Below are 230,686 nucleotides of genomic sequence, written 5' to 3' on the forward strand. Positions count from 1 at the left end.
AGCGGATGCCGGTCGGGTTCCGAAACCCGGATGCCCCCTCGGTCCTCCGGTGCGGTGTGTTCAGCCGTGCGGGGCTCTCCCATCCGGGTGACCATGATGCGGGAATTCGTCTTGGTCGGTACGCGCGGCGAGACCTATCGTCGGCTTCGCAGGATGGACCGTAGAGCTGGAACAAATTCCATAGTTGGATGGAGAGCGGGGGATCTCGCGCTCCGTGCATCGACAGTGAACAGTGAACGAGGGAGGACAACAGTTCATGAACGGCGCAGAGGTAGCCCGGATCGTCCTGCGGGCGTCGGTGGGATCGACGATGCTCGTGCACGGTATCGCCCACGGCCGCAGCATCAAGGGCACCGCCAAGTGGTTCAAGTCCATCGGTTTCTCGCAGCCGCGGCTGCAGGCGCGGTCCAGTGCCGTGGTCGAGGTCGGTGCGGGCAGCGCCCTCGTGCTCGGTGCTGCCACCCCGTTGGCCGCGTCCGCAGTGGTGGGGACCATGGCCGTTGCCGCGCGCACCGTGCATATCAAGAACGGTTTCTTCATCACCAAGGAGGGCTACGAGTACGTGCTGAGCCTGAGTGCGGCCTCGGTGGCTCTGAGTGCGCTCGGCAGCGGTACAGCGAGTGTCGACCGGCTGCTGCTGGGGCGCCGTGAGCGGATGTCCGGCTTGCAGCGCGCGGCGTTGACCACGGGACTCGGTCTGGGTGCGGCCGCTGCGCAGTTGGCCGCCTTCTGGAGTCGGCCGCAGCCCGCGAGCACGAAGAAGGAGCCCGAGCAGCAGGCGCAGACACAGCAGACACAGCAGACACAGGAGTCGGCGCAGGGCTGAACCCACGCCGATACCGATGTTTCGCAGCGTGGAACCGTAGGGAGGTGAACGGAACTTTCGTCGCGCTGTCGAGGCGAAAGTTCCGTTCGCTCCGGTCGGCGCGGCCTTGTCTGCCCTTCTCGTGCTCCGATTCGTTCCCCCTCGACAAGGAGTGCTTCCACGAGGCCGTTGCTGCGCTCGCCTGCGGCGGCCGTGCCGTTTTTGCAGTTTCGCGCGAAACTGCATTTTTCTCCGCTTCAGTGGTTGCCGACAGGGTGGGTACTGTCGGCTTGTGCCGGTTCCGCGTTGATGGTTGCCCAGCGGTTTCCAGCATCACTCGGTGGGCTTACTGCTCCGGTAGGTGGCAGTCATCGTGGTAGGCGGCGGCACTTGCGGAATGCTCTTGTAGCTTTTCGTCGGCCTGTATGTACCCGCCCCCGTCCGGATCCTGGACATAGGCACGGTAGGACACCGGCTTTCCGCGGCAGGTGATGTCGTAGCGCGGCATCGCGTGCTTTGGCGAGTTCTGATACGCCCGGGCCAGCACACCTCGATACGTCACCACCGCCAGCCTCCGGTGCCCGGGTGCCTCGTGGTCGTCCGCGACACCGGCGCCGACTCGGACTTCGCACGTGCTCAGCAACCTGCTGGGTTCGGGAGTTTCGAACAGCCACACCTGCTGATCGTCAGGAGTGGCATTAGGCAGTCGCGTCAGAATGTTCGCATTGCACGATCCGCCGTGGTCCTCGGTCTCCTCCCAACGCACCGGGTCAGGATACGGAATTTCCGGCAGTTTCTCCGGCAACGGCAGCGACCCTTCCGAACACCCGAACCGCTTCCGCGCACCATTGGTCATATCCACCATCAACCGCGCCATCGCCAACCGCGCCTTCGGATTGACCTGCTGCGGCATCTGGATGTTCACCGAGGCTCGCAGTATGGACATCTCGGACCCGCGCGTGCACGGAACCCACATGTTGGCCCAGTTAAACGTCACAAACCCCGGCAGGGTGCCGAGTGGTACCAGCAGTGGATCCGGTGGCGAAAACGCGCCAGCAAGAGAACCGGTCGGCTGGTGATTGATCAACATCCCGATTTCCGAACCGAGTACACCACATTCAAGCGAAGGTTCACTGAGGTCGAGTTCGCTCGACGAGTCCTCACGCTCGGGTTTGCGCAGGTCCGCTGCGCGGACCAGGTCAACCATCAACTGCGGATCCACCATGCCGCCGCACGACAGGTACTGTGGCGGTGCGCGCACCCATTTTGGTACTTGTTCGCCTTCACCGCTAGAGCAGCTCGTTGCCGTCAGCGCGATGATCGTGCTCAACATCGCCAGTCGCACCCGGCCCAATTTGCGGAGCATCATTTGGTCTCACTCACCGGAACCGGGCGGTTCCCCGTCGCATCTGCATAAACGTTCGCACCGGTGTCGTAACCCTGTCCCACTTCAAAATGATCGACACCATCGCCATACGGATTGTTATCCGAAACCCACCTATTGTACTTACCGGGCAACGAACCGTCCGATTCGAAGATCCGGTTCGGGTGGTTACCGAGCTCTTCCTCGCCCGGGGCGATCGGTGGCGGTGGCGCCGAGTCCTTCCACATCTCGTGTTCCCACAGCGACTGGGCCAGCAGTGCACTGGCATCCTTGCGGCCGCTTGCCTGCAACTCGGAGGTCTCCTGAGCGACGATGTGTGAGCTGTCCTGCTGAAGGGCCCCCACCGCCGACTTCACGGTTTCCGCACCGGCAGCACCCACCAACGCGCCACCGACGCCGCCCAGTGCCGCGCCACCCCCGGCCACGGCCGCCGTCGTCAGCACGCCACCAGCATTGATCGCGGAATTGTACGCAGCGTCCTTACCATCATAGAATTCGTCAACCGCATATGTCCTGGCTTCGTCCAAGGCACCGAGCACCGTGGACGACTGCTGCGCGACATCCGCCATGTTCATCCGGCGATTCTCGAGCGACTGTGTCTCATCGGTTGCGATCTCGTTGAGCTTCAACTCGGTGTAGACCATGTTCGCGTTACGCATCTCGGCGTAGGCATCGGGATCATAGGCCGCCGACCCCATCACCTGATACAGCTCAGCCTGATTGAAACGCGCATGGTTGATCCCATTCTCGGAATGCGCCCACTGCGGATCGTCCACACTGAGGTTGTAGCTCTGGGCGCTGTCCTCGGAGGCGCCGTGTACATCGCCCATGTAGCCCGAGATCATATGCCCGATGCTGTCCCGCATCGGTGGCGGCACCGCGCCGCCCGACGGGTCCCGGTTGGACTGCTCGCTGGTCGCCAGTTCATGCACTGTCCCCGACATCACGCGTGCGGCTGCCTCACTGCGGTACTCGCCCTCCAGCGTGGCCGCCTCCAGGGCTTCGCCGAGCATGTTCTGCCCCAGCTTCTGGGCCTGTTCGGAGGCCTGCGGCGCATGGTCGGGATAACCGCCGCGCTCGTCGAAGTCCGCGGGCCAGTCTCGCTCCAACAGATACGGCAGCGTCTCCGGGTTCCGCTCAGGGTCGAAGAAATCGTCGGCGGCTTCCGGGTTGTTGTCCATCGCGACCATCAACCCCACCAGCGGGTCACCACCCTTGCCGTGTTCATCGACGTAATTCAGATCGTCGACGGTCCCCTCGAAGGGATCCGCACGGTCGGCCGCGATCAGCGCATCGCCCACCGGGTTCAGGAACTCGGCCGAATACTCCCCGCTGTGCAGCAGCGTTCCCACGGCCCGATACCCCTCGTCACCGGAAGCCTGCGCCGCCGCCATCAGCCGATCGGCATACTCACCGGCCCTGCTGTCGAGGCCACTGTCGTTGTGCACGTCTCTGCCCAGGTATTCGCGGCCTTCCGCGCTGGTGCCGGTAGCCAAGGTTTCCCCCAGCTCGCTCTGCAGGGACTTCAGCACATCGAGCTTGTTCGGCCCCTGGCCTTCACCGTGGAAGCCCCAGCCGAAACCCGTACTGCCGACCTGCTGCGAGAGCCGCAGCAGTTCTTCGGGCGGGACGTCCTCCAGGAACTCGCCGGCGAAAGCGGGATCATCGCCATGGTTGCGCAGCAACCGCGCCAGCCGCTTCGCCTCGTCGAAGCTCAGTTCATCCGGCGGCTGGGAAGCCAGCTTGGCAGCCCTCCCGGCAGCCTGCTCCTCCTCGCGCCGCTCTTCCGTCAGGACTTGCTTGAGGTTGGCGTAGGCGACATCGGCAGCCTCCGCCGCGCGAGCAGCCGCTTGATCCGCCTTCGCGGCCTTGCCGATGATTCCCTCTATCTCGGCGACATAACTTTGATACTGCGCTTCCGCGCCCGCCGGATACGAGATCTTGCCGTCGTTGCTGATCGACCACTCATCCTTGTCACGGTCGTTGATCTCGTTATCGACAGCCTGAAGCTGCTGTTGGCAGGTGTCGATGTCCTCAGCGGCAGTGATCAATCCCGGGCCTGCGGGCTGCAGGTCGTCGCGATACTTCTCCATCTCCTTACGAATGTGCTCAACGTGCTTGCACGCGGCCTGGGCTGCTTTGCCCTTCCAGATGCCATCCAGCTCCAGCGTGTTGCACACGCTGCACTGGAAGTCCGTGATCTGCTCGTCGAAGTCCCGGGCCAGCTTTTTCCACGCCTCGCCTGCACGCCGTAGCAGGGCAGGTTGCGCCGCCATGAGCATCGAGTAGTCCATGCCCTATACCCCGTTCCCGTTCAACAGGTCCATGGCCCACTGGTCGGTGCGCCGATACTCATCGACTGCGGCCGTAAGCCGGTCGTCCACATCGGTTGCCCAGCGCCCGTAACCTTCGATATTGCGTTCGCAGGTCGCCTGCGCCTCCTCCAGCTTGGGGGCGAACAACCAGCCAGGATGCGCCCGCACTGCTGCGGCAACCTCCTCGGTGGCTTCCTGTGAGAGCGTGACCATCTTGTCGCCCACGTCGCGGGCCGTGCTACCGATCTTCAGCAATTGCTCCAGGTCGGCCTTATAGCCGCCATTGCCGCCCCCATCACCATCAAGCACTCTCAGTCACTCCCGTTCCACCGGTGACCTGCTGGCTGAAGTGGGCGATGGTCTGGTCGGCGGGACTGTCTCCCAGCGGAGTTCGCCGCTTGACCATGCTCATGTCCTGCAAACGGGGCATCGAGGTGGTCGGCGTATTTCCGGGAGAGGGCGATGAGCTCGTCGCCGGCTTCGGGAGTGACCTGGTACTGGCCTTGGTTGGCCGAGGTGATGATGTCCTGTATCGCGTTGTTGGTGGCGGACGGACTGCTTGCCACCTGTTGCGGATCCGTCATGACGGCTTCGCTTCCCCCAGCTGCTCGCATACGCGCGCTTGCGCCCTCCAGCGGCCACACTGTACTGATCATGGTACGGAGGGTCAACGCACGACGTGAAACAGCTTCACAGCGGTGCGGTACATGCGGGAGGGTTGGTCAATTTCGCGAGAAATTGACCGACTCCGAGTCGGCGTCAGGGGCGACTGAGCATGATGTGAGCTGCGTTTTTGGTTCCTGCGACCGTGGCGGATGTGGTGTTTTTGCAGTTTCGCGCGAAACTGCATTTTTCTTCGTGCTCGGCCAGTACAGGGGCGCGCTTGACGTGTGATGGTCGTCGGGATCGTGTTCTGGTTTTCGAATCGGGTCTCGTCTCGGGCTGACGGAGGCCGGGGCCGCAGGCCGGTGCCCGGGGGAGGGGTGGTACCGGCCTGCGGATGAGGGCCTTGGCCCATCAGCCGGACGAACTCGGCGGAGTACCCATCGAGGCAGTGATCGCCGTCCTCCGCGCCGAAGGTGTTCTGGAAGTCGATCGGTCCGGTTCCACACGACCTCTCAACGAACATCCCTTGTTCGAAGAGCCGACAGCTCCGTTCCCGTTGTTTCCGCAGGGATGGCCCCGATATGGGCAAGAGCAGCTTCCCCGGGCTGAGTGGCTGCACCGGCATACCCTCAAACTCGCCGTTCCGCATGCCGATGATGGCCTCGCCGATGCCTATCTTCAGGCGTTCGAGAAAGTGCTCACACACCACCACGAGTTCAAGGAGAATCAAGCGGTATGAGTCTGCCCGAGATCGCCACCCTCACCGACCGGGACGCCGCTGATGGTGTGCAGCAGCAGGTGGTTGGCGCTGTCGTCGACCGCCAGGGAGGCGCCTTGCTGTTGCGGCGTTCTGCCGGGGATTTCCGTGGCGGTACCTGGGAGTTGCCTTCCGGGAAGGTCGAGCCCGGCGAAGACCTCACCACGGCGCTGCATCGCGAGGTCATCGAGGAAACCGGCCTGGCTCTCTCCGAGGTTACCGGCTATCTTGGCCCGTTCGACTATATCTCCGGTAGTGGTAAGCACACGCGTCAGCACACCTGGTCGGTCACGGTTGCCGGTGCCGAGGAGGTCCGGCTCGGCGAGCACGATGCGTATGTCTGGGCAGGCATCGACGATGGGCATCCGGTCAGCGTGGAAGTGAAAGCCGTGCTCGATCGGCACTTCCATTCCCAGCAGAGCTGGGATCTCCGGTTGGCCTTGGTGCTTCTGAAGTTTTCGGCAAAATTTCAGAACCCACGGCTGGTCGGGCATACTTGCCGCGACGTAGCGGATAGACGGGCGGGAGAGCGACGTGCGTGACGTGGACGGTCCGATGGTGGAGCACGAGGTGCACGTCGAGGCGGACCCGGCTCTGGTGTGGGAGCTGGTGACCGACATCGAACTACCCGCCCGGTTCAGCCCGGAGCTGCAGCGCGTGCGGTGGTTGGACGGTGCCGACCGGCCGAGCTTGGGTGCTCGTTTCGAGGGGCACAACCACAACCAGGTGCTGGGCGAGTGGTGCACCGTTTCGCATGTGGTCGAGCTGGACGTCCCGCGTGTGTTCGCCTGGGCCGTGGTGGATCCGGACGGCCGCTACGGTGAGAACGCGGCCGATCCGCAAGCGCCGATGGCCACCTGGCGGTTCGACCTTGTCCCCGAGGTCGGCGGTGCTCGGCTGCGGCACGCCGTGCGGCTCGGTCCGGCCCGGTCCGGGCTCCACTTGGCGATCGACCGGATGCCGGAGCAGGAGGAGGCGATCGTCCGGCACCGGCTCGCCGACCTGCGCACCGGTATCCAGGACACGCTGCACGGCATCAAAGCCCTCGCCGAGCAACCCCGGTAAACCTTGGTAGGCCCGCACAACACTGTTGCTGCTTGCATAGCAGCGCCCAAACGAACTGTGCTGAGGTCGGCTGTGCGGTCGGTGGTGCGGCAGTCTGCGACACCAAGGACCGGGGCGGGAGCATTGCAAGATTGTAGCGGCGAGCTGGTTGCAACTCGCCGCTACGAGCGTTTCAGGAGCGTTTTTTGCAGGGCGTCGGCAGACGTTGCTCACTCGTCGGCATCGTCGGCATCGGCTTCCTCCGGCTCGAAACTTTCCGGTTGATCGGTGCCTGGCTCCTGTACGATCCGGGTTGCGGGTTTGCCCATCGCCCGGTCGATGAGTTCCAACATCGTCGCAGAGCGTGCCGCGAAAAACGCGTCGAAGTCAGCAGCGCGAAGGGCGCTCGGGTCGATGTAGTGGCTCCGCAGCAGGTCATCCATTGCGTCCGAAGCGAGGCCGGCCGCCTGGCTCACTTTCTCCACGTATTCCTTTGGTGACCGGCTACCGATCATACGGTTCGTGTATGCCGAAAGTGCTGTCTTGTTGACAATGCTTTCTCTGCGGTCGGGGGCGACACCCTGGTCCTGGCACCACTTCTTCGGGAAGATGTGGTGAATGTCCACGTTGTGGTTGAAAAAGGATGCCAGGTCGAGGTGCTGCTTGTGCATCCAATCCTGGCAGCCTTCGCGCATGAGCAGGGCATAGGTACCCTTGTACGCCGCGCTGTTACGTGTCCGCATGGTGAGGAGTCGCTGCTCATGGAAGGTGGCATCAGCGACTGTCTGCGGTTCGCTCCCGGATTCTTCTTTCAGCCACTCGATGACACCTTCCAGGTCACGGGCGAACCTGGTTTCGACCGAGCCCCCGTACATCTCGCCGAGGACGCCCGACCAATACCATCTCTGCAGCTTCGCAGCGTTGGAGTAGATATCGGTTTCCCGGCCGACCATGGCACGAATCGCGGCAAGCGGAACGAGCTGAGTTCGATACGGCAGATCCTGGGCACGGAAGATCCGTTCACCGTTGAGGAACGAGGCCGCCCACAGCAAAGCCTGCTCCATCCTGGGGGCGATGTCGAGGTACTCGCGCAGGGTCAGCCGCAGGATGTCTCGACGCTTGCAGGATACGCCCGGTGCCGTCTCGGTGCTCTTTCCCGCATCGATGTGTTCTCGACGGCGCTCATAGGTCGCGACCAGCGTAACCGCCTGCAAGAAGTCCGTGTTCTCGAAAGCTTGGAGCACGTTGTGTGGTTTGAGGCTCTTGTTGATGCGTTTCCAGTCATCGGAGAGCCGGAAGTCGTCGCCGTGCTCGTCGTAGTACCATTGTTCCCCGGCGAAGGTCGCCGTCATAAGCTCGAAGACATTGAGCGGAACGCCCCCGGTGTTGACCTTCTCGAAGACGCTGCTGACTGCTTCCTTCGGGGTGTCGTTGGTCAGCTTGATCACCGGGACCATGTAGCCCTGGATCTTCGCCAGCACCTCATCCTGGAAGCGTTCCCAGATTTTCTGCCGCGCCCCATCCGTCTTGACGTACTCGAAGATCCACTTGGTGACCGAGCCGCCCTCCAGAGCACGCGAGAGCGGGAACATACCGGCCGCGCACTCCAGTTCCTGCGTGGAGTAGTCAGCGTCGACCCGACGGCCGAAGTCGGACCGAAGCACCTTGTCCTCGGGCACGGACACGATCGCGTCGTCACGGTCGGCCTCGTCGCCGAGGGATTTCTCGATGTCGATGTAGTACCAGCGCCGGAGACGCTGCTTGCGGGCATCGAAGGTATCGACCGGTGTATCCGCCTTCAGGGAGCGGAACAGCGAGGTCAACCGCTGCTGACCGTCGAGCAGTAACTGTTCCGGCTCCACGACGTCACCGTCTACACCGCTGAGTGGCTTCGGTTTGAACCGCACCGCATCGTTCCCAGTTTCCAGGGTCATCACTACACCAATCGGGTAACCCAGGCTCACAGTTGCGAGTAGTGATTTGATGTGGTCGTCATCCCACTTCCAGTCACGCTGGAAGTCCGGAAGCTGCACCTCTCCCTTACCGATTTCGTTGAGCAGCTCGCCCAAGGGCAGGTCGGGACTTTCGAAGGGCATATGCTCTCCTGTAATTGTCGGTTCTGGCCGTGTCCGGTGGTCTTCGATGGCCGCGCGCTGGTGCAGGTGTCCTCGACGACCTCGCTGCCAATCCTCCAGCCCGGTGCGTCAACTCGCGTTACTCCGCCCGTGATGGCTCCTACTACGACGGTGATCGGCAGTCATCGTGATCTTGTTACGGGGCACAGTACAAGACCCGGTGGCTGAGGCGAGCAATAACCCTGGACCCTGGGGAAGATGGCCTACAACCTCGGGGTGTGGCACCAGTTACGCGAAATCGGTAGTGACCTCCGTGGAATTTTCAGGATGAACCGGAGAAAAAAGTACCGTGAGTTTCTTGATCGCCTTGCTTTCGATCTGGCGGATTCGTTCGCGTGTGAGGCCGAATTCTTCACCGATGGTGTCAAGAGTTGCGGGATCACCGATGAATCCATGGCGCCGATGGAGGACATATTGTTCCCGGTCGGTGCACTGTGCCAATGCTCTCCGGATTTCGTCGGAATCGAGCGAGCGCAGGTCGGGCTCCGGCACGGAGCGATGGCGGTCGGCGAGGTCGGACAGGGTTTCTTCGCCGGAGGTGTCCAGCAACTCCTCCAGAGAGCACGTAGTGGGCAACTCGGTCAGCAATCCGCGGACTTCGTCCTCGGCCATCTCGTTGTGTGCGGCGATCGCTGCATGATCGACCTCCTCGCCGTTTTCCCGCAGAGCACGTATCGCACCGTGCACGCGGTTCAACTGCTCGACGAGATGAACCGGGTATCGGATGGTCCGAGTCTGATCGGCCAACGCTCTGGTGATTGCCTGCCGGATCCACCAGGTGGCGTAGGTGGAGAACTTGTTTCCCCTCGTGAAGTCGAACTTCATGACCGCACGGATGAGGCCGAGGTTACCTTCTTGGACGAGGTCGAGGAGGTCGAGACCACAGCCGATATAGCGCTTCGCGATGGAAAGGACAAGCCGTAGGTTCGATGTAACGAACTGTTCGAAATCTTTGTCTCCCTGCCTGGCCACCCACTCCAGGACTTCCTTGGAATGGGGCGACTCCTCCTCGGCTTCCAGTAGCTGCTGTGCGAAGGCACCGGCTTCGATCGACTTCGCCAGTTCGACCTCTTCCGAGGCCGATTGGATCAGTGGAAACCTTGCTACCTGCTCCAGGTATACCTCTACAAGATCCAAGAAGGGAGGAGGCTTGTTCTGTGCCTTGTCTTCCTCTGTTTCGAACGAGGAATTATCGGCCGCCCCCTTCGTTGCCTTCGTGGCAGCGGGTGTGGTTACGGGCTCGACCGGTTGAGGCGGTGGTGGTGCGGTTGTCGTCAACTGGAGATCGGCGAGGGAGATCGCTGACGTGTCCAGAGTCTCCGAACCACGCAACACGTACACAACAGAGTAGCCGGGATATCCCGTCGGAGGCGAGGCATCGGCATGATCCTGCGCGCTGTGTGTCGCGGGTGCTGCCTGATCGGCCAGCTGGTTCGGTAATGGTATTCCGGCATCCAGTAGTTCCCGAAGAAGCTGCCGGATCTCGTTACTTGACATCTTGTGCTGTCGGACCACGGAGGAAACCGCCGGAAAGGAAAGCGGCGCCTGTCTGGATGCTTCGATTAGCGCGGTGGCGGTGGTACTGTGTGACGCCGCTTCCTGCGGAGCACTGCTAGCGGGATGCATCAGTACTCCCTTCGGTCACTCCACTGTCGGATGGCACCAACTTCTGGAGCAGTTCCAGTGCGGCACTGCGGGACAGTTGCTCGTGGTATCGCTCGTTGCTGAAGCCGCGCAGACATCCGTAGCAGCTTGTTTCCGCACCGCATTCGCACCGAATCACCCTGGCCACCGCGGTCCGGACCACCGCGATGAGGTTCTGGGCGATGCGCAGCGTACTGCCCGCCCCGCCTGGTGTGGTGTCGAACAGCACGAGGGAGAGTTGCCCGTCGACGCCGCGGTGCACGGTGCCGTCGATGTCGTCGCGGCTGATCTCCAATTCCACGGAGGCACCCTCCAGCAGTGCGTACACCGCGGAGCGGAAGTTCTCCTCCGGATTTCCCAACACCGTCAGCGGATCGAAGCGAAGTTCGACGAAGTCGGTTTCGTAGCGGTGAGCCAGGGAACTCGCGATCAGTGGCCCGGTGCACGTGGTGTCCTTGAGCAGATGCGGGTGCTCGCGCGGAGACTTCTGCGTGGCAGAGATGCCCCAGCCGCACCACTGGCAGATCCGGAACCCTGCGCGGCCGGCACCCTCACTGATCACGACGAACTGGCCACGGGCTCCGACACGCCAGTCCAGTGTGCCTCCGCCGGGGAACCGAGTGGTGCCTTCGTCGACATCGGCATGGGAGTCGAGAATGTACGTCGCAGTGGACCCCGAGCGTGGGGGAGCCTGCGAGGAGCCCTGTTTTTTGGCCTCGGAAGCCACGAAACCGTACGTGGGCTCGACATAATGTCGCGCTGCCCGGGTTTGTGGTGCATGACAGGAAGGACACGTGGGGTCGAGCTGGTCGATGGATTCACGGTAGTGGCCGCATTCCTCGCACACGGCGTAGTAGCGGGTGACCAGATCACGACCGGGCAGCCGGTAGATGCCCCCGGATGTCCAGCGGTGACCACCCGCGATGATCTCAGCACCGGGTGCGTAGTCCTTGATCGCCAGACTCAGGTCCCGGGTCAGTTCGAGCGTTTGATCTCTGTCCTCGCGGGTTCGGTTGGTGCGCAGTTCCACGGTGTCCACGGGAAATCCGTACTTCGGAAGCACGTTGTGATTCGCCAGGAAGCCGATGAGAGGACGGTTGTAGAGCGTGCGCAGGACCTTCTTGCACTGTTCGGCCATCGGGTACTTTTGTTCGCGCTCGGCTGTCTTGCGGCGCTGTTCGAAGGCGTCGACATCCTGTTGCAGCTCGCTGCGGGCGGTCTCCAGTAGGTCCACGAGTACCTCGACCCATGCGTCGGTGGCGACGCCGATCTCCTCATGCATGTTCTTCGGTAGCACCGTTTCCAGACTGGCGCGCACCGCCGCCGGTACCGGCGTGAGGAAGTTCCGCACTCGCAGGGCAGGGATCACATGGTCGGGTGGTGCCGGGGCGGGAGCCAGGAAGAATTCACCTGCCGTGCGCCAGGTTTCCTGATGCTGGTCCCGCATCGCGCGGAAGAACGCGGCCAGGGCGATCGAATGGGCATGGCGCCGGTCGATGCGGACGTTTTCCAGCGGAATCACCGGTGCCCTGGTTTCGCCGGAGATCATCTTCTCGGGTTCGGCGAACCGGGAGAGGTCGTGCGAACGCCGTTGCGCATAGGTGACCACGAGAGCCGCCGAGTCGGTGCGTCGTCCGGCTCGGCCAGCTCGCTGCACGTAGTTCGCGGTGGTCGGCGGCATGTTGCGCAGCATGACGGCTTGCAGTTCACCGACGTCGACCCCGAGCTCGAACGTGGTCGAACACGACAACGCATTGGTCTTGCCTTGGACGAAATCGGTCTGAATCTCCGCGGCCTTCTTACTGGTCCACTGGGCGGTGTGCTCCTGCACACGCATCGGAACAGGAGAGGAAGCCAGGTACAGGTGGCGATAGTGGTCGCGTTCCTGCTCGGCACTGGTGCGTTGCCAGGGCTGCAGCGTTCCGTCGCAGCGCATCGTGGAGCAGACGCCTCGTACCGATACACCGGCAATGCGGCGGCACCGATCGCACTGGTAGAGCACTGTCGCCTCGTCGACCTGCCGGAATCGCAACTTGCGGTGGTCGATGCGGCGCACGGTTCCGAGTTGGGAAAACGAATCGGAACGGAACCACTTCTGCGGACCGTCCTGCGCGTTGGCGGGATCGAGGTCCTGCCACAGCTCGTCGAGCAGCGCATTGGGGTCACGATCACTGCCCAGCTCCCGAAGCACGCGGGTGAGGTAGTCGGCACGCCGATTGGTTCCCCTGGTGGGCACCCAGCTGAACACCCGCTTTTTCGAGTCCGAGCCCTGGCCGCGAACGTAGATCGGGCCGCGGCGCGGGGCGAATTCCTCGTTGCTCGGGTCGACTTCCTCGGGCATGTCGAGGGCACCTTGAGTGCGCAGAATGCGCAGAAGCTCTTCGAGCAGGCCCCAACTCTCCTCGGTACCGAGCCCGAGGGCGGTGAGGCGTTCCGGTGGTTGCCATGTCGGTTTCCGGTCCAGCTCCACGCGGATCAGACCCACACCTTCCAGCGATTGGCGATCGTCGTAGCTGATCGTCTCCTGCATGACCCACAGGGATACGGCGTTGCGGCGGGTGCTGCGCGAATCGTCCTCGTGGAAGGTCTGCGAGCGTTTCGTGGCACGCAGCGTGAAGTCGACGACGTCCTCGACGGTGGCCCGCTCGTTGTCCTCGACTTTCGCCCAGTGCTGCAGCGCCAGCATGATCAGCCGACGGTGTGACAACCGCTGGTGGGTGTCTTGCAGGTACGGCGCGAAATACGCCGCCATCTGGCGACTGTCGCTGAAAAACAGCAGTTTGCGTCCCTGACCGGCATGTTCGGCGGCTGGGCCGGTGGTGTCGGGCGGAAGTGCCTGATAGAAGGACGTGGCCAGTACCGAGGCGGCGGCTTCGCTCCCGCTCTCCAACAGCCGGATAGGCCGGGTTCCCCGCGCACCGCACGCAATACAGGACTTCAGCGATTCGCTGCTGGAGTTGATGAGCCGAACCGCACGCAGTTCGGTGCCGGGGCAGTCTTCGTGCGAACAGGTTGCGGATTCGTCGGTATGCACGGTACCGCAGCCGATGCACAGGTACCGGCGGGTTGCCTGTTCGGCTTTCCCACCATCGAGCAGGGCATCGTCCTCGTCCTCGATGGCCGTTCCGTCGATGTCACGGTCTTCGAGCAGCAACCACGCATGGGAGCGATCCACCCCGGAACGCCAGGGGGTGTGCCGAGGCACGGGCCCCGAGTTGTCCATGGCCCCGTGCAGGTACACGGTGCCGCATCGCCGGCACCCTGCCAGCTCGAAAACTCGGCGGAAACAGTGCTCACACTGCTCGCGGCGACTCAAACTCAGGTGCGGATCTGTTTCGGTCAGGCAGCTGAACGCGCCTTCGGTGGCCCGCGTGAACAGGTGAAACCGAGTGGACAGCACCGGCGATCCGGCCGGGTCGTGGACGAGACCGGCGAGGGTGACGAGGTTTGTGGTGGCTACCTCGGCCATGGTGCGGTCATCATCGGTGTGCTCGGTGAACAGTTCGGTGGCGATGTTCTCCAGCGGCTGGGGCCCTTTGCTCAGCGCAGTGTGCAGCTTCCTCAACCGCGCTTCGGTGCGTAGGGCATCGGCGGCCTGGCCGTGCCCGTGCCAGCCGTGTGCGCGTGCCATCCGGAGCAATTCGGTCTGCGGATCGGAGACCGTTGCCAGCTCGGCGTATGCCGAGGAGGGCAGCGGGCCCCAGGCCGGCCCAGCGGGATGGGTCAGCGTGCTCGCGGTGACGAGGTCTTGCCGGTCGGGGTTCGCTGATTCCCAGTGGAAGGGCAGACCGAACAGGTTGGTGGCGAAGTCGGTGACGGCCTCCGGGGCACTGTCGGCGCCGACGGTGGCGCTGGTCGCGATCGCCTGGAGGTCGTGATTGGCTCCGACCCGGTCTCGGAGCCTGCGCAGCAGCATGGCCAGTTCACTGCCTTTCGCGCCGTCGTAGACGTGGGCCTCGTCGACGACGATGAATTTCCACTGCTGGGCGTGGGTGGTGTCGAACAGATCCATGTCCTGCGGACGCAGCAGGAGATATTCCAGCATCGCGTAGTTGGTCAGCAGCAGATGCGGGGGATTGGCGCGCATTTCCTGTCGGCTGAGCAGTTCGTTGGGCAGCGGCTCGACGCCGGGATTGAGATTGCGGAAGTCTTCTTCGGCTTTGCGCCTGTCTTCGCGCGTGTCACCGGTGTAGCGGCCGAAGGTGACGTCGGGCATCGTGGCCAGTAGCCGACGGAACCGTGCGAGCTGGTCATTGGCCAAGGCGTTCATCGGATACAGCAGCAAGGCACGTACTCCGGGTCCCAGGGCGCCTGCGGCTCGTTGCTCGGCGAGGTGCGCCAGGATCGGCAGCAGGAACCCCTCGGTCTTTCCGGAACCCGTCCCGGTGGCCATCACGAAATTGCGGCCGGCTCGTGCCTTGCGCACCGCTTGCTCCTGGTGGCGGTGCAGCGGTCGGTCCGCGGGCAGTTCGGGCCCGGTGAACGGGAAAAACTCGGGGCTGAGTACCTCCTCGTCGACGAGCTCGGTGATGGTCGCACCGGGCTCGTAGGCGGGTGTGGACTCCAGAAGTGGCCCTTTGGTGAGAAGTGAGCTGTTGTCGACCGTCTCGTCGAGCGCGGTGGCCAGCGAGGTGTCACGCAACGGCAGCAGGGAACGCAGGTAGCGGCGGTAGGCCTCGTTGATCTGCGAGCTCGTGTCCAGCGGGTTGAATGTCGTCATGATGAGTCCTGCCTGGTCGATGTCTTGTGGTGAGTCGGTGTTCAGTGCTCTGGGGTGTATCGGCGGTTGGCGAGGAACTCGGCGAGCACGAGATCGTCGGCGGCGAGTTCGGCCACGTGGGTGGCGATCTCCACCCAGGCAGGTCGTAAGCGTTGTTCGACGCGCGCGGCCGTGCTGTCTCCCTGTGCCGCGATGCGTGCGACGAGTGCCGAGCCCAGGGACAGCGTCGCGATCTGTGCTTGCTGGTCGTCGCCGATTGCGCCGCGTCGATGCAGTACCTCGAACAGCGGCGTATAGCCCGACGTGGTGGCGAAGGATTGCAATGCCACGAGATAGTTCATCGGTTCCTCGGGCAGCTCGATGTCGCTGAGGCTCCGAGTGGCCGCAGCTGTTGCCGTAGCAGAGCGTGCTTCCGACAACAGCGGCGGTGAGTCGGTTTCTGCCGGAGGTCCGCGGCGCCCGGTTAGTACGTCGAGTGCAAGTGAGGCACACCGCTGTGACAGCTCGTTGAGCAGGTACTCTTCCTCGGGTTCCAGCTCGGCACGGTCCCACTGCGGATCATCGGAAAGATAGGGCAGCAGCGGACTGGTCAACAGCAATGCGGGCAGCGGCGCCTTCTCCCACATCGGTCGGATTTGAGACGGGTCGGTAACGTGGCGGAAGCAGTGCGCGGCGAGCCCGGACCGGATGAGTGTAGCTACGAGCTCCGACATCGTCAGTCTGGCTTCGGTTGCCGTCATCAGTGAGCTCGTGGGGGTTGCCCCCAGGCGGGCCGCGCACTCTTGCGCGGTCCTGCGTCCCAGTGCAGAACTGGGAGATACGTCGGCGCGTGCCGCGGTCACCCACAGCAACGGCAGGGCATCGATCTCTTCGGGAAGCGGGCTGTGCCCGGCGAGATAGGAAGCCATCTGCTGAGCGGCCGAACTGGGCAACGCCGGTACCTGGTTTTCGTCGCCGACACGGAACATCGCTCCGGACCGGGGAAGCTCAGCAGGACTCGGTCGGTCATTGGGTATCTCGGTGCCGGTAGGTAGCACCGTGACCAACAAGGGACCGCCATGGCGGAAAGGTGCTCGCAGGACGAGTTCGTCAGTACCTTCGGGCAGCTCCTGCGTTTGGGCAGTGACCCACGGAGCGAAGAGGGCGTGGACGCTGACACGCAGTGTTTTCGCTGGTATCCGGTTGATGAGCTGTAGCCGGTCACTGTCGCACCGCACCCCCGAAGCAGGCCGGGGAATGTACACATCCGCAACATGTGCTTCCTGTGTGGGTAGCTTCAGCTGAAGCCGCAGGGAGCCGTGGGTGCCTACAGTGTCGGTGAGGCTGGAGAGGTTGTAGCGGATCACATCGGTGGAGGACACGCGGCTTCCATCCAGATGCTGGGCCACGGTGCCCGTGTCGTCATGTGCGATCAGTCCTGGAATTTCCGCGTATTCTTCGCGCAGCGATTTCGGCAGGGACAGATCGAGCTGAGCACTGTCGTGCAGCTCGTGGAGCGGGAAACTCAACGGCTTGGTTTCCCACGCCCCGGGACGGCCCTGGATTCGTTTGCAGAGGGCGGTATGTGGGGGTTGCACCCACAGGTGCAGTACCGCACCGTGCTCGCCGGTCAGGTGTAATTCGCTCCAGTGCCCGATCGTGCTTGCAGACAGGTGAACGGAGTCCGGGACGGCGCGCATACCGGCCTGCGTTGTGATTGCTACGTTGGCCGAGTAGAGGGAACCGTCGTCCCGGAGCATGCGCAGCCGAGGTTTCGACTCCACCTCGATACCCTCTGCGACGGTGAACTTCTTGTTGATCTGCTGTTTGTCGGGAGCGGTAGCTCGGAGACGGAAACTTCCTACGGCTGGCTGCGGCAGCAAATCGGCCAAATCCACGGCTTCGCCGCTGTGCGCGAGGTAGCTCGATGTCTCCTGCCCAGTGCTATCCTCGGTGATTTCGACTTCCCAGGAGTCTGATCCCTCGCCCGGTAATCGGAGCCGGGGGGCTGTGGCGTACACCGGATCGCCGTCGGAATCATAGAGCGCCGGGACCGCGGAATCGGATTCGAATACTGGCTTACCGGAGGAAAGCTTCGTTGCCTCAACGCGTCGCCACGGTCCGAATCTCGTGCCGTCGGCATCGCTGTGCTGCATCGAGCGGACGGCACGTGTTCTGTCCAGAAGCACCTTGCCCAGCCACCACCGGGGCCAGCCCGGAGGCGCAACCGACTCTTCGAGGATGCGCTGTTCGCCCTCGAAAGCCTCTGGGGAAGGCTTGCCGCGATGGAGAAGCCATGCCTCGGATTCCTTGACCGATTCGTCGGACGGTATGAGGCGCCCATCGTCATCGAATATCAGCAGCGGGTTGGCCGGATCCACCGCCGGCAGTGTGCGGGTGTTTCCGAACAGGTCGCGGCATTCGACGGTTGCTGCTGGGTGCGGCATGATCCACCGATCACCTGACAGCGGGCACGCGACGCCGTCGGCATGCACACTCCACTTATGCGGGTGACCACCGGAGATCGTGACCGATACTGTGCCCGTGGCGATGCCGAGCCGCAGTTCGGGAACACCCACGTCGGGAACGGCGATTCCGGTGGCCGCGAGCAGCAGTCCCAGCCCGGGAACCTCGTACGCGGACAATCGCTCGCCGAGGCTGGAATCGTCGATCAGGTGGTACCAGGACTGCGCCCAGCCGCGAAGCCAGGGCTCGACGGCGACCCGCGGGTTCGTTGACGGTGCTGCCGTGTTGCTGTCGCCGGTCGCTTCGGTGAGAAGTTGAGCCAACTCGGCGATGTAGGCGCGACGGTCGGTCGCGGAGGCGGCAAGGCCCACCATGGTTACCAGGGTGCAGGCAGGCCACCGCCGGAACACGGTCAATGGATCGGTCTCGGGGGCTTGTTCGGCTCGAAGTCGTTCGTAGGCGCACAGCGCCTGGAAGAGCAGGCGCCTGCGGTGCTGCGAGTCGGCGGAACCGTCGCAGCGCAGCGAGGCAAGAGGGTCCTGTCTCCAGAATTGCTCACTGTCCTGGAGCAGTTTGAACGCATCGATGGACGTGTTCGTCGGGTGCTGTGGCACTGACGTGTCCGATGCGTCTGGAGAACCTTTCGGCATTGCCGACTCGGTCCGCGGCAGTGATGCCGTGTGGGATACAGATGTTCTTCGACCGGCAATGTCGGTATCCGCGGTCATGGCGCTCACCGCTCCTCCCTCTTGCTCGCAAAGGCGTTTTACCGTTCCGCCTTGTTTGTTTCGTGTGGTTACCGACTGCAATGAGCTGTTTGCCGGCAGTCGTCATTTTTCGCCGGGAGAGTGAGCGCCCGAACTCGACGACATCATCGTTGGTGGCAATTGCATGCACATCTGTCGATGCTCGATCGTTGTCGAACTGTTCCGATGGCGATGGGCTGCTCAACACAGCTCGAATCGCGTATTCCGAACCCGGCGGGTCAGCCCGGGTAGGCCAGGAACAGCAGAACCCACAGCACGCACACGAAGAGCCCCACACTGCCGGTGGCCACGCCGGTGATGGCCATGCCGCGACCGGGGAGGTTGCTGTATAAAGAGACCCCGCCGAGTGCGAGCGCCACGATCGTCAACGGCCAGGCGACCAAACCGACCAAGGGCACGAAACTGAACAGGACACCGAGAATACCGCACACCATCGAGGCAACGGCCATGCCTTTCGGTTCGGGATGACGCACCGGCATGACCGGTATGAACGATGGCTGCTGCGGAACATGAGACATGTCGGAAACCTCGTGTTGGTATTGCGGAATTGAGTGTTGCTGTTTCATACCAGCTGTTCGGGGCTACTGCCGCTCCGTGGGTCGAGAGAGGCCACGAGTTCGACGAGCCGGCGTATCTCGGTTTCTGTCGGGGACAGTTCGAAGGCGTGGTGGTGACACGCCCGGCTGAGCCCGTACCAGGCAGCTTGAAGATTCTCGGCGACCGAGCTGCTCATTCGCGCTCGCAACAGGATGAGGCGGGTGCGCATCGTAGCCGCGTCCGCCGGAGTGTTTTCCGCCCGGCACAGTGCCCGAGTGATGTCCTCGAGCGCTTGCCTCCCGAGAAAAGCCGCGGCGCGGGGAGCCCGATGCCGCGGGATGCTCGTCGTCCCCTCCAGTACTGCCCGCGCGCCGACCAGGAGTCGTGCGGGGAGCTCGTCATCAGTGGTACTCATCGGCGCCCCTGCAGCAGATCGTTCACTGTCTCGTCGAGATCCCTCACGGTGCCGATCGGGTTGCGAGTCAGCTCTTCGTGCGTGCCGCTGCTGCACACCTCCAGGGTCGGTGCGCGCCAAGGTTTTGCTTGGCACCATTTGGTGAGATCGGCGTCCGCACGGTCATACAGAGCCAGCGAGACCCGTGGCTTGACTCGCGTGGTCGCATTCCACGTATCCTCGGTGTCCACCTTTGCGGCACCGGTTGCGTACCGGCGATACAGGAAGACGTCTCGGGCTGCTGCCTCGACCGCCATGCGGCACAAGCCGGGCAGCACACGTGCTTTGACCTCCGGGGCGACCTCGGGGTCCTTGGCCAGTGCACGCGCATCACCGATGTAGTGGTGCGCCGGGTCTGAGCCGGGGGTAGTGGTCACGACCGAGCCTTTTCCACGCGTGACTTCCAGAATGCGGGCATGTGCCCCGGTGCGTCGCGCGGCTTCCGGCAGGCGGTCGTCGTGGGAGAACACGATGACCTGCCTGTCCCGGGCAATCCGGGAGAGCACCTGCACGAATCCGTCCACTTTGGTTGGGTCCATGGCTTGGACGGGATCGTCGAGGAGGACGAAGCGAAGCGGACTCTCGGGCATGGTGGCACGCGGCAGGAACAGCGCCAGCGCCAATGCGTGCAGCTCTCCCTGGCTCATCACGCCGAGCGCCCCTGTCTGTTCGCCGTCGACATCCGCGTGCAGGCTGACCTTCCGTCGAGGGCCGCTCCCTTCGAGGGTGATCGATCCCAGATCGACGTTGCTCTCCTGGCGCAGTTGCGCCCAGATCTCGCGGGCCCGCTCGGCGAGAGGTTCGAGTCGCTGGTTGCGCAGATCGTTGGAGTTGCCTTTGAGCCATGTGTGGGCCTTTTTGACGCGTGCGAGCGTGTCGGCCTGCTCGTGTGCCGTGCGCGCGTGGCCCAACCAGGTGGCGACTTGTTCGGCAAGAGGGGCCCACGCATCTTCCCGCTCGGCAAGCGCGGTGGCGGCTTCATCACGCAGTGCGGACACGGCTTCGGCGAGCTCGGCATAGGAGGCGGCCACGTGATCGGCCAGCGCCGAATTGTCGTCCGGAGGCTGCATCCATCGGGCATGTGCCGCTTGCGCGCGGGTCAGTGTCGACAGCTCGATGTCCCGGGGGGCGGTAGGAGTAGGGACCCGGGCGACGAGTTCGCGCAGATGTCGGGCTCGATGGTGTACCGCATCGCGGGCTTGCCGTGCTGCGGCCAGCCTGGCCTCGTCCTCGTTGAGTTGCGCGAGGACGCGCTTGCCCCACTCGTCGTCGAGGGTTCCTTCTCCACAGACCGGACACGGGGTTTCTCCGTGCTGATGCTGGAACTCCAGGGCCTGACGTAGCAGCACGGTGCGGTGATCCTCACCGAGCAAGGAATTTTCCAGCAGGATGAGCTCTTCGGCGAGGGTTGAACGGAGGGCGCCGACAGCGTCATCGACCTCCTGCTGAGGCGGAACCCACGCGTGTGCCAGTTCCTGGAGCCGGGTGAGAGCGCCGTCGGATCGCGTGCCTGTTCCGGTGACAAGCTCCTGGATCCGGTTGAGGTCCGGCTTGCGCTTGCGAAGTAGTTCCCGGACCTCTACCGCGCGCTCATCGGTGCACGCTTCGAGATGCGGGATGAGTGCTTCTCGAAGGCTCTTGGCGGTCTTTTCGGGCTCTCGGAGCCGTTTGACGGCAGCTCTGAGTCGCTGTGTCGCGTCGGAAAGCTGTTCCAGGCCGAGCAGGTTGGCCAGTGCGTCGTGCAGTTCGCTCGGTCCGGCCTCCAGCAGGCCACCGAGTTCGTCGTAGGACAGGATGGGCCGGTGCAGTTCGAGCGCGTTTCCCCAACCGAGAGAGCTCGTGCCCGCCTCGCGGGACTTCCCGTGTCGCTGTGTCCACGTTGAGCATTCGGTGAGCATGGCCGATTTCGGCCAATCAACACCGACCGTGGTAGCGCCCGCGCCTTCCTCTGCCAGCCGCACCCGGATAGCCGGGCTCGCACCGTCGTGGATGTTGCGCCAGTTCTGCTGCCAGACCACCGAGTTCTTTTTCTTCCAGCGGTAGCTGTAGCCGGTCAGTGCCAGTTCGAGCGCCTCGGCGAAGCTGGATTTGCCGGAGCCGTTGCGGCCGGCGACGATCGTGAGGCCGGGGCCGGGAGTCAGCTCCAGTGTGGCCGTCGGTCCGACCCCTCGGAAGCCGGTGACCTCGATGGCGGAGAGGAAAGCACCGGCAGGTTCGGGATCGGATTCGTCGGTGTTCTGCCTCGTCGGTGGCTGCGGTGGTTGTTGCGGTGGAGTGGGCTCCTCACCGAGCGCCTCGGTGAGGGCTTGCTCGCTTTCCAGCGCGGCGAGGATGATCATTTCCGTGTCCTCGCCGAGTGCGGTGTCCTTCTCCGCCAGGTTCAGGACGGTCGAGACCAATTGTCCGTTCGTGTCATGGGATTCTTCGCTCATCGGGTTTCCCGTCTTTCGGAGCTGGGGAACTCGCGCATCACCGCGCGAGCGTGGCGGGGAGAGGGATGTCCCTGGCCGGGAAGGGGCACAGGTGCGGCAGGGAACCTCGACCGGTCAGCGGGGCCGGACGGCAGGGTCCGCCCGGCCGCCGGGATCCGTCAGAACTGTCCGGAGAAGTACACGGTCTCGGAGGCGAAGACGTTGGGCTGCACCGAGACTTGCAGCTTTCCGGTTTCCTCGTCGATCTCGTAGACCGAGGTGAAGGTGGTCGAACCACCCGGCGGGAGCTGGACGTCCGGCAGCGAGTCCCCGGCCATGTGGTTCTGCTGGGCCACCTGGCCGTTGTGCTGCACGGTCAGCTTGGTCGACATGGCGTTGTACTCGTCGTCGCCCTTGTTGGTGATGGTCACGTCGAGGGCGACGTAGCGCTTGCCTTCCGGCGCCTGTGTGAACTGATTGGACGAGGTGTACTCCTCCGGGGCGGAAACCGTGATGACCTCGCCGCCGCTCCAGGTGTGGGTCTCACCGAAGTCGAGGCGAGTCACGCCCGAGGAGTCCTGCTGTGTGTTCTCCTCCGGTGCCGGGTTCTGCTGTTCCTGCTTATCCGCGGCTTGTGCATCGGCGTTGGCGGTTTCCGATCCTGCGGACGGAGTGGCGTTGTCCTGCGCATTCGCCGCCCCGAAGATGAAGGCGATCAGCACGAGGCCGCCGACGATCCACGGCCACTTCTTGCGCTTCTTGTACTGCGGCGGCTGGGCCGGCTGCGGCTGTTGAAACTGCTGCTGCCCCATGTACTGCGGCTGCTGCGGGGGCTGCTGCGGCGGGTGCGACATGACTCTTCCTTTGCTGTGCGGGATTCACGGAGCTGAGGGTTCACGGAGTGCTGTGTCGTCTCCGTGCGGTGTGTGCCGCTCTCGGCGGCAGTGATGAAGGGGGCGGCGACCGACTGCCGGCCTCGCTCGTCGGCGCTGCGAGTTCGTTGACGCCAAAAGGTAATCATGGCTGTGTGAACCTTGTCAACACAGGTTGCGAGTGTGCTACTGTTTTCGTCGTGACCGAGCACCAGGGAGCGTCGACAGGTTCCGGCGCCACGATCAACGCGGTGGACATCGCCCGGCTCGCAGGCGTGGGCCGCGCTGCGGTGAGCAACTGGCGCAAGCGCTACGAGGACTTCCCCGAACCTGTCGCGGGCACGGCGAGCAGTCCGCTGTTCGACGCCGAACAGGCTCGTGCGTGGCTCCGGGAGCAGGGCAAGCTCAAGGAGCTGCCGCTGCGCGACGAGCTGTGGCGCGCGTTGGAGGAGCTGCGATCGACGACCGATCCCGGCGAGGCTCTGATCACCTTCGCGGTGGGGCTGCGCCATTTCGCCGCTCGCGAGACCAAGCCGGCCGACGAGCTCGATGCCGAGGTGCTCGCCGACGACGTGTCCTTCGTCGAGTCCGTCGCCGAGCGGATCGCCGCGACCGGTGCGGAACAGGAGTGGCTGGAGCCGGCGGTACCTGAGGGGAGGTGGGCGCCGCTGCTGCGGCTGCTCGACCGGGTACTCGACGAGCCGGAGGAATTCGATGCGCTGGTGCTGTCGTGGGCGGATCGTCTCGGCCGCCACGGCGGCGCGGTGCCCTCGGAACTGGCCGAGCTGATGTACCGACTCGCGGAGGGCACTCGCGTGCTCGATCCCCATTGCGGTCTCGGTGAGCTGCTCCGGCCCGCAGCCGAGGCCACCCCGACCGGGAAGGATGAGCCCGCCGTGGCCGGTCAGCATCCGGACCGGCAGGTGGCCCGGATCGCGGCGGCGTCCCTGTGGTTCCGCTGCGGGATCGTGCCCCGGATCGAGGTGGGGGATGCGCTGCGCGCCGACGCGTTCACCGGCGAGACCTTCGACTCGGTGCTGTGTGCCCCGCCGTGGGGAGTCAAGGACTGGGGCTTCGAGGAGCTGCAGTTCGATCCGCGCTGGGAGTACGGACTCCCGCCACGCCGACTGCCGGAGCTGGCGTGGGTGCAGCACGCGCTGGCCCACCTCGATCGGAGCGGGACGGCCGTGCTGTTGCTGCCCGCCGGGGTCGGTTTCCAGACACGGGGACGGCGCATCCGCGCGGAGCTGATCCGGCGCGGTGCACTGCGCGCGGTGATCGCACTGCCGGCCGGGGCGTTCACGATGCTTTCGGCCTCGACACCGATCGTGCTGTGGGTGCTGCGCTCTCCCGAATCCACCACGGAGCATTCCGACGGGGTTCTCCTGGTCGACGGCTCCGAGTTGCGTTCCGGCCGGACTCCGGACTGGCAGGCCCTGTCGGATCTGGCGCTGTCCGCGTGGCGGGAGTTCGAGTCCACGGGGGAGTGCCCGGAGCGGCCCGGAAAGTGCGGGGTGGTGCCCGCCATCGACCTGCTCGACGACGAGGTGAACCTGACCCCGGCGCGGCACCTGCCCGTGACACCCGAGATCGACGTGGCTGGCATCCGCACCAGCCGGGGTCGGTTCCTCGACGTGCTCGGGCAGTTGCCGCAGCTCGTGCCGGAGGTAGCTCCGCGGAGCGACCCCCCCGCGCCGTCCACCACGATCAACGAGCTGTCCCGAATCGGGGCCCTGACGGTGCGGCAGCAACCCGGCCCCGCCGCCAAGGAGGAGACGGAAGGAGCACTTCCCGCCTTGACGGGACGGGACGTGACCCGGGGCAGCGCGCCGTCCGGGTTCTGGGACGACTCGGGGCCCCGCGAGCCGATCTGGCTGCAGCCGGGTGATGTGGTGGTGCCGATGCTGGGCGGGAACCTGACCAGCCGGGTGATCGGTGAGGAACGGGCCGTGCTCGGCACGCACCTGTGGCTGCTGCGTCCGAACCCGGAGCAACTCGACCCGTGGTTTCTGGCCGGGTTTCTGCGCAACTCCGCGAACACGGTGCTGACCACCGGTTCGATGGCCGCGCGCCTGGACGTGCGCAAGGTGGAGCTACCCCGTATCCCGCTGAGCGAGCAACACCCCTACGCGAACGCGTTCAAGCAGCTTTTTCTGCTCGAACGCGGCCTGCGGCAGGTCCAGCAACACGGGGGCGATCTGATCACCACGATGATCGATGGGATGGCGAGCAACGCGCTGCGGCCCCCGGAGGGGCCGGGGAACAGCGACAACACCACTGGCACCGTCGACGACACACACGAGTGACCGAACCGGCGGGTCCGGCACAGGAAGGAATGAGCGTGAGCGGTAAACATCAGGAACTGGCGGGCTTCATCTGGTCCGTCGCCGATCTCCTGCGCGGGGATTTCAAGCAGTCCGACTACGGCAAGGTGATCCTGCCGTTGACGGTGCTGCGCCGGCTGGACTGCGTGCTGGAGCCGACTCGGGTGGCGGTGCTGGAGCGCCGCAAGAAGGCGGTGGAGGAGCAGGGCATCAAGGACCCGGACCGCCTGCTGCGCAAGACCGCCGGGTACAGCTTCTACAACACCAGCAAGTTCACCTTCCAGCGCAATGTGGAGGGGCTGACCTCACTGCTGGCCGATCCGGATCAGGTCGGCAAGAACCTGCGGGCGTTCATCGGCGGTTTCTCGGCAGAGGCCGCCGAGATCCTGGACAAGTACGACTTCGACACCCAGATCGCCCGCATGGAAGCAGGTGGCATCCTCTACAAGGTGGTGGCCAAGTTCGCCGCGATCGACTTGCACCCGCAGACGGTGTCGAACCAGCAGATGGGCTACCTGTTCGAGGAGCTGATCCGGCGGTTCTCGGAAATGTCCAACGAGACGGCCGGTGAGCACTTCACCCCGCGCGAGGTCATCAAGCTGATGACGAACCTGCTGCTGGACCCGGACCAGGACAAGATCGTCCAGCCCGGCGCGACGCTGCGGGTGCTGGATCCGGCCTGCGGCACGGGCGGCATGCTCTCGGCGGCCGAGGACGTCATCAGGTCCTACAACGAGGATGCCACGGTCACGGCCTTCGGCCAGGAGCTCAATCCCGAGTCGTATGCGATCTGCAAGTCGGACCTGCTGATCAAGAATCAGGACGCAGGCAACATCGCGCACGGAAACTCCTTCAGCCACGACCGGCACTACGGCAAGCGGTTCGACTACCTGCTGGCCAACCCACCGTTCGGGGTGGAGTGGAAGAAGGTCCGCGACGACGTGGAGCGCGAACACGAGCTCGGTAACGCGGGTCGGTTCGGGGCCGGGCTGCCGCGGATCAACGATGGGTCGCTGCTGTTTCTGCAACACATGATCGCGCACATGAAAAAGCCCGAGGACGGTGGTTCGCGGATCGCGATCGTGTTCAACGGTTCCCCGCTGTTCACCGGTGCTGCCGAGTCGGGGGAGTCGAACATCCGCCGTTGGATCCTGGAGAACGACTGGCTGGAGGGCATCGTCGCCCTGCCGGATCAGCTGTTCTACAACACCGGCATCTCCACCTACTTCTGGATCCTGTCCAATCGCAAGGCGGCCAAGGATCGGGGCAAGGTGACCCTGCTCGACGCGCGCGAGTACTGGGCCAAGATGCGCAAGAGCCTCGGCGACAAGCGCAAGCACATTCCCGAAGAGCACATCGGCGAGCTCACCCGGCTCTACAACGAGGCTTCGACCATTGCGGCCGACGAGACGCACGAGCTGCACGACAAGGTCAAGATCTTCGACACCACCGATTTCGGCTATCAGCGCATCACCGTCGAGCGACCGCTCAAGCAGCGCTTCGAGGTCACCGAGGACACCGTTGCCGAGGTCGAGGCGGCCAAGCCGCTGGCGAAGTTCGACGACCGCGAGGCCCTGCTGGCCGCGCTGCGCGGCCTGGTCGGGCAGAACTGGTGGAAGAAGGTCGACTTCGAGTCGGCGTTCCGTGCCGCGCTGGCTGAGGCCGGGGCCACCGGTAAGCTGCCCGCGCCGGTGAACAAAGCCGTGGTGCACGCGGTCGCGGTCGCCGATGCTGAGGGTGAACTGCAGACCGACAAGGTGGGCAACGCTCTGCCGGATCCGGACCTGCGGGACAACGAGAACGTGCCGCTGGATCAGGAGAGTGCCGACCTTTTCCTGATCATGAGGGAAAACGAAGGATCGGATGATTCCGAGCGGCAACGTGAGTATGAACGGGCGCGCCAACGACTGAACGAAATACGTGATGGTTACCTCGCCCGCGAGGTCCTCCCGCACGTGCCCGACGCCTGGGTCGACCACAGCAAGACGAAGATCGGCTATGAGATCCCCTTCACCCGGCATTTCTACAAGTACGTGCCACCCCGTCCGCTGAAAGAGATCGACGCCGAACTCAAGCAACTCGAATCCGAGATCCAGTCACTGCTGTCGGAGGTGACGGAGTGAACGCTAGTGCCAAGATTGGCCGAGTAGCTCGTACAATCAGCGGAACTGGTTTTCCGGAGGATGCGCAAGGCGACACTACGGGGATGCCATTCATCAAAGTATCAGACTTGTCTGCTGCGCCGAATATAAGCGGCATTGTAGGTGCACAGAATTATGTCACACAAGATACTGTAGTTCGGCTTGGTGCGCGCATTGCTCCTGCGGGATCGGTAGTGTTCCCTAAAGTGGGTGCGGCGCTCCTGAAAAACACGCGACGATTGCTCTTGGTTGACGCCTGCATGGACAACAACCTTATGGGTGTGTATCCATTGCAGGGGGAGCCTCGCTTTTGGAAGTATGCATTTGATCTCGTCGACTTGGCGGAACTGTCACCTGGGGGGCCTCTTCCCTATGTGTCCGACTCTCAAGTGCGGGATCTTGAAATACCCTTTCCTGGCCTCGAAGAGCAGCGCCGCATCGCCGACTTCCTCGACGTCGAAACATCCCGAATCGATAAGATTACCGCAGGCAAGCGTGCCAGTGCTCACTTGCTTGAAGAGCGAATCGATGTTGTTGCCGATAACCTGATTCGTGGTGTGCACGAATCAAACCATTGCCCTTCTGGGTATGGCCCTCTCGGGGAAACCCCTATTGGATGGATGGAGGGGCGTCTTCGTAGTATCGAATGCGAAGTGCAAACAGGTCCTTTTGGTAGTCAATTACATGCCGACGACTATATCGAGAATGGCTGGCCAGTGATCAACCCTGCAAACATTACTCGGGATGGGTTGCAGCAGGATAGTCAAGTTACGGTCAGCGACGAAGTCAGGGAGCGGCTTGGTCGCCATATCTTGCAGAGTGGTGACGTTGTTTTTGCCCGCAGAGGAGAACTGGGAAGGTCGTCGGTTGTTGGTGATGCCCAAGCGGGGTGGGTATGCGGAACTGGGTCGCTTCGCCTAAGAATAAACCAGAGCCTTTTCAATTCTTCGTACTTGCACAGATACCTTCAGATTCCTGCTATCAGACATTATTTTCAGAAGCAGTCTGTTGGTAGCACGATGGCAAATTTGAATACTTCTATACTGCTTTCAATGCCACTCTTGATTCCGCCATTTGACGAGCAGGAAAAGATCGCAAGGGAATGCGACCGAGAAGAGTATTATTTCTCTATGTTGACGGCAAAAATTAACCGCCAACTCGAACTCCTGCAAGAACGTAAGCAGGCGCTGATCACGGCTGCGGTGACGGGGCAGATCGATGTGACCACGGCGGGGCGGGCGACGTCGGATCTGCGCGCGTAGCGGCGAGTCCGCATCGCTGAACGCTCGTTGCCCGGCTGTGATCGCGGCCGGGCAGGGTGGTGTGTGCGCCGGCAGCAGGGCATGACCAGAGGAAGGAAGCATGAACGAACCACCGAGACCGGAGGTTGCCCCCTCGGGAGTCGGCGAGCACACCGCTACCGCTGCCGACACGTCCAGGATCGGGGATTCCGCGCGGCAGGTGCTGGCCGACGCCTGGTCCTTTCTGGACACGGCCTCTCACCTGCTGTCCGAGCCCGCTCGGTTGTGGCAGCAGGTGCAGGAGCAGTACGAGCAACTGAGTGAGCAGGTGATGGCCGAGCAGCTCCGCGAGATGCCGCTGGACAAGCTGCGCGAGGCCGCATCCGGCAAACTCCGGCTCGGCGATCTGGAAAACGCAGGCCTGCGCAACGTCCACGAGGTGTTCTCGGCGACCCCGGAGCAGTTGCAGCGCCACCCCGGCATCGGCCTGAAGACGGCCTCCCAGGTCTCGGAGGCGGCGGAGAAGCTCGCCACCGCCGCACGCAGGCAGGCGGTCTTCCGGTTCGACCCGGATCGCAAGACCGCCGGGCAGGCCGAACTGCTCGGCACCCTGCGGGCGGTGGAGGTCGCCGAGCAGGCCACCGCCCCGCTCGGTGAGCACATCCACACGCTGACTACCCAGGTCGATGACCTGGCGCGGCGGGCCCGGCGCACCCGCAGCAAGATGCGGATGTTCTTCTCCCGCAGGGAGACGAAGACCGACGCCCTGCAGTCCCTGGCAGCAGTCGAAACCCTGCTCGGCGACCCCCGGGTGGACAAAGTCCACTCCGGGGACGAGCAGGTGCGGCACGCCACCGAGCCGCAGAACCACTCCGCCCTGTGGCACGACTACCAACAGCGCGCCGCCACCTACAACACGCTGCTGGCCCGGCTCACCGGAGCGGGCGCGGCCACCGACAGCTCGGCGCAAGGGGCGATCCCGCGCGAGGTGGAGCGTGAGGTTTCCTCGACCGCGCTGGACACCAGCCTGCTGCGGTCCTCGCTGCGCGGCTATCAGGCCTTCGGTGCGAAGTTCGCCCTCGCGCGCAGGCACAGCCTCCTCGGCGACGAGATGGGTCTGGGCAAAACCATCGAAGCCTTGGCGGCGATGGCGCACCTGGCCGTGACCGGGCAGCGCCACTTCCTCGTGGTGTGCCCGGCAGGCGTGCTCGTCAACTGGATCGGCGAGACGGGCAAGCACAGCGACCTCACCTCGCACAGCCTGCACGGCCCGCACCGCGACAGCGCCACCCAGCGATGGAAGCAGGAGGGCGGGGTCGCCGTCACCACCTACGAGACCCTGCGGCGGCTGCCGGAGCTGCACGGCGTCGAGCTCGGCATGGTTGTCATCGACGAGGCGCACTACGTCAAGAACCCGGACGCGAAACGCTCCCGGGCCGTCGCCGAGATGGTGCGGAATGCCGAGCGTGCCCTGTTCCTGACCGGCACGCCGATGGAAAACCGCCTCGCGGAGTTCAAGACGCTCGTCGGCTACCTGCAGCCCGAGGTCGCCGAGAAAATCCGCGCCGAGGACGTGCTGATGGGTGCCGACTCCTTCCGCAGGATCGTGGCGCCGGTGTACCTGCGCCGCAACCAGGAGGACGTGCTCACCGAGCTGCCCGAGAAGCTCGAACTGGACGACTGGGTCGAACTCGGCGGTGCCGACGGCCGTGCCTATCGGGATGCGGTGGCAGGCGGGAACTTCATGGCCGCACGCCGCGCGGCCTACGAGCCCGGCACGGCCAAGGGTTCCGCGAAGCTGGAACGGCTGGTCGACATCGTCACCGAATCCGCCGAGAACGGCTGGAAAGTCGTGGTGTTCTCCTACTTCCTCGAGGTACTCGAAACCGTCCGCGCCGCCGTCGGCCCGGCCGCGACGCAGCCGCTGACCGGCAAGCTCACCCCCCAGGCCAAGCAGGAACTCGTCGACGACTTCACCCGGCGCGAGGGGCACGCGGTGCTGCCCGGACAGATCACCGCAGGCGGAGTGGGCCTGAACATCCAGGCCGCCTCGGTGGTGATCCTCGCCGAGCCGCAACTCAAACCCAGCACCGAGGAACAGGCCATCGCGCGCTGCCACCGCATGGGCCAAACCCGCAAGGTGCACGTGCACCGGCTGATGGCCAAGGACACCGTCGACCAGCGCCTGCAGGAAGTGCTGGAGGGCAAGGCCCGCCTGTTCGACGCCTACGCCCGCCACAGCGCGGCGAAGGCGTCCGAAGCCGCCGCCACCGACACCGACCACCTCAACGAGCAGCTCCTGCACGACGAGGCCGTGCCGATGGAGCAGCGCATCCTGCAGGTCGAACGCGAACGACTCGGCATCGGCTGATTCCTCACTCGTTGCTCGCCGTACCCGATACCACCACGAAAAGGAAGCACCATGGCAGTCCCGGAATTCCAAACTCTGATGTTGCCCCTGCTGCAGGCACTCTCCGACGGAGAATCGCGCCACTGGCGCGAGCAACGCGACGCGTGTGCGCGAGAACTCGGACTGACCGAGGAGGATTTGGCAGAGGCGATCTCCACCGGTGGATCGAAGTTCGACAACCGGGTTCAGTGGGCGCATTCGTATCTCTTCCAGGCTGGGCTGCTCACCCGTCCGCAGCGCGGCCACGTGCAGATCGCCGAACGCGGGCAGAAGGTTTTGGCCGACGCTCCGGAACGCATCGACAAGGCCTTCCTTTCCCAGTTCGCGGAATACCAGGATTTCCGCTCCCGCACCAAGCGGTCCACCGAAACGGCCGGTGAGTCGGATGCCGTGGAGGTGAGCAGCTCCGCGAGCACTACGCCGTGGGAAACGATCGACGCCGCGGTCCAGGAGAGCAACGAGGTACTGAGTGTCGAACTGCTGCACCATGTTCGTGCGCGGGAACCGGAGTTTCTGGAGAAGCTCGTACTCGATCTGCTGACCGCGATGGGCTACGGCGGTCGCACCGGGGCCACCGAACACTGGGGCCGCTCCGGCGACGGCGGGATCGACGGGACCATCCGGCAGGACGAACTCGGCCTCGACCGCGTCTTCGTGCAGGCCAAGCGCTACAACGCCGAGCACACCGTGGGCCGCCCCGACATCCAGGCCTTCGTGGGTGCGTTGCACGGGGTGCAGGCCGACCGGGGAGTGTTCATCACCACCAGTCGGTTCAGCCAGGAAGCTCGGGACTACGTCGAGCGCATCCCGAACCGGATCATCCTCATCGACGGTCACCGGCTGGCCGAGCTGATGCTGCTCTACAACGTCGGTGTGCAGGACGAACGCACCTTCGTGCTCAAGCGCATCGACGAGGACTTCTTCGAGTGAACACCCGGTGAGTACGCACCACAGCACGAACGTTGGAGCAAGCAGTGAACTCCGCACACAGTGAAGCCGTCTTCGAAACCGTCATCGAGAGATCGCTGCTCGACTCGGGCTGGCACCGAGGCAGTCACGATGGCTACCTGCCCGACCTCGGCCTGGACATGGCCGAGGTGTTCGCCTTCCTCGGCGCCACGCAGCCGCGCGAGTGGGACCGCGTCCGGGACTTCTACCCCGGTGGTCCCGACGAGGCGCAGCGCGCCTTCGGCAAGCGCCTGGCCCAGGAGATCGACTCCCGCGGCACCCTCGACGTGCTGCGCCACGGCGTCAAGGACCGCGGCGTCCACCTCAAGCTGGCCTACTTCCGGCCCGCGCACACCGTCGCCGAGGACGCCCTGGTCGAATACCGCGCCAACCGGCTCACCGTCACCCGCCAGCTCCACCACTCCGAGAAAAACCCGCACGACTCGCTCGACCTCGTCCTGTTCCTCAATGGTCTACCGGTGGCCACGGCCGAACTGAAGAACCACCTGACCGGGCAGACCGTCGAGGACGCCAAGCAGCAGTACCGCCACCACCGCGACCCCACGGACCTGCTGCTGTCCCGCCGCGCCGTCGTGCACTTCGCGGTGGATCCGGAACTGGTGTTCCTCACCACCAAACTGGCAGGCGAGAAAACCCACTTCCTGCCGTTCAACACCGGCTCCGAAGGTCCCGGCGTCTCCGGGGCGGGAGGCAACGCGCCGGCGAGCGGCGACGGTTACCGCACCTCGTACCTGTGGGAGAAGATCTGGCAGTTCGACAACTGGTTGGACCTGCTGCGCCGCTTCGTGCACGTGCAGAACCCCAAAGGTGCCGAGGGCAAAACGCGCGGGCGCAAACCGTCCGAACTGACCACGATCTTCCCCCGCTACCACCAGTGGGACTCCGTGCTGCGGCTGAGCGAGCACACCGCCCGGCACGGCGCGGGCAGCAACTACCTGGTCATGCACTCGGCCGGATCCGGCAAGTCCAACACCATCGCGTGGTTGGCACACCGGCTGTCCAGCCTGCACACCCCCGGCGACGCCGCCGAGATCGACGCCGAAGCCGCCGAAGCGGGGCTGCGACCCAATGAGCAGGTCTTCGACAAGGTCATCGTCGTCACCGACCGCACCATCCTGGACAAGCAGCTCCAGGACACGATCTACCAGTTCGAGCACGTGCCCGGCGTCGTCGAACGCATCACCGGCACCCGAGGCGGGTCGAAATCCGCGCACGTGGCCGAGGCGCTGCACGACCCCACCGTGAAGATCGTCATCGCCACGCTGCAGACCTTCCCGTACGTGCTCGACCAGGTCACCAGCATCGGCAAGCAGCGTTTCGCACTGCTCGTCGACGAGGCACACTCCTCACAGTCCGGCGAATCCGCCAGTGACCTGAAGAAGGTGCTGCTCAAACTCGGCAGCGACGACCTCGACGAGGGCGACCCGCTGACGGCCTCGGCGTTCGCGCGTGGCCGCCACCCGAACATGTCCTACTTCGCCTTCACCGCCACACCGAAGCCCAAGACGCTGGAGCTGTTCGGGCAGCCCAACGCCATGGGCCACTACGAACCGTTCCACATCTACTCGATGCGCCAGGCCATCGACGAGGGCTTCATCCTCGACGTGTTGCGCAACTACGTCACCTACAAGACCTACTTCCGCCTGGCCACCGACCCGGCCAACGAGGCCAAGGAAGTCGACGCGCGCAAGGCGAAATCCCATCTCGTGCGCTTCGCCGAGCTGCACCCCACCAGCATGGAACACCGCGCCGAGATCATCGTCGAACACTTCCGTCAACACACCGCACAGCGACTCGGGGGCCGTGCCAAGGCCATGGTCGTCACTCGCTCCCGCGAGCACGCCGTGCGGCTGTACAAGGCGATCCGGAACTATGTGGATCTGCTCGGATACAGCCAGCCGGCCTCCCTGGTCGCCATCTCCGGCAGCCTCGAGATCGACGGCAAGGACGTCACCGAATCGAGCCTCAACGGCTTCAACGAGAGCGAAGTCCCCGACCGGTTCGCCTACACCAGGGCCGACGATCCGAACGCCAAGCACACCGACAAGCAGGAGTACCGGCTGCTCGTCGTGGCCGACAAGTACCAGACCGGCTTCGACCAGCCGCTGCTGACCACGATGTACGTGGACAAGCAGTTGCGCGGCGTGGCGGCGGTGCAGACACTGTCCCGGCTCAACCGCACCCACCCGCGCAAAAGCCAGGACGACATCTTCGTGCTCGACCTCGCCAACGAGGCCGAGGACATCCAGGAGGAGTTCAAGGTCTTCCACGAGACCGCGGTGACTCCACCCACCGATCCGAACCTGCTCTACACCAGCCAGAACACCGTCATGCAGTTCGCGCTGCTGGCGGAATCGGAAATGCAGTCCTTCGTCGACGCCTACCTCTCCGCGCAGCAGGAGGCGAAAACCGAGGCACAGTGGCAACGAGCCCACGCCGCCCTCTACCGGTTCGCCGGACCCGCCCGGGACCGTTTCACCCACCTGCAGAGTGAGGATCCGGAGGAAGCCGAGGCCTTCCGCAAGGCGCTGCGCGACTACGTGCGCCTGTACGCTTTCCTCGCGCAGGTGGTGCCGTACTCCGACGACGAGCTGGAACGGCTGTACCTGTTCGGCAAACACCTGCTCAACCTGCTGCCGCGTCGCGAGGACGGTTCCAACGACCCCGGACCGCTGGATTTGACCCACCTTCGGATCAGCCGCACCGGCGAGCACGACATGCGGCTCACCCCGGAAGGCGAGCAGGTGCTGCCGGGTTTCGCAGGCGGCGGATCCGGCAAGCAGGCCGAGCCGGAGAAGATCTCGCTGGCCGAGCTGCTGGACCAGATCAACGACAAGTACGGCACCAACCTCACCACGCACGACATCGACGCGGACATCGACAGGGCGATCGAGGACAACCACCTGAAGGCCTCGGCGTTGAACAACACCGAGGAGACCTTCGCCGACGTCTTCGACTCCCAGTTCCAGGACAAGGTGATCGAACGGGCCGAGGACAACACCAAGTTCCTGCAGAAGTTCCTCGACGACTCCGAGCTGCAGGAGGACTACACGCGGCTGGCACGGCGGAGGGCTTACGAGATGATTCACCGCGAAGTCGCCTGAGGACTCGCACCGGCCGTGCGGCTACAGCCTGCCGAGTTCGCACTCGTGCCCGATGCCATAACTGTGGTACCGCCAAGGTCGGCGCGGGGCGATCGATGGCGGTGGTGATGGCCTCCGCGGGAAGGGGAGCTCGGATTCGTGGCGAGCTGATCCGGGTGGACGTTCCGGACCAACTCGCCGTCAGGATTCCTTTGCCGTTCTCACGTGAAGAACGCGCGGGGAAGAGAGCGTGTTCGGATCAGCCGATGTGGACTTCCCTATGCCTGACTCTCGAGGTCGGCATCCGGTACCGGTGATGTCGGCGCCTGCGGGGGCAGTGCGTGTTCCTGCAGGAGGGTGCCGATCCGGACGGCTCGCGCCTCCGCGCCCCGTGGCGCGATGAGCGAGATGCCGACCGGCAGACCGCTGTGCGATCCCGTCCCCGCGGGGATCGCCGCCACCGGGAACCCGGTGGCGTTCCAGAGCGCGGTCAACCGGATCAACGGGTCGCCGCCGGTGCCGATCCGGCCCTGCTCGTAGCCGTCGCCGCGCGGGGGTGAGGTGCGGGGGGTGGACGGTTCGAGGATGACGTCGACCTCGTTGGCGGTGAACCACTCCTCCCAGGTCGCGGTCAGTCGCGCGTGGGCTCGCTGAGCGTCGAGGTAGGCCTCCAGCGAGGTGAACAGGCGGCCGAATTCGACGACCTCGCGGATGCCGGGGCGGTAGTCGGCCTCCCGGTCGGCGAAGCGCTGATGGTAGGTCGTCATCTCGGAGAACAGCAGGGTGCTGTAGTCCTTGCTCACCATCCCGGCGGCCGCGCCGAGTTCGACGACCTCGGCGCCCAACTCGGCGCAGGCTCGTGCGGCATGGTCGAGGCCGTCGGCGATCTCGGATTCGACGCCGAGCTTGTGCGGCCGGTCGGTGAGGGCGATCCGCATTCCGGTGAGGGGACGATCGGTGGGAGCCGAGGGCCTCAATCCGGTCAGCGGTGCGGGCGGGGGCATCAGCGGGGTGGTTTCCGCCCCGCCCGCGGCGAGCACCTCCAGCAGGGCCGCGCAGTCGGCGAGGCTGCGTGCCATGGGGCCGGGATGGTCGAACGTCGGGGACAGCGGGATGATGCCGTCCAGTGGAACGCGGCCGTGGGTCGGTTTGATCGACGATACCCCGGACAGCGCCGCCGGGATGCGCAGCGATCCCGCGGTGTCGGTTCCCAGCGCCGCGGGGACCATTCCGGCGGCGAGCGCGGCTGCCGAGCCTCCGCTGGAGCCGCCGGCGGACTTCTCGAGTGCGTGCGGATTGCCCACTTGGTCGGTAGTGGTGCTCGTGGCGAACTCGTGCGTGTGCGTATGGCCGAGGAGCACCATCCCCGCCTCACGTAACCGTGTCCAGGCCACCGAGTCGTGGTCGGGAACATGACCGTCGAGCACGCGGCTGGACGCCGTCAGCGGGCGGCCGGCGACCGCGTAGAGGTCCTTGAGCGCGAGCGGAATGCCGCACAACGCCGGCGCTTCTGCGCCTTCTCGGCGCAGTCGCTCGTCCGCCGCACGTGCCTGCTCGCGCGACAGGTCGGGATACAGCCGCGCCCACGCGTTGACCGCGTCGGGAGCGCCGTCGAAAGTCGGCGGCCCGCCGTTGCGTTCGGTGATGCGTTGTTCGCAGGCATCGAGCAGCTCGACCGCGGACAGGGCGCCCGTGCGTAGTAGCGCGGCGGCATCGAACACACCGAGGTCAGCGGGATTCGTCGCGTGCGTCATGCCGTGAGTGTGGATCAGGCAAGGCGGGGAAGTCACGCAACCGGGTACGTGGGCCGGCTACCATGGCCACTTCATCGGTTTCCGAGGTGCAACCGACCTTTCGGGGAGCCTACAGAGATCGGCACTCCCCTCTGGTCAGGTAGCGAGATCCCGACCACCTGGCGAGGACCAGCCATGACGAACGACAGTGTTCGCCCTCGTGCGGCTGCTTTGTTCCATTCGTGTGCAGGGGCGCTCGGGCTCTCGGCCCGTCGTGATGAGCGAAATGTCCCATCCCGATGGAGCGTGGACGGAGCCGGCGGTCACACTGATCACCGACGAGTGAGGAGGCGTCGGTGGCGCAACACAGGGTGATCGCCGGGCGATACGAGCTGACCTCGCCCATCGGCCGTGGCGCGATGGGCCAGGTGTGGACCGGCTACGACCAGCGGCTGGATCGACGGATCGCGGTCAAGCTGCTTCCCGCGAGCAAGCTGGTCGGCACCGAGGACCCGGACACGCTCACCAAACGTTTCGTCCGGGAGTCCCGGCTTACCGCCAAGGTCGAACACCCGAGCGTGCCCGCCGTGCACGACGCGGGCAGCGACGGCGACGACCTGTTCCTGGTGATGCAGCTCGTCGAGGGCACCGATCTTGGGGATCTCATCGCCGAGCAGGGGCCGTTGTCCGTGTCGTGGGCAGCGGTCATCGCCGCGCAAATCGCCTCCGTGTTCGCCTCGGCCCACGGAACGTCCCTGGTCCATCGCGACCTCAAACCCCGCAACGTGCGCATCGCGTCCTCCGGCGCGGTGAAAGTGCTCGATTTCGGCATCGCCGCAGCGTTGGAAAGCAACGCCACCAAGCTCACCCGGACCCACGACACGCTGGGCACCCCCGCCTACATGGCGCCCGAGCAGGCCATGAGCGGCACCGCCACCCCGCACAGCGACCTGTACTCGCTCGGCTGCGTGCTGCACGAGATGCTCAGCGGACAGCAGGTGTTCACCGCCCCCCTGCCGCTGGCCGTCATGCACAAGCACCTCGAAGAGCCACCCGAGCCTCTGCGCCAGTGCGGGGTGGAGGTTCCCGAGCCGCTGGAAAAGCTCGTGCTGGATCTGCTGGCGAAAAACCCCGAGGATCGGCCCGCCGACGCGCACGAGGTCTACCAGAGACTCTTCTCGTTCTTGCCGAAACCGGAGGAAACCGCCCCCGCCGCACGAGAGGGCGACCCGACGGCTCCGTACCGCCACCCGCTGGCACCACGGTCCGCGACTCGCCACAGCTTCCCCGAGACGGCCGGGCCGGAACCCGCCGCTGTCTCCACGGAAAGAGCCGAGGCCCGCATTCGCGAGGACCAGGAACGTGCCTACGAACTGGTCGACGAGGGACGGTTCACGCAGGCCGCCGAACTCCTGCGTTCCCTGCTCGCGGACCGTTCCCTGCACGACCGGCTCACCGAGGCGCGACGGTTGAAGGTACGCCAGAACCTGGCCACGTTCCACTTCCTCGGATCCGACTACCGCGCGGCGCTGACCGAGTACACCGCACTGATCACCGACCTGGAAAAGCAGCCCGGCGCTTCGGACGAGACCATCCTGGACTGTCGGTTCATGGCCGCGAGCTGCCGCGTCGAACTCGGAGAACACGCGGCCGCGATCACCGAACTCCGGGAACTGCTGCGGCAATACCGCCACCTGTTGCCGCAGCAGCACGAGCGGCTGTTCGAGTTGCGGACCCAATTGGCCACGCTGCTGTCCCACACTGGCGAAGTGGACGAGGCACGCGAGCTGCTGCAGGAGGTTCTCGACGCGCACGGCAGCGTGGAGGCCGAACCGTATGTCGCCCAGGCCGAGCAGCTCTTGAGGCGGCTCGACAGGTTCGGGCAGTGAGGCCATCACTCGTGATGGCTGTATCAGCGTTCTGCCGCGCCGGTCGTCACCGGTTGTCCGAGCTGAAGGCGTCGACGTGGTCGCGGGCGAAGTCGGCGAAACCGCGCGGGGGACGACCCACGACGTCGTGGACGTCGCTGGTGGTGAAGTCACCCCACCCGGACGCATAGGCCTGCGCGTACTCGGTCAGCATCTCGATGATCCACTCCGGCATCCCGAAGCCGAGCAGGCGCTTTTCCGCGTCCGCATCGGAGGTCGGGACGTAGCGGATCTCCGTTCCCAACAGGTGCCCGATCCGCTCGGCGACCTCGCCGAAGGAAAGCGATTCCGGGCCGGTCGGGGTGTAGATCCTGCCGTGGTGGCGCTCCGGCCCGTCGATGAGCACCTGCGCGGCGACCGCGGCGATGTCGCGCACGTCGATCATGCCCAGGCGGGCCTGCTCCATGTTCAGCGAGAAGGTTCCCTCCGCCGCGATGTCGCCTGCTTCGTTGAACAGGTTCTGCATGAACCAGTGCGGCCGGAGGATGGTCCAGGCCATGCCGGAGCGCTCGACCTCGTGATCGGACAGTGCGTGCAGTCGCCCGCTGCGGGTCGGGGCGTCGTGCGCCGCGCCCACTGCGGACAGACGAACCACCCGCTGCACGCCCGCCTGGCGCGCGGCCCACACGGCGTTCATGTTGTTCTCCGGAGCCCGCGGGCTGTTCGGGGTCAGCAACCACAGGCCGTCGACGCCCTCGAAGGCCTGCGGCAGCGAGCGCGGCTCGTCGAGATCGCCGATGACGGGGTGGGCGCCGCGCGCCCGCACCCGGTGGGCTTTCGACTCGTCCCGGACCAGTGCCCGCAGCTCGAAATCGGCTCCCCGGAGCTCGTCCAGCAGTGCGCTGGAGACGTTGCCGGTGGCCCCGGTGATCAGCAGAGTACGGCTCATCGTTGTTCTCCCTGTGCGTCGGAGTGTGTCGGAGTGCGTTCGTGGGTGGCGTGCTTGATCGAGCGATGCGCCGTCAGGTGGTGCGTTCCGGCTGTGTATCCGGGGTCTTGTGCAGCAGGTTCCGCACGGTTTCCGGAGTGAGTTGCGCGGCCGCGATCGAAAGCAGGGCGAGGCCGAAACCGAGCATCTGAGCGAGAGTGAGGGATTCGCCCAGCAGCAGCCAGCCCAAGGTGGTGGCCATGGCGGGCGAGAGCAGCCCGAGGAACGACACGGCCGTCACCGGTAGTCGTCCCAATCCCTGAAACCACAGCACATAGGCCAGCAGCGTGCCGACGACGGCCAGCCAGGCGTATCCGGCCAGTGCCGGGGCATCCAGCGCGGGCGGCGCTCCCTCGATCACGAGGGCGAGTGGTGCGAGCAGGAGGCCGCCTGCGGTGAGCTGCCACCCGGTGAACGCCAGCACCCCCACCCCTTCGGGGCGCCCCCATCGTTTGGTCAGCACGACTCCGCAGGCCATCACCGCAGCTCCGCCGAGACCGGCCAGGATCCCGAGGGCATCGAAGGAGAGCTCCCCGCGCAGCACCATCAGGGCGACCCCGACCACGCCCGCGACGCCCCAGCCGAGCCGCCAGCGTGTCGGGCGCTCTCCCAGCAGGGCGAACGCGAGGCACACCACCAGGAGTGGCTGCGCGGCATTGAGGGTCGCCGCGACACTGCCCGGCAACCGGTAGGCCGCGGCGAACAGCAGCGCGAAGAACGCCCCGATGTTCAACGTGCCCAGCACGGCTGCTCGCCACCACCACACACCACGCGGCAATGTCCGGGTGAGCGCGAGCACCGCCAGCCCCGCGGGCAGCGCGCGCAGCACCCCGGACAGCAGCGGGCGGTCCGGGGGAAGGAACTCGGTGGTCACCACATAGGTCGTGCCCCAGGCCATGGGTGCCAGCGCGGCAAGAGCGGTGAAGACCCAGATCCGTGTGGGTTCCTTGGCGGGGGGACTGCCGGCGACCGCGCGGGTCCGAGTCACCATAGAAACTCCTCAATATTGAAAAATTTAACGTTGAGGATAGTACTGACCTTGGTAATCTGGGTCAAACATTTCAACGTTGAGGAGTGCTGTGCAGGACAACGTCGACCGGGTGCTGGAACAGTGGGCAGCCGAGCGGCCCGACATCGACCCCGCACCGATGGGCGTGGTGGGGCGCATCCAACGCGCCTCGGGGTTGCTGGAACACGAACTCCGGCACCACCTCGCCACCCACGAACTCCAGCTCTGGGAGTTCGACATCCTGGCCACCCTGCGCCGGTCCGGGCACCCCTACCGGTTGACCGCGGGCGCCCTCGTCGAGACGTCCATGGTCACCTCCGGCGCCATCACCAACCGGATCGACCGGCTGGTCGCCAAGGACCTGGTCACGCGCGGAACCGATCCGACCAACCGGCGCTCCGTGATGGTCACCCTCACCGAGAAGGGCCGCCACCTCGTCGACGACGTCGTCGTCGGCCACGTCGCCAACGAAACCCGGTTGCTGACGCAACTCACCCCGCACGAGCAGGAACATCTCGCAGCGCTGCTGCGCAAACTGCTCACCGGCCTCGGCGATGTGCCACCGAACACTGCCGAGTAGATCACCCGGATGCTGTCGAAGTGGAGCGGACGTGGCCGGACCACCAGGTGCAGCCCCTCCAGCCGACACGGCACCGAGTCGAGCCTGCGTCGGCCTCGATCTCGTTATCGCGTCAACTTCTCGGCAAGGTAGTCGCGTAGTGCCACCGCGTTGTTGTGCGCTGTTTCCTTGGTGGCGAAAAGCAACGTCACCGGTCCGCGCCGTGCCGCGTCCAGCAAGGGGTCCAGAGCTTGTGGCCTGCCCTCCAACTCCCGGTGGTAGCGCTCGCGAAATTCCTCCCAGCGGTCGGCGCGGTGCCCGAACCACTTGCGAAGCTGCGGGCTGGGAGCCAGATCGCGGAGCCAGCCGTCGAGATCGAGCTCGTCCTTGCGCACCCCACGTGGCCACATGCCGTCGACGAGAAAAACCGAACCGCGCAGCGCCGAGCCGTCGCGAACATCGGAATCGTAGACTCGTCGCACGTCGATGTCGGTCTGCTTTGCTGGCATGGTTTCTTCCCCTGACTTTCGTGCTGGTCGCTCGTCGAGCGGAAACACCCGGCAGCGTCGGTCATTCGCCGACGCCCGAGAGTGCGGCCCTGTTCGCCGGTCGAGCAGCGAGCGTGGCCGATGTTCGCCCCGCTCGTGGTGTGCTGCGGGCCCACGGGTTACCGCCCCGAAGCTCCGAAAAATCGCAGAACCCGATCACGCGCCTTGCGCAGCGGTGACGTGCTGCCTCCGGAGGCGGTTTCGCTGTCGACGGCCCGCGCCGCAGGCCGTGACGACATGTCGGTGCCTGCGCCGGCGCGCGACCCCGGGGCACCTCCGGTGAACTGCATCGACCGGTAGGGCCAGTTTTTCGCCGTGTTCCACTGGCTGACCACCAGGTGCAGCTCTTCCAGACTCGAGCCGGGCACGATGTAGCCGCCGTAGAGCTGGGCGACATGCCCGCCTGCGTGGTCCTCGCCGCGCCACGAGGCACCGTGCAGGGCCGTGCCGCGCGTCGCCTCGTAGAGGTCCTCCGTGGGCGCCTGCAGGTTCAGCACATCGATGCGGTAGTTGCCCGCATCGAACAAGGCCAGCAACCACCGGTCGTCGACGGGGCGCAGGCTCAGTTCGCCGTAGGCGCCGGTGAGCGCGATCGTCGGTGGATTGCCCCAGGCCCACGTGCCGTCGCGAAACCCCCATCCCTCCCACGCGTCGGGATCGGTGAGGCGGTCGGCGGGCACCCGCTGCAGAATCAGACCTCGGTTGCGCTGGAACCCGGTGGAGAAGACGTAGACGTAGCCGTCATCCCCTTCGGCCCAGGTCAGCATCTGGAACAGCCCTCCGATGTGGTCGCCGGGCCAGGTCGTTCCGGTGTGCGACCAGGTTTCGCCGTTGTCGGTCGAGCGGTGTACCTCGGTCCAGTGCACGTTGCCGATCCCGGCGCACACCATCGCGTGCAGGTACATCTCCGCGCCGATCGTGATGACATCGGTCGGGATCACGGTGCTGACCTGCCGCCCGTGGATCACCGAATCGTGGTGGTAGGGCAGTATCTGCTCCGCGTAGGCACCGGCACCGGCCGAGCCGGTCCATTCCAGACCCGCCCGGGCGGTCGCCGGGTCTCCGAAGAGCACGACCGGGGAGCGCCATCCGGGCCCGCCCACACCGGCCCGCTCGAAGGTGTCGCCGAACACCGCCACCAGCCGCCCGTCCGGCGCGGTCGCCATGGCCCCCAGATCGGTACCGCCGATGCCGAAATGATCCGTGTGCCCCGGCCCGGTCAGATCCTTCACCTTGCGCACCGCCGTCACCCGTTCCCGCCTCGCGCCTGTGGCCACAGTGATCACATCGACCCGGTCCTGTATGGCAGCCGGGCTCGTGACCGACTGTAGGGCCCGCACGTTCCGCGAGGTGCGTCCCGACCGAGCCCTCGCCCGATCGGGTGTCACCGATGCGACCGCCGCACGCCGATCGGCGCAGCCCGGAGCGATTGGCTATCACGTCGTCCAGGAACGAAAGGTTCACTCGGCGAGGGACAGTGGGCACTCCGGACTGGAGGCGCATGCGGCGACATCGTCGCAGCCGGCCTCCAGCGCGTCGGCCAGTGTGGCCCGGATGGTGTGCAGGTCGGCGATGCGGGAGTCGATCTCGGCCAGTTTCGCCGTCGCGCGCTGCCGCAGGCCGGGCTCGGATCGCCCGGTGTTGCGGAGCCGCTCCGCCTTCAGCAGGTCGGCGACCTCGTCGAGGGTGAACCCGAGCCGCTGTGCGGCCTTGATCAGGAGCAGTGTGGTCACCGCTTCCGGCGGGTACAGCCGATGCCCGCCGAGGCTGCGGGGCGGTTCGGCCAGCAGCCCACGTCGCTCGTAGTAACGCACGGTTTGCAGGTTGACTCCGGCGGCCTCGGCGAGTTGCCCACTGCGCAGGGGTGAACCCGGCAATGCCGATTCGGTCATCAGCTCTCCTCGGTGAGCACGGTTGCCCGCTCGGCCATGGCGTCCAGCACCACCGTGTGCGAGGCGGGCACCGACACATCCACCAGCAGCGTACCGGCGCCGCCCCGCGTGAACGCGAACGTGAAAAACGAGCAGCAGGCCTTCTCCCGCTCGGCGAGATTCCGGGCCCGGGTTTCCTCGGTCGCGTCCAGCACCAGCCGCACCCGTGTCTCCGCGGGGCGCGACCAGTCCCGACCGGCGGCGTGCAGCAGCGCGTCGAACTCGGCCTCCCGCCCCGGCCGCTGGTCCAACGGCAGCAGGCACTCCGCGTGGATCTCGGCGATCGAGCGGGCCTGCGTCGCATCGGTGTCCGGGCTGTCCGGCGTGGTGCAGGAACACTCTCCGTCCTGTACGCACGCCGGGTCACATTTCGAGGTGGGACTCACCGAATGCTCGGCGGCGACGGGTCGGATCATTCCCTGCATCGTCGGTGCACAGCACGGGCACCCGGTATCAACGGTTCCGGGGATTTCCTGTTCCGGCATCGTGATCACACTCCTGTCGCAGGTTCCCGCCGAGTCGACGGTTTTCCGGGGACACGGTCGAGCAGTAGTCCCAGTACGAGGCCATAAACGAGATGTGGCGCCAACGTGGCCACGGCCACGGCGGGAGTCACGGCGGTTCCGAATAGTCCCCATCCCAGGTAGGGCAGCCATACCAGCCCCATCACCGCCCATAGCACCGCCGCGTAAGCGAGTGCGCGCCACACCGTGACACGCCGCAGCAGCCCGGCAAGCACCACGCCCGCCGCAGCCCCGTAGGCGAGATGCGCGGCCACGGCCAGTACGGCAAGCACCGGCTGCGGAAGCTCTCCCAACGTGTGGGTGACCAGCGCCGCAGGTATCGGTTCCGGTATCGGAGCCGCACCTGTTACCACACCGATCAGCATGACCGCACTCATGGCCACTGTCGCCACCACACCCCGGGCGGCACCCGCAGCCATCCGCACTGCTCCGGTGCTCACCGAGCTGCTCGGGTTCTCCTTGTCGATCATGTCGGGACCGTAAGCCTGTACCCGGGTACAGGATGCAACCCACAACGAGCGATGTTTGATCTTTTCGTGCAGGCCAGGCACGACGGGACTGATCAGGCCATCGTTAGCCGGGTGGTGTTCGGGTGAGCCGTGTCGGCATGGCTCTCTTGTTGACACCAACCAGCAAGCATTTTATGTGAACTTTGTCAACGCACACTTGGTGTGTTACTGTTGTCGATGTGACCGAGAGCGAGGAAGCATCGGTGGGTACGGGACGGAGTTGAACGCCGACACCCTGTCCGAGGTCATCAAACTCCTGCTGTGCCGGATGAAGACCTTCGCCGCCGACCGGACATCCGATCTCTCGACGACCACTGACACGCCCACGTAACTTCTCGCTTCCTCGCGTCGTCGCGAGTACGCAATCATCGAAAAAGGACTTCTACCGGGAAGAAGGAATCCATTTTCTTCTCGGGTGACTCGACCTGTCTCCAGAACGACACTGCGTCCTTCCCGACGATGTGCTTTCGTGCTCGTAGCCGGTGACAAGGCCGGTATCTGGAGAGGTTGGTACGAGACCAACATTCGTTTGGCCGAGAAACGCTTCGCAGAGCATCCGGCAGCACTGGGGGAGGGCTGAACAATGAGCCGTTCCTGGAAGGACATCAAGAAGGTCAAAGAAGCCCGGGACCGAACTCGCGGACGAGATCTCGATGCGGCCTCGCGCCTCCGCTCGCAACCTCGCCCAGGCTTACACCCTGGGCGGTCGACTGGCTCAGTTGCGGGAAGAGGCCGGTCTGACCCAAAGCGAGATCGCAGCGCGGATGCACATCAGTCAACCGCGGGTGAGCAAGCTCGAGCAAGGTGACCTCGCCCAAGCCGAAGTCGGCACGATTCAGCGTTATGTTGCCGCACTGGGAGGCCGGTTGAAGCTCGTGGCCGACTTCGACGATCACGACGTTACTGTTTCCACCAGTCAAGTGGACCGCACCGAAGCTTGCTTCTGACTCCGGCGAACTGCCCAGCGACGAGGGATATTCCCGGCTCCGGTGCGAAGAACCACTGTCCGTTGTCGAGATAGCGCACTGGACGCAGACCGATCGAGGCGCCGACCGAAGCAGCGTGGACGGTTCCCGAGCGGTGATCGCGTTCCTCTCGACACCTGTGTCCTGCTCAAGCTCAAGGCTCCGCACACATCGGCATGTGGCGCGGAGCACGAATCGCGATCGCCACCGTCCCGCCATCCGGAAACCGTGTCGGGAGCCTCACAAAACCGCTGCACAGAGTCGCAACGAATCCATAAACCCCCATTACAGCGCGGGCAGCGGTCACGATACTCGGAAGCGACCGCTTTCCGTCGTCGCCCAGGCCGACTGACTGCCGGGCATGACGTCGTGTCCCGTTGTCTGTGCAGGGGTGCGGGTACTGCTGTGCCCGTGCCCTTCCCCGCAGGAGGTTCGATGAATGACGCGCCCTTCGCCGAGGCCGAGCACTCGGACGATCGACTGCGCCTGGCGTTGCAGTACCCGCCCGCGCTCAACTACGCCCTGGTGCACAACCGGGTGCCGATCGTCCGGCGTGTCGTGGTGGACAACCTCACCGGCGGCGAACTGCGCGACCTCGACGTCACGATGGAGCTGGTCGGCCCGAACGGGCGACTCGCCGGACCGTGGCAGCGCCGGGTGACCTCCATCGCCGCGGGCTCCCACGTCAGTTGGGACACCTTCGCCGACTTCGAGCCGGACCCTGCCGCGCTGGCCCACACCGACGAGGCGTTTCCCGCGCACTATGCCGTCACGGTGCACTCGGCCGGGGAGCGGAGCACGGAACTGACGGCACCGTGTGAGGTGCTGGCGCACAACGAGTGGTTCAACTCGCCCGCGCTCTACGACTCGATCGCCGCGTTCGTGCAACCGAGCACCACCGCTGTCTCCCGCATCCTGCGGAGTGCGGCGACTCTGATCGAGGAGAAGACGGGAGCCGGCGCCCTCGAGGGGTACCAGTCCGGTCCGGAGCGCGCGAGCCTGATCGCCGGCGCGATCTACGAGGCACTGCGCGGCGAGTCGATCACCTACGTCGGCATGCCCGCCTCCTTCGAGGACACCGGCCAGAAGGTGCGCACCACGGCGGGCGTGCTCGCCGACCGGCTGGGCAACTGCATCGACCTGTCGGTCACCTACGCGGCGTGCCTGGAAGCGGCGGGACTGCACTCGCTGATCGTCATCACCGAAGGCCACGCGTTCGCGGGTTTCTTCCGGCAGCCGAGCCAACTGCCGGAGACGGTCTCGCTGGAGGCGAATCACATCGTCAACCTCGTCGAGTCCGGCACCGTGGCGCCCGTCGAGCTCACCAGCACCGGCCCCGGAACGGAGTCGATGACCTTCACGCAGGCCGTGACGGCGGGCCTCGGGCAGGTGCGCTCACCGCACCGGGACCTGCGGGGTGCCATCGACATCCATCTCGCGCACCGTTCAGGGATCAGGCCGTTGCCCTCGGGAGACCGTCTCCCCGAGGAGGCGCAGGACGAGGAAACCGTGGTGCTCGAACCCGCTGCGGGGCCGGCGATCGCACTGCCGGACGAGTTCGTCACCACCGAGGCATCGACCGGCGAGGACGACGGCCCGCGTGACCCCCTCCCGGAGGCGCCACCCCGTATCGAGCAGTGGCGGCGCCGCCTCCTCGACCTGAGCCTGCGCAACCCGCTGTTGAAGCTTCCCGCCAGGGGCAAGGGGCTGGACCTGCACGTGCCCGAGGGTGCGCTGGCATCGCTGGACGATCTCGTGCACCGGCACGAATCGATCACCGTTCTCCCGCAGGACCGGATCAGCGGCGTGCACGAGCTCGCGGGGATCCGCCGCGCCCAGGACCTCGACGACACGGTGCTCGCCGACCGGCTCACCGCGGACCACGCCGTGTACGGGCACGTCTCCGAGGAGCACTACGTCAGGCGCATGCGCGCGCTGCAGCGCGACGCCAGGACGATGGTGCAGGAAACGGGCAGCAACTACCTGTACCTGACGCTGGGCGCTCTCGTGCACCGGGACAAGAGCGGCGAGGCGCGGGCCCCGCTGTTCCTCCTTCCCGTCCGCATCGAAGGCGGTACCGGAAACAAGCCGTATGCGATCGTCATCGACGGCGACGAACTCGCGGCACCGAACTACAGCCTCATCGAATGGCTGCGCGTCAAGCACTCGCTGCGGATCCCGGAGCTGGAAAGCCCCGCGACCGACGACTCCGGCATCGACATCCCCCACACCCTGGCGATGATCTCGCGCCGCCTGGTCGACAACGACCTGCACCACCGGGTGGACTCCACCGCGAGCCTGCGGCTGCTGCAGTTCTCGACGGCCCAGATGCAGCGTGACCTCACCGGCAACTGGCGCACGATGATGGACAATCCCGTCGTCCGGCACCTGGTCGAAACCCCGGGAAGCCCGTTCCGGGACCCGCAGGCAGACGGCGACGTCACGGTCGACGAATCGGCGCTGCACCTGCCCATTCCGGCGGACGGTTCGCAGATGAAAGCCGTCGCGATGGCCGAGCAAGGGCGCTCGTTCGTCCTGGAGGGACCGCCGGGAACGGGCAAGTCGCAGACCATCACCAACCTCATCGCCCACACGATCGCCGCAGGCAGGAAAGTCCTGTTCGTGGCCGAGAAGCAGGCCGCACTCGACGTGGTCAAGCGCCGCCTCACCGATATCGGGTTCGACCGGTTCTGCCTCGACCTGCACGGCAGGAAGCAGTCGCTGCCCACCATCAAACAGCAGCTCAAGGACGCGCTGCGGCACGAGGCGGACAGCGACACCCACACGTTCACCGCAGCCGAGACGGCCTTCCGCAAGCGTCTGGAAACCCTGCGACGCCACCCGCAGCACGTGCACGAGCGCAACGTGGCGGGATATTCGGTGTGGTCGGCCCACGAAGCCGTGCTGGCACTCGGACACGGCCCGGTGGCCGATCTCCCGCGCTCGTTCCTCGCGCTGCCCGAGCAGCAGCGCCTCGCCGTCGAGCACGTCGCCCGGGAACTGCCGACCGTGCTGGGCTCGGCGCGGACCCGCCCCGAGCATCCGTGGCGGATCAGCGGCCTGCGCTCGGTCGATCCGGCGGCGGCCGAGGCCTTCCGGTCCGCAGCGACCGAGCTGGAGCAGGCACGTGCGGCGCTGCACCGACTTCCCGAGCCACTGCGCACCGCTGTCGGCGAACTGGCCGGTCCGGGAGCACTCGCCGCCACCCTCGGAGCCGCCCGCCTCGCCGCGGGCGGCTACCCGACGGACGCCGCGAACACCGAACCCACGCTGCGGCCCGGCTGGGACGCGGGCTTCGACGCGGCGCACCAGGCACTGCGCCGGTTCCACGACGAGCATCAGCACGTGCTGCGCGTGTTCGCCCCCGACCTGTTCGAGCATCCCGAACTCGACACCTGGCAGGCCGAGGCCGAGGCGGCACAGCGCACGATGTGGCGCAAGAAGAAGAAACGCCGGGACGTGCTCGAGCGGGTGCGCCCGCACATCGCCGACGCCGACGAGGTCACCGAGGACACCGTCTGCGACCTGCTCACCGCCGCGAAAACCGCCCGGTCGGCGGCGGGCGAAGTCATGCAGCACGTGCTCGAACTCGGCGGGCTCCGGCTCGCACCGGGATGGCGGCCGACCCACCCCCAGGCGCTGCAGGCATTGGAAGCCGCCCGCGGCCACGCGGTCACCTGGCGGCAGGTGCGCCTGCACCATCCGAACCTGGCCACCCTCTACTCCCGGTTCGCAGGGCAGTTGCCGTGTGCCGAGCTCGAGCTGATCGCGCAGTCCTGGCGGCACTGGCTGGGGATGCTCGCCACGAGAGAGACCGAGTTCGCGCGGTGGAGGCGAGGACAGGACTGGACGGCAGCCTGGGACCGTGACGGCGCGGCGTGGGCCGACGAGCTGCACGCCTCCGGATTGTTGCCGCTGGACCGCTGGAGCGCGGTGCTGACCAGGGCCGACACGCTCGAGGCCGCCGGACTGTCCGCGTTCGTCCGGCAGCTTCTGGACGGCGAGATCCTCGCCCGCGACGCCGACGAAGCATTCCAGCGCGGACAGGCCACCACCGCCCTCGACGAGCGACTGTCCCATGCGGACCTGCATTTCTTCGACGGGGCCGCACACACGCACGAAGTACAGGAATACCTCGACGCGGGCGCGCGGTTGCGCCGGATCACACCGGAGAAGCTGGCAAGCGACGTGCTCCGGAACCGGCCGCCGGTGAGCACCGACACGTCGAGCCGCGACGGTGAGCTCGTGCGGCAGCTGGAGCGGAAGCGCAGCGGCCTGTCGTTCCGGGACATGCTGGCCCGCTACCCCGACACCATCACCGGGCTGACGCCCTGCTTCTTGATGAGCCCGGCGTCGGTGGCCAACTTCCTCGATCAGGACGCCGTGCAGTTCGATCTCGTCGTCTTCGACGAGGCCTCGCAGATCCGGGTGGCCGAGGCGGTCGGGGCGATGGGCCGGGCACGCTCGGTCGTGGTGGTGGGGGACTCCAAGCAGATGCCTCCGACCAGCATGATGGAAACCGGTCACGGGGACGACGACACCGGCGATGACGAGGCTGATGCCGTTGCCGAGGACATGGACAGCATTCTCACCGAGTGCGTCGAATCCGGGCTCCCGCAGGTGTGGCTGACCTGGCATTACCGCAGTTCCGACGAGACGCTGATCTCGTTTTCCAACGCGTACTACTACGAGGGGCAACTGGCGAGCCTGCCCTCGCCCGGAAGCGGGCCGCACAACGGGGTGTCGGCACGCCGCGTGGCGGGAGTGTACGACCGGGGAAACCGGGCGAGCCGCACCAATGACATCGAAGCCACCGAGATCATCACCGAGATTTCCCGGATGCTGGCCGATCCGGCCACGCAGGACCGCTCGATCGGCGTGGTGACGTTCAACATTCAGCAGCGTGACCTGCTGCTGAACCTGCTCGAAAGCAGTGACGACCCGCGCATCCAGACCGCGCTCGCCCGCGAGGACGGCGAGGCGCTGTTCGTCAAGAACCTGGAGAACGTGCAGGGTGACGAACGCGACGTGGTGCTGTTCTCCCTGGCGTTTTCCGTCGACCCGGGAACCGGCAGACTGCCCCTGAACTTCGGGCCACTCACCAAGGTGGGCGGGGAGCGGCGGCTCAACGTCGCGATCACGCGGGCACGCAGCCAGGTCCTCCTGTTCAGCTCCTTCGACCCCGCCGATATCGATCTCAACCGCACGAACTCCGTGGGGCTGCGGCACTTGCGTGCCTATCTGGACATGGCCGTCAACGGAACCGAGCGCATCGGAGAGCTCAGCGCTCAGCGGCAGCGCCGGGACGATCAGATCCTCACCGACATCGCGGCGGCGCTGCGTGAGCGGGGTTACGAGGTGGCGACGCGGTACGGGCTGTCGCACTTCACCGTGGATCTCGCTGTGTGCGTACCCGGTAGCCGGCGCAGGCAGGTGGCGATCCTGCTCGACGGCCCCGAATGGGCACAACGACCCACGGTGGCCGACCGGGATGCCGCGCCGCGACTGCTCGAGTCGATCATGGGCTGGCCGGGAGTCGTGCGGCTCTGGCTGCCCGCCTGGATCAGCGACCGTGCGGCGGTGCTGGAGGCAATCGACGAGGCGATGGACCGGGCGACTGCTTCCGAGGAACCGGAAGCAGCGTTCGACACCGGGGATTTGGAGCTCGGGGAGCCGGGCTCCCGGGATCCGGATGCCGGAGAGCGGGCATCCGAGGAATCGGATGCCGGGGGAGCGAAGCTCTCGGGAACACTCACCAACCCCGAGCCGTCGGAGGAGTGGCAGCAGGACTCCGGTGCGGGATCTCCGGCAGCCGGTGCAGTGGGGGAGGATTTCCCGGACTTCCCGCCGGAGGACGGGATCGAGTCCGGTGATGTTGGCGAGGTCGACGACGTCACCGAGGTGCGCGACGGCCCCACTCCCGTGCGAGCAGCTCCGGCACCGCCTGTCGAGGCGCCACGAGCACAGGAACCACAGGTGGAAGTGCTGCCCGACGAGACAGCAGTTCCGGGACCCGGAGATCCCTTTGCCGCATACGAACCCGGTCTCATCGGCTCCAAGGAGGATCTCAACGACCTCGACCGGGACCCGCGAGTGCGGCGACTGGTCCGGCAGTTGCTCGAGGAGGTCACGAACGCGGAAGGACCCGTGGAGGAATGGCGGCTGGCACGGCTGGTGCTGGAGTGCTTCGGCTTCCAGCGGGCCAGGAGCCCGCGGGTCGAGGCGGTGCTGCAGCGCCTGCCGGTGCACCTCACCCGCCGCGAGTCCGAGCTCGGCACGTACGTGTGGCCGGAGCACCTGAATCCGGAGACCTGGCGGGGTTTCCGGAAGTCCCGCCAGCTTCCCGGCGACCGCTCCCTCGAGGAGATCTGCCCGGAGGAGATCGTCAATGCCATGTGCCACGCTCTCTCGGAGCGGCGGATCATCTCCACCGACGAGCTGTACAAGACCACGCTGAACCTCCTGGGACACAAGAGAAAGACCGGCAACATCCGGTCCATCCTGGAAAGTGCCGAACGGATCGGGATCGAGTCCGGGCGGTTGAGCAAAGCCAAATACGACCGGCGTGCACGAGACGAGTGATCGGATTGGTTCGGGGGGGGTGAAGTTTCCCCCAAAACTTCAACCCCCACCGCCCGGTGGGCGACCCGGGCACGACCCGTCCTCCGGACTGCCGGGGCTTCTTCGTTGCAGTACTGGTGGTGGGGGAGAATGCACCGTGTTTTCCAGCGGGTAAAGGAGTGCCGGACGATGCCCTGTGTGCTGCAGATGGACTTTCCCACCGACGGCCCGTTCGGGGCTGCGATGGCGGAGGCCTTCGCCGAGCTGGCCGAGAGCATCAACGACGAGCCCGGCTTCCGCTGGAAGGTCTGGACGGAGAACCGCGACGCGGGCGAGGCCGGTGGTATCTACCTGTTCGACTCGTACGAGACCGCGCAGCGTTACCTGGACAAGCACACCGAGCGGTTGAGCGGTTTCGGGATCAGCGCCGTCAACGGCAAGATCTTCGAGGTCAACGAGGCCCTGTCCGCGATCAATCACGCACCCGTTTCCGGGGAGTCGTGAAACCGGACCACTCCCGGGCCCACTGGCCGTGGTGCGCCCATCGCTTGTCCCTCTCGGCGGCCGCTCAGGCGGGTTTCGGTGCCGCCTGGCCGATCAGTTCGGTGAACGCGTCTTCGGTGACGATCGGGATGCCGTAGTCGCGGGCTTTGCGGGCCTTGAGGGACTGGGAGTCGGGGTCGGCGGCGATGACCAGGCGGGTTCTCTTCGTGACGTGGCCCTGGACGGTGAGTCCGGCCGCCTGTGCTCGCTGCTCCCACACCTCGCGGGGTCGGTGGGTTTCTCCGGTGAACACCACGAGATCCCCGGCGGTGAGGCGGATGTCTTCCCACGCGGCAGGGGCAGGGGGCGCGGACGGTGCTTGGCGACCGGTGCCGCGCCGCAGCAGTCGCCCCGTTCCCGCGGGCACCAGCGGCCACGGTGCCCGGGCGGCGTCGCGGACGAGCTCCCGCCAGGGTGGCGCGGGCTGTGTCCGGGTGAGAAAGCACGTCATCAGCCCGGCAGCGGCACGGGCATCGTGCAGCGCCGAGTGCGCGTCGGTCAGCGCGACGCCCGCCGCCTCGCAACACGCGGCCAGCGAGCGGGCCGTGGCCCACAGGTAGCGGTCGGACAGCTCCATGGTGCACAGGCCGGATGTGGTCGACAGTGGGACGTCGATGCCCATCCGCGCGTATTCCGCAGTGAGGAATCGCAGGTCGAAGGGCAGGTTGTGGGCGACCATGACTCGTCCGGCCAACTGCGTGGCGAGTTCGGCCGCGATGTCGGCGAAGGCCGGAGCCCGCCGCGCTTCCGAGGCCGTGATCCCGTGGATGTGCTGCGGCCCCAGGTCCCGCTGTGGGTTCACCACGGTGCACCACTCGCCGGTGACCGTGCCCGCCGGGTCGAGGTGCACGACGGCCACTTCGACGACACGATCGTGCCCGCCCGCACGAAAGCCGGTGGTCTCCACATCGACAACCGCGTACCCGGCCGTCATCACCGATCCTCTCGCCGTGCATCGCCGGACACAGCCATGGTCATCGTAATGGCGAGCACAGGCGGTCGGGAACTCGGTGTCGAACCTCTCCTCAGCCGGCTTCCGGCAGGGGAATCGATCCCCGATCGAGAAGGGCTCGAAAGTCGGCGGCCGGTATCGAGGGCGAGAAGAGGAATCCCTGGAACGCGTCCACGCCCAGGCTCTGCAGCATGTGGAACTGTTCGACGGTTTCCACGCCCTCGGCGATGCAGCGGCGCCGCATCCCGACACTCATCTCCACCACGGCCCGCACGATCGCGAAGTCGGCGGGATCGTGCTCGACGCCGGAAACGAACGCGCGATCGATTTTGAGGACGTGCGTCGGCAGGTCCCGCAGCCGCTTCAACGAGGAGTAGCCGGTGCCGAAATCGTCCACGGCGAACCACACGCCCTGTTCGGTCAGCTTGGCCATGTCCGCACGGGGCCGTTCGGTGAGATCACCCAGGGAGCTCTCCACCACCTCCAGCACGACCCGGCTCCCGTCGATGTCGCATTCCTCGATGATGCCGGAAATCTCGGATAGGAAGTGCGCGTCGTCCGGTAACAGACCACTCAGATTGACCGCGACTCGGACGGGCCTGCCGAACACCGTGGGCCAGTTCGCCGCCTCGCGCAGTGCTGTGCGCAGGACCCAGCGGTCGAGCTCACCCAGCAGGTTGCCTTGCTCCGCCACCGGCAGGATGGTGCCCGGTCCGAGAAGCCCGCGGTGCGGGTGCGGCCACCGGACCAGCGCTTCGGCCAGAAGGACGGATCCGTCGCTGTCCACGATCGGCTGGTACTGCAGTGTCAGCTCATCGTTGTGCAGCGCCTCGCGCAGTTGCCCCTCCAGCTGCACTTGCTGGCCGAGCGAGCTGATCAGTTCCCGGTTGGCGATCGATACGGAACCGGGGCTGTGGCTCTTGGCCGTGAACATCGCCGCATCGGCGAACCGCAGCAGGTCCTCGCCGGTCGTGTCCGGGTCCGTGATGATCGCGGCCCCGATCGAAGCCGAGGCCGTGATCAGTTGGTTCCGTATCGGGACCACTGTGTGCAGCAGCTCCGAGGTCCGCGTGGTGAGCTCCTCGAGCCCGCCGACAGCATCGAGATCGGAGCAGATGATCAGGTACTCGTCACCGAAGAGCCGCGCGGCAGTGCACGCGGACGGCAATCCCGTGGTCAGGCGCCGAGCCAGTGCCACGAGCAGTTCATCGCCTGCCTCGTGACCGAGCGAGTCGTTGACTCGCTTGAAGTTGTCCAGATCGCAGAACAGTACGGCGATATTGCCGGGTTCACAGTGGCCGAGCAGCTCGTCGAGTCGTTCGTTGATGCCCGCCCGGTTGGGCAATCCGGTCAGCTCGTCATGGGTGGCCCGGTGATGCAGCATGTCGGTATGGCGGCGCTGCTCCGTGACATCCTGGAACACCACCTGCCAGAAGGGGCTGCCGTCGTCCTCCATCGATTCTGCGCTGTGCATTTCGCAGATCACCGATCGACCATCCGAGCGAACCAGCGTTCGCTGGAACACCGACGCGTGGTCGTGGAGGGAGAGCGATGTGTGCGGTCCCGGGATGATGCCTTCCGCGGGCTCTTCCGAGAGCAGCAGCTCGGAGCCTGCTTTCCCGTGTAGCTCGTCCAGCCGGTAGCCCAAGAGGTTGCACAGGGCGTTGTTGGCGTGGAGCAGGCGATCGGACTCGTTGAACAAGCCGATGCCGACCGGAGCGAGATCGAACAAATCGGTGAACCGCCTGCTCGATCGCTGATGGCGGGCCCGCACCTCGCTCTCGTCTCGAATCACCTCGATGAAACCGTACAGGCTGCCGTCATTCGATCGCTGCGCCGTGATCGCGATGTGCGCCCAGAACCGGGTTCCGTCCTTGCGCAGGCGCCAGCCTTGATCCAGGTGGAAGCCGTTGTGCATGGCTTGGGCCAGTTCCCGGTCCGGGCGTCCCGCAGCAACCTGGTCCTGCGGGTGGAACACGGAAAAATGCCGCCCGATGATTTCCTCGCCGCGATACCCTTCGATCTTCGCGGCGTAGTCGTTCCAGCTGCGCACGATCCCCTGCGGGTCCAGTGCGAAGACCGCCTGCTCCGGTGTCGTGGCGATCGGGTTCTCGATGTCCGGCAACGAGGAGCTGTTCCCGTCTCCGTCGCCGGACGGATTCCTGCGGTCCATGTGATCAGACATCGTTTCCCGGGTGCGGAGGCAAGTGAGCATTGCTCGCCGGCTTCTGCCGTGCTTGGTGGGGCAAGCACGGCGACTGGCATGATCGCCGGTCTGCGGGGTGAGACATGGCCTGCGGGACGAGTGGGGACCTGGTTGTCCGGGGGATGCCCGGGTTGGGGCATACCCGGGTGTACCCGGGACGGCGTATCCGAGCGCTTGAGCTCATCGTAGCAGCGATGGCCCGCATCGGGATGGTCGTTGCCGCGGGCTCGCCTGTGGTTGCGTGCTCGCGCCGAGTCGTCAACCCTGGTGACGGAGTGGTTGTCTTCGGGGTTTGGCAGGGGGGCGCGTATCCGCAGGGCGAGCGCCTCGCCGGAGGCGGGGTCGGAGGGTGATACCCGTGGAAGGCAAGGTGTTGATCCTGTTGGCGGAGCGCGACCCCTACTCTGCAGAGCTCATCGAGCACTTCCTGCGAATCGAGGGCTACGAGGTGAAGGCGGTGTTCAGCGCGGAGGAAGCGCTCGAGGCCGCGACCGAGCGCGCACCGGATGTGGCGATCGTGGACCTGCTCATCTCCGGGGTGCGTGGTCAACGGTTGTGCTCGCAGTTGCTCGAACGCACCGAAACAGCGGTGGTGGCGATCTCCTCGCTGGCCTCGGCCGAGACCGCGTTCGAGGTGGGTGCTTCGGCCTTCCTGCAAAAGCCCATCGAGCCGCTGCAGCTTGTCACCACAGTCCACGAGCTGCTGGAAAGCAGCGTATCCCGCGAGACAGAGTAACGATGATGGACCGGATTCCGAGCGGTAACCCGCGGCTGGACGAAGTGACCGGCGGTGGTCTGCCCGCGAACGCGATCAACCTCATCATGGGGCTGCCCGGCACGGGCAAAACGATGCTGGCCCAGCAGTGCGTGTTCAGCAACGCCGATCCACAGCGCCCGGCACTGTACCTGTCCACGGCCTCCGAACCGTTCGAGAAGATCCTGCGCTACGTCCAGGCCCTCTCGTTCTTCGATCCCGCCTTCATCGGCAACGGCGTCGTCTACGACGAGCTCGGCACCACCCTGGTCAAGCACGGCCTGGCCGGCGTGGGCGAGCGCGTCAAAGAATTCATCCGCGATTACCGGCCGGGGATCCTCGTCATCGACAGTTTCAAAGCGCTGAGTTCCTACGCGGCGAGCAGCATCGAATTCCGTAATTTCCTGTATGATCTGGCCGCGACGCAGAGCGTCTTTCCCGTCACAGTGCTCTGGCTCGGTGAGTACGAGGAAAGCGAAATGGCCAGTGCCCCCGAATTCGCCATCGCCGACAGCATCATCGAATTGAGCAACCAACGTTTTCAGAAGCGATCCGCCAACTTCATACAGGTACGCAAGCTGCGCGGTGGGGACTTCCTTTCGGGCAGTCACACCTACAGCCTTTCCCACGAGGGTTTGGAGGTCTACCCCCGTCTCACCGGTGTCGGCGAGCACGCCGTCTACTCGCCCGACCGGGAACGCGCCTCCTCCGGGGTCCAGGCTCTCGATGACATGCTCGACGAGGGATATCGCATCGGTTCGTCGACACTCATGGCAGGACCGACCGGCGTCGGCAAGACCCTGATGGGCCTGCACTTCCTCTTCGGCGGCGTGGACCAGGGTGACCACGGGCTGATGGCGACCTTCCAGGAAGATCCCACACAGCTCGAGCAGGTCCTGCACGGTTTCGGGTGGTCGTTCGATACCGAGGGAATCACCCTCAAGTACCGGCCTCCTGTCGAGGTCCACCTCGACGAGTGGGTATACGATCTTCTGGACACCATCGAGCGGACCGGAGCACGGCGACTGTTCATCGACTCCCTCAACGATCTGGAAAGTGTTGCCGATGACCCCTCCGGATTCGACGAGTCTCTCTACGCCCTGCTGCACCGGTGTTCCCGGAACAATGTCAGCGTCATGATGAGTTACGAAGTCCGCCACCTGTTCGGGGTGACCAGTCTGACGGACAGGGCTGCCTCCAATCTCGCCGACAACGTGGTGCTCCTGCAATACGTTCCCGCCGAATCCATCATGTACCGCAGCGTGACCGTCCTCAAGACCCGCGGCAGTACCCACGATCTCAGGGTCCGCCCCTTCGAGGTCACTCCGCGCGGCATCGTGCTCACGGACGAACCCCGCTGATCCCGGCAGTACCCCGCCGAGCACCGGCAGTGCGAACACTGCCTGGCGAGGACGCCCTCAAGCCGGACCGGATATCTGCCGAAGATCCCCACTGTGGGGTCCGTACGGGACCGGCCGGGGCCGCAGCCACCACGCACGGCAGTGACCAGCACCAACGGAGCATGACATGGAATTCGTGATCTTCCTGGCGGGCATCGTCGTCCTGACCGGACTGGGGATGTACCTGGCCTGGCCCCGCGATGCGGACATAGACCCGGATGAGTACCGAGCGGAGTCCACGCGGGCATCGCGCCGGAAGGGGCAGGCATGAGCGCGTCGGAAACGGCCTTACCGGTGCCGCGATCCTGGATGTCCGAAGCTCACGAATCCGGATGGCACGTCGTGGCCGCTTCCGCGAACGGTGGCTTGCCGGTGGCGGCCTGTGGATATCGGCTGGCCGGGCCGGTCCACCGCCGGCTCGGCCCCACGCCACCCGAGGACGCGGCGCGCAGGATCTGCCCACCGTGTGCCGACCAGGCAGGCGTGCCGCCCCCGCGATCGTCCGAGCGGATCGACTGGCCCACAGTGGACCCGGATATCCCGTGGCCGCGGACCGACCCCGATAGCGCGGAGCCCCCCACGCGGCGACGGCCCTCGCTGAACGCGGCCCTGGCACTCCTGCCGTCCCCCGATACGCCGAATGCCGACGGAGGCACCGTGCCCACGACGGACGCCCATGAATCCATGCCCGTGGCGTTCGCCCTCGCGACGTAGACCGGGAGTTGCCGTCGAACGCCTTCGGCTCAGAACGGGTAGGTCGCGATGTCGCCGCGCACGGTGATCCAGCGGGTTTCGGTGAAGGCTTCGATGTTGGCATGGTCGCCGCCGAAGCGTGCTCCGGTGCCGGAAGCTCGGACTCCTCCGAACGGTGCTTGGGCCTCGTCGTTGACGGTCTGGTCGTTGATGTGGGCGATGCCGGTGGGGATCCGCTCGGCCACGGCCATCCCTCTGCCGGTGTCGGCGGTGAGGATGCCCAGGGACAGTCCGTACTCGCTGGCCGAGGCCAGTTCCACCGCCTCGTCCACGGTGGAAAACCGCGCGACGGGGGCGACCGGACCGAAGACCTCCTCGTCGTAGGCGGGTACGCCCGGGCCGGCGTCGGCGAGCACCGTGGGCCGGTAGAACAGGTCCTCGTAGTCGCCGCCTGCGGCCACCCGTGCGCCCGCGCGCTTGCTGGCCTCGACCAGGCCGTGGATCTTGTCGCGCTGGCCGGCGTCGATGATCGGCCCGAGCGCGACCTCCTCCGTGGCGGGATTGCCGACCGGGAGGTTTTTGGCCTTGTCGGCCAGCCGTTCGACGTACTCGTCGTACAGCGAGGTGTGGACCAGGTGTCGCCCGGTGGTCATGCAGATCTGGCCCTGGTGGAAAAACGAGCCCCAGGCCGCGGTGCTCATCGCCCGGTCCAGGTCGGCGTCGTCGAGCACGACCAGCGCGGAGTTGCCACCCAGTTCCAGATGGGCACGCTTGAGATGCCTGCCCGCCAGCTCGCCGATCGACTGACCGGCCTGTGTGGAACCGGTGAAGGAGATGACCCGGGTTTCCGGGGTGGCCACCAGGCCGGCACCGACATCGGCACCTCCGGGCAGCACGTGCAGCACCCCCGGCGGCAGCCCGGCTTCCTCGAAAATCCGCGCCAGCGCGATACCGCCGCACACCGCGGTGCGCGGATCCGGCTTGAGTACCACGGCGTTGCCCAGTGCCAGCGCGGGAGCCACCGACCTGATCGACAGGATCAGCGGAGCGTTGAACGGCGCGATCACCCCGACCACCCCGGCAGGAACGCGGCGAGCCATGCTCAACCGCGGTGCCTCGCTGGGCAGCAGCTCACCCTGGGATCGGGACGGCAACCCGGCCGCCTCGAAACACTCCTGCTCGGCCACGCTCAGCTCGAAGTCGGCTTTCCCGGGGGCGCTACCTGCCTCGCGCACCAGCCACTGGCGAAGTTCGTCGGCGTGCTCGCGCCACAGTTCGCCGGCTCGGCGCAGGATCGCGGCGCGCTCGGTGAACGGCATCGCGGCCCAGTCGTGCTGGGCTTGGGCGGCGGCCTCGGCGGAACGTTCCAGGTCTTCGGTACTGGCGAGACCGACACGACCCAGCTCGGCTCCGGTCGCCGGTTCCATCACCGCGCGTTCGGTGCTCACCTGCTCCCACTTCCCGGTGAACACGCGGCCACGCCACAGCTCCTCATTGAGGAAAGCCATCTCCACTCCTCGAGCGCTTCATTGCGGTTGCGAGATCAGACGTTTCACCCGCCCCGAGGCAAGGACAACCCCCCTTTCTGCTGAGCAGAAGAGAAGCGTGGTTGCCGGGAACATCATCCGTAATGCCGGACAGCGTCGGCGAAGGCATCACGGGAGTGACCGTCGAAGAGGACGAACCGCACGACATCGACCTCGGTGGGTGTGTCGTGGACGGCCCGGACGGCGATCCGCGCGGCCTCCTCGACCGGATAGCAGTAGGAACCGGTGGAGATGGCGGGGAAGGCGATGGTTCTCGCGCCGAGAGTGCCTGCGACCTTCAGCGATTCGCTGAAGCAGGAGGCGAGCAGTTCGGAGCGGTCCTCGGAGGCGGTATAGGTCGGTCCGACGGTGTGGATGACCCACCGGGCCGGCAGTTTGCCCGCGGTGGTGGCCACCGCCTGCCCGGTCGGGAGCCCATCCGGATAGTCACCTGCCCGTAGCTGCTTGCAGGCATCGAGGATCTCCGGACCGCCGCGTCGATGGATCGCCCCGTCCACGCCACCACCACCCAGGAGTGTGGATTTCGCGGCGTTGACCACGGCATCGAGGTCCTGCTCGGTGATGTCGCCCTGTACTGCTGTGATCCGCATACCGAGCATTGTGGACTCTCCAGCCGTGGCGGGCTTGGCGGCCTTTCGTTGCGATCCGGATACAGAAGTCATCGCGCTGCGGCGGCAGTGCACCGGACTTAGCCTCGCTGCATCAGTAGGAGTGCGATCTCCTGATACGCGGCCGCAAGGGGTGAAGATGTCGGGTCGGGTGGCCATCGGCGGGGGCGGGGTGAAGGTGGCGTCTGCCCTGGTGGCTGCCCTGTTGATCCTGGCAGGATGCTCGCCACCTCCGGAGGAGACCATGGCCGGTGCCGGTGGTCCCCAGGCCGCGCCCGCACCGGCCGCGGAGACCGGTGAGCGGGAGCGGGCGGAATCCGTCCGGGTGATATTCACCGGCGACATGCTGCCCAACGACGAGCTGCTGGCCCGGGCGAAGCGCTACGCCGACGGTCGAGGATACGACTTCCTGCCGATGCTCGGCGGCATGAAATCGATCATTTCCGCTGCCGACTGGGCCGTGTGCCACCAGGAGACCCCGATCTCGGCGGACAACTCCACGATCTCCTCCTACCCACAGTTCTCCGCACCTGCCCAGTTGGCCGAAGCCGAAAGTGCGGTCGGCTACGATGCCTGCAGCACGGCCTCCAACCACAGCGTGGACTACGGCGCCACCGGTGTGCGGTCCACACTCACCGCATTGGACCGCTACGGAATCCGGCACACCGGTACCGCTCGCAGTCGCACCGAGGCACGCCAACCGACGATCTACAACGTCCAGGGACTCCGGCTCGGTCACCTGTCCTACACCTACGGGCTCAACGGACTGTCCAAGCCCGAACCGTGGTCGGTCGACCTCATCGATCCGGAGCGGATCCGAGCCGACGCGCGCCGCGCCGACCGGGCAGGCGCCGATATCGTCGCCGTGAGCATGCACTGGGGCACACAGATGAACAAGCAGCCCTCGGCCTACCAGCAGCGGGTGGCCGACGCGGTGCTGCGCTCGCCGTACATCGATCTCATCGTCGGCCACCATGCCCACGTCGTGCAGCCGATCGAGCAGCGCGCGGACGGGCAGTGGGTGCTCTACGGGCTGGGCAACTTCCTGTCCCAGCAGGACGTCTCCGCATCCGACCCGAACCCACCGCATCGCGACGGGGTGATCGCCGAAGTGACGTTCACGCCGGCGACCGACGATGATTGGAGGATCAGCCGGGTCGGCTACATCCCCACTTTCGTCGACGCGCCCAGCGATCGGGTCGTTTCCGCCCCGCCGTTTTCCCGCGAGCGCACCACGAAGACGTTGACCTCGATGGGCGCCGACCTGGTCGACCTCACCTCCGAAGAATAGCCCCAAGGTCTGCGTCGGCGACTGTGCCGCGAAGGAGGGGAGCTCGGTTTTTCGGGAAAGCTGCACACTCGGCGGACCGCGATGCAACAGGCTTCCACCGAGCATGCCCCCCCGGGCACCGATACCGATCGAACCCTTGAAGTCGTCGTCCGGTGCGGCGAGGATGATCTCCCGGAAATTGCCTCCAGGCATCCGGAACGGGGCTTGCGCCCCGCTGTCCCGGGAAGGAAGAGACAGCATGGGTTTGCCCGAGATCACCGACCTGCTCCGGCTGGACGCGGAAGACGGTATCGAGCAACAGGCGGTCGGTGCGGTCGTCGACGACGCGGGTGCCGTCCTGCTGTTGCGGCGGCCCGCGGAGGACTCCCGGGGCGGCGCGTGGGAACTGCCCTCGGGGACGGTCGAGTCCGGTGAGGACCTCATGACCGCCCTGCGCCGCGAGGTCACCGAGGAAACCGGCCTGGTGGTTTCCGGAGTCCTCGGCTACCTCGGTGCGTTCGACTACACCTCCGACAGCGGCAAGCACACCCGCCGGCACACCTGGTCGGTCACCGTGACCGGCACCGACGAGGTGGACCTGGCCGAGCACGAGGCTCACATGTGGATCGGTGCCCAGGACGATCCCCCGGTCGGCCCGGAAATCGCCGTGCTGCTGCACCAACACTTCCATCCCGCCGCTACCTAGCCGATGCACGGCGACAGGAGCCGGGACACCGCCGGGTGATTTCGGGAAGTCCGCTCACCGGGGTGTGCGCATGGCGATGGCCAGGAGTGCGGCTGCGGGCCCGGTGAGCTGGTGACCCGCGCGCCACACGGCGTGCAGGGGGCGGTGCAGGTCGAGGTCGACGACCGGGACTTCGACGACGCGCTCTTCCGCGAGGTCGGTGGCCACGGCAAGCGTGCTCAGTACGGAGGGGCCTGCGCCTGCGACCACGGAGTTGCGGACGGCTGTCGTGGAGTGCAGTTCCAGCAGCGGTGCGACCTGGTCGGCGCCGACGGTGGCAAGAGCTCGGTAGAGGGTCTCCCTGGTTCCCGAACCGCGTTCGCGCACGATCAGCGGGGTGGCGGCGAGTTCGGTCGGTGTCAGTGGTTTTCTGCGTCGTGCCCAGGGGTGGTCGGGCGGGGCGACGACGACCATGCGGTCGCCGAGCACGTAGCGCACGGAAACCCCTTCGGGAGCTACCGGGGTTTCGACGAAGCCGAGGTCGGTGTGTCCGTGCCGGACGGAGTCGGCGACGGCGACGGAATTGGCCACGTCGAGTTCGAAGTGGATATCGGCGACGGCACCGCGCAGTGCGCTGATCCAGCCGGGAGCGAGGTATTCGGCGATGGTCATGCTCGCGGCGACACGCAGGCGGGATTCGTGCTGGGCACGGAGCGCGCGGACACCGTTCATCAGTCCGTCGATGTGGGCGAGGACCTGTTGTGCCCAGTCCGCGACCATCTCACCGGCCGGAGTGAGCGTGCAGCCCTGGCGGGTGCGGGTGACGAGTTTCAGACCGAGCCTGCGTTCGAGACTGGTCAAGCGCTTGCTCGCCGAAGGTTGGCTGACGTGCAGTTCGGCCGCGGCGGCTCCGATACTGCCGAGGTTGCTGATCAGGACCAGCAGGCGAAGGGATTCGGAGTCGGGCGCGGTCATGCGTCGAGGATAGGTATGCGTGACCGCACCGGGTGAGTCCGGTGGTTTTCTTCCGTTCCGGAAGCCCGAATCCGGTGTCCGGGCGTCCTTGGGCATGCACGTGGGCTATGACGTCCTGCGTGGTTCGTGGCTACGCAGCAGGCTGCTCGGCGATGAGGCTTGCCGTGTGAGCGAACTGTTGAGTGCTGTGCGGCGGAACGCAGTCGCGACCTCGTTGTGGCCGGGCCTGGTGGTGACCGGAGTTGCGGTCGTGGCTTCCCTGACTGTTGCCGGTCTGGTACCGGCCATGAGTTCCTTGACCGTGGCGGTTGCGCTGGGAATCCTCGCAGGAAACCTGCCGGGGTTCCCGAGATCCGCACGTCCCGGCCTGGCGTGGGCGATGCGCCGATTTCTGCGAGTGGGCGTGGTGCTTCTCGGGCTGCAGCTCGCCGTGAGCCAGGTTTTCGGGCTCGGTGCGGGCACGCTGGTCGCGGTGGTGATCCTGGTCGCCACGAGCTTTCTGGGCACCCTGGTGCTCGGGCGGGTGCTCGGGATCTCGCAGGGCCTGTCGATGCTGGTGGGCACCGGTTTCTCGATCTGCGGTGCATCGGCGATCGCGGCGATGGAAAGCATCATCGACCGCGACGACGAGGACGTGGCCACTGCGGTGGCCATGGTGACGATCTTCGGCACTCTCGCGATGCTCGTGTTGCCGGTCGTCGGCAGCGGCCTGGGGTTGTCCGACACCGAACTGGGCCGTATCGCAGGCGGCAGCGTCCACGAAGTCGCCCAAGTCGTCGCGGCTGCCTCCCCGGCCGGTGCCGCTGCGGTGGCCGTCGCGGTCGTGGTCAAGCTCAGCCGAGTCGTGCTGCTCGCGCCGCTGGTCACCGCCGTCAGCCTGATGCAGCGGCGCACGTCCGCGGCAATCGGGGGTCGCCGGCCGCCGGTCATGCCGCTGTTCGTCGCCGGTTTCCTCGCCGCCGTCCTGCTGCGCAGCAGCGGCATCCTGCCCGAGACGGTGCTCGCCGTCGCCGAGCAGGTGACCACCGTGCTGCTCACCGGGGCGCTGTTCGGGCTCGGCAGCTCGGTACGCATCCGCGCGCTGATCCGCACCGGTCCCCGGGCCTTCCTTCTCGGCCTGGGCTCGACCCTTCTCGTCACCACAGCGACCTTCGCCACCATGCTCACCCTCACCTGAGCACGGCCCGGTGGCGTGTGAACACCACCGGTAGTGGGGCACCGGAGCACCGGTGGACGGCTGTATTGATAATTGCCTCGATAAGTTCAGTTTAGACAAAAACCAAGTCCATGCAACACATGCCTGCTGAGATCCCGAACGACGGACAAAACCCTGACAACATCGCCATGACAGCAAAAACACCGCGGATGAGGTTTTCCCTAGAACTTCAACCCCGAACGGCGCTGTAGGTGGTGGATGTTCACGGTGGGGATCCGTGTGGTGGAAGTCGAGATGTGCCAGTCGGTGGCGGCCTCGGCGAGGAACGTGTCGGCGTGCGGGCGCTGCGGGTCGGCGAGCCAGACCTCCCCGGAGGCGTCGACCAGCTCCGGCAGCAGCGTGCGCAGCCAAGCGATGTTGCGCTGCTCGTAGAGCACGTCGGCGGCGAGGACGAGCTGCCACGGCCCCCGCGCGATCAGTGCTTCCGGGTGTGCCCAGGAACCTTCCGCGGTTTCCACGGCCGCGCCGTTGCGGTGCGCGTTGGCGGTGGTGAATGCGAGTGCGTCCTCCGACCGGTCGGTGGCCAGGACGTGCCCACCGGCCAGTGCCGCGGCGATGCTGGGCAAGCCGAGGCCGCAGCCGAGCTCGAGCACCGACTGTCCATCGAGCGTACGAGCCGATACCGCGTATGCCAGTTCGATGCCGCTGGGCCACAGTTCGGCCCAGTACGGCGGGAACTGCTCGTCGCCGATGTCGTCCTCGTAGAGCAGGTCCGTGCCCTGGCGAGGGTGGGTGAACCGCACCGTCCTGCCCTGCAGGGCGATCTCGCCCGTGACGACGTCGTACCGCGGGTCCGTGCTCGGTCGATACTCGTGGGCGGGCTGTTCCCGCCGGGTCTGCTGGGTCCTGTCGCGTGTCTGACTCACCTGCGAACCACCTGCCGGACTCGCCGTTGCCGTTTCCTCTCCGACCATGATGCCGTCGAATCCCCGCTTCGGGCCCAGGTGGCTTCGTGTCGCACGGGATCGGCGAAAATGGTCGCCATGAACACTGCCGCCGCACCGACTGTGGACTTGATCAACGGGACGCGGATGCCGCGTTTCGGGCTGGGCACCTGGCCGTTGGACGACGCGGGTGCCGAAACCGCCGTCCGGCGTGCTCTGGACTCGGGTTATCGGTTGCTCGACACCGCCGAGAACTATGGCAACGAGGTCGGGGTCGGCCGGGGAATCGCGGCCAGTGCCGTTGCGCGCGAGGACGTCTTCGTCACCACCAAGTTCAACCGCGCGTGGCACAGCATCGAGGGTGCGCGTAGCGCTTTCGAGGCCAGTGCCGAGCGCCTGGGTGTGGACTACATCGATCTGCTGCTGATTCACTGGCCGAACCCGGAGCAGGATCGCTATGTCGATGCTTTCCAAGGGCTCGTGGAGCTGCTCCGAGAAGGCCGGGTCCGTGCGATCGGCACCTCGAACTTCAAGCCTGCTCACCTGAAGCGGGTCCTCGCCGAGACCGGAGTCGTCCCCGACGTCAACCAGATCCAGCTACATCCCCAGGCCATTCGTACCGACCTGCGTTCCTACCACGCCGAACACGGCATCGTCACCGAATCCTGGAGCCCCATCGGGCGGGGCGGCGACCTGCTGGAAGAGCCCGTCATCACCGAACTGGCTCAGCGATACGGCAAGACTCCGGCGCAGATCGTGCTGCGCTGGCACATCGAGCTGGGTCTGGTCGCCGTTCCCAAATCGGCCGATGAGCAGCGCATCCGGCAGAACATCGACGTGTTCGACTTCGCTCTCGACTCCGACGAGCTCGCACGGATCTGCGCACTGGACCGCGGTGAGGAGCCGGAACCCGACTCCGAGGTCTTCGGTCACTGAACGTCACCGGACGACGTCGAGAGCCGGGTTTGGGCCGGTCTTACGGCACTTCTCGTCCTCGCTTTTCGGCATCGGCCGTGGCAGCGGCATGCATCTCCGGGAAAAGCACGACGGGGAAGTCGGACGTAGCATCGGCGATGTGCCCGGTATGTCCGTATCCGAGGCTCTGGTGACGGTGCTTCTGTGCGGCGACGTGATGCCCGGGCGCGGCGTCGACCAGATCCTGCCCCGGCCCGGTGATCCGCAACTGCGGGAACCGCATATCAGTGATGCGCGCTATTACGTCCGAGCCGCGGAAGAGGTCAGCGCCCCCATCGCCCGCCCGGTCGATTTCTCCTGGCCGTGGGGAGACGCGCTGGGAATCATCGACGGTTTCGCCCCCGCGGCTCGCGTGCTCAACCTGGAATCGAGCGTCACCCGATGTGACGACTTCGCTCCCAACAAGGCTGTGCACTACCGGGTGAGTCCGGCCAACCTGGCCTGTGTCGCGGCGGGTAGGCCCGACCTGTGCGTGCTCGCCAACAACCACGTCCTCGACTTCGGCATCCGGGGATTGGCGGACACGCTCGACGCTCTGTCCGATGCCGGGCTGCGGTACGCCGGAGCAGGGCGTGATACCGCGCAAGCCTCGCAGCCCGCGGTTATCCCCATCGGCGGCGGCAGGCTCGTGGTGCTTGCGTGCGGAGCGACATCCAGCGGCATTCCCCCGGACTGGGCGGCGACCGGGCATCGTGCGGGAGTGAATGTGCTGCCCGATCTCTCCGAAGCCACCGCCGAGGGGATCATCGACCGGCTGCGGGATGTGCGGCGACCCGGCGATATCGTGATCGTCTCGGTCCATTGGGGATCCAACTGGGGCTACCATGTGCCGCAGGACCAGGTCCGCTTCGCGCGTCGGCTGATCGACGGCGGCGTGTCCGTTGTGCACGGGCATTCCTCGCACCATCCCCGGCCGATCGAGGTGTACCGCGACCGGCTCATTCTCTACGGGTGCGGTGACCTCATCGACGACTACGAGGGCATCGCCGGGGAAGAGCGGTACCGGGACGACTTGCGCCTGCTGTACTTCCCCGAGGTGGAACCGGACAGCGGCAGACTGGTTCGACTGCGGAGCGCGGTGACCCAGGCTCGCCGGATGCGCCTGCACCCCGCGTCCACTGCGGACATCCGATGGATGTGTTCGGTCCTGTGCCGGCGGGGTCACAGTCCGGGTGCCCGAGTCGAACTCGATCGGGACGGCACGCTCCTCGTCGAACCGGAAGGGCCGGGTTAACAAGTATTCATCCTGCGTGGGTGCGCTGGGCAATACCACGAATGAAGGCCGCCTGTCCCGCATGTTGCAGATCGTCGGCGGTCACACTCACCAGTCGCACGCCGAGCGAGACCGGTGGATCCCAGGAGGAGTCCACGATCCGCTCGAGATCGTCATCGGTCAGGCGTTGCACGTGCTGCTTCGTCTGCTCGTGGACGGCATCGTGGTAGCCGGTCAGGAGTTCCCCGGAAGAGACCCGCACGGCAGCGACCTCCTCGGGGGTGTGCCCGAACCCCGTGTCCAGCCGATCGAACGGCAACTCGAACCGATCCACCCAGCTCTGTGCGGTCCAGACCTGATCGGTGTGCGCGACATCGGCGATGTGGTCGTCCTGGATGCGGGTCAGGTGCCAGATCAGCCAGCCGATGGAGTTCGCCCGGGAATCCACCCGAAACGCCAGTTGGTCCGGGGTGAGATCCTCGACCGCCTCGTGGACGGCCGCGCGGATCCGGTCGAACGCATCGACGAGTACCTCGGCGCTGATCATGCGGTGTGCTCCTTTCGGCAGAGATCCGGTGCGGTCCGTTGCTTGCCGAACACGAGGTCACTGTACGGCCGACTCCGACCTTCAGCAGCGAAGACGATCGTGGACACCCCTGTGGATACAACGCGGGCTCGTCGAGACCGTCCTCGCACTTCGGGCACGGTTACGGATCCGCTGTCCGCGGGTACTGCAAAGGGCGGATCGATGCGGCCGGGGACAGGGCGAGGGACGTGGCCGAGGCACGGCGACCGATACAGCCGAGGAAGCACGGGGCGAGAATGGCCAGTACGGAAACGGGCGGGCAGGCCCGCCGAGAAGCGCGGCCATTGCGGGACGCCGATGATCTGGACCCGCTGCTGGAGCAGGTGGGGTCGTCCCGAGTGGTCCTGATCGGGGAGGCCACGCACGGAACCTCGGAGTTCTACCGCTGGCGTGCGGAACTCACCCGGCGCTTGATCGCCGAGAAGGGTTTCTCGTTCGTCGCGGTCGAAGGGGACTGGCCGGACTGCCATACCGTGCACTGCAGCGTGGTCGGCGCGACCGGTGCACCGGAGGATCCACGCGAGGCGCTGGATGCCTTCTCCCGCTGGCCGACGTGGATGTGGGCCAACGAGGAGGTCGTGGCATTCACGCGTTGGCTGCGTGCTCACAATCGGGGATTACCGCCGCAGCACCGGGTCGGCTTCCACGGCTTGGATGTTTACAGCCTGTGGGATTCGCTGCGTGCGGTGCTGGATTACTTGGCCGAGCACGAGCCGGAGCACCTGTCGACCGCTCGCGAAGCGCTGCGCTGTTTCGAGCCCTACGGGGAGAGCCCGCAGTCCTACGCGCTGGCGAGCCGGGTGGTGCCGGAGAGCTGCGAGTCGGAGGTCGTGGCGCTGCTGCGGGACATGCGGGCAGCCGATACCGGCCCGCAGTCCGGTGCCGGTGCCCTGGACGAGCGGTTCATCGCCGCGCAGAACGCGGAGGTCGTCGCAGGCGCGGAGCGCTACTACCGGGCGATGGTTCGTGGTGGGGCCGAGTCGTGGAATGTCCGGGACAGCCACATGGTCGACACGCTGGACCGGCTGCTCGACCAGTACGGTGCGCGGTCCAAGGCCGTGGTGTGGGAGCACAACACCCACGTCGGTGATGCCAGGGCCACCGACATGGCCGCGGCCGGGATGGTCAATACCGGGCAGTTGGCGCGGGAACGCCATGCCGATGACGGGGTGCTGCTGGTCGGTTTCGCCACTCACCGGGGAAGCGTCATCGCATCGGACAACTGGGACGGGCCGGTCCGTAGGATGCCCGTGCCGCAGGCTCGCACCGGCAGCCTGGAAGCCCTGCTGCACGAGGCAGGTGGTGGCGAGGACGCCCTGTTCGTCTTCCCGCCCGGGCAGGAGAGCCGGAACGGGTGGTCGCAGGAGGTGCTCGATCATCGGGCGATCGGCGTGATTTTCCAACTGGACGTCGAGCGGCGAGGCAACTACGTACCCACCGTCCCGGGGCGCCGCTACGACGCGTTGCTGTACTGCGATCACACCACCGCACTGCATCCCCTGCACCCGGTCGAGCAGGCCGATACCGAGCCGGAGGCCTTCCCGAGCGGCGACTGAACACCACCGCAGTCGGGGAAGGCTCGCGCGACCGGCAGGCCGGGGCGACTGCCGAGTGTGCGAGCGGTGTGTACCCGGGTAGTCCGGGAGCATGAAGCTCGGCCTGCTCACCGCGTCCCTGCCCGAGGAGAGCCTCACCGACCTTCTCCGGCGAGCCGAAACCGTCGGGTTCGAGGCGCTCGAGGTGGCCACGTGGCCACCGGGCAGCGGCGCGCCGAGCCATCTCGACGTCACGCACCTCACCGAGGGCGACACCGAGTGGATGCGCTCGCACTTCGCCCGGCACGACTGCACGCTGTCCGCACTGGCCTACTACGACAACCCGCTGCACCCGGACCCGGGCGAGCGGGAACGGGTCCGCAGACATCTGGAGGCCTGCATCGACGCCGCGGGCAGGCTCGGCGGTGCCCCGGTGGGCACGTTCATCGGTCGGGATCCGGGTAAGACCGTCGCGGAGAACCTCGCCGAGGCGGAGGAGATCTTCCCTCCGCTCGTGGAGCGGGCAGGCGAGCAGGGTATCCGGCTCATGGTGGAGAACTGCCCGAAGCAGGACTGGCACCCCGACGGCCATCCCGGCAACCTCGCCTACGCCCCCGAACTGTGGGAGCGGCTGTTCGACCTCGGCCTGTACCTCAACTACGACCCCTCGCACCTGCTGGGTCTGGGAATCGACCCCGTGGCGGCGCTGCGTCCCTACATCGATCGGGTCGCGCACGTGCAGGCCAAAGACGCCGAGGTGTTCCCGCAGCGGCGCTGCCGCTACGGCTACCCGGGGCCGGTGCTCGACCGGGAAGGGGCGGGATGGTGGCGTTACCGAGCGCCGGGGCTCGGCGAGGTCGACTGGCGGAGCCTGGTCGATGCTCTCTACGAGGGTGGCTACGACGGGGTGGTCTCCGTCGAACTCGAGGACCCGATCTGGACCGGCACGGTCGAGAACGTGCAGGCGGGCCTGGAGGTCGCCTACCGGACTCTGCGGCCGCTCGTCGTGGCCTGAGCCGTGGCACGGGCCACGACGCTTCCGGCCGCTGCCCACGCGGCGCTGTCCGGGCGTTCCCGCTCCGGGCCGGGTTTTTTGCAGTTTCGCGCGAAACTGCAAAAAACCCGGCCGCGCCGCGTGGGAGCTTGCCCGTGAAAGCGGTATGCGGTAGGGATCACCGCTCGTAGAGTCCGACGATGTTGCCCCGGGCCAGTTCGGAACCCGACAGCGCTTGGCGCAGGTCATCCGGGGTGGATTCCTCGCCGAGCTTCAACGGTTGATCGGCGGCGTAGATCCGGAAAAAGTAGCGGTGTGCCTCGTCGCCGACCGGTGGGTGCGGTCCGCCCCAGCCGACTTCCCCGAATCCGTTGCGGGATCGTATTGCCCCCTCGGGAGCCTGGCCCTCGGCCAGCCCGGTGGTTTCCGGTGGGATCCGCGACATCAGCCAGTGCACGAAGGTGCCGCCCGGCGCATCCGGATCCTCACACAGCAGGGCGATCTCTCTGGTCCCGTCGGGAATCCCTTCCCAAACCAACGCCGGCGAGACGTTGTCGCCGTCCCGGCTGCATCGCAGTGGTAGCAGGGTGTGGTCGTTGAATGTGCTGCTGCGCAGCTGGATTCCCCCGCCTTCGATGTCTCTTTCCACGCCTTGAGCACCGGGTTCACCGGGGTGACTTCTTCCTGCCGGTTCTCCTGTCCGGGGATCGGTCGGCAGGGGATTGTCCCGGTGGAGTTGTTCGCTGGCCGCCTCGTCCGCGCGCTGGTCGGGCACACCGTGCTTTTCGTAGTCGTTGCGCAAGCGTGCCCGCTTGATGTCGTACTTGTGGCTGCCGGGTTCCGGCATCGATACCACCTCATCTCGGGATGGCTTGCATCGTTGACGCGAGTCCGTCCGGACTTATCGGTTAACCGAGGTGGTGACCTCCGAAACGTGCCGGAGGGTGGTCTCATGCTCCTGCGGGCACGTCGAATTCCTGGGCCACGGAGCGACCGAGGGCGTCGAGTTCGTCGAACTCTTCGTTGCTGAGGGTGATCGAGGTGGCGGCGAGGTTCTCGTCGAGGTGCTCGATCGAGCCGGTACCGGGGATCGGCAGGATCGCCGAGGAGCGGTGCAGTAGCCAGGCCAGCGACAACTGGGCGGTGGTGACGCCGTGCCGGGTGGCGGTGTCGGAAAACGGATTGCCGGGCTCGGCGAGCAAACCCTGGGCGATGGGGAACCAGGGAATGAAGGCGATGCCGAGTTGTTCGCAGCGCTCCAGAACCGGTTCGGACTCGCGGACGACGATGTTGTAGCGGTTCTGGACGGTGGCGATGTCCAACCCGAATTCCAGGGCGCGGTCCAGGGTGGCCGCGTCGATTTCGGAGAGTCCGAGGTGGCGGACGATGCCTTCCTCCTGGAGGGCTTTGAGGGCGGCGAACTGGTCGTGTTCGGGAGTACCGGGATCGATGCGGTGCAGTTGCCACAGGTCGATCCGGTCGACGCCCAGGCGCCGACGGGAGGTTTCGGCCTGCTGGCGCAGGTAGTCGGGGCGTGCGAAGGGATGCCACTCGCTGGGGCCGGTGCGCAGCAATCCGACCTTGGTGGCGATGACCAGGTCCGCGGGGTAGGGGCGCAGGGCTTCGGCGATCAGTTCCTCGTTGAGGTTGGGACCGTAGCTGTCGGCGGTGTCGATGAAGTTGACACCCTGCTCGACGGCGCGGCGCAGGACGTTCTTCGCGGCGTCGTGGTCGTCCGGTGGGCCCCAGATACCGGGCCCGGTCAGGCGCATCGCGCCGTAGCCGAACCGGTTGACCGTGAGATCGCCGCCCAGGGTGATGGTGCCTGCGTTGGCGGCCGGGGACGGTGTGCTCGACATGGGCTGCTCCTTGGGTCTCTTTTGTGCCTCCGCTCGAAAGACATACCCAGAGTGGAGCGCTCTCACAGTTGCGCTGGGTACGACCAGTGCGGCCGGCAGTGTGATCCGATCCGGCAGCACACCGCCCCGCACGGCCGGCGTCTCGTTCTTTGCGCGATGCCGTGGTTGGAGGGCTACTGTGTGTTCATGGCAACGCGCGGTTCGGCCGTGGTCAACGAGATGCCATGGCAGACGATTTTGGAGCAGGCTGCGGGACCGGTGGTGGTGCTCGACTTGCAGGCTCGCGTTATCTATGTGAACCCGGCGCTATGCCAACTGCTCGGCCGTGACGCAACGTACCTGCTCGATCACCCTCCCCGCGACACCACGCACTCCGAGGACCTGGTGCTCGATCGCGATGTCATCGACACGGTGATTGCGGAGGGGAAGGACACCTTCGAGGTGGAGAAAAGGTTGCTGCGATCCGACGGCAGCAAGGTCTGGACACTCATCGACAGCTCCCTCATCAGGGATTCCGATGGCAAACCTCTCTTTTTCCTGTCGCAGATCCACGACATCAGCGCCCGCCGTGAGGCCGAGCTGCTCTGGCATCGAACGCTGGCCAATGCTCCGATCGGCATGGCTCTGGTTGATCTGAACGGGTATTGGACGGAGGTCAACGACAAGTTGTGCGAACTGGTCGGCTACAGCCGAGACGAATTGCTGACCATGCACTTCACCGATCTGACCTACCCCTATGAGAGCAAGCAGGGACTGGCCGATTTCGCCGACCTGATAGAAGGCCGTTACGACACCGTCAGCTTGGAGAAGCGTTACCGCCACAAGGATGGGCATCCCATCTGGATGTTGATTCGTGCCAGCGTGGTGCCCGGTGCCGACGAGCAACCGGCGTACCTGGTCAGCCAGTACGAGACCATCGGCGGCGAGTGGATGCGGGACAGTCACCTGGCACACATGGCCTTGCACGATCCATTGACCGGTCTGGCCAATCGTGCCCTGCTTCTCGATCGGCTCGGCAAGGAGCACACGAAACTCTCCGAGGGTGAAGATCTGCTGGCGGTGGTGCTGGCCGACCTCGACGAGCTCAAACCGGTCAACGACCGGTTTGGCCACACGGTGGGTGATCAGCTCTTGACCACCGCAGCGCATCGACTCCTGGACGTGGTGCGTCCCGACGACACCGTGGCCCGCTTCGGTGGTGACGAATTCGTCGTGCTTGCCCGAATCACGGACCTTCCCACGGCGGAGGCACTTCGTGGCCGGGTCGAGGAATGCCTGAACACCGATGTCGTCGCCGCCGGACACCATCTCAACCTGAGCGCCAGCGTGGGACTTGCCACCACGCGGGACCCGGAAACCTCGACCGATGCCTTGCTGCACCGTGCCGATCGCGACATGTACCGGCACAAGGCACGCAGCCACCGATGACCACGGCACCAGCGCCGATTTCCTTCGAAGGGCTTGGCACGATCAGGTGCGCCGATTCGTTCTTCGGTGCCGAATCGTGTCCGATGTGCGTGCATACAGTCACCTACTGCAGTAACAGAGAGTTAGATCTGTCACCTGTTCGAGCTAACGATCAGGAATGCGGGGTTCAATTTCTGTCAGCAGTCGGAGCCCTCGGGTCTCCGGCGCTTCCCTCTCGAAGGGACGGCCACCGTGGCCGCTCAGCTGCAGGAAGTGAACGAGTCAAAATGTCTTTCGACGACGTGCGTGCCGCCCTGACCAGTCTCTCCGATACGGAGCGGCGGATCGCGGAAGGTGTGCTGTTCGGCAGCGCCACCCGCAACACCGAGATCGGAAATCCCCGGCTGGCGAAGTTCTGGCACGCGCTGGCCGTGGCCTCCGTCGAGGAGCGTGACCGGCGCCGCGAGCTCGAAGAGCACGCCCGCTCCGTATTCGACGATGAGTCGTTCGACGCGCTCATCGCCGAGCTGGAAGAGGAAATCACCGAGTCTCCCGAAGACCCGCATTAGGATTCGTGTCGTAGGCCGGTGTAGGTGGTTGCTGAATCAGCCACGACCCGAACACGCCGGAAAGGCACTATCGGCCGTGCACCGCGCCGCACAACTGCCGGTGTGCGGCGGACGAGTACCTCCCGGCAGGAGCCGGGAAAGGAGACGGATACTCACGGTCGACACGGCCACACCACCGTTGAGCCTCTCCGGCCCGGCCATGCTCGCCCTGGTCGGACCACCCGGCTCGGGAAAATCCACCATCGCGGCGACCTACGCCGCGCACCTGGGCGAGCACACCCGCGTGCTGAGCCTGGACGCCTACCGGGCGCGCCTGTCCAAGTGGGGCGAGGAGGCCGACCAGGCGGTCACGCCGCGTGCGATCGGCGCACTGCACGCCGACCTGGCGGACCATCTCGACGCGGGACGGTCGGTCATCGTCGACGCCACCAATGCCCGCGCCAAGGACCGCAAGAAACTGCTGCGTATCGCGCGGGAACACGCGGCGGCCACGGCTGCGGTACTGGTGCTGCCGCCGCTACCGGTGTGCCAGGAGCGCAACGCTCACCGTGATGCGACCGTCGGCGCCTGTGGCTACGCGCGGCAAGTACCCGCCTTGGTCGTCGCCTCCATGCATGCGGCCATCACGGTGAACCGGCCGCTGGGCAGTGAGGACTGGGACATGGTCACCGAGGTATCGCCGGGCCGCCGGTGACCAGCACTGCGCGGTTCACGGGCACAACTTCGCGACGCCGGTCAGCAGCCGGTCGACGTCCTCGTCATCGGTGTAGGGCGCGAGGCCGGCTCGCACAGCTCCGGTATTCCCCAGCCCCATCCAGCGGGATGCCTCGAGTGCGTAGAAACTCCCGGCAGGAGCATTGATTCCCTGCTCGGCGAGCCGCTCGTGGACCTCCTGGGGAGACCGGCCGGCCACGGAGAACAGCGCCAGGGGCGTGCGGTGTGCCGGACTGCCGTGCAGCGTGACGCCGTTGAGCCCGGCCAGCCCGTCGAGGAGTCGGCCCAGGAGCCGGTCCTCGTGTTCCTCGACGGCGTTCATCGACGTGAGCACGCGTGTGCGGCGGTCGCCGTCGGTCGGCACCAGATCGGCGATGACATCGACGGCGGCGCGTGTTCCTGCCAGCAGCTCGTAGGGCAGTGTGCCGAGTTCGAAGCGTTCGGGCACCGCATCGGTCGAGGGCAGCAGTTTGTCGGGAAAGACATTCTCCAGCAGTGCCGGTGCCGCGACGCTGACGCCCAGGTGGGGCCCGAAGAACTTGTACGGAGAGCAGACATAGATATCGGCGCCCAAGGCCTCGACATCCACCGGAGCGTGCGGCGTGAGATGGACACCATCGACGTGGACCAGCGCGCCCACCTCGTGCGCGGCGTGCGCGATCCCCGCGATGTCGGGCCTGGTCCCCAGCAGATTCGACGCGGCGGTGACGGCAACGGCCCGGGTGCGTCTCGACAGCAGGGCGGTGACGGCCTCCACCGGCAGATCACCGGTGTCGGAGTCCGGCTCCGCCCAGCGCACGGTCGCGCCTGCTGCGTGTGCAGCATGCACCCACGGCCGGATATTGGCGTCGTGGTCGAGTCCGGTGACGATGACCTCATCTCCGGGCGCCCACTGCTTGGCCAGCGCTCGAGCCATGTCGAAAGTCAGCTGCGTCGCCGAGCGGCCGAAAACGACGCCTGCGGGAGAGCAGCCCAGCAGATCGGCCACCGCCTGCCGTGCCTCGACCACGGTGGCCTCGGCTCGTTGCTCCGCGGCCGTGACCGTGCCGCGGTTGGCGATGCCCGCACACATCGTGTCGGCCACCGCCTGCGCGACCTCGGCAGGCACCTGAGAGCCTCCGGGGCCGTCGAAATACGCCACACCGCGTGCGAGGGCGGGAAAACGAGAGCGGATCCGGGCGGTGTCGAAGTCCATGACCGCATCCTGCCAGGTAGGAACGGGCGTCAAGAATGGCCCGGAACCCGCTGGAGTGATTGCCTTCGCCTGCGCACGGGTAAGACGGAGGTGCACGCCCGTACGTCGCCGTTTCGCTCGGTCCAGTACCGAGTGTGGCCATCAACGGAGAGAGGCGAATGAGTCGTCCCGACGCAGGCCACCGGACCGAAAACGGGCAGCACACCATTCTCACCCTGGGGGTCGAGGAAGAGTTTCTGCTCCTGGACTCCGAGAGCCTGCAACCCACGGGAGAAGGGGGCGCTGTTTCGCGCATCCGGCGCAGGCAGGAGGAGGGGGAGGTGCAGTTCGAGCTCACTCCCTCCCAGATCGAGACCTCCAGTTCGGTGTGCCACGACCTGGAGGAACTGCGCCGGAAATTGGCGTACCTGCGCACGGACCTGGCCGCTGCCGCTGTGCAGCGTGGTCGCAGGTTGGCTGCGATAGCCGCGCCGCCGACCGGTCAGGCGGGGCCACCTCCGGTGACCGACACCCCGCGGTACCGCCGGATGTACGAAAGTTACGGGGCCCTCGTCGAGGACCAGGGCGTCTGCGCCTGTCACGTGCACGTCGGCACGCTCGATCTGGAGTCCGCGCTGCTGGTGAGCAACCACCTGCGCCCGTGGCTGCCTGCTCTCCTGCTGGTCACCACCAACTCGCCGTTCTTCCGCAATGCCGACACCGGCTACGCGAGCTGGCGGACCGCCCTGTGGTCGCGCCTACCCACCGCGTGCCCACCCCCGTATTTCACCTCGGTCGAACATTACCGCGCCCTCGTCGACATCCTGCAGGATTCGGGCATGGTGCTGGATCTCGGCATGCTCTACTGGTACGTGCGGCCGTCCGAACACATGCCGACCCTGGAAGTGCGGATCGCCGACGCCGCCGCCACCGCGGACGAGGCGGTCCTGCTCGCCGGACTCGTGCGGGCTCTGACGGTCATCGCGCTGCGGGACATAGCACGTGGCAGAGCCGCCGAGCCGATCGACGAACAGATGCTGCAGGCGTCCTGCTGGCGTGCCGCGCGGGACGGGCTCGAGGGATCGAGTCTCGATGTGCTGACGGGACAAGTGATTCCCTCCTGGGAGCTGCTCGACGGGCTGGTGCGGCACGTGCGCCCGGGACTGGAGGAACTCGGTGACCTTCACCTGATCACCCGACTGTTACGAATCCTGCGTGCAAGGGGCAGCGGTGCGAGTCGGCAGCGCGCGGTGTTCCGGCGCCATCGCGATATCGATGAGGTCGTCGAGCATGTGCTGACCGAGACGATGCGGGACACCACTGCGAAGCGGGCCAAGCCGTCGACGTGATCCGCTGGGGTGTACCGAGCCGTGCTGTTGGATTGCTCCTTGTTCACGGCCCGCTGCTGGGATGGCCTGCGCCATGCGTGGCCAGGAGTTCCAGCAGCGCCGGGTCATCGGCGGAGAGCTCCTCGGGAGACTCGGCGTGGCCACTGCGGTCACCTGCGGCCAGTACGCTCAGCCAGGCAGCCACGGTATCCGGGGCCGGAACCACGCCCGCGGAGTCGGCCTCACGAGTGACCCGATACGCACGGTTGCCGTCCTCGGTATCCAGATACCACCCCACCGTGGGTGTCCACCCGACGGTGAGTTCCGGCTGTACGACCAATCGCACCGAGATCCGCCCGCCGTCGTCGGCCACGTCCACCTCCGCAAGTGCCACCGCGAGTTCTTCCGCGGTGGCACGGATGTCCTGTGCGTATCCTTCGGTGGCCTCCCGGAGCCCAAGCTTGCGCCCGGTGTGTGCAAGAAGGGACTCGTTCAGCACCTCGGGGTCCATACGCACCTCTCGTCCTCGCTGCGCAGCTTTCCCACATCCGGGGAGGTACCCGTTCCTTCCCGGGGGCAATACGTCCGGAAACTCCTGAACGAGAAAGCTCCGGCGAAGGAACGCGAGGTTCGAGGGGACGACGAGCGAGAGTCACTCGTCCACGGGGATCTCGGGCAAGTATTCCCATAGATCGCGCACGTTTGCACAGTGCCGCTCCGGAACTTGTGAGGCAGGTCGCGGTGATACCGATCCCATGGGAGGGGTGCATGGGTGGTTGGGAGGGCTGTGGCGCATCGGATTCCGCCATGCGTCAAAATCACTGTCCAACGTCGTCGCTTCCGGCGTCGATGTCAGTGCAGGCAACGAAAGGACGCAGCTGTGGACGGGCACATGCAGATCGGTGAGGTCGCCGAGCGCACCGGCCTGTCGTTGCGAACGATCCGCTATTACGAGGAGGTCGGCCTGGTGGTGCCCAGCACGCGCAGCCAGGGAGGTTTCCGCCTGTACTCCGAGCCCGATATCCGTCGACTGGAGATGATCAAGCGGATGAAGCCGCTGAGTTTTCATCTCGACGAGATGCGGGAGCTGCTGGGGATTCTCGACTCCCTGCAGGATGCCGAGTTCGGAGACACTCAGCAGCACCGACTGCACGAGTTCCGGGAAAAGGCGGAGCAGCGGTGCCGGGATTTGCGGGCACAGTTGCATGTCGCCGAGGATTTCGCCGCCACGCTGCGCGAGCATCTCGCCGAGCAGTGAGCGAGCCTGCGAGCGCCTCGTCGATGGTTACCGGGAGGACGGTGTCCGCGTGGCGAGCGTGTCGGCGAGGTCGCCGATATCGCTTGCGCTTTCCAGTCGGGCCAGCCATTCCGGCGGAATCGCCTGTGCCCCGGTGCGTGCGGCGGTCAGGGCGCCTGCCATCGAGGCGATGGTATCGGTGTCGCCACCTGCCCGGATCGCGTATCGGATCGCTTCGGCGGGCCGGTCGGGATACTGGAGAAACGCGAGGACGGCCAGCGGGACCGAGGCCACTGCGGTGGCATCGTTGCCCAGTTGCGAGGCCGCGAACGTGGGTGAGGACGTGCCGATGAGCCTCCGCACCTGATCGAGTCGCGATTGCCACTCGGTGTGTTCGATCGTGTGGCCGAGCCTGCCGAGGAACGCCTCCCTGTTCAGCGGGCTCGCCGGGTCGCTGGACAAGGCGAGGAAAGCCGCACATGCCTGCAGCGCTGCGCCTTCCTGCCCGTGACGGTGGGCATGAGTGACCACCGCGCTTTTGCGTGCGAGTTCGGCCGCATGCGTCGGTCCGGCGGACACCAGCGCGATCGGGGCGACGCGCATGGCTGCTCCGTTGCCGTAGGAACCGTGTCCGGCGAAGGAGACCTTGCTCGCCTCCGCCCACGGCGTACCCGCAAGAACGCGTTCGAAGACCTCACGGCTGCCTGCTCCGTAGCCGCGCCATGGTTCCCTGCGCCATTCCCGGGCCAGTTGGCCGGCCAGCGTGTCCTCGTCCACTGCCACCATGCCCCGCCTTTCGGCGAGATGACGTGCCAGAACCAGGGTCAACGCGGTGTCATCGGTATAGCGCAGAGCTTCGGCGGAGCGTTCCTGTCGCACGAGTTGTGCGCCGTCGACACTGTGGCGACCCTCGAAGGGAGCCCCCAGCGCATCGCCGACGGCGGCCCCGAGCAGGAGTCCCCGGGCCTTGGTCGAGGCTGGTGACGGGGTGTCGGACGTGGTCATGAGTCCACTTCCGTGATTTGCCGGTTCAGGGGGTGCGACATCTCCATGATGTCAAAAACTACACTAACGTAAGTGTTGTGTTGCCTCCGCGTGCTTGATCGAGGGCTGTGGGCGAGCAGCTGCCTTCGGTCATGGGGGAACAACCGGTCTCTTCCGACTCGAGCGGCACCGGGAGAAGGGTCGCTGTGCGGAGGTGTAGTGCAGCATCGCATGATCGGGCCGGATGCACGAGTGCGCTGCAAGTTTCTGTAACGTGAAGGTAGGGTTCAACGGAGGTTCGACGAGGTGATGGTGCAACGTCGGCAGGATGCGCGCGCGGATCGGGGGATGTGGTGAGCGCGGCGACGGAGCCTCGAGATGCCGGACACAGTGGCGCCGGGAAGGGCAGCCATGACCCTGTGCAGCAGGCCCGGCGGCGCCGTACGTTCGCAGTGATCAGCCATCCGGATGCCGGGAAGTCGACCTTGACCGAGGCACTGGCGCTGCACGCGAGGGTGCTTTCCGAGGCAGGCGCGGTGCATGGCAAAGCCGGTCGACGCGGAGTGGTCTCGGACTGGCTGGCCATGGAACGCGCACGGGGTATCTCGATCACGTCGGCGGCCCTGCAGTTCGAGTACGGCGACTGCGTGATCAATCTTCTGGATACGCCGGGGCACGCCGATTTCTCCGAGGACACCTACCGGGTGCTGTCGGCGGTGGATTCGGCAGTGATGCTGTTGGATGCGGCCAAGGGGCTGGAACCGCAGACGTTGAAGCTCTTCGACGTCTGCCGCCATCGGGGTATCCCGGTGATCACCTTTATCAACAAGTGGGATCGCCCGGGCCGCGAGGCGCTCGAGCTGTGTGACGAGGTACACGAGCGGATCGGACTGCGTCCGATGCCGCTGACCTGGCCGGTGGGGGAGTCCGGCCATTTTCGCGGCGTCCTGGACCGCAATACCGGTGAGTTCGTCAGTTTCGAACGTACGGCGGGAGGCGCCACGATCGCCCCCGAACACCGGATTGCCGCCGAGGACGCGGCCGAGGAGGCCGGCGCGGATTGGCAGCGTGCGGTCGAGGAATCCGAACTTCTGTCGGCGTCGGGGGGCGATATGGATGTGCCCGCTTTCTCCCGAGCTGGTGCGACACCCGTGCTGTTCGGCTCCGCCGTACAGAACTTCGGCGTCGGGCATCTGCTCGACCTCCTCGTCGAACTCGCCCCGCAACCGACTCCCCGGGAAGACGTCGCGGGCCGCACTCGGGAATTGGACGCGCCGTTCTCGGCATTCGTGTTCAAGGTGCAGACGGGGATGGATCCCGCGCATCGTGACCGGGTCGCCTTCGCGCGGGTGTGCTCCGGGACGTTCGAACGCGGCATGGTCGCCACGCACGCCGCCACGGGCAAGCCGTTCGCGACGAAGTACGCGCAACAGGTCTTCGGGCAACAGCGGGACACCGTCGAGCTGGCCTACCCCGGTGACGTCGTCGGCCTGGTCAACGCTTCCGCCCTGGGGGTGGGAGATACTCTCCATACCGGCAAGCCGGCGGTCGAGTTTCCCGGTATCCCCAGCTTCGCCCCGGAACACTTCGCCGTGGCGCGTACCACCGATCCGGGACGCTCCAAGCAGTTCCGGCGCGGCATCGAGCAGCTGTCCCAGGAAGGGGTCATACAGGTACTGCGTTCGGAGGCACGCGGCGACGGCGCACCCGTGCTCGCGGCGGTCGGTCCCATGCAGTTCGACGTGGCCACCCACCGCATGGAGACCGAGTTCCGTGCTCCCCTCCAGCTCGAGCGATTGCCCTATCACGTCGTTCGTCTCGTGGGCGACCAGCAACAGCGCTCGACCCTGCAGACCCGCAACAGCGAAGTGCTCGATCGTTCCGACGGATCGGCGCTGGCCGTATTCACCGATGACATCGCCCTGCGGTCACTGATCCGGCTGCACCCCGAGCTGGACCTGCGCCACGTCGTGGCCGACACGGACTGAGCAGAATCGAGCACACCCGCCCTCGACCGTCCCCGTAAGCCGAACAGGAGTCCGGTTGTGCCCACCTCCTCCGATCATTCCTCGGCGAAGGCGGTGGCACAGCCACACACCGGGCACTCCCGCATCCACCTGACACGGGTGATCACCTCCGCGTCGGTGGCGTTGGCACTGACCGCGCCGGGACAAACCGCCGCGATGTCGGTCTTCGTCGATCCTCTGATCGAGACCCTGGGTCTGCCCCGGACGACGGTTTCCGCCGCGTACATGGTCGGCTCGCTGTCCGGTGCCGTGGTCATGCCGTTCCTGGGACGCCTGATCGATCGTTTCGGCCCTCGACGAGTGATGGGCGCCATCGGTGTGTGCTTCGGGCTCATCCTGCTGGCCGCGAGCGCCGTGACCGAGCTCGTCGGCTTGACCGCGGCGTTCATCGGTATCCGCGTCGGTGGGCAGGGTGCGCTGAACCTGGTGGCGACCACGGCCGTGGCCGTCTACGTGCACCATCGACGTGGCTTCGCGATGGGCGTCACCTCCGCGATCGGCACTGCCGGTATCTCGCTGGCGCCGGTCCTGCTGGAAAGCCTGATCACGGATCTCGGATGGCGTGAAGTATGGGCTCTGGAGGGGGTGGCGGTGCTCGTGCTGGTCGGACTCGCGGCGCTGTTCGTGCTGCCCCGCAAGCCGACCGCGGCACCACCGGTGGGGGCCCCGCGCCGGGCGAATCGGAAGGAACGAGCGAGTCCTCCGAGACAGCCGCACGCCCCCGGCAGCAGCTACCGCTCGTCGACTGGACGTTGCCCGAAGCCGTCCGGACCGGCATGTTCTGGGTGGTCGCCTGCGGTGTCGGAGTCTGCAGCCTGGTCAGCACCGCGTTGAACTTCCACCAGGTGTCCTTGCTCGGCGAGCGCGGTCTCACCGCCGCCGAAGCCGCCGCCACCTTCATCCCGCAGACCCTGGCAGGTCTGGCCGCCAGCTTCCTGCTCGGCTGGTTGGCCGACCACGTCGCCGACCGAGTGCTCATCATCGCCACGATGATCGTTCTCGCCGCTGCCACCGCCGGAGCCGGGTGGGTGCATCCGGGCTGGACCGCTGCCGTATACGGTCTCGCCCTCGGAGTCTGCAACAACGGTGTCCGCACGCTGGAAGCGGTGGCCTTCCCGCGCTGTTTCGGCTTGCGCCACCTCGGTGCGATCCGAGGCGTTGTGCACTCGGTTACCGTTGGTGCCTCGGCATTCGGTCCGGTCATTCTCGCTCTGGGGAGATCCTGGACCGTCTCCTACCGGCCTGTACTGCTCGCACTGTGCCTGTTGCCCGTGGCGGTCGTGGTGGCCGCAACCGTCATCAGTCCACCACCCTCCGTTCCGCCGCAACGGCACGATGCGGAACCGGAAAATTCCTGACCTGCAACGATGACGGGATACGGCACCGGGGCGCAGCGCCTGTTTGCCGTGTCACACACCGACCTGGATCACATTTTTCCCATCACTTCCCTGACGTAAGGGTATGGTCGGGTTCGATCGTGTGAGCCCCACCGGCGTGGCTCTCATCTGGGGTCCCTCGCTTCCACTCCTGACGAAAGAAGATGATGTCGCTTCCTGCTGTCTTACGTTCCCGTCCCCGCCGCCCCGAGTGGCTCTCACCCCGCATCCTCCGCATCGAGGCTCTCGCCGGCCTCGTCGTCGCTCTCGCACTGATCCCCGAAGCCGTGTCCTTCTCCATCATCGCCGGAGTGGACCCGCGGATCGGACTGTTCGCCTCCTTCACCATGGCCGTCACCATCGCCGTCACCGGCGGGCGACCCGCGATGATCTCGGCCGCCACGGGTGCGATTGCCCTGGTTCTGGCCCCCTTGGCCCGGGAACACGGCGTGGAGTACCTGGTGGCCGCCGTTGTGCTGGGCGGATTACTGCAAGCACTGCTCGGCGCGGTCGGTGTTGCCCGGTTGATGCGCTTTCTGCCCCGCAGCGTCATGGTCGGGTTCGTCAACGCCCTGGCCATCCTCATCTTCACCGCGCAACTGCCGTATCTGGCCGATGTGCCCTGGAGCGTCTACGCCCTGCTCGCGGCGGGCCTGGTCATCATGGTCGTCCTGCCCCGGCTGACCACGGCGATCCCGGCACCGTTGGTGGCGATCGTCGTGCTGACCGCGTTCACCGTCGCCGCGGGCGTGACCGTGCCCACCGTCGGCGATCAGGGCGAACTACCGAGCAGCCTGCCGGTGCTGGGCATTCCCTCCGTTCCGCTGACCGTCGAGACACTGACCATCATCGCCCCGTTCTCGATCGCCATGGCGCTGGTCGGCCTGATGGAGTCGCTCATGACGGCCAAGCTGGTCGACGGCATCACCGACACCCACTCCAACAAGACCCGCGAATCCTGGGGACAGGGTGTGGCCAACATCGTCACCGGCTTCTTCGGTGGCATGGGCGGATGCGCCATGATCGGCCAGACGATGATCAACGTGAAGTCCGGCGCCCGCACCCGGCTGTCCACCTTCCTCGCCGGGGTGTTCCTGCTCATCCTCGTCGTCGCGCTCGGGCCCGTGGTGGCGCTCATTCCGATGGCCGCACTGGTCGGTGTCATGATCATGGTGGCCGTGGGCACCTTCGACTGGCACAGCATCCGACTCACCACGCTGCGCAAGATGCCCAAGAGCGAGACCACGGTGATGGTGGCCACCGTCGCGGTCACCGTGTTCACCCACAATCTCGCGATCGGCGTGGTCGTCGGCGTCCTGGTGGCGCTGGTGCTCTTCGCTCACCGGGTGGCCCACCTGGTGTCCGTGGACAGTGTGCTCGATCCCGACGGCAGCACGAAGATCTACCGTGTGACCGGCCAGTTGTTCTTCGCCTCCAGCAACGACCTGGTGTTCCAGTTCGACTACGCAGGCGATCCGGCCAACGTGGTCATCGACCTGTCCGAGGCCCACATCTGGGATGCCTCCACCGTGGCCTCGCTCGATGCGATCACCAAGAAGTACGAGGAGCGCGGCACCACGCTGACCATCACCGGGATGAACGAGTCCAGTGAACAGCGTCATGCCGCGCTCGCAGGCAGCCTCGGCGCCGATCACTGAGTGGAGGCGGTTCGGAAACCGCGCAGGCGGAGGCTGTTGCTGACGACGAAAACGGAGCTGAAGGCCATGGCGGCACCGGCGATCATCGGATTGAGCAGCCCCGCTGCGGCCAGGGGCAGTGCGGCGATGTTGTAGGCGAAAGCCCAGAACAGGTTGCCCTTGATGGTGCCGAGAGTGCGGCGGGACAGGCGGAGCGCGTCCACGGCAGCACGCAGGTCGCCGCGCACGAGGGTGAGGTCGCCTGCTTCGATGGCGACGTCGGTGCCGGTGCCCATGGCCAGGCCGAGGTCGGCCCGGGCGAGTGCGGCGGCGTCGTTGATGCCGTCACCGACCATGGCGACCACCCCGCCCTCGGACTGCAGCCGGGTGACCACCGTGACCTTGTCCTGCGGCAGGACCTCGGCGATGATCTCGTCGATGCCCACCTGCGTGGCGATGGTGTGGGCGACGGCCTCGTTGTCGCCGGTCAGCAGGATCGGTCGCAATCCGAGGTCACGAAGGCCGCGAACGGCCTCGGGCGAGGTGGGCTTGATGGTGTCGGCGATGGTCAGCACCGCGTGGGCCTGCCCGTTGCAGGCAACGACCACGGCCGTGCTGCCCTGCCGCTCGGCGGCCAGCTTGGCGGTTTCCAACTCCTCGGGCACCCGGACGCCCCACTGTTCCAGCAGCTTCGTCCGGCCGACGAGAACGGCATGGCCGTCGACGATGCCCTGCACGCCGAGCCCCTCGATGGTGGTGAACTCCTCGATGGCCGGCAAGGTCCCTGCTCGCTCGCGGGCACCGCGTGCGATGGCCTGAGCGATCGGATGCTCCGATCCGCTTTCCAGTGCACCCGCCAGCGCGAGCGTGCGGGCCTCGTCGGTTTCCTCGATCACATGCACGTCGACCAGATCCATCCGACCGGTGGTCACGGTGCCGGTCTTGTCGAGCACGACAGTGTCGATGCGCCGCGTGGACTCCAGGACTTCGGGGCCTTTGATGAGGATGCCCATTTGGGCACCTCGGCCGGTGCCGACCAGCAGGGCAGTGGGAGTGGCCAGCCCGAGCGCGCAGGGACAGGCGATGATCAGCACCGCGACGGTCGCGGTGAACGCCATCGTGGCCGTGGCCCCGGTGGTGAGCCAGAAGACCAGGGTGGCCAGGGCCAGGGCGATCACGACGGGGACGAACACCGCGGAAATGCGATCGGCCAGCCGTTGCACCCGGGCCTTACCGGTCTGGGCGTCCTCGACGAGCTTGGCCATCCGGGCGAGTTGCGTATCCGAGCCGACCCGAGTGGCCCGGACGACAAGCCTGCCGCCGGCGTTGACGGTGGCTCCGACCACCGTGTCGCCCTGCTGGACCTCGACCGGGACGGATTCGCCGGTGAGCATGCCGGTATCCACGGCCGACGAGCCTTCCTCGACCACCCCGTCGGTGGCGATCTTTTCCCCGGGGCGGACCACGAACAGGTCGTCGACGCGGAGCTGCTCGGTGGGGATGCGTTGCTCCCCGCCGTCACGCAGGACCGCGACATCTTTGGCGCCCAGTTCCAGCAGAGCCCGCAGCGCCGCTCCGGAACGCCGTTTGGAGCGGGCTTCGAAGTAGCGGCCCGCCAGAATGAACGTGGTCACCCCGGCGGCCACTTCGAGATAGATCGAGCCGGTTCCGCTCGTGCGTTCGATGGACAACTCGAAGGCGTGCGTCATGCCGGGAACCCCGGCAGTGCCGAACAGCAGCGCGTACAGCGACCAGCCGAACGCTGCCAGCGTCCCCATGGAAATCAAGGTGTCCATCGTGACCGTGCCGTGGCGCAGATTCGTCCACGTTGCCCGATGGAACGGCCACGCACCCCACACGACCACGGGAGCGGCCAGCGTGAGGGAGATCCACTGCCAGTAGGTGAACTGCCACGCGGGCACCATGGCCAGGACGATGACCGGCACGGACAACACCGCGGAGACGGTCAGCCGCTGCCGCAGTGACCTCGTCGGGTCCTCGGGTTCGTCGGTACCCGCGGGCGGTACCTCCGCACGGGTCGGCTGCGGCAGGGCGGCGGTGTATCCGGCGGTTTCGACCTGATCGAGGAGTTGCTGCGGGTCCATTCCGTCCGGATAGGTGACCTTGGCCTTTTCGGTGGCGTAGTTGACCGTGGCGGTCACCCCGTCGAGCTTGCCCAGCTTCTTTTCGACTCGAGAGGCACATGAAGCGCAGGTCATGCCGCTGATGGCCAGCTCCACCTGCTGTTCGGACGAGGTCGTCGAAGGGTCGGCATCGGTGCTCATGGCGTCCTTCCTGTTCACCGTGGTGTGGTGGCTGATTCCGGGAGGCGCTGGTCAATTTCTCGAGAAATTGACCGACCCGCTCAGGGGAGGATCAGCCGGACACCGTCTATGGGGTTGTCAGCTCGTACCCGGCTTCTTCGACGGCGGCACGCACATCGGCATCACGGATCGGCTCGGAACTGGTCACCGTGACCGCGCCGGTGGACAGGTCCACTGCCACATCGGATACGTTGCTGATCTCGCTGATTTCCTCGGTCACCGACCGGACGCAGTGCTCGCAGCTCATTCCGGTCACGGTGTAGGTCGCCTCGGTCATGGGTGTGGCCTTTCGTGCTGTGTCGTGGGGTGAGCAAGGGAGTGTGCTCAGGAGCGCACCAGGCGGGCGATCGCCTCACTGGCTTCGCGGACCTTCTCGTCGGCGGCGTCGCCGCCTTCGGTCAGGGCCTCGGAAACGCAGTGCTTGAGGTGGTCGTCCATCAAGCCCAGCGCGACGGATTGCAGTGCCTTGGTGGTCGCGCTGATCTGGGTCAGTACGTCGATGCAGTACTGGTCGTTGTCGATCATCTTGGCCAAGCCCCGGACCTGGCCCTCGATACGGCGCAGCCGCGTGGCGTACTCGTCCTTGTCCTGGGTGTAGCCGTGCATCGCGTCCTCCTCGGTTCCGGCGGGGAAGTTCGATCACCCCGTCCCCGTTTATATATACCCCTAGGGGGTAGAGGTGTCAAAGTGTGGTGCCGACTCCGGGCACCGGATCGCGAGATGCGCGTCCCCACCGACTCCGGCAGGCTTCCGTCAGTGCGCGGACCGCCGTGCCAGCAGCGGAGAGTGCGCCAGCAGCGCCACCCCGAAGCCGAGAATGATCGCGCCGGAGACGAGGAGGAGCGCTGTGCCACCGGTGCGGGGTAGCGACTCGCCGAATCCGGCCACGCCCAGTACGTAGGCGACGAGTGGATCGGTGATGACGATGGCGGTGACCGAGGGAGCCAACGGGCCGCTGGCGTAGGCGGCTTGCTGCAGGGAGAAGCTGGCCAGGGAAACCGCGGCCAGTGTATAGCCGGGCCAGCTGGTGAGCAGGCCGGTGAACCCGGTGGTGGCGAAGGTGGCGGCAGCGAGCTTGGTGACGGCCGCGCCGACGGCGAACAATGCGCCTGCGGCCACCGACAGCAGCGCCGCTCGTTGGACCGGTGCCCTGTTGCGCCCCGAGAGCACCAGTACCGCGGCAACCAGAATCACGGTGCCCATCGTGGCCAGGAGCGGGACCCGGTGGATGGTGTCGGTGGCAGGCAGGGCCCGAGTGGACAACACCAGTGCCAGGCCTGCGCAGATCATGCTCGCTCCGATCCAGCCGCCGCGCCCCGGGCGGCGGCCGGTGCCGAGTGCGGCCAACGGCAGGCTGAACAGCAGGGTGGTGACCATCAACGGTTGCACCGCCGAGATCGAACCCACGTGCAGGGCGGCGGCTTGAAGAAAGAATCCGCAGGCGTCGAGGAGCCAACTCGACAGCCACAGCGGACTGGTCAACAACGCGATCACAAAGCCGACGCCGTATCCGACTCGCCTGCGTGATGTGCGGAGGCGAGTTTCCACGGCCGGCTGTAACGGCGGTACGGCTGCGGGAAGGCCGACCCCACGCCGCTGACCGCGCCGCATGGTGCCCGCCAGCTGAGAGGCCGCGCGCTGCTCACCGGCGGCGCTCAGCGCGGACAGCGCCGCCGCCAGCAGAGCCAACACGAGGACCCACACCGCGCCGCCCCTCTACCTCGACGAGAACCCGGCCATACCGGCTCAACCCGGTGATACTGCCCATCCATTCCGCTTACCGGCTCTCTTCCGACCGCTCGAGCGACAGTCCCCGCCGGGGAGCAAGTGTGCAGCAGGGATATCCGGTACCCGCGGAGGTGAGTGCGCCTGGGGATCGGGGAATCCCCGGAGAAGTGGCTCGGGAGTTCCGGCTGGGCCGGGCTCGACTCCGGCGATACAGCGAGGTGCGGCGATGAAGGAGACGATTCGGCTGGGGCGCATCGCCGGAGTGCGGATCGGACTGCACTGGAGCGTGGTGGGCATCGTGGTGTTGGTGGCTGCCGGATTGGGTGGTTATCAGCTTCCTGTCGTGCTACCCGGCCATTCGACGGTTGGTTACGCGCTCGGAGGAGTGGCCGCTGCCGTGCTCCTGGTGGGTTCGCTGCTGGGGCACGAGATGGCGCATGCCGTCATGGCCAGGAGGAACGGAGTGGCGGTGGAGGGCATCACCCTGTGGCTGCTGGGCGGGGTTGCGCGATTGCGGGGTGAGGCGCGTAGCCCGGGGGCCGAGTTGCGCATCGCGGTGGTCGGTCCGCTCGCCAGCGTGGCGTTGGCGGTGCTGTTCGGCGCGGCCGTATGGGTCTCGGCATGGAGCGGCGTGAACGACGTGGTCGTGGTCGTGCTGGGATACCTGGCTCTGCTCAACCTGGTGCTGGCGGTGTTCAACCTGGCCCCCGCGGCGCCGCTGGATGGCGGACGGATTCTGCGGGCGGTGCTGTGGGCATGGCGTGGTGATCGGTTCAAGGCCGCCGTATGGTCGGCGCGGGCCGGGCGTGGCCTCGGTTTCCTGCTGGCCGCCGCGGGCTTCGTGCAGTTGCTGACCCGTGGTGCCGAGGGACTGTGGTGGGTGCTGCTGGGCTGGTTCGTCGCGAGTGCGGCATCGGCTGAACAGCAGCAGGCGCGGATCGGTGTGGCACTGGCCGAGGTACACGTGCGCGATGCGATGTCCGGCCCTGTCGAAGCCGTCGACGGGCGGCTGACTGTCGAGCGATTTCTGCGGGCCGGCGGGTTCGAGCGAAGACACGATGCTGTCCCGCTGCTGGACGCGGCCGGGCGACTCGACGGACTGACCACCGTCAACCGGCTCGGGCAGGTCCCGGAGCAGGCACGCGCGGTGACTCCACTGGAGAAAGTCGCTTGTCCCGCGGAGCAGGTTCCGGTAGCCGAACCGGACGAGCCGCTGGCGGTCGTGCTTCCCCGGTTGACCAAGGAAGCAGGAGGGTACGCACTGGTCTTGCGTGCCGGTGAGCTCGTCGGAGTTGTGGCACCGTCGGACATCGGTCGGATCGCCGGTGCGCGTGGCCTGCGTATCGACATTCCCGGAGATTCCGGTCCCGGTCGAGCGGCAAGGGCCTCTCCACCGCAGGGCTGGTGGTACCCGGGCCAGCAGCATCCCCGGTGAGTACACCCACCATCGGAGCGGTCAGATGATGTTGTGGTGCTGCAGGTATCGAAACATCGCGATACCGGGAAGGATGGGGAGCCAGTAGGTCAACAGCCGGGAGGTGAGCACGGCCGTCACCGAGGCGGTCGGTGAGATCCCCACTGCGCTGAGGCCTGCGATCAGTGCGGCCTCCACCGCACCGAGTCCGCCGGGTGCCGGTACGAGATGGCCGAGCGTGTTGCCGATGACGAACACGGTGAGCACGGCAGGCAGTGAGAAGCTCGTGGTCAGGGCGGCCAGGCTCGCGGCGAGGCCGAGGCCGGAGATCATCAGGTAGCCGAATCCCCCACCGAACAGCTGTGCGGCACGGACCGGGTGGCGCAACGTCTCGAGCAGCTCACCGGCGACCTCCAGTGAAGGCCGGACGATCCGACGGCGCCCGAACGGTGATGCGGCCAGGGCACCGACGAGGACCAGTATCGCGCTGATCGTCAGTACGACCGGCCAACCGGTTGGAATCGACAGGTTGCGCGGCACGCCGGACGTATCGACTCCGAAGAAGCCGATGATGCCCAGCAGGACCGCCACCGCCCCCGTGCCTGCCTGGTTCAACACCGTGACTCCGACCGCTGATGATCGGCGCAGGCCCAGTCGCTCCATGTAGATGATGTTGATGCCGAAGAAACCGGCGCCGCTCGGTGTGGTGCGCCCGGTGAACGCGGCGGCCACCTGTACCGCGGTCGTGCGCCAGAACGGCAGGGGAGTCCGGCTGGAGCCGAGGATGGACACCGCCGACATCGGGATCGCCAGGATTCCGGCGACCACCGCGGCCGCCAGCCAGCCCCAATGGGCATGCCGCAGTGCCTCCAGCACCTCTCCGAAGCTCGACAGCTCGGGCAGTAGCAGGTAAATGGCGGCGCCGATGAGGAGCAGTCCGACGATGGTGACCGGCCGTACGGGGGAGCGGAAACCCGGGATCGGGCACTGAATGCGGTCGGCGAGGGTCTCGCGCAGCTCGGCCAGCAGGTAACGGTGCGCACCGGGCTGGGCCAGAATCCGCCGCGGCAGGGCAAGGGGGCGCAGGTTCACCAGCGCTGCCTCGAGTTGCTCGATCGGCAGCGCTCGCATCGCGGTGGTCACCGTGCGGTCGATACCGGCCACCGAGGCCAGCGAGACCAGTGCCTCGGCAAGATCCTGGGCGCGGCGCGCCGCCCCGGCCCCTGCCTGGCTGAACGTGAAGTTGAGCAGCCAGGGACGGTGTTCGGAGTCGATGAGGAGATTCTTGGTCCGCAGGTCGTGATGGGCGATGCCTGCTTCCGCCAGTATCGCGATCTGTGCCCAGATCGCCTCCAGCAACTCGTCATCGAGTTCGTTGCTCGAAAGCTGCGGTAGCCGACGTCCGCCATCGACCTGCCGGTGCACCAGCAGAGGTGGGGCGTGCTTCACGTCGCAGGCCAGTACGACAGCAGGAGTGCGCACCCCCGCCCGTTCGGCCAGCAGCGTGACATAGGCCTCGTGCTCGACTTCGTGGTGGGCGCTTGCCAACCGCGGTTCGTCCTGCACATCGAGCAACGCGAGCACGCGGCTGGCCTTGTACAGGATCCCGGCACGCCGGTGCAGACGGCGTACCACCTTCACCCGGAATGTTTCCCCGCTCTCGGTGGACACCGAAAACTGGCGCGGTTCCAGCAACCGGTATTTGAGCGCGGTCACCGACACGGGGCCGAAATCGGACATCTCCAGCTCCCGGCGGACGACCTCCGCGGAGATCTTGTGGCCGGGAGCGCCCCAGACGAGATGGAACAACGTGCCCACGCCCCAGCCGAGCAACGCACCGGCCACCACGTCCCACGGCAGGTGGTAGCCCAGGTGAATCTCCGCCACGGCGATCAGCACGGTGAGCACCCAGCCGACGAGACGCACGGGGCCACCGAGATACGGTGCGGCAACCACGGTGAGTACGGCCATGATGGCCACGCTCGTGGCGGGGAAGTCGAACTCGGTCATGGGGGTGAGCAGTGACTGTGCCGATATCGGACGGTTGCCCAGGAGCCAGTGCATCCCTTCGGCGAGCACCCACGTCACACCGCCCGCTGTCGCGCAGAGCAGGCCCAGTCGAATGAATTTGAGATACAGGGCGACTGCGGTGACTGCGGCGATGCCCACCCAGGAACCGAACCAGGTCAGCACGATCCACACCGGGTCCGATACCGAGGGGATCCTCGCCAGCTGCTGGGAGATCGCGATTTCGACCGGGTTGGCCGGGACGAGGGCCAGCAGCACGCTCACCGTGAGCAGTCCGCCCGCAACGAGAATCCGGAGGAGGTCGCGGGGACGCCGGCCGATGGACAACCGCAACCGGGGGTCGGAGGGGCCCATTCCCTCAGCCGGCGATCCTTCGGCGTTACGCACTGCTCCACCTACTCTTGAGCCATCGGCAGCTGGACGTGCCCTATTGTCTCCGGTCGGCAACAGGCCGCATGTGTTCGTCCACACCCGGCGAACAAACGCGGTGGCTTCGTTCGGACCGTGCAGGAGGCTCGGTAGTGGCTACGACTGCCGTGCTGCATCGCCGCAGCCGTTTCGCGTCAAGTCGTCCGGAAGCGGCAGCGAGCGGTGCGGATCAAGTTCGACGCCACCCGAGCGCAGGACGTGATCGAGGATCGTCCAGATCGCTCCGGTGAGCTGCTCGACGAGAGCCTCCCGGCTGATGCCCGCGGGGTTGTCCAGCCATCGTGTGCCTGCGGACTCGACGTAGCCGACCAAGCCGAAGGCGGTCGTCTCCGCGGGGCTCGGATCGAGCTCGAAGGCAAGCAGGTACTCGGTGAACAACCGGGTGAGGTGCCTGCCCAGGGTGGTCTTGATGTTGGTGAAGCTGCCTGTACCGGTGGTTTCGGCGACAGGCGAGCAACGGAGAAGGTAACGGTAAAGGTGGGTGTGTTCGGTGAGCCAACGCAGGTGAGTCTCGACCGCCATGGTGATCATTCGCATCGGCGAGCCCTGTGGGTGCCATACCGGCGCGAATTCCTCGGTGAGCAGTTCGGTGACCCGTTGTGAGACAGCGCGCTGCAGGTCACTCGCGCTGCCGAAGTGCTTGTACAGCCGGGTTCGAGCCACCCCGGCCTGTTGCGCGATCTGTTCGGTCGATACCTCGGGTCCGTGCTCGGCGATCGCGGCGAGCGCCGCGTCGACGAACTCCGCCCGACGGCGCTCGTGCTGACCCGCCCACCGAGTAGCACGGCCGTCCGGCCGAGAGCGGCGGGTGCTTATCGGCATGTCGGTGAGTCTACCCAATAGCGGGTACGGAATGTATCCCTGCGATTTTCGAGTACGCCTCGCCTCCCATCACCGTCCGCCGATGTGGTGGGCAGCTCGGAAGTTTTCGGGGAAACTTCCGAGCCCGCCCGAGGCCAACCGGAGGCACCGCTCAATGCGCGGGGGTTCATGTCCGCAGTTCGGGGAAGTCGGTGTCGGAGTACTCTCCTTCAACCGGGCCGTTCTCGCGGTTCCGCTCGTCCTCCATGCCGCGCAGTTCCACGCGACGGATCTTGCCGGAGATCGTCTTCGGCAGCTCGGCGAATTCCAGGCGCCGGATTCGTTTGTACGGGGCCAGGTTCTCCCGCGCGAACCCCAGGATCGAGCAGGCGGTGTCACGGTCGGGCCGGTGGTCCGCGGTCAGCGTGACGTAGGCCTTCGGGACCGCCAGGCGCACCGGATCCGGCGAGGGAACCACGGCGGCCTCCGTCACCGCCTCGTGCTCCAGCAGTATGCTCTCCAGCTCGAACGGCGAGATCCGGTAGTCGCTGGCCTTGAACACGTCGTCGGCACGTCCCGTGTAGGTGATGTATCCGTCGGCATCCCGGCTGCCCACATCGCCGGTGTGGTAGTAGCCGTCGCGCATGACCTCGGCGGTGCGCTCCGGGTCATCCCGGTAGCCGAGCATCAGCCCCAGCGGCGGCAGGCTCAGGTCGAGGCAGAGCTCGCCCTCCGAACCCGGTTGGCCGGTGGCCGGATCCAGCAGGGCGATGGTGAAGCCCGGCAACGGACGCCCCATGGAGCCGGGCTTGACTTCCTGGCCGGGGGTGTTGGCAATCTGCACGGTGGTCTCGGTCTGGCCGAACCCGTCCCGGATCGTGACTCCCCAGGCCCGGCGGACCTGCTCGATGATCTCCGGGTTCAGTGGCTCCCCCGCGCCCACCACCTTGGTGGGCGGTGCGGCCAGCTGTGTGAGATCGGCCTGGATGAGCATCCGCCACACCGTCGGTGGTGCGCAGAAACTCGTCACCCCGCAGCGCTGCATGTGCCCGAGCAGGGCTTGCGGGTCGAACCGTGTGTAGTTGTGGATGAACACACAGGCACCCGCGTTCCACGGCGCGAACACGTTGCTCCACGCGTGCTTGGCCCAGCCGGGGGAGGAGATGTTCAGATGCACATCGCCGGGCTCCAGCCCGATCCAGTACATGGTCGACAGGTGCCCAATCGGGTAGGTGGTATGGGTGTGTTCGACCAGCTTGGGTTGTGCGGTGGTACCGGAGGTGAAATACAGCAGCACCGTATCCGAGGCTTTGGTCCCACCATCCGGTGTGAACTGCTGCTCGGCCGAATACGCATCGGCATAGCTCAGCCACCCTTCGACCGGCGCGCCCACCGCCACGCGGGTGTACTCGCCGGGCACGGTCTCGAATGTCGCCGTGTCCGCCGAGCGAACCACGACATGCTTGGCGTTGCCGCGCTGCACCCGATCGGTCAGGTCCGCTGCTGCCAGCATCGTCGAGGCGGGGATCAGCACCGCCCCCAGCTTCATGGCCGCGAGAATGGTTTCCCACAGCTCGACCTGGTTGCCGAGCATCACAATCACCCGGTCGCCTCGGCCCACACCTTGCCTGCGGAGCCAATTCGCCACCTGATCGGATCTCCGGGACAGCTCGGCGAAGGACAGCTTCATCTCCGAACCGTCCTCCTCGACGATCCACAGCGCGGGCCGGTCGGCCGATTCCGGTTCCGTGCCGAGCGCGTCGAACCAGTCCAACGCCCAATTGAACTCGGCCGGTTCCGGCCAGCGGAAACCGGCATATGCCCGTGTGTAGTCCTCCCGGTGCGTCAGCAGGAACTCGCGCATCCGCCGGAACTCCGCGCTGCGGGCGGATGCTGCGTCTGCTGTGCCGTCGTTCACGAAGGGCTCCTCTCCGCACCGCCGGTTCGGGCGGCTCTCGACTCTCTGCTGGTGGCACGGCGACCGCCTTACCGCACTGCGGTCACTGCCCCGGACCGTGACACCACCGGGTTATGCTCCACATCACAGGAGTGGTTCACTACCCCCGAAAATGGGGAGAGGGAGCGATGGAGCAGACGCGACACCCATTGATGCGTCCCGATGACGCGGACGCGTTTCGGCAAGCCCTCAGGTCGGTGCAGCGACGCACCGAAGTTCCCCTGGTCTTCGGTGGTCAGGTCCTGAACGGTGCCCTGCGGCTCTCGGAGTTCCTCGGAGCACGCACCAGTGGTCTGCGCGGACTGAGCGTCTTCCCCGGCGCCGGCCTCGGCGGCCACGTTGTGGCGTACGGGCACCCCGCTGCGGTCAATGACTACGGAACGGCGAAGTCGATCACCCACGACTACGACCGTCCCGTGCTCGGTGAAGGAATTCGCTCGGTCGTTGCCGCACCGGTCACGGTGCACGGTTCGGTACGCGGTGTGCTTTACGGAGCCGTCCGTGCCGTGCTGCCGCTGGGAGATCGTGCGGTGGATGCCCTGGTGGATGCCTCCCGGCGGCTGGCCGGTGAAATCTCGCTTCGGGACGAGGTCGACCGGCGGGTGCAGCTGCTGCAGACGGCTGCCTGCGACGAGCTGATGAATGATCGCGACCGGGTGACTGCCGAGGAGGTTCGCGAGCTGCACACGGAGTTCCGCAGCATCGCTCAGGCGATGGAGGACACCGAGCTCCGTGATCGGTTGCGGCAGGCCTGCGAGCGGCTCGCCCGTCTCGGCGTGCAACGAAAGTCCGAGCTGATCTCGCCGCTGGCTCCGCGTGAACTCGACGTGCTCGCCCAGGTCGCGCTCGGCTGCAGCAACGCCGAGGCGGGCAGGCGCCTGTCGCTGCTCCCCGAAACCGTCAAAGCATATTTGCGCAGCGCCATGCGCAAGCTGGAGGTGCACAGCAGGCATGAGGCGGTTGTCGTCGCCCGACGCCGGGGCCTGCTGCCCTGATTCCCAGTGCGTCGGAAGGAGATCAGCGCCCGTGCTCGACCGTCATGTCGGCGGAATCATGGAGCTCCGAACGAGAGAGCGGTACGCGGGATTGTTCGGTGATCGGTGATGCGAGTATTGCGCTGCGCCGATTCCGGATTGCTGCTCGAGCTGGACGATCCGGACGGAGTGCTCGCGCTGTACGCGGCTCTGACCAGCGAGGAGTTGCCCGGCGTGACGGATCTGGTGCCCGCGGCGCGCACGCTGCTGCTGCGCCTGGATCCGCAGCGTGCTGACGTTGCGGAGATCGAGCGGATGGTCCGCGCTGTGCACATCGATCACGTCGATCATCCCGAGCACGCCGAGGGTGGTGAGCTGCCCGATCGTGGTCGGGTGATCGTGCCGGTGTGCTACGACGGTGCGGATCTGACCGAGGTCGCGCGGCTGACCGGGCTTTCCGAGCGAGACGTCGTGCACGCACATACCACGACCGAGTGGACCGTGGCGTTCGGTGGGTTCGCTCCCGGATTCGGTTATCTCGTAGGCGGGGACGGTCGCCTGCGGGTTTCCCGCCGCAGCGAGTCGCGAACGAGGGTGCCCGCGGGGGCGGTCGGGCTCGCCGGTGAGTTCAGCGGGATCTATCCGCGGGAGTCCCCGGGTGGCTGGCAACTGATCGGGCGCACCGACCTGCGGATTTGGCAGGTGGATCGGGACCCGCCCGCGCTGTTGCGCCCCGGAGTCCGGGTGCGCTTCGAGGAGGTGGGGCCGTGACCGGGAGTGGTGATGATTCGGCCGGGAATCGGCAATACCGGAAGCGAAGCACCGGGCTCGAAATCGTCGAGACCGGTCCGCTGGCGACCCTGCAGGATCTCGGACGGCCGGGCTTGGCCGACATCGGTGTCGGTGTTTCGGGAGCCGCCGATCGGGGGGCGTTGAGACTGGCCAACCGGCTCGTGGGCAACGATGAGGCTGCCGCCGCAGTCGAGGTGACCCTGGGCGGGCTGGCCGTGCGTGCCGGACACGCTATGACGGTCGCGGTCACGGGAGCGCCATGTCCGATCACTGTGGACGGGCGCAGCGAAGCGGTGAACTCGGTGCTGCGCCTGGCTGCGGGAACCGAACTGCGCTTGGGCATACCGGATCGCGGTCTGCGCAGTTATCTGGCGGTGCGTGGGGGGATCGCGGTCGAGTCGGTGTTGGGATCGCGCAGCACCGACGTGCTCGCCGGGGTCGGCCCCGACAAGCCGACAGCCGGAACGGTGCTGCCGGTGGGCCCGGCACCTACGGGCTCTCCGGTGGTCGAGATCGCCCCGGTGCCCGCCCCGGGCGCCGGGGACATCGAACTCCCGGTGGTTCCCGGTCCTCGCGACGACTGGTTCGATGATCGGGCGCTGGGCACGCTGTTGCACGAACCGTACGAGGTCGGCATCGACAGCAATCGGATCGGCATGCGGCTGATCGGGCCCACGCTGCACCGGGCAGGGAATGCCGAACTTCCCAGCGAGGGCATGGTTGCCGGGGCGCTCCAGGTCCCGCCTTCGGGGCAGCCGACCCTGTTTCTTGCCGATCACCCTGTTACCGGAGGCTATCCCGTGATCGCCGTGCTGCCCGCCGTCTCCGTCGATGTGGCCGCTCAGGTCCGTCCGGGGCAGCGGGTGCGGTTCCGCAGGGCAGGACAACGCTTGTCCCGTGGCCGGACCCGGTGATGACCCGCGGTTCCGCTGACTCTGCGACACCACCGGTGGGGCGTGTTCACCGTTCAGGGGGAGACGATTCTTCGGGATCCTGTTGTCAGGTTGCGCCGCTGTCACCACGCGAGACCATGTAACGGCGACATGAGAAAGCGCCTCGGAGACGGAGGCGAGTGCACAACCGTGGAACGTGCCTCCGCTGTCGGGACACCGGCAATCGATCGGCTCGCTGCGGCAGGCCCGGCTAAGCGGTTGCGGGTGCAGTGCCGCAGTCCGCAGTCCGCAGTCCGCAGTCGGGTAGTACGGCTGCGGCACGGACGCCTGCTTGTCCTTCGTCGCTCTGCCGAGGTGGGAGGAATTCGAGATGACGAGCGTGCGAGAGATCATGACCGTCGATGTGGAATGCATCGACGGCAGTGCCTCGCTGGCCGATGCGGCCTATCGGATGTCGGAGTTGGAGGTCGGGGCGCTGCCGATCTGCGATGTCGGCAACCGGCTGCGCGGCATCCTCACCGAGCGCGACATCGTGGTCAAGTGCCTGGCCCGCGGTGCCGACCCCTTCCACGCACGGGCAGGGCAGTGCGCCGAGGGACCACCTGCCACGGTGCAGGCCGACGACCCGGTCGAGGAAGTGGTGCGGGTGATGAGCGAGCGCCACATCCGTCGGTTGGTGGTGCTGGACGGCGGCGATGTGGTCGGCATGATCGGCGAGAAGGACCTGGTGCGAGGCTTGACGAGCGAGCAGTTCGCGGAGGTGATGCGGTCCATCCTGGAGGCACCCGCCTCGGCGGTCGCGCCGCTTTCCAGCGAACACGATCGGATTCGGGCCGAGGGACTCTTCGCGCACTTTCTGGGGCGCCTGCGGCATCACCGCGGTGAAGCCCGGACATCGACCGCCCCACCCCGGTAAAAGGACACCGATACCCATGGCACTCCGAGAACGGCAATCCCAGGGTCGCGTGAGCCGCTTCTTCGCTGCGTACTCCATCGACACCACGGTGTTCGGCTGGTCGTTCGGGATCATCGTGGTGTTCTGCATCGTGGGGGCGCTGATGCCCCGGACCGTCGGAAACCTGGCCAATACGGGTCTGAACTGGGTGGTCAGGAACCTGGGTTGGCTGTTCGTCCTGGCCTCGGTGGGTTTCGTGGTGTTCACGATCTACTTGGCGGTCAGCCGGTACGGGCGCATCCCGCTGTCGCAGGACGGTGAGCCACCTCAGTTCTCCACCGTGTCCTGGGTGGCGATGATGTTCTCCGCCGGGATGGGCATCGGACTGATCTTCTTCGGCGTCTACGAGCCGGTCGCGCACCTGGCCAATCCGGCGCCCTGGCTCAACGTGCAGCCGGGCAGTCAGCAGGCGGCGCGGCTGGGCATGGCCTACTCGTTCTTCCACTGGGGCCTGCATCCCTGGGCGATCTATGCGACGGTGGCGCTGGCGCTGGCCTATTCCACCTACCGCAAGGGCCGAGGCAATCTGATCAGCTCCCCGTTCCAGTCGCTGCTGGGGAAAAAGCGCATCGAGGAGGACGGCTGGGGCAAGCCGATCGATATCTGGGCGATCGTGGCCACGAAATTCGGCGGCGCCACCTCCCTGGGCCTGGGATCGTTGCAGATCGCGGCCGGTATTTATTTGTTCACCGGCATCGGCGGCGGATTCGGGCAGCAAGACGGTCAAGGAACGCTGATAGCGCTGCTGGTCATCGCGGTACTGATCTTCTTTGCGGTGCTGTCGGCGGTCAGTGGGGTCTCCCGCGGCATCAAGTGGCTGTCCAACACCAACATGGTGATCGCCGCCCTGCTGGTGCTATTCGTCCTGTTTGCCGGGCCGACGGTGTTTCTGCTCAACCTGGGGCCGAGCGCACTGGGCGCCTACGTGTTCAACTTCATCCCGTGGAGCCTGCGCACCCCCGCCTTCGGCGGTGTGGGCTGGCTCTCGGACTGGACGATCTTCTACTGGGCCTGGTGGATCTCCTGGACACCGTTCGTGTCCACCTTCATCGCCCGGATCTCGAAGGGGCGCACCATTCGCGAGTTCGTGCTCGGCGTTCTCATCGTGCCCACACTGGTCTCCGCGCTGTGGTTCACCATTCTCGGCGGTGCCGGGCTGAACCTGCAGCTCACCGGCCGGGCCAACATCGCAGGTGCCGGATCGACCAGTGAGGCCGCAGCCTTTTTCACCGCACTGCAGCAGTACCCCGGCTTCTTCGCCACCGGCATCGTGGTCATGTTCCTCGTGGCGATCTTCTGGGTCAGCGGCGCCGATGCCAGCGCGGTGGTGCTCGGCATCCTCTCCTCTCGCGGCACCACCGAGCCGAACAAGTGGCTGATCGCCGCCTGGGCCGTGATGAGCGCGGCCGTGGCGGCCGTGCTGTTGCTCGTGGGCGGGCTGCAAGCACTGCAGACGTTCACGATCCTGGTCGCGGCTCCGTTCGTGCTGATCATCATCGGTCTGTGTTGGTCGTTGTATTCCGACCTGCGCCACGATCCGCTGCGGCGAGCCCGAGCAGGCCCGGTCGGGCACCAGCGACGCCGCACTGTCGTCCCCTCCGAGCCGGAGGACTGAGCAGCAGGTCATGCTCCCGGTCGCCGATGGCATCACCCTGACCAGGCGCCTCTGACAGTCCGTTCACGGCGAGGCAGGTCCATGTTCGCTCACCGAAACCGCTCGGGGAGCGGGGCGCGTGTGACGGGAGCACGGGCCCTCGCTCGAACACGGTACTTGCCGCCTATCGCAGCTCCTGGCCGTGCTGGGCGATTCCGCGTAGATCATTGCCGCTCAGCACGGAACGAGGTTGCCGTTCGAGGGGATTGCGACGGCGGTCGGCACCCGCATCCTTCATCTTGATCAACAGCCACTGGCTGTCCGTGCGCTTGCCCATGCGGGTCAGCGCGTAGCCGCCGCGGAGCTTGTCGCCGTCGAGCCAGAGGTTGATGTGACCGTTCTCCAGCGCCTCGGCGGCACTGGTCTGCTGCTCGGTGAGGTGCTGGTAGCTCCCGGTGTCCCAGACGAGAACCGTGCCCGCGCCGTACTCGCCCTGCGGGATGATTCCCTCGAAGTCGCCGTACTCCAGGGGATGGTCCTCGGTGGGCACGGCCAGGCGCTTGTCCTGCGGATTGAGCGATGGCCCCTTGGGGATCGCCCACGACTTCAGCACTCCGTCGACCTCGATCCGGAAGTCGTAGTGCAGCGTTCCTGCCTCGTGTTTCTGAATGACGAACCGTGCACTCGATCGCTCCGGCGGGGACTGTTCGCCGCCGCGCGGCTCGGTCGTCGTACCGAAGTGGCGCTTGCGACGGTACTCACCGAGTTTGTCCGGCATGCGCTCGCTTTACCCGTTCCGGCCCGGGTGGCAAACGCGACCGTTGCGCGGACATGAGGCGGTGGCTGTCTCGCTTGCCGCGCGAATCGGGTAGAAGGTCAGGAGGACCTACCGGTTTCCCAGGCGTCGAGGTCGATCAAGGGGAGGCCGCTGTCCGGGTCATGGCGCCGGACCAGGTGCGGTGGTGATTCGGTGATCATGACCTCGAGCGTCGGCCGGACCAGCCCGGCCCTGAGGTGCCCGCCGCGGGTGGTGCCGTCGTGACGTCCGAGTACGGCATGCAGATGCATCTGGGGTTCGTCGTCGCCGACGAGCACTCCGGTCATCGTGAGGACCTCGACCTGCTCGTCGACGGGAATGTCCTGATACTGCTTGGTGTCCACGTCGAAGTAGGCCAGCGTGGCGCTGCTGAGGCCGCCGATCGCCGTGACCGAGGCCGTGCCGATGCCGGACGAGCGGGCGAACCGCGTGAGCTCGTCCAGGACACGGTCTCCGGCATCCAGCACGACCACGTAGGTGCCGGGGGCTCCGGTGACCAGCTGCTTGCTCCGCAAGGGGTGCCTCCCGTGTCTCGGTGGCTTTCAATCCGTGCGTGGGGCAGCCTTTCGCAGGTGAGCGAGGTCGGCAACCGCGAACGGTCGCCCCCCTCTTGTGCGGGGCCTGCTGGAGAGGTTTCCTCGGGCAGGCGGAGAAAGAATCGGTAATACGGTCGGACAGGCCGTCCTCGAGGAGGGTTCATGGAAATTCCGCTCACCCCGCTGGAGTTCGCCCGACGTACTCGTCGGCTGCACCCGGACCGAGAGGCAGTGGTCGACGGGCAGCTGCGGTGGACCTATGAGCAGTTCTTCGATCGCTGCGACCGCTGGTCGGCGGCGCTGGAAGGGATGGGGGTGGGTAAGGGCGACCGCGTGGCCTACATTGCTCCGAACACCCACGGTCAGCTCGAATCCTTCTATGCGGTTCCCCAGCTCGGAGCCGTGCTGGTCCCCATCAACTACCGCCTCTCGGCCGAGGACATCGTCTACATCGTCAACCACTCGGGTTCCACGGTCGTCTGTGTGCACGCGGATCAGCTCGACGTGGTGGACCAGGTCCGCGATCGGATGCCGGAAGTCGAGCACTTCGTGGCCCTGGAGGGTGCCCGCGCGGATTGGGAGGACTACGAGGCGCTGCTCGCGCGAGCAAGTTCGGAGTTCACCAGGCCCGCCATCGCGGAGACCGATCTGCTGTCGATCAACTACACCAGCGGTACCACTGCACGCCCCAAGGGCGTCATGATCACACACCGCAACGCCTACCTGAATGTGGTGGGCACGCTGCTGCACCTGCGCATCGGACTCGGTGAGCGATACCTGTGGACTCTGCCGATGTTCCACGCCAACGGCTGGACCTATACGTGGACGGTCACCGCGGCAGCCGCCACGCACGTGTGCCTGCGTGCAGTGGACCCGGCCCGCGTGTTCGAACTCATCCGTACCGAGGGCGTGTCCTGGCTGTGTGCGGCGCCCACGGTGCTGATCGCCCTTGCGCACGCCGCACCGGAGGTCCGGGGCAGTGTGCCTCCCGGAGTCCACGTGGTCACTGCCGGTGCGTCTCCCGCCGCGGCCACTCTCGAGCGTCTGGAGCAGGAATTCGGCTGGGAGGTGACCCACGTCTACGGTCTCACCGAGACCACTCCGTTCATCACGGTGTGCGAGCCCAGAGCCGAGCACGAGGGGCTTCCCGCGCAGCAACGCAGCATTCTCAAAGCCCGTCAGGGTATCGAGCTCATCACCTCCGGTGAGCTCAAGGTCGCCGGTGACCACGGCAGCGAGGTCCCGTGGGACGGCGCGACGGTCGGCGAGATCGTGGTGCGCGGCAATGTGGTGATGCAGGGCTATTTCCGCGATCCCGAAGCGACCGAACAGGTCATGGGCGACGGCTGGTTCCACACCGGGGACGCCGCTGTCACTCACCCCGACGGCTACGTCGAGATCCGCGATCGCATCAAGGACGTCATCATCTCGGGTGGGGAGAACATCTCCTCCATCGAGGTCGAAGGCGTTCTCCTGCGTCATCCCGCGGTGCAGGAGGCCGCCATCGTCGGTCTGCCGCATGAAAAATGGGGCGAGACACCGCACGCTTTCATCGTCCTTCAGGCAGGCGACTCGGCCACGGCCGACGACATCATCTCCTTCACCCGGCAGCACCTCGCGCATTTCAAGGCGCCGACCGCGGTCAGCTTCGTCGACGAGCTCCCGAAGACGGCCACCGGCAAGATCCAGAAGTACGTGCTGCGCGGCGGGACCTCCGCGGTTTCCCGCCAATGACGTTCGTGCCTCTTTGGTGAAGCATATTCGCTTATTCCGATTCGATCCGGTTGGGCCGGCCGCCTTCGGCGTGTTCGTCGGAGGCGGCCGGGGCCGGGAGCTTGCCCGAGCGGACTGCCTCGGAAAGGTCATCGATGGGGGCCGGTTTGCCGAAGTAGAATCCCTGTGCCTGATTGCAGCCGAGATCTCGGAGGAGTTCGAGCTGCCGAGCGGTCTCGGCTCCTTCCGCCACGACCGTGAGACCAACGGCCTGTGCCATGGCGATGATGCTGGTGACGATGACCTCGGTGTCTTTGGAATCACCGAGCCTGGCGACGAACGACCGGTCGATCTTGAGGGAGTCCAGTGGCAGGCTGTGCAGTTGCGCCAGTGACGAGTATCCGGTTCCGAAATCGTCGATGGCCAGCAACACGCCGAGCTCACGCAACGCGCGCAGTACCCGCGTTGCTGCCGCCGAGTCCTGCATGAGGGCACTTTCGGTGACCTCCAGGCACAAACGGTGTGCGGGCAGGCCGGTTTCGGCCAGTGCCTCTCGGACGGTGGACAGCAGGCGCGGATCATCGAGCTGGTGTGCGGACAGATTCACGTTGAGCTGTAGGGCAAGCTTGTTCCGGTCGCGCTGGGCAGCCAGTTCGCGGGTCGCTGTCCGCAGCATGTGCGCACCGATGTGGCTGATCAGCCCGCTTTCCTCGGCTAGGGGAATGAATTCGCCGGGTGAGACCGTCCCGTGCACCGGGTGGTTCCACCGCAGCAGGCCCTCCACACCCACCATGCGGTTGGTGCGCAGGTCGACGAGGGGCTGGTAGGCGACCCGGAGTTGGTTCTCCTGCACGGCGCTGCGCAGGTCCTGCTCCAGCTGCATGTGTCGCTGCATGCGTTCGCGGAGTGCGACGTCGAAGAACACATAACGTCCCCGGCCCAGCGCTTTGGCCCGGTACATGGCCACATCGGCATCCCGCAGGACATCCTCGGCACCTCTGGCGTCCTCCGGCGGCACCAGCACGATCCCGATGCTGGTGTCGAGATGGATCTGCCTACCTTGCACGGTGACCGGATTTGCCAGGGAATCGCGCAAGCGTTCGGTGAGGGAGCGGACCTCCTCATGGCTGATTTCACCGTGGGCGATGACCACGAATTCGTCGCCGCCGAGGCGGCTGACGAGATCCTCGTGCCGTGCTGCCTTCTGCAGCCGTTCCCCGGCGATCCGCAGCACCGCGTCGCCGACGCCGTGGCCCAGAGAATCGTTGATGACCTTGAAATTATCGAGATCGATGAACAGCACCGTCATCGGTTGTGTCCGATGTGAGCAGCGCAGCGCAGCGCTGAGCTGCTGCAGAATCAGGGTGCGGTTCGCCAGCCCGGTCAGTGGATCGTGCGTGGCTTCCTGCTTCAACTGTTCGCGGATGGCCCGGCTCTCGGTGATGTCGGTGAAGGAGATGACGACCGAATGCGGCTGCTGGTCGTCGGACATGAGTGGGCGCGAGGTGAGTGCGAGCCACACGCTCTGTCCATCCGCTCGCTGCAGGCGCACCACCCGCGAGTTCTGCGGCTCTCCGGTGCGTTGTGTCTGCATCGCGGGTGAGGCCTCCGGCGGGATGCCGGCCCCGTCCTCGTCGAACAACGGCCAGGACACGGGTGAGGACCCGACGATTTCGGACTCCTCGGCACCGGAGATGCGCTGAGCTGCGGGGTTGGCCGACTCGATGAGCCCTGTTGCACCCACCACGATGACGCCCTCGTCGAGGGTGGCGACCACGGTGGCGAAATGCCGCTCGGCCCGCCGTCGTGCGGTCTCGTCCGCACACACCAGCACGAAGCCGTCCTCCATCTCCGCGGCGGAGACACGGATGGCGAGCACGGCACCATCCGCGCGCCGGTGTACGGCCTGCGCGATGCCGCCGCCTGTCAGCAGCGATTCGGGGTCGAGGGAGGCACCGACCAGGTCACCGACGTGCCGCCCGAGTGCCTGGTCCGCGGGGACACCGTAAACAGCCTCCGCAGCCGGGTTCCAACTGGTCACCACTCCGCCACGGGTCGTGGCGATGATCGCGTCGCTGACATGCTGAACGAGTGCCGCTTGGTAGTGCAGCGTCGCCTCGGCCTCTTTCTGAGCCGTCAGGTCGCGCATGATGACCTGAAACGCAGGGCGACCTTCCCAAGTAGTGCGCACCGAGATCGCTTCGACGAGAACTGTGTCGCCGTCGAAGCGCAGGAGCTCGGTCTCCGTCGGGGTCGAGGTGGCTCCCGGGGTCGTCAGCGATGAGATCCGCTCCCGCAGTTGCGGAATCGAGCGCTCGTCCAGGAAGTCGGCAATCGGGGAGTCGATGATCTGCGTATCGGATTCGGCGGCCACGATACGGACAGTGGCCGGGTTCACATACTTGAGCATTCCGTCCTGGTGCACGCAGATCGCATCCGGACTCAGTTCCACGAGCAACCGGTAACGGTCGGCGAGGTCGGCCAGTGCCTGCCGATTCCCGTGCGCTGTGGTCACGTCGGTCGCGATCCCCGCAAGGCCACCGGTCCGAATGTCTCCGAACCTTCGAGCGCGGAAGCGGATCAAGCGCATTCCCCGGTCGGGTGTCTCGAGCTGCTGTTCGAGTTCGAGGTCCTGCCATGCCGTGGTCGTCCGCGCACCCGTCGTCAATGGTTCCACGAGCTCCAGTAATCGGGCACGGATGTCACCTTCGGCAGCGCCGGACATGCTCAGGAGCGCATCCATACCGGACATCCAGGTGATCTCATCATCGGCGAAGCTGAACGACCACATGACAGCGTCGTTCACGGACAGCGCCAAGTCCACGAGCTCGCGACCGAGCCCCGAACCGACCGGGATCCCGTCGGTGTTGTGAGCGTCAGCCCCCATGATCCGTCCGATCCGCAAATAGACTGCATGCCGCCCATGGCATCACAGTTCAGTCTTCTGTGAATTGAAAGGAGCGGGCTTCGGGCCGGGAGCTAGCTGTCCGGATCGAGCATAGCGCACCTCTCTTCTCCGTCGGCATTCCCGAGGATGCCCCTCTGCGCAGGTCATCAACCGTTCCCCTGCAAGTGTTCGTGAAATGCACGGTGGCAACTCACGATCTTGGCTCGTCCACCGAACCCCCGGAGTACTCCTGCGGGGAGTTGTTGACGCTATGTGCGCAGTCCGTCGCCAAAAAGTCTGGCTCTTGAGTGACTTTCATGTACCTCCGTGATAAACCTGAGAGTGCGAGCACATTTGGTGGCGGAATCGAGAAAGTTATCTTCACCCTTGCGGGTGTCGATGCGCAAAAGTACGTGTCTGGTTATGACTCTCCGTAGTTCGATCTCACGTAGGACTACTTTCTCTCGATTTTTCAGCGAGGACACGGGGGCTGCTGACACGTCGACGCGATCGAGGGGGCAAGGACCCGCCCGGTGGCCGGGCGCAGATGCATGATCGGAGCAGGAAGAGAGGGCGAGCGATTGGTCTCGCAGCAGTTCGGAATTTGTGGCATAGGCACAGTCACCGGCTACGGCTGGGGCCGCGAGGTGTTCTGGGATGGTTTGACCTCGGCCAAGCTGGCCGCCGCACCGGTCGGCGGGCATGGACCGAACCGGGACCGCACGGCGTGGGTGGCCACCGTGCCGGACGGCGGCGACGAGGCGGACGGCCCGAGCCGCTTCGCGAGGGCCATGCGAGCGGCCGCGCGAGAGGCGATCACCGACGCAGGAAATCGTGGTTGGCAACCCGGCAGGCGGGTCGGACTGCTGCATGCGGTCGTGCTCGGCGAGGTCGACCTGTGGCGGGACTTCTACCTGACCCACGACGGGCGGCTGCCGGTGCGCGACTACCTCGCTCTCATGCCGTCGACGCCGATGTCGACCTTGATGAAGGAGTTCGATTTCCACGGACCGGCGATGAACGTGTCGTCGATGTGCGCGTCGGGCAACGCGGGACTGCTCACCGCAAAAGCCTGGCTCGACGGCGGAATCGTGGATGACGTGGTTTTCGTGGCCACTGATCTGTCCGCGACACCCGAGAACGTGCTGCACTTCGACAAGCTCGGCGTCGCCGTGACCGACACCGATCCACTGGATGCCTGCAGGCCGTTCCAGGAAGGCAGCCGGGGCTTCGGCATGGGGGAGGCGTCGGTCGGGATGGTGCTGTCCAAGCGCTCATCGACCCCGTATGCGTCGGTGCTCGGTGGTGCGATGTCACACGACGCCTACCACGTCACCTCGATCGATCCGAACCTGACCGAGGTGACCGGTTGCTTCCGCGAAGCGCTGGACAACGCCGGAGTGCAGGCTTCGGATGTCCGGTACTTCAATGCCCACGGCCCGGGAACCCGGCAGTGCGATCGCGCCGAGGCCGCGGTCGCCGATCAGCTGTTCCCTCCGCATTCGGAAATCTACTCGATCAAGCCGCTCGTCGGTCACTGCCAGGGCGCGGCATCGGCCGTGGAGGTCGCAGCCGCCGCGCTCGGTTACGACCGCGGGGTCATCCCGGCACCGCCGACGGTGGCTGCGGGCCATCCTCGACTGCTCAATGGCTGCACGTCCGCCACCGATGGAATCACGGTGAAGTCCTCACTGGGCATGGGCGGCCACAATTCCGCGGTTGTGCTCGCACCATCGGAGTGATCAGCCGCCCGCTGCCGGAGCACGTTGTGGTGATCAACTGCTTCGGGCATGATCGAGTGGTGAACACCCGGTAGGCGACTGCGGCAGGACCCTGTCGCGGGCATACACCACCGGCGGAAGAGGAGGCCCATGGAGGCGGAGATCGCCCTGACCGTGGATGGCACGCAGCAGTCGTTGGCGGTGGATACGCGGACGACGGTGCTCGATGCGCTGCGCGATCACCTCGGCGTGACGTCACCGAAGAAAGGCTGCGACCACGGTCAGTGTGGTGCCTGCACGGTCCTGGTCAACGGTCGCCGTGTGACGACCTGCCTGAGTTTGGCGGTGGCCAACGACGGTGCCGAAATCACCACCGCCGAGGGGATGGCCGAGGGACGACAACTGCACGCGATGCAGCGGTCCTTCCTCGACCACGACGGATTCCAGTGCGGGTACTGCACGCCCGGGCAGATTTGCTCGGCGGTGGGCATGCTCGCCGAAGCCAAGGCAGGCTGGCCGAGCGCGGCCACCGATGACCTCACTGCCGAGGTGGAACTCGACGATACCGAAATCCGGGAGCGCATGAGCGGCAACCTGTGCCGGTGCGGAGCCTATGCGAACATCGTCGCCGCGATTCGGGAGAACGTCCGGTGATTCCCTTCGACTACCAGCGGGCCACCGACGCCGACGCTGCGGTCGAGCTGGTCGACGGCAATCCCGGCGCGGCGTTCCTGGGTGGCGGAACCAACCTCGTCGACCATCTGAAGCTCGGTGTGGCCGAACCGGAGATGCTGGTCGATGTCAGTCGGTTGCCCTACGACACGGTCGAGCCACTGCCCGGTGGCGGCGTGCGAATCGGTAGTGCCGTGCCGAACAGTGATCTGGCTGCGCATCCGGTGATCCGGGAGAAGTATCCGGTGCTGTCGCAGGCACTGCTGGCCGGCGCGTCCGGACAGTTGCGCAACCTTGCCACCACCGGCGGGAACCTGCTGCAGCGCACCCGATGCGTGTATTTCCAGGACGTGAGCACACCCTGCAACAAACGTGATCCGGGTTCGGGGTGTTCGGCCCGCGAGGGATACACCCGTCACCACGCGATCCTGGGCGCCTCGGAGTCGTGTGTGGCCACGCATCCTTCCGATATGGCCGTGGCCTTGGCGATGCTGGATGCGGTGGTGCAGGTGCAGGGGCCGGACGGGCCTCGTGAAGTCCCGGTGACCGAGTTGCATCGCCTGCCGGGTGACGAGCCGCAACGCGATACCGTGCTCGGGCCTGCGGACCTGATTACCGCAGTGGATCTGCCCGAGCAGGCAATGGCCGCTCGATCGACCTATCGCAAGGTTCGCGACCGGGCTTCCTATGCATTCGCTCTGGTGTCGGTGGCCGGGGCTCTCGATGTCGTCGACGGCACGATCCGGCAGGCGCGGATCGCCTTCGGCGGACTCGCGCACAAGCCCTGGCGTGCCACCCGTGCCGAGGAAGCCCTGCGCGGCGGTCCGGCCACGGAGGAGATGTTCCGCGCCGCCGCCGATGCCGAACTTGCCGAGGCCAGCCCCCTGCAGGACAACGCGTTCAAGGTGCCGATGAGCCGCAACACGCTGGTCTCGGTGCTTCGTGACCTGATGTAGTCCATCATTCGGTGTGTTCTCCTCCACGGAAGCGACGAACAAGGAGAAGGTCCTGATGCGCCTGTCCCAACGGAACTTCCCGGCACCCGAAAGTGGCACCGCAGCTGTGGGGGTGAGCGCCCGAAGCGTGGTGGAAGCGGAACCGGATGAGGCGGTCCCGGAGGTGATCGGTGCGTCGCTGGAGCGCCTCGATGGCCCCGCGAAGGTGACCGGTACCGCGCGGTATGCCTACGAGCATCCGGTCGAGGCGCCGGCTTACCTGCATCCGGTGCAGGCCACGATCGCGCGCGGACGAGTTGCCTCCGTCGACACCGGTGCGGCGGAGGCGGTGCCGGGTGTGCTCGCGGTACTCACGCACACCAACGCCCCCCGTTTGGCCAGTACCGAGGATGCCGAGCTGGCGGTGTTGCAGTCCGATGCCGTCGCTTTCCGAGGCCAGTTCGTGGCGGCCGTCGTGGCGGAAACGACGGAAAGCGCACGCCAAGCGGCGGATCTGGTCCGGGTCGACTATGCCGAGCAGCCCCACGAGGTCGAACTCGACGCAGCGGGCGGCACGCTCAACACCCGCACCGACAACGGTGATGTCGACGCGGCCATGGCGTCATCGGCGGTGACACTCGATCGGACGTATACGACGCCGATGCAGCACAACAATCCGATGGAGCCGCACACGACCATCGCCCACTGGAGCGGGAGCGAACTGACCCTGCACGAATCCACTCAGGGGGTGTACTCGGTCCGCAGTGTCGTGGCTCCCGTGTTCGGGCTCGAGCCCGAACAGGTGCGAGTGCTCGCTCCGCACGTCGGAGGCGGATTCGGTTCGAAGGGACTGCCGCACGCCCCGCTCGTGCTCGCTGCGTTGGCTGCCCAGCGCAGCGGTGGTAGGCCGGTGAAGTACGCGGTGACCCGCAGGCAGATGTTCGCGCTGACCGGTCACCGCACTCCCACCAGCCAGCGGGTCCGACTGGCCGCCGATGCCGAGGGGCGGCTGACGGCGGTCGGCCACGATGCGCTGGAGCACACCTCGCGGATCAAGGAGTTCTCGGAGGGCAGTTCCACCGCGTCGGGCATCATGTACGCGGCGCCGAATCGCCGCGTCACCCAGCGGTTGGTGCCGTTGGACGTGCCGGTGCCGTCGTGGATGCGCGCTCCGGGGCACTGCCCGGGGATGCATGCCCTGGAAACGGCCATGGACGAGATGGCTCAGGCCTGTGGGCTGGACCCCGTCGAATTCCGCATCCGCAACGAACCCGAGATCGATCCCATTTCCGGATTGCCGTTTTCCAGCCGCAATCTGGTCGAGTGCCTGCGGGAAGGGGCAGACCGCTTCGGCTGGCAGCAGCGCGATCCCACCGCCGGTGTTCGGCGGGAAAACGGTTGGCTGATCGGTACCGGTGTGGCCGCCTCGACATATCCGACCCACGTTTTTCCGGGTTCGAGGGCGCGAATTCGGTATGCGGACGGTCGATACGCGGTGCTCATCGGGGCGGCCGACATCGGTACCGGCGCGTGGACCGCGCTGGCTCAGATTGCCGCCGAGGCGCTGGAAGTCCCGTTCGACATGATCGATCCGCATCTCGGCAGCACCGAGTTCCCCGAGGCCACCGTGGCCGGGGGATCGACGGGGATCACCTCCTGGGGTTCTGCGATCGTGCAGGCCGCGACGGTATTCCGTGACAAGTACGGCAAGCAGCCCCCCGAGGGAGCCGAAGCCGAGGGGGCAACGCAGCCGAACCCGGACACCGAGCGCTTCTCCATGCATGCTTTCGGCGCACAGTTCGCCGAGGTGCGGGTGCACGCCGATACCGGCGAGATCCGCGTGCCCAGAATGCTCGGTGTATTCGCCGCCGGGCGGATCGTCAACGCACGCACGGCTCGTTCGCAGTTCCTCGGCGGGATGACCATGGGACTGTCCATGGCGCTGCACGAACACAGCGTGCTGGATTCCCGCTTCGGGCATGTGGTCAACCACGACTTCGCGGGCTACCACGTCGCCTCGCACGCCGATGTGGATTCGATCGAGGCGACCTGGATCGATGAACACGATCCGCACGTCAACCCGATGGGTACCAAGGGGATCGGCGAGATCGGCATCGTCGGGGCTTCCGCGGCGATCGGCAACGCCGCTTACCACGCCACCGGCATCCGTGTGCGTGATCTACCGCTCACCCCCGACAAATTCCTTCGTTGAGCTTCTTTCGCCGAGGTCGGCGTGTCGAGCATCGATGATCGGTTCCGGCTGTCCGAGGCCGAGTTCGTATCCTGGCTCCCGACATTCGGGCACCGCCATCGGCGGATAGCCTGGAAGCAGCGTGAATTGGCCGTGCCCGGAGGGCAGGCATCCGGCTTCGCCCGACCATGGTGGGCCGGTGCTGGCGAGGCCACTCCACTCGACGAAGGGAGCACCGTGTTCAGCGACGATATGCGGCTGATCGCACAACAGATGGTCGCCCGGGGCAAAGGCATCCTCGCGGCGGACGAGAGCACCGGGACGATGGACAAGCGCCTGCATGCGGAGGGTCTCGAGTCCACCGAAGAGGTGCGGCGGCAGTACCGTGAGCTGATCGTGTCCACGCCGAAGCTCGATAGTTCGATCAGCGGTGTGATCCTGTTCGACGAGACGATCCGCCAGTCCTCATCGGAGGGGGCTCCGCTGCGCCGGATCGTGGCGGACAACGGGGTCCTCCCCGGAATCAAGGTGGACAAGGGAGCCAAGCCGCTTGCCGGGAGCAGCGGTGAGAAGGTCACGGAGGGGCTGGACGGTCTTCGCGACCGCCTCGCCGAGTATGTTGACCTCGGTATGACGTTCACCAAGTGGCGGGCGGTGCTCGACATTGGCGAGGGGCGCCCGAGCGCGCACGCCATCCATGCCAATGCGCACGCGCTGGGACGGTATGCGGCCTTGTCGCAGGAAGCCGGTCTGGTGCCGATCGTCGAACCCGAAGTTTTGATGGATGGTGATCACTCGCTGCAGGCCGCGGAGGAAGCGACCACACGGACCCTGCGGGTGATCTTCGACGAGCTGGCCAAGCAGAACGTCGAATTGGAGGCCATGGTCCTCAAACCGAATATGGTGGTGGCGGGCAAGGACCACGAGCACCAGCCGAGCTCCGCGGAAGTCGCCGAGGCCACTGTGCGCACGCTGCGGCGTACAGTACCCGCTGCGGTACCGGGTATCGCGTTCCTCTCGGGCGGCCAGAGCGATGAAATGGCCACGAGGAACCTGAATGCGATCAACCAGCTCGGCCCGCTGCCCTGGCAAGTCACCTTCTCGTTCGGCCGGGGACTTCTTGCGCCCACGCTGCACGAGTGGGCTGGCAAGCCCGAGAATGTCACTCGGGCGCAGGAGACGCTGGCCCATCGGGGGAGGCTGAACGCAGCTGCCCGCGACGGTCGCTACGATGCGGCGCTGGAACACGCCTGACCGGCGTCAACGGTCGCGTGCCCGAATCCGGTCGGTGACTGCTTGCGGCCGCTGGGGTGGTGGCTTCACCACCCCAGCGGCCGCAGGTCGGCCGATGAGGTGCGATCACTGTCGGTGAGAAACTCGCCGTGCTCGCGCTGTGCCGTTCGCCGGCTCGGGCGGTCATGGGGGATTGTCGCCGAAGTCTTCCGGAGAGATCTGGTCCAGGAACGTCCGGAACTGGGCGATTTGGTCTTCCGACTGCTGAGGGCTTGCCGCGGTCTCATCGGTGATGTCGCCTGCGGGGATACCGTGCTCGGCCAGGAGAGTGTCGTCGGCGACGAGCGGAGTCTCGGTGCGCACCGCGAGGGCAACCGCATCGCTGGGGCGGGCCGACACGATCGTGTTGTCGGGGAACACCAGTTCAGCGTAGAAGGTCTCCTCCCGCAGTTCCGTGATCCGAACTTGCTCCACGTGCGTACCCAGAGCCCGGATGACATCGCCGAGCAGGTCGTGGGTCAGTGGTCGGGGTGGGCGTTGCTGGGTGCGGGCCAGGGTGATGGCCATCGCCTCGGCCTCGCCGATGCCCAGTGCCAAGCACCGTTGGCCCGTGGTTTCTCGTAACAGCAAGAGGGGGGTGTGCTCCGGCTCCGTGAGCCCCACCGTCTGGATGTGCATTGGCAACCACACCGCGCTGCACCTCCTCGATCAACTGCCCATCCCCGTGCCTGCCGATCGACATGGGGCGGACGTTCCGCCCGGCCGTGCCGAACACCGGATGGCCTCCCGCACGAGTCTTCCCATACCACCATAAGACTCCTCGATATTCACGAGGGCAGTACGTGCGGACAGTGCGCTGTGTCACAACGGATCCGCGCGTGGTGATCGAAGTGTCGCGCGGCAGCGGACCAGCCTGTCCTCGGGTGATGTTGACTCAGGACGGGATTCGGTGGCTGATGATGGGAGTGGGCGCGGGAGTGTGCAGAGCACGAGTGATCGCTCGTGCCGCGGATTGCACGACGGGTCTCAGCATGGCCGATTGTGCGCCTTCGGCGCGGACCACGAGGGAGACCGCGGCGACCACGGAACCGTCCTGACCCAGCACCGGCGCAGCCACCGAGAGGGCATCGACGGTGACCTGGCCATCGCTGACGGCGAAGCCGCTTTGCCGAATGCTGGCGAGTTTCTCCCGCAACGCGGCCGGGTCGGTGATGGTTTTGGGGGAATAGCGGTCCAGTGGCGCATCGAGCAGTTCCTGCTGGACCTCGACGGGTGCGTGAGCGAGAAGCACCAGCCCGACTCCGGTGGCGTGCAGGGCGAACCGGCCGCCGACACGCGTCCACACGGGTACGGCACGGCGGCCCGCGATGCGTTCGACGAAGACGACCTCGGTGCCTTCCCGGACGGCGAGTTGGACGTTCTCCCTGGTGAACTCGTAGAGGTCCTCGAGGAACGGCATGGCCGCCTCACGCAATCCCAGCCCACGCGGTGCGAGGGAACCGACTTCCCACAGCCGTAGCCCGATGCGATAGCGCCCGCCGGGGGCGTGCTCCAGCGCGCCCCATTCGAGCAATTCGGCCACCCGACGGTGTGCGGTGGGCAGCGATACCCCGGAACGCCGTGCCAGCTCACTGAGTGTCATTTCCGGTGTGTCGGGGGTGAAGGCCTCGAGTAGCGCAAGTACCTTGGCGGTCACCGACCGGCTCGCACCCGGTGTTCGGTCGACGGATGTCATTGCTGCCTCATTTTCGCGCCGGCGTGCGCGCTGTTCACACGTCATCGGGTCCGCTGGACAGTAGCCCTCGCAGGTAAACGCCGCCAACCTCTGGAGAGTACTGCCGAGTTTCGATACCGGCGTGCCACCCTGCTCGAGTACCTCCTCGGCAATCACAGCGACGAATGCGGGATCTTGCCGACAAACCCTTTCAGGAGTTGAAAACGGGGGTGGTGTTGCGGACACAACGACAGAACACTGCGGCAACTCGTGAGCAAGGACACCGCAGCCGACCAACAGAAGGGCCGCATCCCATGAGCACTTTCGTGCAAGCTGCATCCGTCGTGGCCGGGCCGGGTGAGTGCAGATGAAGCATCCACTGAGCGTCGCCCTCGATGAGGGGCCGATGAAGCGGTTCCAGTGGTCCGCGGTCGCGATCTGCATTCTGCTCAACATGCTCGACGGGTTCGACGTGCTCGTCATGGCCTTCACCGCCAACGCGGTGTCGCAGGAGTTCGCCCTCAGTGGAGCGCTGCTCGGGGTGCTGCTGTCGGCAGGCCTGTTCGGCATGGCAGGCGGGTCGTTGTTCATCGCGCCCTGGGCCGACAGATTCGGCCGCAGACCCGTGATCATGGCCTGCCTCGTGGTCGCGAGCCTCGGTATGCTGCTGTCCGCAGCCAGTCAGTCTCCGACTCAACTCGCGCTGCTGAGGGTGATCACAGGACTCGGCATCGGCGGGATCCTGGCCTGCAGTAATGTCATCGCCAGCGAGTACGCCTCCAAACGTTGGCGTGCCCTGGCCGTGAGCCTCAACTCCACCGGCTACGCCTTGGGGGCCACCCTCGGTGGCACGATCGCGGTCGTCCTGCTGGGCTCCTTCGGCTGGCGCTCGGTGTTCCTCTTCGGCGGAATCGCCACTGCGGCCGCTCTCGTGCTGGTGTTCTTCTGGTTGCCGGAATCCCTGGATTTCCTGGTGACCAGGCAGCCGTCGCGCGCACTGCAGCGGATCAACGCGCTGGCTCGCCGGCTCGGGCAGGCTCCCCTCGACCGCCTTCCGGAACGTTCCAGCTCGGCTCCATCAGGCACCGGAGCCAACGTGCGTGCACTGTTCACACCACGCCTGCGACGTCCCACGTTGCTGTTGTGGGTGGCTTTCTTCTGCGTGATGTTCGGTTTCTACTTCGTCACGAGCTGGACGCCGAAGCTGTTGATCGAAGCCGGTCTCTCACAGACCCAGGGCGTCACCGGCGGGATGCTGCTGAACCTGGGCGGAATCTTCGGTGCGGCAGCGGTGGGTGCGCTCGCGGCGCGATTCCTGTTGCGCAACGTGATGATCAGCTATCTGGTCGCCACCGCCGTGCTGCTCGCCGTGTTCATCGCTTCGACCTCGTCGCTGGCTCTGGCCTTCGTTCTCGGTGCGCTGATCGGTCTGCTCGTCAACGGCTGTGTCGCAGGGCTCTACGCCGTAGCCCCGAGCCTCTACGACGCCTCGGTACGTACGACCGGGGTCGGATTCGCGATCGGGATCGGCCGTGCCGGGGCGATCCTGTCACCGACCATCGCCGGAGTACTGCTCGATGCCAACTGGCTGCCGAAGCATCTTTACATCGCCGTCGGCGTGGTGTTCCTGGCAACAGCGGCCGTGCTGCTGTTGCTGCGCCCCGACAATGGGGACAGCACCACCTCGCGGGAATCGGTCACGCCGGCGGAGGAGCCCGCAGCCGGCGAACCGCGAATCTCCGGCTAGCCGTATGCGGTCGTGCACAAACTATTTCATTCACTGAAAACAGGGATCGACTGTAAGCGGGCCATCCGGCGAAAGTTCCCTCCGCATGTCCACACCTTCAACGGGTGAAGGTGTCGGAACCACAACCGAAAATCCAGGAAATCAGCACCGCGTCGTCTTTTTGAGTCTGCGAGGTTCCACGCATGTCCAGTCCCCGCACCACGCCGCCCTTCCGCGCCGACCATGTGGGAAGCCTGCTCCGGCCGCCTTACTTGCTGGAAGCCCGGAAGCAGTACGACGCCGGGCAGATCAGTGCGGAAGAACTGCACTCCGTCGAGGACAAGGCCATCCGCGAGACGGTGCAGCGGCAAGCCGACATCGGACTGCGCAGCGCCACCGACGGTGAATTCCGCCGCAGTTCCTGGCACATGGACTTCATCTACCAGCTCGGTGGCATCACGCAGTCCGACGAGCACATGCACGTGGAGTTCCGCAACTCCGACGGCACACTGGACTTCTCACCCGCCGCGATGCGAGTCAACGACAAGATTACCCTGGACAGGACGATCTTTGCCGACGACTTCCGCTTCCTGCAGGAGAACACCGACGCGACGGCGAAGCTCACCATCCCCTCGCCGAGCATGGTGCACTACCGCGGCGGCAGGGCGCAGCTCGACTCCGACGTGTACCCGGACGAGGAGCAGTTCTGGGCCGACCTCACCGCGGCGTACTCCGAGCAGATCCGCCGCATCGGTGAGCAGGGATGCCGCTACCTGCAGCTCGACGACACCAGCCTCGCCTACCTCAACGACCCGAGGCAGCGTGAGCTCATCGCCAACCGTGGTGACGATGCCGAGCACCAGCACGAGCACTACATCCGCCAGCTCAACAAGGCGCTGGCCGGTCGGCCCGAGGGCCTGCACATCACCACCCACATGTGCCGGGGCAACTTCCAGTCCTCCTGGGTGGCCGAAGGCAGTTACGAGTTCGTGGCCGAGGTTCTGTTCAACGAACTGGCGGTGGACGGTTTCTTCATGGAGTTCGATGATGCGCGCTCCGGTGGTTTCGAACCCCTGCGGTTCGTACCGCCGGACAAGCAGGTCGTGCTCGGCCTGGTCACCACCAAGAACGGTGAACTGGAGAGCAAGGACGACCTCAAGCGGCGCATCGACGAGGCAAGCAAGTACGTCGACCTCGACCAGCTCTGCCTGTCGCCGCAGTGCGGATTCTCCTCCACCGTGGAGGGCAACGCGCTGACGCAGGAACAACAGTGGGCGAAGTTGGAGCTCATCGTCGAGACCGCCGAGGAGGTCTGGGGCTGACCAAGCCGGACGCTCCGTGTGGGGCGAGGCAGGTGTCCTCGCCCCGCACGGGGGACGTCGCCGACGGTGCCGGAGTCGACCGCCAAGCCGCGAACGTCGCTATGCTGTCCGTTGACCGAGGTGTCACTGTTGCCGCTGGGCCGATGGAGTGCGCATGGTTGCCGAGGACCGCCAGCCGGTACCCGACGAGCCGGACGTCGATCTCACCCGCCCGAATGCGGCGCGGATGTATGACTACTACCTGGGCGGAGATGCCCACTTTGCCGCCGACCGCGAGGCTGCCGACCGGGCACTGGCCCGGTTCCCGCACGCTGCGGGCTCGGCACGAGCCAATCGGGCGTTCCTGGACCGTGCAGTGCGCGCATGTCTGCAGAAGGGCATCCGCCAGTTCCTCGATCTGGGCTCCGGCGTGCCGACGGTGGGCAACGTGCACGAGATCGCCCACCACCACGATCCCGAGGCCCGGGTGGCCTATGTGGATAATGAGCCGGTTGCCGTGGCCCACGGGGATCGGCTCATGGCCGAGAATCCGCTGGTGACGGTTACCCTTGCCGACCTGCGGAATCCGCGCGAGGTGCTGGCCGCCCCAGGAGTGGCCGGATTGCTGGATTTTCGGCAGCCGGTCGCGGTGCTCATGGTGGCGGTGCTGCACTTCGTCTCCGACGAGGCCGATCCCACCGGGATCGTGGCCACCTACCGCGAGGCCTTGCCCGCAGGCAGCGCCTTGGTGCTTTCGCACATCAGCGACGACCAGCCCACCGAGGAGCTGGCTGCCCCACATCGCGCCGTCGCCGAGGTCTACCGCACCAGCTCCACCCCGGCCCACCTGCGTGATTACCCGGCCATTGCGGCCCTGTTCACCGGCTTCGAGGTTCTCGCTCCGGGAGTGGTCGATGCCCGGCACTGGCGCCCCGACGAGCCCCGAGCCTTGGAGCAGGACCCCTGCGGCTTCTACGCCGGAGTCGGGTGGCTGCCTCGGCCGTCGGCGTGATGCGGCGGGCACCGACGTGCCCCCTTCACTCTTCGGTGGGGACCGCCGTATCGCGGAACGTACGGCGGTAGGCGCTCGGCGAGACGCCGAGCGTGGTCTGCAGGTGCTGACGCAGTGAGGCCGCGGTGCCGAAGCCTGCCTGTGCTGCGATCCGGTCGACGGGCAGGCCCGTCTCCTCCAGCAACTGCCGGGCGCGCTCGATGCGCTGGTGAGTCAGCCACTGCAGCGGCGAGATCCCGACCTCATCGCGGAAGCGGCGGGTGAAGGTTCGTACGCTCATCGACTCCTGGGCGGCGAGCTCGCGCAGGGTCAGCGGCCGGTCGAGGCGCTCGAGCGCCCAGGAGCGAGCCGTACCGGTGGAAGAGGATCGCGAATCGGGGAGGGGCAACCGGATGAACTGGGCTTGGCCGCCGTGGCGATGCGGAGGAACGACCATGGCGCGGGCGACATCATTGGCGATCGCCGAGCCGTGGTCACACCGGACCATGTGCAGGCACAGGTCGATCCCCGAGGCTTCGCCTGCCGAGGTGAGGACGTCTCCCTCGTCGGTGTAGAGGACGTTCGGGTCGAGATCCACGGCCGGATACAGCCGCCGGAAATGCTCGGCCGACTTCCAGTGCGTCGTCGCTCGGCGTCCGTCGAGTAGTCCTGCGGCGGCCAGTACGAAGGCGCCCGTACAGATCGAGGCGATCCGAGTACCGGGACGGATGTGAGACAGGGCATCGGCCAGTGGGGCACTGAGACGTCCCTCGGTTTCGGTCTCGTCCGGCTCGTGGGAGGCCGGAACGACCACGGTATCGGCTTCGCCCAGGGCTTCGGGGCCGCATGCCACGTGAGTGGAGAAGTCGGCGTCCGTACGGATCTCACCGGGGACGAGTGAGCAGGTGACGACCTCGTACAGCCGTTCACCTCCGGCCGCACAGGCCTGCCCGAACATCTGGTGCACCAGGCCCAGCTCCATCGGCATCAGACCATGGCGGACGAGCACGGCCACGCGGTGTCGCTCGGAGGCCCGGAAAGCAGCCATGGCCCGATTTTTGCACATGTTGTCCATCAGGACACTGGTTTCGTCCACGCCGGTTCCGCATGCTCGGTTGCGTGGCCTGGTGCCTCGGTACGGCAACGCAGCGCAAGAAGGGAAAACCATGCTGACTCTGACGTGGATGCTCCTACTGGTGACGGCGATCACCGGGTTTTCCGTGGCACTGGCTGCCACGTGCTGGATCCGAAAGCTCCCCGCACAGCAGTGCGGTGGAGCCGACGGTTTCCGGGACTTCGGCGATGAGTTTGTCTCGTCGGCTCGGTCCGTACGAGTAATGGCCCCCGCGGAGATGCTTTGTGGCCTACAGTCGAAAACCGAGGGCAGGGAGAGTTGAAGGGCATGGTCATGGTGGACAACCCGATCAGCACGAACGATCCGGTCGATGAGGATTTCCTCCGATTGGCCGATCCGTTCCGGCGTGAGCTGCTCGCGCACTGTTATCGCATGCTCGGCTCGGTGCACGACGCCGAGGACCTGGTTCAGGAGACCTACCTGCGCGCGTGGCGTTCCTACGACCGTTTCGAGGGGCGGTCCTCCCTGCGTACCTGGCTCTACCGGATCGCGACCCGCACCTGCCTGACCGCGTTGGAAAGCCGCGGGCGGCGCCCGCTGCCCACCGGCCTCGGCGGATCGAGCTCCGATGCCGCCGATGACCTGGTGCAGCAGCCGGAAACGCCGTGGTTGGAACCCATCCCCGACGGCATGGTCGGCGACGAGCGGACCGATCCCGCCGCGATCGTCACCTCCCGCGAGAGCATGCGGCTGGCACTCATCGCCGCCATGCAGCACTTACCGCCCCGGCAGCGTGCCGTGCTGATCCTGCGCGACGTGCTGCAGTGGCGCGCCGCCGAGGTCGCCGAGGCGCTCGGCACCTCGACCCCCGCCGTCAACAGCATCCTGCAACGCGCGCGAGCCCAGATCGAGCAGATGGCGCCGAGGCAGGAGGAAGTCGTCGAACCGGCCACTCCGGAGCAGCGTGAGCTGCTCGACCGCTACGTCGCGGCCTTCGAGGACAAGGACGTCGCCGCCATCGTGAAGCTGTTCACCTCCGATGCCGTCTGGGAGATGCCACCGTTCACGGGGTGGTACCGCAGTCCGGAAAACATCGGCCGTCTCATCGCCACGCAATGCCCCGCCGGACCGGGCGATCTGCGACTGATCCCGACCGAGGCGAACGGCCAGCCCGCCTTCGGGGTGTACATGCGCGACGACGAGGGGGTGTACCGGCCGTTTCACCTGCAGGTGCTCACCCTGACCGCCGCGGGGGTGGCTCATGTCGCCGCGTTCTTCGACCATCGCTTGTTCGCCACTTTCGGACTCCCGGAGACCGCCACCCGGCCGGCCGCAGCGGTCGATGTGCTGACGCGGACATCACGATGAACGAGGAACACACGAGGGTGCCGCTGCTCGACGGAGTGGGACTGCTCGAACGGGCGATCACCTACACGCTCGGTAGCCTGCACCTCGTCACACAGGCGGACCTGTTGTGCTCCACGCCCTGTCGGGACTGGGACCTGCGGGCACTGCTGAGACACATGGAGGAATCCCTCGTCGCGCTGCATGAAGCCGTCGATACCGGGCACGTCGGAATCGAGGCGCTTGCCGAGGACGGTGATCCGGCCGTGGATCCCGTCACCGCACTGCGCAACCGTGCCTGCCGGCTGCTCGGCGCATCGACCGGTGCGGGAAGCCGCGACGTGGTTTCCATCGCGGATGCCGAACTGACCACCGGCATCGTGACGAGCACGGGAGCGCTGGAGATCGCCGTACACGGATGGGATATCGCCCGAGCCCGCCGGGATCACCGGCCGATTCCGGAACCGCTGGCCGAGGAGATGCTCGCACTCTTACCGCTGTTCGTCACCGACGCCGATCGCCCGGGGCGCTTCGCCGCGCCCGTGGACGTGCCGCCATGGGCCGGTCCGGGAGATCGGTTGCTCGCCTTCCTGGGGCGAGATCCCTGATCCGTCTCCGGCGGACGAGATCCCTGGGCCTCCGGCAGTCGGCGGAGGCCTCGGCATTCGAAGACGTGTCACTCCAACGGATGACAGAGCACCGAGCCGATGCGGTCGCGGTGGTTACCAACCGGTAGTAGCGTGGCGGTTACCAACGAGTAGTGGCGTGAGGTGGCCCAGGACTGCAGGAGGTCAGCGATGACCGCAGTGGAACCGAACCGAACGGCTCAACCGCAGCACCCTGTCGGCGAGCGCGAGGCCAGGCAGGTTGCAGAGCAAGCCCGCGAAACCCGATGGGACAAGCCCAGCTTCGGCAAGGAAATCTTCCTCGGCCGGTTCCGGCTCGATCTCATCCATCCCTACCCGGCCGGTGACCGGCAGCGTCGCGACCGCGGCGAGGAATTCCTCGGTCGGCTGCGCCAGTTCTGCGAGGAGAAGGTCGACGGTGTCGCCATCGAGCGGGACGGGGCCATTCCGGACGAGGTCATCGCCGGGCTCAAGGAACTCGGTGCACTCGGGATGAAGATCGGTACCGAGTACGGCGGGCTCGGCCTGTCCCAGGTCTACTACAACAGGGCCCTGATGATCGCGGGCTCGGCGCATCCGTCGCTGGGTGCGCTGCTGTCGGCGCACCAGTCCATCGGGGTGCCGCAGCCGGTGAAAATGTTCGGCACTGCGGAGCAGTGCGAGGAGTTCCTGCCGCGGTGTGCGCGCACCGACATCAGCGCCTTCCTGCTGACCGAACCCGATGTGGGCAGTGACCCCGCGCGGCTGGCCGCCAGTGCCACCCCGACCGGCGACGGTGACTACCTGCTGGATGGGGTGAAGCTGTGGACCACCAACGGTGTGGTCGCCGACCTGCTGGTGGTCATGGCCCGGGTGCCTGCCTCGGAGGGACATCCGGGGGGCGTCACCGCCTTCGTGGTCGAGGCGAGCAGTCCCGGTATCACGGTGGAGAACCGGAATGCTTTCATGGGACTGCGCGGCATCGAGAACGGTGTGACCAGGTTCCACCAGGTTCGCGTTCCCGCGAAGAACCGCATCGGCGCCGAGGGAGCCGGCCTGAAGATCGCATTGACCACGTTGAACACCGGAAGGCTCTCGCTGCCTGCGATGTGCACTGGAACGGCCAAGTGGTGTGTGAAGATCGCCCGGGAATGGTCGGCCGAGCGAGTGCAGTGGGGAAGGCCGATCGGCGAGCACGAGGCGGTCTCGGGCAAGGTCGCGTTCATGTCGGCCACGGCGTTCGCGCTGGAGTCGGTTTCGGAACTGTCCGGCGAAATGGCCGATGAACAACGGCACGACATCCGCATCGAGGCCGCGCTGGCCAAGCTGTACGGCTCCGAGATGGGATGGTCGATCGCCGACGAGTTGGTGCAGATTCGCGGTGGCCGTGGCTTCGAGTCGGCCGAATCGTTGGCTGCCCGTGGCGAGCGCGGGGTCCCGGCCGAGCAGGTCCTGCGTGATATGCGGATCAATCGGATCTTCGAGGGGTCCACGGAGATCATGCATCTGCTGATCGCCCGGGAGGCGGTGGATACTCACCTGTCGGTGGCCGGCGACATCATCGATCCGGATGCCGGCTTCACTCGCAAGGCGAAGGCCGCGGCACGGGCGGCCAAGTTCTACGCGAGCTGGTTGCCGACGCTGACTGCCGGAAAGGGCCAGTTGCCGAATTCGTTCGCCGAGTTCGGCGAGCTGGCAGGCCACCTGCGTTATGTGGAACGAGCCAGCCGTCGCCTGGCACGGCAGACCTTCTACGCCATGTCGCGCTGGCAGGGCAGGATGGAGCTCAAGCAGCGCTTCCTGGCACGGATCGTGGATATCGGCGCGGAATTGTTCGCCATGAGCGCGAGTTGTGTCCGCGCCGAGATGCTGCGTGAACAGGACCCGGAACAGGGACGCTCGGCTTACGAACTCGCGGGTGTGTTCTGTGCTCAGGCCAGAATCCGAGTCGAGGAACTGTTCGATCGCTTGTGGACGAACACCGATGACGAGGATCGGTCACTGACACGGACGGTCCTGCAGGAACGGCACACCTGGCTGGAGGAGGGCGTACTCGATCCCTCCATCGACGGGCCCTGGATCGCGCACACTCCCTCGGGGCCGTCGGCGAAGGAGGACGTGCACCGCAAGGTGGGATAGCGTCGGCCCTTATCGCTCGTTGAGCGGTGCGCCGGTGCTCCTGGCGACGCGCAGCCTGCGATGGGCGGCCATCCGGACCGGGGCATTGGTGGTGCCGTATCCGGTGTAGCCACCGATGCGCTGCACCACCTCGAAGAAGATGCGTGAGCCGAGTACCTCGGTGTAGCAGTGCAGGAACTCCCCGTGCTCGTCGTGATCGTAGAGCACGCTGCACTCACGCATCGCGGCGAGCAGCTCGGGATCGAGGGTCAGACGTGCATCGAGATCGTCGTAGTAGTTGCCGGAAATCTCCAACAGCGGTGCGCCCCGTGCGCGCATCGCTCGTGCGCCGGCGATGATGTCGTCGGTGGCAAAGGCGATGTGTTGCGGGGCGGAGACCCCGGGAGCCCATTCCTCGCCGCGGCGCAGCAGCGCCACGCTCAGCGCGATCCGGACCTCGCGGGCCGGATCGGTGACGGCGCGGCTGCGCACCAGACCGAATGGTGCGGCGAACTCGGTGGGATTCTCCGGGTGCAGCCCGAGCACCGAACGGTAGAACAGGGTGGCTTCGTCGAAGTGATCGAAGGGCTGGGTGAGCGCGACGTGGTCGGTCCTGGTGAGGCCGACCCCGGCTTCCGGTGAGCGGCCCGTGGAGAGGAAATCCGCAGGCCAGCCTGCATCATCGTCGGTGCGGCAGAAGAACACCGATGTGCCGTCCGGCGCGGCGACAGCGGCCAGGCTCGCCTCGTCCGCGCCGCGGGTGCGGGGAAGTACGGGAGCCAGCAGTGCTTCCGCGCGCCGTGCGGACCGTGTCGGGTCGGCGCTGTCCACGGCGAGTGCGCTGACTGCGGCCCCCGACTCGTTGCTCGCGCTCGGCTCGGTGGTGTTGAGCAGTACCCGGGCGCTGCCCTGCTGCCACAGTTGCACCGGCTTGGAACGGTGCTGCCCGGTGTGGGTGAACCCGAGGCCGGCCAGCGCGTTCGCCACCTGCTTGCCGGAGGCGTCGTCGACGGCCAGCTCGGTGAACGCGTGCCCGGTGAGGTCCGGGGCCGGTGGTAGCTCGGTGACTCGCGCACGGTCCTGGGGCACGGCGGGATGGCCCACCTCGACCTGTTCCTGGAGGAACAGCAGTGAGCGCATCGCGTCGACGGCTGCGCGGCCGGGGTCGGACTGGCGGAACACGTCGTTGAAGACTTCCAAGGACAGGGGGCCGGTGTATCCGGCGGCGAACGCACGGCCGACGAAGGCGGACAGATCGAAGGCACCCTGACCGGGGAAGAGCCGATGGTGCCGACTCCACTGCAGCACGTCCATGTCCAAGCGGGGAGCATCGGCCAGTTGCAGGAAGAACAGCTTGTCGCCGGGGATGTCGCCGATTCCGGCCGGGTCGCTTGCGCGGGAGAGCACGTGGAAGCTGTCCAGGCACAGGCCCAGCGCCGGATGGTCGGCGCGTCGGACGATCTCCCACGAGTGGTCGTAGGTATTGACGTGCCGACCCCATGCGAGTGCTTCGTAGGCGATCCGGATGCCGCGCTCGGCGGCACGGCAGGCCAGTGTGTGCAGCTGCTCGGCGATGAGGTCGTCATCGTGGGCGGCATCCTGCGACACCGACGAGCAGACCAGGAGCGTGTCCGAGCCGAGCTGCTCCATCACGTCGAACTTGTGTTCCGCTCGGCGCAGGTTCGCCGTGAACACGTCCGGTGAGACCGCGTCGAACTCGCGGAAGGGTTGGTAGAGATCGACGGAAAGTCCCAGGTCGGTGCAGCGCTGCCGGACCTGCCGTGGTGGCCACGGTGAGGCGATGAGGTCGTTTTCGAAGATCTCCACCCCGTCGAAGCCCGCGGCGGCTGCCGCGGCCAGCTTGTCCTCCAGGGTGCCGGACAGGCACACGGTCGCGATCCCCGTGCGGGCGCCGAGGTTCGATCGAGACGGACCGGAAGGTGATGTGGTGGTGTCAACGGTGGACATGGTTTTCCGGGCTTCCTGCCGTGTCGTTTTCGGCGAGTGTGTCGAAATGGCCCAGCATCCGGTCGGCATCGGGTTCGATGCCGGTGAACAGGCGGAATGCGTCGGCGGCCTGGTAGACAGCCATCCTGCCACCGTTGAGGACCCGGCAACCTTGGGCCCTCGCGGTCGTCACCAGTTTGGTGTGTAGCGGCCGGTAGACGACGTCGGCCACCCACAGGTCGGGGCGGAGCAACTCGGCGGGCAACGGCAGGCCCGGGTGGGCGGCCATACCGGTGGGAGTGGCGTGCGTCAGACCGTCGGCCTCGCCGATGGCGGTGGCCAGCGCGTCGCCGCCGTTGTCCAGTCGTCCGGCGATGGCGCGGTCGGCGCCGAAATGTGTGCACAGCGAGGTCGCCAGCGCCGCACTGCGGTCGGGGTCGACATCGAGGATGTGGAGTCGTCCGGTGCCCAGGGTGAGGAGTGCGTGCGCGACGGCTGCGCCCGCCCCACCTGCTCCGAGTAGCACCACGCAGCTCAGCGGAGCATCCGGAAGTCCCAGGTCGACACTGCGGGCGAAGCCGGACCAATCCGTGTTGTGCCCGACAGCCTTGCCCTCGGTGAACACGACGGTGTTGACCGCGTTCAGGGCTGCGGCATCGGGCGAAAGCTCGTCGAGGTGATCGAGAATCGCCTGCTTGCACGGGTGGGTGATGTTGAGCCCGTCGTAGCCGGACAACCGGGCGGCAGCCAGGATCTCGCCGATCGCGGTGGCCGGCAGGCCGAGCTCGTCGATGTCCAGTCGGCGGTACAGGTAGCGCACGCCCAGCGCGTCGGCCTCGCGCTCGTGCAGGGGCGGGGTCAGCGATGGGCCGATGCCCGAGCCGACCAACCCGATCAGATATCCGTCCCGGCCGCTCATGTCGACACCGCGCTCGGGGTCGTCTTGCCGGGATGCACTCGGGCACCGGCTGAGAGGTGGCCGCCGTCCGGCCGTTGTGTCCCGGACGGATTCGGGTGCGGCTCGATGAGTGCGAACGTGGTCAGGGGCACGAGATCTCCTCCCGAAGCGAGTCGGAAGCGAACGTACCAGATAGTTAATTGGGGCTCGCCGTGCGAGCACGAGCGAGGAGTCGTGGACTCGCCGTGCCGGGTCGCCATGCCGGGGCGATGGGCGGTGTGGACCTCGCCACTTAGAGTTGAAGGCCGCACACCCGTACGAGAGGGGACCCGGTGGCCGCACCGCTGTCCGACAACCCGCCCGCCAACTCCTTGCCGAGTGGTTCGGAGCGGCAGCGCGATGCCGACCGAACTCGTGCCGAGATTCTCGATGTCGCCACCCAGGAGTTCTCCGAGCAGGGCTACGCCGGTGCCCGAGTGGACGAGATCGCCGCGAAGACGCGGACGACCAAGCGGATGATCTACTACTACTTCGGCAGCAAGGAACAGCTCTACCGCGCGGCGCTGGAACGGGCCTACACGGCGATCCGCTCGGCCGAGCAGGAGCTCGACGTCGAGCACCTCGGACCGGTCGAGGCCCTCCGGCGGTTGGCCGAACTGACCTTCGACCACCACGAGTCGCATCCGGACTTCGTTCGGCTGGTCAGCATCGAAAACATCCACTGTGCCGAGCACATCGGGAAGTCCTCGACGCTGGCGAGTCTGGCGAAGCCGGCCCTGGACGTGCTGGCGGGCATTCTCGAGCGGGGACGTGCGGCAGGCGAGTTCCGGCAGGACGTCGACGCCCTCGACGTGCACATGATGATCAGCTCGTTCTGCGTGTTCCGGACCGCCAACCGGCACACCTTCAGCGCGATCTTCGGTCGGGACATGCTGGATCCGGCGTATCGGGACCATTACCGCAGGATGCTCGGTGACATGATCCTGGAGTACCTGAGCGCCTGCTAGATATCCGGTGTTGCTCTTGACGGGGTGTGCCGGGGCCACTTCACCATTCCTGAATTAACTAACTGGTACGTACAAATCAACAGTGCACAAACCCAGGAGCACGCGCGACCGATCATCCGACCGGCTCGGCGAAGGTTCTCTCGTTTGGGCCGACGAACTCACGGGTAGTCGACATGGGCCAGTGGGCAGAAGGCTGCGGAGGAGTGGATCGAATGGAACGTCCGGGGACAAACCGTCCTTCCGCGTACGACCAGGCCTACTACGACAGTGCCGCGGTCGACTACATCCTGCGGGGCCGCAGGTGGCAGAGCTGGCACGAGTTGCTGGAGTGGTTGCGATCCGAGGGCGTCGATGATCCGTACCTGGCACAGGGTGAATTGCAGGCACTGCGCCAGGACGTGGAACGCGCGGCCGCCCGCGGTGCTCCCTTCGACAACGATGCCGACCGGTTGTGGCGTGAACTGAAGCAGTGAGCAGGCTCCGGGCGAATGTGGTGTGAGGCGAGCGGGTGGGGCCGGGCCTGCGGATCGCCATGCGAGCCGAGCGGAGGCAATGCACGATGAGCGGACGTGAACCGGAGAAACAGCGCCGGACAGAGGACGAGCCCGACTTCGCGGAGGAGCACACTCGCCCTACTTACGAGGAGGAGCACACCGACTCTCCCGGCGTGACCGGAGATGAGTCGGTTCCCGAGGGACCGGGCGGGGCGTCGCACAAGGATCCGAAGCGGCCACTGTGAAACCGTTGTCATCCGGATTTCGCGCAGGATGCTGCCCACCCGGTGCGACCTTCGACAAAGCAGGGAAACAAGGAGGATCACCATGACGAACGAGCAGCCCCCGCCGGATTTGGGGCGGGCTTCCCCCGACGAGTCGAATGCGGAGGACGAAGGCTACGACGAGGGTGCCGGAGACAGGATCACTCCGGAGGACGAGCGGGAAACGGAGCCGGAGGGCGAGGAGGATGTCCGGCAAGTGCCACCCTCGTCCTCCCGGCACCTGCCCGAGGACATGCCGCCGGAAACCTGAAGCCCGCGGACACCCGGAGAAGGCGCGGTTGAACGCGAATTGCCGATGCGTCGGGCTTGGAGGCCTTCGCCGGTTCTCGAGCTCGGGTCATGGCACCTCGTGACGCAGCTCCACCAGGTGGTGCTCGGGCGGGGCGGAGAGCTGCTCGGTGTGGCAGGTGAGCCTCCGCTCGGGTGGGGCGGGTGCCGTCCGCATTCTGACCCGGTAGTGGCCTTGCCGGGGAGCGGCGAACGTCGCTTCGGTGTCGTCGCCCTCGCTGTGGGACGAGAGAAGCGGTAGGTCGTCGACGCCGCGGATACCGGTCTCCGCGCGCAGCAAGCACTCCGCGGCCTGGGTGGCGAAGCCATAGGCGGCGCGTCCTCGCAGGTACCGGGGGTCGATCTCGCCTCGTACGTACGCCTCGGCGAGCGGGACGGCCTCTTCGGCAGGCACTCGCCCGAAGTACAGCCCGTGCGGCAACACGAGGAGATTGCCCGCGAACCGGTCTCCGCCGATATGGGAGACCTCCCAGGTCTGTTCCGGAAGACGTTCGGTCAGCGCTTCGGCCACGGGCCGCCCCTGCTCGGCACAGCAGGGATCGTGCCGCCCGTGCGTACAGACGAAGAAGAGCGGATCCGGGACCGGCTGCAGCCCGGGGCGGAGTCCGCGGGCGAGCCTTTCCAGGTCGAGATCCAGGACCTGGCCGGGTTCGTCGAGCAGGGCCTGCTCCACCCAGCCCTCGCCGAGGCCGGTTCGAGCGAGAAAGCAGCGGCGGCGCCGCAGTGTCGACTGGCCTTGGCGCCGTGTACGACGGATGAGTACGACGCGCAGGCGCAGCCGCCTGCTCGCTTCCTGCAGCCTTTCCGTCAGTGTCGTATCGAGTCGGCTGTCCCGGAGCGCGTGCACGCCCCACGGGCCGGGATCTTCCAACAGTATCCAGCCCCGAACCGTGGATGCGGTGCCGTGTAGCGGCTCGTTTCGGGCGAGGCTGCGCGCGTGGCAGCGTGCCCCGGCCGCACTACCGGCCTCACTCATCCGTGACCTCGAGCAACCCCTCTCGGACGAGTCGCCGTGCCAGAACGAGGCGGCTGGTCGCATCCAGGTGCGGTGCGAGATCTCGCACGGCGAAGGTGCTGCGGCAGGCGACCTCGCGTATCGCCGGTTCCACCCACCGGGGGGTCCGAAGTTCCCGGTCGCCGAGCAGGACCCGCACGTGATCGACATCGTCGGTCCGGATCTCGCACACGGAGCCGGGACGGTGGCGCAGAATCCCCTCGTCGTCCAAGGTGGCCAGACGCATCCGGTCGACCAGCCCACCACGGAGCAACGAGGGGCGGCCGGTCAGGAAACGCTCGACGAGGTCGTCGGTGATCTCGCGCGCCTCCAGTTTCTCCAGTTGCGTGCTCAGCTCCTCGAGATGGCCGTTGACCCGCGTGGTCAGTGCCTCGGGTTCGCGGTGGAACCCCACGGGGAGTGGATCATCCAGAGCCGGATCGACGAGCACGTGGGCGAGCGCCTTTTCCAGCACCTGTCGCCACCGTGTCGGATGAACCCCGACCGTGAGGTGACCGGACAGGGCGTGCTGTGTTCGTGCGGCGTGTCTGGTGCCGGTCGGCATGTACACGGCCGTTCCCGGTTCCATTTCGACGTTCGTGGCCGCCTGCTCGTCGTCGGCGCCTTCTTCTCCGGGGGCCGGCCAGATCTGCCACGTCTTACGTCCGAATGCTTGCAGCACGAACACGTCGTGCGTGTCACTGTGCGGCTGAAAGCCCCGGGAGTCCGGTGGAGTGATGTAGGCGTTCACCTGGCACTGATGGCCGAGCGTGATCTCCAATTCCCGGCAGAAACGGGTGAGCGGTGGCCAATAGCGCTGCAGTCCCTGCAGGACGAGGGTCGCTCCCTGCTCAACGGCGGCGAACACGCGTGCCGGATCGGCGATGCCGGTCATCGGCGTGTTGCCGATCCGGGCCGAATGCGTGTACTCCGAGGCGGGTAAGGCCCGTCCCTCCCGGACGAGCCGGAACGTCGGGGTCCGCATCCCGTAGCCCGACAGCAGCTGGTCGACATCGTCGAGACTCAGCAGGTCCTCGAACCCCTCCGGGGCCGGACCGTGCACCATGACGCGCCTGCCCCACACCTGCTCGGCGAAGTGTTCGGTCTCCCCGACACATCGCTGCAGGGAATCCATGCCCACTCCCACCGTTCTCACGAATCCCGCGAATCACCGCTATCGGCGTCCTGGGTGTCGGCGTCATCGCTTTGATCGGTGCCGTCGGCGTCCTGGGTGTCGGCGTCATCGCCTTGGTCGGTGCCGTCGGCATCCTGATCCTGCGTGTCGGCATCCCGGGTGCGGGCGGCGACACCGCCTGCGCCCACGGTCGCCATGTCCTCGTCCTGCAGCGGGCGGTTCGGATCCTGCTCCACGGTGACCTCCAATGTCTCGCTGAAAAGCGAGCATGCCACGGTGATCCCGCTCTCCGCCGTGCGGAACGACCTGCGGAGACACAGCTGTACCCACCTGGGCGACGGGAGAGAGTCGACCCTCCGGATCGGTTTCCCACGACGGCGTGGCCGTTACCACATGATCGCCAAGCAGGTCCTGGGGGCGGCGAAGTCATCGCGGAGCGTGAACTTCTCGCGGAGCTTCCGGCCGTTCTTGTCGAGGATCAACTGCGGCTGAGTGGTATCCGGGTGAGGTCTTCGCCGACGATGAGGGTGCCGGAGAACTCCTCGGCGGCGGCGTGCCACCGCGGTCGCTCAAGCTCCCCCGGAACGAAGTGCGTGAGCACGAGCTTTCGCACACCGGCTTTCTCGGCCACACGCCCCGTATCGGGGATGGGGGTGTGCGCGGTGAGGTGGTGGTCGATCATGGAGCGCTGCTGCTCGGTTCGTCCGCCCTCGTAGCGTTGGTGGACCCACTGCTCGTCGATCACCTCGTGCACGAGGACGTCGGCGTCTGCGGCGAGTTCGAGCAGGTTGTCGCAGACCCCGGTGTCGCCGGAGAACACGACCGACCCCTCGTCGGTGTCGAAACGGAACGCGAAGGCCGGAGCCACCGGGGCGTGCTGCACGAGGGTGGCGCGCACGCGGACACGGTCGTCCTCGTAGATGTCGAAGGGCCGCACGGGCGGGCACGGATTCCGGTCGGGGTGGAAGGCAACCGTCTCCGGGAGTTCGATATCGCGGGCGGTGAGCAGTTCCTCCGGAGGGCGCCGGAGGTTGTCGCGCAGGCGGTCGTTGACATCGGTGGCGAAGGCCCGCATGAGGTGGCCGGTCATCTCGGCCAGGCCCGGTGTGGGACTGTCCGGGCAGATCGTCGGCGGTGGGACCTGAGCGTGTGGCGAGGCAGGAGGGACGGCGCCGCGATCGCCCGGGCCGAGAGCGGTGACGGGACGGTCGATGCCTTCGAGGTTTTCGTACCAGCCGTAGAGCAGCAGGCTGAAGAAGTCGACCGTGTGGTCGGAATGCATGTGCGTGACGAAGACCCCGCGCAAGCGGTCCAGGCCGAGCCCTGCCCGGATCATCTGACGGCCGACACCGTAACCGCAGTCCACGAGATAGACCGCGTCGCCCACGGTCACGGCCGAGGCGATTCCGGCGCGGGCACGCCGCCACCGAGGGCCGCCGGAAGTGCCGAGCAGGACCACTTCGGGTGGTGCAGACATCGGTTCCCTTTCCTTGAGGAGATTTCGTGCTCTCGTCGACAGCGGTGTGTCACCGGCTTGTGCGGCATCGGTGAGTTCGGCATGCAGCCGCAGCGCGATGTCGGTGATTCCGGCGGATGCATGAGGCACGGAGAGGCGGTCTCACCGCACCGGATGCGGGGCGGCCTCCCCGTGCTCACGCGCGTGCCCGGAAGGGGCCGTCACTCGAACATGCGGTAGACGGCCTCGGCGATGCAGGCGGGTCGTTCGCTACCTTCGAGTTCGATGGCGGCGTCGACGGTGACCTGGACGCTGCCCTTGGGCAGCTCTTCATACTGTTTGAGGGTGGCGTTGAGGCGCACCCGGCCGTCGGCGGGAACCGGGTTCACGAAGCGGACCTTGTTGAGCCCGTAGTTGACCGCCGTGGTCACGCTGTTGACGGTGAGCACTTCCTCCCACATGGGGATGATCAGCGACAGCGTGAGATAGCCGTGGGCGATGGGGCCACCGAAGGGACTTTCGGCGCTGGCGCGTTCGGGATCGGTGTGGATCCACTGGTGGTCGTCGGTGGCATCGGCGAAGGTGTTGATGCGGTCCTGGGCGATGGAAAACCACGAGCTGGTCCCGAGCGATTTGCCCTCGAACTTCTCGAGTTCGGCGAGGGTGTCCAGTGTGGTCGTGTTCGTCGCGGTGTCAGTGGACACGGCTCCTCCTGGGGGAGTTGACCTGCGGGGGGTGATGAAATGCTGCGTGACCTGCTGCGTCAGCCGCCGAGGCCCAGAATCTTCAGTGCGTTGTCCTTGAAGATCAGCGGCCGGACCTCGTCTTTGATGTCGAGTTTCTCGAAGTCGCGCATCCAGCGATCGGGTTGGATGACGGGGAAGTCCGAACCGAACAGGACCTTGTGGCGCAGGAAGGAGTTGGCGGCCTGCACCAACTGCGGCGGGAAGTACTTCGGCGACCACCCGGACAGGTCGATGTGGACGTTGGGCTTGTGCGAGGCGCTGGAGATCGCCGCGTCCTGCCAGGGCACCGACGGATGCGCCATGATGATCGTCAGCTCGGGGAAGTCGGCGGCGACGTCGTCGAGCAGCATCGGGTCGGAGTAGCGCAGCTTGATGCCGTGTCCGCCGGGCAGCCCGGCACCGATACCGGTTTGGCCGGTGTGGAACAGGGCGGGCACGCCGCATTCGGCCAGGGCCTCGTAGACGGGGTAGAAGTCACGGTTGTTGGGTTCGAATCCCTGCAGGCTGGGATGGAACTTGAACCCCTTGACCCCGTACTCGTCGACCAGTGTGCGCACGCGCTTGACGGCCGCCTTCCCCTGCCACGGATCGACGGAGCCGAAGGGGATCAGCACGTCGTTGTGGCGGGCGGCGCCCTCGGCGATCTCCTCCACGGAGTTGACGGGATGGCCGGTGGCGGAGGCGGCGTCGACGGTGAACACGATCGCGGCCATGTTGCGCTCGCGGTAGTGCTCGGCCATGGTTTCCAGGCTCGGAGTGCGTTCCTGGCCGGACTTGAAGTACTTCTCCGAGGCCGCGATCAGGTCGTCGTCGAGGGATTTGTGGCCGCAGCCGTCGATTTCGACGTGGGTGTGCACATCCAGCGCGGTGATGGACTCGGTATCGATGCCGTAGGTGTACCTGCTCATTGCGCGGTTGCCTCCTCGGGGAGTTTCTCACCGACCGATTCGAGGTGATCGGCGAAGGTGGTCGGCCATTCCTGCTCGATCGCGTCGGGGTCCCAGCCGCCGTCGTGGTAGGCGGTGGCGGTCATGTCCGGGTGCGACCACAGCGCCAGGCGGTCGCCGCCGATGGCCACGGCCTGTCCGGTGATCTCGGCAGCGGCATCGCCGGCCAGGAAAGCCACGACGCCGGCAGCGTCCTGCGGTCCACCGAAGCCGAGCTCGCGACGCGCGAAGGCGGGCAGCTCCTCGCCGTTGTTCATGGCATCGACGTAAGGCTTGAGGAAGGGGATGGTCTCGGTCATCGCGGTGGCCGCCACCGGCACGACCGCATTGACGGTGATCTCGGCGCGGGCCAGTTCCATGGCCCAGGTGCGGACCATGCCCACGATGCCCGCCTTGGCACCGGAGTAGTTGGTCTGGCCGAAGTTGCCGCGCTGCCCGGCAGGCGAGCCGATGCAGATGATGCGACCGCCCTCGCCCTGCTCGCGCATCTTGACCACGGCGGCGCGCACGCAGGTGAAGGTGCCGCGCATGTGGACGTTGAGCACTTGATCGAAGTCCTCGTCGGTCATCTTCCACACGACCTTGTCGCGCAGGATGCCCGCGTTGGTGACCAGGACGTCCAGCCGCCCGAACGTCTCCACGGCACCGTCGACGAGAGCCTGCGCGGTTTCCGTGCTGCCCACGGCCCCGACCACGGCATGGGCCTTGCCGCCTGCCTCGGTGATCGAGGCGACAGCGGCCTCGGCGGTGTCCCGGTCGATGTCGTTGACCACGACCGAGGCGCCACGGCGGGCGAGTTCCTGGGCGTAGGCCAATCCGAGGCCCTGGCCGCTGCCGGTGACGATCGCAACCTTGTTCGTGAGATCCATGGCGACTCCTGATGTTCGAGGCCGATTGTCTAATTTAAATGAAAGCAACTACTATTGAGGATGTCAATGATTGATGGATGATGTAGTGTGCGCGGTACGAACGGGAAGGTGCCGGATGAGTGTGAATCATTCCTTGGCCGACGACCTCGGCTTTCTGCTGTCTCGGGCCAGCGGTGTGGTGGCCCGGTCGGTCAGTGACGCGCTGGCTCCGCTGGGGCTGCGAGTGCGGTCCTACTCGGTGCTGGCCCTGACCGGCGAGGACGGTGCCGGAGTGACCCAGCGGCGCCTGGCCGTGCTGATGGGACTGGACCCCAGCCAGGTCGTGGCCCTGGTCGATGAGTTGGAAAGCCGAGGACTGGTCACTCGCACCCCGGACCCGGCCGACCGCCGCAACAAACTCATCGTCGCCACCGAGCAGGGCTGTCAGGTCCGCAGCCAGGCCCAGCAACTCGTGGACCAGGCCCACAGCGGCTACTTCGCCCGCATCCCCCAAGGTGATCTCGACCGGCTGCGACACGTGCTGCAGCAGATCGCCTTCCCCGACGAAACCCCCACCGAACACGAAGCCGAAACCTCCACAGCGGGGGAGTGACGGCCGGTGCTCGCGCTCACGACAACAGTGACGTCAGCACGAGCACCGGGAATCCCGTGGGCGGGCCGTGGTGGTCGGAGAGCCGCTTCACCGGTGTGGTGGTCGGGCTCATCGGCAGCAGCTCAACGTCGCGGTGGCATTCGTTCACCAACTGCGATCTCCATCGGATCCCGGCCGACCACAACCTCACCCTCGAACCCCTGTTGTGCCTTGCGCTTCCATTCCCGATCGGAGACCGCGGTCACGTCCGCGGGCACCAGGTGATCGAGTACGAGAGTGCGCACCCCGGCCGCTGCGGCCAACTCTCCGACTTCGTTGACGTCGGTGTGCGACTTGCGTAGGTGCTCCCTCTTTTTCGGTGGCATGTCCTGATCGGCGTAGTGATCGAGGTCGATGACCTCGTGCACCAGCACATCGGCGCCACGGGCCAAGCGGACGACGTTATCGCAACGTGTGGTGTCTCCGCTGAACACCACCGACCCTTCGGCAGTATCGAAGCGGAACGCGAACGCCGGATACACCGGTCGATGATCCACTAGGATTGCACTCACCGTGACGGCCTCGTCGGAGTGGACCGTCCACGGTTCCATCGGTGGGGCAAACGGTCCCGCGTGGCCGGCGCCGACCTCCGGCACGGTGATGTCGTGGGCGCGGAACGCCTCGCGAATGTCGCGACGTTCCGTATCGCGCATGCGCTCGTTGACATCGTAGGCGGTGGCGGCGATCGAACTGGTGAAGTAGTCGACGGTGCCCGGTGTCGGATTCTCCGGATTGACCGTGGAAGCAGGGGAATCCGAGCCGCTGTCCGGCAGCCCACTGGCCCTGCCGGGGCCGAACACTTCTACGGTGGGGGAGGTTTCCCCCGGTTGTTGCGGCGCCCAGTTCAGCCAGACCAGGTTGTACAAGTCGGCGATGTGGTCCGAATGCAGGTGCGTGACGAACACGCCCCGCACCGAGTCGTCCGGCAGCCCGGACCGGAACAGTTGATGAGTGGCAGCCTGACCTGCATCCACCAGGTAGGTTCGAGCACCGACGGCCACCGCCGAGGCGATCCCGTTGCGGCCCTGGGCGGGAAAGGGTCCACCGGCGGTGCCGAGCAACACCACTTTGGTATGTGCCTCAAGCGGGCCGGGCAGCGATGAACCTGCTGCAGCAGCCGCGGATCCTGCTGTAAGCGACAGCGCTGTGGCAGTCCCTGCGGTGACCGACCCACGCAGCATCGCGCGCCGACTCACCCGTGACTTCGAGTTCATGTCCCACCTTTCTGGGATTCCGGCTCGTGCTGAACCTGATCGCCGTCGTTGCTAGAGGTTCTCGTTGGTGAGTTCGTTGTCTTTGCTCTCTCGGGTGATGAGGATGGCCACCGCACTGACCAGGCCCACGGCGGCCAGAAAACCCACGACGGACATGACGTTCCGGCCGGAGGAGGCATACAGCGAGGTGAGGATCATCGGGGTCAGGCCCGCGCCGAGCAGCGTCGCGAGCTGATAGCCCAGGGAGGCACCCGTGTAGCGGGCCGTGGTGCCGAACTGCTCGGAGATGAAGGCGGCCATCGGACCGTATGTCAGACCCAAGCAGGTCTTGCCGAGGAAGAAGGCCAGGAGGACGAGCAGCACATCGCCCGAGGCCCACCACTGCAGCATCGGATACAGCAGGGCAACGAACAGGACGATCCCGCCGATCATGACGGGGCGCCGCCCCACGGAGTCGGACAGGCGGCCACACGCGACGACGGTGAAGATCTGGGTGAAGGACGTCAGCGCGAAGCAGAACAGCACCATTTGCTGATTGGATCCTTGATCCACCGCGTAGGTGATCGCGAAGGTCGCCAGCATGACCTGCAGGGCGAACATGGCGCTGCTGCCGAAAGCGGTCAGCAGCAGGTTCTTCGGTCTGCGGAGCACCTGCAGGATCGGGACGGACGGTTTCTTCTCGGTGGGCTGCTCCATCGCAGCCTGGAAAATCGGGCTCTCCGACACCCGCGAGCGCACGAACAGGCCCACGGTCAGTAGCAGCGCGGAGAGCAGGAACGGGACGCGCCAGCCCCAGGACATGAACTGTTCCTCGGGCAACGAGGAGAAGATGCCCATCATCAGCGTGCCCAGCACCGCACCGGTGGGGGCGCCTGCGTTGGTGAATGACGCGGCGAACCCGCGCCGCTTTTTCTCCGAATGTTCCAGGGCCATCAGCGCGGCGCCACCCCATTCGCCTCCGACGGCGATACCCTGGCAGATCCGGAGCAGCACCAGAATGATCGCTCCCCAGGAGCCGATGACCGAGGACGGTGGGATGAGGCCGATGAAAAAGGAGGCCATGCCCATGATGGTCATCGCGAGGACCAGTATCCTCTTGCGTCCGAGGCGATCCCCGAAGTGGCCGAGCACCGCGCCGCCGAGTGGACGCGCGAGATACCCGGCGGCGAAAGTTCCGTAGGAGGCCACTGTGGCTGCCAGTGGGGCGAGATTGGCGAAGAAAACCGGGCCGAAGACGAGTGAGGCGGCGGTGGAGTAAAGCAGGAAATCGTAGAACTCGATCGTGCTTCCGAGGTAGCTCGACAGCACGACTCTTCGGATTTCTTTTCTGCGTTGCGCGGCCGGCATGGCGGCGGCGACATCGGTGACCGTCATTGGTGCTCCCGAGTGGCGGAGGATGTTTTTGGGCAGGATTGGGCGCGAGAGCGGATGCCGAGCAAAGAAATCCCGAGGATTTTTCGGGAATGTGGTGGGTCCGTCGGTAGCGGATGTTATCCGGCGTAGTGCTCGCGGAGCTCGTGCTTGCGGATCTTGCCGCTGGCGTTGCGTGGAATCTCGTCGAGAATGAGGAACGATTTGGGGATCTTGTACTTGGCGAGGCGTTCGGTGAGGAAATCGACCATGTCCTGCTCGGACAGGCGGGCACCGTTTTCGAGGGTGACGGCAGCGCGGCCGACCTCACCCCACTTCTCGTCGGGAACGCCGAAAACCGCGCAGCCGGCCACGCCGGGCAGGTCCAGCAGCGCAGCCTCCACCTCGGCGGGGTAGATGTTCTCGCCACCGGAGATGATCATGTCCTTCATCCGGTCGACGACGGTCACGAAGCCGTCCTCGTCGGCGACCCCGACATCTCCGGAGCGGAACCAGTCCCCGTCGGCGAAGGACTCGGCGGTGGCGTCCGGACGGTTCCAGTACTTCCGCATGACGTTGGGGCCGCAGATTTGGATCTCACCGCGCTCCCCGGGGGCGACCGGAGAGCCTGCCGGGTCGGCCAGGCGGACGTCGGTGAAGAAGTGGGCAACACCGGCGGTGCCCAGCTTTCGCTCGACGTTGTCGGGGGTGAGGATGAGCGCGCCCGGACCGGTCTCGGTGAGGCCGTAGCCCTGGCACAGCTTGATGCCGCGGTCGGCGTAGGTGCGCAGTGTCCGCGGCGGGACCGGCGCGGCGGCGACGATCATCCGGCGGATCGCCGACAGATCCGTCGCGTCCCAGTTCGGGTGGCTGCTGAGGGTGTCGCACATCGTCGGCGCGCCGAACAGGTAGGTGATGCCCTCGCGCTCGATGACGTTCAGCACCCGCTCGGCGTCGAAGCCCTCCTCGATGCACACGGTGCCGCCCTTGAGCAGGGTGGGCAGCGCGACGAAGTCCAGGGCCGCGGTGTGAAACAGCGGCGCGCAGACCAGCGACACCTCGTCACTGAGCAGGTCCATGTCGATGACCGCGTTCATCACGGAGAACACGATGTTGCCGTGGGTGAGCACCACACCCTTGGGGCGTCCGGTGGTGCCGGAGGTGTACATGATGAAGCACGGGTCGTCGTGGGAGACGGGCTCGTCGATGCGTGCCGTGTCGGCACCGGCGATGATCTCCTCGTAACCCACCGCGCCGGTATCGGGCGCGCCGTCGACGACGACCCGCTGTGGTGCTTCGGCCTGCTCGGCGGCTGCGGTGCCGACCTCGGTCAGCTCGGCGGAGTGGATGAACACCGAGACGCCCGCGTCTTGCAGGGAGAACGCGATCTCGGGAGTCGTCAGGCGCGCATTGAGGGGGACGAAGATCGCCCCCAGCAGGCCCGAGGCGAACAGCGCCTCGAGGTAGGAGGGATGGTTCCTGCTCAGCAATGCCACGCGATCACCCTTGCCGACACCGAGATCGCGCAGGGCATGCGCCAGGCGCGTCACCCGGTCGTCGAGCTGGGTGTAGGTCCGACTTTCCGCGCGGAACGTGATCGCGGTCTTCCCGGGTTCCAGGCGGACCCGCCGGTAGGGCCAGGACCCCACGCCTTCGTTGTGCATGTTCGTGCCTCCTTGCCGGGGAATTCGGCTACTGCCGGAGCTGCTGCGGGGCTACGCCGAGACTGCTGTCGGGGTTACTGCTTGGTCAGCTTGCGGCCGATGATTTCCTTCATGATTTCGGTGGTGCCCGCATACAGAGTTCCGCCGCGGGAATCGAGATAGTCCTGGGCGACGTCGTATTCCTTCATGAAGCCGTAGCCACCGTGTAGTTGCAGGCAGCGGCCGACGACTTTCTGCTGCAGTTCGGTCACCCACCACTTGGCCATCGCCGCGGTGACCTCGTCGAGGCTTCCGGTGGACGCATCGAGCAGACAGCGGTCGACGAAGGCCTGAGCGATCTCGATCTCGGTGGCGAGTTCGGCGAGGTAGAAGCGATTGGCCTGGAAATCGGCGATCCGCTGGCCGAAGGCCCTGCGGTCGCAGCTGTGGTTCAGCGCCTGCTCGAAGGTGCGTCGCATGGCTGCCATCGCGGTGACCGCCACGCTGAGTCGTTCCTGCGGCAGATTGCCCCGCAGGTAGCCGAATCCCTTGTTCTCCTCGCCGAGGACGTTGGCGCGCGGCACGCGAGCGTCGTCGAAGGTGAGCTCGGCGGTGTCCTGGGCGGAAAGACCCACTTTGCGCAGGGGGCCACTACGGGTGAAGCCGGGGGTGTCCGCATCGACGAGAACGAGGCTCATCCCCCGGCGTCCGGCGGACGGGTCGGTACGCGCCACGACGATGAAGACGTCGGCGATCATGCCATTGCTGATGAACGTCTTGGACCCGTTGAGGATGAGGTCGTCGCCGTCGGCCATCGCCGTGGTGGCGATGGCGGCGAGATCGCTGCCTGCCTCGGGTTCGGTCATCGCCAGAGCACCGACGAGTTCTCCGGAGCACAGGGGCGCCAACCAGCGCTGCTTCTGCTCGTCGTCGGCCAGGGAGATCAGATAGGGCGCCACGAGGTCGTTGAAACCACTGAGGTTCATCGCCACCGCGGTGGCGCCGACTCGGGCGATCTCCTCGATGAGCACGGCGTTGAACCGGAAGTCGTCGACTCCGCCGCCGTTGTCCTTTTCGTCGGCGCTGATGCCGAGCAACCCCAGTTCGCCCGCGCGGCGGTAGACCGCACGGTCGACGTGCCCTTGTTCGGACCACTTCTCCAGCTGGGGAGCGACCTCGCGTTCGGCGAAGGCGCGTGCGGTCTCACGAAACGCCTCGTGGTCGTCCTCGAAGATCGTCCGCTGCAGCGAGACCGAACTCATGTCCTCTGCTCCTCGTGCGTGGCGTTCCCCGGACCTGCTGCGGACCGGTTCGGTGCGGTCGGCACAGGGACGCAGTGGCCGGATGGGTCACTGGTGGTACTCATGCCGTGAATCACAGGTAAACACCAACGATTGAAGATGTCAATAAAGAAATGCTTCAACGGATCCGCGGTGAAGGTGAGGGGAGGCGCCGCCGTCGGCAACGCGGGGAGCCGCCCGGTGAGCGGGGATCGGCCCGTATCCGTGGGAGGACGGACCTACCTCTTGTCGCCGAACTCGTCGCGGAAGCAGGCGGCGAGTTCCCCGCGCGAGCCGATGCCCAGCTTGGCGTAGATCCGCGTGAGGTGGAACTGCACCGTCTTCACCGACAGGAACAACTCCACGGCCACCTGCTTGTTGCTCCTGCCCGCGGCAACGAGTTCGGCCACGGCCTGTTCCTGGGCCGTGAATCGGGTGAGATCGGGGTCGGTCCGGGGGGCCTTCATTCCGCCTGCCTTCACCCCGCCCGCCTTCACCCCGCCCGCCTTCAGTTCGCGGTCACAGCGCTCGACATAGGCTTGCGCGCCCAGGGCCACATAGGATTCCCGGGCCCTCTGCAGCACGTCATCGGCTTCCCGGCGTTTGCCTGCTCGTCGTAGTGTCTGCCCGTAGGCGAAGTTCACCCGCGCCTGCTCGTAGGGCAGCGGTAAGCTCCGAAGCTGATCCAGAGAACTTTCGAAGGAGGCTCGCGCCGCCTCGATATCGCCTGTTGTGCCCGCGATGCGTCCGCGTACGTAACCCAGCCGTGCCCGGGTGGAGCGGTGTCCACGCTCTGCTGCCAAGGCTTCGTACGGTGCCAGAAAGGTGTCGGCCTCATCGACCCGGTTGGCCATGACCAACGCATTGGCGTAGACGTCGTGCCAGGGCCAGAATCCCGGCTCGTCGATCCCTCGTCGCGGTTGCAGTTGCACCAGGGGTGCCAAGGAGCGGATGACGGTTTCGTAGTCGGCCCGGGCTTCGGCACACTGGGCCCGCGCCAGGCAGTCGGGCACCAGCATGATCGTGTAGTTGTGCGTGGCCGCCGCGCCACGTCGCAGGTGCTCCTGTGCGGCTTCCCAATTTCCTCGCAGAGCATGGGTCTGTGCTCCGGTCCAGTGCACCAGCGGGCGCGCCAGTTCCAATCCCGCGTGGTCCAGCTGAGCCACGGCGCGGTCGACGGTGTGTATGGCGTCGTCCCAGTCGCCGAGTGCGAATTCCGTGCGGGCCAGCCAGGCTTGTGCCCACAAGGAGATCCGCGTGGAACCCCGCCGGTATCGCGTGGGCACGGCGCCTTCCAGTTCCCTGCGCGCCGTCTGCGGGTCATCGAGGGCGAGGTCCAGCCAGCCCTTGCCCATCTGCACCCGCTGCGACTGGGCTCCGGCGCTGACCTTCGCCGAGACCTCCCGGTAAGCATCCTTGGCTTCCTGGATCCGGCCGTCCGCGGCCAGACCGAGTCCCATGATGGCTTCCGACTCGATGGCCGAGGGATCGTCGGGGGACACCAGTTCCACAGCACGGTGTCCCCAGGTGACCAGGTCCGGACCATGCCAGCGGCTCATCGAATGCAGTACCCGGCGCTGACAGATCAGGGCAGCCGTATCCGGTTCCCGCTTCGGGTCGCACCGTTGCCAGGCACCAGTCAGCAGCAGTTCGGCTTCGTCCGGGCGGCCGAGCAGAATCGCGAGATACCCGAGCACGGCATCGCGGAGGGCGCTGGGCGGAAAGCTTTCGATGGCCGGTGAGAACGCGAGCGCCTGTGGCACGTTTCCCGCACCCACCAGGGCGTCGACGGCCCGGACCATCCGGTGCTCGCGGTCCGCCCTGGCGGGACTGAGGCGACTGGCATTGATCAACGCGTTTCCCACAGCGGACCAGGCCCCCTGAGCGGCCTGCCGCGAGGCGAACGCATCGAGTTCATCGGCGAGTTCCGCATCGGCGAACGGGGTGACCGCCACTCGATGCATCAATCGGGTGCTTTCGTCCCCCACGATTCCGGCTGCCTTCCGATGCAACTCATGGCGCCGCAGCGGTTGCAGGTCGGCATAGGCGGCGGCCCGTACCAGGGGTGAGGGGAAGACGAGTGTGGTCATGCCGTAGCCACTGCCGATGGTCAGCAGGCCGGCCTTGCTGGCCTCGTCCAGGGCCGCGACCGGTTCCTCGACATTCGCCAGTTCGGCAGCCTCGGCAAAGGACATGGCTTCGCCCAGGACAGCGGCGGATTCGATCAGGGCGCGTGCCGACGGACCGCAGGCACGCATGGTGCGTACCACGCTGCCTGCCAGTGCCCGCGGTGCGGGCAGTGTCGGCTGCCATTCCTGCACGCTCTCGGCCGGAGCCTCCTGCAACAATTGCCTGGTGTGCAGCGGATTGCCCCGAGTGTGTTCCGACAGCCGCTGCGCGGCGGGAACGGTCAGGTCCACCCCGGCCCCCTGGATCGCCAGAGTCTGCGTCTCCGTGGGCGTCAAGGGGGCGACCCGGATGCGAGAACCTCGGTAGCCGGCGAGGAAGTCGTGCACGTCCTCGGCGGATGCTTCCTGTCCGTCCTGATCGGCGATCAGAACGACCAGGACCTTCTCCGTGGCCATCCGCCGGAACGCCGACGACAGTGCTCGCAGGGATTCGATGTCCGCCCAGTGGGCATCGTCGACGACGACCACCAGCGGCCCGTGCTCCTGGCTTCGAGCCCAGAGTTCCAGGAGACGGATACCCGTGCTGATCGCATCCGAGAGCCGTTGCTCGGCGGGACGCGGCAGCGGGGCGGAATCCCCGCTGCCGCGCACCAACTGTTCGGCCACACCGAACTCCAGGGAGGCTTCCCAGGGCACTCCATCGGCCCGGCACGTCCGAATCTCTCCGTGGTGGGCGAGAAACTGCTCCACCAGGGTCGTTTTGCCGATTCCCGAGGGGCCCTCCACCAGGACGGTACGCGGTTGACCGTCGCGGACGGCGGCGAGCATGCGTTCGAGTTCGGCGAGTTCCCGCTTGCGGCCGACCATGCTGCGCAGCCCTTCCCCGTCCGTCACACCCTCGACAGTAGTCGATCCGATCGGATCGGCAGCGGCCGAAGAGCAGTGCTATCCGAGATCACCACCGGCGACGGGCAGTACCGTCCCGGTGATGTAGGAGGCCTCGTCGGAAGCCAGGAACAGGATGGCAGCGGCCTGTTCCTCCGGGGTGCCGTAGCGCTTCATCAGTGCGGAGTCCTCGGTTTGGTCGACGACTTGCCGATTCCACGCCTTCTCCCGCTCGGTCGCACCGTCCGGACCGCGCGCGATGCGCCGGGGCGGTGCCTCGGTCCCACCGGGGGCTGCGGCAGCGATACGGATGCCGTACTGGGCGGTTTCCATGGCCAGCGACGCCGTGAGCGCGTTGACCCCGCCCTTGGCAGCCGCGTAAGGAACCCGGTTGATACCCCGGGTAGCCGTGGAGGAGACGTTGACGATCGTTCCGGATCGCTGCTCGATGAGGTACGGCAGGACGGCGCGACAGGTCCACAGGGTGGGGAAGAGAGACCGCTGCACCTCGGCCTGGATCTTGTCCGCGTCGTAGTGCTCGTACGGTCGCATCCAGATGGTGCCGCCCACGTTGTTGATCAGTACGTCGATGCGGCCGTGCTGCTGCCGGGCTTCGGCCATTGCCGCCTCGGCCCCGGCGAACTGCTCCAGATCGGCGATGACGCCGTGGGCCTGCCCCCCGTTTTCCCGGAGTTCCCCGGCCACTTCGTGGACCAGTTCGGAACGGTCCACCAGCACGACCGAGGCCGATTCGGCGACCAGACGCCGGGCCACGGCCAAGCCGATGCCCTGGGCCGCGCCGGTGACCACGGCGACCTTGTCGCGGAAGCGCTGCGGAGAAACCGGCTCGGTCACTGGCTCACGCTCATTTCCGGCTCGGCCTCCTCGGCGGCGGCGACGTTGAACTTCTCGTAGTAGAAGTTCGCCGGTGTGATTCCCTCGGCGATCAGGTGAGAGCGCACCGCCTCGACCATGGGGGGAGGACCGCACAAGTACACGTCGACGTCACCACCGTTGAGGTGCTGCGGCTCGAAGTGGTCGGTGACATAGCCCTTCCTGGGGGCGCTGCCTGCCTCGTCGGACATGCAGTAGTCGAAGGTGAACCCGTCGATGACCTCGGCATAGTGCCGGAGCTTGTCCAACTCCACCAGGTCGGCTTCCGAGGAAACGCCGTAGAGCAGGTGGATCGGGTGCTCGAGTTCGGCGCCGGTCAGCTTCTCCAGCATCGACAGCAGCGGTGCCAGGCCGGTGCCACCGGCCAGCATCAGGATCGGGCGCTTCTGCTCGCGCAGGAAGAAACCGCCCATCGGCCCGGTGAGGTCGAGCCTGTCGCCGACTTCCGCGCGATCGCGCAGGTACTCGGACATGAGACCGCCCTCGGTGATGCGCACCAGGAAGGACACGGTCTTGTCCTCGGGGCCGCTGCTGAACGAGTAGGACCGCGTGGACTCGGTACCGGGAACGCCCACATTGACGTACTGGCCGGGCAGGAAGGCCAGCGCATCGCGGTCGTCGAGCTCCAGCGTGAAACCGACCGTGGTTTCGGAGAAGCGCCGGATCTCGGTGAGCGCGGCCGCATGGGTGGCCGCCTGCGTTTTGGCCACCTCCGAGGTGGTCGGAATCTGCAGGATGAGATCACTGCGCGGCATCATCTGGCACGGCAGAGCATAACCCCGGTCCGCCTCGTCGTCGCTGAGCGCGTCCTCGATGTAGTCGCCGCCGTCGTAGTCACCGGACTCGCAGAACGACTTGCAGGTGCCGCAGGCACCGTCGCGGCAGTCGAGGGGAATGTTGATCCGCGCCTTGTACGACGCATCGGCCACGGTCTCATGCGGCGCGCAGGTGATAAACCGGGTAACACCGTCCTCAAAACTCAAGGCAACCTGATGAGTCATGGAAAAGCTCGATTCGACAAAGAAGGGGAGCGTTTTCACGGGTTCCGGGTGGTACCTGCTATCGCAGTTCGACGAACTTTCGAGAGGCAACCAAGCGACCCGTGAACAACACTCTGGGTGAAACGGTCAGATGTGATAGATGTCCACCACGTGATGGATGTAGTCGTTCTTCAAAACGACCTTCTTGCGGGTGATCAACGGACTCTCGCCCGAGAAATCGATCGTGTAGCGGGAGGTCCCGAAGTACGTGTCGATGTTCTGGTAGCGGTAGTACAGGGTGAACCAGTTGAACCGGACGTCGACCACGTCGCCGCGCTGCTCGAGGATCTCCACGTTGGTGATGTTGTGCCCGGTTCGGGGCTCCGGCATGCTCGTCGCCGCGGAGCGGTCGGTCCGGATGCGAAACACCCGGTCCTCCAGGCCGCCCTTGTTCGGGTAGTAGATCAGCGAGATCTCGGTTTGGGGATCCTCGGTGAGCTCGCCGTTGTCGTCCCAGGCAGGCATCCAGAACTCGACGTCCGGGTGGTAGCACTCCAACCACGTCTCGAACTCGCGGTCGTCGAGAAAGCGGGCCTCGCGGTAGAGGAACTGCCGGACGTCCTCCACGGTCACGGTCGCGGTATCGGCCACTGCGGTCATGGTGATCGCCTTTCTTCCTGCTGCTGAAAAGCCTTACCGGTTGTTCTCGACGGACTTCTCTTCTGCTGCCACGGCTTCGCGCATGGTCTGCAGCCAGTGGCCGTGCTGGACGGGGTAGAGGCCCTCGTCCTCGTTCTTCCTGCCTGCCGAGATGACGCCGGTCATGCCGAGTGACTCGGCCACCTCGTCCGGGCCGGAGAACTCGTGGGTCATGCCGCGGGCCATGTCGTTGTACGGGGCCTCGGTGGCCAGGTAGGTCTTCTGGCAGGAGCGGAACTCCTCGAGGTCGTCCGGGGTGGCCATACCGGAGGCGTTGAAGAAGTCCTCGTACTGGCGGATCCGGTGCGCCCGCGCCTCGGCGCTCTCCCCCTTCGGGGCGATGCAGTAGATGGTGACCTCGGTCTTGTCCACCGAGATCGGCCGGAAGTGCCGGATCTGGGTGCTGAACTGGTCCATCAGGTACACGTTCGGGTACAGGCACAAGTTGCGGGAGCCCTTGACCATGAACTCGCCCTTGGCCTCGCCGTGCTCCTCCTTGAGCTCGTCCATCCTGCTCCACAGCGGACGGTCCTGTGGGTTCGCGGTCCAGGTCCACAGGCACAGGTGCCCGTTGTCGAAGGACCAGTAGCCGCCGCCGGACTTGCCCCAGCCGCCCGCGTCCAGGGCGGCGGTCTCGTTCTTCGACTCGCCGGTGCCGCGACGTGCGGTCGTGGCGGCGTAGTTCCAGTGCGTGGCGGAGACGTGGTAGCCGTCCGCGCCGTTCTCGGCCTGGAGCTTCCAGTTGCCGTCGTAGGTGTAGCTGGAGGAACCGCGCAGCACCTCCAGCCCCTCGGGGGACTGGTCGACGAGCATGTCGATGATCTTGGTGGTCTCGCCGAGGTGCTCGGTCAGCGGCTTGACGTCCGGGTTGAGGCTGCCGAACAGAAAGCCCCGGTAATTCTCGAAGCGGGCGACCTTGGTGAGGTCGTGGGAGCCGTCTTTCTTGAACTGCTCCGGGTAGCCGGCTTCGCGCGGGTCCTTGACCTTGAGCAGTGCGCCGTCGTTGCGGAACGTCCACCCGTGGAACGGGCAGGTCAGTGTGGTGCGGTTGTCGGTCTTGCGGCGGCAGATCATCGCGCCGCGGTGACTGCAGGCGTTGATGAGCGTGTTGAGCTCGCCCTGCTTGTCCCGAGTGATGACGATTGGCTGGCGGCCGATGTAGGTGGTGAAGTAGTCGCCGACATTCGGAATCTGGCTCTCGTGGGCGAGGTAGATCCAGTTCCCCTCGAAGATGTGTTTCATCTCGAGCTCGAAGAGTTCCTCGTCGGTGAAGACGTTGCGCCGGATCCGACGGATCCCGTTTTCGTGGTCTTCCTCCACCGCGTTGTCGAGGATGCTGCGGGCATTGTTCAACGTCTCGATCATCATCCCTCCATCCGGTACGAGTCCCTCGCCGAGTCGCTCGGCGTTGGGAGTACGAAACCTCCCGGCAATGTGTTCGCAATACCTTCACACCGAGGTGGCGACTGTCACGTCAGGTATTTACCCAGTATTGGCCTAGGGCATTTTTAATATGCAGCGCCTCTGGATCATGTGGGACTGAGTATTTGTTGTCACTCAATGGTGTGGCTTACACTCGGCTGAACACGTACCGTTGTGTCCGGCGGCACAGGACAAACTCGATCTTGCGCAGAGACTCGGGCTTCGCTCACGGCAGTGAACACGCGGCCTCGGCAACGCAAGCCCGTGCCGTGCTCGCCAGAGCAGCTGTCTGTAGTGCTTGTCCGTATGGAGGCAGTCCGTGGAACTCAGGCATCTTCGCTACTTCGTCGCTGTGGCCGAAACGCGCCACTTCGGCAAGGCGGCAGAGCGCTTGCACATGGCCCAGCCCCCGCTGTCTCAGGCGATCCGGCAACTGGAGACCGATCTGGGGGCCGAGCTGTTCGCCCGGACCACGCGACGGGTCGATCTCACCGGGGCCGGGGAGGCCTTCTACGGCGACGCCTTGCGCATCCTCCAATCCGTGGACGACTCCACGCGCCGGGTGAAGCGCATCGCCGATGGCGGTCATGGCCTGCTGCGCCTCGGGCTGACCGGGTTGGCCGCGTATCGCCATCTGCCGGAGATCGCGCAGATCGTGAAGCGGGACATGCCCGGCGTCGCTCTCGAGATCCACTCGGAGATGCTCACCCCGGCGCAGGAACTCGCCTTGAGCGAATCCCGCATCGATGTCGGTGTTCTCCGCCCGCCCACCCGGGAAGCCGGCATCGCCTACCGCCGTATCGCCCGCGAGCCGCTGGTGCTGGCGCTGCCGGAGAGCCACTGGCTGGTGGAGGAACCCACCGTCAACGTGGGAGACCTTCGAGCCGAGCACTTCGTCCTGTATTCGGCTGCCTCCCGGTCGGTGGTCAACGATGCGGTGGTACGCAGTTGCCTGGCCGCGGGTTTCTACCCGCGCCGTGAACACGAGGTCGCCGAGACGTCCATTCTGCTGGCGCTGGTGGCGGCCGGACTCGGAGTCGCTCTCGTTCCGGACTCGGTCCGGGCCATCGCACTGGACGGAGTCGTCTTCAAACCGCTCCACGGTACCGAAAATGTCGATCTCGCCCTTGCCTGGCGGGACAACGACACCTCTCCACTCCTGGAGAACCTGCTGACCACTCTCGAGGACAACAACGTCTTCATCACCACCGAAGCCCCTGAGGATGACCGTGAAGATCACTGCAGTTGAGGCGATTCCCTTCGCCATCCCCTACACGAAGCCGCTGCGTTTTGCCAGTGGAGAGGTGCACACGGCCGATCACGTGCTGGTTCGGGTGCACACCGATGAGGGGCTGGTCGGCATCGCGGAAGCCCCGCCGCGGCCGTTCACCTATGGCGAGACCCAGGAGTCCATCGTCGCGGTGATCCACCGGATCTTCGCCCCGGAAATCGTGGGCATGTCGGCCCTGGAGCGGGAGGGCATCCACGCCCGGCTGAACCGGACCATCGGTAACCCCGCGGCGAAGTCCGCCATCGACATGGCGCTCTGGGACGTCATCGGCAAGTCCGTGAATCTGCCGGTGACGGAACTGTTGGGCGGGTACGCCGATCGCATGGCGGTTTCGCACATGGTGGGCTTCGCACCGCCGGAGGAGATGGTGGCCGCGGCCGAGCGCGTCCGTGGCCAGTACGGGATCACGACCTTCAAGGTCAAGGTGGGGCGCAAGCCGTTCATGCTCGACGTCGAGGCCTGTCGCGCACTGCGACGGGGGCTCGGTGATGACGTCGAACTCTACATCGACGGCAACCGAGGATGGACCGCCTCCGAGTCGGCACGGGCGCTGCGCGCCATGGAGGATCTGGACCTGACCCTGGCCGAGGAGCTTTGCCCGGCCGACGACGTGCTGGGACGGCGCTGGCTGGCCGAACAGAGCCGAATTCCGGTCGTGGCCGACGAGAGCGCCACGCGCCCCGGAGAGGTCACCCGGGAGCTGTTGGATGGTGCCTCCAACGCGATCAGCATCAAGACCGCCCGGACCGGGTTCACCACCTCGCAGCGCATCCTCTTCCAAAGTGAGGGACTGGGCGTGGAGGTCGTGATGGGCAATCAGGTCGACGGCCAGATCGGCACGATGTGCACGGTCGCCTTCGGCGCGGCGTACCAGCGGACGGCGCAGCGGGCGGGAGAACTGTCCAATTTCCTGGACATGAGCGACGACCTGCTGACCGAGCCACTCCGCATCATCGACGGGACCCTGTTCGCCCGCCGGGGAGCAGGTCTGGGCATCGAGATCGACCCCGACAAACTCGCCCACTACCGCCAGGATCGCTGACCGGGCTTGCCGGGGAACCCCGCCAAGAAGACACAGGCAATACGGTTGCCGAAGGAAGAAACAGGAGTAGGGCAATGACCGAACAACTCACCGAGCAGACCGCCACCGCCGCGGCTTCGGGCAATTCCGCCACCGAACGTTTCCTCGAGAAGGGTGTGGCCGCCGACAGCAGCACCGAGCGGGTGGACAAACTGGCCACCGAGGTCATCGGTGCGGTGCACGAGGTCATCCGCCGCAACAAGGTCACCTACGAGGAGTACGACGCGCTGAAGGCGTGGCTGATCCAGGTCGGCCTCGACGGGGAGTGGCCGCTGTTCCTCGACGTGTGGATCGAGCACGTGGTCGAGGAGGTCGCCAACGAGGATCGGGAGGGAACCCAGGGCTCCATCGAGGGCCCGTACTACGTTCCCGGTTCGCCGGAATTCCAGGCCGAGGCAACCCTGCCCATGCGCGACGACGAGCCCGGCACTCCGCTGCTGTTCCAGGGGCAGGTCACCAGCACCTCCGGGCAGCCGCTGGGCGGGGCACACGTGGAGATGTGGCACGCCGACGACTACGGCTACTACTCCCAGTACGCTCCCGGACTGCCGGAATGGAACCTGCGCGGAACCGTCGTGACCGACGAGCAGGGCCGCTTCAAGATTCACACGATCCAGCCCGCGCCGTACCAGATCCCGCACGACGGGGCCTGCGGCAAGCTCATCTCCGCTGCCGGTTGGCATGCGTGGCGCCCGGCGCACCTGCACCTGAAGGTCTCCGCCCCGGACCACCAGTTGATCACTTCGCAGTTGTATTTCCAGGGCGGCGACTACGTCGACAACGACATCGCCCAGGCGGTCAAGCCGAATCTGATCCTGAATCCGACGCCGGCTGCCGACGGAACCGGCAACGAGGTGACCTACAACTTCGTGCTGGATCCTGCCTGAGTAAGGTACGGATCGGTTTGGAGAGCGGTGCGAGGCGGCAAAACCTCAGCCGTCCCGCACCGGGATTCCCGAATCGGATAACCACGTTTCGACGATCGATCGTACCGACCGAGGAGGAGTAACCCGTGCTGTTTGCGGTGAAAATGGACGTGCACCTGCCTGCGGATATGGATCCGGATGTCAAGGCCGACATCCTCGCCCGGGAAAAGGCCTATTCGCAAAAGCTGCAGAAGTCCGGAGTGTGGCCGCACATCTGGCGGTGCGCAGGTCAGTACTCCAACCTGAGCGTCCTCGACGTGGACGATAATGACCGACTGCACGAGGTCTTGTCGCAGCTACCGCTGTTTCCGTACATGAACATCGAGGTGACTCCGCTGGCCACCCATCCTTCGGACATCGCGTTGCTGGAACAGGACTCCTGACCTCCACGCATCCGGCGCCGTGGACGAGCACGTCCGGATCGCCATCCGTCCGCGGTGCCGATGGCTCTCCACCTCCCACCCACTGACGACCCCGCTCCCCACCGCCGAACCTCTCGGATTCGGCGGTGGTTTCGGTGCGCGCGAGAGGCGAAGACAAGGCGAATAATGACCATCGATCAAACGGAGCGGACGGACGGCGAAAACCGCCTGTTCGAGCCTCCCGCACGACCATTTCCCACCTTGCGTCACATGGCACGGGATTTCGGCGCACGTTATTTCGCCAATGGATTGGTCGGTCTGATCTTCGCGGCTACCGGCCCGGTCGCGGTGATTCTCGCGGTCGGCAGTCAGGGCGGTCTCGCACAGGCCCAGTTGGCCTCGTGGATCTTCGGGGTCTTTTTTATCAACGGCATCCTCACGGTCCTGGCGTGCTGGTTCTACCAGCAGCCGTTGTCCTTTTTCTGGACGATCCCCGGTACCGTGCTCGTCGGCCCGGCTCTGGACCACCTGAGCTGGCCCGAAGTGGTCGGTGCCTTTCTCGCCACCGGGGTGTTGATTCTCCTGCTGGGGCTGAGTGGATGGGTACGCCGGGTGATGTCGGCCATCCCGATGCCGATCGTGATGGGCATGGTCGCCGGAGTGTTTCTGAGCTTCGGTCTCGACCTCGTGCACGCATTGGTCGGCGATATCGCGATCGCGGGCCCGATGGTGCTGCTGTTCCTGCTGCTGAGTTGGCACAGCTCGCTGGGTCGGCGGATCCCACCGATCATCGGCGCGCTGCTGATCGGCGGCGTCGCGGTGGCGATGTCCGGGCGTTTCGCTCCGGAGACCACGACCGTGCAGTGGATCGCCTCCCCGATGGTGCAGACACCGCAATGGTCGTGGCAGGCGATGCTCGAACTGGTCATTCCGCTGGCGATCACGGTGCTGGTGGTGCAGAACGGGCAGGGAACTGCGGTGCTGCGCTCTGCGGGGCATCCCGCGCCGGTCAACATGGTCGCCATCGCCTGCGGGGCCTGGTCGGTGCTGACGTCCTTCGTCGGATCCGTGTCCACATGCCTCACCGGTCCGACGAACGCCCTGCTGACGGCATCGGGAGAGCGGTCGCGCCACTACATCGCCGGGATTTCCTGCGGACTGCTCGCGATCGTCTTCGGATTGTTCGCGCCCCTGTTCACCGATCTCATGCTGGCCACACCCGGCGCGTTCATCGCCACCCTGGGCGGGCTGGCGATGCTGCGGGTGCTGCAAAGCTCGTTCGTGACCGCGTTCAGCACCCGGTTCACCTTCGGTGCCCTGATCACCTTCGTGGTCACCGTGGCCGATGTGGAGATCATGAACATCGGCTCCGCCTTCTGGGGGTTGATTGCCGGGATCGCCGTGTCGTGGCTGCTGGAGCGCTCCGACTTCGCAGCTTCCGAGGAAGCACGATCCTGAGTCATCAAGGCAGACTGGTCCCGATCGCGGAGGAGAGCCACCATGTGAATCTCCTCCGCGTTTTCAGGATCGGGTTTCCAGCTCTTTGCCCGCGGTCTCGATGGCGCTGATCAGAGCCCGATCCTCGGCCAGGTCGGCGTCGAGGGCGGCGATGACTCGACGCGCCGGATCCGGTGACCGGGCCGTCGTGACGAGTTCGGCGGCGCGGGGGTCGCGGACCTCTCGCGTCCGCAGGTGGATCAACCAGCCCGCCAATGTGGCCACGGCGCTGTTCGGCATCCGTCCGAGGGAACGCTCGGCACGCAATACCGGCAGAATCCGGGCGGGAATTTTCTGTGACCCGTCCGCTGCGATCTGCAGCAGGTTGTGGCGGATGCCGCGCGAGGCGAAACGTCGGAGCAGGCGTTGCCGGTACTCGGCCAGGTCGTCGGCAGGCAGGGACGCGTGACGTGCTGCGGTGTCCCACCAGGATTCCATCAATTCCGACAGCATCGGATGCTGTACGGCCTGGTCGATGGTCTCGCAGCCCAGAGCCGGGCCGACATAGGCCAGCAGTGAGTGGGCGCCGTTGAGAAACCAGAGCTTGCGCTGCTGATAGGAGTCGAGGTCGTCGACGAAGCGGGCGCCTGCCCTTTCCCAGGCCGGTCGGCCGAGGGGAAAGTCTCCGGCGAGCAGCCATTCCGTGAACGGCTCGGTCACCACGGGGGCCCGATCGTCCAGCCCGGTCAGCTTCGACGTTGTGGCCGGAGCCTGTTCGGTGCTGGCGGGGGTGATGCGGTCCACGACGGTGTTGACGAAGGACACGGACTCGTCCAGCCATGCGCGGAATTCCGTGCTGTCCTCGGCTGCGGCGGCGTGCAGATTCGAGCGCAGTACGGTGCCGTTGCCCGCCAGGTTGTCGCAGGGGACGAGTGCGATGGGTGCGCCGCCGGCGCGGTAACGCCGACGGAGACCGGCGAGCACTCGCCCGATGGCGGTCCCGTCGAGGTCCCCGCCAACGTGGTAGGCGGCCTCGGTGATCGTCAAGGTCAGCAGCGCGACCTCGGGGGAGGCCAGATCGGCGAGCCACTGATCGGTGTCCTGCCCGGGGTGGGCGCGGCTGATCGAGTCGACGATGTCGATGTGTGGCTCGGCTTCGCCGCTGACCTGCAAGGAGTACAGACCTTCCTGCTCGGTCAGCAGGTGCGGTAGCTCCGTGTTGCGGAATGTGTAGGCGGCGATTCCCCATTCGGGATCGGCCATGGTGTACCAGGCCTGGTGCGCCCGGTGGAAAGCGCCGAGCCCGAGGTGGACGGCACGCACCGGTGCGGCTTGGCGGGCATTTGCGGAGGATCGGTCGAGTCTGGTCATCACAATCCGAAGGCGATGCGGGGCTGACGTTCGTTGAGGTCCCGAATGACCTGGGCGGCATCGGATTCACTGAGCACGTGCTCGGCCACGAGCCCGGACAGGTGCGCGGCGTCGACGCGGCGGGCGGTGTCATGCCGGGCGGGGATGGAGCAGAACCCGCGGGTGTCGTCGATGAATCCCGCGTTGCGGTGGAACCCCGCCGTTTCGGTCACGGCATCGCGGAAACGCTGCATGGCTCGCGGCGCATCGAGGAACCACCACGGAGCGCCCAGGTACACCGACGGGTAGAACCCCGCCAGCGGGGCGAGTTCCCGGGAGAACACGGTCTCGTCGAGCGTGAACAGCACGGTCTGGAAACGTGGGTGGGTACCGAAGCGCTCCAGCATGGGCTGCAGTGCTTGCGTGAACTCGGCCTGCAGCGGGATGTCATGGCCGGTGTCGGGCCCGAAGCGGCGCAACGTCTCCGGATGGTGGTTACGCCTGCTGCCCGTGTGCAGCGCCATCACCATGCCGTCCTCACTGGACATGCGCGCCATTTCCCCGAGCAGTTGCCGGGAGAGCAGCCCGGCTTCCTGCTCGTCGGCCGTTCCGGCCCGCACCGCGTCGAACAGTCGCGACGCTTCCTGCTCCGGTAGGAAGGCCATGCGCGCGTCCGGAGCGCTGTGATCGGTGGCTGTCGCACCGTGTTCGCGGAAGAACTCCCGGCGCGTCTCGAGAGCGCGGACGAGGCCGGCGTAGTCGCCGGTGTCGATACCGCTGACCGCGGCAAGGTGGTCCAGGGACCGCACCCACCCGCTGCCGGTGGCATCGAGGTAGCGATCGGGGCGGAACGTCGGCACGACTCGGCCGGACCACGTCGGATCCTCGGCCAGGGCCCGGTGGTGTCGCAAGTCGTCTGCGGGGTCGTCGGTGGTGGCCAGCACCGCGATGTTGAAGGATTCGTACAGTGCGCGGGGGCGGTAGGCGGGTTCGCCGAGTCGAGCGGTGAGTTCGTCGAACAGCTCGTCGGCGGTCTCCGCCGACGGCTGGACCTCGACACCCAGCACCTCGTGCAGTTCCGACTCCAGCCACTGCCGTGATGCGGTCCCCAGGAACAGGTGCCAGTGCGAGCAGAAGGCTCGCCACACCTCCCGCGGGGCGGCGGGTTCCGTGCCGTCCTGGTCGCGTAGCCCCAGTTCGGGGAGCGATACGCCGTGCGCGTGCAGCAGGCGCGTTACGTAGTGGTCGGGGGTGACCAGCAGCGAGGCCGGATCGGGGAACGGTTGGTCTTCGGCCAGGAGCCGAGGGTCGACATGCCCGTGCGGGCTGATCAGCGGCAGATCGCGGACGCTGTCGTACAGGCGACGCGCGATCGCTCGCTGACCGGTCTCGGGAGGCAGTAACCGATCCGGATGCGGGGCCAGGGAGGTGCGGCCGTTGTGCGGCGCCGTGCGCCTGCCGTTCCCGCCGTTCGAGCGTGCTGCCGGAGTTGTTGGCGTACCACGATCCATACCAGCAGGGTCCTGACTGTGCCCTGAGGAATGCAACTGGTTTCCATTAGTTGCCATGCCCGTTGCTGGTGGTGGAACCACGGATCACCAGATGCGTATCGAAGGTCATGGGCTCGGGGAGCGCGTCGCGGGTGGTCAACTGCATGTGGGCGAGATCCACGGCATGCCTGCCGAGTCTGTCGGTCGGTCCCGAGATCGTGGTCAGCATCGGTGTCGTCAGATCGGACCCGAAGATGTCGTCGCAGCCGATGAGGCTGAACTCCTCGGGAATGCGTACGCCGTTGGCCTGCATGTGTTGCAGTGTGCCGATCGCGATGAGGTCGTTGTAGGCGATCGCCGCAGTCGAGCCCTGCAGGATCAGCGCATCCGCGGCCTCGTGACCGCCCTGGCGGTTCGGCGCGAAGGGGCCGAGCAGGTCGACATGGATACCGTGTGTGGCCGCTTCCTCGTGCACGGCGTGCCACCGCTCGCTGTTGATCCACGAGTTGCGTGGACCGGACAAGTACGCCAGCCGCTGGTGCCCCAGCACGGCGAGATGGCGCACTGCCTTGCGCATTCCGTTCGCGGTGTCGACGACGAGACTCGGAATGCCCTCGACCTGCCGGTTCACCACGACCAGCGGACGGCGCTGGGCGAGCTGCCGGATGGCCTCGTCGGAGAGCCTGGAGGTCGCCAGGATCCCGCCACTGGTGGTGGCCAGTAGTTTCCGCAGGTTGGTCGCTTCGAGCTTCGGTGACTCGTCGCTGTCGGTCAGCGCCAGCGTGTAGCCGTTGTCCACGGCCTGAGCCTGGGCCGCCTTGATCAAGTTCGCGTAGTAGGGGTTGGCGATGTCGGTCACGACGAGCGTCAGGGTGCGTGCTCGAGTGGGTGCCTCCGCCCGGGCCAGTGGGCGAGGGGCGTAGCCGACCTCGAGTGCCGCCGCTCGGACGATTTCCCTGGTGTCGGGATTGACGCGGGAGGGATTGCCGAATGCGCGGGATACCGTGGAGGCGGCCACGCCGCAGTGGCGAGCCACGTCGTAGATCGTCGGTTTGCGTTGTTGCACGTCGGTGACCTTTCTCATGGCAACTAATGGAAACTGGTTGCCATGCTGTTTACCCGGTCGTACGTTGAGCCGTCAACGAGCGGAAACACCGACACATTCGCTGGTCATGGCTACATGAGGCGCAACGGATGTCCGCCGGTTTCGCAGTCGGTGAAGCCACACCGCCTGTGCGGGCAGACAGCAAACCACCAGGACGCCGAGGCGCCCCTTTCGGATACCGGGAACCATTCACACGCCGCACCAGAACAGGAGCGATGATGCTTCGACCCACTGCCAACGCTTGGCGAGACCGCCGCACCCTCGACGGCCTCTGGAGCTTCGCGGTCGACCACGACGGTGTCGGCCGCGGTCAGCGGTGGTGGGAAGCGCCGCTGACCGGCCGCACCGAAATCCCCGTACCGGCCAGCTACAACGACCTGTTCGTCGACGACTCCGTCCGCGGGCACGTCGGTGACGTCTGGTATCAGACCTCGGTGCACGTCCCGCGGAGCTGGCACGGCGAGCGGATCGTGCTGCGCTTCGACGCCGCCACCCACCGCGCGGTGGTGTGGGTGGGCGATACCCGGGTCGCCGAGCACGAAGGCGGCTACACGCCCTTCGAGGCCGACGTGACCGACGTCGTGGAGCTGGGCTCGGAGAACCGCATCACCGTGGTCGTCGACAACACGCTCACCTGGGAGTCCATCCCGCCGGGCTATGTCGAGCACACCCCGGACGGCCCGCGGCAGCGCTACTATCACGATTTCTTCAACTATGCGGGCCTGCACCGGTCGGTGTGGCTGTACACGACACCGAAGGCGCACGTCAGCGACGTCACCGCCGTGACCGGGCTGGATGGCGCGCAGGGGACCGTCGACTACGAGGTCGCCACGGCGGGCAACGCCGACGGGCTCGAGGTGCGGGCCGCGCTGCGCGACGCCGAAGGCACCGAGGTCGCCCGCACGACCGGCACCTCCGGCACCCTGGTCGTCGACGAGGTGCACCCGTGGCGCCCGAGTGAGGGATACCTGTACGAACTCGGTGTCGAATTGTGGGACGGCGGCGCGGTGGTCGATGCGTACGCGCTCAACGTCGGTGTGCGCACGGTGGAAGTCCGCGGCACCGAGTTCCTCATCAACGGAGAGCCGTTCTACTTCACCGGCTTCGGCATGCACGAGGACCACCCGGTACGCGGCAAGGGCCACGACGACGCATCGATGGTCCACGACTTCGCGCTGCTGGACTGGATCGGCGCGAACTCGCTGCGCACCTCCCACTATCCGTATGCCGAGGAGATCCTCGACCACGCCGACCGCAACGGCATCGTGGTGATCGACGAGACCGCCGCGGTGGGACTCAACCTCGGTGTCGCCGGCGGCATCCTCGGTGCCGAAGCCAAGCCGACCTTCTCCGACGACACCATCGGCGAGGCGACCCGGCGCACCCACCTGCAGGCAATCCGCGAGCTGGTGGCCCGGGACAAGAACCATCCCAGTGTGGTGCTCTGGAGCATCGCCAACGAGCCCGAGTCGGACACGGAGGCATCTCGGAAGTACTTCGAGCCCCTGTTCACCGAAACCCGTCGGCTCGACCCGTCCCGACCGGTCGGTTTCGTCAACGTCATGCTGGCTCCGGCCGACAAGTGCGTGGTCACCGAGCTGGCCGATGTCGTGATGCTCAACCGCTACTACGGCTGGTACGTCCACTCCGGCGACCTCGCCGCCGCCGAGCGCGGACTCGAGGACGAGTTGAACGCCTGGGCGGACCGGCACGACAAGCCGATCCTCATCACCGAGTACGGCGCCGACACCGTCGCGGGGCTGCACTCGGTCACGCCGCAGCCGTGGACCGAGGAGTACCAGGTCGATCTGCTGGAGATGTATCACCGGGTCTTCGACCGCATCGAGGCGGTGGCAGGCGAGCAGGTCTGGAACTTCGCCGACTTCGCCACCGCGGCCGGTTTCGCCCGGGTCGAGGGCAACAAGAAGGGTGTGTTCACCCGCGATCGGCATCCCAAGGCCGGTGCTTTCGCGCTGCGCCGCCGTTGGCGCAAGGAAATCTGATCCCGTTCATTCCTGACCTGCATGACCCCCTACCCATCGGGGAGGAGTCGCCATGAAACTCCGCCCACGCCAATTGCTCGGCTATGCGGCCGGGGATGCGGGCAACAACCTGGCCTTTTCGATGGCCTCGATGTTCCTGCTGTTGTATTACACCGATGTGGCCGGGATTCCGGCCGCGGCGGCGGGGACGATTTTCCTCGTCGTGCGGATCTGGGACGGCATCGGTGATCTCATCGCAGGCCGGTTGGTCGATCGCACGTCCACTCGGTGGGGCAAGTTCCGGCCGTGGCTGCTGTTCGGTTCGCTGCCGCTGTTGCTGATCAGTGCGGCGACGTTCCATGTGCCCGATTGGAGTCTGACGGGCAAGCTGGTTTATGCCTATGTGACGTATTCGGCGTTGGCCATGGCCTACAGCCTGGTCAACATTCCGTACGGCTCGCTGGCTGCGGCGATGACCCAGGACTCCGTCGAGCGGTCCAAGCTGGCCACCGCCCGGACGATGGGCGCGGCTACGATCATACTGCTGCTGAGCGTCGTGATCTCCCCGCAGATCAACAACGCCGAGAACCTGCAGAGCACGCTGACCCTGACGACCTTGACTTTCGTGATCGCCGGTACCGCTCTGTATCTGTTCACGTTCTTCACCGCTCGGGAGACCGTGCACCGCGACATCGAGCACGTCAGCTTGAAACACAGCCTGGTCACGCTCAAGCGGAACCGGCCGCTGATCCTGCTGTGCGTCAGCTCGCTGTTCTTCCTGACCGCGATGTTCTCCCTGCAGACGATCGGCATCTACTACGCCCGGGATGTGCTCGGCAATGCGAATTACTACATCGCCATCACGACTGCTCAGGTCGGCCTGATGTTCGGGTTGGCTCCGTTTGTTCCGCCCATCGTGCGCAGGTTCGGCAAAAAGAGCGGTTATATCGGTGGCGCTCTGGTCATGATCGTCGGCGCGCTGGGTGTTTTGTTCGCACCGTCCTCGAAGCCGTATGTCGCGATCGGGTTCTTCGTGCTCATCGGCGTCGGCCTGGCGGTGGTCAATGTTCTGCTGTGGTCGTTCGAGGCGGACACGGTGGAGTACGGGGAGTGGAAGACCGGCGCACGGACCGAAGGTACGACGTATGCGGTGTTCTCGTTCGTCCGCAAGGTCGGCCAGGCCCTCGGAGGCGCAGCGGCGGCATACACCATCGGGCTGGCCGGCTATGTCGGCGGTGCGGAGGTGCAGAGTGCCTCGGCCCTGTGGGGCATCCGAGCCGCCGCCGGGCTCGTGCCCACTGTCTGCGCCGCGGTCGCGATCGCGGTCATGGCGATCTATCCCCTGACGGAGAAGAAGTTCCGCGAAATCACCGCCGAGATGGCGCAACGCCGCGCCGAAGGTGATGCTGGAGCCTCCCAGACGTCGGTGTCCGGCGCATGAGTCCGTACTGACCGGAACACGTCATTCGACCGATATTCATTTCGAGACAAGGAGAAGCGCTGTGCTCATCGAGCGCGCGGATGTCATCGTCAGCAGTCCGGGCCGTAACTTCGTCACGCTGAAGATCACCACGGACGATGGTGTGGTGGGTTATGGCGACGGCACCCTCAACGGTCGGGAGCTGGCGGTGGCCGGTTATCTCACCGACCATGTCGCTCCGCTGCTGGCCGGGCGGGATGCCCATGCGATCGAGGACACCTGGCAGTACCTGTACCGCGGTGGATACTGGCGGCGGGGGCCGGTCACGATGGCCGCGATCGCCGCGGTGGACACCGCGCTGTGGGACATCAAGGCCAAGGTCGCCGGGCTGCCGCTCTACCAGCTGCTCGGCGGGGCCAGCAGGCAGCGGTGCATGGTCTACGGGCACGCCAGCGGTAAGGACATCCCCGAGCTGTTCGACTCCGTGCGTGAGCACCTCGAGGAAGGATTCCGCGCGATCCGGATCCAGACCGGAGTGCCGGGGCTCGACTCGGTGTACGGCGTCGCCTCCAGTACGGCGGCTTCGGTCGGTGAGGACACCCGCTACGACTACGAACCCGCACGCCGCTCGGCGCTGCCGACCGAGGAGGCCTGGGACACCCGCGCTTATCTGCGCCACGTTCCCTCGGTGTTCGAGGCAGTGCGCGGTGAGTTCGGTGACGAGATCGCGCTGCTGCACGATGCGCACCACCGGCTCACCCCGATCCAGGCGGCCAAACTCGGCAAGTCATTGGAGCCCTACGACCTGTTCTGGCTCGAAGACGTCACTCCGGCCGAGAACCAGGAAGCCCTGCGCTGGGTGCGCCACCACACCACGACACCGCTGGCGATCGGCGAGGTGTTCAACACGATCTGGGACTACCAGCACCTGATCTCCGAGCAGCTCATCGACTACGTGCGCTCACCGATCACGCATGCGGGCGGGATCACCAGCGTGCGCAGGATTCTGGACTACGCGGCGCTGTACCAGGTGAAGTCCGGGATGCACGGTCCCACCGACGTCTCACCGATCGGTCTGGCCGCGGCGGTGCATCTCGGGTTGGCCGTGCACAACTTCGGTATTCAGGAGTACATGGTCCACAGCGAGCAAACGCGAGAGGTGTTCGGCCCGACCCACGAGTTCGCCCATGGCGGCCTGCGCCCGAGTGAGGAACCCGGACTGGGAATCCACTTCGACGAGGAACTGGCCGCCAAGTATCCGTACGAGCGGGCGTATCTGCCCGTCAATCGACTGCTCGATGGGACGGTCCATGACTGGTGAGGCAGCCGAGCGCGCGTTGGAGGCCGCTGTGGCACAGTCGCTGTTCTGTGATGCCGTGGTGATCATGGGCGTCTCCGGCTGCGGCAAGAGCACCATCGGTGCCGCCCTGGCACAGCGCCTGAACTGGCAACACCTCGACGCCGATGACTTCCACCCGCAGCACAACATCGACAAGATGCGTGCGGGTACTCCGCTGACCGATGCCGATCGCATGCCGTGGTTGGAGCGGCTTCGTGACGAGCTGGATCGGCGAGCCACGGCCGGAGAACCGGCGGTGCTCGCCTGCTCGGCGCTCAAGCGAACCTACCGCGACATCCTGCGGGGTGGGGCCGGTGCGGTGGGATTCGTGCACCTGCGGGCGAACCGGGAGGATCTGGTCGAGCGGCTCACGGGCAGGAACGGACACTTCTTCCCCGCTGCGCTCATCGACAGTCAGCTCGCCACGCTGGAAGAGCCGGATGCGGACGAAGGCGCGCTGATCGCCGCTGCCACGGAGAAGCCGGAACGCATCGTCGAACGCGTGCTCGCCACCTGGCAGACGTGAACAGGCCGGGTCACCCCCTGGGCCGGGCACTCGAGGCGAGTCGCCGAAGTCACCGGGCCGAAGGCACGGAAGGGGTCCCATCATGCGAACAGCAGGGTGACCTTCTGGATCAGCGCGTAGACGCCGTAAGCGAACGGGATGCCGACCCATGCCCAGCCGAACACCAGCAGGGCGGTTCGGCTCCCGGTCGTGTCTTCCGTGTTCATCGGTCCACTCCTGTTCCGTCGGATTCGGGGATGCTCTCGGTTTCCGCTGCGGCACCGACCGGTTCGTGGTACTTCGGGGCTACCGGGCGCACCAGCTCGTTGGCCGTGAAGCCGACGACCAGCAGCCCGAGCATGATGTAGAGCGAGAGGGCATACAGCTGCGGTCCGGAGGCCCCCGCGCGTTCCTGGGCGTCGGCGATCGCGTTGACCACCAATGGTCCGAGAATCCCGGCCGCGGACCAAGCGGTGAGCAACCGGCCGTGGATGGCCCCGACCTGGTAAGTGCCGAACAGATCCTTCAGGTAGGCAGGCAGAGTCGAGAACCCCCCACCGTAGAAGGAGATGATGAGCATCGCGCTGAGCACGAACACGGCTACCGATGTGTCACCGGCCAGCGCGATCACCAGGTAGAGCAGAGCACCGACACCCAGGTAGATCCGGTAGATGTTCTTGCGCCCCACCAGGTCCGATGTGGACGACCACACGAACCGCCCGGCCATGTTCGCCAGCGACAGCAGCGCGACGAAGCCCGCCGCGGCCCCCGCGGTGACCGGGGTCGAGGTTCCTGCGAAGAAGTCCCGGATCATCGGGGCGGCCTTCTCCAGAATGGCGATACCCGCCGTGACGTTCAGGCACAGGATGACCCACAGCAGCCAGAACTGCGGTGTGCGCAGCGCATTGCGTGCCGACACATTCGCCGTCGTGATCATGGAGGTGGCTGCTGTCTGCGTCGGTACCCAGCCACGCGGACGCCACCCTTCCGGAGGTACCCGAATCAGAAAGATGCCGAGTGACATGAATACCGCGTAGACCAGGCCGTGCACGAGAAAGGACTGCGCGATGGCTCCGCGCCCGTCCCCGAACGCGGACAGCATCCGTGCCGACCAGGGTGAGGCGATCAGGGCACCACCGCCGAATCCCATGATGGCGATACCGGTGGCCATGCCAGGGCGATCCGGGAACCATTTCATCAGGGTCGACACCGGGGAGATGTAGCCGATGCCCAGGCCGATTCCGCCGACGACGCCGTAGCCGAGTACCACCAGCCAGTATTGAGCAAGTGCTACTCCGAGCGAGGCGATGAGAAAGCCCGAGGAAAAGCACGCGGTGGCGACGAACATCGCCCAGCGTGGACCGTTGCGTTCGACCAGTGTCCCGCCGAACGCCGCGGACAGTCCCAGCATGACAATGCCCAGCTGGAACGGCAGTGCGCTGGCCGTTCCGGACAGGCCCAGCTCGGTCTCCAGTGGAGACTTGAACACACTCCAGGCGTACACCTGTCCGATGGACAGGTGCACCGCCAGCGCCGCGGGTGGTACCAGCCACCGACTCCAGCCTGGTGGTGCGATGATGCGCGAGCGTGCGAGGAAGCCTTCCACGATGGAGCCCTTCGAGTCGATGTCACGGCCACACGGGGAACGGCACGAGACTCTAGCGGGCAAAGTTCGTCAACGCGAGAGGTTCCTCACATTTCCGTGGGGCCGGACTGCGCATGTGGGGCGCTTACGCGACGGCAGCCAGGTCGCGTGGAAACTTCTGGCAACGCGTTGATCTCCCTGTGAGCCCCGGGCATGGTAAGGCAACCCGGATGGCGCAGTGATTCGGAACACCGTCCATTGGAATGTGGCTCAACGGAATTCGTCTTCTCCCGGAGACGGATATCGCTGCGTATTCGGTATTGCTATCGATGTTCGTTCAGAGGAGAACGGTCGATGAGTCGAAGTCCTGTGCTTACACGGAAAAGAGGCGTTGCCGTGCTTGCGGCGGTGCCGTTATCGGTGGTCCTGGTCGGTACGTCGACTGCTGCGCCGCCGGACCACTCCCGTGCCGGTGGCAACCAGCCACCCGCACACTCCGGTACACCTGTGGTGGAATCGCGGGTGAAAGACATCATCGAGGTCGAGGGAAAGCGATTCCGGGACCTCAATGGCAACGGCAGGCTGGATCCGTACGAAAACTGGCATCTTCCCGCCAAGGTGCGTGCGGCCGACCTCGTCCGGCGGATGACCCTGGAGGAGAAGGCCGGACTGATGCAGATCTCCTCGGAGCGATCCCGAGGACAGTCCTCGAGCCCCTCACCCACCGGGGAAGCGGTGGCCAGTATCGAACGGCGCCACCTGCGTTACTTGATCATTCGGGACGACCCGACCGCCGAAGTGCTCGCCACCCGGGCGAACGAGTATCAGGAGATAGCGGAAGGTACTCGTCTGGGCATCCCGGTTGTGTTCACCTCCAATCCTCGCAATCACATCAACGGGGAAGGAACCTTCGGCGTCTCCGAGGCCGGTGGGGAGTTCTCCACCTGGCCGGGCGAGCTCGGCCTGGCAGCGACCCGGGATCCCGCTTTGGTGAAGGAGTTCGCTCAGGTCGCCGCCGCGGAATGGCGCGCATCCGGTATCCACAAGATGTACGGGTATATGGCGGACACCGCCACGGATCCGCGATGGACCCGCGTTTCCGGGACCTTCGGTGAACACCCCGGCCTTGCGGCGGACATGACCACCGCGATCGTCGAGGGCTTCCAGGGCGAGGAACTCGGCAAGGGGAGCGTCTCGCTGACGATCAAGCATTTCCCCGGTGGGGGAGCGCGTTCCGGCGGCCGGGATCCGCATTTCGCATGGGGACAAAACCAGCTCTGGCCCACCGAGGGGAGCCTCTCCAAGTACCATCTGCCGCCGTTCCAGGCGGCCATCGAGGCCGGTACCACCTCCATCATGCCGTACTACTCGAAGCCGGTGAACGAGGGCAGTGCTCAGCAGTTGCCGAAGCACCTGTGGTACTCCGAGGACCAGCAGTTCGAAGAAGTCGCCTTCGCCTACAACAAGTCCCTTCTACAGGGACTGTTGCGCGATGAGATGGGCTTTTCCGGCTATGTCAACAGCGATAGCGGCGTCATCGACGGCAAGCCGTGGGGTGTCGAGAATCTGACCGAGCCCGAACGGTACGCGAAGGCCGTCAAAGCCGGCACCAATCTCTTCTCCGACACCAACGAACCGGCACCGCTGATCGAGGCCGTCAACACCGGACTGCTCTCCGAGTCCGACCTCGATCCGTCGGTGACCTTCCTGCTGACCGAGATGTTCGAACTGGGTCTGTTCGAGGACCCCTATGTCGATCCGCAGCGGGCTCAGCGGATCGCCGACGATCCCGAATCCCAGGCCAAGGCCGACAAGGCGCACCGCAAGTCCGTCGTGCTGCTGCGCAATGATCAGGACCTGCTGCCGATCACCGACAAGGACGTGACGGACGTCAAGCTCTACGTCGAGGCCTTCACCGAAGAGGGCGCGGCGAAGGCGAGCACCGCCTTGGCGGAGCGCATCGCCGAGTACGACCCGTCCATCACGATCGTGGACACTCCCGAGGAGGCGACCCACGCTCTCCTGTCGGTGCGACCGAGCCTGTCCGTGTTCGAGGACGACACCCGAGGGGACCCTCCCTCGGTCGAACTCGGCAAGGACAGCGACACCGGTATCGACGTCGAACGGATTCGAGCTCTGCAGAGCCGGGTCGAGAACACGATCCTGCAGATCAACATGGGCAACCCGTGGCTGATCAACGAGATCGAGCCCGGCGCCGATGCGGTACTGGCGACATTCAGTGTCAAGCCGGAGGCGATCGTGGATGTCCTCCGCGGTGAGTACGCCCCGACGGGCAAGCTGCCGCTGACCGTACCGGCGGGCAAGGAGGCGGTCGAAAGCAATGCCTCCGACGTCCCGGGATATGCCGAGAGGCCTGGTTACGCCTATGTGGACAGTGCAGGGAACACCTATGAGTACGGTTTCGGTCTGAGTTACGGCCGGTAACCGCGCACACATCCGCTTCTGCATCAGGTGAGCCGGGATGGCCACCGGACTCCGCAGCCGTGTGCCGGAGTCCGGTGGCACTCGCGGTATCGGCAGTACTGCGGTCGACCGGTATTCGACCGTGTACTGCACGTCGATGTTTCCCGCCGAAAGTGATCACAACATCACGGCCGCATAACGAGCCGCGGCAAGTGATGGCAACCAGTTGCCTCGCGCGGGGATGTACTGACTCAATATGTGAACCCCTTCACGGCTCCAGGTTCGCCCATACCGGGCGTGCTTGCCCAACCAAGCCGCACCGGCCAGTCCGCAGCAGAACACCGACACGAGCCGTCCGGAGTCGAGCAGCACGCTCACCCGGGTGAGCGTGGATCGGGCAGGTCGACGATGAGCAGGTAAGGACCACCCATGAAAAGAAAGAAAACCCTTTCGCTCGCGGCCACACTCAGTGCTCTGGCGCTGGTGCTGGCCGGATGCAGCAGCGGCGGGGGTGCCGGCGGGACGACGCTGCGCCTGGCACTGAACCAGACCAAGGAGCACCCTTCCTTCGTCGCGCTCGACAACTTCGGCAACCGGCTCAGCAAGGCCACCAGCGGCCGGTGGGACATCGAGGTCTATCCCAACGAGACCCTGGGGGCCCAGCAGGAGGCGATCCAGCTGGTCAGCGACGGTACTGTCGACATGGCGATCGTCTCCGGGACTCAGCTGGCGAACCTCAACAAGGACTTCCGAGTCTTCAACCTGCCCCAGGTCTTCGACTCGATCGAGCACCAGATGAACGTGGTCAACAACCCGGACATCGTCGGTGATCTCTACTCCTCGCTGGAGGACCAAAACCTCACGGTGCTCGGCGGGTTCACCCAGGGTGCCCGGAGCCTCTACACCTCGAAGGGGCCGATCACCAAGCCCGCGGACCTGGCCGGGATGAAGATCCGGGTCCAGGAGAGCGACATCCACACCAAGATGATCGAACTGATGGGCGGGTCCGCCACGCCGATGGCCTACGGCGAGGTCTACACCGCGCTGCAGTCCGGAGTCCTCGATGGTGCGGAGAACAACGAGGTCTCCTACGTGAGCCAGAAGCACCACGAGGTTGCCAAGCACTACTCCTACACCAACCACCTCATCGGCGTGGACTACCTGATCATGAACACCGACCGTCTGGCCGAGATGTCAGCTGAGGACCGCGCTGCCTTCGATCGGGAGTGGCAAGTGGCGATCCAGGAGCACACCGAACTCTGGAAGACCGCAACCGAAGAGGCGATCGCCGAGGCCAAAGCCGACGGGGCCCAATTCCACGAGGTGAATACCGAGGCATTCAGCAAGGCTCTTCAGCCGCTCATCGACGAGTCGCTGACCACCGACACCGCTCGTCGACTGTACGAGGCCGCCCAGTCCGCAGCTCCATGATCCGGTATCGGCAACAGGTTCGAAAAGGCCACACATGCACGCTGTGAAGAAGGTGCTCGACAAGGTGCTTGCCGCAGTCTGCGTGCTGCTTTTCACCGTCCTCGTTCTCACGGTGTCGTGGCAGGTCTTCAGCAGGCAAGTGCTGAGCAATCCGAGTGAGTGGTCCGGAGCGTTCGCCAGGTACGTGTTCGTCTGGTTGGGCATGTTCGGTGCCGCACTCGTCTTCTCGGAACGTGGGCACATCGCGGTGGACGTGGTCGTCCGGAAGCTCCCCGAGCGGGTTCAGCGCGTGGTCGCCGTCCTCGTCCAGCTGACCATCATCGTGTTCGCCGCGGTGACGTTGGTCTGGGGCGGTCGGCGGGCCTCGCAGCTGGCTTGGGACCAGAACGTCCCGGGGATGCCGATCCCGATCGGAGTCGGACCGCTGTACCTGGTCATGCCCATCACCGGGGTGATCATCATGTTCTACGCCGTCCACCACGTGATCGCGGTCCTGCGCCATGCAGAGGCAACGGTCGAGGTCGACGACACTGCCGAGGCACTTTAGGAGGAGCGATGGATCCAGCAACGCTGGCAGGGCTCATCCTGCTCATCGGCATCGTCGTCCTGATCGCTCTCGGTGTGCCGATCGCCGTGGCCATCGGTCTCCCGTCCGTGTTGGCGACGATGGCACTCATCGGCCTCGACAACGCTGTTGTCGCCTCGTCCCAGCGCCTGTTCACCGGCATCAACTCGTTCACGCTGTTGGCCATCCCGTTCTTCGTTCTGGCCGGGGTGTTGATGAACAACGGTGGGATCGCCACCCGGCTCATCGACGCCGCCAAGGTTCTGGTGGGGCGGATGCCGGGATCGCTGGCCCAGACGAACGTGGTGGCCAACGCCCTGTTCGGCTCGGTGAGCGGGGCCGCGGTGGCTTCGGCCGCGGCCGTCGGGGGTGTCATGGGACCGCGGCAACGGGAGGAAGGCTACGACCGTGGTTTTTCCGCCTCGGTCAATGCGGCCTCGGCTCCGTCGGGGATGCTGATTCCGCCGAGCAACACCTTCATCGTCTACTCGTTGGTCAGCAGCACCTCGATCGCGGCCCTGTTCATGGCCGGCTACGGGCCAGGCATTCTGTGGGCACTGGCTTGCATGACGGTGGTGTTCCTGTACTCCCGGAAGCGCCCGGAGCTCCAAGGCACCGACCGCGTGACGTTCACGCAGCTCCTGGTGACTCTCCGGAAGGCCGTGCCGTCCTTGCTGATGATCTTCATCGTCATCGGCGGCATTCTGAGCGGTGTCTTCACGCCGACCGAGTCGGCGGTGATCGCCGTGCTCTACTGCCTGGTGCTGGGTTTTGCCTATCGCAACCTCACGGTGCGGGGTCTCCCCCGTATCCTTCTGGAGGCGACCAGGACAACCTCGATCGTCACGCTCCTGATCGGAGTCTCGTCGGCGTTGTCCTGGGTGATGTCCTTCGCCAGGATCCCGGGTATGATCTCGGATGCTCTCCTGGGGCTCACCGACAGCCCCACGGTCATCCTCATCCTCATGATGATCATGTTGCTGGTGGTCGGAACGTTCATGGACCCGACACCGGCCATCCTGATCTTCACACCGATCTTCCTGCCGATCGTCGAGGAATTCGGGATCGACCCGGTGCACTTCGGCATCATGATCGTGTTCAACCTGTGCGTCGGGACGATCACCCCACCGGTGGGCAACGTGCTGTTCATCGCTGCCAGGGTCGGGGAGTTGCGCGTCGAACCGGTCATCCGGCGGATCCTGCCGTTCCTCGCCGCACTGATCGCCGTGCTGTTCCTGGTCGTCTTCGTTCCGCAGGTCTCCCTGTGGCTGCCCACGCAACTCGGCCTGATCAACGGTGGCGGCTGACACTGCAGCGGACGTGTGTAGCCCTTGCGCCGCAGGACTTGCACCGTGCCGAGCCCTGCGGCGCAAGGCGTCGCCCGGGCGCCGCGAGCCCGACAGTTCCTACTGCCGGATCCTCTTATTCGCGCTCGCTCAGTCCGATCGCTGCGGCCGGGCACACGTCGGCGGCCTCCCGGACCGCGGCATGCTGTTGTTCGGAGGGTTCGGTCTCCAGCAGGACGACGATCCCGTCCTCGTCTCGCTGGTCGAACACCTCCGGTGCGATCATCACGCACTGGCCCGCACCGCAGCACTTGTCCTCGTCCACACTGATCTTCATCGTCGATGTCCCTTCGTTTCGACAGTGATTCGGGTATCGGCGAGGCCCTCGGAGGGACCTCGCCGGATGCCGTCGCGGTCAGGGCGCGGCCGGTGCCAGCCACAGCCCGGTGATCGCGTCGATCAGCCCGGTCGCGGTGTCGTGCCAGTTCGACCGGGGTGTGGGGGTGCCTTCCGCGAGCGCACGCTCACGCTCGGCGGGCATGTGCACCATCAGCTGGCGGGTCATGTCGGCTCGTTCGGCCCGCACCTCGGCAGGCAGTTCGGGAAGACACCGGTTGAGCCCGTCGAGGATCCGGTTCAGCGCGGGCGAGCCGAGGGATTCCTCGACCATGATCTCGCGCAGTGCGGGGTCGGTCATCACCTGGGCGCTGAACCGGGCGAACCAGGTGGGACAGCCGAGCGTGGCCAGGTGCTCGGCACTGGGACGCACCAGGCAGGCCACCCAGTCCCGCGCGTTCGAGCTGTCGCCGGTCTCGGCCAGCATTCGCTCGCGCAGCCGCTCGATCGGCTCGGTGTGCTTGCGTGCGATGGCACGCACCAGATCGGCCTTGGTGCCGAAGTGGTAGCCCACGGCGGTGTTGTTGCCCTGTCCGGCGGCCTCGCTGACCTGCCGATTGGACACGGCGAACATGCCGTGCTCGGCGAACAACCGTTCCGCTGCCGCCAGGATCGACTCCCGTGTCGTGCTGATCCGCTCTTCTCGGGTGGTCTTGCCTGCCATGGTCACCACCGGACCGGAACTTCGTTCAGCCCGCCGACGACGAGGCCCTCGACCCGGTGCAGATCCTCCGCGGCGACGGCGAGTTCCAACGAAGGAATCCGGCGCAGCAGCACGTCGAGCACGGCTTGCAGCTCGGTGCGGGCCAGCGCCTGTCCCAGGCACGAGTGCGCCCCGGAGCCGAAGGCCAGATGCGGATTCGGACTGCGGTCCAGCGCCATCTCGTCGGCGCCCTCGAAGGCGTCCTCGTCCCGGTTGGCCGCGGCCATGCTGCACACCACGGTCGTTCCCCGCGGGAGCCGAGTGTCGGCGACCTCGGCCTCCTCGGTGATGTACCGCGGCATACCGAAGCCGGGGTTGGCGTCGAACCGCAGGGCCTCTTCCACCGCGGTGCGTACCAGTGAGCGGTCGGCGAGAAGCTGTTCCCAGCGGCGCCGGTCGGCCAGCAGCATGGCCACCATCTTGCCGATCATGTTCGCGGTGGTCTCGTGCCCGGCGACGAGCAAGCCCTGGCCGGTGGAGACCAGCGCAGCGTCGGACAACCGGTCACCGCCGGAATCGGTGTCGGTGGTGAGCGTACTGAGCAGGTCGTCTCCCGGTTCGGCCCGCTTGGCAGCAACGTGGGCGGCCATGTATTCGACGAATTCGGCCTGTGCCGCCTCGACCTCGGCCTGGCCGTAGCGGGTCAGGTTGAGCAACGTGTCCGACCAGTAGGAGAACCTGTCCCGGTCGGAGTCCGGGACTCCGAGGAGGTTGCAGATCACCCACACCGGCAACGGGAATCCCAGGCTCGCCTTGAGATCGGCGGGATGGCCCTGCTTGAACATGTCGTCGATGAGATGCTCGGCCATCGTCTCGATCTCGGGTTGCAGTGCTTTCATGCGCTTGGCCGTGAACCACTTGGCCACCATGCGCCGCCACTGCTGATGTCCCTCACCCGTTTGCGGAATCGAGTCCGCGAGCGAGCTGTTGAACACCCCGCCCGATTCGTTGGCCGAGACCCGGGCCGCATCGTCGGCGTCGAGCTGCCGGGTGAACCGCGGGTCGGACAATACCCGCTTGACGTCCTGGTAGCGCGTGACCAGCGAGGCCTCGTCCCCGCTGGGCAGGTTCACCTTCGCCACCGGGCATTGCTGCCGCAGCCTCTCCCATTCCTGCGGCGGCTCCAGTGCTGCCGAGCCGGGAATCGGATAGTTCAGCGCCTGTTCCCCGTCACTGCCAACCACGATGGCCTCCTCGGAGTCGTCTCGGTGCATGCTCAGTCAACAGGCTACACTCTTCTAAGTCAAGCGATTGATTGAGATTCTTGTCCCGTTCCTCGACCGAGTCGGAGGCCGTACCGTGCCCCCTGCCAATACCGCCCCTTCCCGGGGCACCGCCCCGCCGCGGACGAACGCCGTCGTCGTGGTGCTGGCCTTTGCCGGGATCGTGGTCTCGCTGATGCAGACCCTGGTGATCCCGCTGGTCCCCGAACTGCCCCAACTCCTCGACGCCCCGGCCACGGGCACCGCCTGGGTGGTCACCGCGACGCTGCTCGCCGGCGCCGTGGCGACCCCGGCGGCCGGACGGCTGGGCGACATGTACGGCAAGCGGCGCATACTCCTGATCAGCCTGGCTTCGATGGTGCTCGGTTCGGCCATCGGCGGCCTCAGCGACTCGCTGACCCCCATGATCGTCGGACGGACCCTGCAGGGGTTGGCCGCCGGTGTCATCCCGTTGGGCATCAGCATCATGCGTGACGAACTGCCTGCCGAACGTTTGGGTTCGGCGATCGCACTGATGAGCGCCTCATTGGGCGTGGGCGGGGCACTCGGGCTTCCCGCCGCGGCTTTCCTGGCCGGGTACACGGACTGGCACGTGCTGTTCTGGGCCGCCGCGGTACTCGGCGCCCTGGCCATCGTGCTCGTGCTCACCATCGTGTCGGAGTCCTCGGTGCGCACCGGAGGACGCTTCGATCTGGTGGGTACGGCCGGGCTGTCGGTCGGGCTGGTGTGTCTGCTGCTGGCGATCTCCAAGGGCAGCGACTGGGGCTGGAGCAGCGGACCGACCGGCGGCCTGTTCGCCGCCTCGGTGGTCGTGCTGGTGCTGTGGGGCCGGTGGGAATTGCGCACCACCCGGCCCCTGGTGGACCTGCGCGTGACCGCGCGCCGTCAGGTGCTGTTGACCAACCTCGCCTCCACGGTTTTCGGGTTCGCGATGTTCGCGATGTCGCTGATCCTGCCGCAACTGCTGCGACTGCCCGAGGCCGCCGGCTACGGGATGGGGCGGAGCATGCTGGTCGTGGGCCTGGTGATGGCACCATCAGGCCTGGTGATGATGGCCATGGCACCAGTCTCCGCACGGATCTCGAAGGCCCGGGGCCCCAAGGTGACCCTGATGGTCGGCGCCGTCGTGGTCGCCGCGGGCTACGGTCTCAACATGGCGCTGATGTCGGCCATCTGGCAGCTCGTGCTGGTCTCCGCCGTGATCGGGGTCGGCATCGGACTGGCCTACGGGGCCATGCCCGCACTGATCATGGCCGCCGTGCCCGTGTCCGAAACCGCCGCCGCCAACAGCCTCAACACCCTCATGCGATCCATCGGCACCTCCCTGTCCAGCGCGGTGGCCGGGGTCGTGCTGGCACAGATGACCGTCACCCTCGGATCCGTGACCTTCCCCGCACAGAGCGGCTTCCGCGTGATCATGGGTATCGGCGCAGGCTCCGCCCTCATCGCCCTGGTCATCGCGGCCTTCCTGCCCCGTCGGCACCCGACCGAGGCCATGTCGGACTCGCGGACAGCCACCACGACGTCTGTCGAAACGTCCACCGCCGGATGACAGCGGCTCTTTCGCGGTGTGTGGTTGTGGCCGGAGGCGTCTCCTTCCGGGATCAGCGTGGAGAAGGGTGTCCGACGCCGATGCGGTCCAGGTCGTCTCCGGCGATGAACCGCCCCGAGAAGTCCTTCCTCGCCGGGGTGAGGCGCTGGGGCGGGATGTCGCCGGGGACATAGTGATTGAGCACGAGAGTGCCCGCGCCGGCTTCCTCGATCGAGGTGTGGGCGTTGAGGTGGTGCCGAGCGCGTGCCTGCTGCTCGGGGGTGGGGTTGTCGCCGCCGTAGCGGCTGCGGATCCATGCGGGATCGATGACCTCGTGCACGAGGACGTCGGTCCGGTGGGCCAGCCGGATGAGGTTGTCGCTCACGCCGGTGTCACCGGAGAAGACCACCGAACCGTCGTCGGTGTCGAACCGGAAGGCGAAGGACGGGAACATCGGGGCATGCCGCACGAGAGTGGCCGAAACGCGCACCCGGTCGTCCTCGAACACCGTGAACGGCGCCATCGACGGGTGCGGGTTGTCGTTCGGGTCGACCCCCAACCCTGTGGGCAGGGCGATGTCGTGCGGAGTCCACAGCGAGCGCGGGTCCGGGGCCAGGGTGTCGCGCATCCGGTCGTTGATGTCGGGGGCGAAGGCGGTGAAGATCCGCTCCGTGGTGCCGACGGTGCCGGGTTCGGGATTGTCCGGGCTGACCAGGGGAGGTGCGGGAGCGTCTCCGGCCACGGGAGGCAGTTCCCCGCGTGGACCCGGACCGTGGATGTCGACCGGGTTTTCGGGCGAGGAGAGCTTGTTGACCCAGCCGTGGACCAGCAGGTTCCCGTAGTCGACGATGTGGTCGGAGTGCAGGTGGGTGAGAAACACCGCGCGCAGGTCGTCCAATCCGGCCCGGGCGAACTGGCGCCCGGCCCCTTCGCCGCAGTCGACGAGATAGGTGGCGTCACCGACGACGACCGCGGAGGAAATACCGGCCCGCTCAGTGCCATCCCACCACAGGGGCCCGCCTGCGGTGCCGAGCAGCACGGCCTGCGTGCGGTGGCGCCGCGCGGCGGAATCCGAGGGAGTAACGGCTTGCGCAGGGGCGGACACCGCTGCCGCTCCGGCCACGGCGGCGCCGGTGGCGAACAGCGAGCGTCTGGACATCGACGGGGAAATGGGGCGCTCGTTCATGCGTTTCTCCAAGTGGAATCAGCGGTCGAGGAAAACTGTGCTTGTGTTCGTCCGCGATTGCCGTGAAAGCAGCGGATTATCTGTGGTGACCCGCACGTGAGGTCAATTCTGCTCGGCGAGGTCTTTTCAGGGCTGTGGACGGGCCGGAGCCTCTTCTTTCCGGCCGGTCCGCACGCGGATCAGGTCGGAGGCTCGTTCGGCCAGCGCGATGACCGTGAGGTGGATGTTGGCGCTGGTCACCTTGGGCATGATCGAGGCATCCACCACACGGAGGTTGGTGAATCCCCGGACGCGGCACCGCGGATCCACCACGGCGCCAGGATCATCCTCGCCTCCCATGCGCGCAGTGGAACAGGCGTGCACGACGTCCTTGACCTGTGCGAACACGGCCTCCCCCCCCTGGGGGCGCCGGGTTCGCCCACCATGATCCTGCGGAATGCCGACCGGGACATGAAGTCGAGCGCGCGCTCGACACCGTCGACCATCCGCGAAAGATCCGTCTCGTCCGTGAGCAGTCCGAGCTCGAGCACCGGATCGACGAACGGGTCGGACGACGGCAGTCGAGGCTTCCCCGGGAATGACTCTCGTTGAGCTGAACCGCCAGCCCGGAATCGGCATTGCCGAACCAGTAATTGTGGTTGGTGCCGAGAATGCACATGTCGTTCGGACCGGTATCCGGCATTCCCGAGGAGTAATGGACGGCGACGTTGGTCGGTCGCAGGTCTTGCGTCAAGTACCGTCCCTCGTGAGGAGTGAAGTCGATGAAGACGATGGCATGGTCCTGCAGTCCCACACCGACCGGTAGTTCGGCCACCTGACCGATGCCGAGCCGTCGGAGTTCGGATCCGGTCCCGATGCCACTGCGCAGCAGGACCGCGGGTGTGTGTACCGCCCCGGCGCTGACGATGACTTCGCCATCGGCAGCAGGCCGTACGACCGTGCCGCCGAGCAACCGAACGCCGGTAGCCCGGTCGCCTGCGGACTCCACCGCGACGACGTGGGCATCGCCCATGATGCACAGGTTGTCGCGCTCGCGGGCGGGATCGAGATAGCCGTGGTTGGTGGAGATCCGCAGACCGTCCCGGTTGCTGTTGCCGGGATAGCGAGCCACCCCCGTGCTGCCGGGAGCGTTGTAGTCGTCGAACCACGGAAGACCCGCTTCGCGGGCGGAATCGTGCAGGGCCCGGTCCACATCACCCCAGTACTCCTCGGGTTCGCGGATCACGGGGATGGGGCCACTGTTGCCGTGGTACGGCATGTCGCCGTAGTCGAGATCGGTTTCCATGCGGCTCAACGCGGGGAGAAACTCGGTGAACCCCCAACCTCGCGCGCCGTAGTCCTGTTCCCAGGCGTCCACATCGGCGGCCTCGGGGCGTACGGCGACGAGCCCGTTGACCGAGGAGCTGCCGCCGGCCCCGCGCCCCCTTTCGTGGGGCAGGGCCGGTTGGTCGGGACGACGCTTCGCCGTCACCCCATGCCAGTAGAGGTCGGGATTGAGGTCCTCGCGGCGCTCCATGGTCAGGCCGGTCTGCAGGGTGCGACCCCGCAGGAACTCGGGAATGTCGGCGCCACGGTAGTCCGGCCCGGCCGAACTCGATGCGGCCGGGCCTGCGCCGATGACCGGTTCAGTGCTGCGGAACGGCCTGTAGGTCGTTGTCCTTGCTTTCGGTGACGAACAGCAGCAGGATCGCGGCGCTGGCAAGGCAAATGGCCACCAGGTAGAGCATGACGCCGGAGACCGAACCGCCCGCCGATGCGGCCAGCGTGGCCACGATGACCGGGGTGAATCCGGCACCGAGCAGGCTCGCCAACTGGTAGCCGAGGGAGGCGCCGGTGTAGCGGGCCCTGGTGCCGAACTGCTCGGAGACGAACGCGGGCAGCGGCCCGAACGTCGCGCTCTGGCACAGCGACAGGCTGATCAGGAACGCGGCGATGACGAGGGGGAAACTACCCGACTCCAACATGGCGAACACCGGGTAGGTCACCACGATCATCGTGACGAGACCGGCCAGCATCACCGGACGGCGCCCGATACGGTCGGAGATCCAGGCGAACAGCAGGATGAAAAAGATCGCGGCGAACTGGCAGATCGCGAACGCCGCGAGGGCCTGTGACCGGGCCACGCCGTGCTCGGCGGCATGGTTGATCGCGAATGTCGAGAACAGCGCCTGCATCGCGAAGCCGGCCATGCAGACGAGTCCGCACAGAATCAGGTTCTTCGGGCGTTTCAACACGGAAACGAGCGGAATCCGCTCCTTTTTCCGGGCTTTTTCCTGCTTCTCCTGCTGCTGCACGGCCTCCCGGAACAGGGGGCTTTCGGACACCCTGGCCCGTACGAACAGGCCGATGCCCAGCATCACGGCCGAGAGCAGGAAGGGAATGCGCCAGCCCCAGGCCAGGAACTGCTCTTCGGGCAGCAGCCCGGCGATCGCGAGGGCAACGGTGCCGAGCGCCGCCCCGGTGGGAGCGCCTGCGTTGGTGAACGAGGCCGCGAAGCCACGGTGGGCACCTTTCACGTGCTCCAGCGACATGAGCGCGGCACCGCCCCATTCGCCACCCACGGCGATCCCCTGGCAGACGCGCAGCACGATGAGCATCACCGCCCCCCACGTTTCGATGGGCGGAATGAGGCCGATGAGCGTGGAGGCGCCTCCCATGATGCTCATCGACAGGATGAGCATCTTCTTGCGGCCGAGGACATCGCCGAAGTGGCCGAAGATGATGCCCCCGAGGGGGCGTGAGAGGTAGGCGACGGCGAAGGTCGCATACGAGGTGATGATGCCCAGTGCCGGACTCAGGTTCGCGAAGAACACCGGGCCGAACACCAGCGACGCGGCGGTCGCGTACAGGATGAAGTCGTAGAACTCGATCGTGCTTCCGAGGTAGCTCGACAGCACGACCCGTCTGACCTCCTTTCTCCGCTGGTTCGGAGAGGAAGCCGGAGGGGCTTGCACGGTCGTCATGAATACTCCATGGGGCCGGGGTCCGAGGGGAATGCGGAGGGTTGATCAAAAGGGGTAGTGCGGCACGTCGCCGCGCATGGTGATCCAGCGGGTCTCGGTGAACGCCTCGATGCTGTTCGCAGCACCGCCGAAGCGAGCACCGTTGCCCGAGGCCCCGAAACCGCCGAAGGGAATGTTCGCCTCATCGTCCACGGTCTGGTCGTTGATGTGGGCGATGCCGGTGGGCACCCGTTCGGCGATCGCGAGTCCCTGCGCGAGGTCGCGGGTGAAGATGCCCAGGGACAGGCCGTATTCGGAATCCGCGGCGAGCCGTACGGCCTCGTCGAGTGTCGAGAACGGCACGACCGGGGCCACGGGGCCGAACACCTCGTCGGCGTAGGCGGGTGCGGTAGTGGGAACGTCGGCGAGCACCGTGGGCCGGTAGCACAGCCCCTCGTAGGTTCCTCCTGCTGCCAGGCGTGCCCCGGCGTCGACCGAGGCGGTGACCATGTCGTGGATGATGTCCCGCTGCTGCCGGTCGATGACCGGACCGAGGGCGACCTGCTCGGTGGCCGGGTTCCCGACCGGCAGGGCCTCGGCTTTCTCCGCCAACCGGGAGACGTAGGCCTCGTAGTGGGACTCGTGGACGAGGTGGCGCCCGGTGGTCATGCAGACCTGGCCCTGGTGCAGGAAGGACCCGGCCGCACCGGCTGCGACGGTGGGTTCGAGATCGGCGTCTTCGGTGACGATGATGGCCGAGTTACCGCCGAGTTCCAGGTGCACGCGCTTGAGGTTGCGGGAGGCGGCCTCGCCGACGTGCCTCCCTGCGGCCGTGGAGCCGGTGAAGGAGACCACGCGGACGTGCGGGTCCTCGACCACCGCCTTGCCGACCTCGGTGTCGCCGGGCAGCACCGACAGTACTCCTTCGGGAAGGCCGGCTTCCTCGAAGATCCTCGCCAGGGCAATGCCCCCCGAGACGGCCGTGCGGACATCCGGTTTGAGCACCACCGCGTTGCCCAGGGCCAGCGCCGGTGCCACCGAGCGGATGGACAGGATGAGCGGAAAGTTGAACGGTGCGATGACACCGACCACACCGGCGGGCACTCGCCGCGCCATGCTCAACCGGGACTGCTCACTCGGCAGGGTTTCCCCGTGCGGATGCGACGGGAGGGCGGCCCCCTCGAAACATTCCTGCGCCGCGGCGTGCGTTTCCATCCGAGCCTTGGCGCGCAGCGAGCCCGCCTCGGCAATCAGCCAATCCTCGATCTCGGTGGCGTGCTGCTGCCAGAGCTCGCCTGCGCGGCGCAGCACCGCGGAGCGCTCGGTATGCGGCAGCGCCGCCCAGTCGCGCTGGGCCCGAGTGGCGCGTTCGGTGGCCCGGGCCAGGTCGCCGGGATCGGCCATACCGACGTTCCCCAGGGAGGTGCCCGTGGCCGGTGCGGTGACCTCGTGTTCGCCACCGCTGCCGCGGACCCAACCCGAGGCGTGGATCCTGCCGTTCCAGATGCTTTCGTCGAGCAGACCCATTACCGGCTCCTTCGTCATGACCGTTCGGAGTGTCGTGTCGTGCGGTTGCGGGAAATCCGATCCCGCTTCTTCATTCGTGTGCTGTCTCCGCCCGCCTTCAGCGGCTTCCTTCCGCCACGTGTGCGACGGCGCCGCTGGTGAGTAACTCCTGCGCCTGCGCCACGCCCCAGTCACCGAGAATCCGGCCGGGGTCGTCGTCGCCGGGGGCCGGGGGAGAGTGGGGGAGACCGGTACGGGTGCGGCTGAACCGTGGTGCCGGGGCCGGTTCGGGATGTCCGTCGCGGTCGACGAACGTCTCCCGGGCCCGCAGATGCTCGTGCTGCGGCGCTTCGTTCAGGGACAGCACCGGGTAGGCACAGGCATCGGCCCCGCTGAAGATCTCGGCCCACTCCTCGCGAGTGCGGGCAGCGAAGGACCCGGCCAGGCGTGCTCGCAGTACCGGCCATCGCGCGCGATCCCATTGCTCCGGCAGCTCCGGATCGCCGTCCAAACCCAGCCCGGCCAGGAGCCGGGCGTAGAACGGGGCCTCCAGGGCCGCCACCGCCATGTACCGCCCGTCGGAGGTCGCGTAGACGTCGACGAACGGGGCTCCGGAGTCGATGAGGTTCGTGCCCCGTTCGTCGCGCCACGCCCCTCCCGCCAGCAGGGAATACGGTGAGGTCATCAGGTGGGACACGCCGTCGACGATGGCCGCGTCCACCACTTGGCCCTGCCCGGAGTGGGTGGATTCCCACAGCGCGGCGAGTACGCCGGAGACGAGATACATGGCCCCGCCGCCGAAGTCGCCGACCAGGCTCAACGGGAGCTGGGGTGGCCCGCCCGCGCGGCCGATCGCGTGCAGCGCACCGGTCAGCGCGAGGTAGTTGGGATCGTGCCCGGCCCGCTGCGCCAGCGGACCGTCCTGACCCCATCCCGTCATCCGGCCGTAGATCAGCGCCGGGTTGTGTGCCCAGCAGTCCTGCGGACCGACACCGAGCCGTTCGGCGACCCCGGGGCGGTAGCCCTCGAGCAGCACGTCGGCCCGCTCGGCCAGTCCCAGCACGACCTCGGCCCCGCCCGGATGTTTCAGGTCGGCACTGATCATGCGCTTGCCGCGTTGCAGGGTGTCCCGGTGCGGGTCGACGGGCATCGTGAAACCCGCGCCTGCCCGCTCGACACGCACGACCTCGGCTCCCTGATCGGCCAGGAACATCGCCGCGAACGGGGCCGGGCCGAGCCCGGCCAGTTCCACCACTCTCAGACCCGACAGCGGTCCGGTGCGGTCGGTCATCGTCACTGCACCACCCGGCTGGTCTTGTCCCGGGTGATGTTGCGGGCGATGAAGTCCTCGTTCAGCTCGATACCGAAGCCAGGACCCTCGTTCGGATAGAGCTCGCCGCCGGAGAACACGGGAACGTTGCGGGCGATGTCGTCGGGAGTTCCCTCCGCGTCGGTGTCCCACTGGCCGTGGATGATCAGCGGCCCGAGATTTTCGTGGGTGAACTGCGAGGCCCACTGGTTGGCGATCATGAGGTGAGCCGAGGGGCTGGCTTCCAAACCCGAACCGATCATGCAGCCGCTCATCACCGGCATATCGGCAAGTCGGGCCATCGTCAGCCAGCGCTGTGCTTTCAGCAGCCCGCCTGCCTTTTGCATCTTGATGAACAGGCCGTCGGCGGCGCGGCGGTCGATGATCTCCTTGAGGTGGTGCAGTTCCTGGGCCGACTCGTCGGCGAAGATCGGGGTGCCGACCTTGTCCCGCAGGCGTGCCAGCCCCTCGATGTCCCAGTGCGGCAGCGGCTGCTCGATGCACTCGAGGTGGTAGGGGTCGAGCTTGCGCAGGGTTTTCAGGGCCTGGTCGTAGTTCCAGAACCCGTTGACGTCGACGGTCAGGCGCACGTCATCGCCGACCGCCTCGCGGACCGCCTTGACCGTGGCGACGTCGTCGTCGATGCTGCCGTGCCCGGTTTTCAACTTGATCAGGCAGAAGCCCTTCTCCAGCGCGGTCAGCGCCTCGGGCACGACCTGTTCGGGTGAACCGGCCGAGGTGACCCATCCCTGCACCGACGCCTCGGCGCACCGGCCGCCGAGCAACTGGTAGACGGGGACGTCGAGAAGCTTGCCCTTGAGGTCGTGCAACGCGAAGTCGACGGTGGCCTTGGCCTGGTTGTTCTCCCGGACGAACATGTCCATCCATCCGACGATCTTTTCGATGTCGCGCGGGTCCTGGCCGATCAGGAAACGTGGAGCGATGTGCTCACAGAGCATGCCGATGATCGATTCCTGTGTTTCACCCCGATACCACGTGGAGGTGTCGCCGGAATCGGCGAACCCGACGTATCCCTCGTCGGTGTGGACTTTCACCACCACGCTGTCGATACCGGTGATGTGGGTCCCCGGCATCACGAATGGCTTCTGCAGCGGTGTGGTGACCGGGAGCGCTTCGACCTTGGTGATCTTCATGATGATTCGGCCTCCGAAAGGGGAAGGAACTGTCCGAAAGGGAGAAGAAACGTCCTAAAGGGACCGCGGCGATTCACGAGGCGGTCGGGGCGCGGCTGTCGTGCCCGATTTCGCCGAGGATCTCCTCGGTGTGCTCGCCGAGTAGCGGCGCCCGCCGGACGACGGCGCCGGGCGTGCGGGAGAGTTTGGCCGCTACTCCGGGGACGGCGACCGCACGACCGGTGCCCGGCTGCTCGACCCGCGGCAGCATCTCGCGGGCGGCGAAGTGCGGGTCCGCGAAGATGTCGGCGGCATTGTGGATGGGTCCGAGGGGCACCTCGCCGCCGAGGAGGTCGATCAGTTCGGCGACGGTGTGCCTGCGGGTCCAGTCCTCGACCACCTCGTAGACGGCCTCGCGGTTTTCCCAGCGAGCATGATCGGTGGCGAATCGCGGATCCTCGACCAGTTCGGGTCTTCCCATGATCCCGCACAGCTTGGTCCACTGCGGATTGTGCGGGGCGCCGAGGGTCACGACACCGTCCTTGGCCTTGACCGTGTCGAACGGGGCGAAGCCCGCCAACTGGTTGCCGTTGGGCACCGGGACCTCGCCGGTGTGGGCGAAGGTGTTGACCACGACCTCCGACAGCGCCAGGACACTGTCCACCATCGCCACGTCGACGTACTGACCCTGCGCGGACTGCCGGGCTTCCCAGAGAGCCGTCATGGTGCCGAAGGCGGCGAACAGGGCCGGGATGGTGTCACCGAGCCCGGAACCGGCGCGGACCGGAGTGTTCTCGTCCGGGCCGGTGATGCTCATCAGCCCGCCCATGGCCTGAGCGATGATGTCGAAGGCGGGCCAGGAGCCGTAGGGGCTCCGTCCGCCTCGCGCGTCGCCGAAACCGCGGATGGAGGTGTAGACGAGCCGGGGATTGCGCCGGGACAGCTCCTCGTAGCTCAGGCCGAACCGCTCCATGACCCCGGCGCTGAAGTTCTCCACCAGCGCGTCGGCGTCGTCGACCAACTGCAGCAGCACGTCGCGGTCGGCGGCCGTTTTCAGGTCGAGCACGATGCTGCGCTTGTTGCGGTTGGCCGACTGGAACACACCGCCGTAGGCCCGGGTCTCGTCCTCGTCGCCGTACGGTCCGGTGGCCCGGAGCATGTCCCCGCGCGGCGGTTCGACCTTGACGACGTCCGCGCCGTGATCGGCCAGCAGGGAGGTGCAGAACGGGCCTGCCAGCGCCTGGGTCAGGTCGATGACCCGCAATCCTTCGAGACTGCGCCGCCCGGCCACGGATCCCTGCTCGGCTGCGGAGTTTGGTGTGGGCATCAGCGGAACTCCTTACCGAGCAGCGAACGGCCGATGACGACCTTCTGGATCTGCGGGGTGCCCTCGCCGATCTCCAGGCCCGAGACGTCGCGCAGCATCGCCTGGAAGGGCAGTTCCTCGGAGTAGCCGCTGTGCCCGTGCAGGACGATGCAGTCGCGCACTGCCTTGATCGAGATGTCGGTGACCCACCACTTGACCATCGCGGCCTCCCTGGTGAAGGGGAGATCGGCGTCGGCCAGCGAGAGTGCACGATAGGTGAGCCAGCGTCCGGCCTCCAGCGTGGTGGCGTGCTCGGCGATCGGAAACGACACCCCCTGGTTGTGCGCCACGGCCTTGCCGAAAGCCTCCCGCTGCCGCACGTAGTCGATGCTCAGGTCGAGCGCCCTGCGCGCCACCCCGGAGGCCATCAGACCGATCACCGAGCGCGTGTAGTCGAACTCGCGCATGACGAGCCGGAAGCCGTCCCCGACACCGCCGAGGACCAACTCGTCCGGAACGAACACGTCCTCCAGGAAGACCCCGGCGCGGCCGAGGGGTTTCCAGCCGACATCGGCGAACTTCTGCATGCCGACGCCGGTGCTGTCGAGCGGCACCAGGAACGCGGTGATCCCGCCCTCGCCGTCGGTGCCGCCGTCGACGCGTGCGAACGTGATCATCGCCTTGGCGTGCGGGGCGAAGGTGATCGAGGTTTTCTCGCCGTTGAGGATCCACCCACCCTCGGTGCGTTCGGCGCGCATCCGCATCGCCGCCGCGTCGGAACCGCTTCCGGGTTCGGTCAGGCCGAGCGCGACGATGTGCTCGCCGCCTACGATGCCGGGCACCCAGTCCTCGGCCACGTGCGCGGGCAGGAAGCGTTCCAGCAGCGGAGCGGTGAGGTTGCAGGTGTAGGCCAGTTGCGACAGGTAGAAGTCGGCATAGGCGAGTTCCTCGTGGGCGATGCCGAGGTGGGTCTTGGTCAACTGCTCACCGATGACGCCCTGACCGCCGAATTTCTCCGAGGTGCCGAGACCGAGGAAGCCCTGCGCGCCCATCCGCTGTGCCATCTCCCACGGGAACTCCTCGCTGTGGGCACGATCGAGGTACCCGTCGCTGTACGGGGCGGCGAAGCCGCGCACCCACTCGGCGAACTCCTCGTGTTCGTCGGCGAAGAGGACCGGGGGGCGTACCGTTTCCGGGGTCTCGGTCATGCGGGTCTCCTTTCGAGCGCACTCCTGCCACGCGCGAAACACCGGTTTTTTGCCGGATGCCTCGCGGGAGGTCTTTTTGCGGATGCGGGAAATACCGGGTGTGTCCCGCTTTTCGGCGTGAGCCGTTTCGGATTCGTGGTGTCCCGAGCACGGTGGGGAGCTCGGCTCCCGGTGTGGGCACCGTCACCGATGGCCAAAGTATGTCGAAGACCCCATCCGCTGAATAGCACAGGAATGTGCGCATTTTCTTGAGTGGAGCTGAAGAAGCGTTATTTTCGCAGCTCACCGTCCTCGTGTTCTTGCGTGCGGGTGGTGGCGAAGCGGATGAACTCGCGGGCCACGCGGCTGAGCATGGCCTCCTGCTGCCAGGCGATGACCAGGGACACGGGATCCAGCACAGGGGCGTCGATCCGACGGGAGACGACCTCGAAGCCCTCGTAGGTGACCCAGGTGCGGGGCTGTTGCAGCATCAGCGTCCAGCCCAGACCGCGTCCGACCAGTGCGCGGACCGTCTCGAAGTTCGAGGTTCGGTAGGAGATCCGAGGGGTGAACCCGGCCCGGCCGCACATCTGCATGGCGTGATTCGAACTGGGCGAGGTGTCCAGCAGCACCATGGGCTCGGAGGCCATCGCCGTGAGATCGAGCGGCTCGGACGAATGCGCTCGGGGGTGATCGGCGGGAAGCAGGATCGTGGGGCTGCGCCGGGTCAGTACCGCCGTGTGCCACTCCTCGGGAAGATCCAGGTCGTAGACGATCACGGTGTCGAGTTCGCCGCGCTGGAGTCCCCGGACCAGCTGGTCCAGCGTCTGCTCGTGAAACTCCATGGAGACGCCGGGGTGGTCGGTGGTGAACTCGTACAGCAGCATGGGCAGGATCGTCGGCCCGATGGTCGGGTAGCAGCCGACCGAGATCCGCCCCGTGAGCTCTCCCCGCGTGCCGGTGATGTCGGATTCCAGCTCGAAGGACTGGTGCAGGATGGCGCGGGCACGTACGAGTGCTGCTTCTCCGGTGGGCGTCAGCTGCACGCCGTGCGCTCGCCGCCGCACGCACAGTTGCGACCGGAGAGCTTTTTCCAACTCGGTGATCGCCAGCGACACCGCGGACTGCGAGACGAACAGCCGCTCGGCGGCACCGCTGATGGTGCCGGTTTCGGCGACCGCGACGAAGGTGGACAGCTGCCGCATGGTGAAAGCGGGAGGTGTGTTCAGCGGCGCCATTGCCGCACCATACTCGGTGGCTTCCGCGAGGCGCTCCCAGCGTGGGAGCAAAAACCCTGGTCAGGCTTCCGATCGAGGTGATGGGTGTGCTGCGGCGCGGCCGGATCGGGTTCCGGCGGGCGCGTTCATGGCCTGCGTGATGCGTTCGGTGGCCCGGACAACGAGGGGGATGGCGCGGTCGGCCACGTCCTCGCGGTGCGTGATGACATTGACGGCCGCAGTGTGCTCACCGGGGGGCGTCCGGATGGGGGCGGCGATGCCGTAGGTCCCGGAGACGACCTCGTTGTGGGTCACGATGTGACCGGACTGCCGCGTGTCGTCGACGCGTTCCGGCTCGCCGTCGCGCGGTGGTCCCGCGGCGAGCAGGGCGATCCCGGCGGCGCCGCGGTCGAGCGGGTCGCGGTTGCCGATGCCGTAGGAAAAGCGTGGCCCGGATCCGGGAGGTTCGACGACGGCGATCGCCACGGCGAAGTCGTTCTCGGCGACCACGAGGCAGGCGGTGGCGTCGAGTTCGGCCGTGACCTCGTGCAGGACCGGGTGGGCGACGTCGAGCAACCGGGGGCGGACCCGCTCGGCGAGGGTGAAGAAGGAAAGTCCGGCGTGATAGCGGTTCTCCGCGTCCCGGGTGGCGAAGTCCTGGCGGGTGAGCGCGGTCAGCAGCCGGTAGGCGATCGACCGGTGCAGGCCCAGGTGCGCGGCGATTTCGCCCGCGGTGAGCCCTTCGGGATGCTCGGCGAGCATGCGCAGCACGAGCAGGCCCCGTTCCAGTGTTTGTGAGCCGTCGGCTTTTCGCTGCTCGCTCATGCGTCCTCCGGGGGTGGCGGCTGATTCGTCCGGGCCGAATCGACTCCGGGTGTTGACATGGACCACACCTCGGTTCGATAGTGATGCAACATTCGTAACACACCAGCTCGATAATTGCAACAGAGGTTGATGTGTACTTCACTCCGCGCCGTTATGACTTCACTCCGTTCCCCGCATCACCACCGGATGCCGAACCCGAGACCGTCGTGGTCGTGGGAGCGGGCCCGGTCGGACTCGCCTCGGCCCTGGGACTGGCCCGGCGCGGTGTGCCGGTGACCGTGCTCGAATCCGGCGACTCGGTTGCCTACGGCAGCCGCGCGATCTGCCTGTCCCGGCATTCGCTGGAGGTGCTGGAACGCCTCGGCCTCGGCGAGCAGTTCGCCGAGCACTCGCTGCCGTGGACCTCCGGACGCAGCTTCCACCGCGATACCGAAGTGTTGTCGTTCGAGATGCCTCAGGCCGATGGCGATGTACGGACACCGATGGTCAACATCTCGCAGTCGGTGGCCGAGCAGATCCTGGTCGATGCGATCGAGACGACCGAGAACTGCGACGTGCGATGGCAGTGTCGTGTGCTCGGCTGCACCGAGCAGGACGGCGTCGTGACCGTGCGGGTCGCAACGCCGGACGGCCCGAAAGAGCTGCGCACCCGGTGGCTGATCGCGGCCGATGGCGCCCGCAGCACCGTGCGGGAGTCGCTGGGGCTGCACCTGAGCGGAACGAGCTACGAGGGCCGCTACGTCATCGCCGACATCCACTGGCGCAGTCCCCTGTCGACCGAGCGCCGCGTGTGGTTCGACCCACCGAGCAATCCCGGTTCCACGCTCATCCTGCACCGCCAGCCCGACGACATCTGGCGCGTGGACTACCAGCTCGGCTCGCAGGACGACCCCGAGGCCGAGATCGCCGAGGACCGCATCCGCGACCGGATCACCCGGCATCTGGACTGGCTGGGTAACACCGAGCCGTGGACGCTGGAATGGTCCAGCCTCTACCGGGCGCATTCGCTGTCGCTGGACTCCTATGTGCACGGTCGGGTCCTGTTCGCAGGCGACGCCGCACACCTGGTGCCGATCTTCGGGGTGCGGGGTTTGAACTCCGGACTGGAAGACGCCGACACGCTCTCCTGGACGCTGGCCTCGGTGGTTCACGGCACGGCCGCACCCGCGCTGCTGGAGGTCTACGCCGCCGAACGCCGCGAGGCCTGGCGCCAGAACGTCGAACAGGCCGAGAAGAGCACGCTGTTCATGACGCCGGGCACGCACGGCTACGCCATGACCCGCGATGCCGTGCTCACCCTGGCCAACCGCCGTCCCGTGCTGCGGCACCTGATCAACCCGCGCCAGTCCAGCGCCACCCACAGCCGAACCTCGCCGCTGACGACAACCATGGCGGAGCACGATCCGCAGGGCTCCGATCCGCAAGAACCCGCCCCGGGAGACCCGGTGCCGGACCGCATCGTGCAGGTCGACACTTCCGATGGGCCGCGATCGTCCGGCTTCAACGCCGAGCGCGGCCCGGACTTCACCGTGCTGGGCGTGCACACCGACCCGGGCACGCTCACCGACTTCGTGCAGGACCTGCGTCAACGACTCGCCCCGGCCGTGGGAGTCCGCGCGCTGGTGACACGCCACGAACACAGCCACGAACAGGCAACCCCGGGTCCGCAGGAGCGACTGCTCGACGATGCCGCCGGAACCCTGGCACGGGCCTTCGGCGCCGAATCCGGCGAGGTGTTCGTGATCCGCCCCGACGGGCTGCTGCTGGGCCGATTCCCCGGTTCCGAGCACCTCGACGCACCCGAGAAACTGGCCGACCACATCCTGCAGGGAGGCACTCGATGACCACCGTTGACTCCACGCATGCCCCCGAGCAGTCCATTGCCCACGCCGAGTTCGTGTGGCGCACCGTCAGCGAGGCGATCGATACGGTTCCCGAATCCGACCGGGAAGCCTTCCTGACCCGGTTCGTCCTGCTGGCCGCGCTCGACCATCTCGGCACCGACGAGATCACCGCCCTCGTCGCCGAAGCCCGCGAGTCCCGCTGACGGAGTCCGCGAGCGAAAAACACCATCGGAAGCGAGCAGAAGGGAGAGGATCATGGCGTACTACCGGAGTGTGGGTGAGGTGCCGCCGAAGCGGCACACCCAGCACCGCAAACCCGACGGCGGGTTGTACTACGAGGAGTTGATGGGCGAGGAGGGATTCTCCTCGGACTCCTCGCTGCTGTATCACCGCAACATTCCCTCGGCGATCGTGGACTCGTCGGTGTGGGAGTTGCCGGACACCTCCACGGAGCCGAACCATCCCCTCAAACCGCGGCACCTGAAGCTGCACGAACTGTTTTCCGACACCGAGTACAACAGCCGGGACGTGGTGACCGGGCGCAGGCTGGTGCTGGGCAACGGCGACGTGCGGATCTCGTATGTGGCCGCGGGCGAGGCCTCGCCGCTGTATCGCAATGCCGTCGGCGACGAGTGCGTGTATGTCGAGTCCGGTGCGGCCACGGTGGAGACGGTGTTCGGTGTGCTGGCCGCGCGTGCGGGGGATTACGTGCTGCTACCGCGCGGCACGACACATCGCTGGCTTCCGCAGGGTGAACAGCCGCTGCGGGCGTACTGCATCGAGGCCAACAGCCACATCACCCCGCCGCGGCGGTACCTGTCGAAATTCGGGCAGTTGCTGGAGCACGCCCCGTACTGCGAGCGGGACCTGCACGGCCCCGACGAGCCGCTGCTGGCCGAGGACACCGATGTGGAGGTGCTGGTCAAGCACCGCAGCAGCCGCGGCATCGTGGGCACCCGGTTCGTGTACCCGCAGCACCCGTTCGACGTGGTCGGCTGGGACGGGTGCCTGTACCCGTACACCTTCAACATCGACGACTTCGAACCGATCACCGGCCGGGTGCACCAGCCGCCGCCCGCGCACCAGATCTTCGAGGGCGACAACTTTGTGATCTGCAACTTTGTCCCGCGCAAGGTGGATTACCACCCGTTGTCGATCCCGGTGCCCTACTACCACTCCAATGTGGACTCCGATGAGGTGATGTTCTACTGCGGTGGTGACTACGACGCCCGCAAGGGCTCGGGGATCGGGCAGGGCTCGATCTCGCTGCATCCCGGTGGCCACTCGCATGGCCCGCAGCCCGGTGCCTACGAGCGCAGCATCGGCGCGGAGTTCTTCGACGAGCTGGCCGTCATGGTCGACACGTTCCGTCCGTTGGAACTCGGCGAGGGCGGTCAGGCGGTCGACGACGGGGTGTATGCCTGGTCCTGGTCGGGACGGGGGCCGACGTCATGAGCCGCGGCGAGTTGCTGGAAGAGCTGGTCGACGACGCGGGCCTGTTCCCGCCGACGGCACTGGACATGCCTGCCGCCATCGAGCGCCACCGGCGTGATCAGCAGGCCGGGGAACCGATGTTGACGCATCGGTTCCTGTGCCCGGCCGGTCGGATCGAACAGATGCGGGCGCAGCTGGTCGACTCCGACCACATCGCTGTCGGGCTCATCACCGACCACGGGGCCGAGGGACTCGACGAGGTGCTGGCGGTGATCGAGGCCGACCCCCGACTGTCGCTGGCGCTGCTGGAGATCCCGCTGGCGAAGTTCGGCTCTTCCGCGACGGCCGCGCTGCGGGCACTCGACGACGTTCCCACCTCGGTTCCGGCGTTTCTGGAACCTTCGGCGGCGAGCGGAGTGGACGAGCTGCTCGAGGCGCTGAGCACCGCCGATGGTCAGCGCAGGATCGGGGCGAAGTTGCGGTGTGGCGGGGTGCGCGCGGAGCTGTTTCCGAGTTCGACCGAGGTCGCGCACTTCATCACCGCCTGCGTGGCCGCCGGGCTGCCGCTGAAGGCCACGGCCGGGCTACATCAGGCGGTGCGCCACCAGGACCCCGAGACGGGATTCGTCCATCACGGCTACCTCAACCTGCTGCTGGCCGCCGCCCGGGCAGGCGAGGGGACCGGTGCGGCCGAGGTGCGGCAGGTGCTGGAGACCGAGGACCCGGGTGAACTGGCGCAGCGGATCGGTGAGCTGGATCGTGACGTGGCAGTGCGGGCGCGTTCGGTGCTGGTCAGTTATGGCTCGTGCAGCACGAGTACGCCGCCGGCCCAGGCCCGCGAAATCCTGGGACGGTAATCGAGAAACGACAGGGAGGATGTGCAGTGACGGTGACGAGTTGGGTTCCGGTGCCGGAAGGCTCGGACTTTCCGCTGGCCAATCTGCCCTACGGGGTGTTCGAACCCGCCGGTGAGCCCGCGCGAGTGGGAGTGGCCATCGGCGAACACGTGCTGGATCTCGCCGCGGTCCTCGGCGACGAGGTCTTCGCGCAGCCGAGTTTGAATGCGTTCATGGCTCAGGGGAAGCAGAGCTGGCAGCAGACCCGTGCCCGCATCACCGAGATGCTCACCGAAGAAAGCCACCGCGGCACCGTGGAACCTGCGCTGCATCGCCGCGACGAGGTGCGGCTGCTGCTGCCGTTCGAGGTCGCCGACTATGTCGACTTCTACGCCTCCGAGCAGCACGCGAGCAATATCGGGCGGATGTTCCGGCCGGACTCGCCGCCGCTGATGCCGAACTGGAAACACCTGCCGGTGGGCTATCACGGCCGGGCAGGCACCGTGGTCGCTTCGGAAACGCCGATCGTGCGTCCCAGCGGGCAGCGCAAACCTCCGCAGGCCGAGGCACCGGCGTTCGGGCCGTCGCAGCGGCTGGACATCGAGGCCGAGGTGGGCTTCGTCGTCGGTGCAGGGAGCGAGCTGGGTACGCCGGTGTCCACCGAGGACTTCGCCGAGCACGTCTTCGGGGTGTGCCTGGTCAACGACTGGAGCGCCCGCGACATCCAGGCCTGGGAATACGTGCCGCTGGGTCCGTTCCTGGGCAAGTCGTTCGCCACCTCGGTCTCACCGTGGATCGTGCCGCTGGACGCGCTGCAGCAGGCTCGGGTGCCCACGCCGGATCAGGACCCGCAGCCGCTGCCGTATCTGCGGGAGGACCGACCGTGGGGACTGGACCTGGCCATGGAGGTCAGTCTCAACGATGAGGTCGTGGCGCGGCCGCCGTTCGAGGCGCTGTACTGGTCACCGGCCCAGCAGTTGGCGCACATGACCGTCAATGGCGCCTCGCTGCGCACCGGTGATTTCTACGCCTCCGGCACCGTCTCCGGCAGCGAGACCGACCAGCGCGGCTCGCTGATCGAACTGAGCTGGAACGGCGAGAACCCGCTGACGTTGAAAGACGGATCCCAGCGGGTCTTCCTCGCCGACGGCGACACCGTGACCATCCGCGCCACAGCCCCCGGCGCCGATGGCACCCGCATCGGCTTCGGCGAGGTCACCGGCACCATCCTGCCCGCCCGTGAGGAGTCGTGATGGACAAGACCGTGGCCACGGCCACCGAGGCAGTCGCCGACATCGCCGACAACACCTCGTTGGCCGTGGGCGGGTTCGGGTTGTGCGGGGTTCCCCACGTGCTGATCACCGCCCTGTACGAGTCCGGAGCCACCGCGCTGCAGGTGATCTCGAACAACTGCGGCGTCGACGACTACGGGCTCGGCGTCCTGCTGCGGGCCGGCCGGATCAGCCGGGTGACCGGCTCCTATGTGGGCGAGAACAAGGAGTTCGCGCGGCAGTACCTGGCAGGCGAACTCGAACTGGAGTTGTGTCCGCAGGGCAGCCTGGCCGAGCGGCTCCGCGCCGGTGGCACGGGCATTCCCGCCTTCTACACCAAGGCCGGGGTGGGCACCATGATTGCCGAGGGCGGGATGCCGTGGCGCTACGCCTCCGACGGCAGCATCGCGGTGGCCTCCCCGCCCAAGGAGGTGCGCCGCTTCGGCGGTGAGGATTACGTGCTCGAAGAAGCCATGACCACCGATGCTGCCCTGGTCCGCGCCAGCCGGGGCGACCGGCACGGCAATCTCGTCTTCGACAAGACCACGCGGAACTTCAACCCGCTGTGCGCCATGGCCGGTCGCACGACGATCGCCGAAGTCGACGAGCTCGTCGAACCCGGTGACCTCGACCCGCAGGAGGTGCACCTGCCCGGGGTGTTCGTCCAGCGGGTGGTGCACTGCCCCGATGCGGACAAGCCGATCGAAAAGCCCACCACGCGGGAGGTGACGCACGGATGAGCTGGACACGCCAGGAGATGGTCGCCCGAGTGGCGGCCGAGCTGGCCGATGGCCAGTACGTCAATCTCGGTATCGGCCTGCCCACCCTGATTCCGGGGCACCTGCCTGAGGATGTGCACGTGGTGCTGCACAGCGAAAACGGCATCCTGGGAACCGGCCCGTATCCGGCCGAGCACGACCTCGACCCGGACCTGATCAACGCGGGCAAGGAAACGGTCACCGCGCTGGAGGGGGCGTCGTTTTTCGACTCCGCGGACAGTTTCGGCATGATCCGCGGGCGGCATCTGGATGTGGCCGTGCTCGGCGGTATGCAGGTCTCGGCCACCGGCGATCTTGCCAACTGGGCCATCCCCGGCAAGATGATCAAAGGCATGGGCGGGGCGATGGACCTCGTCCACGGAGCACGCACCGTCATCGTGCTCATGGACCACACCGCCAAGGACGGCAGCCCCAAGATCCTCGAGGAGTGCACCTTGCCACTGACCGGGAAGGGCTGTGTCACCCGAGTGATCACCGATCTGGCGGTGCTGGACATCACCGGCAACGGCCTGACCGTTGCCGAGCTCGCCCCGGAGGTCACCCTCGAACAGGTGCGGGTGGCCACCCACGCACCGGTCCGGGCGGCCGAACTCGTGTAGCAGGCGGGGGAGGGGTGAAGTTTTCCGGAAACTTCACCCTTCCCCGGGCACAGGAGCGCACCTCGAAAACCGACACAGCCCTGCTCGTTGGGCCACCGATGTTCGGTTGGGTCCCGTCTGGTGAATCATGTGCGGTGGGGTTGGTCAATTTCTCGAGAAATTGACCAACCCCACCCGGAGACAAGGTCAGCCGAACGGGCCTTGGTGCTGTTTGCGGTAGCGGGCTGCGAGGTCGGGGACGCTACCGTGCCGCAACTCGGCTTCTGCCGCGGCCAACCGCTCCACGGCCTGCGCGTCCTCGAGCCCCGGCGCGCAGAGAACTTCACCGCTGTCCAGCGCCGTCAGCGATGCGGTCACGACGTCCTCGGCGTTCATGCCGCCCTCGGCGTGGGTGCGTTCCTGCTCACCCGCCACCGGCTCCGCACCCCGGGAGAGGTGGAATTCGGTGGCGGTGAGCCCGGGACACAGTGCCTGCACCCGGACAGGAGTGTCGGCGAGTTCGGCGGCCAAGGTGCGGCTGAAGGTCACCATGTGGCTCTTGGTGCCTGCGTAAGTGCTGCGGTGGGGCAGTGGGTCGGGCGGCAGCGCGCCGGCGAAGGCGAGCAGGGAGGCGACGTTGATGATCGCGCCGCGCTGCTGTTCGAGCATTCCCGGCAGGGCCGCCCGGGCCAGCATGGTCGGGGTGGTGACATTGATGTCGATGACCTTGCCGAGCAGCGCGGGATCGACCTGATCGAAGGGACCGTAGCCATTGATCCCGGCATTGTTGACCAGGACGGTGACGTCCTGCTGCTGAACGCGCTCGACGACCCGCGCGCGGTCGGCGCCGTCGGCGAGATCGGCCACGATGGTCTCCACCGGTGCCGGGGCCGGGCGCAGTTGCCGCGCGAGCTCTTCCAAGCGCTGCTCGCGGCGGGCGACGAGCACCAGACCGTATCCCCGTTCGGCGAGCCGCCTGGCGAACACGGCGCCGATACCGGAGGACGCTCCGGTGATGACGGCGACTCCTTCGCCCGGCTGATCCTGCTCGGTTCCCACGTGCCTCTCCCGCTTTTGCCGGTCCCGGTTCGGTACCAGGCTATTCGCCTGCCCGAACCGGCGCAGACAGGCAGGAGCGGCGGAGTGGGGATTGTTCTTGCATCGGGGCAGGATTCTTTTCGGTGATTGGCTCCGAGGTCTTGACCCGGCCGTGCCGGACGGTACAGTGTTACCACCAGTAACAGTTACCGTTGGTAACCCGCCGCCTTGCTGAGGGAGACCCATGGCCAGCGCCACTGCCGGATCCGACGCGGCACCGACGCAGTCCGACCGTGACGATGTCGCTCGTAGGTTGCTGCACTCGTCCGAGGCTCTTTCCTACGACCCCGCCCAGGAGGTCGACTGGGAGACGCCCCTGGACACGAGCTACCACGGTGCGAGCCCGGAGTGGAGCACCCTGTACGGGACGTCGTACTGGGCGGAGATGACGCCGGAGCAGCAGCGTGAGCTCACTCGCCAGGAAGCAGCCTCGGTGGCGAGTACCGGCATCTGGTTCGAGATGATCCTGCAGCAGATGATGCTGCGCGACTTCTACGCCAAGGATCCGACCGAGCCCGCGTTCCAGTGGGCGTTGACCGAGATCGCCGACGAATGCCGGCACTCCATCATGTTCGCGCGGGGGGCCGCGAAGCTCCGCGCTCCCGCGTACCGCCCGCGCCGTCTCGTGATCGAGCTCGGCCGCGTGTTCAAGACCCTCGCCTTCGGGGAGGCGGCCTACGCCGCGATCCTGGTCGCCGAGGAGGTCCTCGACGTCATGCAGCGGGACTGGATGCGCGATGAGCGGGTCGTTCCGTTCGTCCGGACCATCAACAACATCCACGTCGTCGAAGAATCGCGGCACATGAAATTCGCCCGTGAGGAGACCCGGACCCGGCTCGCAGGCTCGAGTCGGCTGCGCAGGCAGATCAACGCCCTGGTCATCGCGATCGTGTCCTACGTCATCGTCACGAGCATGGTGCACAAGAAGGTATACGCCAACGCCGGTCTCGACCCCGAGCGGGCCACCCGGGAGGCGAAGGGCAACGAGCACCACAAGTCGCTGCTGCGTTCGAGCTGCTCGGGCCTCATGGAGTTCCTCGGCTCGGCCGGGTTGCTCACCAAGACCTCGATGTGGTTCTACAAGCGCGCGAATCTCCTCTGACACTCATGGCATACGCGATCACCCAAACCTGCTGCAGCGACGCGTCGTGCGTGTCGGTCTGCCCGGTCAACTGCATCCACCCGAGGCCGGACGAGCCGGACTTCGGCACGACCGAGATGCTCTACATCGATCCGCAGACGTGCATCGACTGCGGCGCCTGCGCGGATGCGTGCCCGGTCGGCGCGATCTTCCCGGCCGAGAACCTGACCGGACCGCTGAAGGCGTATCCCGAGGTCAATGCCGCCTACTACGCGGACCGGGCGCAGACATCGGAGGAACCCGACCCGGCGCCGAACTTCCACACCTGGGGGCCGCCGGTGTTCGACCGCACCATCCCCAGCGACTTCGCGCCGCTGGATGTCGCGGTCGTGGGAACCGGCCCCGCGGGCATGTACGCCGTGGAGGACCTGCTGCTGAACACGAACGCACGGGTCACCCTGATCGACCGGCTGCCGGAAGCCGGCGGACTCGTACGGTACGGCGTTGCCCCCGACCACGTGTCGACGAAGCGGATCGGCGAGACGTTCGCCCGCTTCCACACGCATCCCCGGCTGACGATGCAGCTGAACCTCGAGGTCGGCGAGGACGTCACCGTCGACGAACTGACCGAGCACCACGACGCCGTGATCTATGCGGTGGGGGCTTCGTCGGCGCGCAGGCTCGGCATCCGCGGCGAGGACCTGATCGGCAGTGTCGCAGCGACGACGGTGGTGGCCTGGTACAACGGCCATCCCGATGTTCCGGCCGACGCGGTCGATCTGTCGGCCGAGCGCGTGGTCGTGGTGGGCACCGGCAACGTCGCGCTCGACGCGGCCCGGATCCTGACCGTGGATCCGAGCACGCTGGAAGACACCATGGTCGCCCCGGCGGTCCTGGACGAGCTCCGATCGAGCAGGATCCGCGAGGTCGTGCTGCTGGGACGCCGCGGCCCCGAGGCAGCGGCCTACACCAGCCCCGAACTGCTGGGGCTCGCACAGCGGGAGGACGTCGAGCTGGTGGTGGACGCGCACGATCCCCGAATCGGGCAAGCCGTCGGTGCCGCGGCGTCCGAGGACAAGGCCGGTCTGCTGCAGGGCCTGCGGCGCGAGGCCGTCGACTGGTCCGCACCGCCGGTGCACGAAGGGCGCCGCATCGTGCTGCGTTTCCACTCCGCACCCCTGGAGGTCCTCGGGGACACGGAGGTTCGCGGTCTTCGCGTCACCGGCAGCGCCGACGACGTGGAGATCGCGGCCGGTCGGGTGATCCGGGCGGTCGGCTATCGCGGTGCCCAGCTCCCCGGCCTGCCCTTCGACGAGGAGTCCGGGACCATTCCCCATGCGGGCGGGCGTGTGGACGGACAGTCGGGAACCTATGTCGTGGGCTGGATCAAGCGTGGCCCTTCGGGAGGTATCGGCGCCAACAAGGTCTGCGCCCGGGAAACCGTCGGCACGTTGCTCGACGATGTCATCGCGGGGCGGCTGCCTCGACCACGCCGAAGCCGCAAGGCCTTCGCCGCGCTGTCCGCGCGTCGCCTCCGGCGTCGCCGGAAACGCGTCGCCTCCGGCGTCGCCGGAAACGCGACGCCGGTCGGTGGCGCATGAGTGTGGGGTCAAGCCGGGTGAGGTGAGTCGTAAGCCGTGCCGCTGCCGTCCCCGAGTCGTCCGCAATGATAATTGCCTTGGTAGCTTCAGTGTCGAGTGAAATAATTCCGAAATCAACGCCTCCACCCACGAAACACCGAAGAAACAACAGCCAATAAGAAGAGCGGCTACGCGGCTACGAGCCGCGCTTCCTGGCGCTGCGACGGTCGGCCCAGTGCCATGGTCCGGGCAGGTTCACCCGTTGCCTGCGGTGCGGCGTCGAGGTTCAGCGGGTATTCGACGACGGACACTTTCGCCGCCGTGGGGATTGGCGACAGCCCGGCGCGGGTATTCCTGAGGCCTGCCAATCTGTCGGAGGGCCGCCGCCTCGGAAGGTGGGGAATCCATGAAGATCAGCGCCGACGACTTGCGATCGTTGCAGGAAGCCGAACCCGGCTCCGAGCTTGTCGTGTATGAGGGCAAGGTGGCTGTCCGACCGACCGCCGATCTACAGGCAGGCAAGTATCCGGGGGCGCTGACGGTCGTGTCGCGCGCCGATCTCCTCGCCGAGATGCGAGATCAGAACCTCTCCGAGAAGGATTTGGACGACCTCGCAGGCAGGTTCAACACCGCGATCTCGAATCGCGGAGGATAAGGCCGACTTGGTTATTGATATACGAGACATATCGATTAACCTTATACTGATATTTGTTCCTGAATGATGACGGCTTCTAACCTCGTTGAAACCTTCTGGTCACTTTCGAGGAAGAGGCAGGTCATGTGCGAGGTCGTCAATCAGGCTGTGCAGCAGGCGGTGAGTCGGCGTCGGTTGCTGGGCGGGGCCGGTGCCGCCGCATTGGCAACCGGTGTGACGGCCGCAGCGGGCAGTGCGGCGGCTTCACCGGCGCCCCCGGCATCGCCGGCGCCGGGTAAGGGGCCGGGCGGGGATGCCGATGCGCGCAGGTATCGCTCCTGGTTGACGCTGCTGGGCACCAGCGGCGGTCCGGTGTGGTGGCCGGGTTCGGAGCGTGAGGGCATCGGCTCGGCCGTGGTCGTCGACGGCGATGTGTATCTGGTCGATTTCGGTGACGGCTCCGGCAAGCGGTTCAAGCAGGCCGCGCTGGTTCCGCCGGAGATGCGGACCCCCGGCGGGTTCTGGGGCGAGGAAATGATCCGGGCGATGTTCCTGACCCACCTGCACTCCGACCACGTGGCCGACTACTTCGACTACTTCATGCTGGGCTGGACCAACGGCCTGCGCAGCCGTCCTTCGCAGCAGCCGATCCAGGTGTTCGGGCCCGGGCGGCGGATCGACGAGCACGGCAACGTGGTCATGGAGCCGATCTTCACCAAGCCAGGGGAGTCCACCCCCGATATCCGGGTGGAGAACCCGAACAATCCGGTGCCGGGCACCGTGGACATGACCAACTCCCTGTATCAGGCCTTCGCGCTGGACATCAACGACCGGATGCGCGACAACCGGTATCCCGACCTGCGGGAGATCTTCGCGATCAACGACATCGCCATCCCGGACGGCATCGGCTACCACCCCAACGACAACCACACCCCGCAGGGCATGGAGCCGTTCGAGGTCTACCGCGACGACAAGGTCCGGGTCACTGCGACCCTGGTCGACCACTTCCCGCTGGTGCCTGCATTCGCCTTCCGATTCGACACCGACGACGGCTCCGTGGTCTTCTCCGGAGACACCGGGCCGAGCCGGAACCTGGTCACCCTGGCCCGAGGCGCCGACATCCTGGTGCACGAGGTGATCACCCAGCAGTGGGTCGATGTGCTCATGCCGCCGCCGTTGACCCCGACCGAAGAAGCCCTGCGCAACCACCTGCTGAGCGCGCACACCCTGCCCGAGGATGCCGGACGCATCGCCGAGCAGGCCGGAGTCGGCACGCTGGCGTTCTCCCACATCGTGCCCGGCAACGCCCCGGATGAGCACCTGAACGGGGCGCGCAAGCACTTCTCCGGGAGACTCGTCATCGGTCGCGACCTCATGGAGTTCGGCATCGGCAAACGCGGCCGCTGACAAGAGGCACCACGCGGCTTTCGAATGCTCCTAGTCTGGTGGGAACCGGACAGGGAGGATGACCGATGCGGCGAGCATATGGTCGATCGCTGTTGATCGTGGTGGTGGGCCTCCTGGCGGTGAGCCTACTGGTGGCGCTGGGTATCATCCCGGTGCTCCGGCCGCAGGAGCCCCCTCGGGCCACGTCACCGCCCGGTGCCGCGACGACCTCACCGCCGACTTCCTCGGTGCAGGCACCGTCGTCACGGTCCCAGCCGCCGCCTCCGCCCGAGGCGGGGCCGCCGGTGCTCGCGGTCAAGGTGGACAACGCTCCTGCAGCGCGCCCGCCGGTCGGGATCGGTGCCGCGGAGAGGGTCTACGTCGAACCGGTGGAGGCAGGCACAAGCCGGTTGATCGCAGTGTTCGGAGAACACAAGCCACCTGTGGTGGGGCCGGTGCGCAGCGCGCGGGAAACGGACCTGCGCCTGCTCACGCAGTTCGGGCATCCGGCGTTGGCGTTCTCGGGTGCGGCGCCGGAGTTGCTGCCCGACATCGCCGGTTCTCCCGTGCGGGGGCTGTCGCAAGCGCGTGTTCCCCGAGCCTACTTCCGGGGTGACTTGCGCTCTGTTCCGCACAACCTGTTCGTCCGTCCGCAGCGATTGCCGCAGGGTGCACGGTGGGCACCGGATGCCCGAGCGGAGTTCGGCCCCGCCCCACCGGGTGGTGTGCCGACAGGGAGGCACACGGTGCGCTACCAATCCGCCACCATGGGATTCACCTGGTCGCCGCAGCAGCAGCGGTGGCTGGTCGCCATGGACGGACGTCCCTATGCCACCGCTGACAGTGGGCGGCTCACCCCGAGCACGGTCGTGGTGCAGCGGGTGCCGGTCTTCGAATCGAACATCGAAGACAGCGTGGGCAACCCGTCGCCGGTTGCCCGGACGGTCGGCCGGGGACAAGCCCTGGTTCTGCGTAACGGCCGTGCGTTCGAGGCGACGTGGTCGCGGCCGAGGCCGGATGCTGCTACGACCTACACGCGATCCGGGCAGCCGATTCCGTTCGCACCGGGGCAAGTGTGGATCGTGCTCGCCCCGTCCCAAGAGTGATCGCCGTGGTTCGTACCCGACGATGCACGGGCCGGGCCGCTGCTCTGACGTGATGTTCAGTGTCGCCGCGCTCGTGCCGGTTCACCCACGAATCAGGACCACGGAACACTGCGAGCGGCGAGCGCACCGGCGACTCACGGAGCCGCACCGGATGCGGAGAAGTCCTCGGCCCCGGTGACTGCCGAGGACGAGAAGGTCCGCATTCCTGGCCGCGTCGAGTAACGCGGTCACGCTGTGGTCGTGCACGACGTCCTGGCGAACCACCAGTCGCCTGTCGAATCGATCGACGGTGGTTTCGATCGTGTCGGCGAGAATTTGGCGGGCGGGCAGTTCGAAATCCTCGGGGATCAGAATGCCGCCTTCCCAGCGGGCGAAGGCGGGATATTGCCATGCGATGACGGCGCGCACTACTCCATCGGTGAGTTTGGCGTGTTGCACAGCCCAGTGGAAAGCGGCCTTGGACGAGGGTGAACCGTCGACACCGACAACTATCGTGTACTCGCTGCCACTGTCCATGGCGAGGCCCTTCGGTGGTGAGAGCAAGGTGCTTGATCACGGGCATGCCAGGGCAATACTTGCCCGTGGTGTCCGGGTCGGTCCGGCGCTCTGACGGGGGCGCTGCGGCGTGTGGGTCTGGAAGATCGGCCTTGGCGTGATGTGGATCACCACGCCGTGTAGGTGTACCCGATCTTGCGCGGGCTTGTCCAGATGTGCTCTGCCGTCTCCGGCTTTGGTTGGCGTTGCGCTCCGACGTCGAACGAGATCGCTTGCGAAATGTTGGTGTACGACATACTGTATACACATCCTTCGAAAGCATCTCCAGGCATCGATCGTGTGCGTCGCCGACCGCCACCGCGGAATGATCGGCGTCCAGCCGACCGGCCGAAGACGACCGACAAGGCCTTTCGAGGCGTCAGGAGTTCTTTGCGATGACCAGAATTCTCAAGCCGGGAACGCAGTGGAGCCACGTCTACGCGCAATGCGTGCGCGTGGCTCCGGAGGCCTTCCACGAGGACCGGTTGCTCAACTACTGGGCAGGCCGGTGGCAGCGCGATGGCTCCTCGACGCCGGTCAGCTCGCCGGTCGACGGTTCCACGATCGCCGGGCCGCCGCGCCTGAACCGGGAAGAAGCCACGGCTGCGGTCCGTGCCGGTGTCGACGCGCACCGGTCCTGGCAGGACGTGCTGCTGACCACGCGCAGAGCCAAGGTCCACGCGGCACTCGACGAGATGCAGGAGCACCGTGACTTGCTGGCGCTGCTGCTGGTCTGGGAAATCGGCAAGCCGTGGCGAGCGGCGACCGCGGACGTCGATCGGTGCATCGACGGTGCCCGCTGGTATGCCGACGAGATCGATCCGATGCTGCAAGGACGAGGTCCCCTGCCGGGGCCGGTCAGCAACATCGCCAGTTGGAACTACCCGATGAGCGTGCTGATGCACGCCATGCTGGTCCAGGTGCTCGCGGGCAACGCGGCGATCGCGAAGGCTCCCAGTGACGGTGGCGTGAGTTGCCTGACGCTGGCCACCGCCTTGGCGGCCCGGCACGGGCTGCCGCTGACACTGATCAGCGGCAGCGGCTCGGAACTGTCGGCACCGCTGGTGAGGTCCGCGGACATCGGCTGCCTGTCCTTCGTCGGTGGGCGCGATGTGGGCGGCCGACTCGCGGCCGAACTCGCCGACTCCAACAAGCGCCACATCCTCGAACAGGAGGGCCTCAACTGCTGGGGTGTCTGGGAATTCAGTGACTGGTCCATGCTCACCGGACAGATCCGCAAGGCCTTCGAGTACGGCAAGCAGCGATGTACCGCCTACCCGCGCTATGTCGTCCAGCGCGATCTGTTCGACCGGTTCCTCGACGCCTATCTGTCCGCGGTGGGGGAGGTGAGTTTCGGGCATCCGCTGGCGGTGGCCGCACCGGAGGATCCGCTGCCGGAACTGGATTTCGGCCCGTTGATCAACGATGCCAAGGCCAAGGAACTGAGCGATGTCGTCGACGACGCGATCTCGATGGGCGGAATACCTCTCCACCGAGGCTCGATGGATGACGGTTGGTTCCTGCCCGGCCAGCAGACGCTCTCCTACTTTCCGCCGATGTCCCTCCTGTCGCCGCCGTCCTCCTCGCCGTTGCACCACGCCGAACCGTTCGGCCCCGTGGACACGATCGTGCTGGTCGATACCGAAGCCGAACTGCTCGCCGCGATGAATGCCAGCAACGGGGCCCTGGTCGCATCCCTGGCCTGTGACGACGAGCCCACGGCCACGCGGCTGGCCGACGAGGTCCAGGCGTTCAAGGTCGGGATCAACCGGCCGCGCTCCCGTGGTGACCGCAACGAGGTCTTCGGCGGCCGAGGAGCGTCCTGGCGAGGCGCCTTCGTCGGTGGCGAGCTGCTCGTGCAGGCGGTGACCCAGGGGCCGCCGAACGAGCGGCCGTACGGAAACTTCCCGTCCTACTCCCTGTATCCACCGGCCTGACCGGTCGGTGGCATCGGTCTGCGCTTCTTCGAGGAGGTGGAGTCGTGAGCTACTCCGACGATCTTGCCCGCGTGATCCGCACGGTGATCGAACCCGCCGCGCGGCACGTGGACGATCACGCGACGTTCCCCCGTGCTGCGGTCACCGCACTGGGACGGGCGGGCATTCTCGGGCTGACCGTCCCGGCGCGTTACGGCGGTGGCGGCAAGGGATTGGCCGAGGCCGTGCACGTGCTCGAACAGGTGGGGCGCGCCTGTGGCTCCACGGCCGCAGTGCTGCAGGCGCACTTCGCCGCGACAGCGGTGCTGACCGAGTACGGTGCGCCCACGGTCCTCGAAGACATCGCGGCGGGACGCCACCTGGCGACGCCCGCGCTGTCGGAATTCGGCGAGCAGCAGCTTCTCGCGCCTGGCAGACCACCGTCGACACACGGGGGAGTGGTGGATCTGCACGCTCGCAAGAGTTGGGTGATCGCTGCCGGCGAGGCGGACAGCTACGTCTGGTCCAGCGGTGCCTTCGGCGGGAACGGTTCTTCGACTGTGTGGATGGTGCCCGCCGAAGCTCCCGGCCTGTGCGTGCCGGACACTCGAGATGGTGTCGGGCTTCGCGGAAGCAGTTCGGCGACGGTGACCGCCGACCCGGCACAGGTGCCCTCCTCGGCGATGCTGGGTGCGGACGGGGCAGGCACGGACATCGTGCAGGCCACCGTGCTGCCGTGGTCGCTGGCGCTGAACGCGGCCATGGCCCTGGGCTCGATGGAAGCCGTGATCCGGCGGTCGGTGGAGTGCGTGACCGGCCCGCAGCCGTCCTGGACTCGCTGGCAGACATCGCCCGCACACCAGATCGAGGTGCGGGCCGACGTGGCCCGGATGAAAGCCAAGGCACGCGTGGTGCGGGTGGCACTCAACGATGCCGTACAGGCGGCAGTCTGGCGTGACGAGGACTTCTCGGTGCGACTGCTGGAAACGATGCCGACCGCGGCCGATGCTGCGGTACAGGTCGCCGAGCTGGGAATGAAGGTCTGCGGCCAATCCGCCTTCCGCAAGGACATCGGTATCGAGCGGCGTTTCCGGGACGCCCATACCGCCGGCTACGGCCACCTCACCACGGACACGGTGCTGGACCTGCTGGGCCGCACCGCGTGCGGGATTCCCTGGCAGGACGGTGTGCTCGAAGCCGGTTGACGGTGCCCGTACCCATGCCCGCCCGGGCCGACCTCCCCCGGGCGGGCATGCCTCGTCTCCGTGGTCGAGGGATCCGCGCTTGCTCCGCTCACTGTCGGAGGTCCTGGCTACGGTCGCGGTCATGGAACGAGTGGATTATGCGGACACCTTCATCGCCGTCGCCGAGGACAGCCAGGCGACACAAGGGACAGTGCCTCCGCGCAAACCGGAAAACCCGTCGATTGCGGCGCGTAGCTATCGGTTGATCGCGGAGCACCCCTACAGGTTCACCTCCGGCGATGTGCTCTTCACCGTCTTCGCCGACCGTCAGGAGATTCCCGAGGAGGAACGCGAGGCGGCCCGCACCGAGTTCTATGCCCAAAGCCGGGCTTGCCTGCGCTCGTCCGAGCTGGGGAAGCGCTACGGCTGGGGCATTCACGCCGATGCCCGTGGTCGCCTGGCTCTGTACGGCGTCGAAACCCCTGAGTACGCCGAGTTCGTCTCCGGCAGGCAGCGCAGCGACTCGGGGAAGTCGATCACGTTGACAGCGGCCATGCGCAGCTCGCGCAGCCGCTCTTGAGTCAACTGCGCTCTCCCCGTGTGGGGCTCTCTGCGCGGCAGATGCAGTGATACAGCCCGCAGTGCGGGCAACGCTCGGGCCGGTTCATGAAGCACTCCCCGATGTGCGCTCGCCATCGTGCTCGGCAACGAGCGCAGACCAACAGTGCGGACAGGTTGGAATCATAATCCAGTCCATCTCGCTGGGCTGAGCCATCGGTACCCGGACACCGCACACGGTCTCGCCGGAACGCCTCCCATCCCAGCGGCGAGCGCCGCGGAAGGCGTGCCGCTTCTGTTCCGATGACGGGATCGGCATCCAGAAGTGACTCTCCTCGCTCGTCTTGAACACGTAGTCCACGCTAGGTCCTCCTATCTTGCAAATCAAGCAAAGCTTGCTATGTAAGCAACCATAGCTTTTCTCGCAAACCTCGTTAAGTCAGCAGCGGTAGCAAGTCAAAAATCCTACGATCGGGCCATGTCCGGGGATCGGTTGCTGACGAGCGGTCAGCTCGCGAAAGAACTAGGGCTCTCGCACCGGTCCGTGTCGCACTATGCCCAGACTGGGCAACTGGAACCCGCTCTTGTCACGCCTGGCGGTCATTACCGGTGGGACGTCGACGATGTACGGCGTCAGCTCCGGGAGATGCGGGAGCGGAACGCATAATCGTTCTCAAGGTCCGATGAGAGCGTCACGCACGGCCGGTCATGGCCTGGCCTGAAAATGTCCCCAGGGCACGAGAAGACCCCCAGATCAACTGGGGGCCAACCGTGCTACATTCATTCCGCCAAGATATGAAATAAGCGCGTGTCAACGTAGCACGGAATACGCTCCCGCCTGAGCCGCTCCAGGCAGGCTGAGGGGCAGGGATAAGTCCGGGCCACGGTTCGCAGCCGTGCGGGTCCCGGTCAGAGCGGGTGAAGTACGAGCGTCGCAGCGTCTGGCGTAGGTAGCCCGGTTCAGCGGTCTTGGAAGAGTGCGACGCGAGCTGGACGGCTCCCACCGTCCTGACCCCGGCTGGCACGGAGTAATGCCCGTGCGTGGATATATTCACCCCTGAGGTTCGTGACCCGCACAGATGTGCATCGATTGCGAACCCGGGGGACACCCATGTGCTCACCCTGGCACCGTTGGTTCCCGGTCTGCAGCGGTACCGGTTGGTAGTTTCACAGAGCAGTGCTGGGCACGTTGCTTGCCCTCCCGGATTACGCCGCGCAAGTTAAGCAGGTAACCACCGACCGCGCGCACACGCGTGAGCGGATCGAGCTTGTCGATCGAGGCGAGGCCGTCCCGGGATGGGGACGGCTTCGCCCGGACGTGCTGCGTCATGCTCGGGAGAACACCGCCTCGGTCGTGCGGCAGTCGGTGACGGCCTGGTCGATGTCCTGCGCCAGCAGGTAGTGGTTGATCGCGACGGCGGCGGTCGATCCGGCGGCGGCAGCGTTGATCAGCTGAGCCGGGTTGTCCACGACGTTGCCCGCCGCCCACACCCCGGGCACGCTGGTGTGGCCCGAGGGATCGACGGTCACCCAACCGTTCTCGCCGACCGCGCATCCCAGGCCGGTGAGCAGTTCGTCGTGTGGCATGAAGCGAGGCCCGACGAACACCGCTTCCCGAGGCACGACCCGGCCGTCGGCGAGTTCCACACCGGAGAGACGGTCCTCGTCGGCCACGAGCCGTGCCACCTCTTCGTCGATGATGCGGATTCCGCGGGCGGTCAGCCGCTCGCGTTCCTCGTCGGTCAGGGTGATTCGGTGAGGAAAGAACGCCACGTCGTCCGACCACTGCCGTACCAGCTGCGCCTGGTGCAGGGTGAACGGTCGATTGTCGCCGCCCAGCACGGCGATCGGTGCGTCGCGCACCTCGTATCCGTGGCAGTACGGGCAGTGCAGTACGTCGATGCCCCACCGTCGGCGCACACCGGGGATATCGGGCAGTTCATCCCGCAGCCCGGTGGCCACCAGCACCGCGCGCGTGGTCAGCTCCGCTCCGCCGGCCAGACGTACGAGGAAACCGTGCTCGCCGGCGTGCTCGATCTCCTGCACCCGGTCTTCGATCACCTCGCCGCTGTATCCGGCTATCTCCTCCCGGCCCGCTGCGAGCAGCTCTGCCGGGGCAGTCCCGTCCCGGGACAGGAAGCCGTGCAGATGTTCCGCCGGGGCGTTGCGGGGTTCGCCGGCATCGATCATCGCCACTCGGCGGCGGGATCGGGCCGCCATCATCGTGGCGCTCAGTCCGGCCGCGCCTCCTCCTATGGCGACCACATCGTATTTCGGCATGTCCATTGCGATTCCCTTCACGGCAGTGCCCGCGCCGATCGATGCGCAGGCTGTGGCACGGATGCGGCTGATGCTGGATCCGGCGCACGAGATCCGGGCTCGTGATCCGGCGCAGTGGGAGGTCGGGGATTGCTCGCTGCTGTCGCTACCGGGCAGTGGCCGAGTGCCGCCCGTTCAGCCGGGCATGATCATATCGCGCCGTCGCCACCGGAATTGCGCGTTCAGGTGAGTAGCGACAGAAAGCCGGCACCGAGCAGGCCGCTGACGGCCACGGCTCCTGCCATCGCCCAGGCCACTCGCCAGGACAGTGCTCGGCCGAGCATCACCACCGAGGCCGCGCTCACGGCGGGCAAGGTGATCAGCAACGCTCCGATCGTGCCCGCGCCCGCGCCGACGGTAAGGAGGCCGAGCAGGATCGGGATCTCCCCGGCTGTGGGAATGACGACCAGGGTTCCGGCGACGGCGGCGATCACCACGATCAGCGGCCCCCAGCCCAACGCGCCCTGGCCCAGCGGGAAGAGCCAGCCCCGCAGCGCGCCCAGGGCGAAGACGACGGCGAAGTACTCGGGGACGAGCAGCAGGGACAGCTTGGTGAGCCTGCCGAGGAACTGCCGTGTCATCTCCTTCGGCGTGCCGGGTTCGGCGGGAGGTGCCGGTGCTGGTGGGGATGCTGTCTCGTCCGGGGCCGTCTCGATGGGGGCGGCCGCCGGGCTGAACAACCGGGCCACCAGCGTGCTGAACCAGAAGACGAGCACCGCCCCGACCACCAGTCGCGTCGCGAACCACTGCCAGGGCGCGATCAGGAGGAGAAACGCCAGCACGGCCGGATTGAGGACGGGATTGCCGACCCAGTAGGCCAGCAGCGCGGAGCGCTGAACGCCCTGCCGCCGCAAGGTCGCCACGAGCGGGGCGGTGCAGCAGGTGCACATCATGCTCGGCAGGGACAGCAGCCCGCCCGTCAGCGAGCCCGCGGCCTTCGATCGGTTGCCGAACAGGCGTGGCAGTCGGCGCCGCGACACCAGGACATCCAACAGCGCGGCGACCACCAGGGCCACCACCAGCGCAGGCCACACCGCCGCCATGTAGGTGACGGTGAAGTCCCATCCTGCGCGCCAGCTCGGTGGGGCACCCGCGGCCCCCGCCGAATCGAGGATCGAGGTGGAGGCGGGCTGCTGCTGTGCCCACAGGTCTCGGACCCTGGCCGCGTAGGGCCACCACTTGGCCCAGGTGAGCCCGAGGGCGGTGATGCCGAAAAAGATCGCCAGCCGCACCGCGGTGCTGCTGCGCACCGGCACTCGCGACGGTTCGACGGAAGAGTACATAAATACGGTATACCGTATTCAGTGGTCAGTATTCCAGAGTGTTCCGGAAAGCCACGCCGAATCGAGGGCGATGACGTCCACGGCGACCGGTGCGCCGATGTCGTGCTGCGAGTGAGCATCCCAGGACTGTCCGTGGAACGCATCCGCAGCACGGTCCCCGAAGGCCGGCGGGAGAACCGCTCCCACCGGCCTTCGGAGAACCTCGGTCACGGCACGCCGGATGCCGGCAGCGCTTCCGATCGCCCGCTCGTGTCGCTGCCGAGTTTGTCGATGCGGATGGCCGTGGCCTTGTACTCCGCGGTTCCGGCGATCGGATCGGTCGCCTCGATCGTCAGCGAGTTCGTGTCCACCTCATCGGGGAAGTGCATCGTCATGAACGCCAGGCCGGCTCGCAGTGTGGGGTCGATGCGCACCGGCGCGACGACCGATCCCCGCCGCGAGGTGATCGTGACTCTTTCACCCGGCCTGAGACCGAGGCGTGCGACATCCTCCGAGCTCAGGTCGATCCCCTCACCGTCGCGCATCGGGGAGGAGAACCCACCCGACTGCACTCCCGTGTTGTAGGAGTCGAGTCGCCGTCCCGTGGTCAGCCGCAACGGGTAGTCCTCGTCGAGGCCATCCACCGGTGGCCGGTAGTCGACCGCTGCGAAGGGCGCCGGAGAGCCCCTCTTGTCCGGATCGCTTTCCCACAGCCTGCCGTGCAGATACGGCGGTTCGAGGGTGTCCTCGGAATAGCAGGGCCACTGGATGCCGCCCAGCTCCGCCAATCTCGAATAGCTCATCCCGGCATGCATGGGAGACAACGACCGCAGTTCGTCCCAGATCTGCTCCGCGCCGGGGTCGCCCCAGTCATGGCCGAGCCGTCGCGCGATGTCACCGATGATGTCGATGTCGTTGCGCGCGTTGCCCGGCGGAGTCAGAGCCTGGCGAACCCGCTGGACGCGTCGTTCACTGTTGGTGACCGTCCCGTCGGTTTCGCACCACGACGCGCTGGCGGGCAGCACGACGTCGGCGAGTTCGGCGGTCTTGGTCAGGAACATGTCCTGCACCACCAGGTGGTCCAGCCCGGAAAACCGCGCCACGGTCCGGGCGGCGTCGGCTTCGGACTGCACCGGGTTCTCCCCGATGACGTAGGCGTTGGTCATCTCGCCCGAGTCCATCGCCTCCAGCATCTGCGTCAGATGCTTGCCGTAACTCGGTTGGATGGGCCGTCCCCACGTGCGGGCGAACTTCTCCCGTATCTCCGGATCGAGGATGTCCTGGAAGCCGGGGAGCCGGTTGGGGATGGCCCCCATGTCGCCGCCGCCCTGAACGTTGTTCTGCCCGCGCAGCGGGTTGAGACCGGATCCGTACCGCCCCACGTGCCCGGTCAGCAAGGGCAGGTTGATCAGTGCGCGGACGTTGTCGGTGGCGTTGTGGTGCTCGGTGATTCCGAGCGTCCAGCACAGCTGTGCACGATCGGCCTGGGCGTAGGCGTGGGCGAGTTCGCGGATCGCCGAGGCAGGCACTCCGGTCTCGCGTTCGGCCCGTTCGAGGGTCCAGGGCTCGACCGCGGCGGCGAGCTCGGCGAAGCCCGTCGTCGCACGCTCGACGAAGGCGGTGTTGTGCAGGTTGTGCTGAATGATCTCGCGGGCGACCGCATTGGCCAGCGGAATGTCGGTGCCCACGTGCAGGCCGAGCCAGTTGTCGGCCCACTGGGCGGAGCGGGTCCGCCGTGGATCAACGACGTAGAGCTTTGCTCCCTTGTGGACTGCTTTCAGGACATGGTGGAAGAAGATGGGGTGTGTCTCCCGGGCATTGGATCCCCACAGGATCACCACATCGGTGTCCTCGATCTCCCGGTAGGACGAGGTGCCACCCCCGGCACCGAACACGGCCGCCAGACCGGCGACGCTGGGAGCGTGTCAAGTGCGGTTGCAGGAGTCGACATTGTTGGCGCCGATGACCGAGCGGACGAACTTCTGTCCGATGAAGTTCATTTCGTTGGTCGCGCGGGAGCAGGAGAGCATGCCGAACGCGTCCGGGCCGTGCTTGTCGAGATTGCGCTGGAAACCTTCGGCAGCTCGGTCCAGGGCATGTTCCCAGGTCGTCTCCCGGAGTTCTCCGTTTTCCCGAACCAGCGGATCAGTGAGTCGGGTGTAGCGCATTGCTGCCTCCAGCGCAATTGAGCCGATGTCGCTGTTGTGGAAGGGTCGATGACGTTCGGAGTCGCAGCCCCGGCATCATGTCCCATGATGGACATCATCGTATACAGTATGGAATGCGTGGTCAAGATTTCCGTGCCAGCCAGGAGTTCGTCCGCGGCCGGAAGACCGTGGTGGGCTCCAGGTTACTGCCGTGCCGCCGTCGGCGAGCCGGAACTCAGGGCAGTGTGCGGGGCAATCCGGGCCGGCGCAGGACGCGGGTGAGCACCGCCGAGCACAGGGCGAGGAATCCTGCGGCAGCGAACACCGGCGTAAAGCCCCAGGGGCCCAGTGCCAGCACCGCCATCCCCACGCCGGCCACACCGCTGAATGCTTTCGCGCTGTAGACGACGCCGTGGACTTCCATCGTGCTGTGCTCGCCGAAGTACTCCCGAGCCAGGCTCGCGAACAGGGGATAGAAGGCACCTCCACCGAGGCCTGCGAGGCCGACCCCCAGCGCCAGTACCCACCCCGTGGAGCCCGCGGCGGTGACGAGCAGACAGCACTGGCCGGCACCCTGGATGCCCATCACCCAGGTCAGAACCCGGCGGCGCCCGAGTCGGTCGGAGACACGGATCGCCACCGCCCTGCCCGCACCGTTGATACCGACGAAAGCGGCGGCGGCCAGCGCCACGGGCCAAGGGCCGAAGCCGAGCCGGTCGGTGAGGATCACCAGCAGCGCGGCATTGCACAAGGACACCGTTCCGGCGCAGAACAGGCAGGCATACATCACCGGGAGTGCCGGAGTGCGCAGTGCCTCGGCGGTGGAGTACTGCCGTACTGCAGGCGGGTTGCCCACTCGACCCGGATTGAGCCGCCCGCTCGAGGCCCACCGGCGCGGGTCGATATGCGAGGGCCACCAGTTCCGTGGTGGGTCGGTGAACAAAGCTCCGCACGCCAGCACCACGACGAACAGCAGCACGCCGAATCCGTCGAGGGCCGGTGACACGGTTTCCGCGTTCACCCCCAGGACGAGGGCCACGATGCAGGGTACCGAGCCGTACGCGAAGGCTCCCGTGACAAAGCCGACCCGGCCTGCTGTTCGTTCGGGGTACCACTTGGCCACGGTCGAAGTGCAAGTGGCGTAGACCAGTCCCGCCCCGGTGCCACCGAGCACGGAGTAGCCGAGCAACACCCCCGGCAGGCTTGGTGCGTGGGCCAGCGTGCGAACACCGATCAGGCACAGCACGGCGCCGAGCAACATCACCGCCCGTGGACCGAGGCGGTGACGGTGGCGCAGGTGCGCCACCGGATATCCCGCACCGGCTTGAAAGACCGTCCACACGGCCAGCGGCCAGAGGAACGCGCCGATCGGCCAGCCCCGAGCGTCGGCCAACGTGGGCAGCGCGGCTCCATAGGCGTACTGCGCCGCACCCACCATGAACATGGGACTCCAGCACAGCAGGAGCATCCATGTCCTGGAGCGTCCCATGAGCTCTCGGGGCTGCTCGCCGATGCGGTAGTGGCGGCCGTGGTGATCGCGGATCTGCTGCACGGGGCTGGTCATGGCAAACCTCCGACGAGGGGCCCGGTGGCCGATACGTGCTGCATACCGGATTCAGTATGCTGTGTCTCTCGTCACGAGGGAAGTCCTTCTGGGCAGGTCATGGCGGTTGCGATGGCACTCGGGCAGGGGTGCGGATGTAGCCCTGCTCACAAGGCAGTCGGCACTGTAGCAGACTACTGGATACTGTATGGCGTATCCGGGTGATGTGGCCCGGAAACCGGATCACCCGGCGACACGGGCGCAACGGTGCCAGGCCCGTGCGAGGAGACCCTTCAGGACCGCGGTGATCGGTCGGACGGCCTGCGACCGAGGGCCACCAGCGCCCTCGGTGCCCAGGCGATGACTGGGTCACGCCCTGGATGGGTAGGACCACATCGACGAAGGAAGGTGAGCACCCATGCGAGGACTGACAAACATCGTGCGCCATTTCGCGCGGATGCCGCGTGGTTACGCGGCCGACGGACGCATGTTGGGACTGGCGCTGTCGACGGCGATCGACTCGAGTCGTGAGTTGGACTCGCCGGGCGACCGTGCAGCAGTCGCTCGGGCGAACCCGTCCCAGCACAAGAAGGGCTCGGCAGGCGCCCGCGGTTGACACGGGCAGCCGGAGGGGTGCCGGTGGAAACGGCAGGGCTGTTGCCTGTTTCGCCGGCACCTCCCCGACCGACCGCTGCCGGATGACGTGCCCACTCATCGCACTTCGGCCTCGCCACCGGCGGTCTCACCGGCAGGGGTTTCAGCGGCAGGGGTTTCAGCGGCAGGGGTTTCAGCGACGGGAGCATCCTCAGCAGCGGACGACTCCCGCTCGGCCGCAGCCTGCTTGTGGGACTTGGCCAGACTCAAAACGGCGGTGACCGCCAGGGTTCCGATGATCACGAGCAGCGACACGAGGATCGGAATCTCCGGAACCCAGTGCAGCCCCTGGTGATGCAGGGCTTCGAGGATCAGCTTGACCCCGATGAAAGCCAGGATGATCGCCAGCCCCTTGCTCAGGTAGATCAGCCGATCGAGCAGACCACCGATGAGGAAGAACAGCTGCCGCAGCCCCATCAACGCGAAGGCATTGGCCGTGAAGACCAGGTAGGGCTCCTTGGTGAGACCGAAGATGGCGGGAATGGAATCCACGGCGAACAGCAGATCCGTCGTGCCGATGGCGACCATCACGATCAGCATCGGTGTCACCATCCGCCGCCCGTTGACGCGGGTGGTCATCGCCGCACCGTGATACTCCGAGGTGGTCGGCAGCACCCGACGCACGGTGCGCAGTGCGGCGTTTTCCGAGAATTCCTCGTCCTCGCCCTTGTCCTTGATCAGTTTCCAGGCCGTGTAGAGCAGGAAGGCCCCGAAAATGTAGAAGATCCAGTTGAACCGCGCCACCATCCCGGCACCGAGGGCGATGAACACGCCTCGCATCACCAGCGCCAGCACGATGCCGATCAGCAGGACCTTCTGCCGGTACTGGCGGGGCACCGAGAACCTGGTCATGATCAGCACGAAGATGAACAGGTTGTCGATGCTGAGGGAGTACTCGGTGATCCAGCCCGCGAAGAACTCCCCGCCGTACCGGCTCCCACCGAGTGCCATGACCCCGAATCCGAACAGCACCGCGAGACTGACATAGAAGGTGACCCACGCGGTCGACTCCCGCAGCGACGGATCGCGGGGATTGCGTGAGACGAGCCAGAAATCGAACGCGAGCAGTGCCAGCAAAGCGGCGATCGTCGCGATCCACATCCAACCGGGAATCGTCATCCGTGCCCTCCCTGCCGTTCGGTGGCACGTTCCCGCCGGGATCGCGCCCTGGGCTGCTGGTCCTTGCCCCGACGGCGGTGGGCCTGCTTGCGGGCCCGTTGTTCCCGTATCTGTTCGGCGAGCTGGAGGTAGTGCGCCAGCATGTCCTGGGCCTGCGGATTGTGCTCACAAACGCGCAGCAGCCATCGGGGCATGATCCGCTCGTGCAGCCAGAGGAAGCCGATCGCGAAGCCGGCGCTGACCAGTGCCTGAAAGGCGAGGAAAGCCAGCGGGTCCTTCGGGAGCCCGAGCTGACCGGCCAGGATCGAATGCGTGGCCAGCTCGTGCAGCAGCCGGGCGAGTGGGAACCCGAGGAACCAGTACAGTGCGGCGGGAGCGAACACCCCCGGCCGGAAGAACGTTCCGGTCGCCAGCAGCAGGCTGTAGCCGGCGCCCAGCACGGCCAGGGGAAGGGCCAAGGTCACCGTGGTGACCGCTGCCCAGCTCGGCGGCTGACCGCCGAGCACCGCCAGTATTGCCGCGAAACAGCCCGCGAGTGCCCCGACCAGCGCGCCGGGCAGGGCCAACTCGCCCATACGTCGTGGAAGCGTTGCCTCTGTCATGGTCATCAGTCCGGGATGACGCCGTAGGTGAACAGGCTGAAGAACAACATGCCCAGGTAGAACGTGGCACCGAAGGCGATGATCAGGTTACTCGCCAGGTTCGGCCGAATCGGCTTGGGCAGCATGATGTTGTTCACGAGCAGCAGCACCACACAGTAGGCACCCATCGCGAAGGCCGAGAGGAACGCCAGGGTGTCGAGAATGGCGCTGGGTCCGTTCGCCGGCCCGAACAGCAGGACGAGGATCCCGAAGATGATCACACCCCACAGGAACGCCGCATAGATGTGCGCCATCCGGAACTTGTTGACGCCCTTGATGAAGTTGTAGGCCATGTCGGCCTGGCCGCGGGAGAACGAGTCGTACAGGCCGAGGGTGGCGTTGAGGCCGATCAGGGCGATGAATCCGAGGAAGATACCGCCCATCAGCGGACCTCCCACAGCGCTGAACGAGTCCGCCATCGCGTTCATCGCCGCTTGGCGCTCACCGTTTTCGATCAGAATCCGCACGTTGGGGTTCTGCCGGGCGGCGGACTGTGCCAGCACGGTGAAGGTGATCGTGACGAGCATCGTGATGCCCCAGAAGAGCAGCAGCGCGTCGAAGGTCACCCAGCGGCGCCAGCCCTTCCACTTGCGCATTTCCTCCGGATCGTCGGTGTCGAACATGAAGCCGCGTGCGGGCATCACTTCCTCGTCACCCGAGTGGGCCAGGCCACGGAGCTTGGGAATGTGCGCACCCATCCCGGCGCCCTTCTCCCGCAGGTGCAGCGTGTACCACATCTGCTGCATGCCGGAGGGGCCCGCGAACGCGATCGAGCCGACGATGATGGGGAACCAGGCCGAGGACGTCGCCGCATCCGGGAAGTAGCCGAACTGGACCATTCCCGCGAGCGTGCTGGTCACGTCGCTGAATTTCCCCACCATCGCGGCGATGATGCTCGATCCGACCACCAGGAGCCCGATGAGGAACGACAGCACGCTCTCCAGCAGGTTGTAGATCACTTTGGCCAGCGTGAATATCAGGCCGACGAGGAGAAGCCCGGCGATCGCGGTGACCATCCACGGTATTCCGGTGATCTCTTCGAGCGCTCCGGCTCCGGCCGAGAGATGGCCCGGCCAGATGTAGACGATCAGTGCCGTGCAGAAGAAGAACCACATCAGTGGTTTGGCCACTCGAGCAGCACCGGTGAAGATGCTCTCACCGGTGGCCATGGCATATCGGGCCATCTCCAGCATGACGAATGCCTGCAGCGTGACACCGATGAGGAAAAGCCAACGGATCTCCGGCCCGAAGACGAGGACCAGCCGTGGCCACATGTACGTTTCGCCCATTCCCACGCCGAGGGCGACGAGGAATACGGTGGGTCCGAGGAGATGGATCGAGGGTGGGGACTCGGGCAGCTTGCGGATCGGCATGGGATCCAGCCGACCGGCCGACCACACCCGTTCTTCCTCGGTGCCTTCGGTCGCGGTTGACTCCGGGTCGGGTTCTCTGGCTGCGGGTACGTTATCAGCGTCCACTTCGGATCTCCCTTGAACCGTGTTCGGACCTGGTGTTGCCTCCTGTTGCGCGATACCGCTTGCACGGACCGAGAGGCTCGGGATGAAGCGCTCTCGGTGGCACACGCCGAAGCGATGCCGGCGGCGGTGTGAGCGCGCTGATGCTCAACGACGCATCAACCTGGGTGAACGGTCCATCTCCCTGTCCGGCGGTGGAGCCGTGGCTGCCCCGCGGGCGTGCACGCCGGGCGTGCACGCCCGGGGACGACGGTTTCGACAGGGGGTGATGGCCGGATGGTGCGGTGGTCGAGCCTCAGGGGATGATGAGTCCGGCCGAGCGGGCCCACTGGTATTTGGCGCCGAGGATGGCGACCGGTTTTTCGGTGGTGTAGGGGAAAGCCACGATTCCGTGCTCGAAGAGATGGTCGCTGGCCTTTTCGACCTCGGTGTCTCCGGCGAGGGAGGCGACGATGGGCTTGTCGATGCCTGCGGCACGGGCTTCTTCCGCGGCGCGGACGGTGAGTTCGGCGAAGACCATGGGCGGGGTGACGATGGTGTGCCAGTAGCCCAGGATCACCGCGTGGATGCGCGGGTCTCGCAGGGCGAGCTTGATCGTTGCCTCGTAGGTACTGGGCGGCTCGCCGCCGGTGATGTCGATGGGATTGCCCGCGGCGCCGAACGGCGGAATGTGCTCCCGGAAGGCCTGGTCGAGATCCGGCGGGATGTGCATGAGATCGAGGTCGTTGGCCACGCAGGCATCGGAGAGCAGTACCCCGGAGCCGCCCGCACCGGTGATGATGACGACGTTTTCGCCTTGAGGGGTGGGCAGGGTGGGCAGGCCTCGGGCGTAGTCCAGCATCTCGTTGAGACCCGGGGCCCGAACCACGCCGGACTGGCGCAGGATGTCGTCGTAGACCTTGTCGTTGCCCGCCAGTGCGCCGGTGTGGGAGCTCGCGGCGCGGGCGCCCATCTCGGTCCTGCCCGCCTTGAGGACGACGACGGGTTTCTTGCGGGTCATCCTGCGGGCGGTCTCGACGAAGGAACGCCCGTCCTTGAGGTCTTCGAGGTGCATGGCCACGCAGTTGGTGTTGTCGTCCTGCTCGAAGAAGGTCAGCAGGTCGTCTTCATCGACATCGGACTTGTTGCCGAGGCCGACGATGGCCGAGACTCCCATCTTGGTGGTGCGGCTGTAGCCGAGGATGGCCATGCCGATACCGCCGCTTTGCGAGGTCAGCGCCACGCCCCCGCGCACGTCGTAGGGGGTGCAGAAGGTGGCGCAGAGGTCCTTCGGGGTGTAGTAGTAGCCGTAGATGTTCGGGCCGAGCAGCCGAATGTCGTACTGTCGGGCGATGTCGACGACCTGCTGCTGCAGCTCGTCGTTGCCGGTCTCGGCGAAGCCGGAGGGAATGAGCACTGCGGCGGGAATTTCCTTGCGGCCGCACTCCTCCAGCGCGGAGGGGACGAGCTTGGCCGGGACCGTGAAGACGGCCACGTCGACGTTTCCGGGAACCTCGGCGATGCCGGCATAGGCCGTGCGGCCGAGAACCTCGTCGGCCTTCGGGTTGATCGGATAGATATCGCCGGAATACCCACCGTTGATGAGGTTCTTCATGACCGAGTTGCCGATCTTGCCCTCTTCGGAGGACGCGCCGATCACCGCGACGCTGTCGGGTTTCATCAGCCGGTTCATGGTCCGCAGGATCTCCTCCTGGGAACGCTGTTCCGGTTGAGTGACCTCACCGGTTTCGACGAGCACCCGCACATCCGCGGCCGTGGCACCGTCGGAGCCGGCAAAGACCGGATTGAGGTCGAACTCGCGGATCTCGGGGAAATCGGTGACCAGGTCGGACAGCCGGCGGACCACGTCGGCCAGCGCGTCGGTATCGGCGGCTTCGGCACCGCGTGCCCCGCGGAGCACATCCGCGGCGGCGATGTCGTCGAGCATCGCCCGCGCGTCGGTGGCTTGCACCGGGGCGAGCCGGAAGGTGACGTCCTGGAGGACCTCGACGAGGACGCCGCCCAGACCGAAGGCCACCACCTTGCCGAAGGTCGGGTCGGTGGTCGCACCGATGATCACCTCGTGCCCACTGGTGACCATCTGCTGCACCTGGATGCCGTGGATGGTGGCGTCGGGATCGTGGGACCGGGCGTTGGCCAGGATTTCCCCGTAGGCCGAGCGCACCGCCTGCTCACCGACGACATCGACAACCACGCAACCGGCGTCGGTCTTGTGCAGGATCTGCGGCGACACGATCTTCATCGCGACCGCGGTACCGATCTTGCCTGCGATGTCCACGGCCTCCTCGGCCGTGTTGGCGAGGCCTTCGCCTGCGATGGGGATGCCGTAGGCATCGCACAGGAGTTTTCCTTCGGGGGAGGTCAGCGCCTCGCGTCCCTCGGCCCGCGCCTTGTCGAGGATCTCGCGTACGCTTGTGCTGTCGTAGGCCATGTCAGATCACCCCGTTCGCTTTGAGCTCGGCGAGCTCGGATTCCTCGAGTCCCAGCCGGTGGAGGTAGACGTCCTCGTTGTGCTCGCCCAGCAGCGGCGAACGTTCGACCTGCACCGGTGAGTCGGACAGCTTGATCGGGCACCCCACGGTTTTGAATTCGCCGCGCTCGGGGTGGTCCACGGACACGATCATGTCGTTGTCCGCCAGCGAGGAATCCTCGATCAGTTCCTGGGTGGACAGAATCGGGCCACACGGAATGTTGTGGGCGTTGAGCTGAGCCAGCACGTCCCACTTGTCGTGGTTGATCGTCCATTCCTCGATCATGTGGAACATCTTGTCCAGTTTGGGCAGCCGTGCTTGCGGCGTGTTCCACTCGGGATCGTCGGCGAGTTCGGGTCGGCCGATCAGATTCGCGATAGGAGCCCAGCCTGCGGGTTGGACGATGACATAGATGTAGTCGTTGGGACCGCCCGGTTTGCACCGCACTGCCCAGCCCGGCTGCCCGCCACCGGAGGCATTGCCCGAGCGCGGCACCTCCTCGCCGAACTCGTCGTTCGGATACTCGCGCAGTGGGCCACGGGTGAGCCGTTGCTGATCGCGGAGCTTGACCCGGCAGAGGTTGAGCACCGCGTGCTGCATCGCCACCGACACCCGCTGGCCGTGCCCGCTGCGTTCCCGCTGGAACAGCGCGGCGAGGATGCCTGCCACGGTGTGGATGCCGGTGCCCGAGTCACCGATTTGGGCACCGGTCGCCGTCGGGGGGCCGTCCTCGAACCCGGTCGTGCTCATGGAACCGCCCATGGCCTGGGCGACGACCTCGTAGGCCTTGTAATGCGTGTAGGGACCCTCACCGAATCCCTTGATCGAGGCGTAGATGAGTCGCGGGTTGAGTTCCCGGAGCTTGTCCCAGGTGAATCCCATGCGGTCCACGGCGCCGGGCCCGAAGTTCTCCGCGAGCACATCGGAATTCCGAACGAGCTCGGCGAAGACTTCCTTGCCCCGATCGCTTTTCATGTTGAGCGTGATGCTCTGCTTGTTGCAGTTGAGCATCGTGAAATAGAGGCTGTCGCCGTTGTCGACGTCGTTGAGTTGAGTACGGGTGATGTCGCCGTGTGGTGCTTCCAGTTTGATGACTTCGGCGCCCAGCCAGGCCAGAATCTGCGTCGCGGACGGGCCCGATTGAACATGGGTCATGTCGAGCACGCGGACACCTTCCAGTGCCTTGGTCATGTGCCCTTCCCCTTTCCGGATTTTCGAACATGCGCGTCGAGAAATGCACGGCGCGCCGGAATTGATACTCGAAAGAGCCGAATTCGCCGTATCGCGATCGTGATCACTTGTACATCGTCTGGTTCATGGTTCCCGGCGCGTAAACTTCCGGATCGACCCAGACATTGATCAGTGAGGGCTTGCCCGATTCCCGTGCGCGCTGCAGGGCCGGCGCGATCTCGGCCGGGTCGTGGACCGCCTCGCCGTACCCGCCGAGCATCCGGGCGAACTTGTCGTACTCGACGTGGCCGAGGGTGTTGCCGACCCGGCCGCGGTCCGCGCCGTACTTCTCGATCTGGCCGTACCGGATCTGGTTCATCGACGAGTTGTTGCCCACGATCCCGATGAACGGCAGGTTGAAACGCACCAGCGTCTCGAAGTCCCACCCGGTGAGGCTCAGCGCACCGTCCCCGAACAGGCAGACCACTTCCTTGTTGGGGAAGGCGTGCTTGGCGGCCATGATGAACGGGACGCCGACGCCCAAGGTGCCCAGTGGTCCCGGGTCCAGCCAGTGGCCGGGTGCCTTGGGCTGAACGACCTGGCCGGAGAAGGTGACGATGTCGCCGCCGTCGCCGATGTAGATCGAGTCCTCGGTGAGGAACTCGTTGATTTCGTGGACGAGGCGATACGGATCGATGGGGGAGGCATCGGAGAGCTGTCGGGGGAGCCGCTTGTTGTAGGCGGTCGTTTCGACCTCGCGCAGTTCCCGCAGCCATTCCTTGCGGCCCGCGGAGCCGTTGTCGATCCGGCCGGAGCACGCGTCGGCGACGGCGGACAGCACCGCGTCGGCATCTCCGACGATGCCCAGGTCGACGTCGCGGTTCTTGCCGACGGTCCGGTAGTCGAGGTCGATCTGCACCACCGTGGCTTCGCTGGTCAGGCGCTTGCCGTAGCCCATCCGGAAGTCGAATGGAGTACCGACGATGATGATGAGGTCGGCATTGTTGAAGGCGTGCCGCCGGGCGAGCTGGTAGTGCAGCGGATCGTCGGGCTCCAGAGTGCCGCGCCCGGCGCCGTTCATGAAGGCGGGGACGTCGAGTTCCCGGACCAGCTTGATCGCGGAGTCGGTGGCCCGGCAGGTCCACACCTGGTTGCCCAGCAGGATGCACGGCCTCTCCGAGGCGAGCAACAGCTCGGCGAGCCGCTCGATCGCCTGCGGATCACCCGCGGAACGGGTGGAAGCACGGTAGTGCCCGGATTCGGGAACGCGCGCTGTCTCGACGGGGACCCGAGCATCGAGCACATCCCGGGGGATTTCCAAAAAGGACGGCCCCGGGGCGCCGTGGTGGGCTTCCCGGAAGGCCATCGACACCAGGTCCGCGGCCCGTTCGGTGTGCGGCACCGTCGCGGCGAACTTGGTGATCGGGCTCATCATGTCCACATGCGGCAGGTCCTGTAGCGAACCCATTTTGTGCTGCGACAACGCACCCTGGCCGCCGATGAGCAGCATCGGGCTCTCCGCGCGGAAGGCGTTGGCCACACCGGTGACCGCATCGGTGGTTCCGGGGCCTGCGGTGACCACAGCGCATCCGGGCTTGCCGGTGATCCGGGCGTATCCGTCGGCAGCGTGGGCGGCCACCTGCTCGTGCCGTACGTCGATGACCGAGATCCCCTCATCGACGCATCCGTCGTAGATGTCGATGATATGTCCTCCGCAGAGGGTGAAGATCGTGTCGACTCCCTCGGCTTTGAGGGCTTTCGCCACCAGGTGGCCGCCGGAGATCTGCTCGGGGTCACGAGCTTGTTCGGCCGCGTGAAGCGGTGTGACGCTTTCGGACGTGGTTTGGGTGGTTTGCGCCATTTTTGCGTCCTCATCTCCTTACGTCGCGCACGGACAACTCGACGTGGCAGGGCCGTGAGCTGCCCCGAGGGGTGGAACTCGCCGTCGGTGTTTCCGGCGTTTCGGTGCCTCGCGGGTGGCGCGAACTCGGACCGGCTCCATACTGAATACCGTATGGAGCTATGCATACTCCTGCGGATCGGGTCCTGTCCAGAGGTGAACACAGCGTCTTTGCCGAAAGAACGAAAAGTGCCTGGTGAGAGGGCTGGATCAGTCGTTTCGCTCGGCTCAGCCGGAACTCGGTTCAACCGGAACGGGCATCAAAGCGCTCCCCGGGGAACGCCGGGAAGGTCGAGAACTTCCACGGGAGCGCCGGTCCACTGGGGCGGTACCACTGCCAGCACGTCGGCGAGCGCCGCACCCCAGAGCAATCCCGGCTTGTCCCGCCCCACGGCAACGAGGTGGTTGCCGGCATCGCGTGCGGTGATCACTCGCGTGTCCCGAGCGTGCGCCGTGACCTCGCCGCTCAACGGTAGGCGCCGCAGGGATGGCTGTTGCCGCCCGGACAGGGCATCGAGGACGGGAGTCAACAACGTCAGTGCCGCGACCAGGGCGGCATAGGGATTGCCCGGCAGACCCACGACGGGACGGCCTTCCGGTAGGCGGGCGAGCAGTTGGGGATGCCCGGGGCGGCATGCCACCCCATCGACGAGCATCTCCGCGCCCGCGTCATGAAGCACCGCGCGCAGATGATCCGCGGGACCTGCCGACGAGGCGCCGCACACGACCAGTGCATCGGAATTCCCGGCGTCGGCGCTTCGGGCGGCGGAGACGAGCCCGCCTGCCAGTTTCTCGGCGGTGTCGCCGAGATGGTCGTATCCGGTGAGGATTCCTCCGGCGTGCTCGATGATGCCGGTGAGCATGGGGCCGATCGCATCGCGCACTTCGCCGTGCCGGGGCAGGCCGGTGGTGATCAGTTCGTCGCCGGTGACGAGTACGGACACGCGTGGTTTCGGATGCACCGGCAGCGTGTCGTGGCCGAGCCCGGCCACGAGTCCTTGTGCTGCCGGTGTCACTCTGCTGCCTGCCATGAGCACGGACGTGCCTTCCGCGCACTCCTCGCCTCGGCGCCGGATGTGCTGCCCCGGCGCTACCGGGCCGGTCACGGTGTCACCCACCCGTTCAGCACGCTCGTGTGGGAGCACGCCGCTCGCCCCCGCAGGTACCGGGGCTCCGGTGGCGATCTCCACGGCGGTGCCCTCGGTCAAAGCGGGTGCGTTGGCCGTGCGGTCGGCGAGTACGCAGCCCACCACCGTCCACGGAGGCTCTCCGGAAACCGCATAGCCGTCCATGGCGGCGGTGTCGAAGGCGGGAACGGGGATCAGGGCGGAGATGTCGCGAGCCAGCGTGCATCCCCGTGCCGCATCGAGAGCGACATGGGTGAGCGGGAGTGGGGCGGCGATGTGGGCCGCGGTCCGGTGGGCGATGTGCCAGGGCCGGTCCTGTTCCAGGGGTGAGCTGATCATCGCAGTGGTCTCCGTGGCGGGGCAGTGGATCCTTTCGAGCGTAACGGTCGCCGGTAAATCCACAGTGGACGAAGATGGGGTGTCTGCGAGTATCGTGCACGGGATTGCGCGCAGAGGCACTTCCCTGCAAGCTTACATACTGTATACTGAATGCTATTGATGTATCCGTCGAACCTGGGGAGAGCGGAGTTCGATGTGCGAGTCGCTGTTCTTGGTGCGGGCGCCATCGGTGCGTATGTCGGCGCCAGCCTGCACCGCGCCGGTGCCGAGGTTCACCTCATTGCCCGAGGTCCCCATTTGGAAGCGCTGCGCCGTAACGGGGTGCAGGTACTGAGTCCGCGAGGTGATTTCAGTGTGCGTCCCCACGCCACCGACGATCCGACGGAAGTGGGGCCGGTGGACCATATTTTCCTCGGTCTGAAAGCCAACTCCTACGCTGCCGCGGGGTCGATGATCCGCCCGTTGCTGCACGAGAAAACGACGATCATCGCGGCGCAGAACGGCATACCGTGGTGGTATTTCCACGGTCTTGCGGGTGCGCACGAAGATCACTGCATCCAGAGCGTCGATCCGGGTGGTGCCGTGACCGAGGCCCTGTCCCTGCATCGCGCCATCGGCTGCGTCGTCTATGCGGCCACCGAACTCGAAGCGCCCGGAGTGGTGCGACATCTCGAAGGAACCCGGTTCTCCATCGGCGAGCCGGATGGCAGCCTGTCCGAACGGTGTCGGGAGTTCAGCGACGCGATGGTGGCAGGTGGTCTCAAGTGTCCGGTGGAATCGGATCTGCGTCCGGAGATCTGGATCAAGTTGATGGGAAACATCGCGTTCAATCCGATCAGCGCACTCACTCGGGCCACGCTGGCGGGCATGTGTCGGCATCGGGATGTTCGAGAGCTCGTCACCACGATGATGCGCGAAACTCTCGAGGTCGCCGCCGGACTGGGATGCCACCCGGACATCGCCATCGAGCGTCGGATGGCAGGCGCCGAGCGCACCGGTGAACACAAGACCTCAACGCTGCAGGACCTGGAAAAAGGCAAACCCCTGGAGTTGGATGTGCTGCTCGCCGCGGTCGTGGAGCTGGCCGATTTGGCTGGTGTCGCGGCACCGACATTGCGTACGATCAACGCACTTGCGGACCTACTCAACCAACAAATCGAGGACGCGGCATCCGGGGCACCTTCGGTGGCCGCGGCGCCGGCATCCTGACCTGCCTGTTTCGCTTTGGTCGCCACACACCGACGCTGGTTTTGGCATCGCCCGGCTGACGATTTCACCCACCGGGTGAGGATCGGCGTCCGATCGCAGATGAGGAGCTGCCGTGGATCTGCATTATCTTGATGCCACGCCGACCGAAGCCGAGCGGGCTGCAGTGGACGGCCTGCTCGGTCCGCCCGAGCCGGTGAACGGAGTCGGGCCGGACCCCGCCAACGGTCATGTTCACGCGCACAAGGACGGGCAGGCGCACGGAAACGGTCACGTCCCCGTTCCTGGCAACGGCTCCGGGGATGGCAATGGCCCGGTGTCTGGCAATGGTTCGGGACACGGTGACGATCCCGGGAACGGGCACGGTGTCCGGCACGGGCGGGACATGCTGTTGCCTGCCCTGCACGCCGTGCACGACCGGGTCGGCTGGATCAGTCAGGGAGCGCTGAACCACCTTTGTGAACGGCTCTCGGTGCCTCCGGCCGACGCGTACGGCGTGGCGAGCTTCTACGCACTGTTCGCCGTGCGCCCCCGGCCACCGAAGGTGGTCCACGTCTGCACCGACCTGGCCTGCAAGGCACGTGGTTCCGCCGAGCTGTGCAGCAGGCTGGAGCAGTCCCTCGGGCAGGCGGGTACGGCGCTCGACGGGATGATGTGGCAGCACAGCCCGTGCTTGGGGGCGTGCGAGCGCGCACCTGCGGTGCTGGCTTTCGAGGCGGGTGAGCCCGCTCGCACGCAACTGCTCGCACCCGCCGATGCCGGAGCGGTCGCCGAGGTGGCGCGTTGCGGCCCGACCGACACGGAGGAGGAATCCCCGGTAAGCGAGTCCATCCCCCAATCGGGGAGTCCCGAGCTGCGACTGCTGCGCAGGATCGGCCGTGTGGACCCGGACAGCCTGGACGACTATCGCGCCCACGGCGGCTATGCCGCGCTGCGCAACGCCCTGCGCATGGGGCCTGCGGAAGTCATCGAACAGGTCACGGACGCGAAACTGATGGGACGCGGAGGTGCGGCGTTTCCCACGGGGCGCAAATGGGAAAGCACCGCTTCCCAACCGGTGCGACCGCACTATCTCGTGTGCAATGCCGACGAAAGCGAGCCGGGCACCTTCAAGGACCGCGTGCTCATGGAGGGAGATCCGTTCTCCGTCATCGAGTCGATGACGATCGCAGGCTTCGCCAACGGATGCGCCAAGGGCTATCTCTACATTCGTGGCGAATATCCACGGGCGACGCGTCGACTGGCCAACGCGATCACGCAGGCCCGTGAACGGGGCTTTCTCGGTCGCAGCATCATGGGCCACGAGGGTTTCGACTTCGACATCGAGATTCGCCGGGGCGCCGGAGCCTATATCTGCGGTGAGGAAACCGCGCTGTTCAACTCCATCGAGGGGTACCGCGGCGAGCCGCGCAGCAAACCGCCGCTGCCGGTCGAGGAGGGGCTGTTCGGCAAACCGACCGTGGTCAACAACGTGGAGACGCTGGTCAACGTGCCCTTGATCCTCACAGAGGGCGGCGCGGCATTCGCGGGCATCGGCACGGAGCGATCGACGGGCACCAGACTGTTCTGCCTGTCCGGCACCGTGGCCCGGCCCGGACTGTACGAGGTCGCACTCGGAACGACGCTGCGCGAACTGCTCGAGCTCGCGGGAGGAGTCGGTGACGGGCGCGAGCTGCGCGCAGTGCTGCTGGGAGGGGCGGCCGGCGGTTTCGTCCGGCCCGACGAGCTCGACCTCCCGCTGACGATGGAGGACGCTCAGGAAGCGAGCACCACGCTCGGTTCCGGCGTGGTTCTCGTCTTCGACGACACGGTGAACCTCCCCGCCATGCTGTTGCGGATCGCGTCGTTCTTCCGCGACGAGTCGTGCGGGCAGTGCGTGCCGTGCCGGGTCGGAACGGTGCGCCAGGAGGAGGCGCTGCACCGCATGGTCGACGGCAAGGAGGCCACCGACGGCGACGACCTCGGTCTGTTGCGCGAGGTCGGTCAGGTGATGCGGGACTCGTCCATCTGTGGCCTGGGACAAACCGCTTGGAACGCGGTCGAATCGGCGATCGACCGACTCGGCACGCTGTCGAAAGGAGGATCCGCATGACCGTCGTCGATCTCGGCCTGCCGCGCAGGATGGTGGACTTCACACTGGACGGTGAGACAGTCAGTGTCCCGGAGGGATCGACCATCCTGGATGCGTGCACCGCGGTGGGCAAATCCATCCCGACCCTGTGCTACGGCGACACCTTGCGTCCGGCGAACGCGTGCCGCGTGTGCATGGTGGAGGTGGAGGGCTCCCGGACACTGGTGCCCTCCTGTTCCCGCAAGGTCACCGGCGGGATGACGGTGCACACCGATTCCGAGCGCACCCGGCACAGCCGCAAGATGGTCCTCGAACTGCTCGGTTCCGCTGCCGACCTGTCCACGACGCCGCACGTCGCCGAGTGGATGGCGGAGTACCAGGCGAAGCCGGAGCGGTTCGGTCCCCCGGAGCCTCCCGCCGACGACCACGACGAGCGGCCGCCCGGTGAGCACGAGGAGCCGGACGGGACCGTGGCGGCAACCGTGTCCCAGCCGGCCAAAGTGGACAACGATCTCTACGTTCGTGACTACGGCAAGTGCATCCTGTGCTACAAGTGCGTGGACGCCTGCGGTGAGCAGTGGCAGAACTCCTTTGCCATCACCGTTGCCGGCCGCGGTTTCGACGCGCGGATCTCCACGGAGTTCGCGAACCCACTCCCGGATTCCGCGTGCGTGTACTGCGGCAACTGCATCGAGGTCTGCCCGACCGGGGCGTTGAGCTTCAAAAAGGAGTTCGACATGCGCGCCGAGGGCACCTGGGACGAGGAGCGCCAGCAGCAGACGACCACCGTCTGCACGTTCTGCGGCGTCGGCTGCAACCTCACCCTGCACACCCAGGACAACGAGATCGTCCGTGTCACCTCGCCGCACGACAATTCCGTAACTCACGGCAATCTCTGCATCAAGGGCCGTTTCGGCTGGGAACACATGCAAAGCCACGAGCGTCGAACGGAGGAGTCCGCAGAACCGGCCACAGAACAGGAGTAGGGGCGTGCGGTTGTGGTGAGAGCACGACGTATTGTGAGTTCGGCTCTGGTCCCGCGTCCGGGTGGGATTGAAGTTTTCCCTAAAACTTCAATTCTCCCCCGGACGCAGGGGTGCACAGTTCCACCGGAAACCGATGCAGTCCTGCTCACCGGGCTAACGATGCTCAGCCACGCTCCGCGAGTCAACTGCGATTGAGCGTGGGTGCACGCGAGCGGGTGTGCGCGCCGACGGCCCTGAAAGGGCGGATCGCCGTACTACTGCTCGGCTCGCGGCGGCGCGGAAGGGTCGTCGTGGCCGACTACTCGTCCTCGCCGTTCTGCTCGAGATAGGACTCTCGGGTGTGCTCCGTGTGCTCCCGCATCAATGTCGCCGCGCGCTCGGCCTCGCCCTGGGAAATCGCCTCGATCATCGCGGCGTGCTCGGTCCAGGACTGCTCACCGCGGTGCCGGGCGACCGGAGTGTGATACCAGCGGACTCTGCGGCCGACCTGTTCCGTCAGTTCCATGAGCACCTTGTTGCCGGAAAGCTCGGTGATGCAGCTGTGCAACTCGGCATTGGCCGCCACGACGGTGTCGATGTCGTCCTCGGCGAGCGCTGCGACGCCGCGTTCGTGGATCTCGCGAAGCCGGTCGACGCCTGCTTCACTTGCCTGGGTGGCTGCCAGACGCGCGGACTCGGCTTCCAACAGCGTGCGTACGCTCAGCAGTTGGTCGGCTTCCTCGGAAGTGGGAACGTGGACGAAGGCGCCGTATCCCGGGCGTAGATCGACCCACTCGTCCTTTTGCAGCCACTGCAGGGCTTCCCGGACAGGCTGGCGCGAGACACCGAGCAGTTCCGCCAGTTCCTTTTCCACCAGGTGCTGTCCCGGTTTGAGATCGCCCGTGACGATCATTTCGAGGATGGCTTCGTAGACGGTTTCCCGGAGCGGGACAGGACGCGCGACCTGACGGGAGGAGAGCTCCTGCGGCAGTCCTGACGGCAGCGACATAGGGCGAACTCCCAAGAGTGGCAGGGCAGCCCAGCGGCCGTGCTGGTCCTGCGGCTGCGTTCGTACGATTCCAGTGGTTTTCAGTATACAGTATCCCTGCGGCTGGTGGTTGACGGATTCCGGCGCGGCGCTCTTCTTCGGAGGAGAGGCTGATCACACCCTGTTTTCGTCGGGCCGGTTTCATTCTCGCGCAGGTGCCGCGGGAGCCACATGACGGTCTCACGAGGGGATCAGACGGGCATGTGGCGCTGCGGCGCTGCGTTCTCCGTCGAGCGGAACTCTTGGCGCCCTCGAGAATCTACTGCATACTGTATGCAAAACCGTCGGGTGAAGGAGAGTCGAGTGGACCTCTACGAGTACCAGGCGAAGGAGATCTTCGCCGCCCACGGAGTGCCGACGCTGCCCGGTTCCGTGGCCACCGATGTGCACGGGGCAAAGGCAGCTGCCGAGGAACTCGGCGGCCCCGTGGTTGTGAAAGCCCAGGTGAAGACCGGGGGTCGCGGTAAGGCCGGTGGTGTGAAGCTGGCCGAGACCCCGGACGAGGCGGGACAGAAGGCCGAGGGAATCCTCGGGCTGGACATCAAGGGGCATGTGACGCGGCGGGTCTTGGTGACCTCCGCGTCCGACATCGTCGAGGAGTACTACTTCTCGTTCCTGCTCGATCGGGCCAACCGGAATTTCCTGGCGTTGGCCTCCGTCGAGGGCGGCATGGAGATCGAGGAGGTCGCGGCGACCAAGCCCGAGGCGCTGGCGCGGGTGCCGATTGATCCGACCCGGGGTGTGGACGAGGCCAAAGCACGCGAGATCGTCGAGGCCGCGAAGTTTCCGGCCGACATTGCCGATCAGGTCGTGGCGGTGGCCGTCCAGCTCTGGGAGGCCTTCGTGGCCGAGGATGCCACGCTGGTCGAGATCAACCCGCTGGCCAAGGACGACCAGGACACTGTGCTGGCGCTGGACGGCAAGGTCACTGTGGATGGCAATGCCGCGTTCCGCCGCCCCCAGCAGACCGAACTGGCTGATGAGGGCGCGCAGGACCCGTTGGAGGCCAAGGCGAAGGCCAAGGACCTCAACTATGTCAAGCTTGATGGTGAGGTCGGCATCATCGGTAATGGTGCGGGTTTGGTCATGTCCACGCTGGATGTGGTGGCCTATTCGGGAGAGGCGCACCGGGGTGTCAAGCCGGCGAACTTCTTGGACATCGGCGGGGGCGCGTCGGCCGAGGTGATGGCTGCGGGGCTGGATGTGATCCTCGGGGATCCGGATGTCCGGTCGGTGTTTGTCAACGTTTTCGGGGGGATCACCGCGTGTGATGCGGTGGCCAACGGGATCGTGCAGGCGCTGGAGATGCTCGGTGGTGAGGCGAGCAAGCCGTTGGTGGTGCGGCTGGATGGCAACAATGTTGACGAGGGCCGCCGGATCCTGTCCGAGGCGAACCATCCTGTGGTGACAATGGTGGACACGATGGACGGCGCGGCCGATAAGGCCGCCGAGCTGGCTGCGAGGGCGTGAACGATGGCTATCTTCCTCAACGAGAACAGTAAGGTCATCGTCCAGGGCATCACCGGGTCGGAGGGCACCAAGCACACCGCGCGGATGTTGCGGTCGGGCACCGACATCGTCGGTGGGGTCAATGCCCGCAAGGCCGGGCAGAGTGTCGAGATCGAGGGTCGTGCGCTGCCGGTGTTCGGTGGTGTGGCCGAGGCGATGAAGGAGACCGGCGCGGATGTGTCGGTGGTGTTCGTGCCGCCGAAGTTCGCCAAGGAGGCCGTGGTCGAGGCCATCGATGCGGAGATCGGCTTGGCCGTGGTGATCACCGAGGGGATTCCGGTGCACGATGCGGCTTATTTCTGGGCGTATGCCACTGCCCGGGGCAATGCCACCCGGATTGTGGGCCCGAACTGTCCGGGGGTGATTTCGCCGGGCCGGTCGAATGCGGGCATCATTCCGGCCGATATCACCGCCGGTGGGAAGATCGGGTTGGTGTCCAAGTCCGGTACGTTGACGTATCAGATGATGTATGAGCTGCGTGATATCGGGTTTTCCACCTGTGTGGGCATCGGGGGGGATCCGGTTATCGGGACCACGCACATCGATGCGTTGCAGGCGTTCGAGGATGATCCGGGCACCGAGGCGGTCGTG

At 66.3% G+C, this 230,686-nt stretch carries 194 protein-coding genes and 1 pseudogene (1 of these 195 running past the window's edge); 96 read left to right on the plus strand and 99 right to left on the minus strand.

What is annotated here, in order from left to right:
* The first annotated feature begins 256 nt into the window (after positions 1-256).
* Positions 257-826, plus strand: a complete 570-nt coding sequence (locus JOF55_RS21715) for a DoxX family protein (RefSeq protein ID WP_310277554.1) — start codon at positions 257-259, stop codon at positions 824-826.
* 325 nt (positions 827-1,151) lie between these two features.
* On the opposite strand, the gene JOF55_RS21720 is transcribed toward JOF55_RS21715, so the two are convergent.
* Genes JOF55_RS21720 through JOF55_RS21735 form a run of 4 tightly spaced genes read right to left on the minus strand, consistent with a single transcriptional unit; the run spans position 1,152 to position 4,934 of the window.
* Positions 1,152-2,174, minus strand: coding sequence for a hypothetical protein (locus JOF55_RS21720; protein ID WP_310277557.1), 1,023 nt, complete (start codon positions 2,172-2,174; stop codon positions 1,152-1,154).
* Positions 2,171-4,483 carry a DUF6571 family protein gene (locus JOF55_RS21725; RefSeq protein WP_310277559.1) on the minus strand — a complete coding sequence of 771 codons (2,313 nt, stop codon included), beginning with the start codon at positions 4,481-4,483 and terminating at the stop codon, positions 2,171-2,173. Before JOF55_RS21725 ends, JOF55_RS21720 begins: the two co-directional genes overlap by 4 nt.
* 3 nt (positions 4,484-4,486) lie before the next feature.
* The gene (locus JOF55_RS21730) at positions 4,487-4,813 is read right to left on the minus strand and encodes a hypothetical protein (RefSeq protein ID WP_310277562.1); all 327 of its coding nucleotides are present in this window, start codon (positions 4,811-4,813) and stop codon (positions 4,487-4,489) included.
* On the minus strand, positions 4,806-4,934 hold the full coding sequence (locus JOF55_RS21735) for a hypothetical protein (RefSeq protein WP_310277565.1): 129 nt from the start codon (positions 4,932-4,934) through the stop codon (positions 4,806-4,808). Before JOF55_RS21735 ends, JOF55_RS21730 begins: the two co-directional genes overlap by 8 nt.
* 570 nt (positions 4,935-5,504) lie before the next feature.
* Between JOF55_RS21735 and JOF55_RS21740 the strand changes: the two genes are divergently transcribed.
* From JOF55_RS21740 to JOF55_RS21750, 3 genes are read left to right on the plus strand one after another with little or no spacing between them, the layout of a single operon-like run.
* Positions 5,505-5,849 (plus strand): hypothetical protein, encoded by a 345-nt coding sequence (locus tag JOF55_RS21740; RefSeq protein WP_310277568.1) that lies wholly within the window; start codon positions 5,505-5,507, stop codon positions 5,847-5,849.
* Positions 5,846-6,409: an NUDIX hydrolase gene (locus JOF55_RS21745; protein ID WP_310277571.1), complete on the plus strand. Its 564-nt coding sequence runs from the start codon at positions 5,846-5,848 to the stop codon at positions 6,407-6,409. The genes JOF55_RS21740 and JOF55_RS21745 overlap by 4 nt, the downstream gene beginning before the upstream one ends.
* A complete protein-coding gene (locus JOF55_RS21750) occupies positions 6,402-6,932 on the plus strand; it encodes an SRPBCC family protein (protein WP_310277575.1) in 531 nt (176 codons plus the stop codon). Before JOF55_RS21745 ends, JOF55_RS21750 begins: the two co-directional genes overlap by 8 nt.
* Before the next feature lie 209 nt (positions 6,933-7,141).
* Here the strand turns inward: JOF55_RS21750 and JOF55_RS21755 are convergent, their stop codons facing one another.
* From JOF55_RS21755 to JOF55_RS21790, 8 genes are all read right to left on the minus strand, one after another.
* Complete coding sequence (locus tag JOF55_RS21755; RefSeq protein WP_310277578.1) at positions 7,142-8,980, minus strand: GmrSD restriction endonuclease domain-containing protein; 1,839 nt, start codon at positions 8,978-8,980, stop codon at positions 7,142-7,144.
* A 294-nt stretch (positions 8,981-9,274) separates the two neighbouring features.
* Positions 9,275-10,672 (minus strand): sigma-70 family RNA polymerase sigma factor, encoded by a 1,398-nt coding sequence (locus JOF55_RS21760; RefSeq protein WP_310277582.1) that lies wholly within the window; start codon positions 10,670-10,672, stop codon positions 9,275-9,277.
* The gene (locus JOF55_RS21765; protein ID WP_310277585.1) at positions 10,659-15,410 is read right to left on the minus strand and encodes a DEAD/DEAH box helicase family protein; all 4,752 of its coding nucleotides are present in this window, start codon (positions 15,408-15,410) and stop codon (positions 10,659-10,661) included. Before JOF55_RS21765 ends, JOF55_RS21760 begins: the two co-directional genes overlap by 14 nt.
* 41 nt (positions 15,411-15,451) lie before the next feature.
* Complete coding sequence (locus JOF55_RS21770; protein ID WP_310277588.1) at positions 15,452-18,469, minus strand: hypothetical protein; 3,018 nt, start codon at positions 18,467-18,469, stop codon at positions 15,452-15,454.
* A 371-nt stretch (positions 18,470-18,840) separates the two neighbouring features.
* Positions 18,841-19,140: a DUF4190 domain-containing protein gene (locus JOF55_RS21775; RefSeq protein ID WP_310277592.1), complete on the minus strand. Its 300-nt coding sequence runs from the start codon at positions 19,138-19,140 to the stop codon at positions 18,841-18,843.
* Positions 19,141-19,184: 44 nt separating this feature from the next.
* Positions 19,185-19,574, minus strand: a complete 390-nt coding sequence (locus JOF55_RS21780; RefSeq protein WP_310277595.1) for a hypothetical protein — start codon at positions 19,572-19,574, stop codon at positions 19,185-19,187.
* Positions 19,571-22,045, minus strand: coding sequence for an AAA family ATPase (locus tag JOF55_RS21785; protein ID WP_310277598.1), 2,475 nt, complete (start codon positions 22,043-22,045; stop codon positions 19,571-19,573). Before JOF55_RS21785 ends, JOF55_RS21780 begins: the two co-directional genes overlap by 4 nt.
* Before the next feature lie 158 nt (positions 22,046-22,203).
* A complete protein-coding gene (locus JOF55_RS21790) occupies positions 22,204-22,878 on the minus strand; it encodes a DUF4352 domain-containing protein (protein WP_310277600.1) in 675 nt (224 codons plus the stop codon).
* A gap of 218 nt (positions 22,879-23,096) precedes the next feature.
* Between JOF55_RS21790 and JOF55_RS21795 the strand changes: the two genes are divergently transcribed.
* The 6 genes from JOF55_RS21795 to JOF55_RS21820 all read left to right on the plus strand — a co-directional run bounded on the left by JOF55_RS21795 (position 23,097) and on the right by JOF55_RS21820 (position 35,085).
* The gene (locus tag JOF55_RS21795; RefSeq protein ID WP_310277602.1) at positions 23,097-25,202 is read left to right on the plus strand and encodes an N-6 DNA methylase; all 2,106 of its coding nucleotides are present in this window, start codon (positions 23,097-23,099) and stop codon (positions 25,200-25,202) included.
* 29 nt (positions 25,203-25,231) lie between these two features.
* Positions 25,232-27,343, plus strand: a complete 2,112-nt coding sequence (locus tag JOF55_RS21800; RefSeq protein ID WP_374727323.1) for a type I restriction-modification system subunit M — start codon at positions 25,232-25,234, stop codon at positions 27,341-27,343.
* Positions 27,340-28,623: a restriction endonuclease subunit S gene (locus JOF55_RS21805; protein WP_310277608.1), complete on the plus strand. Its 1,284-nt coding sequence runs from the start codon at positions 27,340-27,342 to the stop codon at positions 28,621-28,623. The genes JOF55_RS21800 and JOF55_RS21805 overlap by 4 nt, the downstream gene beginning before the upstream one ends.
* Positions 28,624-28,723: 100 nt before the next feature.
* Complete coding sequence (locus JOF55_RS21810; protein ID WP_310277611.1) at positions 28,724-30,973, plus strand: DEAD/DEAH box helicase; 2,250 nt, start codon at positions 28,724-28,726, stop codon at positions 30,971-30,973.
* A gap of 51 nt (positions 30,974-31,024) precedes the next feature.
* Positions 31,025-31,942: a restriction endonuclease gene (locus tag JOF55_RS21815; protein WP_310277615.1), complete on the plus strand. Its 918-nt coding sequence runs from the start codon at positions 31,025-31,027 to the stop codon at positions 31,940-31,942.
* Between the two features lie 44 nt (positions 31,943-31,986).
* Positions 31,987-35,085: a type I restriction endonuclease subunit R gene (locus JOF55_RS21820; protein WP_310277618.1), complete on the plus strand. Its 3,099-nt coding sequence runs from the start codon at positions 31,987-31,989 to the stop codon at positions 35,083-35,085.
* A gap of 257 nt (positions 35,086-35,342) precedes the next feature.
* Here JOF55_RS21820 and JOF55_RS21825 read toward each other — a convergent pair whose 3' ends face one another.
* Positions 35,343-36,818, minus strand: a complete 1,476-nt coding sequence (locus tag JOF55_RS21825) for an amidase (RefSeq protein ID WP_310277621.1) — start codon at positions 36,816-36,818, stop codon at positions 35,343-35,345.
* A gap of 335 nt (positions 36,819-37,153) precedes the next feature.
* Here JOF55_RS21825 and JOF55_RS21830 point away from each other — a divergent pair, with 335 nt between their 5' ends.
* On the plus strand, positions 37,154-38,686 hold the full coding sequence (locus tag JOF55_RS21830) for a protein kinase domain-containing protein (RefSeq protein WP_310277624.1): 1,533 nt from the start codon (positions 37,154-37,156) through the stop codon (positions 38,684-38,686).
* A 46-nt stretch (positions 38,687-38,732) separates the two neighbouring features.
* Here JOF55_RS21830 and JOF55_RS21835 read toward each other — a convergent pair whose 3' ends face one another.
* On the minus strand, positions 38,733-39,614 hold the full coding sequence (locus tag JOF55_RS21835) for an SDR family oxidoreductase (protein WP_310277626.1): 882 nt from the start codon (positions 39,612-39,614) through the stop codon (positions 38,733-38,735).
* A 73-nt stretch (positions 39,615-39,687) separates the two neighbouring features.
* Positions 39,688-40,644, minus strand: coding sequence for an EamA family transporter (locus tag JOF55_RS21840; protein WP_310277628.1), 957 nt, complete (start codon positions 40,642-40,644; stop codon positions 39,688-39,690).
* Between the two features lie 88 nt (positions 40,645-40,732).
* Here JOF55_RS21840 and JOF55_RS21845 point away from each other — a divergent pair, with 88 nt between their 5' ends.
* The gene (locus JOF55_RS21845) at positions 40,733-41,242 is read left to right on the plus strand and encodes a MarR family winged helix-turn-helix transcriptional regulator (protein ID WP_310277631.1); all 510 of its coding nucleotides are present in this window, start codon (positions 40,733-40,735) and stop codon (positions 41,240-41,242) included.
* 104 nt (positions 41,243-41,346) lie between these two features.
* On the opposite strand, the gene JOF55_RS21850 is transcribed toward JOF55_RS21845, so the two are convergent.
* From JOF55_RS21850 to JOF55_RS21870, 5 genes are all read right to left on the minus strand, one after another.
* The gene (locus JOF55_RS21850) at positions 41,347-41,730 is read right to left on the minus strand and encodes a DUF488 domain-containing protein (protein ID WP_310277633.1); all 384 of its coding nucleotides are present in this window, start codon (positions 41,728-41,730) and stop codon (positions 41,347-41,349) included.
* 158 nt (positions 41,731-41,888) lie between these two features.
* Positions 41,889-43,010, minus strand: coding sequence for a glycoside hydrolase family 183 protein (locus tag JOF55_RS21855; protein ID WP_310277635.1), 1,122 nt, complete (start codon positions 43,008-43,010; stop codon positions 41,889-41,891).
* A gap of 219 nt (positions 43,011-43,229) precedes the next feature.
* Complete coding sequence (locus JOF55_RS21860) at positions 43,230-43,661, minus strand: MerR family transcriptional regulator (RefSeq protein WP_310277637.1); 432 nt, start codon at positions 43,659-43,661, stop codon at positions 43,230-43,232.
* A complete protein-coding gene (locus JOF55_RS21865) occupies positions 43,661-44,116 on the minus strand; it encodes a hypothetical protein (RefSeq protein WP_310277640.1) in 456 nt (151 codons plus the stop codon). Before JOF55_RS21865 ends, JOF55_RS21860 begins: the two co-directional genes overlap by 1 nt.
* Positions 44,117-44,190: 74 nt before the next feature.
* Positions 44,191-44,694, minus strand: coding sequence for a DUF6789 family protein (locus tag JOF55_RS21870; protein ID WP_310277642.1), 504 nt, complete (start codon positions 44,692-44,694; stop codon positions 44,191-44,193).
* A 692-nt stretch (positions 44,695-45,386) separates the two neighbouring features.
* Here JOF55_RS21870 and JOF55_RS21875 point away from each other — a divergent pair.
* The 3 genes from JOF55_RS21875 to JOF55_RS21885 all read left to right on the plus strand — a co-directional run bounded on the left by JOF55_RS21875 (position 45,387) and on the right by JOF55_RS21885 (position 52,763).
* A complete protein-coding gene (locus JOF55_RS21875) occupies positions 45,387-45,680 on the plus strand; it encodes a helix-turn-helix domain-containing protein (RefSeq protein ID WP_310277645.1) in 294 nt (97 codons plus the stop codon).
* A gap of 453 nt (positions 45,681-46,133) precedes the next feature.
* The gene (gene proA / locus JOF55_RS21880; protein WP_310277648.1) at positions 46,134-52,280 is read left to right on the plus strand and encodes an anti-phage protein ProA; all 6,147 of its coding nucleotides are present in this window, start codon (positions 46,134-46,136) and stop codon (positions 52,278-52,280) included.
* Between the two features lie 168 nt (positions 52,281-52,448).
* A complete protein-coding gene (locus tag JOF55_RS21885; RefSeq protein ID WP_310277651.1) occupies positions 52,449-52,763 on the plus strand; it encodes a monooxygenase in 315 nt (104 codons plus the stop codon).
* A 64-nt stretch (positions 52,764-52,827) separates the two neighbouring features.
* Here the strand turns inward: JOF55_RS21885 and JOF55_RS21890 are convergent, their stop codons facing one another.
* Both JOF55_RS21890 and JOF55_RS21895 read right to left on the minus strand, forming a co-directional pair.
* Positions 52,828-53,736, minus strand: a complete 909-nt coding sequence (locus JOF55_RS21890) for an exonuclease domain-containing protein (RefSeq protein ID WP_310277654.1) — start codon at positions 53,734-53,736, stop codon at positions 52,828-52,830.
* 91 nt (positions 53,737-53,827) lie between these two features.
* Positions 53,828-55,939: a putative bifunctional diguanylate cyclase/phosphodiesterase gene (locus JOF55_RS21895; RefSeq protein ID WP_310277656.1), complete on the minus strand. Its 2,112-nt coding sequence runs from the start codon at positions 55,937-55,939 to the stop codon at positions 53,828-53,830.
* A 379-nt stretch (positions 55,940-56,318) separates the two neighbouring features.
* Between JOF55_RS21895 and JOF55_RS21900 the strand changes: the two genes are divergently transcribed.
* The 4 genes from JOF55_RS21900 to JOF55_RS21915 all read left to right on the plus strand — a co-directional run bounded on the left by JOF55_RS21900 (position 56,319) and on the right by JOF55_RS21915 (position 58,828).
* Complete coding sequence (locus JOF55_RS21900) at positions 56,319-56,696, plus strand: response regulator (RefSeq protein ID WP_310277659.1); 378 nt, start codon at positions 56,319-56,321, stop codon at positions 56,694-56,696.
* A 5-nt stretch (positions 56,697-56,701) separates the two neighbouring features.
* A complete protein-coding gene (locus tag JOF55_RS21905; protein ID WP_310277662.1) occupies positions 56,702-58,075 on the plus strand; it encodes an ATPase domain-containing protein in 1,374 nt (457 codons plus the stop codon).
* 166 nt (positions 58,076-58,241) lie between these two features.
* Complete coding sequence (locus JOF55_RS21910; RefSeq protein ID WP_310277665.1) at positions 58,242-58,385, plus strand: hypothetical protein; 144 nt, start codon at positions 58,242-58,244, stop codon at positions 58,383-58,385.
* Positions 58,382-58,828 (plus strand): hypothetical protein, encoded by a 447-nt coding sequence (locus JOF55_RS21915; protein ID WP_310277668.1) that lies wholly within the window; start codon positions 58,382-58,384, stop codon positions 58,826-58,828. Before JOF55_RS21910 ends, JOF55_RS21915 begins: the two co-directional genes overlap by 4 nt.
* 29 nt (positions 58,829-58,857) lie before the next feature.
* Here the strand turns inward: JOF55_RS21915 and JOF55_RS21920 are convergent, their stop codons facing one another.
* Together JOF55_RS21920 and JOF55_RS21925 are read right to left on the minus strand one after the other, a co-directional pair.
* Positions 58,858-60,315: a benzaldehyde dehydrogenase gene (locus tag JOF55_RS21920; protein ID WP_310277671.1), complete on the minus strand. Its 1,458-nt coding sequence runs from the start codon at positions 60,313-60,315 to the stop codon at positions 58,858-58,860.
* A 113-nt stretch (positions 60,316-60,428) separates the two neighbouring features.
* Positions 60,429-60,944, minus strand: a complete 516-nt coding sequence (locus tag JOF55_RS21925; RefSeq protein WP_310277674.1) for an O-acetyl-ADP-ribose deacetylase — start codon at positions 60,942-60,944, stop codon at positions 60,429-60,431.
* Positions 60,945-61,101: 157 nt separating this feature from the next.
* Here JOF55_RS21925 and JOF55_RS21930 point away from each other — a divergent pair, with 157 nt between their 5' ends.
* Together JOF55_RS21930 and JOF55_RS21935 are read left to right on the plus strand one after the other, a co-directional pair.
* On the plus strand, positions 61,102-62,253 hold the full coding sequence (locus tag JOF55_RS21930) for a CapA family protein (RefSeq protein ID WP_310277677.1): 1,152 nt from the start codon (positions 61,102-61,104) through the stop codon (positions 62,251-62,253).
* Between the two features lie 238 nt (positions 62,254-62,491).
* A complete protein-coding gene (locus tag JOF55_RS21935; protein WP_310277679.1) occupies positions 62,492-62,938 on the plus strand; it encodes an NUDIX hydrolase in 447 nt (148 codons plus the stop codon).
* 54 nt (positions 62,939-62,992) lie between these two features.
* Here the strand turns inward: JOF55_RS21935 and JOF55_RS21940 are convergent, their stop codons facing one another.
* A complete protein-coding gene (locus tag JOF55_RS21940; RefSeq protein ID WP_310277684.1) occupies positions 62,993-63,892 on the minus strand; it encodes a LysR family transcriptional regulator in 900 nt (299 codons plus the stop codon).
* Positions 63,893-63,911: 19 nt separating this feature from the next.
* Here JOF55_RS21940 and JOF55_RS21945 point away from each other — a divergent pair, with 19 nt between their 5' ends.
* A complete protein-coding gene (locus JOF55_RS21945; RefSeq protein ID WP_310277687.1) occupies positions 63,912-65,069 on the plus strand; it encodes a YeiH family protein in 1,158 nt (385 codons plus the stop codon).
* A 200-nt stretch (positions 65,070-65,269) separates the two neighbouring features.
* Here the strand turns inward: JOF55_RS21945 and JOF55_RS21950 are convergent, their stop codons facing one another.
* A complete protein-coding gene (locus tag JOF55_RS21950; RefSeq protein ID WP_310277690.1) occupies positions 65,270-65,974 on the minus strand; it encodes a class I SAM-dependent methyltransferase in 705 nt (234 codons plus the stop codon).
* Positions 65,975-66,091: 117 nt separating this feature from the next.
* Here JOF55_RS21950 and JOF55_RS21955 point away from each other — a divergent pair, with 117 nt between their 5' ends.
* Together JOF55_RS21955 and JOF55_RS21960 are read left to right on the plus strand one after the other, a co-directional pair.
* Positions 66,092-66,928, plus strand: coding sequence for an aldo/keto reductase (locus tag JOF55_RS21955; protein WP_310277693.1), 837 nt, complete (start codon positions 66,092-66,094; stop codon positions 66,926-66,928).
* Positions 66,929-67,076: 148 nt separating this feature from the next.
* On the plus strand, positions 67,077-68,201 hold the full coding sequence (locus JOF55_RS21960; RefSeq protein WP_310277695.1) for a CapA family protein: 1,125 nt from the start codon (positions 67,077-67,079) through the stop codon (positions 68,199-68,201).
* Positions 68,202-68,208: 7 nt separating this feature from the next.
* Here JOF55_RS21960 and JOF55_RS21965 read toward each other — a convergent pair whose 3' ends face one another.
* Positions 68,209-68,727 (minus strand): mycothiol transferase, encoded by a 519-nt coding sequence (locus JOF55_RS21965; RefSeq protein ID WP_310277698.1) that lies wholly within the window; start codon positions 68,725-68,727, stop codon positions 68,209-68,211.
* A 275-nt stretch (positions 68,728-69,002) separates the two neighbouring features.
* Between JOF55_RS21965 and JOF55_RS21970 the strand changes: the two genes are divergently transcribed.
* Together JOF55_RS21970 and JOF55_RS21975 are read left to right on the plus strand one after the other, a co-directional pair.
* Positions 69,003-70,322 carry an erythromycin esterase family protein gene (locus JOF55_RS21970; RefSeq protein WP_310277700.1) on the plus strand — a complete coding sequence of 440 codons (1,320 nt, stop codon included), beginning with the start codon at positions 69,003-69,005 and terminating at the stop codon, positions 70,320-70,322.
* A 91-nt stretch (positions 70,323-70,413) separates the two neighbouring features.
* Positions 70,414-71,316 (plus strand): sugar phosphate isomerase/epimerase family protein, encoded by a 903-nt coding sequence (locus tag JOF55_RS21975; protein WP_310277702.1) that lies wholly within the window; start codon positions 70,414-70,416, stop codon positions 71,314-71,316.
* Positions 71,317-71,473: 157 nt separating this feature from the next.
* Here the strand turns inward: JOF55_RS21975 and JOF55_RS21980 are convergent, their stop codons facing one another.
* Positions 71,474-72,142 carry a YbhB/YbcL family Raf kinase inhibitor-like protein gene (locus JOF55_RS21980; RefSeq protein WP_310277706.1) on the minus strand — a complete coding sequence of 223 codons (669 nt, stop codon included), beginning with the start codon at positions 72,140-72,142 and terminating at the stop codon, positions 71,474-71,476.
* A gap of 103 nt (positions 72,143-72,245) precedes the next feature.
* Positions 72,246-73,154 carry an aldo/keto reductase gene (locus JOF55_RS21985; RefSeq protein ID WP_310277709.1) on the minus strand — a complete coding sequence of 303 codons (909 nt, stop codon included), beginning with the start codon at positions 73,152-73,154 and terminating at the stop codon, positions 72,246-72,248.
* Between the two features lie 186 nt (positions 73,155-73,340).
* Between JOF55_RS21985 and JOF55_RS21990 the strand changes: the two genes are divergently transcribed.
* From JOF55_RS21990 to JOF55_RS22000, 3 genes are all read left to right on the plus strand, one after another.
* Entirely contained in the window at positions 73,341-74,582 is a 1,242-nt protein-coding gene (locus JOF55_RS21990; RefSeq protein WP_310277711.1) for a PAS domain S-box protein, read from the plus strand.
* Between the two features lie 266 nt (positions 74,583-74,848).
* Positions 74,849-75,130 carry a hypothetical protein gene (locus JOF55_RS21995; protein ID WP_310277714.1) on the plus strand — a complete coding sequence of 94 codons (282 nt, stop codon included), beginning with the start codon at positions 74,849-74,851 and terminating at the stop codon, positions 75,128-75,130.
* A 76-nt stretch (positions 75,131-75,206) separates the two neighbouring features.
* A complete protein-coding gene (locus JOF55_RS22000) occupies positions 75,207-75,824 on the plus strand; it encodes an AAA family ATPase (protein WP_310277717.1) in 618 nt (205 codons plus the stop codon).
* Positions 75,825-75,839: 15 nt separating this feature from the next.
* On the opposite strand, the gene JOF55_RS22005 is transcribed toward JOF55_RS22000, so the two are convergent.
* The gene (locus JOF55_RS22005) at positions 75,840-77,039 is read right to left on the minus strand and encodes a cysteine desulfurase-like protein (RefSeq protein ID WP_310277720.1); all 1,200 of its coding nucleotides are present in this window, start codon (positions 77,037-77,039) and stop codon (positions 75,840-75,842) included.
* Between the two features lie 158 nt (positions 77,040-77,197).
* On the opposite strand from JOF55_RS22005, the gene JOF55_RS22010 reads away from it, so the two are divergent.
* Positions 77,198-78,367, plus strand: a complete 1,170-nt coding sequence (locus tag JOF55_RS22010; RefSeq protein WP_310277723.1) for a carboxylate-amine ligase — start codon at positions 77,198-77,200, stop codon at positions 78,365-78,367.
* A 43-nt stretch (positions 78,368-78,410) separates the two neighbouring features.
* On the opposite strand, the gene JOF55_RS22015 is transcribed toward JOF55_RS22010, so the two are convergent.
* Positions 78,411-78,863: a DUF6292 family protein gene (locus tag JOF55_RS22015; RefSeq protein WP_374727324.1), complete on the minus strand. Its 453-nt coding sequence runs from the start codon at positions 78,861-78,863 to the stop codon at positions 78,411-78,413.
* 363 nt (positions 78,864-79,226) lie between these two features.
* Here JOF55_RS22015 and JOF55_RS22020 point away from each other — a divergent pair, with 363 nt between their 5' ends.
* Positions 79,227-79,604: a MerR family transcriptional regulator gene (locus JOF55_RS22020; RefSeq protein WP_310277726.1), complete on the plus strand. Its 378-nt coding sequence runs from the start codon at positions 79,227-79,229 to the stop codon at positions 79,602-79,604.
* A gap of 27 nt (positions 79,605-79,631) precedes the next feature.
* On the opposite strand, the gene JOF55_RS22025 is transcribed toward JOF55_RS22020, so the two are convergent.
* Complete coding sequence (locus tag JOF55_RS22025; RefSeq protein ID WP_310277731.1) at positions 79,632-80,588, minus strand: ADP-ribosylglycohydrolase family protein; 957 nt, start codon at positions 80,586-80,588, stop codon at positions 79,632-79,634.
* A gap of 332 nt (positions 80,589-80,920) precedes the next feature.
* On the opposite strand from JOF55_RS22025, the gene JOF55_RS22030 reads away from it, so the two are divergent.
* From JOF55_RS22030 to JOF55_RS22045, 4 genes are all read left to right on the plus strand, one after another.
* Positions 80,921-82,555, plus strand: coding sequence for a peptide chain release factor 3 (locus JOF55_RS22030; protein WP_374727325.1), 1,635 nt, complete (start codon positions 80,921-80,923; stop codon positions 82,553-82,555).
* A 57-nt stretch (positions 82,556-82,612) separates the two neighbouring features.
* A complete protein-coding gene (locus JOF55_RS22035) occupies positions 82,613-83,428 on the plus strand; it encodes an MFS transporter (protein ID WP_310277734.1) in 816 nt (271 codons plus the stop codon).
* The gene (locus tag JOF55_RS22040) at positions 83,371-83,952 is read left to right on the plus strand and encodes an MFS transporter (protein ID WP_310277737.1); all 582 of its coding nucleotides are present in this window, start codon (positions 83,371-83,373) and stop codon (positions 83,950-83,952) included. Before JOF55_RS22035 ends, JOF55_RS22040 begins: the two co-directional genes overlap by 58 nt.
* Positions 83,953-84,134: 182 nt before the next feature.
* Positions 84,135-85,628, plus strand: a complete 1,494-nt coding sequence (locus JOF55_RS22045) for a SulP family inorganic anion transporter (RefSeq protein WP_310277740.1) — start codon at positions 84,135-84,137, stop codon at positions 85,626-85,628.
* Here the strand turns inward: JOF55_RS22045 and JOF55_RS22050 are convergent.
* From JOF55_RS22050 to JOF55_RS22065, 4 genes are all read right to left on the minus strand, one after another.
* Positions 85,622-87,892 carry a heavy metal translocating P-type ATPase gene (locus JOF55_RS22050; RefSeq protein ID WP_310277743.1) on the minus strand — a complete coding sequence of 757 codons (2,271 nt, stop codon included), beginning with the start codon at positions 87,890-87,892 and terminating at the stop codon, positions 85,622-85,624. The two genes, JOF55_RS22045 and JOF55_RS22050, sit on opposite strands and share 7 nt — an antisense overlap.
* 106 nt (positions 87,893-87,998) lie before the next feature.
* Positions 87,999-88,208, minus strand: coding sequence for a heavy-metal-associated domain-containing protein (locus JOF55_RS22055; RefSeq protein ID WP_310277745.1), 210 nt, complete (start codon positions 88,206-88,208; stop codon positions 87,999-88,001).
* A 47-nt stretch (positions 88,209-88,255) separates the two neighbouring features.
* Positions 88,256-88,537, minus strand: coding sequence for a metal-sensitive transcriptional regulator (locus tag JOF55_RS22060; RefSeq protein ID WP_310277748.1), 282 nt, complete (start codon positions 88,535-88,537; stop codon positions 88,256-88,258).
* Between the two features lie 147 nt (positions 88,538-88,684).
* The gene (locus tag JOF55_RS22065) at positions 88,685-89,635 is read right to left on the minus strand and encodes a DMT family transporter (protein WP_310277751.1); all 951 of its coding nucleotides are present in this window, start codon (positions 89,633-89,635) and stop codon (positions 88,685-88,687) included.
* A gap of 250 nt (positions 89,636-89,885) precedes the next feature.
* Between JOF55_RS22065 and JOF55_RS22070 the strand changes: the two genes are divergently transcribed.
* A complete protein-coding gene (locus tag JOF55_RS22070) occupies positions 89,886-91,094 on the plus strand; it encodes a site-2 protease family protein (RefSeq protein WP_310277753.1) in 1,209 nt (402 codons plus the stop codon).
* Positions 91,095-91,115: 21 nt separating this feature from the next.
* On the opposite strand, the gene JOF55_RS22075 is transcribed toward JOF55_RS22070, so the two are convergent.
* The 3 genes from JOF55_RS22075 to JOF55_RS22085 form a co-directional block, all read right to left on the minus strand.
* Positions 91,116-93,455 carry a lysylphosphatidylglycerol synthase domain-containing protein gene (locus tag JOF55_RS22075; RefSeq protein WP_310277756.1) on the minus strand — a complete coding sequence of 780 codons (2,340 nt, stop codon included), beginning with the start codon at positions 93,453-93,455 and terminating at the stop codon, positions 91,116-91,118.
* 171 nt (positions 93,456-93,626) lie between these two features.
* Positions 93,627-94,352, minus strand: coding sequence for a TetR/AcrR family transcriptional regulator (locus tag JOF55_RS22080; protein WP_310277759.1), 726 nt, complete (start codon positions 94,350-94,352; stop codon positions 93,627-93,629).
* Positions 94,353-94,518: 166 nt separating this feature from the next.
* Complete coding sequence (locus JOF55_RS22085) at positions 94,519-96,195, minus strand: AMP-binding protein (protein WP_374727582.1); 1,677 nt, start codon at positions 96,193-96,195, stop codon at positions 94,519-94,521.
* 221 nt (positions 96,196-96,416) lie between these two features.
* On the opposite strand from JOF55_RS22085, the gene JOF55_RS22090 reads away from it, so the two are divergent.
* The 5 genes from JOF55_RS22090 to JOF55_RS22110 all read left to right on the plus strand — a co-directional run bounded on the left by JOF55_RS22090 (position 96,417) and on the right by JOF55_RS22110 (position 101,517).
* On the plus strand, positions 96,417-97,283 hold the full coding sequence (locus JOF55_RS22090; RefSeq protein ID WP_310277765.1) for a helix-turn-helix transcriptional regulator: 867 nt from the start codon (positions 96,417-96,419) through the stop codon (positions 97,281-97,283).
* 108 nt (positions 97,284-97,391) lie between these two features.
* The gene (locus JOF55_RS22095; protein ID WP_310277768.1) at positions 97,392-98,033 is read left to right on the plus strand and encodes a 5-oxoprolinase subunit B family protein; all 642 of its coding nucleotides are present in this window, start codon (positions 97,392-97,394) and stop codon (positions 98,031-98,033) included.
* A complete protein-coding gene (locus JOF55_RS22100; RefSeq protein ID WP_310277772.1) occupies positions 98,030-98,968 on the plus strand; it encodes a 5-oxoprolinase subunit C family protein in 939 nt (312 codons plus the stop codon). The genes JOF55_RS22095 and JOF55_RS22100 overlap by 4 nt, the downstream gene beginning before the upstream one ends.
* A gap of 349 nt (positions 98,969-99,317) precedes the next feature.
* Complete coding sequence (locus tag JOF55_RS22105; RefSeq protein WP_310277775.1) at positions 99,318-99,863, plus strand: CBS domain-containing protein; 546 nt, start codon at positions 99,318-99,320, stop codon at positions 99,861-99,863.
* Between the two features lie 16 nt (positions 99,864-99,879).
* Positions 99,880-101,517, plus strand: a complete 1,638-nt coding sequence (locus JOF55_RS22110; protein WP_310277778.1) for a BCCT family transporter — start codon at positions 99,880-99,882, stop codon at positions 101,515-101,517.
* A gap of 163 nt (positions 101,518-101,680) precedes the next feature.
* Here JOF55_RS22110 and JOF55_RS22115 read toward each other — a convergent pair whose 3' ends face one another.
* Entirely contained in the window at positions 101,681-102,274 is a 594-nt protein-coding gene (locus JOF55_RS22115; RefSeq protein WP_310277781.1) for a DNA polymerase ligase N-terminal domain-containing protein, read from the minus strand.
* A gap of 98 nt (positions 102,275-102,372) precedes the next feature.
* A complete protein-coding gene (locus JOF55_RS22120) occupies positions 102,373-102,828 on the minus strand; it encodes a PPC domain-containing DNA-binding protein (protein WP_310277784.1) in 456 nt (151 codons plus the stop codon).
* Positions 102,829-103,011: 183 nt separating this feature from the next.
* Here JOF55_RS22120 and JOF55_RS22125 point away from each other — a divergent pair, with 183 nt between their 5' ends.
* Complete coding sequence (locus tag JOF55_RS22125) at positions 103,012-104,583, plus strand: long-chain-fatty-acid--CoA ligase (protein WP_310277787.1); 1,572 nt, start codon at positions 103,012-103,014, stop codon at positions 104,581-104,583.
* 31 nt (positions 104,584-104,614) lie between these two features.
* On the opposite strand, the gene JOF55_RS22130 is transcribed toward JOF55_RS22125, so the two are convergent.
* The gene (locus tag JOF55_RS22130) at positions 104,615-107,449 is read right to left on the minus strand and encodes a sensor domain-containing protein (protein WP_310277790.1); all 2,835 of its coding nucleotides are present in this window, start codon (positions 107,447-107,449) and stop codon (positions 104,615-104,617) included.
* 551 nt (positions 107,450-108,000) lie between these two features.
* On the opposite strand from JOF55_RS22130, the gene JOF55_RS22135 reads away from it, so the two are divergent.
* The 5 genes from JOF55_RS22135 (at position 108,001) to JOF55_RS22155 (ending at position 114,222) form a co-directional block, all read left to right on the plus strand.
* Entirely contained in the window at positions 108,001-109,191 is a 1,191-nt protein-coding gene (locus JOF55_RS22135) for a beta-ketoacyl synthase N-terminal-like domain-containing protein (RefSeq protein ID WP_374727583.1), read from the plus strand.
* A 129-nt stretch (positions 109,192-109,320) separates the two neighbouring features.
* A complete protein-coding gene (locus tag JOF55_RS22140; protein ID WP_310277796.1) occupies positions 109,321-109,824 on the plus strand; it encodes a 2Fe-2S iron-sulfur cluster-binding protein in 504 nt (167 codons plus the stop codon).
* The gene (locus JOF55_RS22145) at positions 109,821-110,798 is read left to right on the plus strand and encodes an FAD binding domain-containing protein (protein ID WP_310277799.1); all 978 of its coding nucleotides are present in this window, start codon (positions 109,821-109,823) and stop codon (positions 110,796-110,798) included. Before JOF55_RS22140 ends, JOF55_RS22145 begins: the two co-directional genes overlap by 4 nt.
* 55 nt (positions 110,799-110,853) lie before the next feature.
* Positions 110,854-112,989: a xanthine dehydrogenase family protein molybdopterin-binding subunit gene (locus tag JOF55_RS22150; protein ID WP_310277801.1), complete on the plus strand. Its 2,136-nt coding sequence runs from the start codon at positions 110,854-110,856 to the stop codon at positions 112,987-112,989.
* A gap of 216 nt (positions 112,990-113,205) precedes the next feature.
* Positions 113,206-114,222 carry a class I fructose-bisphosphate aldolase gene (locus JOF55_RS22155; protein ID WP_374727584.1) on the plus strand — a complete coding sequence of 339 codons (1,017 nt, stop codon included), beginning with the start codon at positions 113,206-113,208 and terminating at the stop codon, positions 114,220-114,222.
* A 162-nt stretch (positions 114,223-114,384) separates the two neighbouring features.
* On the opposite strand, the gene JOF55_RS22160 is transcribed toward JOF55_RS22155, so the two are convergent.
* Positions 114,385-114,879, minus strand: coding sequence for a bifunctional nuclease family protein (locus JOF55_RS22160; protein ID WP_310278508.1), 495 nt, complete (start codon positions 114,877-114,879; stop codon positions 114,385-114,387).
* A 256-nt stretch (positions 114,880-115,135) separates the two neighbouring features.
* Positions 115,136-115,936, minus strand: coding sequence for an IclR family transcriptional regulator (locus JOF55_RS22165; RefSeq protein WP_310277808.1), 801 nt, complete (start codon positions 115,934-115,936; stop codon positions 115,136-115,138).
* 346 nt (positions 115,937-116,282) lie between these two features.
* Between JOF55_RS22165 and JOF55_RS22170 the strand changes: the two genes are divergently transcribed.
* From JOF55_RS22170 to JOF55_RS22180, 3 genes are all read left to right on the plus strand, one after another.
* On the plus strand, positions 116,283-117,662 hold the full coding sequence (locus tag JOF55_RS22170; RefSeq protein ID WP_310277810.1) for an MFS transporter: 1,380 nt from the start codon (positions 116,283-116,285) through the stop codon (positions 117,660-117,662).
* A gap of 182 nt (positions 117,663-117,844) precedes the next feature.
* Entirely contained in the window at positions 117,845-118,963 is a 1,119-nt protein-coding gene (locus tag JOF55_RS22175) for a 5-methyltetrahydropteroyltriglutamate--homocysteine S-methyltransferase (protein ID WP_310277813.1), read from the plus strand.
* Positions 118,964-119,117: 154 nt separating this feature from the next.
* Entirely contained in the window at positions 119,118-119,954 is an 837-nt protein-coding gene (locus JOF55_RS22180) for an SAM-dependent methyltransferase (protein WP_310277816.1), read from the plus strand.
* A gap of 25 nt (positions 119,955-119,979) precedes the next feature.
* Here JOF55_RS22180 and JOF55_RS22185 read toward each other — a convergent pair whose 3' ends face one another.
* A complete protein-coding gene (locus tag JOF55_RS22185; protein WP_374727585.1) occupies positions 119,980-121,008 on the minus strand; it encodes a GlxA family transcriptional regulator in 1,029 nt (342 codons plus the stop codon).
* Positions 121,009-121,335: 327 nt separating this feature from the next.
* On the opposite strand from JOF55_RS22185, the gene JOF55_RS22190 reads away from it, so the two are divergent.
* The 3 genes from JOF55_RS22190 to JOF55_RS22200 all read left to right on the plus strand — a co-directional run bounded on the left by JOF55_RS22190 (position 121,336) and on the right by JOF55_RS22200 (position 125,096).
* Positions 121,336-122,376, plus strand: coding sequence for a sigma-70 family RNA polymerase sigma factor (locus JOF55_RS22190; protein WP_310277822.1), 1,041 nt, complete (start codon positions 121,336-121,338; stop codon positions 122,374-122,376).
* Positions 122,373-122,960 (plus strand): TIGR03086 family metal-binding protein, encoded by a 588-nt coding sequence (locus JOF55_RS22195; protein ID WP_310277824.1) that lies wholly within the window; start codon positions 122,373-122,375, stop codon positions 122,958-122,960. Before JOF55_RS22190 ends, JOF55_RS22195 begins: the two co-directional genes overlap by 4 nt.
* 189 nt (positions 122,961-123,149) lie before the next feature.
* Positions 123,150-125,096 carry an acyl-CoA dehydrogenase family protein gene (locus JOF55_RS22200; RefSeq protein ID WP_310277827.1) on the plus strand — a complete coding sequence of 649 codons (1,947 nt, stop codon included), beginning with the start codon at positions 123,150-123,152 and terminating at the stop codon, positions 125,094-125,096.
* Positions 125,097-125,105: 9 nt separating this feature from the next.
* On the opposite strand, the gene JOF55_RS22205 is transcribed toward JOF55_RS22200, so the two are convergent.
* Positions 125,106-127,043: a bifunctional sugar phosphate isomerase/epimerase/4-hydroxyphenylpyruvate dioxygenase family protein gene (locus JOF55_RS22205; protein ID WP_310277830.1), complete on the minus strand. Its 1,938-nt coding sequence runs from the start codon at positions 127,041-127,043 to the stop codon at positions 125,106-125,108.
* Positions 127,030-127,941 (minus strand): shikimate dehydrogenase, encoded by a 912-nt coding sequence (locus JOF55_RS22210; protein ID WP_310277835.1) that lies wholly within the window; start codon positions 127,939-127,941, stop codon positions 127,030-127,032. The genes JOF55_RS22205 and JOF55_RS22210 overlap by 14 nt, the downstream gene beginning before the upstream one ends.
* A 311-nt stretch (positions 127,942-128,252) precedes the next feature.
* Here JOF55_RS22210 and JOF55_RS22215 point away from each other — a divergent pair, with 311 nt between their 5' ends.
* The 4 genes from JOF55_RS22215 to JOF55_RS22230 all read left to right on the plus strand — a co-directional run bounded on the left by JOF55_RS22215 (position 128,253) and on the right by JOF55_RS22230 (position 129,955).
* Positions 128,253-128,927: a TetR/AcrR family transcriptional regulator gene (locus JOF55_RS22215; RefSeq protein ID WP_310277838.1), complete on the plus strand. Its 675-nt coding sequence runs from the start codon at positions 128,253-128,255 to the stop codon at positions 128,925-128,927.
* A 212-nt stretch (positions 128,928-129,139) separates the two neighbouring features.
* A complete protein-coding gene (locus tag JOF55_RS22220; RefSeq protein WP_310277841.1) occupies positions 129,140-129,400 on the plus strand; it encodes a hypothetical protein in 261 nt (86 codons plus the stop codon).
* A gap of 86 nt (positions 129,401-129,486) precedes the next feature.
* Entirely contained in the window at positions 129,487-129,666 is a 180-nt protein-coding gene (locus tag JOF55_RS22225; protein WP_310277844.1) for a hypothetical protein, read from the plus strand.
* Between the two features lie 82 nt (positions 129,667-129,748).
* Entirely contained in the window at positions 129,749-129,955 is a 207-nt protein-coding gene (locus tag JOF55_RS22230; protein WP_310277847.1) for a hypothetical protein, read from the plus strand.
* Positions 129,956-130,042: 87 nt separating this feature from the next.
* Here the strand turns inward: JOF55_RS22230 and JOF55_RS22235 are convergent, their stop codons facing one another.
* From JOF55_RS22235 to JOF55_RS22265, 7 genes are all read right to left on the minus strand, one after another.
* Complete coding sequence (locus JOF55_RS22235; RefSeq protein ID WP_310277850.1) at positions 130,043-130,969, minus strand: ferredoxin family protein; 927 nt, start codon at positions 130,967-130,969, stop codon at positions 130,043-130,045.
* On the minus strand, positions 130,962-132,122 hold the full coding sequence (locus JOF55_RS22240; protein WP_310277853.1) for a cupin domain-containing protein: 1,161 nt from the start codon (positions 132,120-132,122) through the stop codon (positions 130,962-130,964). Before JOF55_RS22240 ends, JOF55_RS22235 begins: the two co-directional genes overlap by 8 nt.
* Before the next feature lie 17 nt (positions 132,123-132,139).
* Positions 132,140-132,397, minus strand: coding sequence for a hypothetical protein (locus JOF55_RS22245; protein ID WP_310277856.1), 258 nt, complete (start codon positions 132,395-132,397; stop codon positions 132,140-132,142).
* Positions 132,398-132,600: 203 nt separating this feature from the next.
* On the minus strand, positions 132,601-133,728 hold the full coding sequence (locus JOF55_RS22250; RefSeq protein WP_310277858.1) for an MBL fold metallo-hydrolase: 1,128 nt from the start codon (positions 133,726-133,728) through the stop codon (positions 132,601-132,603).
* Between the two features lie 71 nt (positions 133,729-133,799).
* Positions 133,800-134,282 carry a MaoC family dehydratase gene (locus JOF55_RS22255; protein WP_310277861.1) on the minus strand — a complete coding sequence of 161 codons (483 nt, stop codon included), beginning with the start codon at positions 134,280-134,282 and terminating at the stop codon, positions 133,800-133,802.
* A gap of 59 nt (positions 134,283-134,341) precedes the next feature.
* Positions 134,342-135,232, minus strand: a complete 891-nt coding sequence (gene couO, locus JOF55_RS22260; RefSeq protein WP_310277864.1) for a 4-hydroxyphenyl-beta-ketoacyl-CoA hydrolase — start codon at positions 135,230-135,232, stop codon at positions 134,342-134,344.
* Positions 135,229-136,140 carry an SDR family NAD(P)-dependent oxidoreductase gene (locus tag JOF55_RS22265; RefSeq protein ID WP_310277867.1) on the minus strand — a complete coding sequence of 304 codons (912 nt, stop codon included), beginning with the start codon at positions 136,138-136,140 and terminating at the stop codon, positions 135,229-135,231. Before JOF55_RS22265 ends, couO begins: the two co-directional genes overlap by 4 nt.
* 115 nt (positions 136,141-136,255) lie before the next feature.
* On the opposite strand from JOF55_RS22265, the gene JOF55_RS22270 reads away from it, so the two are divergent.
* Positions 136,256-136,732 (plus strand): MarR family winged helix-turn-helix transcriptional regulator, encoded by a 477-nt coding sequence (locus JOF55_RS22270; protein WP_310277870.1) that lies wholly within the window; start codon positions 136,256-136,258, stop codon positions 136,730-136,732.
* Positions 136,733-136,854: 122 nt separating this feature from the next.
* On the opposite strand, the gene JOF55_RS22275 is transcribed toward JOF55_RS22270, so the two are convergent.
* From JOF55_RS22275 to benA, 9 genes and pseudogenes are all read right to left on the minus strand, one after another.
* On the minus strand, positions 136,855-137,985 hold the full coding sequence (locus JOF55_RS22275) for an MBL fold metallo-hydrolase (RefSeq protein ID WP_310277873.1): 1,131 nt from the start codon (positions 137,983-137,985) through the stop codon (positions 136,855-136,857).
* A 51-nt stretch (positions 137,986-138,036) separates the two neighbouring features.
* The gene (locus JOF55_RS22280; protein WP_310277876.1) at positions 138,037-139,359 is read right to left on the minus strand and encodes an MFS transporter; all 1,323 of its coding nucleotides are present in this window, start codon (positions 139,357-139,359) and stop codon (positions 138,037-138,039) included.
* 116 nt (positions 139,360-139,475) lie between these two features.
* On the minus strand, positions 139,476-140,999 hold the full coding sequence (locus JOF55_RS22285; RefSeq protein WP_310277880.1) for an acyl-CoA synthetase: 1,524 nt from the start codon (positions 140,997-140,999) through the stop codon (positions 139,476-139,478).
* A 74-nt stretch (positions 141,000-141,073) separates the two neighbouring features.
* Positions 141,074-142,240, minus strand: coding sequence for an acyl-CoA dehydrogenase family protein (locus JOF55_RS22290; RefSeq protein WP_310277882.1), 1,167 nt, complete (start codon positions 142,238-142,240; stop codon positions 141,074-141,076).
* A 257-nt stretch (positions 142,241-142,497) separates the two neighbouring features.
* Complete coding sequence (locus tag JOF55_RS22295; protein ID WP_374727586.1) at positions 142,498-145,254, minus strand: helix-turn-helix transcriptional regulator; 2,757 nt, start codon at positions 145,252-145,254, stop codon at positions 142,498-142,500.
* A gap of 78 nt (positions 145,255-145,332) precedes the next feature.
* Positions 145,333-146,127, minus strand: a complete 795-nt coding sequence (locus JOF55_RS22300; RefSeq protein ID WP_310277887.1) for a 1,6-dihydroxycyclohexa-2,4-diene-1-carboxylate dehydrogenase — start codon at positions 146,125-146,127, stop codon at positions 145,333-145,335.
* A 35-nt stretch (positions 146,128-146,162) separates the two neighbouring features.
* Positions 146,163-147,167: pseudogene (benC, locus tag JOF55_RS22305) on the minus strand (benzoate 1,2-dioxygenase electron transfer component BenC); the annotation flags it as partial.
* A 126-nt stretch (positions 147,168-147,293) separates the two neighbouring features.
* Positions 147,294-147,806, minus strand: a complete 513-nt coding sequence (benB, locus tag JOF55_RS22310; protein ID WP_310277894.1) for a benzoate 1,2-dioxygenase small subunit — start codon at positions 147,804-147,806, stop codon at positions 147,294-147,296.
* Between the two features lie 33 nt (positions 147,807-147,839).
* Entirely contained in the window at positions 147,840-149,210 is a 1,371-nt protein-coding gene (gene benA, locus JOF55_RS22315; RefSeq protein WP_310277896.1) for a benzoate 1,2-dioxygenase large subunit, read from the minus strand.
* Positions 149,211-149,586: 376 nt separating this feature from the next.
* Here benA and JOF55_RS22320 point away from each other — a divergent pair, with 376 nt between their 5' ends.
* The 5 genes from JOF55_RS22320 (at position 149,587) to JOF55_RS22340 (ending at position 154,385) form a co-directional block, all read left to right on the plus strand.
* Complete coding sequence (locus JOF55_RS22320) at positions 149,587-150,516, plus strand: LysR substrate-binding domain-containing protein (protein ID WP_310277899.1); 930 nt, start codon at positions 149,587-149,589, stop codon at positions 150,514-150,516.
* Entirely contained in the window at positions 150,497-151,600 is a 1,104-nt protein-coding gene (locus JOF55_RS22325; protein WP_374727326.1) for a mandelate racemase/muconate lactonizing enzyme family protein, read from the plus strand. Before JOF55_RS22320 ends, JOF55_RS22325 begins: the two co-directional genes overlap by 20 nt.
* Positions 151,601-151,674: 74 nt before the next feature.
* Positions 151,675-152,526, plus strand: a complete 852-nt coding sequence (gene catA, locus JOF55_RS22330; RefSeq protein ID WP_310277904.1) for a catechol 1,2-dioxygenase — start codon at positions 151,675-151,677, stop codon at positions 152,524-152,526.
* A 125-nt stretch (positions 152,527-152,651) separates the two neighbouring features.
* Entirely contained in the window at positions 152,652-152,948 is a 297-nt protein-coding gene (catC, locus tag JOF55_RS22335; RefSeq protein ID WP_310277906.1) for a muconolactone Delta-isomerase, read from the plus strand.
* A 165-nt stretch (positions 152,949-153,113) separates the two neighbouring features.
* Complete coding sequence (locus JOF55_RS22340) at positions 153,114-154,385, plus strand: benzoate/H(+) symporter BenE family transporter (protein WP_374727327.1); 1,272 nt, start codon at positions 153,114-153,116, stop codon at positions 154,383-154,385.
* A gap of 63 nt (positions 154,386-154,448) precedes the next feature.
* Here JOF55_RS22340 and JOF55_RS22345 read toward each other — a convergent pair whose 3' ends face one another.
* The 3 genes from JOF55_RS22345 to JOF55_RS22355 are packed head-to-tail and all read right to left on the minus strand — an operon-like array spanning position 154,449 to position 158,288.
* A complete protein-coding gene (locus tag JOF55_RS22345; protein ID WP_310277912.1) occupies positions 154,449-155,735 on the minus strand; it encodes a mannitol dehydrogenase family protein in 1,287 nt (428 codons plus the stop codon).
* Positions 155,735-157,225 (minus strand): glucuronate isomerase, encoded by a 1,491-nt coding sequence (gene uxaC / locus JOF55_RS22350; RefSeq protein ID WP_310277915.1) that lies wholly within the window; start codon positions 157,223-157,225, stop codon positions 155,735-155,737. Before uxaC ends, JOF55_RS22345 begins: the two co-directional genes overlap by 1 nt.
* Before the next feature lie 46 nt (positions 157,226-157,271).
* Positions 157,272-158,288, minus strand: a complete 1,017-nt coding sequence (locus JOF55_RS22355; RefSeq protein ID WP_310277919.1) for a LacI family DNA-binding transcriptional regulator — start codon at positions 158,286-158,288, stop codon at positions 157,272-157,274.
* A 239-nt stretch (positions 158,289-158,527) separates the two neighbouring features.
* On the opposite strand from JOF55_RS22355, the gene uidA reads away from it, so the two are divergent.
* From uidA to JOF55_RS22375, 4 genes are all read left to right on the plus strand, one after another.
* The gene (gene uidA, locus JOF55_RS22360; RefSeq protein WP_310277922.1) at positions 158,528-160,312 is read left to right on the plus strand and encodes a beta-glucuronidase; all 1,785 of its coding nucleotides are present in this window, start codon (positions 158,528-158,530) and stop codon (positions 160,310-160,312) included.
* A gap of 52 nt (positions 160,313-160,364) precedes the next feature.
* Positions 160,365-161,732, plus strand: a complete 1,368-nt coding sequence (gene uidB, locus JOF55_RS22365; RefSeq protein WP_310277925.1) for a glucuronide transporter — start codon at positions 160,365-160,367, stop codon at positions 161,730-161,732.
* Positions 161,733-161,793: 61 nt separating this feature from the next.
* Positions 161,794-163,032: a D-mannonate dehydratase ManD gene (gene manD, locus JOF55_RS22370; protein WP_310277928.1), complete on the plus strand. Its 1,239-nt coding sequence runs from the start codon at positions 161,794-161,796 to the stop codon at positions 163,030-163,032.
* Positions 163,022-163,576, plus strand: coding sequence for a gluconokinase (locus JOF55_RS22375; RefSeq protein WP_310277931.1), 555 nt, complete (start codon positions 163,022-163,024; stop codon positions 163,574-163,576). Before manD ends, JOF55_RS22375 begins: the two co-directional genes overlap by 11 nt.
* 80 nt (positions 163,577-163,656) lie before the next feature.
* Here the strand turns inward: JOF55_RS22375 and JOF55_RS22380 are convergent, their stop codons facing one another.
* Entirely contained in the window at positions 163,657-163,782 is a 126-nt protein-coding gene (locus JOF55_RS22380) for an MFS transporter small subunit (RefSeq protein WP_310277934.1), read from the minus strand.
* Entirely contained in the window at positions 163,779-165,164 is a 1,386-nt protein-coding gene (locus tag JOF55_RS22385) for an L-lactate MFS transporter (protein WP_374727587.1), read from the minus strand. The genes JOF55_RS22380 and JOF55_RS22385 overlap by 4 nt, the downstream gene beginning before the upstream one ends.
* 498 nt (positions 165,165-165,662) lie before the next feature.
* Between JOF55_RS22385 and JOF55_RS22390 the strand changes: the two genes are divergently transcribed.
* The 5 genes from JOF55_RS22390 to JOF55_RS22410 all read left to right on the plus strand — a co-directional run bounded on the left by JOF55_RS22390 (position 165,663) and on the right by JOF55_RS22410 (position 170,867).
* On the plus strand, positions 165,663-167,585 hold the full coding sequence (locus JOF55_RS22390; protein ID WP_310277939.1) for a glycoside hydrolase family 3 protein: 1,923 nt from the start codon (positions 165,663-165,665) through the stop codon (positions 167,583-167,585).
* Positions 167,586-167,622: 37 nt separating this feature from the next.
* Entirely contained in the window at positions 167,623-167,763 is a 141-nt protein-coding gene (locus tag JOF55_RS22395; RefSeq protein WP_310277942.1) for a hypothetical protein, read from the plus strand.
* Positions 167,764-167,993: 230 nt separating this feature from the next.
* Entirely contained in the window at positions 167,994-168,995 is a 1,002-nt protein-coding gene (locus JOF55_RS22400; RefSeq protein WP_310277945.1) for a TRAP transporter substrate-binding protein, read from the plus strand.
* 34 nt (positions 168,996-169,029) lie between these two features.
* On the plus strand, positions 169,030-169,542 hold the full coding sequence (locus JOF55_RS22405; RefSeq protein WP_310277948.1) for a TRAP transporter small permease: 513 nt from the start codon (positions 169,030-169,032) through the stop codon (positions 169,540-169,542).
* Between the two features lie 8 nt (positions 169,543-169,550).
* A complete protein-coding gene (locus tag JOF55_RS22410) occupies positions 169,551-170,867 on the plus strand; it encodes a TRAP transporter large permease (RefSeq protein WP_310277953.1) in 1,317 nt (438 codons plus the stop codon).
* 115 nt (positions 170,868-170,982) lie between these two features.
* Here JOF55_RS22410 and JOF55_RS22415 read toward each other — a convergent pair whose 3' ends face one another.
* The 3 genes from JOF55_RS22415 to JOF55_RS22425 form a co-directional block, all read right to left on the minus strand.
* Positions 170,983-171,183 (minus strand): ferredoxin, encoded by a 201-nt coding sequence (locus tag JOF55_RS22415; RefSeq protein ID WP_310277955.1) that lies wholly within the window; start codon positions 171,181-171,183, stop codon positions 170,983-170,985.
* 78 nt (positions 171,184-171,261) lie between these two features.
* Positions 171,262-171,906, minus strand: a complete 645-nt coding sequence (locus JOF55_RS22420) for a TetR/AcrR family transcriptional regulator (protein WP_310277958.1) — start codon at positions 171,904-171,906, stop codon at positions 171,262-171,264.
* 2 nt (positions 171,907-171,908) lie between these two features.
* Entirely contained in the window at positions 171,909-173,159 is a 1,251-nt protein-coding gene (locus JOF55_RS22425; protein ID WP_310277961.1) for a cytochrome P450, read from the minus strand.
* A 184-nt stretch (positions 173,160-173,343) separates the two neighbouring features.
* On the opposite strand from JOF55_RS22425, the gene JOF55_RS22430 reads away from it, so the two are divergent.
* Positions 173,344-174,720 carry an MFS transporter gene (locus JOF55_RS22430; RefSeq protein ID WP_374727588.1) on the plus strand — a complete coding sequence of 459 codons (1,377 nt, stop codon included), beginning with the start codon at positions 173,344-173,346 and terminating at the stop codon, positions 174,718-174,720.
* A gap of 52 nt (positions 174,721-174,772) precedes the next feature.
* On the opposite strand, the gene JOF55_RS22435 is transcribed toward JOF55_RS22430, so the two are convergent.
* The 11 genes from JOF55_RS22435 to JOF55_RS22485 form a co-directional block, all read right to left on the minus strand.
* Positions 174,773-175,885, minus strand: a complete 1,113-nt coding sequence (locus tag JOF55_RS22435) for an MBL fold metallo-hydrolase (RefSeq protein WP_310277966.1) — start codon at positions 175,883-175,885, stop codon at positions 174,773-174,775.
* 126 nt (positions 175,886-176,011) lie between these two features.
* Complete coding sequence (locus tag JOF55_RS22440; protein ID WP_374727328.1) at positions 176,012-176,272, minus strand: GMC oxidoreductase; 261 nt, start codon at positions 176,270-176,272, stop codon at positions 176,012-176,014.
* Complete coding sequence (locus JOF55_RS22445) at positions 176,208-177,587, minus strand: GMC family oxidoreductase N-terminal domain-containing protein (protein WP_310277972.1); 1,380 nt, start codon at positions 177,585-177,587, stop codon at positions 176,208-176,210. Before JOF55_RS22445 ends, JOF55_RS22440 begins: the two co-directional genes overlap by 65 nt.
* Positions 177,511-178,848, minus strand: coding sequence for an MFS transporter (locus JOF55_RS22450; RefSeq protein ID WP_310277975.1), 1,338 nt, complete (start codon positions 178,846-178,848; stop codon positions 177,511-177,513). Before JOF55_RS22450 ends, JOF55_RS22445 begins: the two co-directional genes overlap by 77 nt.
* Before the next feature lie 45 nt (positions 178,849-178,893).
* Positions 178,894-180,354 carry a benzaldehyde dehydrogenase gene (locus tag JOF55_RS22455; RefSeq protein WP_310277978.1) on the minus strand — a complete coding sequence of 487 codons (1,461 nt, stop codon included), beginning with the start codon at positions 180,352-180,354 and terminating at the stop codon, positions 178,894-178,896.
* Between the two features lie 97 nt (positions 180,355-180,451).
* Positions 180,452-181,624, minus strand: a complete 1,173-nt coding sequence (locus JOF55_RS22460) for a CaiB/BaiF CoA transferase family protein (protein WP_310277981.1) — start codon at positions 181,622-181,624, stop codon at positions 180,452-180,454.
* Positions 181,625-181,626: 2 nt separating this feature from the next.
* Positions 181,627-182,796 (minus strand): mandelate racemase/muconate lactonizing enzyme family protein, encoded by a 1,170-nt coding sequence (locus tag JOF55_RS22465; protein ID WP_310277984.1) that lies wholly within the window; start codon positions 182,794-182,796, stop codon positions 181,627-181,629.
* 73 nt (positions 182,797-182,869) lie between these two features.
* Positions 182,870-184,102: a CaiB/BaiF CoA transferase family protein gene (locus JOF55_RS22470; RefSeq protein ID WP_310277987.1), complete on the minus strand. Its 1,233-nt coding sequence runs from the start codon at positions 184,100-184,102 to the stop codon at positions 182,870-182,872.
* The gene (locus JOF55_RS22475) at positions 184,102-185,289 is read right to left on the minus strand and encodes an acyl-CoA dehydrogenase family protein (protein WP_310277990.1); all 1,188 of its coding nucleotides are present in this window, start codon (positions 185,287-185,289) and stop codon (positions 184,102-184,104) included. Before JOF55_RS22475 ends, JOF55_RS22470 begins: the two co-directional genes overlap by 1 nt.
* A 269-nt stretch (positions 185,290-185,558) precedes the next feature.
* The gene (locus JOF55_RS22480) at positions 185,559-186,506 is read right to left on the minus strand and encodes a LysR family transcriptional regulator (protein WP_310277994.1); all 948 of its coding nucleotides are present in this window, start codon (positions 186,504-186,506) and stop codon (positions 185,559-185,561) included.
* Between the two features lie 60 nt (positions 186,507-186,566).
* Positions 186,567-187,310 carry an IclR family transcriptional regulator gene (locus JOF55_RS22485; RefSeq protein WP_310277997.1) on the minus strand — a complete coding sequence of 248 codons (744 nt, stop codon included), beginning with the start codon at positions 187,308-187,310 and terminating at the stop codon, positions 186,567-186,569.
* A 131-nt stretch (positions 187,311-187,441) separates the two neighbouring features.
* Between JOF55_RS22485 and JOF55_RS22490 the strand changes: the two genes are divergently transcribed.
* From JOF55_RS22490 to JOF55_RS22520, 7 genes are read left to right on the plus strand one after another with little or no spacing between them, the layout of a single operon-like run.
* Positions 187,442-189,154 carry an FAD-dependent oxidoreductase gene (locus JOF55_RS22490; protein ID WP_310278000.1) on the plus strand — a complete coding sequence of 571 codons (1,713 nt, stop codon included), beginning with the start codon at positions 187,442-187,444 and terminating at the stop codon, positions 189,152-189,154.
* Positions 189,151-189,357: a hypothetical protein gene (locus JOF55_RS22495; RefSeq protein WP_310278002.1), complete on the plus strand. Its 207-nt coding sequence runs from the start codon at positions 189,151-189,153 to the stop codon at positions 189,355-189,357. The genes JOF55_RS22490 and JOF55_RS22495 overlap by 4 nt, the downstream gene beginning before the upstream one ends.
* 52 nt (positions 189,358-189,409) lie before the next feature.
* Entirely contained in the window at positions 189,410-190,609 is a 1,200-nt protein-coding gene (locus JOF55_RS22500) for a homogentisate 1,2-dioxygenase (protein ID WP_310278005.1), read from the plus strand.
* A complete protein-coding gene (locus JOF55_RS22505) occupies positions 190,606-191,445 on the plus strand; it encodes a hypothetical protein (RefSeq protein ID WP_310278008.1) in 840 nt (279 codons plus the stop codon). Before JOF55_RS22500 ends, JOF55_RS22505 begins: the two co-directional genes overlap by 4 nt.
* A gap of 26 nt (positions 191,446-191,471) precedes the next feature.
* Complete coding sequence (fahA, locus tag JOF55_RS22510) at positions 191,472-192,677, plus strand: fumarylacetoacetase (protein WP_310278010.1); 1,206 nt, start codon at positions 191,472-191,474, stop codon at positions 192,675-192,677.
* Positions 192,677-193,435: a CoA transferase subunit A gene (locus tag JOF55_RS22515; RefSeq protein ID WP_310278014.1), complete on the plus strand. Its 759-nt coding sequence runs from the start codon at positions 192,677-192,679 to the stop codon at positions 193,433-193,435. Before fahA ends, JOF55_RS22515 begins: the two co-directional genes overlap by 1 nt.
* Positions 193,432-194,073, plus strand: a complete 642-nt coding sequence (locus JOF55_RS22520) for a CoA transferase subunit B (protein ID WP_310278017.1) — start codon at positions 193,432-193,434, stop codon at positions 194,071-194,073. The genes JOF55_RS22515 and JOF55_RS22520 overlap by 4 nt, the downstream gene beginning before the upstream one ends.
* 186 nt (positions 194,074-194,259) lie before the next feature.
* Here JOF55_RS22520 and JOF55_RS22525 read toward each other — a convergent pair whose 3' ends face one another.
* Entirely contained in the window at positions 194,260-195,111 is an 852-nt protein-coding gene (locus JOF55_RS22525; RefSeq protein WP_310278020.1) for an SDR family NAD(P)-dependent oxidoreductase, read from the minus strand.
* A 223-nt stretch (positions 195,112-195,334) separates the two neighbouring features.
* Here JOF55_RS22525 and JOF55_RS22530 point away from each other — a divergent pair, with 223 nt between their 5' ends.
* On the plus strand, positions 195,335-196,252 hold the full coding sequence (locus tag JOF55_RS22530) for an AurF N-oxygenase family protein (RefSeq protein ID WP_310278024.1): 918 nt from the start codon (positions 195,335-195,337) through the stop codon (positions 196,250-196,252).
* Positions 196,253-196,257: 5 nt separating this feature from the next.
* Positions 196,258-197,832, plus strand: coding sequence for an FAD-dependent oxidoreductase (locus JOF55_RS22535; protein WP_310278026.1), 1,575 nt, complete (start codon positions 196,258-196,260; stop codon positions 197,830-197,832).
* Between the two features lie 167 nt (positions 197,833-197,999).
* On the opposite strand, the gene JOF55_RS22540 is transcribed toward JOF55_RS22535, so the two are convergent.
* Complete coding sequence (locus JOF55_RS22540; protein ID WP_310278028.1) at positions 198,000-198,122, minus strand: hypothetical protein; 123 nt, start codon at positions 198,120-198,122, stop codon at positions 198,000-198,002.
* A 95-nt stretch (positions 198,123-198,217) separates the two neighbouring features.
* Between JOF55_RS22540 and JOF55_RS22545 the strand changes: the two genes are divergently transcribed.
* The 3 genes from JOF55_RS22545 (at position 198,218) to JOF55_RS22555 (ending at position 200,937) form a co-directional block, all read left to right on the plus strand.
* On the plus strand, positions 198,218-198,466 hold the full coding sequence (locus JOF55_RS22545) for a hypothetical protein (protein ID WP_310278030.1): 249 nt from the start codon (positions 198,218-198,220) through the stop codon (positions 198,464-198,466).
* 123 nt (positions 198,467-198,589) lie between these two features.
* Positions 198,590-199,852: an MBL fold metallo-hydrolase gene (locus JOF55_RS22550; RefSeq protein WP_310278032.1), complete on the plus strand. Its 1,263-nt coding sequence runs from the start codon at positions 198,590-198,592 to the stop codon at positions 199,850-199,852.
* A gap of 65 nt (positions 199,853-199,917) precedes the next feature.
* Positions 199,918-200,937: a DUF3048 domain-containing protein gene (locus tag JOF55_RS22555; protein ID WP_310278035.1), complete on the plus strand. Its 1,020-nt coding sequence runs from the start codon at positions 199,918-199,920 to the stop codon at positions 200,935-200,937.
* Between the two features lie 81 nt (positions 200,938-201,018).
* Here the strand turns inward: JOF55_RS22555 and JOF55_RS24605 are convergent, their stop codons facing one another.
* Together JOF55_RS24605 and JOF55_RS22565 are read right to left on the minus strand one after the other, a co-directional pair.
* Complete coding sequence (locus JOF55_RS24605; protein WP_374727329.1) at positions 201,019-201,453, minus strand: universal stress protein; 435 nt, start codon at positions 201,451-201,453, stop codon at positions 201,019-201,021.
* Positions 201,454-201,599: 146 nt separating this feature from the next.
* Positions 201,600-201,728: a hypothetical protein gene (locus tag JOF55_RS22565; protein ID WP_310278041.1), complete on the minus strand. Its 129-nt coding sequence runs from the start codon at positions 201,726-201,728 to the stop codon at positions 201,600-201,602.
* 138 nt (positions 201,729-201,866) lie between these two features.
* Between JOF55_RS22565 and JOF55_RS22570 the strand changes: the two genes are divergently transcribed.
* The 4 genes from JOF55_RS22570 to JOF55_RS22585 all read left to right on the plus strand — a co-directional run bounded on the left by JOF55_RS22570 (position 201,867) and on the right by JOF55_RS22585 (position 205,796).
* Complete coding sequence (locus tag JOF55_RS22570) at positions 201,867-203,408, plus strand: aldehyde dehydrogenase family protein (protein ID WP_310278044.1); 1,542 nt, start codon at positions 201,867-201,869, stop codon at positions 203,406-203,408.
* Between the two features lie 44 nt (positions 203,409-203,452).
* Positions 203,453-204,592, plus strand: coding sequence for an acyl-CoA dehydrogenase family protein (locus JOF55_RS22575; protein ID WP_310278047.1), 1,140 nt, complete (start codon positions 203,453-203,455; stop codon positions 204,590-204,592).
* A gap of 121 nt (positions 204,593-204,713) precedes the next feature.
* Positions 204,714-205,151, plus strand: a complete 438-nt coding sequence (locus tag JOF55_RS22580) for a DUF6157 family protein (protein ID WP_310278050.1) — start codon at positions 204,714-204,716, stop codon at positions 205,149-205,151.
* A 456-nt stretch (positions 205,152-205,607) separates the two neighbouring features.
* Entirely contained in the window at positions 205,608-205,796 is a 189-nt protein-coding gene (locus JOF55_RS22585) for a helix-turn-helix domain-containing protein (protein WP_310278052.1), read from the plus strand.
* 659 nt (positions 205,797-206,455) lie between these two features.
* Here JOF55_RS22585 and JOF55_RS22590 read toward each other — a convergent pair.
* A complete protein-coding gene (locus JOF55_RS22590; RefSeq protein ID WP_310278054.1) occupies positions 206,456-207,415 on the minus strand; it encodes an NAD(P)/FAD-dependent oxidoreductase in 960 nt (319 codons plus the stop codon).
* Between JOF55_RS22590 and JOF55_RS22595 the strand changes: the two genes are divergently transcribed.
* On the plus strand, positions 207,408-207,638 hold the full coding sequence (locus JOF55_RS22595; RefSeq protein WP_310278056.1) for a hypothetical protein: 231 nt from the start codon (positions 207,408-207,410) through the stop codon (positions 207,636-207,638). The two genes, JOF55_RS22590 and JOF55_RS22595, sit on opposite strands and share 8 nt — an antisense overlap.
* Here JOF55_RS22595 and JOF55_RS22600 read toward each other — a convergent pair.
* The 4 genes from JOF55_RS22600 to JOF55_RS22615 form a co-directional block, all read right to left on the minus strand.
* Positions 207,631-208,731 carry a permease gene (locus JOF55_RS22600; protein WP_310278058.1) on the minus strand — a complete coding sequence of 367 codons (1,101 nt, stop codon included), beginning with the start codon at positions 208,729-208,731 and terminating at the stop codon, positions 207,631-207,633. The genes JOF55_RS22595 and JOF55_RS22600 overlap by 8 nt on opposite strands.
* Before the next feature lie 18 nt (positions 208,732-208,749).
* Positions 208,750-208,941 carry a hypothetical protein gene (locus tag JOF55_RS22605; RefSeq protein WP_310278061.1) on the minus strand — a complete coding sequence of 64 codons (192 nt, stop codon included), beginning with the start codon at positions 208,939-208,941 and terminating at the stop codon, positions 208,750-208,752.
* The gene (locus tag JOF55_RS22610; RefSeq protein WP_310278064.1) at positions 208,938-210,878 is read right to left on the minus strand and encodes a molybdopterin oxidoreductase family protein; all 1,941 of its coding nucleotides are present in this window, start codon (positions 210,876-210,878) and stop codon (positions 208,938-208,940) included. Before JOF55_RS22610 ends, JOF55_RS22605 begins: the two co-directional genes overlap by 4 nt.
* A gap of 214 nt (positions 210,879-211,092) precedes the next feature.
* Positions 211,093-212,421 (minus strand): OFA family MFS transporter, encoded by a 1,329-nt coding sequence (locus tag JOF55_RS22615; RefSeq protein ID WP_310278067.1) that lies wholly within the window; start codon positions 212,419-212,421, stop codon positions 211,093-211,095.
* A 397-nt stretch (positions 212,422-212,818) separates the two neighbouring features.
* Between JOF55_RS22615 and JOF55_RS22620 the strand changes: the two genes are divergently transcribed.
* Complete coding sequence (locus tag JOF55_RS22620) at positions 212,819-213,016, plus strand: hypothetical protein (RefSeq protein WP_310278070.1); 198 nt, start codon at positions 212,819-212,821, stop codon at positions 213,014-213,016.
* Between the two features lie 95 nt (positions 213,017-213,111).
* Here the strand turns inward: JOF55_RS22620 and JOF55_RS22625 are convergent, their stop codons facing one another.
* The 7 genes from JOF55_RS22625 to JOF55_RS22655 all read right to left on the minus strand — a co-directional run bounded on the left by JOF55_RS22625 (position 213,112) and on the right by JOF55_RS22655 (position 223,296).
* On the minus strand, positions 213,112-214,173 hold the full coding sequence (locus tag JOF55_RS22625) for a TerC family protein (protein ID WP_310278073.1): 1,062 nt from the start codon (positions 214,171-214,173) through the stop codon (positions 213,112-213,114).
* Positions 214,170-214,781: a hypothetical protein gene (locus JOF55_RS22630; RefSeq protein ID WP_310278076.1), complete on the minus strand. Its 612-nt coding sequence runs from the start codon at positions 214,779-214,781 to the stop codon at positions 214,170-214,172. Before JOF55_RS22630 ends, JOF55_RS22625 begins: the two co-directional genes overlap by 4 nt.
* The gene (locus JOF55_RS22635) at positions 214,781-216,292 is read right to left on the minus strand and encodes an Nramp family divalent metal transporter (protein WP_310278079.1); all 1,512 of its coding nucleotides are present in this window, start codon (positions 216,290-216,292) and stop codon (positions 214,781-214,783) included. Before JOF55_RS22635 ends, JOF55_RS22630 begins: the two co-directional genes overlap by 1 nt.
* A 292-nt stretch (positions 216,293-216,584) precedes the next feature.
* Positions 216,585-218,720, minus strand: coding sequence for an acetate--CoA ligase family protein (locus JOF55_RS22640; RefSeq protein ID WP_310278081.1), 2,136 nt, complete (start codon positions 218,718-218,720; stop codon positions 216,585-216,587).
* 1 nt (position 218,721) lies between these two features.
* Positions 218,722-219,951 (minus strand): formyl-CoA transferase, encoded by a 1,230-nt coding sequence (frc, locus tag JOF55_RS22645; RefSeq protein WP_310278084.1) that lies wholly within the window; start codon positions 219,949-219,951, stop codon positions 218,722-218,724.
* 103 nt (positions 219,952-220,054) lie between these two features.
* Complete coding sequence (locus JOF55_RS22650; RefSeq protein WP_310278088.1) at positions 220,055-221,791, minus strand: thiamine pyrophosphate-binding protein; 1,737 nt, start codon at positions 221,789-221,791, stop codon at positions 220,055-220,057.
* 299 nt (positions 221,792-222,090) lie between these two features.
* A complete protein-coding gene (locus JOF55_RS22655; RefSeq protein WP_310278091.1) occupies positions 222,091-223,296 on the minus strand; it encodes a molybdopterin molybdotransferase MoeA in 1,206 nt (401 codons plus the stop codon).
* Positions 223,297-223,491: 195 nt separating this feature from the next.
* Between JOF55_RS22655 and JOF55_RS22660 the strand changes: the two genes are divergently transcribed.
* The 3 genes from JOF55_RS22660 (at position 223,492) to JOF55_RS22670 (ending at position 227,559) form a co-directional block, all read left to right on the plus strand.
* A complete protein-coding gene (locus JOF55_RS22660) occupies positions 223,492-224,505 on the plus strand; it encodes a 2-dehydropantoate 2-reductase (RefSeq protein ID WP_374727589.1) in 1,014 nt (337 codons plus the stop codon).
* Between the two features lie 112 nt (positions 224,506-224,617).
* Positions 224,618-226,594 carry an NAD(P)H-dependent oxidoreductase subunit E gene (locus JOF55_RS22665; RefSeq protein ID WP_310278099.1) on the plus strand — a complete coding sequence of 659 codons (1,977 nt, stop codon included), beginning with the start codon at positions 224,618-224,620 and terminating at the stop codon, positions 226,592-226,594.
* A complete protein-coding gene (locus JOF55_RS22670; RefSeq protein ID WP_310278101.1) occupies positions 226,591-227,559 on the plus strand; it encodes a 2Fe-2S iron-sulfur cluster-binding protein in 969 nt (322 codons plus the stop codon). The genes JOF55_RS22665 and JOF55_RS22670 overlap by 4 nt, the downstream gene beginning before the upstream one ends.
* Positions 227,560-227,857: 298 nt before the next feature.
* Here JOF55_RS22670 and JOF55_RS22675 read toward each other — a convergent pair whose 3' ends face one another.
* Positions 227,858-228,547 (minus strand): GntR family transcriptional regulator, encoded by a 690-nt coding sequence (locus tag JOF55_RS22675; RefSeq protein ID WP_310278104.1) that lies wholly within the window; start codon positions 228,545-228,547, stop codon positions 227,858-227,860.
* Between the two features lie 342 nt (positions 228,548-228,889).
* Between JOF55_RS22675 and sucC the strand changes: the two genes are divergently transcribed.
* Together sucC and sucD are read left to right on the plus strand one after the other, a co-directional pair.
* Positions 228,890-230,056 carry an ADP-forming succinate--CoA ligase subunit beta gene (gene sucC / locus JOF55_RS22680; RefSeq protein WP_310278107.1) on the plus strand — a complete coding sequence of 389 codons (1,167 nt, stop codon included), beginning with the start codon at positions 228,890-228,892 and terminating at the stop codon, positions 230,054-230,056.
* A 3-nt stretch (positions 230,057-230,059) separates the two neighbouring features.
* Positions 230,060-230,686 carry the 5' portion of a succinate--CoA ligase subunit alpha gene (sucD, locus tag JOF55_RS22685; RefSeq protein WP_310274241.1) on the plus strand. It continues 258 nt past the right edge of the window, so only the first 627 of its 885 coding nucleotides appear in the window; it begins with the start codon at positions 230,060-230,062; its stop codon lies beyond the right edge, outside the window.

Source organism: Haloactinomyces albus (assembly GCF_031458135.1).
GTDB lineage: Bacteria > Actinomycetota > Actinomycetes > Mycobacteriales > Pseudonocardiaceae > Haloactinomyces > Haloactinomyces albus.

Excerpts from the sequence above, each read along its gene's own strand:
- JOF55_RS21715 (WP_310277554.1), top strand. The coding sequence starts at position 257 with ATGAACGGCGCAGAGGTAGCCCGGATCGTCCTGCGGGCGTCGGTGGGA.
- JOF55_RS21720 (WP_310277557.1), bottom strand. The coding sequence starts at position 2,174 with ATGATGCTCCGCAAATTGGGCCGGGTGCGACTGGCGATGTTGAGCACG.
- JOF55_RS21725 (WP_310277559.1), bottom strand. The coding sequence starts at position 4,483 with ATGGACTACTCGATGCTCATGGCGGCGCAACCTGCCCTGCTACGGCGT.
- JOF55_RS21735 (WP_310277565.1), bottom strand. The coding sequence starts at position 4,934 with ATGCCCCGTTTGCAGGACATGAGCATGGTCAAGCGGCGAACTCCGCTG.
- JOF55_RS21740 (WP_310277568.1), top strand. The coding sequence starts at position 5,505 with ATGAGGGCCTTGGCCCATCAGCCGGACGAACTCGGCGGAGTACCCATC.
- JOF55_RS21745 (WP_310277571.1), top strand. The coding sequence starts at position 5,846 with ATGAGTCTGCCCGAGATCGCCACCCTCACCGACCGGGACGCCGCTGAT.
- JOF55_RS21760 (WP_310277582.1), bottom strand. The coding sequence starts at position 10,672 with ATGCATCCCGCTAGCAGTGCTCCGCAGGAAGCGGCGTCACACAGTACC.
- JOF55_RS21765 (WP_310277585.1), bottom strand. The coding sequence starts at position 15,410 with ATGACGACATTCAACCCGCTGGACACGAGCTCGCAGATCAACGAGGCC.
- JOF55_RS21775 (WP_310277592.1), bottom strand. The coding sequence starts at position 19,140 with ATGTCTCATGTTCCGCAGCAGCCATCGTTCATACCGGTCATGCCGGTG.
- JOF55_RS21780 (WP_310277595.1), bottom strand. The coding sequence starts at position 19,574 with ATGAGTACCACTGATGACGAGCTCCCCGCACGACTCCTGGTCGGCGCG.
- JOF55_RS21785 (WP_310277598.1), bottom strand. The coding sequence starts at position 22,045 with ATGAGCGAAGAATCCCATGACACGAACGGACAATTGGTCTCGACCGTC.
- JOF55_RS21790 (WP_310277600.1), bottom strand. The coding sequence starts at position 22,878 with ATGTCGCACCCGCCGCAGCAGCCCCCGCAGCAGCCGCAGTACATGGGG.
- JOF55_RS21800 (WP_374727323.1), top strand. The coding sequence starts at position 25,232 with ATGAGCGTGAGCGGTAAACATCAGGAACTGGCGGGCTTCATCTGGTCC.
- JOF55_RS21810 (WP_310277611.1), top strand. The coding sequence starts at position 28,724 with ATGAACGAACCACCGAGACCGGAGGTTGCCCCCTCGGGAGTCGGCGAG.
- JOF55_RS21815 (WP_310277615.1), top strand. The coding sequence starts at position 31,025 with ATGGCAGTCCCGGAATTCCAAACTCTGATGTTGCCCCTGCTGCAGGCA.
- JOF55_RS21825 (WP_310277621.1), bottom strand. The coding sequence starts at position 36,818 with ATGACGCACGCGACGAATCCCGCTGACCTCGGTGTGTTCGATGCCGCC.
- JOF55_RS21835 (WP_310277626.1), bottom strand. The coding sequence starts at position 39,614 with ATGAGCCGTACTCTGCTGATCACCGGGGCCACCGGCAACGTCTCCAGC.
- JOF55_RS21840 (WP_310277628.1), bottom strand. The coding sequence starts at position 40,644 with ATGGTGACTCGGACCCGCGCGGTCGCCGGCAGTCCCCCCGCCAAGGAA.
- JOF55_RS21850 (WP_310277633.1), bottom strand. The coding sequence starts at position 41,730 with ATGCCAGCAAAGCAGACCGACATCGACGTGCGACGAGTCTACGATTCC.
- JOF55_RS21860 (WP_310277637.1), bottom strand. The coding sequence starts at position 43,661 with ATGACCGAATCGGCATTGCCGGGTTCACCCCTGCGCAGTGGGCAACTC.
- JOF55_RS21865 (WP_310277640.1), bottom strand. The coding sequence starts at position 44,116 with ATGATCCGACCCGTCGCCGCCGAGCATTCGGTGAGTCCCACCTCGAAA.
- JOF55_RS21870 (WP_310277642.1), bottom strand. The coding sequence starts at position 44,694 with ATGATCGACAAGGAGAACCCGAGCAGCTCGGTGAGCACCGGAGCAGTG.
- JOF55_RS21875 (WP_310277645.1), top strand. The coding sequence starts at position 45,387 with ATGCGGCCTCGCGCCTCCGCTCGCAACCTCGCCCAGGCTTACACCCTG.
- proA (WP_310277648.1), top strand. The coding sequence starts at position 46,134 with ATGAATGACGCGCCCTTCGCCGAGGCCGAGCACTCGGACGATCGACTG.
- JOF55_RS21885 (WP_310277651.1), top strand. The coding sequence starts at position 52,449 with ATGCCCTGTGTGCTGCAGATGGACTTTCCCACCGACGGCCCGTTCGGG.
- JOF55_RS21890 (WP_310277654.1), bottom strand. The coding sequence starts at position 53,736 with ATGACGGCCGGGTACGCGGTTGTCGATGTGGAGACCACCGGCTTTCGT.
- JOF55_RS21895 (WP_310277656.1), bottom strand. The coding sequence starts at position 55,939 with ATGTCTGATCACATGGACCGCAGGAATCCGTCCGGCGACGGAGACGGG.
- JOF55_RS21905 (WP_310277662.1), top strand. The coding sequence starts at position 56,702 with ATGGACCGGATTCCGAGCGGTAACCCGCGGCTGGACGAAGTGACCGGC.
- JOF55_RS21910 (WP_310277665.1), top strand. The coding sequence starts at position 58,242 with ATGGAATTCGTGATCTTCCTGGCGGGCATCGTCGTCCTGACCGGACTG.
- JOF55_RS21915 (WP_310277668.1), top strand. The coding sequence starts at position 58,382 with ATGAGCGCGTCGGAAACGGCCTTACCGGTGCCGCGATCCTGGATGTCC.
- JOF55_RS21920 (WP_310277671.1), bottom strand. The coding sequence starts at position 60,315 with ATGGCTTTCCTCAATGAGGAGCTGTGGCGTGGCCGCGTGTTCACCGGG.
- JOF55_RS21925 (WP_310277674.1), bottom strand. The coding sequence starts at position 60,944 with ATGCGGATCACAGCAGTACAGGGCGACATCACCGAGCAGGACCTCGAT.
- JOF55_RS21930 (WP_310277677.1), top strand. The coding sequence starts at position 61,102 with ATGTCGGGTCGGGTGGCCATCGGCGGGGGCGGGGTGAAGGTGGCGTCT.
- JOF55_RS21935 (WP_310277679.1), top strand. The coding sequence starts at position 62,492 with ATGGGTTTGCCCGAGATCACCGACCTGCTCCGGCTGGACGCGGAAGAC.
- JOF55_RS21940 (WP_310277684.1), bottom strand. The coding sequence starts at position 63,892 with ATGACCGCGCCCGACTCCGAATCCCTTCGCCTGCTGGTCCTGATCAGC.
- JOF55_RS21955 (WP_310277693.1), top strand. The coding sequence starts at position 66,092 with ATGAACACTGCCGCCGCACCGACTGTGGACTTGATCAACGGGACGCGG.
- JOF55_RS21960 (WP_310277695.1), top strand. The coding sequence starts at position 67,077 with ATGTCCGTATCCGAGGCTCTGGTGACGGTGCTTCTGTGCGGCGACGTG.
- JOF55_RS21965 (WP_310277698.1), bottom strand. The coding sequence starts at position 68,727 with ATGATCAGCGCCGAGGTACTCGTCGATGCGTTCGACCGGATCCGCGCG.
- JOF55_RS21970 (WP_310277700.1), top strand. The coding sequence starts at position 69,003 with ATGGCCAGTACGGAAACGGGCGGGCAGGCCCGCCGAGAAGCGCGGCCA.
- JOF55_RS21975 (WP_310277702.1), top strand. The coding sequence starts at position 70,414 with ATGAAGCTCGGCCTGCTCACCGCGTCCCTGCCCGAGGAGAGCCTCACC.
- JOF55_RS21980 (WP_310277706.1), bottom strand. The coding sequence starts at position 72,142 with ATGCCGGAACCCGGCAGCCACAAGTACGACATCAAGCGGGCACGCTTG.
- JOF55_RS21985 (WP_310277709.1), bottom strand. The coding sequence starts at position 73,154 with ATGTCGAGCACACCGTCCCCGGCCGCCAACGCAGGCACCATCACCCTG.
- JOF55_RS21990 (WP_310277711.1), top strand. The coding sequence starts at position 73,341 with ATGGCAACGCGCGGTTCGGCCGTGGTCAACGAGATGCCATGGCAGACG.
- JOF55_RS21995 (WP_310277714.1), top strand. The coding sequence starts at position 74,849 with ATGTCTTTCGACGACGTGCGTGCCGCCCTGACCAGTCTCTCCGATACG.
- JOF55_RS22005 (WP_310277720.1), bottom strand. The coding sequence starts at position 77,039 with ATGGACTTCGACACCGCCCGGATCCGCTCTCGTTTTCCCGCCCTCGCA.
- JOF55_RS22010 (WP_310277723.1), top strand. The coding sequence starts at position 77,198 with ATGAGTCGTCCCGACGCAGGCCACCGGACCGAAAACGGGCAGCACACC.
- JOF55_RS22025 (WP_310277731.1), bottom strand. The coding sequence starts at position 80,588 with ATGACCACGTCCGACACCCCGTCACCAGCCTCGACCAAGGCCCGGGGA.
- JOF55_RS22040 (WP_310277737.1), top strand. The coding sequence starts at position 83,371 with ATGTTCTGGGTGGTCGCCTGCGGTGTCGGAGTCTGCAGCCTGGTCAGC.
- JOF55_RS22045 (WP_310277740.1), top strand. The coding sequence starts at position 84,135 with ATGATGTCGCTTCCTGCTGTCTTACGTTCCCGTCCCCGCCGCCCCGAG.
- JOF55_RS22050 (WP_310277743.1), bottom strand. The coding sequence starts at position 87,892 with ATGAGCACCGATGCCGACCCTTCGACGACCTCGTCCGAACAGCAGGTG.
- JOF55_RS22055 (WP_310277745.1), bottom strand. The coding sequence starts at position 88,208 with ATGACCGAGGCGACCTACACCGTGACCGGAATGAGCTGCGAGCACTGC.
- JOF55_RS22060 (WP_310277748.1), bottom strand. The coding sequence starts at position 88,537 with ATGCACGGCTACACCCAGGACAAGGACGAGTACGCCACGCGGCTGCGC.
- JOF55_RS22070 (WP_310277753.1), top strand. The coding sequence starts at position 89,886 with ATGAAGGAGACGATTCGGCTGGGGCGCATCGCCGGAGTGCGGATCGGA.
- JOF55_RS22075 (WP_310277756.1), bottom strand. The coding sequence starts at position 93,455 with ATGGGCCCCTCCGACCCCCGGTTGCGGTTGTCCATCGGCCGGCGTCCC.
- JOF55_RS22080 (WP_310277759.1), bottom strand. The coding sequence starts at position 94,352 with ATGCCGATAAGCACCCGCCGCTCTCGGCCGGACGGCCGTGCTACTCGG.
- JOF55_RS22085 (WP_374727582.1), bottom strand. The coding sequence starts at position 96,195 with ATGCGCGAGTTCCTGCTGACGCACCGGGAGGACTACACACGGGCATAT.
- JOF55_RS22090 (WP_310277765.1), top strand. The coding sequence starts at position 96,417 with ATGGAGCAGACGCGACACCCATTGATGCGTCCCGATGACGCGGACGCG.
- JOF55_RS22095 (WP_310277768.1), top strand. The coding sequence starts at position 97,392 with ATGCGAGTATTGCGCTGCGCCGATTCCGGATTGCTGCTCGAGCTGGAC.
- JOF55_RS22105 (WP_310277775.1), top strand. The coding sequence starts at position 99,318 with ATGACGAGCGTGCGAGAGATCATGACCGTCGATGTGGAATGCATCGAC.
- JOF55_RS22110 (WP_310277778.1), top strand. The coding sequence starts at position 99,880 with ATGGCACTCCGAGAACGGCAATCCCAGGGTCGCGTGAGCCGCTTCTTC.
- JOF55_RS22115 (WP_310277781.1), bottom strand. The coding sequence starts at position 102,274 with ATGCCGGACAAACTCGGTGAGTACCGTCGCAAGCGCCACTTCGGTACG.
- JOF55_RS22125 (WP_310277787.1), top strand. The coding sequence starts at position 103,012 with ATGGAAATTCCGCTCACCCCGCTGGAGTTCGCCCGACGTACTCGTCGG.
- JOF55_RS22130 (WP_310277790.1), bottom strand. The coding sequence starts at position 107,449 with ATGGGGGCTGACGCTCACAACACCGACGGGATCCCGGTCGGTTCGGGG.
- JOF55_RS22135 (WP_374727583.1), top strand. The coding sequence starts at position 108,001 with ATGATCGGAGCAGGAAGAGAGGGCGAGCGATTGGTCTCGCAGCAGTTC.
- JOF55_RS22140 (WP_310277796.1), top strand. The coding sequence starts at position 109,321 with ATGGAGGCGGAGATCGCCCTGACCGTGGATGGCACGCAGCAGTCGTTG.
- JOF55_RS22150 (WP_310277801.1), top strand. The coding sequence starts at position 110,854 with ATGCGCCTGTCCCAACGGAACTTCCCGGCACCCGAAAGTGGCACCGCA.
- JOF55_RS22160 (WP_310278508.1), bottom strand. The coding sequence starts at position 114,879 with ATGCACATCCAGACGGTGGGGCTCACGGAGCCGGAGCACACCCCCCTC.
- JOF55_RS22165 (WP_310277808.1), bottom strand. The coding sequence starts at position 115,936 with ATGACATCCGTCGACCGAACACCGGGTGCGAGCCGGTCGGTGACCGCC.
- JOF55_RS22170 (WP_310277810.1), top strand. The coding sequence starts at position 116,283 with ATGAAGCATCCACTGAGCGTCGCCCTCGATGAGGGGCCGATGAAGCGG.
- JOF55_RS22175 (WP_310277813.1), top strand. The coding sequence starts at position 117,845 with ATGTCCAGTCCCCGCACCACGCCGCCCTTCCGCGCCGACCATGTGGGA.
- JOF55_RS22180 (WP_310277816.1), top strand. The coding sequence starts at position 119,118 with ATGGTTGCCGAGGACCGCCAGCCGGTACCCGACGAGCCGGACGTCGAT.
- JOF55_RS22185 (WP_374727585.1), bottom strand. The coding sequence starts at position 121,008 with ATGGACAACATGTGCAAAAATCGGGCCATGGCTGCTTTCCGGGCCTCC.
- JOF55_RS22190 (WP_310277822.1), top strand. The coding sequence starts at position 121,336 with ATGGTCATGGTGGACAACCCGATCAGCACGAACGATCCGGTCGATGAG.
- JOF55_RS22195 (WP_310277824.1), top strand. The coding sequence starts at position 122,373 with ATGAACGAGGAACACACGAGGGTGCCGCTGCTCGACGGAGTGGGACTG.
- JOF55_RS22200 (WP_310277827.1), top strand. The coding sequence starts at position 123,150 with ATGACCGCAGTGGAACCGAACCGAACGGCTCAACCGCAGCACCCTGTC.
- JOF55_RS22205 (WP_310277830.1), bottom strand. The coding sequence starts at position 127,043 with ATGTCCACCGTTGACACCACCACATCACCTTCCGGTCCGTCTCGATCG.
- JOF55_RS22210 (WP_310277835.1), bottom strand. The coding sequence starts at position 127,941 with ATGAGCGGCCGGGACGGATATCTGATCGGGTTGGTCGGCTCGGGCATC.
- JOF55_RS22220 (WP_310277841.1), top strand. The coding sequence starts at position 129,140 with ATGGAACGTCCGGGGACAAACCGTCCTTCCGCGTACGACCAGGCCTAC.
- JOF55_RS22225 (WP_310277844.1), top strand. The coding sequence starts at position 129,487 with ATGAGCGGACGTGAACCGGAGAAACAGCGCCGGACAGAGGACGAGCCC.
- JOF55_RS22230 (WP_310277847.1), top strand. The coding sequence starts at position 129,749 with ATGACGAACGAGCAGCCCCCGCCGGATTTGGGGCGGGCTTCCCCCGAC.
- JOF55_RS22235 (WP_310277850.1), bottom strand. The coding sequence starts at position 130,969 with ATGAGTGAGGCCGGTAGTGCGGCCGGGGCACGCTGCCACGCGCGCAGC.
- JOF55_RS22240 (WP_310277853.1), bottom strand. The coding sequence starts at position 132,122 with ATGGATTCCCTGCAGCGATGTGTCGGGGAGACCGAACACTTCGCCGAG.
- couO (WP_310277864.1), bottom strand. The coding sequence starts at position 135,232 with ATGAGCAGGTACACCTACGGCATCGATACCGAGTCCATCACCGCGCTG.
- JOF55_RS22265 (WP_310277867.1), bottom strand. The coding sequence starts at position 136,140 with ATGGATCTCACGAACAAGGTTGCGATCGTCACCGGCAGCGGCCAGGGC.
- JOF55_RS22270 (WP_310277870.1), top strand. The coding sequence starts at position 136,256 with ATGAGTGTGAATCATTCCTTGGCCGACGACCTCGGCTTTCTGCTGTCT.
- JOF55_RS22275 (WP_310277873.1), bottom strand. The coding sequence starts at position 137,985 with ATGAACTCGAAGTCACGGGTGAGTCGGCGCGCGATGCTGCGTGGGTCG.
- JOF55_RS22280 (WP_310277876.1), bottom strand. The coding sequence starts at position 139,359 with ATGACGGTCACCGATGTCGCCGCCGCCATGCCGGCCGCGCAACGCAGA.
- JOF55_RS22285 (WP_310277880.1), bottom strand. The coding sequence starts at position 140,999 with ATGCACAACGAAGGCGTGGGGTCCTGGCCCTACCGGCGGGTCCGCCTG.
- JOF55_RS22290 (WP_310277882.1), bottom strand. The coding sequence starts at position 142,240 with ATGAGTTCGGTCTCGCTGCAGCGGACGATCTTCGAGGACGACCACGAG.
- JOF55_RS22295 (WP_374727586.1), bottom strand. The coding sequence starts at position 145,254 with ATGGTCGGCCGCAAGCGGGAACTCGCCGAACTCGAACGCATGCTCGCC.
- benB (WP_310277894.1), bottom strand. The coding sequence starts at position 147,806 with ATGACCGCAGTGGCCGATACCGCGACCGTGACCGTGGAGGACGTCCGG.
- benA (WP_310277896.1), bottom strand. The coding sequence starts at position 149,210 with ATGATCGAGACGTTGAACAATGCCCGCAGCATCCTCGACAACGCGGTG.
- catA (WP_310277904.1), top strand. The coding sequence starts at position 151,675 with ATGACCGAACAACTCACCGAGCAGACCGCCACCGCCGCGGCTTCGGGC.
- JOF55_RS22340 (WP_374727327.1), top strand. The coding sequence starts at position 153,114 with ATGACCATCGATCAAACGGAGCGGACGGACGGCGAAAACCGCCTGTTC.
- JOF55_RS22345 (WP_310277912.1), bottom strand. The coding sequence starts at position 155,735 with ATGACCAGACTCGACCGATCCTCCGCAAATGCCCGCCAAGCCGCACCG.
- uxaC (WP_310277915.1), bottom strand. The coding sequence starts at position 157,225 with ATGGATCGTGGTACGCCAACAACTCCGGCAGCACGCTCGAACGGCGGG.
- JOF55_RS22355 (WP_310277919.1), bottom strand. The coding sequence starts at position 158,288 with ATGAGAAAGGTCACCGACGTGCAACAACGCAAACCGACGATCTACGAC.
- uidA (WP_310277922.1), top strand. The coding sequence starts at position 158,528 with ATGCTTCGACCCACTGCCAACGCTTGGCGAGACCGCCGCACCCTCGAC.
- uidB (WP_310277925.1), top strand. The coding sequence starts at position 160,365 with ATGAAACTCCGCCCACGCCAATTGCTCGGCTATGCGGCCGGGGATGCG.
- JOF55_RS22375 (WP_310277931.1), top strand. The coding sequence starts at position 163,022 with ATGACTGGTGAGGCAGCCGAGCGCGCGTTGGAGGCCGCTGTGGCACAG.
- JOF55_RS22380 (WP_310277934.1), bottom strand. The coding sequence starts at position 163,782 with ATGAACACGGAAGACACGACCGGGAGCCGAACCGCCCTGCTGGTGTTC.
- JOF55_RS22395 (WP_310277942.1), top strand. The coding sequence starts at position 167,623 with ATGGCCACCGGACTCCGCAGCCGTGTGCCGGAGTCCGGTGGCACTCGC.
- JOF55_RS22400 (WP_310277945.1), top strand. The coding sequence starts at position 167,994 with ATGAAAAGAAAGAAAACCCTTTCGCTCGCGGCCACACTCAGTGCTCTG.
- JOF55_RS22405 (WP_310277948.1), top strand. The coding sequence starts at position 169,030 with ATGCACGCTGTGAAGAAGGTGCTCGACAAGGTGCTTGCCGCAGTCTGC.
- JOF55_RS22410 (WP_310277953.1), top strand. The coding sequence starts at position 169,551 with ATGGATCCAGCAACGCTGGCAGGGCTCATCCTGCTCATCGGCATCGTC.
- JOF55_RS22415 (WP_310277955.1), bottom strand. The coding sequence starts at position 171,183 with ATGAAGATCAGTGTGGACGAGGACAAGTGCTGCGGTGCGGGCCAGTGC.
- JOF55_RS22420 (WP_310277958.1), bottom strand. The coding sequence starts at position 171,906 with ATGGCAGGCAAGACCACCCGAGAAGAGCGGATCAGCACGACACGGGAG.
- JOF55_RS22425 (WP_310277961.1), bottom strand. The coding sequence starts at position 173,159 with ATGCACCGAGACGACTCCGAGGAGGCCATCGTGGTTGGCAGTGACGGG.
- JOF55_RS22430 (WP_374727588.1), top strand. The coding sequence starts at position 173,344 with ATGCAGACCCTGGTGATCCCGCTGGTCCCCGAACTGCCCCAACTCCTC.
- JOF55_RS22435 (WP_310277966.1), bottom strand. The coding sequence starts at position 175,885 with ATGAACGAGCGCCCCATTTCCCCGTCGATGTCCAGACGCTCGCTGTTC.
- JOF55_RS22450 (WP_310277975.1), bottom strand. The coding sequence starts at position 178,848 with ATGACGACCGTGCAAGCCCCTCCGGCTTCCTCTCCGAACCAGCGGAGA.
- JOF55_RS22455 (WP_310277978.1), bottom strand. The coding sequence starts at position 180,354 with ATGGGTCTGCTCGACGAAAGCATCTGGAACGGCAGGATCCACGCCTCG.
- JOF55_RS22460 (WP_310277981.1), bottom strand. The coding sequence starts at position 181,624 with ATGACCGACCGCACCGGACCGCTGTCGGGTCTGAGAGTGGTGGAACTG.
- JOF55_RS22465 (WP_310277984.1), bottom strand. The coding sequence starts at position 182,796 with ATGAAGATCACCAAGGTCGAAGCGCTCCCGGTCACCACACCGCTGCAG.
- JOF55_RS22470 (WP_310277987.1), bottom strand. The coding sequence starts at position 184,102 with ATGCCCACACCAAACTCCGCAGCCGAGCAGGGATCCGTGGCCGGGCGG.
- JOF55_RS22475 (WP_310277990.1), bottom strand. The coding sequence starts at position 185,289 with ATGACCGAGACCCCGGAAACGGTACGCCCCCCGGTCCTCTTCGCCGAC.
- JOF55_RS22480 (WP_310277994.1), bottom strand. The coding sequence starts at position 186,506 with ATGGCGCCGCTGAACACACCTCCCGCTTTCACCATGCGGCAGCTGTCC.
- JOF55_RS22485 (WP_310277997.1), bottom strand. The coding sequence starts at position 187,310 with ATGAGCGAGCAGCGAAAAGCCGACGGCTCACAAACACTGGAACGGGGC.
- JOF55_RS22495 (WP_310278002.1), top strand. The coding sequence starts at position 189,151 with ATGACCACCGTTGACTCCACGCATGCCCCCGAGCAGTCCATTGCCCAC.
- JOF55_RS22500 (WP_310278005.1), top strand. The coding sequence starts at position 189,410 with ATGGCGTACTACCGGAGTGTGGGTGAGGTGCCGCCGAAGCGGCACACC.
- JOF55_RS22505 (WP_310278008.1), top strand. The coding sequence starts at position 190,606 with ATGAGCCGCGGCGAGTTGCTGGAAGAGCTGGTCGACGACGCGGGCCTG.
- JOF55_RS22515 (WP_310278014.1), top strand. The coding sequence starts at position 192,677 with ATGGACAAGACCGTGGCCACGGCCACCGAGGCAGTCGCCGACATCGCC.
- JOF55_RS22520 (WP_310278017.1), top strand. The coding sequence starts at position 193,432 with ATGAGCTGGACACGCCAGGAGATGGTCGCCCGAGTGGCGGCCGAGCTG.
- JOF55_RS22530 (WP_310278024.1), top strand. The coding sequence starts at position 195,335 with ATGGCCAGCGCCACTGCCGGATCCGACGCGGCACCGACGCAGTCCGAC.
- JOF55_RS22535 (WP_310278026.1), top strand. The coding sequence starts at position 196,258 with ATGGCATACGCGATCACCCAAACCTGCTGCAGCGACGCGTCGTGCGTG.
- JOF55_RS22545 (WP_310278030.1), top strand. The coding sequence starts at position 198,218 with ATGAAGATCAGCGCCGACGACTTGCGATCGTTGCAGGAAGCCGAACCC.
- JOF55_RS22550 (WP_310278032.1), top strand. The coding sequence starts at position 198,590 with ATGTGCGAGGTCGTCAATCAGGCTGTGCAGCAGGCGGTGAGTCGGCGT.
- JOF55_RS22555 (WP_310278035.1), top strand. The coding sequence starts at position 199,918 with ATGCGGCGAGCATATGGTCGATCGCTGTTGATCGTGGTGGTGGGCCTC.
- JOF55_RS24605 (WP_374727329.1), bottom strand. The coding sequence starts at position 201,453 with ATGGACAGTGGCAGCGAGTACACGATAGTTGTCGGTGTCGACGGTTCA.
- JOF55_RS22565 (WP_310278041.1), bottom strand. The coding sequence starts at position 201,728 with ATGTCGTACACCAACATTTCGCAAGCGATCTCGTTCGACGTCGGAGCG.
- JOF55_RS22570 (WP_310278044.1), top strand. The coding sequence starts at position 201,867 with ATGACCAGAATTCTCAAGCCGGGAACGCAGTGGAGCCACGTCTACGCG.
- JOF55_RS22580 (WP_310278050.1), top strand. The coding sequence starts at position 204,714 with ATGGAACGAGTGGATTATGCGGACACCTTCATCGCCGTCGCCGAGGAC.
- JOF55_RS22585 (WP_310278052.1), top strand. The coding sequence starts at position 205,608 with ATGTCCGGGGATCGGTTGCTGACGAGCGGTCAGCTCGCGAAAGAACTA.
- JOF55_RS22595 (WP_310278056.1), top strand. The coding sequence starts at position 207,408 with ATGTCCATTGCGATTCCCTTCACGGCAGTGCCCGCGCCGATCGATGCG.
- JOF55_RS22590 (WP_310278054.1), bottom strand. The coding sequence starts at position 207,415 with ATGGACATGCCGAAATACGATGTGGTCGCCATAGGAGGAGGCGCGGCC.
- JOF55_RS22600 (WP_310278058.1), bottom strand. The coding sequence starts at position 208,731 with ATGTACTCTTCCGTCGAACCGTCGCGAGTGCCGGTGCGCAGCAGCACC.
- JOF55_RS22615 (WP_310278067.1), bottom strand. The coding sequence starts at position 212,421 with ATGACCAGCCCCGTGCAGCAGATCCGCGATCACCACGGCCGCCACTAC.
- JOF55_RS22620 (WP_310278070.1), top strand. The coding sequence starts at position 212,819 with ATGCGAGGACTGACAAACATCGTGCGCCATTTCGCGCGGATGCCGCGT.
- JOF55_RS22625 (WP_310278073.1), bottom strand. The coding sequence starts at position 214,173 with ATGACGATTCCCGGTTGGATGTGGATCGCGACGATCGCCGCTTTGCTG.
- JOF55_RS22630 (WP_310278076.1), bottom strand. The coding sequence starts at position 214,781 with ATGACCATGACAGAGGCAACGCTTCCACGACGTATGGGCGAGTTGGCC.
- JOF55_RS22640 (WP_310278081.1), bottom strand. The coding sequence starts at position 218,720 with ATGGCCTACGACAGCACAAGCGTACGCGAGATCCTCGACAAGGCGCGG.
- frc (WP_310278084.1), bottom strand. The coding sequence starts at position 219,951 with ATGACCAAGGCACTGGAAGGTGTCCGCGTGCTCGACATGACCCATGTT.
- JOF55_RS22650 (WP_310278088.1), bottom strand. The coding sequence starts at position 221,791 with ATGGCGCAAACCACCCAAACCACGTCCGAAAGCGTCACACCGCTTCAC.
- JOF55_RS22655 (WP_310278091.1), bottom strand. The coding sequence starts at position 223,296 with ATGATCAGCTCACCCCTGGAACAGGACCGGCCCTGGCACATCGCCCAC.
- JOF55_RS22670 (WP_310278101.1), top strand. The coding sequence starts at position 226,591 with ATGACCGTCGTCGATCTCGGCCTGCCGCGCAGGATGGTGGACTTCACA.
- JOF55_RS22675 (WP_310278104.1), bottom strand. The coding sequence starts at position 228,547 with ATGTCGCTGCCGTCAGGACTGCCGCAGGAGCTCTCCTCCCGTCAGGTC.